The organism is Streptococcus equinus, from assembly GCF_049393735.1.
GTDB lineage: Bacteria > Bacillota > Bacilli > Lactobacillales > Streptococcaceae > Streptococcus > Streptococcus equinus_G.
Window position 1 is genome coordinate 1 of record NZ_CP185946.1, and the last position, 230,686, is coordinate 230,686.

Sequence of the window (230,686 nt, forward strand, 5' to 3'; positions counted from 1 at the left end):
ATGACTGAAAATGAACAAATTTTTTGGAATAGGGTTCTCGAGTTAGCAAAAAGTCAACTAAAACAAGCAACGTATGAATTTTTCGTTTTAGATGCCAGGCTGATTCAAATTGAGCAAAATACAGCAACAATTTACTTGGACCCTATGAAAGAACTATTTTGGGATAAAAATTTGAAACCAATCATTTTAACGGCTGGTTTCGAGGTTTATAACGCTGAAATTGTAGTAAACTATGTTTTCGAAGAAGATTTAGCCAAACAAGCAGTAGCTGAACCAACATCCCAAGTTCTCCAAGCACCACAAAAAAGTAACCTGCCACAGGTTGACTCAGACCTAAATACAAAGTACACTTTTGACAACTTTGTACAAGGTGATGAAAACCGTTGGGCTTTTTCTGCGTCTTACGCCGTTGCGGACGCTCCAGGAACAACTTACAACCCTTTATTTATTTGGGGTGGACCCGGACTTGGAAAAACTCACTTGCTAAACGCCATTGGTAATGCCGTACTTCAAAACAATCCTAAGGCACGTGTGAAGTACATCACTGCAGAAAATTTCATCAATGAATTTGTTATCCATATTCGATTGGATACTATGGAAGAATTAAAAGAAAAATTCCGTAATCTTGATGTCTTGCTGATTGATGATATCCAATCTTTAGCGAAAAAAACACTATCTGGTACGCAAGAAGAATTTTTCAATACCTTCAATGCACTTTACGATAACAATAAGCAAATCGTACTCACTAGTGACCGTACGCCAGATCACTTGGATAACTTGGAGCAACGTTTGGTCACGCGCTTCAAATGGGGATTAACTATCAATATCACACCACCTGATTTTGAAACACGTGTTGCCATTTTGACAAACAAAACACAAGAATATGATTTTGTGTTCCCGCAGGATACTATTGAATATCTTGCAGGACAGTTTGATTCTAACGTGCGTGATCTAGAAGGGGCTTTGAAAGATATTAGTCTTGTTGCAAGTATCAAAAAAGCTAAAACAATCACAGTTGATATTGCTGCAGAAGCCATTCGTGCACGTAAGCAAGATGGTCCAAAAATGACAGTAATCCCAATCGAAGAAATCCAAAGTCAAGTTGGAAAATTCTATGGCGTTACTGTTAAAGAAATTAAAGCAACCAAACGAACACAAGATATCGTTTTGGCGCGACAAGTAGCAATGTACCTCACACGTGAAATGACAGATAACTCACTTCCGAAAATCGGTAAGGAATTTGGTGGACGTGACCACTCAACGGTCCTACACGCTTATAATAAAATCAAAAATATGATAGCTCAAGATAACAACCTACGTATTGAAATCGAAACTATCAAAAACAAGATTAAATAGTGGGTGTGGATAACGTGCCAAAATTTTATAGAGTTATCCACAAGTTGTGAACAACTCTCTTTCGCTGATTTTTCTAGCGTTTTTAGAGTTATCAACAGTTTAAACAGGACCTACTACTACTACTAACTTAATACTTATAAAATAAAGGAGTTATCTCATGATAAAATTCTCAATTAATAAATCATTCTTTCTTCAAGCATTGAATGCAACTAAGAGAGCAATCTCTACGAAGAACGCACTTCCAATTTTATCTACTATCAAAATTGAAGTACAAAACAACAACATTACTTTAACTGGTTCTAATGGACAAATTTCTATTGAAAACACAATTCCAACAACAAATGAAAATGCAGGTCTATTAATTACATCACCAGGTGCAGTACTATTAGAAGCGAACTTCTTTATTAATATTGTTTCAAGTCTTCCAGATGTAACATTAGATTTTGAAGAAATTGAAAGTCACCAAATCGTATTGACAAGTGGTAAATCAGAAATCACACTTAAAGGAAAAGATGTTGACCTTTATCCTCGTCTTCAAGAAATGGCGACTGAAAACCCACTTGTTATTGAAACAAAACTATTAAAATCAATTATCACTGAAACAGCATTTGCAGCTAGTCTTCAAGAAAGTCGTCCAATTTTGACAGGTGTTCACATGGTTCTTAGTGATCACAAAGATTTCAAAGCAGTAGCAACTGACTCACACCGTATGAGCCAACGTAAATTGACTTTGGAAAATACATCAAACGACTTTAATGTTGTTGTTCCAAGTAAATCACTTCGCGAATTTGCGGCTGTATTTACAGATGATATTGAAACTGTCGAAGTCTTCTTCTCAGATAGCCAAATGCTCTTTAGAAGTGACTACATTAGTTTCTACACACGTCTACTAGAAGGAAATTATCCTGACACTGACCGTTTGTTGACAAATTCATTTGAAACTGAAGTCACATTTAATACCAACGCTCTTCGTTCAGCTATGGAACGTGCTCACTTGATTTCAAATGCTACACAAAATGGTACTGTTAAACTTGAAATTACAAATAACAGCGTATCAGCACACGTTAACTCTCCAGAAGTTGGTAAAGTTAACGAAGAACTTGATATCATTGACCAATCAGGTAGCGATTTAACAATCAGCTTTAACCCAACTTATCTGATTGAAGCTCTTAAAGCTTTGAAGAGTGAAACAGTTATTATCCGTTTCATCTCACCAGTACGTCCATTTACTTTGGTACCAGGTGATGATGCTGAAAATCTTATCCAACTTATCACACCAGTTCGTACAAACTAAAAATCTTTAAGGAAACTTTAAGGATGACTTCGTATACTATAATCATCCTAAAACTTTTCTTTTTCATAATCTCCGGCAAGGGTACTGTCTATGCAGTGCTCTTGCTTTTTATGTTATAATATCTTTTGATATGACACTTTATATTATTGCTAATCCTCATTCAGGAAATCGTAGTGCCAAAGATATTATTGCAACATTGAAAAATCACTCAGAACAAGACGTAATTGCTTTTTTTACGCGATATCGAAATGATGAAGAAAATCAAGTTAAACAAGTTTTAAAATCTTTTCAATGCTCCCAAGATAAGTTATTGATTCTTGGTGGTGATGGAACTTTGTCTAAAGTTTTGTATCATTGGCCAGCTGAGATTCCATTTGCTTATTATCCGATTGGTTCGGGAAATGATTTTGCGCGTGCTCTTGATTTAAGAAAAAATCCCATGCAGCTAATTAAATCACTGGAAAAAGCGCCAAAAGAGATCAATGTTTTCACTTATCAGAAAGGTTTAGTGTTAAATAGTTTAGACCTTGGTTTTGCTTCATGGGTGATTAATCACGTTGAACATTCACAGCTTAAAGCGAAACTCAATAAATATCATTTAGGAAATTTAATCTATGTTTTAACGGCAATTCAGTGTTTGATTAAGAAACCAGCATTTGCTTCACTTGTTTTAGAAAATGAAGTGGGAGAGTCTATTGAGTTGAAAGACCTTTTCTTCTTTTCACTAGCAAACAACACTTATTTTGGTGGTGGTGTGATGATTTGGCCAGATGCGACGGCCTACTCGGGAAACTTAGATTGTGTTTATGCTACAGGTGAAACTTTGTGGAAACGAGCCTTGGTGCTGCTTACTTTAGTTTTGAAACAGCACAAGCAACTCAACTATTTCCAGCATCAGACTTACCGAAAAATCACTCTAAAACCAGCTGAGAGCAGCCTAATCGAGATTGATGGAGAAATTGTATCGCTTGATGAAGTGACTTTATCACCTCAGAAACGTTATATTTATTTGTAAAGGAGAAATCATGTACGAAATTGGAAGCCTTGTTGAAATGAAAAAACCTCATGCATGCACTATCAAAGCCACTGGTAAAAAAGCGAATGAGTGGGAAGTTGTTCGTGTTGGTGCTGATATTAAAATTCGCTGCACGAACTGTGACCATATTGTCATGATGAGTCGTCATGATTTTGAACGTAAATTGAAAAAAGTATTGTCATAAGAATATATCAATTTAATTAAGTCTGCGCATATAGCAGGCTTTTTTGTTGGATTTTATGCTATAATAGTTTTGATTGAATAAATTTAACGGAGACTAATAAAATATGGCTTTAACAGCAGGTATCGTTGGTTTACCAAACGTCGGAAAATCAACACTTTTTAATGCGATTACAAAGGCAGGTGCGGAAGCTGCTAACTATCCTTTCGCGACAATTGACCCTAACGTTGGTATGGTAGAAGTTCCAGATGAACGTCTACAAAAATTGACTGAACTTATTACACCTAAAAAAACAGTTCCAACAACATTTGAATTTACTGATATTGCAGGTATCGTAAAAGGTGCATCTCGTGGTGAAGGTCTTGGTAATAAATTCCTTGCTAACATTCGTGAAGTTGATGCGATTGTTCACGTTGTTCGTGCATTTGATGACGAAAACGTTATGCGTGAACAAGGTCGTGAAGATGCCTTTGTTGATCCACTTGCTGATATTGATACAATCAACTTGGAATTGATTCTTGCTGACTTAGAATCAGTTAACAAACGCTATGCGCGTGTTGAAAAAGTGGCACGTACACAAAAAGATAAAGATTCTATTGCAGAATTTAACGTTCTTCAAAAAATCAAACCAGTACTTGAAGATGGTAAATCAGCTCGTACAATTGAATTTACAGAAGATGAACAAAAAATTGTTAAACAATTGTTCCTTTTGACAACAAAACCAGTTCTTTACGTAGCAAACGTTGATGAAGATAAAGTTGCTAATCCAGATGATATCGAATATGTGAAACAAATTCGTGAATTTGCAGCAACTGAAAATGCTGAAGTTGTTGTTATCTCAGCGCGTGCGGAGGAAGAAATTTCAGAACTTGATGATGAAGATAAAGAATTCTTCCTTGAAGATCTTGGATTGAAAGAATCTGGTGTCGATCGTTTGACTCGTGCAGCTTACCACTTGCTTGGTCTTGGAACTTATTTCACTGCAGGTGAAAAAGAAGTTCGTGCATGGACATTTAAACGTGGTATCAAAGCACCTCAAGCAGCTGGTATCATTCACTCTGACTTCGAACGTGGATTCATCCGTGCAATTACAATGTCTTACGATGATTTAATCAAATACGGTTCAGAAAAAGCTGTCAAAGAAGCAGGTCGTCTTCGTGAAGAAGGGAAAGATTATGTGGTTCAAGATGGTGACATCATGGAATTCCGCTTTAACGTCTAAGCTAATTAATAATTGAAAATCAATGAGGTTGGAAAAATTTTTTCCAGCCCTTTTGACATTTGAAAGGAAAAATAATGGTAAAAATGATTGTTGGTCTGGGAAATCCAGGCAGTAAATATCACGAAACACGTCACAATATTGGTTTTATGGCAATTGACCGTCTAGCCAAAGACTTAAATGTGACATTTTCAGAAGATAAAAACTTTAAAGCAGAAGTTGGCTCTGCTTTTATCAACGGCGAAAAAGTTTATCTTGTAAAACCTACCACTTTTATGAATAATTCAGGAATTGCAGTGCACGCTTTGTTGACTTACTATAATATTAATCTTGAAGATTTCTTGGTTATCTATGATGATTTAGATATGGAAGTTGGCCGTATTCGTCTTCGTCAAAAAGGCTCTGCTGGTGGTCATAACGGTATCAAATCAATTATTGCTCATACAGGAACACAAGCATTTGACCGTATTAAAGTTGGTATTGGACGTCCAAAACAAGGACGCTCAGTTGTTGATCACGTTCTTGGAAAATTTGATAAAGATGATTACATAACAGTAACTAATACACTTGAAAAAGTGAATGATGCCGTTCAATTTTATTTACAGGAAGCAGACTTTGTGAAGACAATGCAAAAATTTAATGGGTAAAGTCTTATGAATATCATTGATTTATTTAGCCAGAATAAGCTGATTCAAACATGGCATAGAGGAGTTTCAAATCTTGGAAGACAGCTTATCATGGGGTTGTCAGGGGCCAGCAAGGCTCTTGCCATTGCTTCGGCTTATCAGGCAAATGAAGAAAAAATTGTCGTTTTGACATCAACTCAAAATGAAGTTGAAAAATTAGCTAGTGATTTATCTGGGCTAATCGGTGAGGATAAGGTTTATACATTTTTTGCGGATGACGTTGCAGCAGCAGAATTTATTTTTGCATCTATGGATAAAGCACATTCGCGATTGGAAGCTTTAAATTTTTTACAAGATACTACACAAACAGGAATTTTAATTACGAGCTTGGTAGGGGCACGAGTCTTATTACCAAATCCTAAAACTTATGCTGAGAGTCAGTTGAAATTTGCTGTTGGTGAGGATTACAACCTTGACAAGATTGTAAAGGTTTTGTCAAACGTAGGTTACCAGAAGGTATCCCAAGTTTTAAATCCTGGAGAGTTTAGCAGACGTGGTGATATTGTAGACATTTATGAGGTAACGGCTGACTATCCTTATCGTTTGGAATTCTTTGGCGATGAAGTCGATGGTATTCGTGAGTTCGATGCTGAGACCCAAAAATCACTTAGTAATGTTGATCAAGTTACAATCTATCCAGCAGATGAATTGATTTTGTCTGAAGAAGACTTTATCAGGGCTAGTACGGCTTTTGAAAAGTACTTAGAGACAGCTAAGGATAATCAACATGCTTATCTAAGCGAACTCTATGCTGCAACTCAAGAAAATTATCGTCATCAGGATATAAGACGTTTCTTATCACTCTTTTATGCTAAAGAGTGGACGCTTTTGGATTATATTCCAAAAGGGATACCGGTGTTCTTTGATGATTATCAAAAGATTGTTGATCGCAATGCTAAGTTTGATTTAGAGGTTGCAAACTTGTTGACAGAGGATTTACAACGTGGTAAAGCTGTGTCAAGTTTGGTTTACTTTGCTGATATTTATAAGGATTTGCGTCAGTATCAGCCAGCAACCTTCTTTTCAAATTTCCATAAAGGATTGGGAAATTTAAAATTTGATAGTTTGCACAATTTTACGCAGTATCCTATGCAGGAATTTTTCAATCAATTTCCATTGTTGATTGATGAAATTAATCGCTATCAAAAGTCTAAAGCAACTATTCTAATTCAGTCGGATACACAACATGGCTTAGAGCGTCTACAAGAAAATTTACAAGAGTATGGTTTAGATTTGCCGATGGTTTCTGCAGATGAAGTGCAAGAACATCAGGCTCAGCTAATTACTGGAAACCTTTCAAATGGTTTTTACTTTGCTGATGAAAAAATCGTCTTAATTACAGAGCATGAAATTTATCATAAGAAAGTCAAACGTCGCATTCGTCGTTCAAATATCAGCAATGCTGAACGTCTAAAAGACTATAATGAACTTTCTAAAGGTGATTATGTTGTTCACCATGTTCATGGGATTGGTAAGTTTTTGGGAATTGAGACAATTGAAATTCACGGTGTGCATCGTGACTATCTAACTATCCAATATCAAGGTTCTTCGACAATTTCCTTGCCAGTTGAGCAGATTGAAAGTTTATCAAAATATGTTTCAGCTGACGGTAAAGAGCCTAAAATCAATAAATTAAATGATGGTCGTTTCCAAAAGACTAAACAAAAAGTTTCTAAGCAAGTTGAAGATATTGCTGATGATTTATTGAAATTATACGCCGAACGTAGTCAGATGAAAGGTTTTGCCTTCTCACCAGACGATGATCTTCAACGAGAGTTTGATGATGATTTTGCTTATGTTGAGACAGAAGATCAACTTCGTTCAATCAAAGAAATCAAACACGACATGGAAGAAGCTAAACCTATGGATCGTCTTTTGGTAGGTGATGTTGGTTTTGGTAAAACAGAAGTTGCTATGCGTGCAGCCTTCAAGGCAGTTAATGACCACAAGCAAGTAGCTGTTTTGGTGCCAACTACTGTTCTTGCACAACAGCACTTCACAAATTTCTCAGAGCGTTTTGATAATTATCCTGTAGAGGTGGCTGTTCTTAGCCGTTTTCAAAGTAAAAAAGAACAAAATGAGACTTTAGAGAAATTAAAACAAGGTCAAGTTGATATCATTATTGGTACGCATCGACTCTTGTCTAAAGACGTTGAATTTGCTGATTTGGGCCTGATTATTATTGATGAAGAACAGCGTTTTGGTGTTAAGCACAAGGAAAAATTAAAAGAGCTTAAAACTAAAGTCGACGTGCTAACGTTAACGGCAACACCAATTCCACGAACTTTGCATATGTCCATGCTTGGAATTCGTGATTTGTCAGTTATCGAAACGCCACCGACAAATCGTTATCCTGTTCAAACTTATGTTTTGGAAACTAATCCTGGTTTGATTCGCGAAGCCATTATTCGTGAAATGGACCGTGGTGGTCAAGTTTTCTACGTTTATAATCGAGTTGACACGATTGACCAAAAAGTATCAGAACTGCAAGAGTTGGTTCCTGAAGCAAGCATTGGTTTTGTTCATGGTCAAATGAGTGAGATTCAACTTGAAAACACGTTGATGGATTTTATTGAAGGTGTTTACGATGTTCTTGTTGCGACAACTATCATTGAAACAGGCGTTGATATTTCAAATGTTAATACACTTTTCATTGAAAATGCTGACCATATGGGTTTGTCAACTTTGTATCAACTTCGTGGTCGTGTTGGGCGTTCTAATCGTATTGCTTATGCTTATCTCATGTATCGCCCAGACAAGATTTTGACAGAAGTTTCTGAGAAACGTTTGGATGCTATCAAAGGTTTTACAGAACTTGGATCTGGTTTCAAGATTGCAATGCGAGATCTGTCTATTCGTGGTGCCGGAAACATCCTTGGTGCCTCACAAAGTGGTTTTATCGATTCAGTTGGTTTTGAAATGTATTCCCAACTGCTAGAAGAAGCTATTGCTAAGAAGCAGGGCAAATCTCAAACACGTCGTAAGAGCAATGCTGAGATCAATCTACAAATTGATGCTTATCTTCCAAGTGATTATATTGATGACGAACGTCAAAAAATCGAAATCTACAAACGCATTCGTGAAATTGAAAGTCAAAATGATTATCAAACTTTACAGGATGAATTGATTGACCGTTTTGGAGAGTATCCAGATCAGGTTGCTTACCTTCTTGAGATTGGTCTTGTGAAATCGTATATGGACAATGCCTTTACTGAACTTGTTGAACGTAAAGATAACAATTTGTTGGTACGTTTTGAGAAAGCTTCACTGCAACACTATTTAACACAAGATTATTTTGAGGCTCTTTCTAAAACAAATTTGAAAGCTCGTATTGGAGAAAATCAAGGTAAGATTGAAATTACGTTCAATGTCAGAGGTAAAAAAGATTACGAAATCCTAGAAGAACTTCAAAAATTTGGTAGCATGCTAGCTGAAATCAAAGCCAGAAAAGCCCAAGAAGACTAGCTGTTAAAGAATTTTGATAATGTTTCACGTCGAACATTTTTATACTTACTATAGTAAGGGTAGTATTTTCATTAAGAGAGCACTTGCTCTCTTTTTATTACATTATCTTAACAAACAGATTGAAAGCATCTATTTTCTGAAAAAAAGTGATAAAATAGAAAAGATTGCGAGGTAAAATATATGAGACTAGATAAATATTTAAAAGTATCCCGTATTATTAAACGTCGTCCAGTAGCAAAAGAAGTTGCTGATAAAGGACGTATCAAAGTTAATGGCATCTTAGCCAAATCATCAACAGATTTAAAACTTAACGACGAAGTTGAAATTCGTTTTGGAAATAAATTGCTAACAGTACGTGTTCTAGAAATGAAAGACAGTACCAAAAAAGAAGATGCTACTAAAATGTATGAAATCATTAATGAAACAAGGATAGAAGCGGATGGAGAAGCCTAATATCGTTCAGTTGAACAATCAATACATCAACGATGAGAACACCAAAAAACGTTACCTTGAAGAGGAAAATCGCAAGCGCAATCGTTTTATGGGATGGATTTTGATTGTTGTAATGTTGTTGTTCATTTTACCGACATATAATCTTGTCAAAAGTTATCAAACACTGCAAGAGCGTAAAGATAAAGTTGTATCACTTCAAAAAACTTACAATAACTTAGTTGTTGAGACAGATGCAGAAAAAGTCTTGGCTAATCGCTTAAAAGATGACACATATGTTGAAAAATACGCTCGAGCTAAATACTATTTGTCACGCTCAGGCGAAACAGTTTATCCATTGCCAAATTTATTACCAAAATAATATGGAAAATTTAATCGAAACAATTGAAAAATTTTTAGCCTATTCCGATGAAAAATTAGAAGAATTGGCAAAAGAAAATCAAAAATTACGTGAAGAAAATCATCAAACACCAAAAAAATAATGAAAGGAGGAGCCAATGAAAAAATTATTCGCAGTGATGCTAATACCATTTTTCTTGACTTCTCTTTCTGCTGTTAGTACTGAAAAAAATGTTGATTTAACTAATGTTGAAAAGTATCAATTGGCTGCTGGTATTGCAACAACAGCAGCTTATTATGACTCACTACCGTCAAATCCGATTCTTATACAAGCAACCGATGTTTTTAAAGATAGTAATTTGACAACTGTATCAGGGTCACTTGCTGCTAATCATCATTTAGATGTTATTGATTTATCCGTTAACGATAATTCAGAACCTGTCTTTAAATTATCAAATGGTTCTTATATTGAGGCGAGTCATCAATTGATTTACGATGATGTGGTTCTTAGTCAAGAATCTGACAACGAAAAATATTGGCTAAAAGAGGATTTCAAAGTGTATCAAGCACCGTATGTTGTAGGTACACATGAAGTTCAGACTGATTTAACAGCTTATTCAGCTGTTACAGTTACTCAAAAAGCCACAACTTATCATGGCACTTATTATAAAGTTGACGGTAAAGGTTGGATTAGCGAAGACTATCTATCAACCTCTGATAACCGTATGGAAAAAATTCAGCAAGTTCTTAATCAGAAATATAATAAGGGCAATTATTCCATTTACGTTAAACAATTATCAACGCAAGAAACAGCAGGTATCAATTCTGATACAACCATGTATGCAGCTAGTGTTGCTAAGCTCGCAACACTTTACTACGTTGAAGAAAAAATCCAAGATGGCAGTGTTAAGATGGATGATAAATTAAGATACACTGCTGATGTGAATAATTTTTCTAAAGCCTATAATCCAAGTGGTAGTGGGAAAATTAGCAAGACCGCTGACAATAAAGATTACAGTGTTGAGGACTTGTTAAAAGCTGTCTGCCAGCATTCTGATAATGTTGCAACAAACATCTTAGGTTACTATATTGCTAAACAATATGGTGAACATTTCACTTCAGATATTAGTGCTGTAACAAATACAGCATTTGATATGAAATCGCGTGAAATGTCTTCTAAAACAGCTGCTGATTTAATGGAAGCTATCTATCAGCAAAACGGTGATATCATTTCCTATCTATCGTCAACTGATTTTGATACAGCACGTATCTCCAAAGATATCAATGTTCAAGTTGCTCATAAAATCGGTGATGCTTATGACTACAGACATGATGTTGCGATAGTCTATGCTAACGAACCTTTTATCTTATCAATTTTTACAGATAATGCTTCGTACGACGATATTTCAAATATCGCTAACGACGTTTACAATATTTTAAATTAGTGATGTCTTATGTATGATAAATTAGTAAAAGAAATTCAAAAGAAGGCATATTTTGCCAAACACAAAAAAGTTTTAATAGCTGTCTCAGGTGGAGTAGATTCTATGAATCTGCTACACTTTTTGTATATATACCGAAAAAATTTAGGTATAGAAATTGGGATTGCACACGTCAATCATAAACAGCGTGTTGAATCAGATACAGAAGAAAATTATTTACGAGATTGGGCAAAAGAGCATCGAATTCCAATTTATGTTTCTCATTTTTCAGGAAACTTTTCTGAAAAAACGGCGCGTGATTTCCGGTATCACTTTTTTAAGCAAGTTATGAATGAGCAAAACTACACGGCACTTGTAACAGCTCATCATGCTGATGACCAGGCAGAGACAATCTTTATGAGACTTTTACGTGGTAGTCGCTTGCGTCATTTATCAGGGATTCAGGCAGTCTCCCACTTTGCTAATGGTGAATTAATTCGTCCCTTTTTAGACTATTTCAAAAAAGATTTACCAGATATTTTTCATTTTGAAGATGATTCAAATCAATCCTTGGATTTTTTGAGAAATCGTATTCGAAATCGCTATATTCCAATTTTGGAAGAAGAAAATCCAAAATTTAAGCAGGGACTTCGTCAGCTTGGAGAAGAAAGTGAACAACTTTTTCAGGCGTTTCAAGATTTAACACAAAATATTGATGTAACGAATTGCTCTGAGTTTTTGGCTCAATCTCAAGCTGTTCAGACAATTCTTTTTCAAAATTATCTAGAAAATTACCCTGATTTACAGGTTTCTCGTGGCCAATTTGAAGAGATGCTTCAGCTATTGAGAAATAAATCGAATGCGAAGTATCACATAAAATCAGATTATTGGTTAGTTAAGGATTACGATGCATTTCAGATTAAAAAAATCAGCCCTAAGACCGATAGGGAACTGGATCAAAAGATGATAGACTATAGTAGTATAGTCAATTATGGTCAGTATCGATTTCAATTTGTCAGCAAAGATAAGGAAGGTATTGCCCTTTATAGTCTAAATCCGGTTCTTCTACGGCGAAGACAAGAAGGTGATCGTATTGATTTTGGAAAATTTTCAAAGAAATTGCGGAGGCTGTTTATTGATGAAAAGATTCCAAGTCAAGAACGTACTAATGCCATTATCGGTGAACAAGATGGAAAAATAATTTTTGTCCTGGTTGCTGGTAAAACTTATTTGAGAAAACCCTCTAAACATGATATAATGGAGGGCAAATTGTATATTGAAAAAATTAGAAATAGGTGATGTCATGCTTGAACAAGATATTGAAAAAGTGTTATATTCTGAAGAGGAGATTGTTAGTAAAACCAAAGAATTGGGTGAACAACTCACAAAAGATTATGAAGGTAAAAATCCTCTATTGATTGGTGTTTTAAAAGGTTCTGTTCCCTTTATGGCAGAATTGATTAAACACATTGATACGCACGTTGAAATTGATTTTATGGTCGTTTCTAGCTACCATGGTGGAGTCCAAAGTAGTGGTGAGGTAAAAATCCTTAAAGATGTCAATACGAATATTGAAGGTCGTGATGTCATCTTCATCGAAGATATTATTGATACAGGACGTACTCTTAAATACCTTCGTGACATGTTTAAATATCGTAAAGCTAATTCAGTTAAAATTGCAACTCTTTTTGATAAACCAGAAGGCCGTGTTGTCGATATTGAAGCTGACTATGTCTGCTACGATGTACCAAATGAGTTTATTGTAGGGTTTGGCCTTGACTATGCTGAACGTTACCGTAATTTACCATATGTTGGCGTTTTGAAAGAAGAAATCTATTCAAAATAGTAGAAAGTCGTTAGTTATATGAAAAATAACAAAAATAATGGCTTTGTAAAAAATTCCTTTATCTATATTCTTGTCATTATTGCGGCGATTACCGCATTTCAATATTATTTAAGAGGAACAAGTACACAAAGCCAGCAAATTAATTACTCGACTTTAGTTAAACAAATTAAATCGGGTGATATTAAATCAATTACTTACCAGCCAAGCGGAAGTATCATCGAAGTAAGTGGTAAGTACAAAAAGGCTCAAAAAACAAAATCAAGTGCTTCACTTCCTTTTCTAGAAGGGGACACTTCAACTTCAGTTACTGAATTTACATCAATTATTTTACCAAGTGATTCTTCTATTGATTCGCTTACTAAAGCAGCAGAAAAAGCTGATGTTGATGTAAATATCAAACAAGAGAGCTCAAGCGGTACTTGGTTATCGTTGGCACTTACTTATCTTCCACTTATCTTAGTGATTGTTTTCTTCTTTATGATGATGAATCAAGGAGGAAATGGTGCTCGTGGAGCAATGAGCTTCGGTAAAAACCGAGCTAAATCACAACAAAAAGGTGATGTAAAAGTAAGATTCTCTGATGTTGCAGGTGCTGAAGAAGAAAAACAAGAACTTGTTGAAGTTGTTGATTTCTTGAAAAATCCTAAAAAATACAAAGCACTTGGAGCACGTATCCCGGCAGGTGTCCTTCTTGAAGGCCCTCCAGGAACAGGTAAAACACTTCTTGCAAAAGCCGTCGCCGGTGAAGCAGGCGTTCCATTTTTCTCAATTTCAGGTTCTGATTTTGTTGAGATGTTTGTTGGTGTAGGTGCAAGTCGTGTAAGATCCCTCTTTGAAGATGCTAAGAAGGCTGAACGTGCCATCATTTTCATCGATGAAATTGATGCTGTAGGTCGTCGCCGTGGTGCTGGTATGGGTGGCGGAAACGATGAACGTGAACAAACCCTCAACCAACTTCTTATCGAAATGGATGGTTTTGAAGGAAATGAAAATATCATCGTTATTGCTGCAACTAACCGTAGCGATGTGCTAGACCCTGCTCTTCTTCGTCCAGGACGTTTTGACCGTAAAATTCTTGTCGGTAGCCCAGATGTTAAGGGACGTGAAGCTATCCTTCGAGTGCATGCTAAAAATAAACCATTAGCAGAAGATGTTAACTTGAAAGTTGTCGCACAGCAAACCCCTGGATTTGTTGGTGCAGATCTTGAAAATGTCTTAAATGAAGCTGCTCTTGTTGCAGCTCGCCGCAATAAAACTAAAATTGATGCTTCAGATATTGATGAAGCTGAAGATAGAGTTATTGCTGGTCCATCTAAGAAAGATCGTACTATTTCGCAACGTGAGCGTGAAATGGTCGCATACCATGAAGCTGGACACACTATTGTTGGTTTAGTTCTCTCAAGTGCTCGCGTTGTACATAAAGTTACAATCGTTCCTCGAGGTCGTGCTGGAGGTTACATGATTGCTCTTCCAAAAGAAGATCAAATGCTTCACTCTAAGTCAGATCTTAAAGAACAATTAGCTGGTTTAATGGGTGGTCGAGTCGCTGAAGAAATTATCTTTAATGCACAAACAACAGGTGCATCAAATGACTTTGAACAAGCTACACAATTAGCTCGCGCAATGGTCACTGAGTATGGTATGAGTGAAAAACTTGGCCCAGTTCAATATGAGGGTAGTCATGCTATGATAGCAGGTCAATTATCACCAGAAAAATCATATTCACCTCAAACTGCACAATTGATTGATGATGAAGTCCGTGCACTTCTTAATGAAGCACGCAACAAAGCTGCTGATATCATCAATAATAATCGCGAAACTCATAAACTTATCGCAGAAGCACTTCTTAAATATGAAACTCTTGATGCTGCTCAGATTAAATCAATTTATGAAACAGGTAAAGTACCTGCTGAGTTAGAAGAAGATACTGAAGAAGCACATGCACTTTCATATGATGAGTTGAAAGAAAAGATGGATGATTCAGAAGAATAACTTTTGAACAAGTCTAAGACATCATATAAGCAAGAAAGAAGGCCGATTGGCCTTCTTTTTACTATATATATAATAGAACAAACAGCTGTAAAAGTGACCGAAATTGGGCTGATTACACGGTTTGAAAGGAAGAATAATATAAAATGAAAAACTTTTCAAAAAAGTGTTGACAGTGTAAGTTAAGTTTAGTATACTAATATAGCTGTCGCATGAGACAGCAAGAGTTTCTAAGAGGTTTTGAAAAACTTGAAAAAAGTTCTTGACAAATCCGTTTAGAAATGTTAAACTAATATAGCTGTTGTTTGAGAGAGAACGATGGCAATCAGATTTGAAACTTGTTTGAAAAAACTTTGAAAAAAGTGTTGACAACGAGAATTAAATTTGATAGAATATAGAAGTTGTCTCGAGTGAGACAAAGACCTTTGAAAACTGAACAATACGAACCAAACGTGCGGGTTACGAAAGTAACCTGTCAAAAAACGATAAATCTGTCAGTGACAGAATGAGAACAAGATTAAATGAGAGTTTGATCCTGGCTCAGGACGAACGCTGGCGGCGTGCCTAATACATGCAAGTAGAACGCTGAAGACTTTAGCTTGCTAAAGTTGGAAGAGTTGCGAACGGGTGAGTAACGCGTAGGTAACCTGCCTACTAGCGGGGGATAACTATTGGAAACGATAGCTAATACCGCATAACAGCATTTAACACATGTTAGATGCTTGAAAGGAGCAATTGCTTCACTAGTAGATGGACCTGCGTTGTATTAGCTAGTTGGTGAGGTAACGGCTCACCAAGGCGACGATACATAGCCGACCTGAGAGGGTGATCGGCCACACTGGGACTGAGACACGGCCCAGACTCCTACGGGAGGCAGCAGTAGGGAATCTTCGGCAATGGGGGCAACCCTGACCGAGCAACGCCGCGTGAGTGAAGAAGGTTTTCGGATCGTAAAGCTCTGTTGTAAGAGAAGAACGTGTGTGAGAGTGGAAAGTTCACACAGTGACGGTAACTTACCAGAAAGGGACGGCTAACTACGTGCCAGCAGCCGCGGTAATACGTAGGTCCCGAGCGTTGTCCGGATTTATTGGGCGTAAAGCGAGCGCAGGCGGTTTAATAAGTCTGAAGTTAAAGGCAGTGGCTTAACCATTGTTCGCTTTGGAAACTGTTAGACTTGAGTGCAGAAGGGGAGAGTGGAATTCCATGTGTAGCGGTGAAATGCGTAGATATATGGAGGAACACCGGTGGCGAAAGCGGCTCTCTGGTCTGTAACTGACGCTGAGGCTCGAAAGCGTGGGGAGCAAACAGGATTAGATACCCTGGTAGTCCACGCCGTAAACGATGAGTGCTAGGTGTTAGGCCCTTTCCGGGGCTTAGTGCCGCAGCTAACGCATTAAGCACTCCGCCTGGGGAGTACGACCGCAAGGTTGAAACTCAAAGGAATTGACGGGGGCCCGCACAAGCGGTGGAGCATGTGGTTTAATTCGAAGCAACGCGAAGAACCTTACCAGGTCTTGACATCCCGATGCTATTCCTAGAGATAGGAAGTTTCTTCGGAACATCGGTGACAGGTGGTGCATGGTTGTCGTCAGCTCGTGTCGTGAGATGTTGGGTTAAGTCCCGCAACGAGCGCAACCCCTATTGTTAGTTGCCATCATTAAGTTGGGCACTCTAGCGAGACTGCCGGTAATAAACCGGAGGAAGGTGGGGATGACGTCAAATCATCATGCCCCTTATGACCTGGGCTACACACGTGCTACAATGGTTGGTACAACGAGTCGCGAGTCGGTGACGGCAAGCAAATCTCTTAAAGCCAATCTCAGTTCGGATTGTAGGCTGCAACTCGCCTACATGAAGTCGGAATCGCTAGTAATCGCGGATCAGCACGCCGCGGTGAATACGTTCCCGGGCCTTGTACACACCGCCCGTCACACCACGAGAGTTTGTAACACCCGAAGTCGGTGAGGTAACCTTTTGGAGCCAGCCGCCTAAGGTGGGATAGATGATTGGGGTGAAGTCGTAACAAGGTAGCCGTATCGGAAGGTGCGGCTGGATCACCTCCTTTCTAAGGATAAACGGAAGCACGTTTGGAGTATTGTTTAGTTTTGAGAGGTCTTGTGGGGCCTTAGCTCAGCTGGGAGAGCGCCTGCTTTGCACGCAGGAGGTCAGCGGTTCGATCCCGCTAGGCTCCATTGAATCGAAAGATTCAAAGATTGTCCATTGAAAATTGAATATCTATATCAAATTCCACGATTCAAGAAATTGAATTGTAGATAGTAACAAGAAATAAACCGAAACGCTGTGATTTAATGAGTTTAAGGTCAACAGACCAAAATAAGGTTAAGTTAATAAGGGCGCACGGTGGATGCCTTGGCACTAGAAGCCGATGAAGGACGTGACTAACGACGAAATGCTTTGGGGAGTTGTAAGTAAACATTGATCCAGAGATGTCCGAATGGGGGAACCCGGCATGTAATGCATGTCACTCATTACTGTTAAGGTAATGTAGAGGAAGACGCAGTGAACTGAAACATCTAAGTAGCTGCAGGAAGAGAAAGCAAACGCGATTGCCTTAGTAGCGGCGAGCGAAAAGGTAAGAGGGCAAACCGATGTGTTTACACATCGGGGTTGTAGGACTGCGTTGTGGGACGACAAGATTATAGAAGAATTACCTGGGAAGGTAAGCCAAAGAGAGTAACAGCCTCGTATTCGAAATAGTCTTTAACCCTAGCAGTATCCTGAGTACGGCGAGACACGAGAAATCTCGTCGGAATCTGGGAGGACCATCTCCTAACCCTAAATACTCTCTAGTGACCGATAGTGAACCAGTACCGTGAGGGAAAGGTGAAAAGCACCCCGGGAGGGGAGTGAAATAGAACCTGAAACCGTGTGCCTACAACAAGTTCGAGCCCGTTAATGGGTGAGAGCGTGCCTTTTGTAGAATGAACCGGCGAGTTACGATATGATGCGAGGTTAAGTTGAAGAGACGGAGCCGTAGGGAAACCGAGTCTTAATAGGGCGACTTAGTATCATGTCGTAGACCCGAAACCATGTGACCTACCCATGAGCAGGGTGAAGGTGAGGTAAAACTCACTGGAGGCCCGAACCAGGGCACGTTGAAAAGTGCTTGGATGACTTGTGGGTAGCGGAGAAATTCCAAACGAACTTGGAGATAGCTGGTTCTCTCCGAAATAGCTTTAGGGCTAGCGTCGATGTTAAGTCTCTTGGAGGTAGAGCACTGTTTGATTGAGGGGTCCATCCCGGATTACCAATATCAGATAAACTCCGAATGCCAACGAGATATAATCGGCAGTCAGACTGCGAGTGCTAAGATCCGTAGTCGAAAGGGAAACAGCCCAGACCACCAGCTAAGGTCCCAAAATATATGTTAAGTGGAAAAGGATGTGGGGTTGCACAGACAACTAGGATGTTAGCTTAGAAGCAGCTATTCATTCAAAGAGTGCGTAATAGCTCACTAGTCGAGTGACCCTGCGCCGAAAATGTACCGGGGCTAAAACATATTACCGAAGCTGTGGATACCTTTTAGGTATGGTAGGAGAGCGTTCTATGTGTGATGAAGGTGTACCGTGAGGAGCGCTGGAACGCATAGAAGTGAGAATGCCGGTATGAGTAGCGAAAGACAGGTGAGAATCCTGTCCACCGTATGACTAAGGTTTCCAGGGGAAGGCTCGTCCTCCCTGGGTTAGTCGGGACCTAAGGAGAGACCGAAAGGTGTATCCGATGGACAACAGGTTGATATTCCTGTACTAGAGTATATAGTGATGGAGGGACGCAGTAGGCTAACTAAAGCGTGCGATTGGAAGTGCACGTCTAAGCAGTGAGGTGTGATATGAGTCAAATGCTTATATCTATAACATTGAGCTGTGATGGGGAGCGAAGTTAAGTAGCGAAGTTAGTGATGTCACACTGCCAAGAAAAGCTTCTAGCGTTAATTATACTCTACCCGTACCGCAAACCGACACAGGTAGTCGAGGCGAGTAGCCTCAGGTGAGCGAGAGAACTCTCGTTAAGGAACTCGGCAAAATGGCCCCGTAACTTCGGGAGAAGGGGCGCTGGCTTTAAGTCAGCCGCAGTGAATAGGCCCAAGCAACTGTTTATCAAAAACACAGCTCTCTGCTAAATCGTAAGATGATGTATAGGGGGTGACGCCTGCCCGGTGCTGGAAGGTTAAGAGGAGCGCTTAGCATTAGCGAAGGTGTGAATTGAAGCCCCAGTAAACGGCGGCCGTAACTATAACGGTCCTAAGGTAGCGAAATTCCTTGTCGGGTAAGTTCCGACCCGCACGAAAGGCGTAATGATTTGGGCACTGTCTCAACGAGAGACTCGGTGAAATTTTAGTACCTGTGAAGATGCAGGTTACCCGCGACAGGACGGAAAGACCCCATGGAGCTTTACTGCAGTTTGATATTGAGTATCTGTACCACATGTACAGGATAGGTAGGAGCCTATGAAATCGGGACGCTAGTTTCGGTGGAGGCGTTGTTGGGATACTACCCTTGTGTTATGGCTACTCTAACCCAGATAGGTTATCCCTATCGGAGACAGTGTCTGACGGGCAGTTTGACTGGGGCGGTCGCCTCCTAAAAGGTAACGGAGGCGCCCAAAGGTTCCCTCAGAATGGTTGGAAATCATTCGCAGAGTGTAAAGGTATAAGGGAGCTTGACTGCGAGAGCTACAACTCGAGCAGGGACGAAAGTCGGGCTTAGTGATCCGGTGGTTCCGCATGGAAGGGCCATCGCTCAACGGATAAAAGCTACCCTGGGGATAACAGGCTTATCTCCCCCAAGAGTTCACATCGACGGGGAGGTTTGGCACCTCGATGTCGGCTCGTCGCATCCTGGGGCTGTAGTCGGTCCCAAGGGTTGGGCTGTTCGCCCATTAAAGCGGCACGCGAGCTGGGTTCAGAACGTCGTGAGACAGTTCGGTCCCTATCCGTCGCGGGCGTAGGAAATTTGAGAGGATCTGCTCCTAGTACGAGAGGACCAGAGTGGACTTACCGCTGGTGTACCAGTTGTCTTGCCAAAGGCATCGCTGGGTAGCTATGTAGGGAAGGGATAAACGCTGAAAGCATCTAAGTGTGAAGCCCACCTCAAGATGAGATTTCCCATGATTTTATATCAGTAAGAGCCCTGAGAGATGATCAGGTAGATAGGTTAGAAGTGTAAGTGTGGTGACACATGTAGCGGACTAATACTAATAGCTCGAGGACTTATCCAAAAAAGAAACGAGTCAATATTGACAGCGAGTCGGTTTCTTGTTAGAATATATAGGTATTCAATTTTGATTGGATAATCAATCATAGTTAAGTGACGATAGCCTAGGAGATACACCTGTTCCCATGCCGAACACAGAAGTTAAGCCCTAGCACGCCTGATGTAGTTGGGGGTTGCCCCCTGTTAGATATGGTAGTCGCTTAGCAAAAGGGAGTTTAGCTCAGCTGGGAGAGCATCTGCCTTACAAGCAGAGGGTCAGCGGTTCGATCCCGTTAACTCCCATTTACAATGGTATATAAACCAAAAGGTCCCGTGGTGTAGCGGTTATCACGTCGCCCTGTCACGGCGAAGATCGCGGGTTCGATTCCCGTCGGGACCGTTTGACTCGTTAGCTCAGTTGGTAGAGCATCTGACTTTTAATCAGAGGGTCACTGGTTCGAGCCCAGTACGGGTCATATTAATATGCGGGTTTGGCGGAATTGGCAGACGCACCAGATTTAGGATCTGGCGCTTAACGGCGTGGGGGTTCAAGTCCCTTAACCCGCATTAAATAAGAAGTTGCCGGCTTAGCTCAGTTGGTAGAGCATCTGATTTGTAATCAGAGGGTCGCGTGTTCAAGTCATGTAGCCGGCATATAAGGATACTCTTTATGCGAACGTAGTTCAGTGGTAGAACATCACCTTGCCAAGGTGGGGGTCGCGGGTTCGAACCCCGTCGTTCGCTTGTTAGAGGCCGGGGTGGCGGAACTGGCAGACGCACAGGACTTAAAATCCTGCGAAGGGTAACCTTCGTACCGGTTCGATTCCGGTCCTCGGCAGTATACAATTTAATATTATGATGCACCCTTGGCTCAACTGGATAGAGTACCTGACTACGAATCAGGCGGTTGCAGGTTCGAATCCTGCAGGGTGCATAATTTCGGGAAGTAGCTCAGCTTGGTAGAGCACTTGGTTTGGGACCAAGGGGTCGCAGGTTCGAATCCTGTCTTCCCGATGTGAATTCTTGAAATTCACAAAGACCTTTGAAAACTGAACAATACGAACCAAACGTGCGGGTTACGAAAGTAACCTGTCAAAAAACGATAAATCTGTCAGTGACAGAATGAGAACAAGATTAAATGAGAGTTTGATCCTGGCTCAGGACGAACGCTGGCGGCGTGCCTAATACATGCAAGTAGAACGCTGAAGACTTTAGCTTGCTAAAGTTGGAAGAGTTGCGAACGGGTGAGTAACGCGTAGGTAACCTGCCTACTAGCGGGGGATAACTATTGGAAACGATAGCTAATACCGCATAACAGCATTTAACACATGTTAGATGCTTGAAAGGAGCAATTGCTTCACTAGTAGATGGACCTGCGTTGTATTAGCTAGTTGGTGAGGTAACGGCTCACCAAGGCGACGATACATAGCCGACCTGAGAGGGTGATCGGCCACACTGGGACTGAGACACGGCCCAGACTCCTACGGGAGGCAGCAGTAGGGAATCTTCGGCAATGGGGGCAACCCTGACCGAGCAACGCCGCGTGAGTGAAGAAGGTTTTCGGATCGTAAAGCTCTGTTGTAAGAGAAGAACGTGTGTGAGAGTGGAAAGTTCACACAGTGACGGTAACTTACCAGAAAGGGACGGCTAACTACGTGCCAGCAGCCGCGGTAATACGTAGGTCCCGAGCGTTGTCCGGATTTATTGGGCGTAAAGCGAGCGCAGGCGGTTTAATAAGTCTGAAGTTAAAGGCAGTGGCTTAACCATTGTTCGCTTTGGAAACTGTTAGACTTGAGTGCAGAAGGGGAGAGTGGAATTCCATGTGTAGCGGTGAAATGCGTAGATATATGGAGGAACACCGGTGGCGAAAGCGGCTCTCTGGTCTGTAACTGACGCTGAGGCTCGAAAGCGTGGGGAGCAAACAGGATTAGATACCCTGGTAGTCCACGCCGTAAACGATGAGTGCTAGGTGTTAGGCCCTTTCCGGGGCTTAGTGCCGCAGCTAACGCATTAAGCACTCCGCCTGGGGAGTACGACCGCAAGGTTGAAACTCAAAGGAATTGACGGGGGCCCGCACAAGCGGTGGAGCATGTGGTTTAATTCGAAGCAACGCGAAGAACCTTACCAGGTCTTGACATCCCGATGCTATTCCTAGAGATAGGAAGTTTCTTCGGAACATCGGTGACAGGTGGTGCATGGTTGTCGTCAGCTCGTGTCGTGAGATGTTGGGTTAAGTCCCGCAACGAGCGCAACCCCTATTGTTAGTTGCCATCATTAAGTTGGGCACTCTAGCGAGACTGCCGGTAATAAACCGGAGGAAGGTGGGGATGACGTCAAATCATCATGCCCCTTATGACCTGGGCTACACACGTGCTACAATGGTTGGTACAACGAGTCGCGAGTCGGTGACGGCAAGCAAATCTCTTAAAGCCAATCTCAGTTCGGATTGTAGGCTGCAACTCGCCTACATGAAGTCGGAATCGCTAGTAATCGCGGATCAGCACGCCGCGGTGAATACGTTCCCGGGCCTTGTACACACCGCCCGTCACACCACGAGAGTTTGTAACACCCGAAGTCGGTGAGGTAACCTTTTGGAGCCAGCCGCCTAAGGTGGGATAGATGATTGGGGTGAAGTCGTAACAAGGTAGCCGTATCGGAAGGTGCGGCTGGATCACCTCCTTTCTAAGGATAAACGGAAGCACGTTTGGAGTATTGTTTAGTTTTGAGAGGTCTTGTGGGGCCTTAGCTCAGCTGGGAGAGCGCCTGCTTTGCACGCAGGAGGTCAGCGGTTCGATCCCGCTAGGCTCCATTGAATCGAAAGATTCAAAGATTGTCCATTGAAAATTGAATATCTATATCAAATTCCACGATTCAAGAAATTGAATTGTAGATAGTAACAAGAAATAAACCGAAACGCTGTGATTTAATGAGTTTAAGGTCAACAGACCAAAATAAGGTTAAGTTAATAAGGGCGCACGGTGGATGCCTTGGCACTAGAAGCCGATGAAGGACGTGACTAACGACGAAATGCTTTGGGGAGTTGTAAGTAAACATTGATCCAGAGATGTCCGAATGGGGGAACCCGGCATGTAATGCATGTCACTCATTACTGTTAAGGTAATGTAGAGGAAGACGCAGTGAACTGAAACATCTAAGTAGCTGCAGGAAGAGAAAGCAAACGCGATTGCCTTAGTAGCGGCGAGCGAAAAGGTAAGAGGGCAAACCGATGTGTTTACACATCGGGGTTGTAGGACTGCGTTGTGGGACGACAAGATTATAGAAGAATTACCTGGGAAGGTAAGCCAAAGAGAGTAACAGCCTCGTATTCGAAATAGTCTTTAACCCTAGCAGTATCCTGAGTACGGCGAGACACGAGAAATCTCGTCGGAATCTGGGAGGACCATCTCCTAACCCTAAATACTCTCTAGTGACCGATAGTGAACCAGTACCGTGAGGGAAAGGTGAAAAGCACCCCGGGAGGGGAGTGAAATAGAACCTGAAACCGTGTGCCTACAACAAGTTCGAGCCCGTTAATGGGTGAGAGCGTGCCTTTTGTAGAATGAACCGGCGAGTTACGATATGATGCGAGGTTAAGTTGAAGAGACGGAGCCGTAGGGAAACCGAGTCTTAATAGGGCGACTTAGTATCATGTCGTAGACCCGAAACCATGTGACCTACCCATGAGCAGGGTGAAGGTGAGGTAAAACTCACTGGAGGCCCGAACCAGGGCACGTTGAAAAGTGCTTGGATGACTTGTGGGTAGCGGAGAAATTCCAAACGAACTTGGAGATAGCTGGTTCTCTCCGAAATAGCTTTAGGGCTAGCGTCGATGTTAAGTCTCTTGGAGGTAGAGCACTGTTTGATTGAGGGGTCCATCCCGGATTACCAATATCAGATAAACTCCGAATGCCAACGAGATATAATCGGCAGTCAGACTGCGAGTGCTAAGATCCGTAGTCGAAAGGGAAACAGCCCAGACCACCAGCTAAGGTCCCAAAATATATGTTAAGTGGAAAAGGATGTGGGGTTGCACAGACAACTAGGATGTTAGCTTAGAAGCAGCTATTCATTCAAAGAGTGCGTAATAGCTCACTAGTCGAGTGACCCTGCGCCGAAAATGTACCGGGGCTAAAACATATTACCGAAGCTGTGGATACCTTTTAGGTATGGTAGGAGAGCGTTCTATGTGTGATGAAGGTGTACCGTGAGGAGCGCTGGAACGCATAGAAGTGAGAATGCCGGTATGAGTAGCGAAAGACAGGTGAGAATCCTGTCCACCGTATGACTAAGGTTTCCAGGGGAAGGCTCGTCCTCCCTGGGTTAGTCGGGACCTAAGGAGAGACCGAAAGGTGTATCCGATGGACAACAGGTTGATATTCCTGTACTAGAGTATATAGTGATGGAGGGACGCAGTAGGCTAACTAAAGCGTGCGATTGGAAGTGCACGTCTAAGCAGTGAGGTGTGATATGAGTCAAATGCTTATATCTATAACATTGAGCTGTGATGGGGAGCGAAGTTAAGTAGCGAAGTTAGTGATGTCACACTGCCAAGAAAAGCTTCTAGCGTTAATTATACTCTACCCGTACCGCAAACCGACACAGGTAGTCGAGGCGAGTAGCCTCAGGTGAGCGAGAGAACTCTCGTTAAGGAACTCGGCAAAATGGCCCCGTAACTTCGGGAGAAGGGGCGCTGGCTTTAAGTCAGCCGCAGTGAATAGGCCCAAGCAACTGTTTATCAAAAACACAGCTCTCTGCTAAATCGTAAGATGATGTATAGGGGGTGACGCCTGCCCGGTGCTGGAAGGTTAAGAGGAGCGCTTAGCATTAGCGAAGGTGTGAATTGAAGCCCCAGTAAACGGCGGCCGTAACTATAACGGTCCTAAGGTAGCGAAATTCCTTGTCGGGTAAGTTCCGACCCGCACGAAAGGCGTAATGATTTGGGCACTGTCTCAACGAGAGACTCGGTGAAATTTTAGTACCTGTGAAGATGCAGGTTACCCGCGACAGGACGGAAAGACCCCATGGAGCTTTACTGCAGTTTGATATTGAGTATCTGTACCACATGTACAGGATAGGTAGGAGCCTATGAAATCGGGACGCTAGTTTCGGTGGAGGCGTTGTTGGGATACTACCCTTGTGTTATGGCTACTCTAACCCAGATAGGTTATCCCTATCGGAGACAGTGTCTGACGGGCAGTTTGACTGGGGCGGTCGCCTCCTAAAAGGTAACGGAGGCGCCCAAAGGTTCCCTCAGAATGGTTGGAAATCATTCGCAGAGTGTAAAGGTATAAGGGAGCTTGACTGCGAGAGCTACAACTCGAGCAGGGACGAAAGTCGGGCTTAGTGATCCGGTGGTTCCGCATGGAAGGGCCATCGCTCAACGGATAAAAGCTACCCTGGGGATAACAGGCTTATCTCCCCCAAGAGTTCACATCGACGGGGAGGTTTGGCACCTCGATGTCGGCTCGTCGCATCCTGGGGCTGTAGTCGGTCCCAAGGGTTGGGCTGTTCGCCCATTAAAGCGGCACGCGAGCTGGGTTCAGAACGTCGTGAGACAGTTCGGTCCCTATCCGTCGCGGGCGTAGGAAATTTGAGAGGATCTGCTCCTAGTACGAGAGGACCAGAGTGGACTTACCGCTGGTGTACCAGTTGTCTTGCCAAAGGCATCGCTGGGTAGCTATGTAGGGAAGGGATAAACGCTGAAAGCATCTAAGTGTGAAGCCCACCTCAAGATGAGATTTCCCATGATTTTATATCAGTAAGAGCCCTGAGAGATGATCAGGTAGATAGGTTAGAAGTGTAAGTGTGGTGACACATGTAGCGGACTAATACTAATAGCTCGAGGACTTATCCAAAAAAGAAACGAGTCAATATTGACAGCGAGTCGGTTTCTTGTTAGAATATATAGGTATTCAATTTTGATTGGATAATCAATCATAGTTAAGTGACGATAGCCTAGGAGATACACCTGTTCCCATGCCGAACACAGAAGTTAAGCCCTAGCACGCCTGATGTAGTTGGGGGTTGCCCCCTGTTAGATATGGTAGTCGCTTAGCAAAAGGGAGTTTAGCTCAGCTGGGAGAGCATCTGCCTTACAAGCAGAGGGTCAGCGGTTCGATCCCGTTAACTCCCATTTACAATGGTATATAAACCAAAAGGTCCCGTGGTGTAGCGGTTATCACGTCGCCCTGTCACGGCGAAGATCGCGGGTTCGATTCCCGTCGGGACCGTTTGACTCGTTAGCTCAGTTGGTAGAGCATCTGACTTTTAATCAGAGGGTCACTGGTTCGAGCCCAGTACGGGTCATATTAATATGCGGGTTTGGCGGAATTGGCAGACGCACCAGATTTAGGATCTGGCGCTTAACGGCGTGGGGGTTCAAGTCCCTTAACCCGCATTAAATAAGAAGTTGCCGGCTTAGCTCAGTTGGTAGAGCATCTGATTTGTAATCAGAGGGTCGCGTGTTCAAGTCATGTAGCCGGCATATAAGGATACTCTTTATGCGAACGTAGTTCAGTGGTAGAACATCACCTTGCCAAGGTGGGGGTCGCGGGTTCGAACCCCGTCGTTCGCTTGTTAGAGGCCGGGGTGGCGGAACTGGCAGACGCACAGGACTTAAAATCCTGCGAAGGGTAACCTTCGTACCGGTTCGATTCCGGTCCTCGGCAGTATACAATTTAATATTATGATGCACCCTTGGCTCAACTGGATAGAGTACCTGACTACGAATCAGGCGGTTGCAGGTTCGAATCCTGCAGGGTGCATAATTTCGGGAAGTAGCTCAGCTTGGTAGAGCACTTGGTTTGGGACCAAGGGGTCGCAGGTTCGAATCCTGTCTTCCCGATTGATGGCGGTGTAGCTCAGCTGGCTAGAGCGTCCGGTTCATACCCGGGAGGTCGGGGGTTCGATCCCCTTCGCCGCTATAGATGATATATGGATGACTTTGGACCTTTAGCTCAACTGGTTAGAGCACTCGGCTCATAACCGAGCGGTCGTAGGTTCGAGTCCTACAAGGTCCATATTGATTTGAATTTTTATTTTGGAGGATTACCCAAGTCCGGCTGAAGGGAACGGTCTTGAAAACCGTCAGGCGTGTAAAAGCGTGCGTGGGTTCGAATCCCACATCCTCCTTTATATTGTTAGCGCGGGATGGAGCAGCTCGGTAGCTCGTCGGGCTCATAACCCGAAGGTCGTAGGTTCAAATCCTGCTCCCGCAATAGAAGGCTCGGTAGCTCAGTTGGTAGAGCAATGGATTGAAGCTCCATGTGTCGGCGGTTCGATTCCGTCTCGCGCCATTTAGTTGAATAATATTATGCGGGTGTAGTTTAGTGGTAAAACTACAGCCTTCCAAGCTGTTGTCGCGAGTTCGATTCTCGTCACCCGCTTTTTATTTTTATATTGGTTATTCCAAGTTTCATGGGCGCATAGCTCAGCTGGTTAGAGCGCACGCCTGATAAGCGTGAGGTCGGTGGTTCGAGTCCACTTGTGCCCATACATGGAATGGAGAATTACTCAAGAGGCTGAAGAGGACGGTTTGCTAAATCGTTAGGTCGGGTAACTGGCGCAAGGGTTCGAATCCCTTATTCTCCGTGCTATTTTCAAACGAGTTATCTTTTGATATCTCGTTTATTTTTATATTCTAAGTTAGTTGGTGCGCAATCTTGAAAAAATTAAGAGTCTCACGTTTCGTTTTCTTCGCTGTTGTGATTTTGTTGATTTTGTCATTTTCATTATCGCTACTTTTCAGAAATTTAGGTGTTATTTCGGTGATTTCGTCGCCGATTAGAAGTGTTGTTGCTAGGGTTGATTCTGTTGTTTCTGCTCCATTTAGGTCATTAGGATCTTTAAATGAAGATATTCATGATTTATTTGATACTTATTCTGAAAATAAAAAATTGAAGAAAAAAGTTGCTGAACTTGAGAATCAAAGTGAAGAAATTGCATCATTAAAAACTGAGAATGATCAATTAAATAATGCTATTAATGCTGCTTCCTCAATTACAACTCAGTTTTCTGCAACAGGAAAAGTTATAGTTAGAAGTCCTGTTTCTTGGTATGAGTCTTTGACGGTTAAGATTGGGAAGGATAAAAACGTTGCTAAAAAAATGTTAGCACTCTCTAATGGAGGGCTTATAGGTGTTGTTGATGATGTTGATTCTTCGACATCAAATATCGCACTTTTAGCTAATGGTTCTGATTTTAGTATCCCTGTCAAGATATCTACTGCTTCAGGAGATCTTTATGGAATTTTAGAATCATATGATTCAGAAAAGAAGTGTTTTGTAGTTTCTAACCTTAATTCTTCTGCAGATGTTGTTGAGGGTGATAGTGTTGCGACGAGTGGTCTTGATGGTGATACTGTAGCTAATATTTCAGTTGGTTCAGTTTCTAGCGTCAAGAATAGTTCTGAAAATTTAGAGCGTGTTGTTTATGTTAAACCGACAGCAGATTTCTCTGATATTTCTTATGTAACAGTGGTTGGTGATTAATGTGGCGTTTTTAAAAAACAGATATTTTTTACTTTTTACACTTTTCCTATTGATGTTAGTTGATGGTCAGTTTTCCTATCTAATGAGTTCTGTCTTTACATACCATGTGACGATTAGCAGTCATTTACTTTTACTGGCTATTATATATTTCTACCATAATCAGACTAAGTATTTTACTATATTTAGCTCTTTGGTTCTTGGTGGATTATATGATATTTACTATTTGAATAGAATCGGGATTGTTGTTCTTTTATTGCCGTTTTTAGTAATTTTTACTAATAGTATTACTAAGACTATTTTCTCTAGTAATTTTCAAACATTAACATTCTTTATTATTGTTTTATTTGTGTTTGAAATTGTTGGAGATGTTTGTGCGGTATTACTGGGGATGACAACGTTAACAATAGCTAATTTTATTGCTTATGGTTTTGCGCCAACACTGATTTTCAATATTTTGTTGTATTTGATATTTCAAAAATTGTTTAAAAAAGTATATTTTAATGCTTAGATTACCATAACAAAACATAAATGTAACAATCACGTAATATTACTTGCGTGATTTTTTGGTAAAATAATAATGTCTTATCAAAAAGGAGTAGTTTAATTAATATGAAAAAAAGAATTTTATCAGCTGTTCTTGTCAGTGGTGTAACACTAGGGACAGCAGCCGTAACTGTAAATGCGGATGATTTTGATACACAAATTGCTGCACAGGATGCTGTAATCAGTAACCTGACTTCTGAGCAAGCTGCAGCACAAAGCCAAGTTGATGCAATCCAAACTCAAGTGTCTTCTCTTCAATCACAACAAGCTGAATTGGAAGCACAAAATGCACAACTTGAAGCTGAATCTCAAAAATTGAGCGAAGAAATTCAAGTTCTTTCAAGCAAAATTGTTGCTCGTAACGAAACTTTGAAAAACCAAGCTCGTAATGCTCAAAAGAACGTTTCAGCTACTAGCTACATTAACACAATCTTGAACTCTAAATCAGTTTCTGATGCTATTAACCGTGTTCAAGCTATTCGTGAAGTAGTTGCTGCAAACAAAAAAATGCTTGATGAACAAGAAGCAGATAAAGCTGCTATTGAACAAAAACAAGCAGAAAACCAAGAAGCTATCAACACTGTAGCTGCTAACAAAGCAACTATCGAACAAAACCAAGCTGCTTTGGCAACACAACAAGCTGAATTGGAAGCTGCACAATTGAACCTTTCAGCTCAATTGGCAACTGCTGAAGATGAACGTGCTAACCTTGTAGCTCAAAAAGAAGCTGCTGAACAAGCTGCTGCTGAAGCCGCTGCAGCACAAGCCGCTGCTGAAGCACAAGCTGCTGCCGAAGCACAAGCACAAGCAGAATCTGTAGCACAAGCACAAGCTGCTGTTCAAAACAATACAGCTACAACTGATACAACTACAGATACTTCAGCTCAAGATTCAACAGCTGCACAACCAGCTGCTACAACACCAGCACAACCAGCTGCTGCTACACCAGCACAAAGTACTTCAACAGCTGCACAATCAACAGCAGCTACACCAGCACAAACTACAACAGCTTCAAAACCAGCTGCTACAACAACTGCTACTAAATCTTCATCAGTATCAGCATCAGTTAATACAGCAGGTAACTCTTACCCAGTTGGTCAATGTACTTGGGGTGTTAAATCACTTGCTTCTTGGGTTGGTAACTATTGGGGTAACGCAAACCAATGGATTGCTAGTGCACAAGCTGCAGGTCACTCTGTAGGTACTACACCACAAGCTGGTGCAGTAGCTGTATGGCCATATGATGGTGGTGGATACGGACACGTTGCTTACGTAACATCTGTTCAAAGTTCAACAAATATCCAAGTTATGGAAGCTAACTACGCTGGTAATTCTTCAATCGGTAACTACCGTGGATGGTTTAACCCAACTTCATCAACTTGGGGTGGCGGTACTGTCTACTACATTTACCAATAATAAATCTGTGAGAGGGGTAGCTCCCTCTCTTTTTTATTTCCTTGTATTTAAGCGGATTTAACGCATTTGTCATTGAAAAAAAGCCGAAAAAACGTTAAAATGGTAAAGGATAAAAACTTTGGAGGAAATCATGTCTTATTCTGATTTAAAATTGTTTGCCTTATCGTCAAACAAAGAATTAGCAGAAAAAGTAGCTTCGGCTATGGGAATTCAGCTCGGAAAATCATCTGTACGTCAATTTTCTGATGGTGAAATCCAAGTCAATATTGAAGAATCAATTCGCGGCGACCATGTCTTTATTTTGCAATCAACTAGCTCACCAGTTAACAATAATTTGATGGAAATCTTAATCATGGTTGATGCCCTTAAACGTGCTAGTGCTGAAAAAATTAGCGTTGTTATTCCTTATTACGGTTATGCACGTCAAGACCGTAAAGCTCGTTCACGCGAACCGATTACATCTAAATTAGTAGCAAATATGCTTGAAGTAGCAGGTGTTGACCGTCTTTTGACTGTTGATTTGCACGCTGCTCAAATTCAAGGCTTCTTTGATATTCCAGTTGATCATTTGATGGGTGCACCATTGATCGCTGATTATTTCGATCGTCACGGATTGGTTGGGGACGATGTTGTTGTTGTTAGTCCTGACCACGGTGGTGTGACACGTGCTCGTAAATTGGCACACTTCCTCCAAACACCGATTGCTATCATTGATAAACGTCGTAGTGTTACAAAAATGAATACCAGTGAAGTTATGCACATCATTGGTAATGTTAAAGGTAAAAAATGTATCTTGATTGATGACATGATCGATACTGCAGGTACAATTTGTCACGCAGCTGATGCTCTTGCTGAAGCTGGTGCAACAGAAGTTTACGCTTCATGTACTCACCCAGTTCTTTCAGGTCCAGCTCTTGATAACATTCAAAACTCAGCTATTAAGAAATTGGTAGTTTTGGATACAATTTATCTTCCAGAAGAACGTTTGATTGATAAAATTGAACAAATTTCTATTGCAGAATTAATTGCAGAAGCAATTACTCGCATTCATGAAAAACGTCCATTGTCACCATTGTTTGAAGTGGGAGTTAGCGACCGTTAATAATTAATTTTAGAGTAAGTAAAAAATCGTTGGTTTTTCTACCAGCGATTTTTATTTTGAATTGTACACATGTGGACAACTTTCGGAAATCTTTTCTATCAGGATGCTGTGGATAAATCAAAAAAGTGTAGAATTATTAGAATTATTATGTATAATAGATGTAATTAGATTTTTGAGGTGAAACTATGAGTTTAACAGATCGTTTTAATAAAAATTTAGATAAAATTGAAGTGTCGTTGATTCGTCAATTTGATCAATCAATTTCGGATGTACCAGGGATTATGAAACTGACTCTTGGTGAGCCTGATTTTACAACACCTGATCATGTTAAAGAGGCAGCTAAGGCTGCGATTGATGCCAATCAGTCTCATTATACTGGTATGGCTGGTTTACCTGCTCTGCGTCAAGCTGCAGCTGATTTTGTAAAAACAAAGTATAATTTGTCATACAACCCTGACAATGAAATTTTGGTTACAATTGGAGCTACTGAAGCTCTATCAGCTACATTGACTGCTATTTTAGAACCTGGTGATACAGTTCTTTTGCCAGCGCCAGCTTATCCAGGTTATGAACCGATTGCTAATCTTGTGGGAGCTGAAATTGTTGAAATTGATACAACTGATAATGATTTTGTTTTGACGCCAGAAATGCTTGAAAAAGCAATTTTAGAACAAGGTGATAAGCTAAAAGCGGTTTTGCTAAATTATCCAACGAATCCGACTGGTGTGACTTATTCACGTAAACAAATCAAAGAGTTGGCTGATGTGCTCAAGAAATATGATGTTTTTGTAATTTCTGATGAAGTTTATGCTGAGTTGACTTATAGTAATGAACCTCACGTATCGATTGCTGAGTACCTTCCAGAACAAACTATTTTGATTAATGGTCTGTCTAAATCTCATGCCATGACTGGTTGGCGAATAGGTTTGATTTTTGCGCCTGCTGTCTTCACTGCTCAGTTGATTAAGAGTCACCAATATTTGGTAACGGCTGCAGCGACGATGGCACAATTTGCGGCTATTGAAGCTCTTTCTGTTGGTAAAGATGATGCTCTTCCAATGAAAGCTGAGTATTTGAAACGTCGTGATTATATTATGGATAAAATGTCTGCTCTTGGATTTAAGATTATTAAACCAGATGGAGCTTTCTATATCTTTGCCAAAATTCCTGCTGGTTATGAACAAGATTCATTTAAATTCTGTCAAAGTTTCGCGCGTGAAAAGGCTGTTGCCTTTATCCCAGGTGTAGCCTTTGGTCAGTACGGTGAAGGTTATGTTCGTTTATCTTACGCAGCTAGCATGGAAACAATCACTACAGCGATGGATCGTTTGAAAGAATTTATGGAAGAACATGCAAACTAAAGAAACTTATGGCCTTGTCCTTTATAATCGTAATTATCGCGAGGATGACAAACTAGTTAAGATTTTTACAGAAACAGATGGAAAGCATATGTTTTTTGTGAGACATGCGGGAAAATCTCGTTTTAATTCTGTGATTCAGCCGTTGACCATTGCTAAATTTATCGTGAAGATTAACGACAATGGTTTATCGTTCATCGAGGATTATAAGGAAGTAGCTTCGTTTAAGGAAATCAATGCTGATTTATTTAAGTTGTCATACGCTTCTTATGTAACTTCTTTGGCTGATGCTGCTGTGCCTGATAATGTAGCAGATTCACAGTTGTTTGCTTTTTTGAACAAGACTTTATCTTTGATGGAAGAGGGGCTTGATTATGAAATCTTGACGAATATCTTTGAGATTCAGATTTTGGAGCGCTTCGGTATTAGTTTGAATCTGCATGAATGTGCATTTTGTCATCGTGTAGGACTTCCTTTTGATTTTTCTCATAAGTACACTGGCTTGCTTTGTCCAGAGCATTATCCAAAAGATGAGCATCGAAGTCATGTTGATCCGAATATGCTTTATCTCCTTGATCGTTTTCAAGCTATTCAATTTGATGAGTTAAAAACGATTTCAGTTAAACCTGAAATGAAACGAAAATTGCGTTTGTTTATAGATGATATCTATGACAACTATGTCGGTGTTCGATTGAAGAGTAAAAAGTTCATCGATGATTTAGGTTCTTGGGGAAATATCATGAAATAAAGGTCACTTGATAAACACTTTTTGATGTGTTTGTCAGGTGGCTTTTTTCTGAAAGTTGCTCTGCTATTTTCGAAAAATGAAAAAAATCTCGAATCATGCTATAATAAAGCGATAATGTTTTGTGAGGAAATTCATATGAAAAAAATTGCTATTGATGCTATGGGCGGCGATAATGCTCCTAAAGCTATTGTTGAAGGAGTCAATCGTGCCGTAGCCGAATTCTCAGATATTGAGGTTCAACTTTATGGAGATGAAGCAAAAATTAAAAAATATTTGACAGCGACAGAGCGCGTGTCAATCATTCATACAGATGAAAAAATTAATTCAGACGATGAGCCAGCTAAGGCAATTCGTCGTAAAAAGAAAGCAAGTATGGTGCTTGGTGCCAAAGCTGTTAAAGAAGGTGAAGCAGATGCTGTTATTTCTGCAGGAAATACAGGTGCTCTTCTAGCAGCAGGCTTGTTTGTTGTTGGACGTATTAAAGGGATTGATCGTCCAGGTCTTATGTCTACATTACCAACTTTGGATGGCAAAGGATATGACATGTTAGACCTTGGTGCTAATGCTGAAAATACACCAAAACATTTGCATCAGTATGCTATCTTAGGTTCATTTTATGCTAAGAATGTTCGTGGGATTGATAAACCGCGTGTTGGTTTGCTTAATAACGGGACAGAATCTACTAAAGGTGATCCACTTCACAAGGAAACTTATGCTTTGTTAGCTGAAGATGACACGTTGAATTTTGTTGGAAATGTTGAAGCGCGTGATTTGATGAATGGTGTTGCTGATGTTGTGGTATCAGATGGTTTCACAGGAAATGCTGTTCTTAAAACAATGGAAGGAACTGCCCTCAATATTATGGGAGCTTTGAAATCTTCTATTAAATCAGGTGGACTTAAGGCAAAATTGGGAGCTCTTTTATTGAAAGACAGCTTGTATAGTTTGAAAGATACTATGGATTATTCAAGTGCTGGTGGAGCTGTTCTTTTTGGACTTAAAGCACCTGTTGTGAAATGCCATGGTTCAAGTGATGCGCAAGCAGTTTATTATACGATTAGACAAGCTCGTAAGATGTTGGATACTAATGTTGTAGGTCAATTAGTAGAAGCATTCACACCGAAAGATTAACGAAAAGGGAGGATGAGATGACAAAAGAGGCTATTTTTGAAAGGATTAGTTTCATCATTAAGGAGCAAATGAATAAGCCTGATTTGGAGATTACACAAACAACGAGTCTCCACGATGATTTGGGAGTTGATTCTATTGCTTTGACAGAATTTGTTATCAATCTTGAAGATGAGTTCCATTTGGAAATCCCTGATGAAGATGTTGAAGACATGAAATGTATGGGAGAAATGATGGAATATCTCTATAATAGAGTAAAATAAAGAAAAACGTTCGCAAAAAGCGGACGTTTTTAATTTTATTTTATTAAAAAGTCTGTTAAATGTTGAAATTGGTTTGAGCATGTGATAAAATTTAGTAGAATAAAAGCGAAAGGCGAACAAAAACATGTCACGACAACTAATTTATACGGGAAAAGCTAAAGATATTTACACAACATCAGAAGATGAGAACTTGATTATTTCGGTCTACAAAGACCAAGCTACTATGCTTAATGGTGCTCGAAAAGAGACTATTAAAGGTAAAGGCGTTCTTAATAATCAAATCTCATCTTTAATTTTTACAAAATTGAATGAAGCAGGAGTAGCCACTCACTTTGTTAAACAATTGTCAGAAACCGAACAATTGAACAAAAAAGTTGATATTGTTCCTCTTGAAGTTGTTTTACGTAATGTCACTGCAGGTTCATTCTCAAAACGTTTTGGTGTTGAAGAAGGTATTAAATTAGATACACCGATTGTTGAGTTCTACTACAAAAATGATGAATTGGATGATCCATTCATCAATGATGAACACGTGAAATTCCTTGGAATTGCAAGTGAAGAAGACATTGCTTACATCAAAGCTGAAACACGTCGTATTAACGAACTTTTGAAAGATTGGTTCAAACAAATCGGTCTTACTTTGATTGATTTCAAATTGGAATTTGGTAAAGACAAAGATGGCAAAATTATTCTTGCTGATGAATTTTCACCAGATAACTGCCGCCTTTGGGATGCTGAAGGTCACCACATGGATAAAGACGTTTTCCGTCGTGACTTGGGTAGTTTGACTGATGTTTACGAAGTGGTTCTTGAAAAATTAAAAGGACTTGACTAAGTAATTGCGATTTCTAGAGTGTCAAAAGAATTTCTAAAAAGGGTAAAAAATGAATAAACGAATTTTCGTTGAGAAAAAATCAAATTTCAACATCAAAGCTCAAGCGCTTGTTAAAGAACTTAAACATAATCTTCAGTTAACAAGTTTGACTGATTTACGTATCGTTCAAGTGTATGATGTTTTTGGATTAGCAGACTCACTTTTTGAACGTGCTGAAAAACATATCTTTTCTGAACAAGTTACAGATAATATCTTGGCAGAAGATGAAGTAGTTGCTGAACTTGCTAATTATGCTTTCTTTGCTATTGAGTCACTTCCTGGTCAATTTGACCAACGTGCAGCTTCATCACAAGAAGCATTGCTCCTTCTTGGTAGCAGCAGTGATGTGACAGTTAATACAGCGCAGCTTTATCTTGTGAATAAAGATATTGATACTGCTGAACTTGATGCGGTTAAGAATTATCTTCTTAATCCTGTTGATTCTCGTTTTAAAGATATTACGACAGGTATTGCGCCTCAAGCATTTTCAGAATCAGACAAAACAATTCCAACTCTTGATTTCTTCCAAACTTATACGGCAGCTGAATTTGCTGATTATAAAGCTGAGCAAGGTTTGGCGATGGAAGTTGATGACCTTGTCTTCATCCAAGATTATTTCAAATCAATTGGGCGCGTGCCAACTGAAACTGAATTGAAAGTTTTAGATACTTACTGGTCTGACCACTGTCGTCACACAACGTTTGAAACTGAGCTTAAACATATTGATTTCTCAGCGTCTAAATTCCAAAAACAATTGCAAGCAACTTATGACAAATACATTGCTATGCGTGATGAACTAGGTCGCTCTGAAAAACCACAAACATTGATGGATATGGCGACTATCTTTGGTCGTTATGAACGTGCTAATGGTCGTTTGGATGACATGGAAGTTTCAGATGAAATCAATGCATGTTCTGTTGAAATTGAAGTTGATGTGAATGGTGTCAAAGAACCTTGGCTTTTGATGTTCAAGAATGAAACACACAACCACCCAACAGAAATCGAACCATTCGGTGGTGCGGCAACATGTATCGGTGGTGCAATCCGTGACCCATTGTCAGGACGTTCATATGTTTATCAAGCAATGCGTATCTCAGGTGCTGGAGACATCACAACACCAATCTCAGAAACTCGTCTTGGTAAATTGCCACAACAAGTAATTTCAAAAACAGCAGCTCACGGTTATTCTTCATATGGTAACCAAATCGGTCTTGCAACAACTTACGTTAAAGAATATTTCCACCCAGGGTTTGTCGCTAAACGTATGGAACTAGGTGCCGTTGTCGGTGCAGCTCCTAAAGGTAATGTTGTTCGTGAAAAACCAGAAGCTGGCGATGTTGTCATCCTTCTCGGTGGTAAAACTGGTCGTGATGGTGTCGGCGGTGCAACTGGTTCATCTAAAGTTCAAACGGTAGAATCTGTTGAAACAGCTGGTGCAGAAGTTCAAAAAGGTAACGCCATTGAAGAACGTAAAATCCAACGTCTCTTCCGTAATGGTAATGTGACCCGCCTTATCAAAAAATCAAATGACTTTGGTGCTGGTGGTGTCTGTGTTGCAATCGGTGAATTGGCAGACGGACTTGAAATTGACCTTAACAAAGTACCTTTGAAATACCAAGGTCTTAACGGAACTGAAATTGCTATTTCAGAGTCACAAGAACGTATGGCAGTTGTGGTTCGTCCAAAAGACGTTGATGCTTTCGTAGAGGAATGCCACAAAGAAAATATTGATGCTGTAGTGGTTGCGACAGTTACTGAAAAACCAAACCTTGTCATGACTTGGAATGGTCAAACAATCGTTGATATTGAACGTCGTTTCCTTGATACAAATGGTGTGCGCGTGGTTGTTGATGCAAATGTCGTTGACAGAACAGTTGATATGCCAGAACAACGCACAACATCAGTAGCAACTCTTGAAGCTGATGTTGTAAATGTTCTTTCTGACCTTAACCACGCTAGTCAAAAAGGTTTGCAAACTATCTTTGATAGTTCAGTTGGTCGTTCAACAGTTAACCATCCAATTGGTGGTCGTTACCAAATCACTCCAACAGAAAGTTCTGTTCAAAAACTTCCTGTTCAAAATGGTGTTACAACAACAGCTTCTGTCATGGCACAAGGGTTCAACCCATATATCGCTGAATGGTCACCATATCACGGTGCAGCATACGCTGTGATTGAAGCAACAGCTCGCTTGGTAGCAACTGGTGCTAACTGGTCTAAGGCGCGCTTCTCTTACCAAGAATATTTCCAACGTATGGATAAAAAAGCTGAACGTTTTGGTCAACCAGTTTCAGCCCTTCTTGGTTCAATCGAAGCACAAATCCAACTTGGTTTGCCATCAATCGGTGGTAAAGACTCAATGTCTGGTACGTTTGAAGAATTGACAGTGCCACCAACATTGGTTGCCTTTGGTGTGACAACAGCAGATAGCCGTAATGTTCTTTCACCAGAATTTAAAGCAGCTGGAGAAAATGTTTACTACATTCCAGGACAAGCTATTTCACAAGATATTGATTTTGATTTGATTAAAGCTAATTTCGCTAAATTTGAAGCGATTCAAAAAGCGCATCATATCACATCAGCTTCAGCTGTTAAATATGGTGGTGTGATGGAAAGCCTAGCAATTGCTAGCTTTGGTAATCACATCGGTGCTAAGGTTGAATTGGCAGAGCTTGCTACTAGCTTGACAGCTCAACTCGGTGGCTTCATCTTTACATCTGCTGAAGAAATTGCTGACGCAGTTAAAATCGGTGAAACAACAGCTGACTTTACACTTACTGTCAATGGTGTCAACCTTGCTGGTGAAAAACTTCTTTCAGCCTTTGAAGGAACACTTGAAGAAGTTTACCCAACTGAGTTTGAACAAAGTACTAAACTTGAAGAAGTTCCAGCAGTAGCCTCAGATGCAGTTATCAAAGCAAGTCAAAAAGTTGCTGAACCACTCGTTTATATCCCAGTCTTCCCTGGTACTAACTCAGAGTATGATTCAGCTAAAGCTTTTGAACAAGCTGGTGCAAAAGTTAATTTGGTTCCATTTGTCACACTTAATGAAGCAGCAATTGAAGCATCAGTTGACACAATGGTTGACAACATCAATAAAGCTAACATCATCTTCTTTGCTGGTGGGTTCTCTGCCGCTGATGAACCAGATGGCTCAGCTAAATTCATCGTCAACATCTTGCTCAACCAAAAAGTTCGCGCTGCTATTGATAGCTTTATCGAAAAAGGTGGTCTTATCATCGGTATCTGTAATGGATTCCAAGCCCTTGTTAAATCAGGTCTTCTTCCATACGGTAACTTTGAAGATGCTACTGAAACAAGTCCAACTCTTTTCTACAATGATGCTAACCAACACGTTGCGAAAATGGTTGAAACACGTATTGCTAATACGAACTCACCTTGGCTTGCTGGAGTTGAAGTTGGTGATGTTTATGCTATCCCAGTTTCACACGGTGAAGGTAAATTTGTTGTGACTGATGAAGAGTTCGCTGAACTTCGTGACAACGGACAAATCTTTAGCCAATACGTTGACTTTGATGGTAAACCAAGCATGGATTCTAAATACAATCCAAATGGTTCTGTTAATGCTATCGAAGGTATCACAAGCAAGAACGGACAAATCATCGGTAAGATGGGACACTCAGAACGTTATGAAGATGGTCTTTTCCAAAATATTCCTGGAAATAAAGACCAACACTTGTTCCGTAGCGCTGTTGAGTATTTCACTAAAGCTTAATATCCACGATAAATATATTTTATAGAAATGACAATGACAAGGTACGCGAGTACCTTTTGTCAACTTGTCAAAGGAATTTTTAGGTAATAAAAAAGAATGACATACGAAGTTAAATCTCTTAATGAAGAGTGTGGTGTGTTTGGGATTTGGGGACATCCTCAAGCAGCTCACGTTACTTATTTTGGGCTCCACAGTCTTCAACACCGCGGTCAAGAAGGTGCTGGTATCGTCACAAACGATAACGGCAAACTTCTTCAGCACCGTAATACAGGTCTCCTTTCAGATGTGTTTAAAAATCCTGCTGATTTGGAAAAATTGACAGGGACTGCAGCAATTGGTCACGTTCGTTACGCGACAGCTGGTTCAGCATCAATCAACAATATTCAACCTTTTCTTTACAATTTTACAGATGAACAATTTGGTCTTTGCCACAATGGTAATTTGACAAATGCTGTTTCATTGAAAAAAGAATTGGAAAACGAAGGTGCGATTTTTAACGCATCATCAGATACTGAAATTTTGATGCACTTGATTCGACGTAGCCACAATCCAGAGTTTATCGGCAAAGTCAAAGAAGCTCTTAATACTGTTAAAGGTGGCTTTGCTTATCTCTTGATGACAAAAGATAAATTGATTGCTGCGCTTGATCCAAATGGTTTCCGTCCATTGTCAATCGGTCAAATGGATAACGGTGCTTGGGTTGTTTCAAGTGAAACATGTGCGTTTGAGGTGATCGGTGCGAAATGGGTTCGCGATGTAAAACCAGGTGAACTTGTTATCATTGATGACAATGGTATCCAGTATGATACCTACACAACTGACACTCAGCTTGCTATTTGTTCAATGGAATATATTTATTTCGCTCGTCCTGATAGTGATATTTATGGCGTCAATGTTCATACAGCTCGCAAAAATATGGGTAAACGTTTGGCGCAAGAGTTTCATCATGAAGCTGATATTGTTGTTGGGGTACCAAATTCATCACTGTCAGCAGCCATGGGATTTGCAGAAGAGTCAGGTCTCCCAAATGAAATGGGCTTGGTGAAAAATCAATACACACAACGTACTTTCATTCAACCAACACAAGAATTGCGTGAGCAAGGTGTTCGCATGAAGCTCTCAGCAGTATCTGGTGTTGTTAAAGGTAAGCGTGTTGTCATGGTTGACGATTCTATCGTACGTGGAACAACGTCACGTCGTATCGTTCGTCTGCTTCGTGAAGCTGGCGCGACAGAAGTTCACGTGGCAATCGGTAGTCCAGAATTGAAATACCCATGTTTCTACGGTATTGACATTCAAAATCGTCGTGAGTTGATTTCGGCTAATCATACCAAAGAGGAAGTCTGTGAGATTATCGGAGCTGATAGTTTAACTTACCTATCAATTGATGGTTTGATTGAGTCAATTGGTCTTGATACAGATGCTCCAAACGGTGGTCTTTGTGTGGCTTACTTTGACGGTAAGTATCCAACACCACTTTACGATTACGAAGAAGCATACCTCAAGAGCTTGGAAGAAAAAACAAGTTTCTATATTCACGAAGTTAATGAGAATAAATAGCTTTTGGTTAGAGGAAGGAACAATGTAATGCAAGAATTTGGTTTGTCCATGCTATGGTACTGGTTGGCTTATATTGTAGTGACTTTTATCTTTGGTGTAGGACATACGGTCTTTAATATTGTTGTTCTTAAAATGTCATCGATGGTTGATGGTCCAGGTATGGGAGAAGGTTACGAAGCAACTAAGCCTTGGCATCCACTATATAATATTTTAATTTTCCCTATTGCTGCTTATATGTATTTGTTTACTTTACCAGTAGTTACGCTGTATGAAGTGGTTCTAACATCACTACTCTGGGGAACATTAACTATAATTGTCGATGTTGTTGGGTGGGTAATTATTAAACACCCATGGTCGTTGACTTTTAAGGAGTTTTATATTGATTATCAGCCATGGATTACATTGATTTATCTAGCCATCTATATTAGTCCATTTTTGGCATATTTAGTTATGATGTAGAAATGGTCAACGATACTTTGGAAAAGTCAAATAAACTTATCTGGAAAAATGTTTAAATAGCTCTGCTATTTCCCAAAAGGAGAAAAAATTATGACAAAAAATGCTTATGCTCAATCTGGTGTTGATGTTGAAGCGGGTTATGAAGTTGTTGCACGTATCAAAAAACATGTTGCGCGTACTGAACGTGCGGGTGTTATGGGAGCTCTTGGTGGCTTTGGTGGTATGTTTGATCTTACCAAAACTGGCGTGAAAGAACCTGTTTTGATTTCAGGGACTGACGGTGTGGGAACAAAACTCATGCTTGCCATCAAATACGACAAACACGATACAATCGGTCAAGACTGTGTTGCTATGTGTGTTAATGACATCATTGCAGCTGGTGCTGAACCACTTTATTTCCTAGATTACATTGCGACTGGTAAAAATGAACCTGCCAAACTTGAACAAGTCGTTGCGGGTGTAGCTGAAGGTTGCGTTCAATCTGGCGCAGCTCTTATCGGTGGTGAAACTGCTGAAATGCCTGGTATGTACGGTGAAGATGATTATGATTTGGCTGGTTTTGCAGTAGGTGTTGCTGAAAAATCACAAATCATTGATGGTTCAAAAGTTTCTGATGGTGATGTTCTTCTTGGGCTTGCTTCAAGTGGTATTCACTCAAATGGTTACTCACTTGTTCGTCGTGTTTTTGCTGACTACACAGGGGAAGAAGTTCTTCCAGAACTTGAAGGCAAAAAATTGAAAGAAGTCCTTCTTGAACCAACTCGTATCTACGTTAAAGCAGTGCTTCCACTTATCAAAGAAGAATTGGTTAACGGTATTGCTCACATTACTGGTGGTGGATTCATCGAAAATGTTCCACGTATGTTCGCTGATGATTTGGCTGCTGAAATCGAAGAAGACAAAATCCCTGTTCTTCCAATTTTCAAAGCTCTTGAAAAATATGGCAATATCAAACACGAAGAAATGTTTGAAATCTTCAACATGGGTATTGGTTTGATGATGGCAGTTAGTCCTGATAAAGTTGAGCGCGTGAAAGAATTGCTTGACGAGCCAGTTTACGAACTCGGTCATATCGTCAAAAAAGCTGATGCAAGTGTGGTGATTAAATAATGAAAAAAATCGCAGTATTTGCGAGTGGTAACGGGTCAAATTTTCAAGTCATTGCAGAGCAGTTTCCTGTTGAGTTTGTCTTTTCAGACCACCGAGATGCATACGTCTTAGAACGTGCAGAAAAACTCGGTGTGACAGCTCATGCTTTTGAACTTAAAGAGTTTGATGGTAAAGCAGCTTACGAGGAGGCGATTGTTGCTTTACTTGAAAAATATGACATTGACTTGGTTTGTTTGGCTGGATATATGAAGATTGTCGGTCCGACTTTGCTAGCAGCTTACGAAGGTCGAATCATCAATATACATCCAGCTTACTTGCCTGAATTTCCAGGTGCTCATGGTATTGATGATGCTTGGAAAGCAGGTGTTGACCAATCTGGCGTTACTATTCACTGGGTTGACAATGGCGTTGACACAGGAAAAGTGATTAAACAAGTTCGTGTGCCTCGATTGGCTGACGATACCATCGAAAGCTTTGAAGCTCGCATTCATGAAAATGAGTATAAGCTCTATCCTGAGGTTTTGGAGAGCTTGGGAGTTGAGAAAAAGTAATCTCATAACTTATGCTTTGTGATGACTTTAAATTTAAAAATAGCAGTAACATCTTTTTAAAGGAGAAAAAATGACAAAACGTGCACTAATTAGTGTTTCTGACAAAGCGGGCATTGTTGAATTTGCTCAAGAATTGAAAAAACTTGGTTGGGATATCATCTCAACTGGTGGAACAAAAGTTGCGCTTGATAAAGCAGGTGTTGACACTATTGCGATTGATGATGTGACTGGTTTCCCAGAAATGATGGATGGTCGTGTGAAGACACTTCACCCAAATATCCACGGTGGTCTTTTGGCTCGTCGTGACCTTGACAGCCACCTTCAAGCAGCAAAAGACAATCATATTGAATTGATTGACCTTGTTGTGGTTAACCTTTACCCATTCAAAGAAACAATCTTGAAACCAGATGTGACATATGCTGATGCAGTTGAAAACATTGATATCGGTGGACCTTCAATGCTTCGTTCTGCGGCTAAAAACCACGCTAGCGTTACAGTTGTTGTAGACCCAGCTGATTACGCAGTTGTTTTGGATGAATTGTCAGTTAATGGCGAAACAAGCTTTGAAACTCGTCAACGTTTGGCGGCAAAAGTCTTCCGTCACACAGCAGCATACGATGCTTTGATTGCGGAATACTTCACAAAACAAGTTGGTGAAACAAAACCTGAAAAACTCACAATCACTTACGATTTGAAACAACCAATGCGTTATGGTGAAAACCCACAACAAGATGCTGATTTCTACCAAAAAGCTTTGCCAACTGATTACTCAATCGCTTCTGCTAAACAATTGAACGGTAAAGAATTGTCATTTAACAACATTCGCGATGCAGATGCTGCTATCCGCATTATCCGTGATTTCAAAGACCGTCCAACTGTTGTTGCGCTTAAACACATGAATCCATGTGGTATCGGTCAAGCAGATGACATCGAAACAGCTTGGGATTACGCTTATGAATCAGACCCTGTTTCAATCTTTGGTGGAATCGTTGTGCTTAACCGCGAGGTCGACGCTGCAACAGCTAAGAAAATGCACGCTATTTTCCTTGAAATCATCATTGCACCAAGCTATTCTGATGAAGCTCTTGAAATTTTAACAACTAAGAAGAAAAATATGCGTATTCTTCAATTGCCATTTGATGCTCAAGAAGCTAGTCAAGTTGAAAAAGAATACACTGGTGTTGTCGGTGGTCTTTTGGTTCAAAATCAAGATGTTATCGAAGAAAATCCAGCTGACTGGAAAGTTGTGACAAAACGTCAACCAACTGACCAAGAAAAAGCAGCTCTTGAATTTGCTTGGAAATCAATCAAATATGTTAAATCTAACGGTATCATCGTGACAAATGACCATATGACACTTGGTGTTGGTCCTGGTCAAACAAACCGTGTAGCTTCAGTTCGTATTGCACTTGACCAAGCTAAAGACCGTCTTGACGGTGCTGTTCTTGCTAGTGATGCTTTCTTCCCATTTGCAGATAACGTTGAAGAAATTGCTGCAGCTGGTGTGAAAGCTATCATCCAACCTGGTGGTTCAGTTCGTGACCAAGAATCAATCGACATGGCTGATAAATACGGCATTGCCATGGTATTTACAGGCGTTCGTCACTTCCGTCACTAAGATAAACTAGACTTCCTTTATTAAATATACAACTTGAGTTGACACCTTAGCTTATCAGTTGAGGTGTTTTTTGTTTTAAGGCTTTTGAAAGTTGTTTTTTAGACTTCCTTAAGTAAGGAAATTTATACTGAAGATACTCCTAAAAAAACTTTTTTTCATAATTCTCTCTAGTCCTACTCTGCTTAGATTAGGATTTTTTTGTTTTATAGTAAAAAAATCTAAACTTATCACTGGAATTTTATTTATTTCCGAACAAATGTGTTATAATATATCTATATAATTCGTGAAAATGTTTTGTTTTTGCGGGCTTTGTTGATTGTGGAGCACGAGCTCCTGTGATTGTTTTCTATTGAGGTATTTTTACTTATGAAACTTTTAGTTGTTGGCTCTGGCGGGCGTGAGCACGCTATTGCTAAGAAGTTGTTGGAATCTCCTCAAGTGGATCAGGTTTTTGTAGCACCTGGTAATGATGGGATGGCACTTGATGGACTAGATTTGGTAAATATCGGAATTTCCGAACATTCTAAACTGATTGAATTTGCAAAGGCAAATGATATTGCATGGACATTTATCGGTCCTGATGATGCTTTGGCAGCAGGAATTGTTGATGATTTTAATGCAGCTGGCTTAAAAGCTTTTGGACCAAGTAAGGCTGCAGCAGAGCTTGAATGGTCTAAAGACTTTGCTAAATCAATCATGGCTAAATACCATGTTCCAACAGCGGCTTACAGCACCTTCTCAGATTTTGAACAAGCAAAGAGTTATATTGAAGAACATGGTGCACCGATTGTTGTCAAAGCAGACGGCTTGGCACTTGGTAAAGGTGTGGTTGTTGCTGAAACAGTTGAGCAAGCGGTAGAAGCCGCACATGAAATGTTGCTTGATAATAAATTTGGTGATTCTGGTGCGCGCGTGGTTATCGAAGAATTTCTTGATGGTGAAGAATTCTCATTGTTTGCTTTTGTCAATGGCGATAAATTCTACGTTATGCCAACAGCACAAGACCACAAACGTGCTTTTGATGGTGATAAAGGTCCAAATACTGGTGGTATGGGAGCTTATGCACCAGTACCACATTTGCCACAATCTGTAGTTGATACAGCTGTTGAAACAATCGTTAAGCCAGTCCTTAACGGTATGATTGCTGAAGGTCGTCCATATCTTGGCGTGCTTTACGCTGGTCTTATCTTGACAGCTGATGGACCAAAAGTTATCGAGTTTAATTCACGTTTTGGTGACCCTGAAACGCAAGTTATCTTGCCACGTTTGACATCTGATTTTGCACAAAATATGACTGATATTTTGGATGGAAAAGTTCCAGAAATTACATGGACAGATAAAGGTGTGACTCTTGGTGTAGTGGTTGCTTCAGAAGGTTACCCTGTTGCTTATGAAAAGGGTGTTCGTCTTCCTGCAAAAACTACAGGTGACATTATCACTTACTATGCAGGGGCAAAATTTGCTGAAGATAAATCCCTTCTTTCAAATGGCGGACGTGTGTATATGTTAGTGACGACAGAAGATAATGTAAAATCAGCTCAAGACATTATCTATGCAGAGCTTGCCAAACAAGATACAACAGGTCTTTTCTATCGTAACGATATCGGAAGTAAAGCCCTTGGACGCTAAAACTTGTATTTTAGTCAGCGCTTGTCTCTTGGGTGAGAGATGTAAGTATAATGGCGGTCATAATTACAACCAAGCTCTTGTTGATTATGTTGCTGACAAAGATGTGATAGCTGTTTGTCCAGAGGTCTTAGCTGGGCTTCCTACACCACGAGAACCTGTTGAATTAGTAGATGGGCATGTTCTTGATAAGAGAGGTAATTGCTACGATGATCTTTTTGAAAAAGGGATTGAGCGTTGCGTGGCTGAGATTGCTGGAAAATCTATTGATTTAGCGGTTCTGCAATCACGCAGTCCATCATGTGGTGTTAATCAAATTTATGATGGAAACTTTTCTGGTCAAAAAGTGGCAGGTAATGGACTTTTTACTCAAAAATTAAAGAAACTTGGCTATCGTGTTCTTGATGTTGAAGATATAAAACAATTGGAAGGAAAATAATGAAACCATTAATTTCAGTTATCATGGGTAGCAAATCAGATTGGGCTACCATGAAAAAAACAGCAGAAGTACTTGATGAATTTGGTGTGGCTTATGAAAAGAAAGTTGTTTCAGCTCATCGTACACCAGATTTGATGTTTAAACATGCCGAAGAAGCACGAGGTCGTGGTATCAAGGTGATTATTGCTGGTGCTGGTGGTGCTGCGCATTTGCCTGGTATGGTTGCAGCAAAAACAACACTTCCAGTTATTGGTGTTCCTGTGAAATCACGTGCTCTTAGTGGACTTGATTCTCTTTATTCAATCGTTCAAATGCCTGGTGGTGTACCAGTTGCGACAATGGCGATTGGTGAATCAGGAGCTAAAAATGCGGCTTTGACAGCTCTTCGTATTTTGGCGATTGAAGATGCAGCTTTAGCAGAAAAACTAGAAAACTTTGCTATCGAACAAGGTAAGGTTGCGGAGGCATCAACAGATGAACTCGACTAAAACAATTGGGATTATCGGTGGTGGACAATTAGGTCAAATGATGGCTATCTCGGCTATCTATATGGGACACAAGGTGGTTACCCTTGACCCAACAGCGGATTGCCCAGCATCACGTGTTAGTGATATGATTGTGGCACCGTACGATGATGTTGATGCGATGCGTGAATTGGCAGAGCGTTGCGATGTGCTTACTTATGAGTTTGAAAATGTCGATGCAGATGCCTTGGATGCTGTGGTAAAAGACAATCAATTACCACAAGGAACTGACCTACTTCGCATCTCACAAAACCGTATCTTTGAGAAAAACTTTTTGTCTCAAAAAGCAGGTGTAAAAGTGGCACCTTACAAGGTTGTGACATCAAGCCTTGATCTTGAGAATATTGATTTATCCAAGAATTATGTCTTGAAAACAGCAACTGGTGGCTACGATGGTCACGGGCAAATCGTGATTAAGTCAGCAGACAATTTAGCTGACGCTAACAAATTAGCGAACTCTTGTGAGTGTGTTTTGGAAGAATTTGTGAATTTTGACCTTGAAATTTCAGTGATTGTATCTGGTAATGGCAAGGATATGACTGTTTTCCCAGTGCAAGAAAACATTCATCGTAATAACATTCTATCTAAGACAATTGTGCCGGCTCGCATTTCTGATGAACTTGCTAAAAAAGCACAAGCGATGGCTGTTCAAATTGCTGAAAAACTAGAATTGTCTGGAACACTATGTGTTGAAATGTTTGCGACATCTGATGACATTATTGTTAATGAAATTGCGCCACGTCCCCACAATTCTGGACATTATTCAATCGAGGCTTGTGATTTTTCACAATTTGATACACATATTTTGGGAATCCTCGGTTTGCCTCTTCCTAAGATTCATTTGCACCAACCAGCTGTTATGCTTAATGTTCTTGGTCAACACATGGACAAAGCACAAGCATATGTCAAGGAAAATCCTAGCGCTCACCTCCACCTTTATGGTAAACTAGAGGCAAAACATAACCGCAAAATGGGACATATTACTTTGTTTAGTAATGACCCTGATGCCATTGCGGAAATGGGTGAAGGAATGGATTTCTAGGAAGTTATCTTGCCACATTCCACTGAGTTGGCAAAGAAGATTTTAATTAATTGTGTTAGTTATTTTTTGATATATAACTTAAAAAAGGAAAGGAGCTAGGGTGTTAAATTTATTTGCTTAATGCCCTTAATATCTTAAAAATGATCGATCGTTATTCACGCCCTGAGATGGCGGCAATTTGGAGTGAAGAAAACAAATATAAAGCTTGGCTTGAAGTTGAAATTTTGGCTGACGAGGCTTGGGCTGAATTAGGAGAAATTCCTAAAGAAGATGTGGCTAAAATTCGTGCGAATGCAAGCTTTGATGTTGATCGTATTTTGGAAATTGAACAACAAACACGTCACGACGTTGTTGCATTCACTCGTGCGGTTTCTGAAAGTCTTGGTCAAGAACGTAAATGGGTTCACTATGGTTTGACATCAACTGACGTTGTTGACACAGCTTACGGTTACCTTTACAAACAAGCTAATGAAATCATCCGTAAAGATTTGCATAATTTCCTTGAAATCATTGCTAACAAAGCTAAAGAACATAAATTTACAATCATGATGGGACGTACTCACGGTGTCCACGCTGAACCAACTACATTTGGTTTGAAATTGGCTACTTGGTACAGTGAAATGAAACGTAACATCGAACGTTTTGAACATGCTGCTGCTGGTGTTGAAGCAGGTAAAATCTCAGGTGCTGTTGGTAACTTCGCTAACATTCCACCATTTGTTGAAGCTTATGTTTGTGAAAAACTTGGCATCCGTGCTCAAGAAATCTCAACACAAGTTCTTCCACGTGACCTTCATGCAGAATACTTTGCAGTTCTTGCAAGTATTGCAACATCAATCGAACGTATGGCAACTGAAATCCGTGGTCTTCAAAAATCTGAACAACGTGAAGTAGAAGAATACTTTGCTAAAGGTCAAAAAGGTAGCTCAGCTATGCCGCACAAGCGTAACCCAATCGGTTCAGAAAACATGACAGGTCTTGCACGTGTTATTCGTGGTCACATGATTACAGCTTACGAAAACGTGTCACTATGGCATGAACGTGATATTTCTCACTCATCTGCTGAACGTATCATTTCACCAGATACAACAATCCTTATCGATTACATGCTTAATCGTTTCGGCAACATCGTGAAAAACTTGACTGTTTTCCCAGAAAACATGATTCGCAACATGGGTTCTACATTTGGTCTTATCTTCAGTCAACGTGTAATGCTTAAATTAATCGAAAAAGGTATGACACGTGAACAAGCTTACGACCTTGTTCAACCTAAGACAGCTTATTCTTGGGATAATCAAGTTGACTTCAAACCACTTCTTGAAGCTGACGAAGAAGTCACTTCACGTTTGACACAAGACGAAATCGATGAATTGTTCAATCCATCATATTACACTAAACGTGTTGATGAAATCTTTGAACGTATCGGTTTAGGTGACTAATATAATAGAAAAATGTCTGAGATGTTTGTCTCAGACGTTTTTTTATTAAATGTTTTATTAGAAAATTTGTTATTTTTAATGGAAATATTTTGTTGCATGAAAGCGGTATGTTAAAATATAGGATATACCAACTTTTTTGTAATAGGAGATGGAAGTGAAAAAATTTGGGAACAAAATTCGTATTTTGCGAGAGAAAAAGGGGATTTCACGCGAAGAATTCTGTGGGGACGAAACTGAATTGTCCGTAAGACAATTAGCACGGATTGAACTAAATCAATCGATACCTAACCTAAGTAAAGCGCAATTCATTGCCAACCGTTTAGGCGTAAAACTCGGAACCTTGACAGATGGTGACAGTTTAGAATTACCGAAGCGGTATAAAGAGCTGAAGTATTTGATTCTGCGTACGCCAACGTATAAAGATGAAAAGCGTGTGAATTTAAGAGATTCTTATTTTGATGAGATTTACTCTGACTTTTACGATGACCTTCCTGAGGAGGAGCAATTAATCGTGGAGTGCATGCGCTCAAAAGCAGATGTCTTTTTAACTGATAATAGTAATTTAGCCACAAAGTTGTTAGAAGACTATTTTTATCAAACAAAATCAAAATCGCATTATTCGATTAATGATTTAATCATAATTGATTTGTATATGGTTTGTGCAAATGCTTCGAATTATGAATATTTTATGTTTGATAAAGATGAATTTATTGGTATAGCTAAGAATCTGTTGAAACAAGAAAATCACTTTTCACTAGCAGAAATTTTTGTCTTAAACAATATTTTATTTGGTAGCTTGAGCTTGTTGGTTGATTTAAAAATGTGGGACGAAGTTGAATTGACTTTAGATGTTTTAAAAGGAATTATGGCTAAAATTCAAGATTTTCATAAGAAGCCAGTTTTGAATATGATTGAGTGGAAGTATATTTTGGAACGTTTTGGTCAAATAGAAAAGGCTCAAAAATTATATGAAGAGGCAGTGTTATATGCAAATCTGATAGGTGATGTTTATTTAGCCAATAAAATAACTGAAGAATGGATAAAAGATACGACAGCATGACATTTTTGTCATGTTGTTTTTTCTTAAAACCTTTTACAATAATATTAGAAATTGGGAAAGGAGAGAGAAAGTTAATAATGAAGGTATTTTCAATTCTTTTAACAGGTTGGTGGCTTGGGTAAGACGTTAAAACAATTCACTGATAGTCTTTGTTTTGGTATAATAAAGCTATGAGCAGAATTTTAGACAACGATATTATGGGTGATGAAGAGTTTGTGGAACGTACGCTTCGTCCTCAGTATTTAAAAGAATATATTGGACAGGATAAGGTAAAAAATCAGCTGAAAATTTTTATTGAAGCTGCTAAATTGCGAGATGAGTCATTGGACCATGTGCTATTGTTTGGCCCTCCAGGGTTAGGTAAGACGACAATGGCGTTTGTGATTGCTAATGAATTGGGGGTGAATTTAAAACAAACATCTGGACCAGCTATCGAAAAAGCTGGTGATTTGGTTGCCATTTTGAATGATTTGGAACCAGGAGATGTGTTGTTTATTGATGAAATTCACCGTATGCCAATGGCGGTAGAAGAAGTGCTTTATAGTGCTATGGAAGATTTCTATATTGATATTATGATTGGTAATGGTGAGACTAGTCGTAGTGTCCATTTAGAATTGCCACCTTTTACTTTGATTGGTGCGACAACGCGTGCAGGGATGCTTTCAAATCCATTACGTGCTCGTTTTGGTATCACTGGTCACATGGAATATTATGCTGTTGAAGATTTAACAGAAATTGTAGAACGTACGGCTGATATTTTTGAGATGGAAATTGTCCATGAAGCCGCACAAGAACTAGCGCGACGCAGTCGTGGAACGCCACGTATCGCTAACCGTTTGTTGAAACGTGTGCGTGATTATGCCCAAATCATGGGCGATGGTATCATCACAAAAGACATTACAGATAAAGCGTTGACGATGCTTGATGTTGATCACGAGGGGCTTGATTATATTGACCAAAAAATCTTGCGCACGATGATTGAAGTTTATAACGGTGGACCTGTTGGATTAGGGACTCTTTCTGTTAACATCGCAGAAGAACGTGATACGGTTGAAGATATGTATGAACCCTATTTGATTCAAAAAGGATTTATCATGCGTACCAGAACTGGGCGCGTGGCAACTGCTAAGGCATATGAACATTTAGGATATCCTTATATAGAAAAATAAAAAACATGCTTAAGCTTTATTTAAGCATGTTTTCTTATACTATAAACAATCCTAAAACTTTTCTTTTTCATAATCTCCTGAGAGAGCCCTGCTTAGCAGGGCTCTCTCTTTTGATACTATTGTGCTTAAAAAATTAAAGATGATATAATGAAGAAAAAGATTTATGAGAAAGGATTGTTGAGGATGGATTTGGATAATTTGCGAATGATATCAGTTTGAAGCAAAAAAAGGATTATCTTTCATTGTAACTTCTATTATTATTTGGATGTTAATCACTTTAGTAACTATGCTACAGTTTCCGTTAGCTGTTCAAAATCTTTGGTTTTAGCGATAGTAATGACAGCTTTGGAAATACTATTTGTTATTTTGTTACAAATTGAAATAAAAAAGAATAATTAATTCAGAAAGGCTTTGAAGTTTCAGAGCTTTTTCTTTATAGCAAAATGAAAAGGGCTCCGCTTAGCGGAAGCCCTTTTGGAGATTATGAAAAAGAAAAGTTTTAGGATTGATGATATTGTAATTCAATCGTCTTAATTTTTTCTTAAAGAAGAAATATAAGAGTTAGCTTATTTCACGTGTGATAAGGTACTATTTTTTGTTATAATGGTAGATGAAGTTTTTAACCAAGGTGCTAATAACTCGCAGGAGAAAAAATGAAAAAAGTCTGTTTTGTTTGCTTGGGAAATATTTGTCGAAGTCCGATGGCGGAGTTTGTGATGAAAGATTTGATGAGCGATGACAATCTGCTGGTTGAGAGTCGTGCGACATCTAGTTGGGAACACGGTAATCCCATTCATCATGGAACGCAAAGGATTTTTAAAAAGCATCAGATTACTTATGATTATCACAAGTCATCCCAACAGATTTCATATCAAGACTTTTGTGAATTTGATGTTATTATTGGTATGGATGCAAATAATGTGGCAGATTTAAAACAAATGTCACATGGAAGATTTGATAACAAAATCTTTCTTTTTGTAGATGGTGGTGTGCCAGATCCGTGGTTTACAGGTGACTTTGATACTACTTATGATTTAGTTGAACGTGGTTGTAAACAATGGCTAGCGCGTCTAAGAAATTCTTAAAAGAAGAAGTTGAGTAAAATGAAAAAAATCAAAATAACCAGAGGTCGCATAGAGCTGCTGACGGTTTTAGTTCTTATTGTTTGTGGTTTGTCGGTCTTTACTTTATCGATGAAATCAAAAACGACATTGACATACGATAATGGTAGGATTACCTATACAGGTTACGTAGTTAATCATCGTATGAATGGTCAAGGTAAGTTGACGTATGAGAATGGTGATATCTATGAAGGTAATTTTGTAGAAGGTGTTTTTGAGGGACAAGGCGTCTTTACGTCTCATTCTGGTTGGATTTACAAAGGTGAGTTTAAAAATGGTCAACCAAATGGTGAAGGTGTTTTGACTGCACAGAATGGTAAGGTATATACAGGAACCTTTAAACAGGGGATTTTTCAAAAATGAGAATAAAATGGTTTTCAATGGTTAGGGTGACAGGGCTTTTGTTAGTTCTGTTCTACCATTTCTTTAAAACAGCTTTTCCAGGCGGTTTTATTGGTGTTGATATTTTCTTTACTTTTTCAGGGTATTTGATTACAGCTTTGCTGATTGATGAGTATTCGCGAAGTAAGAAAATTGATCTTTTAGGATTTTATAAGAGACGTTTTTACCGTATTGTTCCACCATTAATTTTAATGATTTTGATTGTCATGCCATTTACTTATTTAGTCCGTAGAGATTACGTGGCAAGTATTGGTAGTCAAGTAGCTGCGGCGATAGGTTTCACGACAAACTTTTATGAAATCATTACAGGTGGTAATTACGAAACACAATTTATCCCTCATCTCTTTGTTCATACGTGGAGTTTGGCAATTGAGATGCATTTCTATCTAATTTGGGGATTTTTAGTTTGGTTACTTGGAAGACGTCAGGATAGTTTGGCAAAATTCCGTAGTTTGATTTTTGTACTTTCTTTAGTATTTTTCACAGGAAGTTTTCTATCCATGTTCGTTCGAGCATTCTTTGTTGATAATGTGTCAACAATTTACTTTTCATCTCTAACCCACAGTTTCCCATTCTTCTTGGGAGCAATGACTGCGACAATGACAGGGATTAAAGAGACGACTATTCGTTTTAAAAAGAATGTTCGATTGTGGTCTACAAAGCGCAGCGTTTTAACCATGCTAGTAAGCGCAGCTCTATTAGTGTTGTTGATGTTCACATTGAAGTTTGATCAACGTATCACCTATTTATTTGGTTTTGTTTTGGCAAGCTTATTTGCTACGGTGATGATTTATGCAGCACGTATTTTGAATGACCAAACACCAAACGTCAAAGAACCTGCAATAATCAATTATCTAGCAGATGTGAGTTATGGTGTTTATTTATTCCATTGGCCGTTTTACATTATCTTTACACAGCTAATGTCAAATGGTTTTGCTGTTTTGTTGACAGTCATTCTTTCTTTGGCATTTTCAACAATGTCTTATTATGTTATCGAACCTTTCCTTGTTGGAAAAACACCAAAATTACTTGGTAAGGATTTAAATATAGCGCCTTATAAGAAATGGATTTTGGGTGGCTCAGCGGTACTGGGTGTGGTTACGCTAGCGACTGTTATGACTGCACCTGCGATGGGGAATTTTGAAACTAGTCTTTTAGTTAGTTCGCTTCAACAATCTCAAGTGAATTTGAATCGTACTCACACGGTAACAGCAGGAGATGCAGGAGCGTTGAGTGATATCACTGTTATTGGTGATTCTGTTGCTCTTCGTTCAAGTGCTGCATTCTCAACCTTGCTTCCAAATGCACAGCTAGATGCGGCGGTTAGTCGAAGTTTTGATAATGCTTTTGAAATTTTCCAAAATGAAATTTCTAGTGGCACTCTTTCTAAAACCACAGTTCTTGCAGTTGGTGTGAACTCACTAGATCATTATCAAGAAGATATTCAACAGTTTATTGATGCTTTGCCTGATGGCTATCGTTTGGTTATTGTAACGCCTTATAATGCTGGTGATGAAGCGAAAGTCAAAGAGGCGCGTGATTATGAATTGAGCCTCACGAAGTCTTATAGTTATATTACGGTTGCTGATTGGTATAAGGCGGCAACTAATCATCCTGAAATTTGGAATGGCACTGATGGCGTTCACTACAGCGATGCCAATACAAAGGGTGCTGATCTTTACGTCAAGACAATTCAACAAGCGATTGATAAATCGGCTAAAAAGCCGGCAAAAGGTGAATCGGATAATTAATAAAAAAGTCAACTTCGGTTGGCTTTTTTATGTTATAAACTATCAATTCATGTAAGGAAATATAACGTCAAAAATATATTAAAAATCCCTTTACATCAGGGGGTTATAGCGTTATAATACATGTGACATAAAACGTGAGAAAAGGGGTAAAAAAGTGGCTGAGTTGTTCTATGATGTTTTGGCAAATGTCTGGATTTCTATTGCGGGTGTTGATTCACGCTGGGGTAAATAATGAACTGTAAAAGCACCGAAAAGGTGCTTTTTTTAATAAATAGCGCAAAACTGTATAAATTTTCTGATAATTATGATACAATTGGTGCAAGACTATCTAAAATGAGGAACTTGCGATGACGTTAATTTACCAATCAACTCGTGACGAAAATAACAAAGTAACTGCTAGCCAAGCTATTTTACAAGGATTGGCAACTGACGGCGGTTTGTTTACCCCTGTGTCAATTCCAAAAGTAGCTTTAGATTTTAATACTTTAAAGGATGCTTCGTACCAAGAAGTGGCAAAATTGGTCTTGTCAGCTTTTTTGGATGATTTTACTGAAGAAGAGTTGGATTATTGCATCAATTCAGCTTACGATGAAAAATTTGATACGCCAGCAATTGCTCCAGTGGTAAAATTGGGCGACCAATATAATCTTGAACTTTTCCATGGTTCTACTATTGCTTTTAAAGATATGGCTTTGTCAATTTTGCCTTATCTTTTGACAACATCAGCTAAGAAGCAAGGTGTTGACAATAAAATTGTAATTTTGACAGCGACATCAGGCGATACCGGTAAAGCTGCCATGGCTGGTTTTGCAGATATTCCAGGAACTGAAATCATTGTCTTTTATCCAAAAGATGGTGTCAGCAAAATTCAAGAACTCCAAATGACAACTCAAACTGGTAATAATACGCATGTTGTCGCAATTACTGGTAATTTCGATGATGCCCAAACGGATGTTAAACGTATGTTTAATGATGTGGCTTTGCGCGAAAAATTACTTGTCCACAAAACACAATTTTCATCAGCTAACTCGATGAACGTCGGACGCTTGGTTCCCCAAGTTGTTTATTACGTTTACGCTTATGCTCAACTTGTCAAAGCTGGTCATATCAAGGTTGGTGACAAAGTTAATATTACAGTTCCAACTGGAAATTTCGGTAACATTTTAGCGGCTTACTATGCTAGTCAAATTGGTGTTCCAGTAGGTAAATTAATCTGTGCATCGAACGAAAATAAAGTGTTGACTGATTTCTTTACAACAGGTACTTACGATAAAAAACGTGAGTTCAAAGTGACAACAAGCCCTTCGATGGATATCTTGGTATCTTCTAACCTAGAGCGCCTGATTTTCCACCTTTTGGGTAATGATGCTGCTAAGACAAAAGAATTAATGGAGAAACTTACTACAGAAGGTGAGTACACCCTTCCGGAAGTTAATCAAGAAATTCTTGAGATGTTTGAAGCAGGATATGCAACAGAAGCTGAAACATCAGCTGAAATCAAACGCGTTTACGATGCTTCTGACTATGTTGAAGACCCTCATACAGCAGTTGCATCAGCTGTTTATCAAAAATATGTTGAACGTACAGGAAATCACACGCCGACGGTTATTGCCTCAACAGCAAGTCCCTATAAATTCCCACGTGTGGCAGTTGAAGCAGTGAGTGGAAAAGCTCCAGCAGACGATTTTGCTGCAGTAAAAGAACTTGAAAAATTATCAGGTGTCGTTATTCCGAAAGCTGTCGATGGACTTGAAACAGCTGAAATTCGACATAAGACAGTTGTTGCGACAAGTGATATGCAAAAAGCTGTCGAAGATTATTTGGGACTTTAAAAAGTAGAAGCTGAGACTGGTTCTCGGCTTTTCTTTTTGTTACGATAGAGATATGAAACAAACAAAGAAAATTATGCGTCTGGCTTTTCCAGCGATGATGGAAAATTTTCTGCAGATGCTCATGGGTGTTGTCGATAATTACCTTGTTGCGCAAGTCGGCTTAATTGCTGTTTCAGGGGTATCTGTGGCCAATAACATTATTACGATTTATCAAGCGATTTTTATTGCTCTTGGTGCAGCGGTGTCTAGTTTGGTGTCTAAAAGTATTGGTGAAAAGAATCCTCAAAAGTCACTGCATTATCAGTCGGAGTCCTTGCTTATTACTTTAGGCTTGAGTGTCCTTCTCGGCTTGATTTCAATAGTATTTGGTAAGTACATTTTAGTTTGGTTGGGGACTGAAGCGGCTGTTACACAAGCGGGAGGTTTGTATCTTGCTATTGTAGGTGGTTTGATTGTTAGTCTGGGACTTATGACAACTCTAAGTGCTTTTTTGCGAGCGCTTGGAAAACCACAGCTTCCTATGTACGTGAGTCTATTGACTAATGTTTTGAATGCAGTTTTGTCGGCTATAGCAGTATTTATTTTCCGTTGGGGAATTGTTGGGGTAGCGTGCTCAACAGTCATTTCTCGCCTTCTTGGTGTTATAATGCTAGCTTGTCAATTGCCGATTAAAAAGATTGTTAAAAACATTAGGTGGACACTTGATCGAGATTTGATTAGTATAGCTTTTCCGGCTGCAGGTGAACGTTTGATGATGCGGGCTGGGGATGTCGTCATTGTAGCTATTATTGTTAAATTTGGTACAGAGGTTGTAGCGGGAAATGCTATCGGTGAAACCTTGACTCAGTTTAACTACATGCCAGGAATGGGTGTAGCCACAGCAACAGTTATTTTGGTTGCTCACAGTCTTGGGCAAAAAAATAAACAAGAAATCCGTCAGTTGGTACGAGCTTCTTATCTTGTGTCAGTTGTGCTTATGCTTGCTGTGGGAGCAGTAGTTTATTTTTCAGGCAACCAGCTAACACATCTCTTTACGACGAATGAAGTTGCTTTAGAAGCGAGTCTTGTAGTTTTGTTTTACTCATTTATTGGCGGACCAGCAACTGCTGGAACTCTTATATTTACAGCGACTTGGCAAGGATTAGGAAATGCAAAGTTACCTTTTTATGCAACAACCGTCGGTATGTGGATGATTCGAATTGTAACAGGATATGTTCTAGGAATTGGTTTGCATTTGGGACTAACGGGAGTTTGGCTTGCTACGGTAGCAGATAATGTTTTTCGTTGGATATTCTTGTACATTCTTTACAGAAAATACATGAAAAAAATCTAAAACTCTACTATTAAATAACGCAAATTATGACCAGATATTTATCTGGTCTTTTTTGTGTAAGAAAACTGAAAACAGTTTCTTCTAAAAAATCGAAAAAAAGGGAGCAAAATCCTTGCAATGCACTGTTAAATCTGATATTATAGACAAGTGCTGTTGATACAGTGACTTTAGCTATGATACAAGAGGTTGCGACACGCTCGGTTGCATTGCCACGCAAAAGGCGTGTTGGTTTTCTTGAGGAGCTAGCCTATTATCTTAAATAGACGAAAAGGAGAAAAAGATGGCAAACAAAAAAATCCGTATCCGTTTGAAAGCATACGAACATCGTACACTTGATACAGCGGCAGAAAAAATTGTTGAAACTGCAACACGTACAGGTGCTTCAGTAGCTGGACCAGTTCCACTTCCAACTGAACGTAGCTTGTACACAATTATTCGTGCGACTCACAAATACAAAGATTCTCGCGAACAATTTGAAATGCGTACTCACAAACGCTTGATCGATATCGTCAACCCAACACAAAAAACTGTTGATGCTTTGATGAAATTGGATCTTCCAAGTGGTGTTAACGTAGAAATCAAACTTTAATAAGGATTTGATTCTTGAGCACAAAAAACGCTCGTTAAAAACTTTTTTGAGCATAAAAAACGCTCATTAAAAACTTTTTAAATAAATAAAGTAAAGGAAATATTTTCTCATGACAAAAGGAATCTTAGGGAAAAAAGTGGGAATGACTCAAATCTTCACTGAATCTGGTGAATTCATCCCTGTTACTGTCATCGAAGCAACTCCAAACGTTGTGCTTCAAGTGAAAACTGTTGAAACAGACGGTTATGAAGCTGTTCAAGTTGGTTTTGACGACAAACGTGAAGTATTGAGCAACAAACCTGCCAAAGGCCATGTAGCGAAAGCTAACACAGCTCCTAAGCGCTTCATTCGTGAATTCAAAAACATTGAAGGCTTAGAAGTTGGTCAAGAAATCACAGTTGATACATTCGAAGCTGGAGATGTTGTTGATGTAACTGGTACATCTAAAGGTAAAGGTTTCCAAGGTGTTATCAAACGCCATGGTCAAGCTCGTGGACCAATGGCTCACGGTTCTCGTTATCACCGTCGTCCAGGTTCTATGGGACCTGTTGCGCCTAACCGTGTTTTCAAAAACAAACACTTGGCAGGACGTATGGGTGGTAACCGCGTGACAATCCAAAACCTTGAAGTTGTCCAAGTTATCCCAGAGAAAAACGTTATCCTTATCAAAGGTAACGTACCAGGTGCTAAGAAATCTCTTATCACTATCAAATCAGCAGTTAAGGCTGCTAAATAATAAGAAAGGAGAAAACAGTTAAAATGGCAAACGTAAAACTATTTGACCAAACTGGTAAAGAAGTTAGCTCAGTTGAATTGAACGACGCTATCTTCGGTATCGAACCAAACGAATCAGTAGTGTTTGATGTTGTTATCAGCCAACGCGCTAGCCTTCGCCAAGGTACTCACGCAGTTAAAAACCGCTCTGCAGTATCTGGTGGTGGTCGTAAACCATGGCGTCAAAAAGGAACTGGACGCGCTCGTCAAGGTTCTATCCGCTCACCACAATGGCGTGGTGGTGGTGTAGTCTTCGGACCAACTCCACGTTCATACGGATACAAACTTCCACAAAAAGTTCGTCGCCTTGCATTGAAATCAGTTTACTCAGCTAAAGTTGCTGAAGAAAAATTTGTAGCTGTAGAAAGCCTTTCATTTGCAGCTCCAAAAACTGCTGAATTCGCAAACGTACTTTCAGCTCTTAACGTTGACTCAAAAGTACTTGTAATCCTTGAAGAAGGTAATGAATTTGCAGCTCTTTCTGCACGTAACCTTCCAAACGTTAAAGTTGCAACTGCAACAACTGCAAGTGTTCTTGATATCGTAAACAGCGACAAACTTCTTGTTACTAAAGAAGCAATCTCTACAATCGAGGAGGTTCTTGCATAATGAATTTGTACGACGTAATCAAAAAACCAGTTATCACTGAAAAATCAATGTACGACCTCGAAGCAGGTAAATATACATTTGAAGTTGACTCTCGTGCGCACAAACTTTTGATCAAACAAGCTGTTGAAGCTGCTTTTGATGGAGTTAAAGTTGCAAACGTGAACACTGTAACTGTTAAACCAAAAGCTAAACGTGTTGGTCGTTACACTGGTTTCACTTCAAAAACTAAAAAAGCTATCATCACTCTTACAGCTGATTCTAAAGCAATCGAGTTGTTTGCAGCTGAAGCTGAATAATCTAAGGAGGAAATAACGTGGGTATTAAAGCTTATAAACCAACGACAAATGGTCGTCGTAATATGACTTCTTTGGATTTTGCTGAAATCACTACAAGCACTCCTGAGAAATCATTGCTTGTTTCACTTAAAAACAAAGCTGGTCGTAACAACAACGGTCGCATCACTGTACGTCACCAAGGTGGCGGACACAAACGTCACTACCGTTTGATTGACTTCAAACGTAACAAAGATGGCGTTGAAGCAGTTGTTAAAACTATCGAGTACGATCCAAACCGTACAGCTAACATCGCTCTTGTACACTACACTGATGGTGTGAAAGCTTACATCCTTGCACCTAAAGGTCTTGAAGTTGGTCAACGTATCGTTTCAGGTCCAGATGCAGATATCAAAGTTGGTAACGCACTTCCACTTGCTAACATCCCTGTTGGTACAGTTATTCACAACATCGAACTTCAACCAGGTAAAGGTGCTGAATTGATCCGTGCCGCTGGTGCATCTGCACAAGTTCTTGGTCAAGAAGGTAAATATGTACTTGTTCGTCTTCAATCAGGCGAAGTTCGTATGATTCTTGGTACTTGCCGTGCTACAATCGGTACTGTAGGTAACGAACAACAAGTTCTTGTTAACCTTGGTAAAGCTGGTCGCAGCCGCTGGATGGGTATCCGTCCTACAGTTCGTGGTTCTGTAATGAACCCTAATGATCACCCACACGGTGGTGGTGAAGGTAAAGCACCAGTTGGACGTAAAGCGCCATCTACTCCTTGGGGTAAACCTGCGCTTGGTCTTAAAACTCGTAACAAAAAAGCTCAATCTGACAAACTTATTATTCGTCGTCGTAACGACAAATAATCAGCTAGTCGCTTAGCTAATTAATCATCCGCCAGCTCGGTAGTGTGCATTTTATGCACACAGGCCGCTGTGGTACTATAATTTAAAGGAGAAAACTACAAAATGGGACGTAGTCTTAAAAAAGGACCTTTCGTCGATGAGCATTTGATGAAAAAAGTTGAAGCTCAAGCAAACGACGAAAAGAAAAAAGTAATTAAAACTTGGTCACGTCGTTCAACGATTTTCCCAAGTTTCATCGGATATACAATCGCAGTTTATGATGGACGTAAACACGTACCAGTTTACATTCAAGAAGACATGGTAGGTCACAAACTTGGTGAATTCGCACCAACTCGTACTTACAAAGGTCACGCTGCTGACGATAAGAAAACACGTTAATAAGAGGAGGACACAATGGCAGAAATTACTTCAGCTAAAGCAATGGCTCGTACAGTCCGTGTTTCACCTCGTAAAACACGTCTTGTACTTGATCTTATCCGTGGTAAGAACGTTGCTGACGCAATCGCAATCTTGAAATTCACTCCAAACAAAGCAGCTCGTGTAGTTGAAAAAGTTCTTAACTCTGCTATCGCTAACGCAGAAAACAACTTTGGTTTGGAAAAAGCTAACTTGGTAGTATCTGAAACTTTCGCAAACGAAGGACCAACTATGAAACGTTTCCGTCCACGTGCTAAAGGTTCAGCTTCACCAATCAACAAACGCACAACTCACGTAACAGTAGTTGTGTCAGAAAAATAAGGAGGTAAAATCGTGGGTCAAAAAGTACATCCAATTGGTATGCGTGTCGGAATCATCCGTGATTGGGATGCGAAATGGTATGCTGAAAAAGAATACGCGGATTACCTTCATGAAGATCTTGCAATCCGCAAATTCATCCAAACAGAATTGGCAGACGCTTCAGTTTCACGTATTGAAATCGAACGTGCTGTAAATAAAGTAATTGTTTCACTTCACACTGCTAAACCAGGTATGGTTATCGGTAAAGGTGGAGCAAACGTAGACGCTCTTCGCGTTAAACTTAACAAATTGACTGGAAAACAAGTTCACATCAACATCGTTGAAATCAAACAACCTGATTTGGACGCTCACCTTGTTGGTGAAAACATCGCACGTCAACTTGAACAACGTGTTGCTTTCCGTCGTGCTCAAAAACAAGCTATCCAACGTACAATGCGTGCAGGTGCTAAAGGTATCAAAACTCAAGTATCTGGTCGTTTGAACGGTGCTGATATCGCTCGTGCTGAAGGTTACTCAGAAGGAACTGTTCCACTTCACACACTTCGTGCAGATATCGACTACGCTTGGGAAGAAGCTGACACTACTTACGGTAAACTAGGTGTTAAAGTTTGGATCTACCGTGGTGAAGTTCTTCCAGCTCGTAAAAACACTAAAGGAGGCAAATAACAAATGTTAGTACCTAAACGTGTTAAACACCGTCGCGAATTCCGTGGAAAAATGCGCGGTGAAGCTAAAGGTGGTAAAGAAGTCGCATTCGGTGAATACGGTCTTCAAGCTACTACTAGCCACTGGATCACAAACCGCCAAATCGAAGCTGCCCGTATCGCTATGACTCGTTACATGAAACGTGGTGGTAAAGTTTGGATTAAAATCTTCCCACACAAATCATACACTGCTAAAGCTATCGGTGTACGTATGGGTTCTGGTAAAGGGGCACCTGAAGGTTGGGTAGCACCAGTTAAACGTGGTAAAGTTATGTTCGAAATTGCTGGTGTACCTGAAGAAGTTGCACGTGAAGCACTTCGTCTTGCTAGCCACAAATTGCCAGTTAAGACTAAATTCGTGAAACGTGAAGCAGAATAAGGAGAAATCATGAAACTTCAAGAAATTAAAGATTTTGTTAAAGAGCTTCGTGGTCTTTCTCAAGAAGAACTTGCTAAGAAAGAAAACGAACTTAAGAAAGAACTTTTCGATCTTCGTTTCCAAGCTGCAGCAGGTCAACTTGATCAAACTGCTCGTTTGAACGAAGTTAAAAAACAAATTGCACGTGTTAAAACAGTGCAATCTGAAAAGAAATAATAGATTGGGAAAGGAGAAATTCTAATAATGGAACGTAATCAACGTAAAACCCTTGTTGGACGCGTAGTATCTGACAAAATGGATAAAACAATCACTGTTGTAGTTGAAACTAAACGTAACCACCCAGTCTATGGTAAACGTATCAACTATTCTAAAAAATACAAAGCACATGATGAAAACAACGTTGCTAAAGAAGGCGATATCGTTCGTATCATGGAAACTCGTCCACTTTCAGCTACAAAACGTTTCCGTCTTGTAGAAGTTGTGGAAAAAGCTGTTATTATCTAATCAAACTAAAAGGAGAAAATTGAAATGATTCAACAAGAAACTCGCTTGAAAGTTGCTGATAATAGCGGTGCTCGTGAAATCTTGACTATCAAAGTTCTTGGTGGTTCAGGACGTAAATTCGCTAACATCGGTGACGTAATCGTTGCTTCTGTAAAACAAGCTACTCCTGGTGGAGCTGTTAAAAAAGGTGATGTCGTAAAAGCTGTTGTTGTTCGTACTAAATCAGGTGCACGCCGTCCAGACGGTTCATACATCAAATTTGACGACAACGCTGCAGTAATCATCCGTGACGATAAAACTCCTCGCGGAACTCGTATCTTCGGCCCTGTTGCACGTGAATTGCGTGAAGGTGGCTTCATGAAGATCGTATCACTTGCACCAGAAGTACTTTAATAAGAACACAAACTAAGTCCCCTGCTTTTTGCAGGGTGCCCATTAGGGCGTAAGAAATAATAGGAGAAAAACCAAATGTTTGTAAAAAAAGGCGATAAAGTTCGCGTTATTGCTGGTAAGGACAAAGGCGTTGAAGCTGTAGTTCTTAAAGCCCTTCCTAAAGTCAACAAAGTTGTCGTTGAAGGTGTTGCTATTGTTAAAAAACATCAAAAACCAAACAACGTAAACCCTCAAGGTGCTATCGTGGAAAAAGAAGCACCAATCCATGTGTCTAACGTTCAAGTTCTTGACAAAAATGGTGTTGCAGGACGTGTTGGTTACAAAGTTGTAGACGGCAAAAAAGTTCGTTACAACAAAAAATCAGGCGAAGTGCTTGATTAATCACGAAGGAAAGGAGAAAGTATAAGTAATGGTAAATCGTTTAAAAGAAAAATACACTAACGAAGTAGTTCCTGCTTTGACTGAAAAATTCAACTACACTTCAGTTATGGCTGTCCCAAAAGTTGAGAAAATCGTTCTTAACATGGGTGTTGGTGATGCTGTAAATAATGCTAAAAACCTTGAAAAAGCTGCTGCTGAATTGGCACTTATCTCAGGTCAAAAACCATTGATTACTAAAGCTAAGAAATCAATCGCTGGCTTCCGTCTTCGTGAAGGTGTAGCGATCGGTGCAAAAGTTACCCTTCGTGGTGAACGTATGTACGAATTCTTAGATAAATTGGTAACTGTTTCACTTCCACGTGTTCGTGACTTCCACGGTGTTCCAACAAAATCATTTGACGGACGTGGTAACTACACACTTGGTGTGAAAGAACAATTGATCTTCCCAGAAATCAACTTTGATGATGTTGATAAAGTACGTGGTCTTGATATCGTTATCGTAACTACTGCTAACACTGACGAAGAAGGTCGTGAATTGCTTAAAGGCCTTGGAATGCCTTTTGCAAAATAATTTAGGAGGTAAATCAATTGGCTAAAAAATCTATGATTGCTAAGAATCATCGCCCTGCGAAATTCTCTACGCAAGCTTACACTCGTTGCGAACGTTGTGGCCGTCCACACTCAGTTTACCGCAAATTCAAACTTTGCCGTGTTTGCTTCCGTGAGTTAGCTTACAAAGGACAAATCCCAGGCGTTACCAAAGCTTCTTGGTAAGTCGATGATATAATATTCCTGACTGAACAAGCCATATAGAAGAATTTTTTCTTCTGTTTGGCAAAGTTCATGATGGGTTCAAGAATCATTCTTGAAAACAAGCCGTAAGGCACATTAACTAGCAAGTGAACTATTCAAACTACTAGTAAGAGGAGAATATATAAATGGTTATGACTGACCCAATTGCAGACTTTTTGACACGCATTCGTAACGCTAACCAAGCAAAACACGAAGTGCTTGAAGTACCTGCATCAAACATTAAAAAAGGTATTGCTGAAATCCTTAAACGCGAAGGTTTCGTGAAAAACGTTGAAGTTATCGAAGATGACAAACAAGGTATCATCCGCGTATTCCTTAAATACGGACAAAACGGTGAACGTGTTATCACTAACTTGAAACGTATCTCTAAACCAGGTCTTCGTGTTTACGCAAAACGTGAAGATGTTCCTAAAGTTCTTAACGGACTTGGAATTGCAATCATTTCTACATCAGAAGGTCTTTTGACTGACAAAGAAGCTCGTCAAAAGAACGTTGGTGGAGAAGTTATTGCTTACATTTGGTAAGAATTTCTTTTCTCCAAGTTTTTGGAGAGAGGCTTACTAACGTTATAATGGACTATTAAGCACCTTGGTGCAGATAGTCGCCCCGTGAAAACTCGTCGCTTTTTGCGGCTTGACAATTTAACAGGAGAAAATAAAACTATGTCACGTATTGGTAATAAAGTTATCAACTTGCCTGCTGGTGTAGAAGTTACTAACAACAACAACGTAGTAACTGTTAAAGGACCTAAAGGCGAACTCACTCGTGAGTTTAACAAAAACATTGAAATCAAAGTTGAAGGAACTGAAGTTTCACTTCACCGTCCAAACGACTCAAAAGAAATGAAAACAATCCACGGTACAGCTCGTGCTAACTTGAACAACATGGTTGTTGGTGTTTCTGAAGGTTTCAAAAAAGAACTTGAAATGCGCGGGGTTGGTTACCGTGCTCAACTTCAAGGTTCAAAACTTGTACTTTCTGTAGGTAAATCTCACCAAGACGAAGTAGAAGCTCCAGAAGGAATTTCATTTGAAGTGCCATCTGCAACTTCAATCGTCGTTAACGGTATCAGCAAAGAAGTTGTTGGTCAAACAGCTGCTTACATCCGTAGCCTTCGTGCTCCAGAACCTTACAAAGGTAAAGGTATCCGTTACGTTGGTGAATACGTACGTCGTAAAGAAGGTAAAACAGGTAAATAATAGCTTATGGGAGATTTTGCGAGAGTTATTCTCGCAGAACTCATATGCTAACATTTATACAACAATGTCGTTTTGACATTAATCAATTAATTAAGAGGTGAAAATTGTGATTTCGAAACCAGATAAAAACAAAATCCGCCAAAAACGCCACCGTCGCGTTCGCGGTAAACTCTCTGGAACTGCTGATCGCCCACGTTTGAACGTTTTCCGTTCTAATACAGGCATCTACGCTCAAGTTATTGATGACGTAGCGGGTGTAACGCTCGCAAGTGCATCAACTCTTGATAAAGAAGTTTCTAAAGGAACTAAAACAGAACAAGCCGTTGTTGTCGGTAAACTTGTTGCTGAACGCGCAGTAGCTAAAGGTATTTCTGAAGTGGTGTTTGACCGCGGTGGATATCTCTATCACGGACGTGTTAAAGCTTTGGCTGACTCAGCTCGTGAAAACGGATTGAAATTCTAATAGGGAGGACACTAAATAATGGCATTTAAAGATAATGCAGTTGAACTTGAAGAACGCGTTGTTGCGATCAACCGTGTTACAAAAGTTGTTAAAGGTGGACGTCGTCTTCGCTTTGCTGCTCTTGTAGTTGTTGGTGACCGTAATGGTCGTGTAGGTTTCGGTACTGGTAAAGCTCAAGAAGTACCAGAAGCTATTCGTAAAGCTGTTGAAGACGCTAAGAAAAACTTGATCGAAGTACCTATGGTTGGTACAACAATTCCTCACGAAGTTCGTTCAGAATTCGGTGGAGCTAAAGTATTGTTGAAACCTGCTGTAGAAGGTGCTGGGGTTGCCGCTGGTGGTGCTGTTCGTGCCGTCATCGAATTGGCTGGTGTTGCAGATGTTACATCTAAATCACTTGGCTCAAACACTCCAATCAACATTGTTCGCGCAACTGTTGAAGGTTTGAAACAACTTAAACGTGCAGAAGAAGTTGCTGCTCTTCGCGGTATTTCAGTTTCTGACTTAGCTTAAGAAAGGGGATAATAATGGCTCAAATTAAAATCACTTTGACTAAGTCTCCAATCGGACGCATTCCTGCACAACGTAAAACAGTTGCTGCTCTTGGACTTGGTAAATTACATAGCTCAGTTGTCAAAGAAGACACTCCAGCTATCCGTGGAATGGTTACTTCAGTTTCACACTTGGTAACTGTTGAAGATGTTAAATAATTAACATTAAATAAATTTTAGGTTTAAGTCGCGGGGGGAGACTCTTGCGACTTAAACTAGATATAGTATAGGCGAGTTTCTATGGGGAGTCCTTTCCCCTCATAGAGGCGCTAGCATTTTACAAATAAGGAGAAATTAATAATGAAACTTCATGAACTTAAACCTGCTGAAGGTTCTCGTAAAGTCCGTAACCGTGTAGGTCGTGGTACTTCATCTGGTAACGGTAAAACTGCTGGACGCGGTCAAAAAGGTCAAAAAGCTCGTAGCGGTGGTAAAGTACGTCTTGGTTTTGAAGGTGGACAAACTCCATTGTTCCGTCGTATGCCAAAACGTGGTTTCTTGAACATCAACGCTAAAGAATATGCTCTTGTAAACCTTGACCAACTTAACGTTTTCGAAGATGGTACAGAAGTAACTCCAGTTGTTCTTAAAGAAGCTGGAATCATCCGTGCTGAAAAATCAGGCGTTAAAGTTCTTGGTAACGGCGAATTGACTAAAAAATTGACTGTTAAAGCAGCTAAATTCTCAAAATCTGCTGAAGCAGCTATCACTGCAAAAGGTGGTTCAATCGAAGTCATCTAATTGAGGAGGACTCGGTATGTTCTTTAAATTACTTAAAGATGCACTAAAGGTAAAAAATGTAAGAAATAAAATTTTCTTTACGCTTTTTATCATCTTTGTTTTCCGAGTTGGTACGCATATTACCGTGCCAGGTATTAATGCCAAAAGTCTTGACCAACTAGGTGAACTTCCCTTTCTTAATATGTTGAACCTTGTTTCTGGTAATGCTATGAGTAACTTCTCTGTATTCTCAATGGGTGTTAGCCCGTACATCACAGCATCTATCATTGTTCAACTGTTACAGATGGATATTTTGCCTAAGTTTGTTGAATGGAGCAAACAAGGTGAGGTTGGTCGTCGTAAGTTAAACCAAGCGACTCGCTATATTTCACTAGTTCTTGCATTTATCCAATCAATTGGGATTACAGCAGGCTTTAATACTTTATCAAGCATTTCACTTGTTTCAACACCAAATGTTAAAACATATATCTTGATTGGGGCTTTGCTCACAACAGGTAGTATGATTGTGACTTGGCTTGGAGAACAAATCACCGATAAAGGTTTCGGAAATGGTGTCTCAATGATTATCTTTGCTGGTATCATTTCATCAATTCCAAATGCGATTTCAACAATCTATGAAGATTTCTTTGTAAATGTTCGTTCAAGTGATTTAGTATCTTCATACATCTTTGTAGCTTTGTTAATCGTTGCTGTATTGGCAATTGTTTTCTTTACAACCTTTGTCCAACAAGCAGAATATAAAATTCCAATCCAATATACAAAACTTGTTCAAGGAGCACCAACAAGTTCTTATCTTCCTTTAAAAATTAATCCGGCTGGCGTCATTCCCGTTATCTTTGCCAGTTCGATTACAACGATTCCAAGTACGATTATTCCGTTGATTTCAAATGGACATGATATTCCTTGGCTTACAACTCTAGAATCATTCTTGAATTACCAAACACCGATCGGAATGGTAATTTATGCAGTACTAATTATTTTATTCTCATTCTTCTATACTTTTGTACAAGTTAATCCTGAAAAAACTGCAGAAAACTTACAAAAGGGTGCGTCATATATTCCTAGTGTTCGACCTGGACGCGAAACAGAAGAATATTTGTCTTCATTATTGAAGAAATTAGCTACTGTAGGATCAATTTTCTTGGCGTTTATTTCATTAACACCAATTATTGCTCAACAAGCAATGAATCTATCTAGTAGTATTGCCCTTGGAGGAACAAGTCTTCTAATCTTGATCTCAACAGGCATTGAAGGAATGAAACAACTTGAAGGTTATCTCTTGAAGAGACAGTATGTTGGTTTCATGAATACAGCAGAATAGAATATAGGTTGACCTAGTCAACCTTTCTATTTTGTTTTTGAATAAGTTTAGCACTTCGGTGTTAAATTTATTTAAAAATAAAATAAGGAGAGTATCATGAATCTTTTAATCATGGGTTTACCAGGTGCTGGTAAAGGAACTCAAGCTGCGAAAATCGTTGAAAAATTTGGCGTAGCTCACATTTCAACTGGAGACATGTTCCGTGCTGCAATGGCAAACAAAACTGAAATGGGTGTTCTTGCTAAATCATTCATCGACAAAGGTGAACTTGTACCAGATGAAGTAACTAACGGTATCGTTAAAGAACGTTTGGCACAAGCTGATATCGCTGAAAAAGGTTTCTTGCTTGATGGATACCCACGTACTATCGAACAAGCACACGCTTTGGACGAAACACTTAAAAACTTGGATCTTAAATTGGACGGTGTTATCAACATCGACGTTAATCCAGAAAGCTTGATTGAACGTCTATCAGGTCGTTTCATCTGCCGTTCTTGTGGAGCAACTTATCACAAAGTATTCAATCCAACAAAAGTTGAAGGAACTTGTGATGCATGTGAAGGACATGACTTCTATCAACGTGAAGATGACAAACCTGAAACTGTTAAACGTCGTCTAGATGTTAATATTGCTCAAGGTGCACCAATCATCGAACACTATCGTAAAGCTGGTATTGTTTTTGATGTTCAAGGTAACCAAGACATTGATGATGTATTTGCTGACATTGCAAAAGCAATCTCATCATTAAAATAATTTAAGAGTTTCTACTTGCACAAGTAGAAGAGTCGTGATATAATAGGCTAGTCTGGCTTATAATTGTTACCTCTGCACTCAGAGGACATCAAATCGAAATTTAGGGGGTACTTTTGCGTGGCAAAAGAAGATGTGATTGAAATTGAAGGTAAAGTTGTTGAGACGATGCCTAACGCTATGTTTACTGTTGAATTAGAAAATGGACACCAAATCTTGGCAACTGTATCAGGAAAAATCCGTAAAAACTACATTCGTATTTTGGTAGGTGACCGTGTTACTGTTGAAATGAGTCCTTACGATTTAACACGTGGACGTATCACATACCGCTTTAAATAATCGAAATAATTGGAGGGATTAAAAAATGAAGGTAAGACCATCAGTCAAACCAATTTGCGAATACTGTAAAGTTATTCGTCGTAACGGTCGTGTTATGGTAATTTGTCCATCAAATCCAAAACACAAACAACGTCAAGGATAATATAGAAAGGAGAAAAAATGGCTCGTATTGCTGGAGTTGATATTCCAAATGAAAAACGTGTAGTAATTTCACTTACTTATGTATATGGTATCGGTCTTGCAACTTCTAAGAAAATCTTAGCAGCTGCTGGTATTTCTGAAGACATCCGTGTTAAAGATTTAACATCAGACCAAGAAGATGCTATCCGTCGTGAAGTTGATGCAATCAAAGTTGAAGGTGACCTTCGTCGTGAAGTGAACATGAACATCAAACGCTTGATGGAAATTGGTTCATACCGTGGTATCCGTCACCGTCGTGGACTTCCTGTCCGTGGTCAAAACACTAAAAATAACGCTCGCACTCGTAAAGGTAAAGCTGTTGCGATTGCAGGTAAGAAAAAATAAAATAGGAGGTAAAAAAATTGGCTAAACCAACACGTAAACGTCGTGTGAAAAAGAACATCGAATCTGGTGTTGCTCATATTCACGCTACATTCAATAACACTATTGTTATGATTACAGATGTGCACGGTAATGCAATTGCTTGGTCATCAGCTGGTGCTCTTGGATTCAAAGGTTCTCGTAAATCTACTCCATTCGCTGCACAAATGGCTGCTGAAGCTGCTGCTAAATCTGCACAAGAACATGGTCTTAAAACTGTTGAAGTTACTGTAAAAGGTCCTGGTTCAGGTCGTGAGTCTGCTATTCGTGCTCTTGCTGCTGCTGGTCTTGAAGTGACTTCAATCCGTGACGTTACTCCTGTGCCACACAATGGTGCTCGTCCTCCAAAACGTCGTCGTGTGTAATCATAATTGTTAATAGTACACAAGATTCGTTTCGAGGGAGTATAATAAATGATTGAGTTTGAAAAACCAATAATAACAAAAATTGATGAAAATAAAGATTACGGCAGATTTGTTATCGAACCACTTGAACGTGGTTATGGTACAACTCTAGGTAATTCTCTTCGTCGTGTACTCTTGTCTTCACTCCCAGGTGCGGCAGTAACATCAATTAAAATTGATGGAGTACTCCACGAATTTGACACTATTCCAGGTGTACGCGAAGATGTTATGCAAATCATCCTTAACATTAAAGGACTTGCAGTAAAATCTTATGTTGACGATGAAAAAATTATCGAACTTGACGTTGAAGGTCCAGCAGAAGTAACTGCAGGAGACATTTTGACAGATAGCGATGTTGAAATTGTCAACCCAGACCACTATCTCTTTACTATTGCTGAAGGACACAGTTTGAAAGCTACAATGACTGTTGCTAAAAAACGTGGTTACGTTCCAGCAGAAGGTAATAAAAAAGAAGATGCTCCAGTGGGAACACTGGCTGTAGATTCAATCTACACACCAGTGAAGAAAGTTAATTATCAAGTTGAACCTGCTCGTGTAGGTAGCAATGACGGCTTTGATAAATTGACAATCGAAATCATGACAAATGGCACAATCATTCCTGAAGATGCTTTAGGTCTATCTGCACGCGTTTTGATCGAACACTTGAATCTATTTACTGACCTTACAGAAGTTGCTAAAAACACTGATGTAATGAAAGAAACTGAAAAAGTTAACGATGAAAAAGTGCTTGACCGTACTATCGAAGAACTTGATTTGTCAGTCCGCTCATATAACTGTCTTAAACGTGCAGGTATTAACACTGTATTTGATTTGACAGAAAAAACTGAGCCCGAAATGATGAAAGTCCGTAACCTTGGTCGTAAGAGCCTTGAAGAAGTCAAAGTTAAACTTGCTGATCTTGGACTCGGACTCAAAAACGATAAATAATATAGGAGGATAAAATGGCTTACCGTAAACTAGGACGCACTAGCTCACAACGTAAAGCAATGCTTCGTGATTTGACAACAGATCTATTGATTAACGAATCTATTGTAACAACTGAAGCTCGTGCTAAAGAAATCCGTAAAACAGTTGAAAAAATGATTACTTTAGGTAAACGTGGTGACCTTCATGCACGTCGTCAAGCTGCTGCTTTCGTACGTAATGAAATTGCATCTGAAAACTTTGATGAAGCTACTGAAAAATACTCTTCACAAACAGCTCTTCAAAAACTTTTCGATGAAATCGCACCTCGCTACGCAGAACGCAACGGTGGATACACTCGTATTCTTAAAACTGAACCTCGCCGTGGTGATGCTGCTCCAATGGCAATCATTGAATTAGTTTAATTTTTATCAATTTTGTTGAGTGTTATGATGATGGAACCTCTGGTTCTTAGTCTAGCTCTGGTCTACCGCTAGGATTTTTTCCTAGCGGGAACACTCATCATATTGGTGATAGATAAGTAACGCTTGTTTACGAAATGTCTCTAGATTAGAAACACTTCGTAAGCAGGCGTTTTTCTATTGCATTTACGGCAAATTTTATCTTTCTCGAGGATTCCCGAGGTTTCTTCTATGCTTAAAACTATGATTTTCCCGGAATTGATTAGTATTTATTTCGGTGGAGAAATCAATGGAGTAGAGCTACATAGTCAAATTCTTTTTATCTTCTTTAAAAAAATTAGCTTTTAACTTTTGATTATTCATCCCAAACATTGAGATATCAGAGATTTGGTTACATATTTCTTTGCAAAATTTAAGTTTATTAGGTCTATATCATCAATTCAAATCTATTTTTAAAACAGCCAAATTGCCTTTTTAATCGCATTTTAGCAGATTCTCAAGAGGAAGGTGCCAAATTATCTTAAGTATACAAATAAGAAGCTCAGAAAGCCCTATTTTGCCCCCTAAGAGCTTCTTAATAGATTATTGCACGGAAGAAGGTAAAAGTTTGCAGAAAGTTTAAAACGGTTATGTACAGAAGCGGCTCTTTTGAGGGAATTAAAGTTGTTTTAATTTAGTAATTTTTACAAAAAACTAAACTAATTGTGTACCTCATCAGGAACTAGTCAGTTTTGAAAATATAAAAATTTTATGCTTTTTAAAAAATTTATAAGGCAATTTTTGCTTTAAAACTATATCTAACGTGCGTAAATATCGCTATTTTACAGTATTTTTAACCTCTTTTACGAAAATGTTACAAAAAGTTGAAAAACTTTTCAAAAAAGTGTTGACAGTGTAAGTTAAGTTTAGTATACTAATATAGCTGTCGCATGAGACAGCAAGAGTTTCTAAGAGGTTTTGAAAAACTTGAAAAAAGTTCTTGACAAATCCGTTTAGAAATGTTAAACTAATATAGCTGTTGTTTGAGAGAGAACGATGGCAATCAGATTTGAAACTTGTTTGAAAAAACTTTGAAAAAAGTGTTGACAACGAGAATTAAATTTGATAGAATATAGAAGTTGTCTCGAGTGAGACAAAGACCTTTGAAAACTGAACAATACGAACCAAACGTGCGGGTTACGAAAGTAACCTGTCAAAAAACGATAAATCTGTCAGTGACAGAATGAGAACAAGATTAAATGAGAGTTTGATCCTGGCTCAGGACGAACGCTGGCGGCGTGCCTAATACATGCAAGTAGAACGCTGAAGACTTTAGCTTGCTAAAGTTGGAAGAGTTGCGAACGGGTGAGTAACGCGTAGGTAACCTGCCTACTAGCGGGGGATAACTATTGGAAACGATAGCTAATACCGCATAACAGCATTTAACACATGTTAGATGCTTGAAAGGAGCAATTGCTTCACTAGTAGATGGACCTGCGTTGTATTAGCTAGTTGGTGAGGTAACGGCTCACCAAGGCGACGATACATAGCCGACCTGAGAGGGTGATCGGCCACACTGGGACTGAGACACGGCCCAGACTCCTACGGGAGGCAGCAGTAGGGAATCTTCGGCAATGGGGGCAACCCTGACCGAGCAACGCCGCGTGAGTGAAGAAGGTTTTCGGATCGTAAAGCTCTGTTGTAAGAGAAGAACGTGTGTGAGAGTGGAAAGTTCACACAGTGACGGTAACTTACCAGAAAGGGACGGCTAACTACGTGCCAGCAGCCGCGGTAATACGTAGGTCCCGAGCGTTGTCCGGATTTATTGGGCGTAAAGCGAGCGCAGGCGGTTTAATAAGTCTGAAGTTAAAGGCAGTGGCTTAACCATTGTTCGCTTTGGAAACTGTTAGACTTGAGTGCAGAAGGGGAGAGTGGAATTCCATGTGTAGCGGTGAAATGCGTAGATATATGGAGGAACACCGGTGGCGAAAGCGGCTCTCTGGTCTGTAACTGACGCTGAGGCTCGAAAGCGTGGGGAGCAAACAGGATTAGATACCCTGGTAGTCCACGCCGTAAACGATGAGTGCTAGGTGTTAGGCCCTTTCCGGGGCTTAGTGCCGCAGCTAACGCATTAAGCACTCCGCCTGGGGAGTACGACCGCAAGGTTGAAACTCAAAGGAATTGACGGGGGCCCGCACAAGCGGTGGAGCATGTGGTTTAATTCGAAGCAACGCGAAGAACCTTACCAGGTCTTGACATCCCGATGCTATTCCTAGAGATAGGAAGTTTCTTCGGAACATCGGTGACAGGTGGTGCATGGTTGTCGTCAGCTCGTGTCGTGAGATGTTGGGTTAAGTCCCGCAACGAGCGCAACCCCTATTGTTAGTTGCCATCATTAAGTTGGGCACTCTAGCGAGACTGCCGGTAATAAACCGGAGGAAGGTGGGGATGACGTCAAATCATCATGCCCCTTATGACCTGGGCTACACACGTGCTACAATGGTTGGTACAACGAGTCGCGAGTCGGTGACGGCAAGCAAATCTCTTAAAGCCAATCTCAGTTCGGATTGTAGGCTGCAACTCGCCTACATGAAGTCGGAATCGCTAGTAATCGCGGATCAGCACGCCGCGGTGAATACGTTCCCGGGCCTTGTACACACCGCCCGTCACACCACGAGAGTTTGTAACACCCGAAGTCGGTGAGGTAACCTTTTGGAGCCAGCCGCCTAAGGTGGGATAGATGATTGGGGTGAAGTCGTAACAAGGTAGCCGTATCGGAAGGTGCGGCTGGATCACCTCCTTTCTAAGGATAAACGGAAGCACGTTTGGAGTATTGTTTAGTTTTGAGAGGTCTTGTGGGGCCTTAGCTCAGCTGGGAGAGCGCCTGCTTTGCACGCAGGAGGTCAGCGGTTCGATCCCGCTAGGCTCCATTGAATCGAAAGATTCAAAGATTGTCCATTGAAAATTGAATATCTATATCAAATTCCACGATTCAAGAAATTGAATTGTAGATAGTAACAAGAAATAAACCGAAACGCTGTGATTTAATGAGTTTAAGGTCAACAGACCAAAATAAGGTTAAGTTAATAAGGGCGCACGGTGGATGCCTTGGCACTAGAAGCCGATGAAGGACGTGACTAACGACGAAATGCTTTGGGGAGTTGTAAGTAAACATTGATCCAGAGATGTCCGAATGGGGGAACCCGGCATGTAATGCATGTCACTCATTACTGTTAAGGTAATGTAGAGGAAGACGCAGTGAACTGAAACATCTAAGTAGCTGCAGGAAGAGAAAGCAAACGCGATTGCCTTAGTAGCGGCGAGCGAAAAGGTAAGAGGGCAAACCGATGTGTTTACACATCGGGGTTGTAGGACTGCGTTGTGGGACGACAAGATTATAGAAGAATTACCTGGGAAGGTAAGCCAAAGAGAGTAACAGCCTCGTATTCGAAATAGTCTTTAACCCTAGCAGTATCCTGAGTACGGCGAGACACGAGAAATCTCGTCGGAATCTGGGAGGACCATCTCCTAACCCTAAATACTCTCTAGTGACCGATAGTGAACCAGTACCGTGAGGGAAAGGTGAAAAGCACCCCGGGAGGGGAGTGAAATAGAACCTGAAACCGTGTGCCTACAACAAGTTCGAGCCCGTTAATGGGTGAGAGCGTGCCTTTTGTAGAATGAACCGGCGAGTTACGATATGATGCGAGGTTAAGTTGAAGAGACGGAGCCGTAGGGAAACCGAGTCTTAATAGGGCGACTTAGTATCATGTCGTAGACCCGAAACCATGTGACCTACCCATGAGCAGGGTGAAGGTGAGGTAAAACTCACTGGAGGCCCGAACCAGGGCACGTTGAAAAGTGCTTGGATGACTTGTGGGTAGCGGAGAAATTCCAAACGAACTTGGAGATAGCTGGTTCTCTCCGAAATAGCTTTAGGGCTAGCGTCGATGTTAAGTCTCTTGGAGGTAGAGCACTGTTTGATTGAGGGGTCCATCCCGGATTACCAATATCAGATAAACTCCGAATGCCAACGAGATATAATCGGCAGTCAGACTGCGAGTGCTAAGATCCGTAGTCGAAAGGGAAACAGCCCAGACCACCAGCTAAGGTCCCAAAATATATGTTAAGTGGAAAAGGATGTGGGGTTGCACAGACAACTAGGATGTTAGCTTAGAAGCAGCTATTCATTCAAAGAGTGCGTAATAGCTCACTAGTCGAGTGACCCTGCGCCGAAAATGTACCGGGGCTAAAACATATTACCGAAGCTGTGGATACCTTTTAGGTATGGTAGGAGAGCGTTCTATGTGTGATGAAGGTGTACCGTGAGGAGCGCTGGAACGCATAGAAGTGAGAATGCCGGTATGAGTAGCGAAAGACAGGTGAGAATCCTGTCCACCGTATGACTAAGGTTTCCAGGGGAAGGCTCGTCCTCCCTGGGTTAGTCGGGACCTAAGGAGAGACCGAAAGGTGTATCCGATGGACAACAGGTTGATATTCCTGTACTAGAGTATATAGTGATGGAGGGACGCAGTAGGCTAACTAAAGCGTGCGATTGGAAGTGCACGTCTAAGCAGTGAGGTGTGATATGAGTCAAATGCTTATATCTATAACATTGAGCTGTGATGGGGAGCGAAGTTAAGTAGCGAAGTTAGTGATGTCACACTGCCAAGAAAAGCTTCTAGCGTTAATTATACTCTACCCGTACCGCAAACCGACACAGGTAGTCGAGGCGAGTAGCCTCAGGTGAGCGAGAGAACTCTCGTTAAGGAACTCGGCAAAATGGCCCCGTAACTTCGGGAGAAGGGGCGCTGGCTTTAAGTCAGCCGCAGTGAATAGGCCCAAGCAACTGTTTATCAAAAACACAGCTCTCTGCTAAATCGTAAGATGATGTATAGGGGGTGACGCCTGCCCGGTGCTGGAAGGTTAAGAGGAGCGCTTAGCATTAGCGAAGGTGTGAATTGAAGCCCCAGTAAACGGCGGCCGTAACTATAACGGTCCTAAGGTAGCGAAATTCCTTGTCGGGTAAGTTCCGACCCGCACGAAAGGCGTAATGATTTGGGCACTGTCTCAACGAGAGACTCGGTGAAATTTTAGTACCTGTGAAGATGCAGGTTACCCGCGACAGGACGGAAAGACCCCATGGAGCTTTACTGCAGTTTGATATTGAGTATCTGTACCACATGTACAGGATAGGTAGGAGCCTATGAAATCGGGACGCTAGTTTCGGTGGAGGCGTTGTTGGGATACTACCCTTGTGTTATGGCTACTCTAACCCAGATAGGTTATCCCTATCGGAGACAGTGTCTGACGGGCAGTTTGACTGGGGCGGTCGCCTCCTAAAAGGTAACGGAGGCGCCCAAAGGTTCCCTCAGAATGGTTGGAAATCATTCGCAGAGTGTAAAGGTATAAGGGAGCTTGACTGCGAGAGCTACAACTCGAGCAGGGACGAAAGTCGGGCTTAGTGATCCGGTGGTTCCGCATGGAAGGGCCATCGCTCAACGGATAAAAGCTACCCTGGGGATAACAGGCTTATCTCCCCCAAGAGTTCACATCGACGGGGAGGTTTGGCACCTCGATGTCGGCTCGTCGCATCCTGGGGCTGTAGTCGGTCCCAAGGGTTGGGCTGTTCGCCCATTAAAGCGGCACGCGAGCTGGGTTCAGAACGTCGTGAGACAGTTCGGTCCCTATCCGTCGCGGGCGTAGGAAATTTGAGAGGATCTGCTCCTAGTACGAGAGGACCAGAGTGGACTTACCGCTGGTGTACCAGTTGTCTTGCCAAAGGCATCGCTGGGTAGCTATGTAGGGAAGGGATAAACGCTGAAAGCATCTAAGTGTGAAGCCCACCTCAAGATGAGATTTCCCATGATTTTATATCAGTAAGAGCCCTGAGAGATGATCAGGTAGATAGGTTAGAAGTGTAAGTGTGGTGACACATGTAGCGGACTAATACTAATAGCTCGAGGACTTATCCAAAAAAGAAACGAGTCAATATTGACAGCGAGTCGGTTTCTTGTTAGAATATATAGGTATTCAATTTTGATTGGATAATCAATCATAGTTAAGTGACGATAGCCTAGGAGATACACCTGTTCCCATGCCGAACACAGAAGTTAAGCCCTAGCACGCCTGATGTAGTTGGGGGTTGCCCCCTGTTAGATATGGTAGTCGCTTAGCAAAAGGGAGTTTAGCTCAGCTGGGAGAGCATCTGCCTTACAAGCAGAGGGTCAGCGGTTCGATCCCGTTAACTCCCATTTATGCGGGTGTAGTTTAGTGGTAAAACTACAGCCTTCCAAGCTGTTGTCGCGAGTTCGATTCTCGTCACCCGCTTTATTAAATTTGGTATCCCAAGTTTTCTTGGGCGCATAGCTCAGCTGGTTAGAGCGCACGCCTGATAAGCGTGAGGTCGGTGGTTCGAGTCCACTTGTGCCCATTATAAATATGGTCCGTTGGTCAAGGGGTTAAGACACCGCCTTTTCACGGCGGTAACACGGGTTCGAATCCCGTACGGACTATTATATTTTTGGAGGATTACCCAAGTCCGGCTGAAGGGAACGGTCTTGAAAACCGTCAGGCGTGTAAAAGCGTGCGTGGGTTCGAATCCCACATCCTCCTTTATATTGTTAGCGCGGGATGGAGCAGCTCGGTAGCTCGTCGGGCTCATAACCCGAAGGTCGTAGGTTCAAATCCTGCTCCCGCAATAGAAGGCTCGGTAGCTCAGTTGGTAGAGCAATGGATTGAAGCTCCATGTGTCGGCGGTTCGATTCCGTCTCGCGCCATTAAATTTAATATTTTGGAAGGGTAGCGAAGTGGCTAAACGCGGCGGACTGTAAATCCGCTCCTTCGGGTTCGGGGGTTCGAATCCCTCCCCTTCCATATTACGGGCATAGTTTAAAGGTAGAACTAAGGTCTCCAAAACCTTCAGTGTGGGTTCAATTCCTACTGCCCGTGTTAAAAATATGGCGAATGTGGTGAAGTGGTTAACACACCAGATTGTGGCTCTGGCACGCGTGGGTTCGATTCCCATCATTCGCCTTTCTATTATTGGGGTATAGCCAAGCGGTAAGGCAAGGGACTTTGACTCCCTCATGCGTTGGTTCGAATCCAGCTACCCCAGTTATTGCCGGCGTGGCGGAATTGGCAGACGCGCTGGACTCAAAATCCAGTGTCCGCGAGGACGTGCCGGTTCGACCCCGGCCGCCGGTATAGTTTCAGTATCATTTTTGATACTGTTTTTTTATTTTTTAATTTTTTTATCAAATTGAGAGGACAAGGATTGTTCTCTTTTTTGTTAGTATCGAAAATATTTGACATATTTCATTATTGTTTAAATCATACAGACGTTAATCTTTTGTTAGGGGGATATTTTCAATAGCTAGAAAGAATTATGTTATGAGGGGCGATTCTATTGAGTTATTTCAAAATTTGTTCATTATTATTTAAGCTGAAGGATTTGCGGAAGATAAGGTAGCAGACTTTATATTTGGTGACCTCCATGTGACATTTAGAAGCACCTACCTAAGAGAGTTTGTACGGCAGTATTCTATACTAAATGCCACGGACGTATTCAGTTGAATATGGGTAATCCAGAAACTCTCTTGCCTTGCTTATTGATAACAAGAAGATTTTTTACTGTGAGCTTTGATATCAGACATTTTACATAAAGGTTGGGCTTATTTACCTGATTTTTTATTTGAGAAAATCTTGAACCAACATCCTATACCGCCGTGAAGACGGAGAATTAGGCCTGATAGAGGCGAAATGAAAGTAAAAAAATCCGCTAATTATAGCGGATTTTAATTTTTTATCAAAAAGGTATTGACAAAAGAGGATAGTAGATGATAAATTAATATAGCTGCAAAAATCTGAGAGCAATACCTTGAAGCTGAGGAAAAAAAGTTTTAAAAAAGGTGTTGACAAAAAGAGATTGCAATGTTAAACTAATATAGCTGTTGTTTGAGAGAGAACGATGGCAATCAGATTTGAAACTTGTTTGAAAAAAACTTTGAAAAAAGTGTTGACAACGAGAATTAAATTTGATAGAATATAGAAGTTGTCTCGAGTGAGACAAAGACCTTTGAAAACTGAACAATACGAACCAAACGTGCGGGTTACGAAAGTAACCTGTCAAAAAACGATAAATCTGTCAGTGACAGAATGAGAACAAGATTAAATGAGAGTTTGATCCTGGCTCAGGACGAACGCTGGCGGCGTGCCTAATACATGCAAGTAGAACGCTGAAGACTTTAGCTTGCTAAAGTTGGAAGAGTTGCGAACGGGTGAGTAACGCGTAGGTAACCTGCCTACTAGCGGGGGATAACTATTGGAAACGATAGCTAATACCGCATAACAGCATTTAACACATGTTAGATGCTTGAAAGGAGCAATTGCTTCACTAGTAGATGGACCTGCGTTGTATTAGCTAGTTGGTGAGGTAACGGCTCACCAAGGCGACGATACATAGCCGACCTGAGAGGGTGATCGGCCACACTGGGACTGAGACACGGCCCAGACTCCTACGGGAGGCAGCAGTAGGGAATCTTCGGCAATGGGGGCAACCCTGACCGAGCAACGCCGCGTGAGTGAAGAAGGTTTTCGGATCGTAAAGCTCTGTTGTAAGAGAAGAACGTGTGTGAGAGTGGAAAGTTCACACAGTGACGGTAACTTACCAGAAAGGGACGGCTAACTACGTGCCAGCAGCCGCGGTAATACGTAGGTCCCGAGCGTTGTCCGGATTTATTGGGCGTAAAGCGAGCGCAGGCGGTTTAATAAGTCTGAAGTTAAAGGCAGTGGCTTAACCATTGTTCGCTTTGGAAACTGTTAGACTTGAGTGCAGAAGGGGAGAGTGGAATTCCATGTGTAGCGGTGAAATGCGTAGATATATGGAGGAACACCGGTGGCGAAAGCGGCTCTCTGGTCTGTAACTGACGCTGAGGCTCGAAAGCGTGGGGAGCAAACAGGATTAGATACCCTGGTAGTCCACGCCGTAAACGATGAGTGCTAGGTGTTAGGCCCTTTCCGGGGCTTAGTGCCGCAGCTAACGCATTAAGCACTCCGCCTGGGGAGTACGACCGCAAGGTTGAAACTCAAAGGAATTGACGGGGGCCCGCACAAGCGGTGGAGCATGTGGTTTAATTCGAAGCAACGCGAAGAACCTTACCAGGTCTTGACATCCCGATGCTATTCCTAGAGATAGGAAGTTTCTTCGGAACATCGGTGACAGGTGGTGCATGGTTGTCGTCAGCTCGTGTCGTGAGATGTTGGGTTAAGTCCCGCAACGAGCGCAACCCCTATTGTTAGTTGCCATCATTAAGTTGGGCACTCTAGCGAGACTGCCGGTAATAAACCGGAGGAAGGTGGGGATGACGTCAAATCATCATGCCCCTTATGACCTGGGCTACACACGTGCTACAATGGTTGGTACAACGAGTCGCGAGTCGGTGACGGCAAGCAAATCTCTTAAAGCCAATCTCAGTTCGGATTGTAGGCTGCAACTCGCCTACATGAAGTCGGAATCGCTAGTAATCGCGGATCAGCACGCCGCGGTGAATACGTTCCCGGGCCTTGTACACACCGCCCGTCACACCACGAGAGTTTGTAACACCCGAAGTCGGTGAGGTAACCTTTTGGAGCCAGCCGCCTAAGGTGGGATAGATGATTGGGGTGAAGTCGTAACAAGGTAGCCGTATCGGAAGGTGCGGCTGGATCACCTCCTTTCTAAGGATAAACGGAAGCACGTTTGGAGTATTGTTTAGTTTTGAGAGGTCTTGTGGGGCCTTAGCTCAGCTGGGAGAGCGCCTGCTTTGCACGCAGGAGGTCAGCGGTTCGATCCCGCTAGGCTCCATTGAATCGAAAGATTCAAAGATTGTCCATTGAAAATTGAATATCTATATCAAATTCCACGATTCAAGAAATTGAATTGTAGATAGTAACAAGAAATAAACCGAAACGCTGTGATTTAATGAGTTTAAGGTCAACAGACCAAAATAAGGTTAAGTTAATAAGGGCGCACGGTGGATGCCTTGGCACTAGAAGCCGATGAAGGACGTGACTAACGACGAAATGCTTTGGGGAGTTGTAAGTAAACATTGATCCAGAGATGTCCGAATGGGGGAACCCGGCATGTAATGCATGTCACTCATTACTGTTAAGGTAATGTAGAGGAAGACGCAGTGAACTGAAACATCTAAGTAGCTGCAGGAAGAGAAAGCAAACGCGATTGCCTTAGTAGCGGCGAGCGAAAAGGTAAGAGGGCAAACCGATGTGTTTACACATCGGGGTTGTAGGACTGCGTTGTGGGACGACAAGATTATAGAAGAATTACCTGGGAAGGTAAGCCAAAGAGAGTAACAGCCTCGTATTCGAAATAGTCTTTAACCCTAGCAGTATCCTGAGTACGGCGAGACACGAGAAATCTCGTCGGAATCTGGGAGGACCATCTCCTAACCCTAAATACTCTCTAGTGACCGATAGTGAACCAGTACCGTGAGGGAAAGGTGAAAAGCACCCCGGGAGGGGAGTGAAATAGAACCTGAAACCGTGTGCCTACAACAAGTTCGAGCCCGTTAATGGGTGAGAGCGTGCCTTTTGTAGAATGAACCGGCGAGTTACGATATGATGCGAGGTTAAGTTGAAGAGACGGAGCCGTAGGGAAACCGAGTCTTAATAGGGCGACTTAGTATCATGTCGTAGACCCGAAACCATGTGACCTACCCATGAGCAGGGTGAAGGTGAGGTAAAACTCACTGGAGGCCCGAACCAGGGCACGTTGAAAAGTGCTTGGATGACTTGTGGGTAGCGGAGAAATTCCAAACGAACTTGGAGATAGCTGGTTCTCTCCGAAATAGCTTTAGGGCTAGCGTCGATGTTAAGTCTCTTGGAGGTAGAGCACTGTTTGATTGAGGGGTCCATCCCGGATTACCAATATCAGATAAACTCCGAATGCCAACGAGATATAATCGGCAGTCAGACTGCGAGTGCTAAGATCCGTAGTCGAAAGGGAAACAGCCCAGACCACCAGCTAAGGTCCCAAAATATATGTTAAGTGGAAAAGGATGTGGGGTTGCACAGACAACTAGGATGTTAGCTTAGAAGCAGCTATTCATTCAAAGAGTGCGTAATAGCTCACTAGTCGAGTGACCCTGCGCCGAAAATGTACCGGGGCTAAAACATATTACCGAAGCTGTGGATACCTTTTAGGTATGGTAGGAGAGCGTTCTATGTGTGATGAAGGTGTACCGTGAGGAGCGCTGGAACGCATAGAAGTGAGAATGCCGGTATGAGTAGCGAAAGACAGGTGAGAATCCTGTCCACCGTATGACTAAGGTTTCCAGGGGAAGGCTCGTCCTCCCTGGGTTAGTCGGGACCTAAGGAGAGACCGAAAGGTGTATCCGATGGACAACAGGTTGATATTCCTGTACTAGAGTATATAGTGATGGAGGGACGCAGTAGGCTAACTAAAGCGTGCGATTGGAAGTGCACGTCTAAGCAGTGAGGTGTGATATGAGTCAAATGCTTATATCTATAACATTGAGCTGTGATGGGGAGCGAAGTTAAGTAGCGAAGTTAGTGATGTCACACTGCCAAGAAAAGCTTCTAGCGTTAATTATACTCTACCCGTACCGCAAACCGACACAGGTAGTCGAGGCGAGTAGCCTCAGGTGAGCGAGAGAACTCTCGTTAAGGAACTCGGCAAAATGGCCCCGTAACTTCGGGAGAAGGGGCGCTGGCTTTAAGTCAGCCGCAGTGAATAGGCCCAAGCAACTGTTTATCAAAAACACAGCTCTCTGCTAAATCGTAAGATGATGTATAGGGGGTGACGCCTGCCCGGTGCTGGAAGGTTAAGAGGAGCGCTTAGCATTAGCGAAGGTGTGAATTGAAGCCCCAGTAAACGGCGGCCGTAACTATAACGGTCCTAAGGTAGCGAAATTCCTTGTCGGGTAAGTTCCGACCCGCACGAAAGGCGTAATGATTTGGGCACTGTCTCAACGAGAGACTCGGTGAAATTTTAGTACCTGTGAAGATGCAGGTTACCCGCGACAGGACGGAAAGACCCCATGGAGCTTTACTGCAGTTTGATATTGAGTATCTGTACCACATGTACAGGATAGGTAGGAGCCTATGAAATCGGGACGCTAGTTTCGGTGGAGGCGTTGTTGGGATACTACCCTTGTGTTATGGCTACTCTAACCCAGATAGGTTATCCCTATCGGAGACAGTGTCTGACGGGCAGTTTGACTGGGGCGGTCGCCTCCTAAAAGGTAACGGAGGCGCCCAAAGGTTCCCTCAGAATGGTTGGAAATCATTCGCAGAGTGTAAAGGTATAAGGGAGCTTGACTGCGAGAGCTACAACTCGAGCAGGGACGAAAGTCGGGCTTAGTGATCCGGTGGTTCCGCATGGAAGGGCCATCGCTCAACGGATAAAAGCTACCCTGGGGATAACAGGCTTATCTCCCCCAAGAGTTCACATCGACGGGGAGGTTTGGCACCTCGATGTCGGCTCGTCGCATCCTGGGGCTGTAGTCGGTCCCAAGGGTTGGGCTGTTCGCCCATTAAAGCGGCACGCGAGCTGGGTTCAGAACGTCGTGAGACAGTTCGGTCCCTATCCGTCGCGGGCGTAGGAAATTTGAGAGGATCTGCTCCTAGTACGAGAGGACCAGAGTGGACTTACCGCTGGTGTACCAGTTGTCTTGCCAAAGGCATCGCTGGGTAGCTATGTAGGGAAGGGATAAACGCTGAAAGCATCTAAGTGTGAAGCCCACCTCAAGATGAGATTTCCCATGATTTTATATCAGTAAGAGCCCTGAGAGATGATCAGGTAGATAGGTTAGAAGTGTAAGTGTGGTGACACATGTAGCGGACTAATACTAATAGCTCGAGGACTTATCCAAAAAAGAAACGAGTCAATATTGACAGCGAGTCGGTTTCTTGTTAGAATATATAGGTATTCAATTTTGATTGGATAATCAATCATAGTTAAGTGACGATAGCCTAGGAGATACACCTGTTCCCATGCCGAACACAGAAGTTAAGCCCTAGCACGCCTGATGTAGTTGGGGGTTGCCCCCTGTTAGATATGGTAGTCGCTTAGCATTTATCCGCCATAGCTCAGTTGGTAGTAGCGCATGACTGTTAATCATGATGTCGTAGGTTCGAGTCCTACTGGCGGAGTCGTAAAGCGGTAGAGAAAGCAGCCTTCGGGTTGCTTTTTTTGTGCTGAAATTTTTTTGAAAATTTAGTAGTTTTTCAGATATAAGGTTTATTATTGTAGGTACTTTTGATAATATTTGTTATAATAGATGTAATATTTTAAAAGGATTATTTAATGGTTATTATTGAAAAGGCTCCAGCTAAGATTAATTTGGGTTTAGATATTATTGGTAAGAGACAGGATGGCTACCATGATTTATCAATGGTTATGGTTAGTGTTGATTTGAATGATTATGTGACTGTTTCTGAAATTTCGGGCTCTGACATTGTTGTGGAATCAAATAATCATAAAATGCCTTTGAATGATAAAAATGATGTCTTCAAAGCTGCTCAGCTTATTAAAGAAAGATATAGTATCAAGTCAGGTGTGAAAATTGAATTAGAGAAGTCTATTCCTATCTGTGCTGGGTTAGGTGGTGGTTCTACTGATGCTGCTGCTACGATTAGGGCTTTAAACCAATTATGGAAACTAAATTTATCCAAGGAAGAAATGATCGAAATTGGTTTTCAAATTGGCAGTGACGTTCCTTACTGTTTAAGTGCAGGTTGTGCTTGTATTTCTGGTAAGGGGGAAATAGTTGAGTGTCTTGATACTTCTTTGTCAGCTTGGGTTGTTCTAGTCAAGCCTGAATTTGGTGTTTCTACTCGTACAGTTTTTCCTGAGATTGATTGTGAGACGATTTCTCGTGTCGATATCGCTGCCCTAAAGGAAGCTGTTTTAGTTAACGATTATGATCAGATTATTTCTCATATGGGGAATTCTCTGGAAGATATTACCATTAAGCGTAAACCTTTTATACAAAAAATAAAAGATCGAATGATAAAATGTGGAGCTGATGTTGCTCTGATGACCGGTAGTGGACCAACGGTATTTGGTTTGTGTCGTTCTGAAAAGAAAGCAGATCGTTTGGTTAACAGTATGCGTGGATTTTGTAAGGAAGTGTATAAGGTTCGTATACTTTGATTGAGGAGAATCATGTGTTTGATTCTTTTTTTTCTTTTTGATATAATTAACTGGTTAATGAATGAGAGGAGTGTTGATAATGCAGCTAGAGAAGCAAATTGATTGTCTAGTGAATGAGATTTTATTAAAAGCCGAAAATCAGCACGAGTTATTATTTGGTGCTTGTCAAAGTGGTGTGAAATTGACTAATACACAGGAGCATATTTTGATGCTTTTATCGCAAGAGAGATTAACAAATTCTGCTTTGGCAAAGCGCTTAAATATCAGTCAGGCAGCTGTTACTAAAGCGATTAAGTGTTTGGTAAAAGAAGGTATGCTTGCGCCTGTAAAAAATCGAGATGATGCTCGTGTGACTTATTTTGAGTTGACTGAGCTTGCTAGACCAGTTGCTGATGAGCATACGCATCACCATGATGTGACATTATCAGTATATAGGAAAATGGTTAATGAATTTTCAGATGAAGAGCAAGCTGTTATTGGAAAATTTTTGGCTGCTTTTTCAGATGAGCTAGAAGGGTGTAAATGAGATATATTACTGTAGAGGATTTATCTTTTCAATATGATAGCGAAACGGTTTTAGATGGGATTAGCTATCATTTGGATAGTGGTGAATTCGTAACGTTAACAGGTGAAAATGGTGCAGCAAAGTCTACTTTAATTAAAGCGACTTTGGGGATTTTAACACCTAAAAGTGGTCAGGTGACTATTTCTAAAACAAATAAAGATGGGAAGAAGTTGCGTATTGCGTACTTGCCACAGCAGATTGCTAGTTTTAATGCTGGTTTTCCTTCAACTGTACATGAATTTGTCCGTTCAGGAAGATATCCAAGAAATGGTTGGTTCCGTCGTTTAACAAAGCATGATGAGGAACATGTTAAGGCTAGCCTTGAGTCTGTGGGAATGTGGGAAAGCCGAAATAAGCGCATTGGAAGCCTGTCTGGTGGGCAAAAGCAACGTATTGTGCTTGCGCGTATCTTTGCTTCTGATCCTGATATTTTTGTTTTGGATGAACCAACAACGGGTATGGATGCTGGAACGACGGAAAAATTTTATGAGTTAATGCATCATAGTGCGCACACACATGGAAAATCTGTTTTGATGATTACGCATGACCCTGATGAGGTTAAGCGTTATGCGGATCGAAATATTCATTTGGTTCGTAGTCAACAGACTCCATGGCATTGTTTTGATGTTCATGCTCTTGCAGCGAAAGGAGCTAAGGATGCTGACTGAAATTTTTTCATATGATTTTATGCAACGTGCAATTATGGCTGTTATTGCCATCAGTGTATTTGCTCCGATTTTAGGAATTTTTCTTATTTTGCGTCATCAGAGTTTGATGAGTGATACACTTAGTCATGTTTCACTAGCTGGTGTCGCTTTGGGGATTTTACTGGGAAAATCTACAACTTGGTCGACGGTTATCGTGGTTACAATTGCTGCAATTGTCTTGGAGTACTTGCAGACGGTTTATAAGCACTACATTGAGATTTCGACTGCTATTCTTATGTCGCTTGGTTTGGCTGTTGCTTTAATTGTGACAAGTAAATCAGAAAATGCTAGTGGTGTGAATCTAGAGCAGTATTTATTTGGTTCGATTGTGACAATTAATATGGGACAGGTTATTGCGCTTTTTGCTATTGCAGTTATTGTCTTGATTTTAACGTTGTTATTTATCAGACCGATGTATGTTTTGACGTTTGATGAAGAAACAGCTTTTGTGGATGGGTTGCCTGTACGTTTGATGTCATTGTTGTTTAATATTGTGACAGGTGTTGCCATTGCATTGACAATTCCTGCAGCTGGAGCTTTGTTAGTGTCAACGATTATGGTTCTGCCAGCAAGTATTGCCATGCGTCTTGGAAAAAACTTTAGATCTGTCATTTTTATTGGTGTTTTAGTTGGTTTCATTGGTATGGTTACGGGAATTATCACGTCCTATTATTGGGAAACACCAGCAAGTGCTACAATTACAGTTATCTTTGTTGGAATCTTCCTTTTGGTTAATCTGTTTAATGTTATTAAACGTCGTAGTAGTTAAAAAAGAGAGCTATTAGCTCTCTTTTTTGTATATAAAAAAACAGATGCTTGAAGCACCTGTTCATTTTTTAATTAGTAAGTCAATACGAAGTATTTTTTCTTACCGCGACGGATAACAGTAAGTTCGTTATCGATTTTATCGTCGTCAGAAAGTGCGTAATCTAGGTCTTGGATACGTTCACCGTTGATGTAAATAGCACCGTTTTGAACGTCTTCACGTGCTTGACGTTTTGATGGTGAGATTTTAGCTGCAACAAGCATTTCAACGATATTGCGGTTGTCATCTTCTTGAACAGCGTAGTTAGGAACGTTGTTTAGACCTTGTTTTAATTCTTTTGCTGAAAGGCTCTTGATGTTTCCAGCGAAAAGTTGTTCAGTGATTTTAAGAGCTTCTTTGTAAGCTTCTTCACCGTGAACAAGTGTAACAACTTCACGAGCCAAGATTTTTTGTGCTAGACGTTCGTGACGAGCAGCGTTAAATTCTTTTTCGATTTCAGCGATTTCGTCAAGTGAAAGGAATGTGAAAATCTTCAAGAAGCGAACAGCATCGTCGTCCATAACGTTGAGCCAGAATTGGTACATTTCGTATGGAGATGTTTTGTCAGCGTCAAGCCATACGGCATTTCCTTCAGATTTACCGAATTTTTTACCTGTAGCGTCAGTGATAAGTGGAACTGTCATAACGTGACCAGTTTTATCAGCTTTACGGCGAAGCAATTCTGTACCTGCAGTCATGTTACCCCATTGGTCAGAACCACCGATTTGCAAAGTAACGTTGTATTTGTCGTTGAGTTCGTAGAAATCGTAACCTTGCATGATTTGGTATGCGAACTCAGTATATGAAATACCTGTTTCAATACGTTTTTTAACTGATTCTTTACTCATCATAGCGTTGACAGTAAAGTATTTACCGACATCACGTAGGAAGTCGATGAAGCTAATGTTTCCAAACCAGTCATAGTTGTTAACCATAACGGCTTTGTTGTCACCATTTTCGAAATCTAGGAAACGTGACAATTGATTTTGGATTTTAACAACCCATCCATCAACAGTTTCTTTTGTTTGAAGGCTGCGTTCAGCGTCTTTGAATGAAGGGTCACCGATAAGTCCTGTAGCTCCTCCAACAAGTGCGTATGGTTTGTGACCTGCGAGTTGAAGACGACGTGATGTTAGGATAGCAACCAAGTGACCAAGGTGAAGGCTATCAGCTGTAGGATCGTAACCAGTATAATAGGATACTTGCCCTTCTGTTAATGCTTTGACAAGGGCTTCTTCATCAGTTGTTTGAAAAACTAAGCCACGTTCTTTGAGTTCTTCGAATATGTTCACGAGCTTTCTCCTTACTTAAAATTTTGAGGCTGGTTGTAATTTTCTAGCTAAGCTAAATCCACCTCAATGATATATTGTAGTTTACAGGCTATTATATCAAAAAGCGGTGCCTCTATGCAAGCTTTATCAAAGTTTGGTATAATAATAATGAGGTATTAGAATGAGTAAGAGAACGAAACATAAGAAAAAAGCAGATTATCAGAAGCTTGGTTTGCTGGATTTCGGTTCAGTTTTTTTGAGGACCGTTAAGCTGTTAACCGACTTCTTTTATATTATTGTTATTTTATTTGGTATGCTGGGAGTAGGTCTTGCTTTTGGGTACCTTGCTAGTCAAATTGATGCGGTTAAGGTTCCTGATAAAGAAAGTCTTGTAAGTCAGGTAACGTCTCTGACGCGCGTGTCGCAGATGTCTTATTCTGATGGTAGTTCGATTGCAGCCATTGATACGGACTTGTTGCGCACGCCTGTTGCTAGTGATGCTATTTCAGAAAACATCAAACACGCGATTGTGGCGACTGAGGATGAAAACTTTGAAGGACATGATGGTGTTGTTCCAAAAGCTGTTTTTCGTGCGACTTTAGGATCAGTCCTTGGTCTTGGTGAAACTAGCGGTGGTTCAACTCTTACCCAACAGCTTATCAAGCAGCAGATTTTAGGTGATGATCCAACGTTTAAACGTAAATCACGCGAAATTATCTATGCTCTTGCTTTGGAACGTTATTTGAGTAAAGATGAGATTTTAACAGATTATCTGAATGTATCGCCTTTTGGTCGAAATAATAAGGGGGAAAATATTGCAGGGATTGAAGAAGCGGCACAAGGAATTTTCGGTGTGTCTGCTAATGACCTGACTATTCCTCAAGCAGCATTTTTAGCGGGATTGCCTCAAAGTCCGATTGTGTATTCTCCTTACACGGCTGCGGGTCAATTAAAAGATGCAGATAACATGTCTTATGGTCTTTCACGTCAGCAGGATGTTCTTTATAACATGTATCGCGCAGGCTATTTGACTAAAGATGAATACAATGAGTACAAGTCTTATGATATTAGCAAAGACTTTATTCAACCTGCATCTGCCTCAACAAGTTATCATGATTTCCTCTATTACTCAGTCTTGGAAGAAGCACAAGATATTATGTATAACTACTTGATTGAGAAAAATGGTGTTTCTGAACAAGAGTTGAAAAATGATGCAACGAAAGAATCTTACCGTAAATTAGCTTCAGACACACTTCAACAAGGTGGTTATACAGTTAAGACGACGATTGATAAAAATGTCTATAATGCTATGCAAAATGCTGCGGCACAATATGGTGGTACTCTTGACCAAGGAAGTGCTCAAACAGTTGATGTCGGAAATGTTTTGATGGACAATTCGACAGGGGCTATTTTAGGATTTATCGGTGGACGAGATTATTCAACAAACCAAAATAATCACGCTTTTGACACCGCGCGTTCACCTGGGTCAAGTATCAAGCCAATCATTGCTTATGGTATTGCTATCGACCAAGGTTTGCTTGGTAGTGCAAGTATGCTTTCTAACTATCCGACAAACTTTTCAAGTGGTCAGCCAATTATGCACGGTAACGATGTCGGAACTGGCATGATTAATCTTCAAGAAGCTCTAAATGTATCATGGAATATTCCGGCTTATTGGACGTATCAAATGTTACTCAACAACAATGTCGATGTTGAATCATACATGAAGAAAATGGGATATAGCATTGATAACTACAATATTGAAAGTTTGCCTTTGGGTGGTGGTATTGAAACAACCGTTCTTCAACAGGTAAATGCTTATCAGATGATTTCAAACGGTGGTGTTTACTTGAAAGGTTATCTTGTAGACAGCATTACAGATAATCAAGGTAATGTTATTTACAAACACAAGGCTAATCCAGTCCGCGTCTTCTCAGAAGCGACAGCAAGCATTTTGAATCAACTTCTTAAAGAGGTTGTGACAGGTGGTGCAACGACTGAGTTCTATAAAGATTTGCAAGCTATTAATGGCTCAGCAGCTCAGGCAGATTGGTCAGGTAAGACTGGTACGACTGATAACTATACCGATGTGTGGTTGATGTTATCAACACCGAAAGTAACACTTGGTGGTTGGGCTGGTAATGATGATAATGCATCGCTTGACTCAATGGCAGGGTATAGATACAATGCGCAGTATATGGCTAATCTAGTTAACTCTATTTATAATGCAAATTCAAATACATTTGGTACAGGTAAGTATAATTTATCTTCAAATGTAATGAAGTCAACAGTTCTTAAGGCAACTGGTTTGCAGCCTGGAACGGTAACGGTTAATGGTCGCTCACTAAACGTTAGTGGTGAAACAACAACAAGTTACTGGGCTAAGACAGGTGCAGGTAATATGACTTATAAATTTGCGATTGGAGGAACAGATAGCGATTATACAAAAGCATGGGATGCTTTGCTTCATAATTCTTCAATTAAAACGAATAACAGTAACTAATAATACTTGCAAAAATTGAAAAAATAAGGTATAATATTAACAACTATTTGTCGTCTGCTTTAGTTGAAATATTGTCCAACTAAGGTTTGCAGCAGTTAAATCACGATTTTATTGGTCAGATTTAGCTGCTCTTTTTGTGCCTTTTTTAGAAAAAAATGAGGTTTGTAACCTATATTTAAAGATTCTAAAAATTCACATTGGCGGCACACTTGGCAGGGTGTTTTAACAGACATCCTAACTATAAGGGTCAAAATGAAAAAGTAATGATTTTTCTCCTCAATCGAAGAGAATTGTGGTTATGATGGAGTTTATAGACCTCTGTATTTTAATGAAGGAGTAAAAAACTTGGCAGGACATGAAGTTCAGTACGGGAAACACCGTACACGTCGTAGCTTTTCAAGAATCAAGGAAGTTCTTGATTTACCTAACTTGATTGAAATTCAAACGGATTCTTTTAAAGACTTCTTGGATAACGGATTAAGAGAAGTTTTTGAAGATGTACTTCCAATTACAAACTTTACGGATACTATGGAGCTTGAATTTGTTGGTTACGAATTGAAAGAGCCTAAGTATACGCTTGAAGAAGCTCGTATCCACGATGCATCTTACTCAGCACCTATTTTTGTAACCTTCCGTTTGATTAATAAAGAAACAGGAGAAATCAAAACTCAAGAAGTTTTCTTCGGTGATTTCCCAATTATGACTGAAATGGGTACATTCATCATCAACGGTGGTGAACGTATTATCGTTTCTCAGTTGGTTCGTTCTCCTGGTGTTTATTTCAACGATAAAGTTGATAAAAACGGTAAAGTTGGTTACGGTTCAACTGTAATCCCTAACCGTGGAGCATGGCTTGAATTAGAAACAGATTCAAAAGACATTGCTTACACACGTATCGACCGTACACGTAAAATTCCATTTACAACACTTGTACGTGCGCTTGGTTTCTCAGGTGATGATGAAATCATGGATATCTTTGGTGACAGCGAACTTGTTCGTAACACAATCGAAAAAGATATTCACAAAAACCCAGCAGACTCACGTACTGATGAAGCTCTTAAAGAAATTTACGAACGCCTTCGTCCAGGTGAACCAAAAACAGCTGATAGCTCACGTAGCTTGCTTGTAGCTCGTTTCTTTGACCCACGTCGTTATGACTTGGCAGCTGTTGGTCGTTACAAAATCAACAAAAAACTTAACATCAAGACTCGTCTTTTGAACCAAACAATCGCTGAAAACTTGGTTGACGCTGAAACTGGTGAAATCCTTGTTGAAGCTGGTACAGTAATGACACGTGACGTGATTGATTCAATCGCTGATCAATTGGATGGTGACCTTAACAAATTTGTTTACACACCAAACGATTACGCTGTTGTCACTGAACCTGTTGTTCTTCAAAAATTCAAAGTTGTTGCACCAAACGATCCAGACCGCGTTGTTACAATCGTTGGTAACGCAAATCCTGATGACAAAGCGCGTGCGCTTACACCAGCTGATATCTTGGCAGAAATGTCTTACTTCCTTAACCTTGCTGAAGGTCTAGGTAAAGTTGATGATATCGACCACCTTGGTAACCGTCGTATTCGTGCCGTAGGTGAATTGCTTGCTAACCAATTCCGTATTGGTCTTGCTCGTATGGAACGTAACGTTCGTGAACGTATGTCAGTTCAAGACAACGAAGTGTTGACACCACAACAAATCATCAACATTCGTCCTGTTACTGCAGCCGTTAAAGAATTCTTCGGTTCATCTCAATTGTCACAGTTCATGGACCAACACAACCCACTTTCTGAGTTGTCTCACAAACGTCGTTTGTCAGCCTTAGGACCTGGTGGTTTGACTCGTGACCGTGCTGGTTATGAAGTTCGTGACGTGCACTACACTCACTATGGTCGTATGTGTCCGATTGAAACTCCTGAAGGACCTAACATCGGTTTGATCAATAACTTGTCAACATACGGACACCTTAACAAATATGGTTTCATCCAAACACCATATCGTAAAGTTGACCGCGCTACAGGTGTGGTTACAAACGAAATCGTTTGGTTGACTGCCGATGAAGAAGATGAATACACAGTAGCACAGGCTAACTCAAAACTTAACGAAGATGGAACATTTGCTGAAGACATCGTTATGGGACGTCACCAAGGTAATAACCAAGAGTTCCCAGCAAGCGTTGTTGACTTCGTAGACGTTTCACCTAAACAAGTAGTTGCCGTTGCGACAGCATGTATTCCTTTCCTTGAAAACGATGACTCTAACCGTGCCCTTATGGGTGCCAACATGCAACGTCAAGCGGTGCCATTGATTGATCCACACGCACCATATGTTGGTACTGGTATGGAATATCAAGCAGCTCATGACTCAGGTGCTGCAGTTATCGCTAAACACGATGGACGCGTTGTCTTCTCTGATGCTGAAAAAGTTGAAGTTCGTCGCGAAGATGGTTCACTTGATGTTTACCACATTACTAAATTCCGTCGTTCTAACTCAGGTACAGCTTATAACCAACACACACTTGTTAAAGTTGGCGATATCGTTGAAAAAGGTGATTTCATCGCTGATGGTCCTTCAATGGAAAAAGGTGAAATGGCCCTTGGTCAAAACCCAATCGTCGCTTACATGACTTGGGATGGTTATAACTATGAAGATGCCATCATCTTGAGTGAACGTCTTGTTAAAGAAGATGTTTATACATCAGTTCACTTGGAAGAATTTGAATCAGAAACACGTGATACTAAATTAGGCCCTGAAGAAATCACTCGCGAAATTCCAAACGTTGGTGAAGAAGCTCTTAAAGACCTTGACGAAATGGGTATCATCCGTATCGGTGCTGAAGTTAAAGAAGGTGACATCCTTGTAGGTAAAGTAACACCTAAAGGTGAAAAAGACCTTTCTGCTGAAGAACGTCTTCTTCACGCAATCTTTGGTGATAAATCACGTGAAGTTCGTGATACATCACTTCGTGTACCACACGGTGGAGATGGTGTCGTTCGTGACGTTAAAATCTTTACACGTGCAAACGGTGATGAATTGCAATCAGGTGTTAACATGCTCGTTCGTGTTTACATTGCACAAAAACGTAAAATCAAAGTCGGAGATAAAATGGCCGGTCGTCACGGTAACAAAGGGGTTGTTTCTCGTGTTGTTCCAGTTGAAGACATGCCTTACCTTCCAGACGGAACTCCAGTCGATATCATGTTGAACCCACTTGGGGTGCCATCTCGTATGAACATCGGACAAGTTATGGAACTTCACCTTGGTATGGCTGCTCGTAACCTTGGTATTCACATTGCAACACCAGTCTTTGACGGGGCAACTTCTGAAGACCTTTGGGATACAGTTAACGAAGCTGGTATGGCTAGCGACGCTAAGACAGTTCTTTACGATGGACGTACTGGTGAACCATTTGATAACCGTGTGTCAGTTGGTGTCATGTACATGATCAAACTTCACCACATGGTTGATGATAAACTTCACGCACGTTCAGTTGGTCCTTACTCACTTGTTACGCAACAACCTCTTGGTGGTAAAGCACAATTTGGTGGACAACGTTTCGGTGAAATGGAAGTTTGGGCTTTGGAAGCTTACGGTGCATCAAATGTTCTTCAAGAAATCTTGACTTACAAATCAGATGATGTCAACGGTCGTCTTAAAGCTTATGAAGCTATCACTAAAGGTAAACCAATTCCAAAACCAGGTGTTCCAGAATCATTCCGAGTTCTTGTAAAAGAATTGCAATCACTTGGTCTTGACATGCGCGTGCTTGATGAAGATGACAACGAAGTAGAACTTCGTGATCTTGATGAAGGTGAAGATGACGACGTTATGCACGTTGATGATCTTGAAAAAGCTCGTCAAAAACAAGAAGCAGAAGAAACTGAAAAAACAGAAGTTTCTGCAGAAGAAAACAAATAATAGGAAAAAACATTCGGACATGAGAGAGGCAAATCTTGCTTCTCTTGGTCAGATTGTTTAATTGAGTCCTATAACGATAAATGATGTCTTACGAATCATGAATTTGTAAGTCATGACAGTTAGAAAGTAGCGCAGCTATTTTCAAAAGTACAATAAAGAAAGGTAATACTAGTGGTTGACGTAAATCGTTTTAAAAGTATGCAAATCACATTAGCCTCACCAAGTAAGGTCCGTTCATGGTCTTATGGTGAAGTTAAAAAACCTGAAACAATCAACTATCGTACGCTCAAACCAGAACGTGAAGGTCTTTTTGATGAAGTTATCTTCGGACCTACAAAAGACTGGGAATGTGCTTGTGGTAAATATAAACGTATTCGTTATAAAGGAATTGTTTGTGACCGCTGTGGTGTTGAAGTAACACGTGCTAAAGTTCGTCGTGAACGTATGGGTCACATCGAATTGAAAGCTCCAGTATCACACATTTGGTACTTCAAAGGAATTCCATCACGCATGGGTCTTACTTTGGACATGAGCCCACGTGCTCTTGAAGAAGTTATTTACTTCGCAGCTTACGTGGTTATCGATCCAAAAGATACTCCGCTTGAACCAAAATCACTTTTGACTGAACGCGAATACCGTGAAAAAATCCAAGAATATGGACAAGGTTCATTCGTTGCTAAAATGGGTGCTGAAGCCATCCAAGATCTTCTTAAACGCGTAGATTTGAAATCAGAAATCGCTGAACTTAAAGAAGAACTTAAAACAGCAACTGGTCAAAAACGTATCAAAGCAGTTCGTCGTTTGGATGTTCTTGATGCCTTCTACAAATCTGGTAACAAACCAGAATGGATGGTACTTAACATCTTGCCAGTTATTCCACCAGATCTTCGTCCAATGGTTCAATTGGATGGTGGACGTTTCGCTGCATCTGACTTGAATGATCTTTACCGTCGTGTTATCAACCGTAACAACCGTTTGGCTCGTTTGCTTGAATTGAATGCCCCTGGTATCATCGTGCAAAATGAAAAACGTATGTTGCAAGAAGCTGTTGATGCGCTTATCGATAACGGTCGTCGTGGTCGTCCAATTACAGGTCCTGGTAGCCGTCCTCTTAAATCTTTGAGCCACATGCTTAAAGGTAAACAAGGTCGTTTCCGTCAAAACTTGCTTGGTAAACGTGTTGACTTCTCTGGACGTTCAGTTATCGCCGTAGGTCCAACACTTAAAATGTATCAATGTGGTGTGCCACGTGAAATGGCTATCGAATTGTTCAAACCATTCGTAATGCGCGAAATCGTTGCACGTGATTACGCTGGTAACGTTAAAGCTGCTAAACGTATGGTTGAACGTGGAGATGAACGTATTTGGGATATTCTTGAAGATGTTATTAAAGAACACCCAGTACTTCTTAACCGCGCACCGACTCTTCACCGTTTGGGTATCCAAGCCTTTGAACCAGTCCTTATCGACGGTAAAGCACTTCGTCTTCACCCACTTGTTTGTGAAGCCTACAATGCCGACTTCGATGGTGACCAAATGGCCATCCACGTACCACTTTCTGAAGAAGCACAAGCAGAAGCACGCCTTCTTATGCTTGCCGCAGAACACATCCTTAACCCTAAAGATGGTAAACCAGTCGTAACTCCATCTCAAGATATGGTTCTTGGTAACTACTACCTAACAATGGAAGAACCAGGTCGTGAAGGTGAAGGAATGGTCTTCAAAGACCGTGATGAAGCAGTTATGGCATACCGTAATGGTTATGTACACTTGCACACACGTGTTGGTATCACAGTTGATAGCATGCCAAACAAACCATGGACTGACGAACAAAAACACAAAATCATGGTTACAACTGTTGGTAAGATCCTCTTCAACGACATCATGCCTGATGATCTACCTTACCTTCAAGAACCAAACAATGCTAACTTGACTGAAAAAACTCCAGATAAATACTTCTTGGCACCTGGTCAAGATATCCACACTGTTATCGACAGCTTGGACATCAATGTTCCATTCAAGAAGAAAAATCTTGGTAACATCATTGCGGAAATCTTTAAACGTTTCCGTACAACAGAAACATCAGCCTTCCTTGACCGCTTGAAAGACCTTGGTTACTACCATTCAACTCTTGCTGGTTTGACAGTGGGTATCGCCGATATCCCAGTTATCGATAACAAACAAGAAATTATCGATGCAGCCCACAGCAAAGTTGAACAAATCAACAAAGCCTTCCGTCGTGGTTTGATGACTGATGATGACCGTTATGTTGCTGTTACAACAACATGGCGTGAAGCTAAAGAAGAACTTGAACAACGTCTGATTGAAACACAAGATCCTAAGAACCCTATCGTTATGATGATGGACTCAGGAGCTCGTGGTAACATCTCTAACTTCTCACAACTTGCCGGTATGCGTGGTTTGATGGCTGCTCCGAACGGACGTATCATGGAATTGCCTATCTTGTCTAACTTCCGTGAAGGTTTGTCTGTCTTGGAAATGTTCTTCTCAACTCACGGTGCTCGTAAAGGTATGACCGATACAGCCCTTAAGACTGCCGATTCTGGTTACCTTACTCGTCGTTTGGTTGACGTTGCCCAAGACGTTATCATTCGTGAAGACGATTGTGGAACTGACCGTGGTCTTGTTATCCGTGCAATCACTGATGGTAAAGAAGTTACAGAAACTCTTGAAGAACGTCTTGTTGGTCGTTATACTAAGAAATCTGTTAAACACCCTGAAACAGGAGAAGTTATCGTTGGTGCTGATGTATTGATTACTGAAGATATGGCAGCTGAAATTGTTAAAGCTGGTGTTGAAGAAGTAACAATCCGTTCAGTATTTACATGTGATACTCGTCATGGTGTCTGCCGTCACTGTTATGGTGTCAACCTTGCTACAGGTGATGCGGTTGAAGTTGGTGAAGCAGTTGGTACAATTGCCGCTCAATCTATCGGTGAACCTGGTACACAGCTTACAATGCGTACCTTCCACACGGGTGGTGTAGCGTCAAATACCGATATCACACAAGGTCTTCCTCGTATCCAAGAAATCTTTGAAGCTCGTAACCCTAAAGGGGAAGCAGTTATCACTGAAGTTAAAGGTACTGTTGTTGACATCGAAGAAGATGCTTCTACACGTACTAAGAAAGTTTACGTTCAAGGTAAGACTGGTATGGGTGAATACGTGGTACCATTTACAGCTCGTATGAAAGTAGCTGTTGGTGATGAAGTTCACCGTGGTGCTCCACTTACTGAAGGTTCTATCCAACCTAAACGTCTCCTTGAAGTTCGTGATACATTATCAGTTGAAACTTACCTTCTTGCCGAAGTACAAAAAGTATACCGTAGCCAAGGGGTAGAAATCGGTGATAAACACGTCGAAGTAATGGTTCGTCAAATGCTTCGTAAAGTACGTATCATGGATCCAGGTGATACAGATCTTCTTCCAGGTACACTTATGGATATTGCAGACTTCACAGATGCTAACAAAGATGTTGTTATCTCTGGTGGTATCCCTGCAACTGCACGTCCAGTACTTATGGGTATTACTAAAGCTTCGCTTGAAACTAACTCATTCTTGTCAGCTGCATCATTCCAAGAAACAACTCGTGTTCTTACAGATGCTGCTATCCGTGGTAAAAAAGATCACCTTCTTGGTCTTAAAGAAAATGTTATCATCGGTAAAATCATTCCAGCTGGTACAGGTATGGCTCGTTACCGTAACCTTGAACCACAAGCTGTTAATGAACTTGAAACAAGTGAAGAAGCAGAAGTTGAAGCAACTGTATCAACAGACGCTGAATAATCTGATTTCACATTTAGAGTTAATAAATGAAAAAGCCTAGGACTTGTCCTGGGCTTTTTTTTGCTGAAAAATGAGATTAAAATAGATAATAATCATTATAAATAAGCATATATATTTTAAATTAGCTTTAATTCTTATATAATAAAGACCATAAGGAAGTGAGAAAAATGTACCAAGTAATCAAAATGTATGGGGACTGGGAACCCTGGTGGTTTTTAGATGATTGGCAGGATGATATCATCGAAGAACAATCTTTTGAATACTTTGAAGAAGCATTGTCGTTCTACTGTCAAGAATGGGAATTGCTTAGAACAAATCTGCCAAGTTGCAAATGTCATGATAATTTTCAAGCCGCTTTTTGGGATAAGGCTGAGAAGCGTTGGTGCGAAAATTGTGGTGATTATCTGCAACAATATCATTCACTTTTAATTCTAAAAGATGGGCAAGAATTAGCTAAAGAGCATTTTGCTTATCACTTTAATATTAGAAATGATGAACCGACACCCAGACCTCAAAAATGCAAATTTAAACCTTAATCATGGAAAATTCCATGATTTTTTTATTTTTTAAAATTTTTTTCGAATATAAAGATAAGGAGGTCAAAATGATTCAGGAAAAAGCAAAGCAGCTCATTAGAGATGCAGTTGAAAAGAATGCTCAGGATATTTATATTATTCCAAAGACAGAAAACTATGAGATTTATCAGCGAATTGGTGAGAAACGCCAGTTTATTCAAGAAGTTGCTACTGAGGAGATGACAAGCTTGATTAGTCACTTTAAATTTGTAGCTGGGATGAATGTTGGTGAAAAGCGTCGTAGTCAGCTTGGTTCTTGTGACTATGCTTTTGCAGATGATGAGGAGATTTCACTGCGCTTGTCTAGTGTTGGTGATTATCGTGGGCGTGAAAGTCTGGTCATTAGGCTCCTTTATTCAGGTCGTCATGATTTGCAGTATTGGTTTGATGGGATGAGAAACATTTTAGAGGCTATTGACAGTAGGGGACTTTACCTTTTTTCCGGGCCGGTAGGGAGTGGGAAAACCACTCTCATGTATCAATTAGTTCGTGAAAAATTTCCTGGAAAACAGGTGATTACGATTGAAGACCCTGTTGAGATAAAACAAGACAATATGTTGCAATTGCAGTTGAATGATGAAATCGGGATGACTTATGATAATCTTATCAAGCTCTCGCTTCGTCATAGACCTGATATTTTGATTATTGGTGAGATTCGTGATAGTGAGACAGCGCGTGCGGTTATTAGAGCTAGTCTGACAGGAGTCCTTGTTTTTTCAACCATTCATGCGAAAAGTATTCCAGGTGTCTATGCTAGGTTGTTAGAATTAGGTGTTAGTAGGCAGGAACTTGAAAATAGCTTGCGCGCTATCGTTTATCAACGATTAATTGGTGGTGGAGGTGTAGTTGATTTTGCCAAAAGAGATTTTGAGCAGTATCCCCCAACAAGGTGGAATGAGCAAATTGATAGCCTTGCTCGAGACGGACATATCAGTTTTGAAGAGGCAAAAATCGAAAAAATTGCCCTTTAAAAAACAACAGAAAGTCATTCAATTATTTAATAATTTGTTTAACAGTGGCTTTACTTTAACTGAGATAGTGTCTTTTTTGAGACGGAGTCAGTTATTGCAGGAATCATATGTGAATAATATGCAGGAGTCCTTGCTGAGTGGCGCAACTTTAGCAGATATGATGGCAGGGTTAGGCTTTTCAGATACGATTGTAACTCAGGTTGCTTTAGCTGATGTTCATGGAAATTGTCAGCAAAGTCTTGTAAAAATTGATCGTTATTTGGCTAGCATGTCTGTTGTGCGAAAGAAGCTGATTGAAGTGGCGACTTACCCTTTGATTTTATTAAGTTTTTTGATTTTGATAATGCTTGGCTTAAAAAATTATTTATTGCCACAACTTGAAAGTCAAAATTTTGCGACTCAGATTATTGCACATTTTCCGATGATTTTCTTGGGGAGTTTTGCGTTTTTTGGGGCTGTAGCAGTATTAGCTTTTTTCTACGCTAGACGTTTATCTCCGATATATCTTTTTAGCCGTATTAGTCGTTTGCCGATATTAGGTCGATTTATTCGCCTCTATCTGACGGCTTATTATGCGCGTGAGTGGGGAAATCTCATTGGGCAAGGAATTGATTTGATGGAAATTGTTCAGCTGATGCAACATCAAAAGTCACGTCTTTTTCAAGAAATAGGTAAGGATATGCAGCAAGCTCTTTTGTCTGGTCAGTCTTTTCATCAAAAAGTTTTAGATTATCCATTCTTTTTGCGGGAGTTAAGTTTAATGATTGAGTATGGAGAAGTAAAATCAAAACTTGGACGTGAGCTTGATATCTATGCTGAGGAAACATGGCAGACTTTCTTCAGCCAATTGACTCAGGCAACACAGCTGATTCAACCGCTAGTTTTTGTCTTTGTTGCTTTAATTATTGTTTTAATCTACGTGGCAATGCTTTTGCCAATGTATCAAAATATGGGAGGAAATTTTTAATGAAAAAACTATGGAAAAAATTACGTAAAAAATCTGTTGAAGCTTTCACACTTGTGGAGATGTTGATTGTCCTGTTAATCATCGGTGTCTTGATGCTTTTATTTGTACCGAATTTGAGTAAGCAAAAAGAGGCGATCCATGAAAAAGGTGATGCTGCTGTTGTGAAAGTTGTCGATAGCCAGAAGGAACTTTACGAACTCAAAACAGGAAAAGAAGCAACTATTAGAGATTTGGTGAAAGAAGGCTATATTTCACAACAACAAGCTCAAACGTACAATGAAAAAGCTAAACCTAAAGAATAAAAAAATCCGAGCCTTCACCCTTTTAGAGAGTCTACTAACTTTGGGAATATCTTGCTTTATCGTTATTATGCTCTCAAACTCTGTGAGTAGTATTTTTCAGACGGTCGAAGAAAAGTTGTTCTTTTTGTCGTTTGAGCATTGCTATCGTGACACTCAAAAACTAGCGAGCCTTAAACAAGAAAATCAAGTCCTGACAATTTCACAAGATGGCATTTCAAATGGTGTAGCTCATATGAATTTGCCAGAGACGGTATCAGTTGTTGAAAATTACAAAATTGTTTTTGATAATGCTGGGGGCAATTCATCTCTTGCAAAAGTAAAATTTCAGACGAAGAATCAGGCTATTGATTATCAATTATATATAGGAAGTGGTAATTATAAAAAGACAGAAACTAAAAGCTTATATACTCCTTGAAAGTTTGGCTGCTTTAGCTCTGTTAGCTACCATTACAATTCTTGTTTTGGGAGAAATGGATAAAAGTCGCCAACAGATGCTAGACAGCTTACATCAGCAAGAGGTTCTCAATGTCGCTACTATGGCTGTTCAGACAGGGCAAGATGACTTGGTGATGAATGGTGTTGAGGTTCATATTACTAGACGAGACGGAGAACTTTATGTCTATGATGGACAAAAAGAGGTGATGCATGTTAAGAAGAACTAGACTAAAGGCTTTTACGTTACTTGAAAGTTTGGTTGCTTTGCTGGTTATTTCAGGGACAGTTCTGGTTTATCAAGGGCTAACGCAGTCAATTTCACAAAATGATTATTACTTGTCCAATAACGAAGAAAATGAGTGGCTTTTATTTTCTCAGCAGCTGCGCTCAGAATTAGAGCGGTGCCACTTAGATTGTGTTTCTGACAATAAACTTTATGTTAGTAAGGATGATAAGAAATTAGCTTATGGGCTATCGAAAGCAGACGATTTTCGTAAAACAAATGCTTCTGGTCAAGGCTACCAACCAATGTTATTTGGTGTCAATTCTTCTAGCATTCGTCAGGATGGTAATAATATTTCGATAAAACTGCGAATGGATAATGGTTTGGAGAGAGAGTTTGTTTACACTTTTGATGCGGCAAGTTAAGGCAGGAATATTGTTGTATGCTATGCTGATGGCAGCTATATTTGCTTTGTTGTTACAGTTTTATTTAGGGCGCGTGGTAGCAAGTGAGCGTCAGCATCAAGCACAATTAAAGTATGCGCAAGCTTATTTGATGGCAGAAATCAGCAGGGATTATGCTAAAGAATCTTCAGGTAAGTGTTATTTTGATAAAGGTGTTGTCAGCTACCAACGTGAAAATGAGGCGCTAGTTGAGACAGTAGTTTTAGAGAGTAAAGAGGAGTTTCATTACATTTTTTCTCTTCCAAAAAAATCTGAACAAAGCATTGAAAAAGAAAGTCACTAGTGCTTTCTTTTCATTTTCAAGGTTTTTTGATATGATAAGTTTCGGAGGGGAAAATGAATTTTGAAAATATCGAAACAGCCTATGGGTTGATTCTTGAAAATATACAATTAATCGAAAATGAGTTGAAAACACACATTTACGATGCACTTATTGAACAAAACTCTTTTTATCTTGGTGCTGAGGGTGCCAGTGAAGCTGTAGCTGCAAATAATGAGAAACTACGCCAACTTAACTTAACGAAGGAAGAATGGCGTCGTGCTTTTCAGTTTATCTTTATTAAAGCTGCGCAAACAGAAGCACTTCAGGCAAATCACCAATTTACACCTGATGCTATTGGCTTCATTTTAATGTTCCTCATTGAGAATTTGACACCTTCTAAGGAACTTGATGTTTTGGAAATCGGTAGCGGAACAGGTAACCTTGCTCAAACGTTATTGAACAATTCATCTAAAGAACTAAACTATCTAGGTATTGAAGTTGATGATTTGTTGATTGACTTGTCAGCAAGTATCGCTGAAGTTATGGATTCTAAAGCTCAATTCGTTCAAGAAGATGCTGTTCGCCCACAGATTCTTAAGGAAAGTGATGTCATCATCAGTGACCTTCCAGTTGGGTTTTATCCAAATGATGAAATTGCAAAACGCTACAAAGTTGCTAGCAGCGAAGGGCACACTTATGCACATCATTTGTTGATGGAACAATCTCTTAAATATCTCAAAAAAGATGGAATTGCTGTCTTTTTAGCACCCGTTAGTCTTTTGACAAGCAAACAAAGTGATTTGTTGAAAGCATGGTTGAAAGATTATGCTGATGTCATCGCTGTGATTACTTTACCAGAATCTATTTTTGGAAATGCAGCTAACGCAAAGTCAATTTTTGTTTTGAAAAAACAGGCTGAACACACTCCAGAAACCTTTGTTTATCCACTTGCTGACTTGCAAAGTCGCGAGGTGTTGACAGATTTTATTGAAAAATTTAAAAAATGGAATGTTGAAAATATGATTTTTTAAATGACTTGTGCTAAAATAGAGATATATTATGAAAGCGCTTTAGAGGTATATTTATGGCGAAAACTATTTCTATTAATGCAGGAAGCTCAAGTCTAAAATGGCAGTTGTACAACATGCCAGAAGAAGAAGTTATTGCAAAAGGGTTGATCGAACGTATCGGTCTTCCTAACAGCGTTTCTACGGTAAAATTTAATGGCCAGAAACAGTCGGAAACGAAGGATATTCCAGATCATACCGCTGCGGTAAAAATTCTTCTAGATGATTTGATTTCTATGGATATTATTGCTAGCTATGATGAGATTACAGGTGTTGGTCACCGCGTGGTGGCTGGGGGTGAATATTTTAAAGAATCAGCTCTAGTAACTGACAAAGTCATCCAACAAGTTGAAGAACTATCAATGCTAGCACCGCTTCATAATCCAGGAGCTGCTCTTGGAATTCAAGCCTTTAAAGAAATTTTACCTGATATTACAAGTGTTGTCGTTTTTGATACTGCTTTTCATATGACAATGCCTGAAGTGGCCTATCGTTATCCAATCGCAAATCGTTATTACACTGATTATAAGATTCGTAAATATGGTGCTCACGGTACAAGTCACCAGTATGTTGCTCAGGAAGCTGCTAAGGTTCTAGGCAAACCTTTGGAAGACTTGAAATTGATTACTTGCCATATCGGTAATGGGGTTTCTATTACAGCGATTAAGGGCGGTAAATCTGTCGATACTTCAATGGGGCTCACACCACTTGGAGGAACAATGATGGGAACACGTTCAGGAAGTATTGACCCAGGTGTCATTACTTATTTGTTGGAATGTGAACCAGCTATAGCAGATCCGAAAAAAATTCGTACAATTTTGAATCGTGATTCAGGTTTACTTGGTATTTCGGAAAAATCAAGTGATATGCGTGATATCTTGGCAGGTAAGGCAGAAGGCGATGAAAAATGCCAACTTGCTTACGATATGTATGTTGATCGCTTGAGAAAATATATTGGACAATACTTTGCCGTTTTAAACGGTGCGGATGCTATTGTCTTTACAGCAGGAATTGGTGAAAATTCAAGTGATGTCCGTAAAGACATCATTTCTGGAATGACTTGGTTTGGTGTTGATGTTGACCCAACTAAGAATGTTTCAGGTGCTTATGGCGTTATTTCAACAGATCAAGCTCGCGTGAAAGCAGTTGTGATTCCAACAGATGAAGAACTTGTCATTGCGCGTGAAGTTGAACGCTTTAAAAATTCTACTAATTAGTTATCAAAATATTATGATAAGACCAGAAAAGCTGACCGTTTGGTCAGCTTTTTTGCTGCTTTTATATAAAAATGTAAAATAAACTTGACACAAAATGTAAAGTTTACTATACTATTTTTGTAAAGTTTGCTTTACAAATAGATGATAGGAGGAAAAAATGGAAACAAAAATTCAAGAACTTCGAAAAGCGAGCAAAGTTAGCCAAGCCGAGTTAGCAGAGGCGCTTGGGGTTACAAGACAAACCATTATTTCCTTAGAAAAAGGACGCTATAATGCTTCTTTGGAATTGGCGCACAAGATTGCCAGATATTTTGGCATGACAATCGAAGAAGTCTTTATCTTTGATGAAGAGTAAAATGTGAGGGTGTTACTGCACATTCTTGCTTGTATCGCTGAGTTTTTAAATTCTTAAAGTTATTTTTTCAAAGATTTTATAGAGGAGAATGTTATGAAAAAATTGGTATCATTTTTTAAATATTTTGGTATGGCAATTGGCTTGATTTTTTTAGAACAGTTGCCGACTGTTTTTCTAGCTAAAAATCAGCCGTTTTGGCAAAGTTTTCTGATTGCCCTTTCTTTGCTGGTGGTTGCGATTTTGACAATTTACGTCGCAAAACGTTTAGGATTTTTCAGCAAAGCTAGTCAGGTGTGGAATGGTGAGGCGTATAGACCGATAATTATGGGATTTTTGATTATGGTTCCTGTAAAAATGCTGGGTGGGATGACCTTGGTTTTAGAACATGGTGCTAACGCAAGCACACTTAACCAATCTGTGCTTGAACAACTTAGCATGCCGCCGATGCTTTTGTTTGCTTTATCAGTTGTTGTAGCACCGATTGTTGAAGAAGTAGTTTTTCGTGGGTTTATTGTAAAACAAGCATTTCATTATTCTTATCTTGGTGTTATTGTTAGTAGTGTTCTTTTTGGAGCTATTCATGCGCCAACAGACCTTGGAAGTTGGATTCTTTATGGAGGCATGGGTTTGGTACTTGCTTTGGTTTACCAAAAAACAAAAAAACTAGAGTACTCGATAGCTGTTCATGCCCTCAACAATTTTCTCGGTGTACTTTCGTTGATTTTGTAATTTATCATAGAAAAAAGGTTGAGATAATTATCTCAACCTTTTTATAATCTTTTACAAAGTTTTCGCTTTGTCGATTGTAGCGTCAATACTTGAAACAACGCTAGCTGTTAAACCAGTTTTTTCGAGATCAAGAAGACCTGCAATAGTTGTTCCACCAGGACTTGAAATTTTATCAATCAAATCATGTGGGCTGTCAGTTCCTTGAAGAAGATTTTCAGCGCTAGCTAGGACAGTCTGAGTTACAATGTCTAGAGATTTTTCTTTTGGAATACCGTATTTGACCCCAGCTTTAGCAAGAGCTTCGATAAATAGATAAATGTATGCTGGGCTTGATCCAGCAAGAGCTGTAAAGGTATCGAAGTCTTTTTCTGGAATATCAAAAGTTGATCCAAAGCTGTCAGTGATTTCTTTAGCGGTAGCTAGGAGTTCTGCAGAGACTTTGTCATTAGCACAAATAGCTGTTGTACTTTTTAGAATTTGGGCGTTGAGGTTTGGCATGATTCGAATCAATGGAAGATTTGGATCTGTCAGTTTACCAAGGCGTTCAAGTGTTACCCCAGCTGCCATTGAAAGAATGGGTTGATGGAAGTGAAGTCCAGCAAGGACTGTTTCAAACATTTGAGGTTTGATACCAAGGACAACCAAATCAGATTGGTCGATGAGTTCTTGGTGTGAAAGAGCTGCTTCAACTTCAAGCTGCTCTGCGATTTCACGTGAGCGAGGAAGTGAAGAACCTGAAATGATGATATCGTGTGATGTTGTGTTAAGTCCGTTGATAATGGCAGTCGCCATTTTTCCGACTCCGATAAATCCAATTTTCATAGTAAGACAAAGGGGAAAGTACAAGGAAAATGCCTAATGGCTTGGCTCCCCTAGCTCCTTTCTAGTATTTTTTGATGAGGTCAACAGTTGAGCGGTCTAGTTTTTTAACAATAGTTTGAATGAAAGCTTGGGCTTGCAAGAAGTCATCCATAGCGTAAAGGCTTTGATGTGAGTGGATGTAGCGAGCGCATACTCCGATAGTTGTTGATGGAATACCACCGTTTTTGAGGTGAGCAGCACCAGCATCTGTACCACCTTTGGCAGCGTAGTATTGGTATTTGATACCAGCTTCTTCGGCAGTTGTAAGCAAGAAATCACGCATATCTTTCAACATAACATGTCCTGGATCGTAGAAACGGAAAAGTGTTCCGTCACCGATTTTGCCTTGGTTGCCATAAATGTCGCCAGCAGGTGAACAGTCAACGGCAAAGAAGAGTTCTGGTTGGAATTTTGTAGCTGAGACATGTGCCCCACGAAGACCAACTTCTTCTTGGACGTTGGCACCAGCGATAAGCGTGTTATCAAGCTTTTGTCCTTTAAGGCTTTCAAGTAATTCTGTCACCATAAGCACACCAAAGCGGTTGTCCCAAGCTTTAGAGATAACATTTTTTTCATTAGCTGTGAGAATTGTTTCTGATTTTGGAACGATGATATCACCTGGCAAAATACCAAAGGCTTCAGCTTCAGCTTTGTCAGTAAATCCTGCATCGAAAATGATGTCATCGATTTTTGGAAGAGAAGCAGAGCCATTTGCCCCACGAAGGAAATGTGGTGGAACTGAACCAGAAACGACTGGAATAGCGCGGTTATCACGTGTGTAAAGAGTGAAACGTTGTGAACTTAAAACAAGTGGGTTCCATCCGCCGATTCCTACAGCACGCATAGTACCGTCAGCTTTGATTTCGCTAACCATGAAACCAACTTCGTCCATGTGCGCTGCGACCATGATACGTGGTGCATTTTCAGCATCAGAGTTTTTGATACCAAAAATACCACCAAGACCATCAGTTTGCACGTCATCAACGAGCGGTGTGATTTTTGAGCGAAGATAGTTGCGCACGCTGTGTTCGTACCCAGCGATGCTATCAAGTTCAGTGATTTCTTTTATTTTTGAAAATAAGTCTGACATATAAAACCTCGATTCTATGGTTTCTATTTTACCACGTTTTCTGACAATTTTTAGAAAAAACATATTAAATGTTTGCACCTTGGTATTATGTGCTGAAATATGCTAAAATAAAGCGTATGAAAAACAAAAAGAGAAGCTTACTGTCACGTTTTGGTTTAGTGGGAGTCAGCAGTGTCATTGTTTTGGGAGCAATCCTAAAAAAACAAAAGGATGAAAAGCGAAAAGAACAGGTTAAAGAGCAGATTCGTGATTATTTTAATCAACTTGGCAAGATTTCTGTGCTTTATTTGAATGATTTTGAATCTGATTCTCAAAAAACGACTGGAGGTCTTGTTTTTGAGGATGGTCGCACGCTTCAATTTGTTTACCAAAATGGTGAGATTAGCTACGAGGAGGAGAAAAAATGATTAGTCCAAAATCCTATGAAGAAATGGCAACCTATTTAGAAAATGACGGCAAGGTAGTTTTCTTTTTTACAGCAAATTGGTGCCCAGACTGCCAGTTTATCTACCCTGTTATGCCTGAAATTGAGGCAGAAAATCCAGAGTTCACATTTGTCCGTGTTGACCGTGATGAATTTATGGAAGTCGCACAACGCTGGAATATTTTTGGAATTCCAAGTTTTGTTGTAACTGAAAACGGGAAAGAAATTGGTCGTTTAGTTAATAAATTGCGCAAAACAAAAGCAGAAATTAACAGCTTTTTAGCTGGATTGAAATAGGAGAGAAAATGATTTTTACGTACAACAAAGAACACGTCGGTGATGTCCTAATGGTGATTGTCAAAGATAGCAAAGGTGCTAAACTTGACTACGAACGCAAAGGTAAAGTATCACGTGTTTTCCTTGAGAAAAATGGTGAAACAGTTGCTTGGAACATTTTTGAAGTGTCAAGTTTGATTGCAATTGATGGCGTTGGTCAAATCACTTTAACTGACGAAGATGTTGCTAAACTTAACGCTGAGTTGACAAAAGAAGGTTTCAGCGAACAATTGGAAAATGACCCTTCACCAAAATTTGTTGTTGGTCAAATCAAAGAAATGGTTGCTCACCCAGATAGTGACCACTTGAACATTTGCCAAGTGCAAATTTCAGATGACAAAACTGTTCAAATCGTTGCTGGTGCGCCAAATGCTGCAGTTGGTTTGAAAACAATCGTGGCACTTCCAGGTGCTATGATGCCAAACGGAAGTCTTATCTTCCCAGGAGCCCTTCGTGGTGAAAAGAGCTTTGGTATGATGTGTTCACCTCGTGAATTGGCACTTCCAAATGCTCCACAAAAACGTGGAATCATCGAACTTGATGACACAGCCGTTGTCGGCGAAGCCTTTAACCCAGAAAAACACTGGAAAGGGTAAGGAAAAGAAAACGAGCTAGAGAACTCTAGTTCGTTTTTTGTTGGAAATTATCAATTATCTTCAAGTTATTTCGAATAATAAGATAGGAGGTAATTGATGTACAATAAAGTAATTATGATTGGGCGCTTGACGGCGCAGCCAGAACTTGTGACGACAGCTAACGATAAAAGTGTTACACGTGTAACACTTGCGGTCAATCGACGTTTTAAATCGCAAAATGGTGAGCGTGAGGCTGATTTTATTTCAGTTGTGGTTTGGGGACGTTTGGCAGAAACACTTGTGTCTTATGCAGGAAAAGGTAGCTTACTTTCTGTTGATGGCGAACTTCGCACACGCAAATACGAAAAAGATGGTCACACGAATTATGTGACAGAAGTGCTTTGTCATTCTTTCCAACTCTTAGAAAGTCGTGCACAACGTGCTATGCGAGAAAATAATGTGGCAAATGATTTGGCAGATTTAGTTCTGGAAGAGGAGGAATTGCCATTTTAGTGTAAGTACAGTCTAAACTTTTTCAAAGTTTCCTTCTTCTCTTGAGTCAATTGATGAAAAAAGATGAAAGATTTGGTGACTATTGTCATTTTTAGCTAGTTTTACAGAAATTATGAGAAAAAAGCTTGGAAAGCCCTTTCAAAAATGCTATACTGGAGAAAATGTGTGGAGAAAGAGCTATGTTTAAAATAATTTTTAGCGATATTGATGGCACTCTCATCAATGACGCCTTGGAAGTAACGCCAAAAACGCGTCAAGCCCTAAGTGATGCTGTCAATTCAGGAGTGCGATTTGTGCCTGTTTCGGCGCGCATGCCTGAAGCAATTAAACCAATTATCAAAGATTTTTTACCCCAGGTTCCGATGATTTCTTATAATGGAGCTTTTATTCAAGATGAAAATGGTCAAGTGATTGATAGCTGCCCTATGAGCCCTCAAGCAGCGCAAGCCATTTGCCAATATTTAGAAAAGGAAGTTCCAGAGGTTGCTTGGAATGTCTATAGTGGTGAAAAATGGTTGTCGCAAAATCGAATGAATAAATGGATTTCTCGTGAGGAAAAAGTCGTTGGCTTGGTTTCCCAGGAGGCTGATTTGGAGGCAATTGGTCATTTGTCTGAAGTTCATAAATTGCTTTTGATGGGTGAGCCAGAGAAAATGGTTGTCTTGGAAGAAAAGTTAAAAGAGCTTTATCCTGGCTTATCGATTGCACGTTCGTTGCCGTATTACATTGAAGTGATGGCAAATGGTATTCAAAAAGGACGAGCAGTTAACCTTTTAGCCGACCATTATGGCGTTGATATGTCCGAAACTTTGGCATTCGGTGATAATTTTAACGACCTAGATATGCTAGAGGCGGCTGGAGAGGCATATGTCATGGCAAATGCTCCGCAGGAAGTTAAGGAGCGTATTGGTCACGTGACTGCAAACCACAACCACGACGGGATTGCCCTTGTTTTGGAGAAATTTAAACTAGCTAGATAAAAGAGTCTTTTTTATAATGATTGCTAAATTCCTACGTTTTGATGTAGGAATTTTTTTGATGACTTTTGCAATTAAAAAAATTGATTTTTGTCATCTTTAGCTTGTGACAAATGTCTGGTGATAGCGCTTTCTTTTTCTGTTAATATTATTTCTGTTGAATGTTGAAGCTACTTCGACAAATTTCAATAGGAGAAAGGACTTATGAAAAAAGAACAAGAAAAGAAATGTGTTAACTGGTTTATGCACAAACGCGGTAAACAATGGATTTATGGCTGTGGTGTTTTAGTTTGTGGTATGGTCTTAGGAACTGTAGCTACACCTGCTTTGGCGGATGAAGCTGTTTCTTCATCAACAGAATTAGTAGCGATTACAAACACAAATTCAGACAACACAAGTACAGAACAAAAAACTGAAGTTGGTCAAGAAGTACAACAACCTGCTAATCAGGTAGAAACTCCTGTTACAGAAAGTCAAACACCAACTGAACAAGGAGTTGTTGAAGAGCAAAATCAAAACGTCACAGAAGAAAATCAAGTAACAGAAAACCAAGATGTTACACAACAAAATCAAGTGACTGAAAATCAAGAATCTACAACTGAAACTTCAGACGATGCTCAAAAAACTGAGACAGCAGATGCTGAAGAAAAAGTTGATGTGACTGATTCACTTAAACAAAAAGCTGACCAACTTAGCGAGAGTGCCGAAAAAACTAAAAAAGCCCTTTCTGCTAATTTGACTAAGAAAAAAGAAAGTAACTATAATACAAATCTTCAAGGCTTGAGCTATGATGCAAATGTTTGGGAAGTTCGTGAAGATGGTTTGTATAGTAATGCTGTTGGAAAAGGTGATAACTTCCTCTTTTCAACATCAACAGGTAAAAATTTTGTCTTCCAAACAGATGTAACATTCTTACAAAATACAGGTGCAGCTTCACTTGTTTTCCGTTCAACTGGTGATGCTCAAAATCTAAAAGGTTATGTTGTAAACCTTGACGGAAATTCACACAAAGCAAGATTATGGCGCTGGGCTGAAGGAAATCTTATCAATGATAAAGAAATCCCAGCAAGCTCTGACAATAAATATTTCTTGAAAGTTGTGGCAGCTGATGGTTGGATTTCATACTACATTAATGGTATTTTAGTCGCAAACTTGAGTGACTACACTATCCAACGTGATGACCTTGGTCAAACAACATACATCAAAGATGGTAATTTCGGTCTTTTGAACTGGAATGGTGAAATGATTTTCCAAAATACTTTTTACCGTGAACTCACTGATCAAGAATTACCACTTCTTAAAGATGTGACAGTTACTTCAAAAAATGGTCCAGTTGAACCTAAGGGACAATTCTTCCCAGAAGGTGCTGTTTATATCCAATACGTATCACATGATGCCTCAACTGTAGACTTAAGTTTTGATACCAATAACCCATCTGCAGTTATTAAAGTGACAGATGCTCAAGGCAATGTCTACTCAGATCCAAGCGATATTCCAGTATCAGTTGGTGCTAACTACCTCACAGTAACAAGTACTTACACAGTAGATGGTTATGAAGTGACATCAACTTATCGTATCAATGTTCACCGCCGTCAATCAGCAGAAGTTTACTATAATGAAAACTTCCGTGACCAATATCACTACTCTGTTAAAGATGGCTGGGCAAATGACCCTAACGGATTGGTTTACTACAATGGTGTTTATCACATGTTCTACCAATTCTACGATGATATTCAATGGGGACCAATGCACTGGGCACATGCAACAAGTACAGATTTGATTCATTGGGAAGATCAACCAATTGCATTCTATCCAGACTATAACGGGGCAATGTTCTCAGGTTGTATCGTAGCTGATAATAACAACACAAGCGGTTTGTTTGACGGTAACAAAGGTGGCTTGGTTGCCTTGATTACAGCTGATGGTGAAGGTCAACGTATCAAAGTTGCATACAGTAAAGATGAAGGTAAAACTTGGCAAAAACTTGATGAAGTTGCGGCTGACTGGACAACTGACCCATTACAAAACCGTGATTTCCGTGACCCTAAAGTCTTTCGTTGGGAAGGTAAATGGTTCATGGTTCTTGCAGGTGGACCACTTCGTATTTACTCATCAGACAATCTCCTAAATTGGTCTGTTGAATCAACATATCCAGATCTTCATACAGAATGTCCAGACCTTTATCCAATCATGGCAGAAGGTAACACAGTGAAATGGGTTCTTTCTCGTGGTGGACGTTACTATAAAGTTGGTGATTTAAAACAAGTTGATGGACACTGGAAATTTGTTGCGGATGCTGATTACCAAGAATCAGATGGTATCATGAACTTTGGTAAAGATTCATATGCTGCAATGACTTACTACGTACAAGATTTTGGTACTAAAGCTAATCCTACACTTCCTCAAATTATTGAGCTTAACTGGATGAATACTTGGGACAACTATTGTAACCTTGTAGCTGAACGTGTTGGTCAAAAATTCAATGGTACATTCAACCTCAACTTGGCACTTGGTCTTGTCAAAGACGGTGATAAATACGTTCTTACTCAAACACCAATTAAAGCGTACGAAAGCTTGCGTGATGTAGACCACAAAGTCGAATACAAAGACGTTGTTGTTGGTAAAGATAATGACCTCTTTAAAGACTTCTCAGGTGATACTTATGAAATTGTAGCTCACTTTAAACCAAGTGATCAAACAACAAAAGTTGGTTTCAACCTTCGAGTAGGTCCAGGAGAAGTAACTAAGGTTTACTACGATTTGCAAACAGGACGAGTTGCTATCGACCGTAGTCAATCAGGAATTATCCTTGATTTGCAAACAGGACGAGTTGCTATCGACCGTAGTCAATCAGGAATTATCCTTACAGAGCTCTTTAGAAATATTGATAGCCAAGCAGTAACACGCAATGCTGATGGAAGTATCGACCTTCACATCTTTGTTGACCGTGCTAGTGTTGAAGTCTTCACAAAAGGTGATACTGTTGCAGGTGCCAACCAAATCTTCACATCACCTCAAAGTCTTGGTCTAGGTGTCTTTGCTGAAGGTTATGAAGCTAAAGCAGATATTGCTCTTTACCCATTGAAGAGCATTTGGAAAGATAAAGTTGAAACTAATGAACCACAAAGTATTGTTCCTGCATCTGCTAAGAATGTCAGAATGAATGTTGGTGACAGCACAGTAGTTAAAGCTTACGTTTCTCCAGCAGTTGCTAGCCAAGATTTGCTTTGGTCAATTCTTAACGATGGCAATGTATCAGCAGAAATTTCTGGTAACCAAGTCTTTGTTAAAGCACTTAAGAAAGGTCAAGTGATTGTTAGAGCACAATCTAAATCTAACCCAGCAGTTTATCAAGATTTCGTTCTTGATATTCTAGAAGATAACTTCAAGACAAATGTTAAAAATGTGAAAGTCTTTGCTGGTGACTGGCATGCTGACGGTGAATCATTGAAAGTTGAAAACCATGGCTCAAACGATATTTACATGGCAGCCGATAAGATGCCATACGAAAACTATCAAATGGATTTGGATATCAAATATGGTCGCGGAATTGTAAATATCTTCTTTGCTTCAGGCAATCCAGATGCTAACAATGCCTACACAATCCAATTCGGTGGAAATAACTCTGTTCGTTTGTTCCGCTTCTACGGTGATACTATTGCAGAATCACCAATGACAGCAGCCATTAACGACAATCAATTCCACCACGTTCGTTTGGTGAAATCAGCAAATGCTATTCAAGTCTTTGTTGATAATCAATTGGCAATGTCTTACACATTTGATCAAGTTGAAGACTTCTTCAATAATCCATATCTTGGTCTAGGTCTTTGGGATGGAGAGCTTGAGGTTCAAAACTTCTTCGTAGTAGATTTGGATGCTAAAGAACCAACACAAAGCGAAGAAAATGGTGGAGTCGTGCCAACAGATCCTCAAACACCGGAAGAAACACCTTCAGAACAAGCAGTTGCAACAACTACATTGGCAGCTAAAGCGCCTGCTAAATCAGTCAAAGTTGCAGATGCTAAAGCTCCAGTTATTCCAAAATCTGCGGTTGTTTCAGAAAGTGTCTTACCACAAACTGGTGAAAAAGATAATCATCTTGCTGGACTTGGTATTGTATCAATCCTAGCGGCTATGGGAGCATTCTTTGGACAATTCTTCAAGAAAAAAGAATCATAATATTTAGGATATCAGGGAAATAAAAGAAAGGAGAACACTTGTTTTCCTTTCTTTTTTGTCATCTTGCTAGGTGTCAATCAAGGTCAAATTGTCTAGACATTTTAAACATGCTATAATACTTGTATATTATCGGTTGAGATTTTTGAGTAAGTAGAGAAGGTAGGGAATGAAAAAAGGAAAACTTATAGCATTATTAGTAAGCGTTTTTATTGCGCTGCTAACGATGCTTGGCATTTATCTTCATTACAAATTGGTTCCTTATAATGAAAATCGTGTCAAAATCGGGGCAACTTATATGACCATGAACAATGATTTCTATAAGGTTCTAAATAATGAAATTGACAAAATTGTAGAGGAAAAAAATGATATTCTCTACACACGAGACCCAGCGCTTGATGTTAATAAACAAACTCAGCAAGTGGAACTGTTTATCAAAAAAAGGGTCAATATTATTATCATCAACCCTGTTGATGCCAATAGTAAAAAGTTGATTAAAGCTTTGAAAAAAGCTAAGGAAACAGGAATTAAGGTTGTGGTTGTGGATAGTCAGCTTTCAGATAATTCTCCAGTTGACACGACGATTGTGTCTGATAACTATCAAGCTGGTGTTTTATGTGCGCAAAACCTTATGCAGACTCAGTCAAGTGCCAAAATTTTACTTTTAGAACACCAAAAAGCGGTGTCTGCGGTAGATCGTATCAATGGTTTTTTGACGACAATCAAGGGACATGATAGCTATCAAGTTGTTGATAGAAAAGATTGTTTGGGTCAGACTGAGGTTGCCATGCCACAAGTTGAGTCAGTTATCAATTCTGGGGTAGATTTTGATACGGTCATGGCGCTTAATGATCAAGTTGCAATCGGGGCACTGGCTGCTATTGAGAATATGAAAGTTACAGCTCCTGTTAAAATTTACGGTGTTGATGGCTCGCCTGACATGAAAAACTTATTAGCAACAACTAGCTCTATTCAAGCTACCGTTGCACAATCACCTTTGACCATTGGTGAGAAGGCTATTCAAGCTGGGTATCGACTTTATCATGATAAAAAAGTAGATAAAGAGATTGTTATTCCAGTTGAATTCATGACGAGTGAAACTGTCTTAAATAGTGATTTAACGGGGTGGCAATAATGAAAATTTTAAAAAATGTTGAAGTTGCCAAACGTGCATTGTTAGTCATTAATTTTATGGCGGTGCTTTTTTACAGTTCTGTTTATCTGTCAGCGACTAAGTACATTATTGAAAATAATTTCAGTCGCTCGTTGCTAGAAAAAATCAATATTATTCCAAGTTCACCTGAGCGAATTTTTTGGCTATCCAATTTATTTTTTATTGGCTTACTTTTGGTGATGTATGTCAGAAATCGTGAATTTGAAAAAGAAACTAAGGTGCGTGACTGGCTGGCAGTTCTTGAAATCATTTTGCTGTTTGCAACTTTTTTTGCTTTGCAATTATCCTATAACGGCTTGATTTTATTGGTTTTCATGGATATTTTCTTTTCATATACAGACTTTTACACGTTTCGTGAAAAGAAAGCTTGGCTGCTTTTTATTGTAGCTAGTTTTGGTTCGCTCTTACTATCAAATTATGATGTGTTATCGCTTTTGGTGAGAACACCAGCTTTGGATGTTTACATTAATTTCTTCCCAGCAAGTACACGTCTTGTGATTTCGTTCATCAAGAATGGGCTGGTGTCACTTAATATGATTGTCTTTATCATTTCGTTGATGACTTATATTATTTATTCAGTGACAGAAAATCATAAGATTGAGGAAGAGTTATTGATGGCTGCGCAAGCCAATACGCGTTTGAAAGAATACGTTGCGGTATCTGAAAAGATTACTGAGGATAGGGAACGTAGACGTATTGCGCGTGAAATTCATGACACGATTGGACATGCTTTGACGGGGATTTCGGCAGGGATTGATGCCGTGACGGTTTTGATTGACCTTGACCCAGAACATGCTAAAAAACAATTAAGCAGTGTTTCAAATGTTGTTCGCGAAGGGATTGTTGATGTTCGACGTTCTCTTAATAAGATGCGACCAGGTGCTCTTGAAAATCGTACGTTGAAAGATGCTCTAGAAAAGATGCTTTCAGAGTACCAAGAGCTGTCACACTTGCAAATTGATTTGAATTATCACTGGGATAATGTGGATTTTGATAAGACTAAGGAAGACGTTATTTTCCGAGTTATTCAGGAATCTGTGACGAATTCTTTGCGACATGGTCGTGCAACCAAGATTAAAATTAGCATGCTCAGTGAGAGTGATTATGTTTTATTGATTAAGGATAATGGAACAGGAAGTGAAAACATCAAGTATGGTTTTGGCTTAACGCAGATGACAGAACGTTTAGCTATTATTGGTGGTCGCGTTGCCTTTTCTGGTAAAGATGGATTTTCTACAACGATTCATATCCCTAAAATACAAGGAGAAGAAGGATGATACGAGTACTTATTGCAGATGATCAGGAGTTGATTCGTGAATCTTTGAAGATTGTTTTGTCAGCTTATCCTGATATTGAAGTTGTTGGTGCTGTGAGTGATGGAACAGAGGTTCTAGAAACTCTGCCAACGAGCAAACCTGATGTTATTTTGATGGATATTCGTATGCCAAAAATGGATGGTGTTTTGTGTACCAAAGCAGTTAAAGAAAACTATCCAAATATCAAGGTTATCATTTTGACGACATTTGATGATGATGATTTTATCTACAGCGCTCTTAAATATGGTGCGACAGGTTACATGTTAAAAGGAACATCAATGGATGATTTGCATGATGCTGTTGTAACCGCCAATGAAGGACGTGCCATGATAAACCCTGATATTGCAACCAAGGTTTTTAAATTATTTTCACAAATGGCTCAATCAAATTTTGCTATCCAAGTTGACGATGACTTGGTTCATGACATTAGTAAAATGGAATGGCGTATCATTCAACAAATCGGTTTTGGTTTGTCAAATAAAGAAATTGCTGCGAAGTTGTATTTGTCAGAAGGAACGGTGCGTAATTATCTTTCTAACATTTTGTCAAAACTCAACTTGAGAGATCGTACGCAGTTAGCGATTTGGGCGGTTCAGACAGGCGTAACGCTCAAATCATTTGAGGATGATGACCATGACTAAACTAACCAAGATAAAACTTTGGATCTCAGCGATTGTTCTTTTAAGTGCTTGTATTGGTGGTTATGTCTATTATCAAATGCAACAAAAGACAATTTTAAAAATTGGTGTCTATGCTGGCAGCAGTTGGGATGTACCAAATGGTAATGATTATAAAGTGATTGATACAGCTATTAAACGCTTTGAAAAACTCCATCCTAGTGTCAAGGTTGTCTACGAAAGTGGGATTTCAAAAGCCGATTATTCAACTTGGTTGACAGATCAGATTGTAGCTGGAAAACAACCTGATGTGTTTATCGTGCCAGAAGATGACTTTAACCTTTTGTCATCAACTGGAGCTCTTTCAAATTTGGACAGTAGTATCAGCACTAGTTTTTACGATTCCATTTTTTATAATTCATCTTATCAAGCAGGAGAGTATAATCATAGCCATTATGCATTACCGTTTGAAAGTAATCCAACCATGATGTGTATTAACATTGATCTTCTTGAAAAAGAAGGCATTAGCATTCCAAAATCAGGTTGGACGGTTGATGATTTTTATAATATTTGTAAACAAGTAACTAAGGATACAGATGGTGACGGGGTCATTGATCAGTATGGTTGCGTTGGCTATACTTGGCAGCAAGCTGTTGCTGCTTATGGCGCAAAACTTTTCAATGAAACAGGTAGCAAAGCGTATTTTGATAGTGAAAAGGTTAAAAAAGCATTGGGCTTAATCACTCAACTAAAAGCTTTAAATGGAAATTATGAAGTGACAATGAAAGACTTTGATGAAGGAAAAGTTGCCTTCATTCCAATGTCATTAGCCATGTATCGAACTTACAAACCTTATCCGTACCACGTTGCCAAGTATTCAACATTTTCATGGTCTTGTGTAACTATGCCAGCCAGCCAAAAAGGTGTTGATGCAACGCAAGTTTCAACATCACTTTATGCAATTTCATCAAAAACAAAACATCGCAATGCAGCTTGGCAATTTTTAAAATTCTTGTGTACAGATGAAAAAGTTCAACAATCTGTCTTTAATTACTCTCAAGGAAGTTCAGTTTTGAAATCTGTTATGCGTAGCCAAGCAACAGAAGATAAATTGAAAGAAGATGGCTTTGGTTCTGAGTCATTAACTGTTTCAACACTAGATTCCATGCTTAGCCAAGGTGTGACTAAACCAACCTTTAAAACTTACAACAGCGTGATGAATCAAGCGGATTACATTATCAATAAATCTCTAGCTAATAACAGTATTGATAGTGATTTGTTTGCTATTCAAAAGGAAATTGAGGATAGTTTAAAATAAAAAAGAAAGTCTGGAATAAATTGTTCCAGGCTTTTTTCATGTTTTCTAAAAATGACATTTGTCATTTTCAATATGGCGATTGTCATTGCCATGATATGACAATCGAGAGTGTGAAAACGCTTAATACATTGATAGAATAATAGACAGATAAGGAGAGATAAAACTATGAAGTATTTACTACTGGTGAGTCATGGTGGTTTTGCAGAAGGTCTCAAAACTTCTTTGGCTATGTTCGCTGAAGATAAGATGGACCAAGTCATTGCAGTTGGTTTGAAAAACGGCAAAACTGTTGATGATTTTGCGCAAGACTTCAGACAAGCCATTTCAGGTTTGACAGCTGAAGATTCAGTTATCGTTCTTGCAGATATTGTTGGTGGTAGCCCACTTACAACAGCTTGCAGTGTTTTGGACGAACTTGGCAAACTTGATGACGCTGTTATCCTAGGTGGTATGAATTTACCAATGGCAATTACCTCAGCAGTTATGAAAGATATGCTTGAGGGTGACGCTTTTGTTCAAGCTGTTTTGCCAGAAGCTCAAGCAGCTCTTCAAGAATTCAAAATTGCTTCAGATGATGAAGAAGACGACATTTAATAATTAAAAAGGAGATTAACAATGACTGTTTCATTTGTACGTATTGACGACCGTATGATCCACGGCCAAACTGTAACACGCTGGGCAAAAGAATATCCATGTGATGGATTGATTGCCGTAAACGATGCCGCTGCAAGCAACAAAGTTTTGACACAAGCTTATAAAGGTGCTTCAGACAAGAAAACTTTTGTTTGGACAGTAGATGCCTTTGGTAAAAAATCACAAAAAGTTTTGGATTCAGATACAAAATATTTTGTTATCACTAAAAACCCAATTGACATGAAAAAACTTTTGGTTGACCAAGGGTTTGTTCCAAGCGATGTTAAAGAAATCATCGTTGGCCCATGTAACGATCGTCCAGGTGCTGTAAAACTTGGTAATAACCAATCGATCACACAAGAAGAAGCTGATGCAATTGAAGCAATCGAAAAAGCAGGTTACAAAGTTAAATTCCAACTTCTACCTGATGTTTCAATCGGTTACTGGTCAGATTTCAAATCTAAATTTGGTTATTAATATTGATAGTTTATCTAGAAGCTAAGGCTTCTGATGACTTAATAAATTTTTTTAATAATATAGGAGAAGAAGTATTATGGCAATTTCTTGGTTCCAAGCAGCCTTATTAGGTTTGTTTGCATGTTTGTCTTCAATGCCTGGTCTTGGTGGTACAACCATTGGTAACTATACTCTTGGTCGTCCATTAGTCGGTGGTCTTGTCTGTGGTCTTATTTTAGGAGATCTTAAAACAGGTATCATTTGTGGTGTGGCAATGCAATTGGTTTACATCGCACTTGTAACTCCTGGTGGTACAGTTTCAGCCGATGTGCGTGCTGTATCTTATATCGGTATTCCTTTGGCAATGGTTGCTATCCATTCACAAGGTTTGTCAGCTGACTCTGCTGATGCAGCTAACTTGGCTAAATCAATGGGTACTCTTGTAGGTACTGTTGGTACAGTTCTTTTCTACGGAACAGCTACAATGAACCTTGTATGGCAACATATTGGTTGGCGCGCTGTTGAAAAAGGAAACTTTAAACAACTTTACAAAGTTGACTGGCTATATCCTTGGGTTTCACACATCGTCTTCTCATTCGTTCCAACTTTGATCATGTGTAAACTTGGTGCAACTGCCGTAACAGCAATGAAAGATGCTCTTCCAATGGATGGTATCCCAATGAAAACCCTCTTCACAGTCGGTGCTTTGCTACCATGTGTCGGAATCGCAATTCTTTTGAAACAAATTGTTGAAAAAGCTATTGACTTTATTCCATTCTTTGTTGGATTTACTTTGGCGGCTTCACTTGGTTTGAACTTGGTTTCATGTGCAGTTATTTCATTGATCTTTGCAGTATTGTTCTACGAACTTGAAATGGCTAAACATGTAAAAGCAACTGCAGCAGCAGATGACTTTGACGATGATGAGGAGGATATCTAAGATGGCTCAAAAAAAATTAACTAAGAAAACTTTAATGAAATCTTTCCATCATTGGTACTATGGTAACTTGACATGTTTCTCACAAGAACACATGCAAACATTTGGTTACCTAACTTCTATGCTACCAATCGTGGAAGAATTATATGATAACAAAGAAGATCAAGCACGTTCAATGCAAACATATACAGCATTCTTCAATACCGAACCTCAACTTGGTGCCCTTATCGTTGGTATCACAGCAGGTCTTGAAGAAGCTCGTGCTAATGGTTCTGAAGAAGTTGACGACGAAACAATCAACGGACTTCGTGCAGGTCTTATGGGACCAGTCGCAGGTATCGGTGACTCTCTTGTCGTTGGTACTTTGATTCCAGTTATCTTAGGTATTGCCCTTGGTCTTTCAACAGGTGGTTCTCCAATCGGTGCAATTTTCTACATCGTTGTATGGAACTTGCTTGCATACCTTGGTATGAAATTCGCATACTTCAAAGGTTATGAACTTGGTGATAAAGCCGTTGAATTCCTAGTTGGTGCTCAAGGTCAAGCTATCCGTAAAGCTGTATCAATCGTTGGTGGTATGGTTGTCGGTGGTGTTGCCGCTACTTGGGTATCAGTTAAAACTTCATTCCAACTTGGTAACCCTAAAAACCCATACTTGGTTCTTCAAGACAAATTAGATGCCGTTTACCCAGGTTTCCTAACAGCATTATTCATCGTATTCTGCTGGTGGTTGATGGCTAAGAAAAACATCTCACCAATCAAAGTTATGCTATTGCTCGTAGTTATCGCCTTTGTCGGTGTACTTGTTGGTTTCTTCAACCCAGGTTTGTCTTACTAATTTACATACTTCTAGAGGAGAAATATCATGACAAAATCAGAACTTATCAGAGGTTATGAAACTGAAATAGCTTATCAAAAACATATGCTTGAAAATTTAGGTCGTTGGTTGACTTTACTTCTAGCAGTAACGAGTTTAGGATTTTTACTCATTTATTTCTTTAACAAACAAATCATTTTGCTAATTCTCGGTTTTGTCGTGATGATCCTTGGAAGTTTGGGCATGTTAATATTTGGCTATGGTATCTACCATGGTAAGAAAAATCTTGCCAAAGTTATTGACGATTTTGAAACAAAACTCCAATCATTTTAAATCAAAATGTGTAAACTCTTTTTAAAAACTATTCTGAAATAACAATACAAAAAATTACAATTACTTACTCAAACATTCAACATAAAAAGGTTCCTAGTACGTAATCTCCTTGCTAGGAATCTTTTTATGTTTTATTTTTCTGAATTTTAAAAATATATTGACAAACACTAAGAGATAAAGGCGAATTTAGAGTAATAAATACAATCGTTTACGAATATAAAAGAGAGGACTGTGCAAAAACACATATTAAAGTATTTGATGTATTGTGAAAGGAAAAGTTGTATGAATAAGAATGAGAAAATAGGGGAACTTTATAAAGAATTACGTTTGGCAAGGGGGCTTAAACTTAAGGATATTGCTACTAAAAAACTTACCGTTTCGCAACTTTCAAAATTTGAACGGGGACAGTCTATGTTGTATGCAGATAGATTTTTATTAGCAATTTCTGGATTAAATATGAATTTCGCTGAATTTGCACACGCTATGGATGACTACCAGCCAAATCGTTTAACTATTTTTGCAGATAAACTTTTTACAATATTTATTTCACAAGATGTAGAAGGCTTTAAAAAGTTTTTAGAAGAAAAAGATGGGGATAGAACAATCTATGATTTTATTGAGAGGATTATCATTAAAAATAATATTAAATCCATAGAAAAAGAATATGAAATTTCCTTTTCAGAAATTGAAAGATTGACACAGTATTTTTATAGTATAGAAAATTGGACTGCATATGAATTGTATGTATTTGGGGCAACAGTTTCACTTTATAGTACTTTGGATTTAGTTTTTTTAGGTAAAGTTTGCTGTGAGAGAAGCAAAAAATTTAGACAGTTGGATAGTTATGTTAAACAGTACAGAAGTACACTGGCTAATCTCATTTCTGTTTTAATTAGTAGGAATGAATTAGTTTATATTAATTTTTTTATTACTGAGCTAGAAAATGATTTACGCTACTCAGATTTATTTGAACATGCAACGTTGAATTTTTTTAAGCTTTATTTAGAGTATCAAGAATCTGCTGTAAAAGATAAAAAAAGGATTATACAACATCTTCAAGCTATACGAACCCTTGGCTGTACAGAATTAGCGGCTTCATTTGAAGAGAATTTTAATCAGTGGATAAAAAAGATTTAGGGTAATTTTTTATTTCAATATTTTAAACCTTTTTGCCTAATAGTATTACATTAATCAATAGGTGTGTGGACATCAATTGTAAAATTAGAAAATGAAGATGGCAGTAATTATCAAATTTGCGAAAATAATAAAATGGACTAATTTTTTGATATATTTGTTTTTACAAGTACTTGTGAAATTAATTTTTAATATGTCTATGTTAAGGGAAAAGATTATGAAGAAATTATTTATTCTAAGTTCATGTTTATTGTATTTGAGTTGTTCAACAGTATGTTTTGCGGACGATGTGATAAGTGAAAGTGATTTGTTTACTCCACAGGAAATTCAACAATGGGAAAATGAGGCACTTGATAAGCTTGAAGAAGCACCGATTGTTTTTGATAAGGAAGAAAATGACCTTGCTAAAGAAAATAGTGCGACTATTTCAGGTATCAATGGTAAGAAGTTAGGAACTTGGTCGTGGAGAGATGGAGTCATTTGTATTACAGATTCTCATGCTAAAAGTCCTTTATTTAACAATGGTCATGCGGGTATTGTGGCTGCAGCACCATACTACGATAGTGTAATTGAAGCAAATCCTTCAGATGGTGTTCAGCCTAAGTATGGAAGCTGGGGTTCTCGCTTTTCGGGAAATACAGTAGTTCAACTAGGTGTGAAGTCAACCACAGTAACACAAGATAGAAAAGCTGCACAGTGGGCAGCTAAGCAAATTGGAAAACCATACAATAAATCATTTACTAATATTAATACTAGAAGTAGCTTTTATTGTTCACAGCTTGTTTGGGCAGCATATAAGGATACCACAGGAGTTGATATCGGAACAGCAGCGTGGGGAACAGCTATTCATCCATTTGAATTAGTAAACAATAAAACACAAGTTATCTATAGAAATAGGACATCATAATGAAAAAGAAATCTTGGCTAATTTTATTAGCGGTGGTTGTTTTGGGATTATCGGGTTGTCAGAGTAAGGCAACGAGTAAGCCAGCAAAAGCATATGATTTGGCAATTTCGCACGGCAATCGGATTACGACATTTAAAACTGATAACAATCAGCTGGAAAAGGTTGAAACACGACAATTATTTGATAAAAATCTTGGCATTTGGCAAGAACGCTTGCAATGTGTTAAAGGCAGGTTATATGGTAGAACCCATGAATCCGCGGATTCATATCAAGTTTATCTATTCGATATAGAACCCAAAACTTTAAAAAGTAAATTGACTAAAGTTGGCGGTAATGACATCTATGGTTCAACTAGTGATGGAGAATATATTTACACAACTGCCGTTTTCTTAGGACATACTGATTTTTATAAATACGATACCAATCTACATCAAGTTGCTAAAAAAACAATTAAAGAAGCGGGTGTAATGAATCTCACCAATGAAATCATTTTTGTTGGCGACACTATTTATGTGCTTGTGGGCTCTGTGGACAATGAGACCGGAACTAGCTCTAATTATCTATGGGTGATGAATAAGCAGCTAGAAATTCAAGATAAAATTGATCTCAACTATACCGAGGGTGGTTATTTTCGAATGGTTGAAGCAGACGGGAAACTTTATATGACAGCTGCTAAAGAGGGGATTCGTGAGGATGGTGAGCCAGATGGCGGGCAACATATTCTTGTATATAATCTTGCAAACGGTGAAATTAGTCGTATTGAAACTGAGTTTGAATACCCAAAATTTATTTATTATGACAAGTCTCGTCATCAATTGCTAGTTCTTCATGACCCGCTCTATGTTGCTGATTACACTTGGACAATCATTGACTTAGAAACCCTTTCTCAGACCCAACTTACTTTCCCAGAAATTGCTTTGGGAATCCAAGAAGTCTTTTTCACGCAGAGAGATTCAGATTACTACTTTTTATTTAATGAACATTTAGTAAAATACTCTGCGGATACACAAGAAAAAACGGTTTATGATTTATCAAAATATGACATTGATAATGCAGATGCTGTTATTTTTAGCAAGTAAAGCGGGAGTATATGCCTTCATTTGGAGATAAAATTTTATTTTTCTGAATTTTAAAAATATATTGACAAATAGATAAAATAGGGGTAAACTGTAAACAATCAAAAACAATTTACGCAATTCAATACCTAGCACTCATTGATTTGTGAATCTTAACAGGAGAAAATAGTATGCTTAAAAATTCGTCTATTCTGACTAAAAAACTGAATCGATACTATTACTTTAGTTTCTTTAGATAGACGTTTGTAGCCAATCATGGATGCAAACGTCACCTGCGTTTGTATCTATGAAGCTAAAGCATTTTGACTGTTTTGAAAAAGCCGATTAGATACTTAGAGATCTAACTGGCTTTCAGGTATTTTTTACTTTTTGTATACGCCAAAAAACCAGTTAGACTTTTGAGTTAGCTGGTTTTTATTGTGGTTGATTTAGGAAAAATTATTAATATCTTGTCTTTTGTTAAGTAAGGCAAGCTGGCAAAAAGTAAAGGTAGGTCATTATGAAAAAATGTTTAGCAGCTTTGATGGCTGTCATGTTAGCCGCGCTCACCTTAGGTGGATGTTCATCATCAAAAAATGCAAATAAAGATGTGGTTCATATTGGGATTCTTCAGTATGTGGAACACCCTTCTCTGAGTGCAGCTCGCAAGGGATTTGTCGCTGAATTGAAAAAAGAAGGTTATGTTGATGGGAAAAACCTTAAATTAGATTATGAAAATGCTCAAGGTGACCAGTCAAATCTTCAAACCATTTCAACAAATTTGTTGTCAAATAATGATTTGATTTTAGGGATTGCGACACCGGCTGCGCAAACATTGTCAAATCTATCAACAGATGTTCCGGTGTTGTTTACAGCAGTAACGGACCCAGTATCAGCAAAATTGGTCAAGACTATGGAAAATCCTGAAGGCATTGCCACAGGAACAAGTGACATGTCTCCAATTTCAAAACAGGTGGAACTACTGCAAAAAGTCATGCCTAACGTGAAAAAAGTCGGCATCATGTACACCACTAATGAGCGTAATTCAGAGGTTCAAGTTGAAGAAGCACAAAAAGAATTTGCTAAAGCTGGAATTGATGTTTTGACAAAAGGAATTTCATCAACAAATGATGTACAGGACACAGCCAAAAGTTTGATGAGCCAAACACAAGTCCTTTTTATTCCAACAGATAACATGATTGTCAGTGCGATTTCGCTAATCACAGAATTATCAAAAGAAATGAAAGTTCCTGTTGTCGGTGGTTCAGCAGATATCGTTGAGCAAGGCGTGCTCTTTACTTACGGTGCTAACTACGAAGCGCTTGGCCGCCAGACGGCAAAATTAGCTGTGCGTATCATCAAGGGTGAAGATGTTAGCAAGGTTTCAGCAGAATACCCTAAAACACTTAATGTTGTTGCAAATGATGACATGGCTAAAACGCTTGGCATTGATTTGACTAGCATTAAGGATGAATCAACAGAAGCCTCTTCTGAAGAGACACAAACAACTACGACAGATAGTCGCAAGACAACAACAGCTACTCCTAAAAAAACTAGTCAGTCTGATAAGAAAACGTCAAATGCTTGGCTTGATATTATCCTAACTGCTATTTCACAAGGACTCTTGTGGGCTATTATGGCGATCGGTGTATTCATTACATTTCGTATTTTGGATATTGCTGACCTTTCAGCAGAAGGTTCATTCCCTCTCGGAGCAGCTTCAACAGCAATCATGATTGTCAATGGTATTAATCCGTTGATTGCGACTATTGGTGGTTTTGTTGCTGGTATGCTTGCAGGTGCGGTAGCTGGGTTCTTGCATACTAAGATGAAAATTCCAGCACTGCTAACAGGGATTATCGTTTTGACAGCTCTTTATTCTGTTAATCTTTTGGTTTTAGGAAGTGCCAATGTGTCACTAGCTGGGCAAACAACTTTGGTTACAGTACTGACATCAGCACTTAGTCTTTCAAAACTTAATGCTGTGATTTTGATTGGTGTGATTTTTGTAGCTTTGGTGATTCTTTTACTTGTTGTGTTGTTGAACACGCAACTTGGGCTCGCTCTTCGTGCGACAGGAGACAATCTTGCTATGGGTGAAGCAAATGGGATTAAAGTTGACCGCATGAAAATCTTTGGTTACATGATTTCAAATGGCTTGATTGCTCTTGCAGGCTCACTTTTAGCACAAAATAATGGCTACGCTGATATGAATATGGGAACAGGAACAATCGTTAACGGCTTGGCATCTATTATCCTTGCGGAAGTTATCGTCAAATACTTGCCGCTTGGTAAACGTCTCTGGTCAATCGTTCTTGGTTCAATTTTGTATCGTTTGGTTCTTGTTATCATCTTAGCCATGAACGTGGATGCTCAAATGCTTAAACTAGCGTCAGCAGTTCTTCTTGCTCTTATTCTCTACGTTCCAGAAATCAGAAATAAACTTCATATTAAACCCTCAAAAACATTGACACCAGGAGGTAACGAATAATGGCACTTTTAAGCTTATCAACTATTCATAAAACATTTGAAAAAGGTACGGTCAACGAAAATCACGTGTTACGTGGTCTTGATTTGGATATTGAACAAGGGGATTTCATCTCTGTCATTGGTGGAAATGGTGCTGGAAAATCAACGCTGATGAATTCTATTGCAGGCGTTGTTGAGATTGATGAAGGAGATATCGTGCTTGATGGTCAGTCAATTCGAAAAGCGTCTGTTGCTGCACGTTCAAAAGATATTAGCCGTGTTTTCCAAGATCCACGCATGGGAACAGCGACGAATCTAACCATTGAAGAAAATATGGCAATTGCCTACCGTCGTGGTAAAAAACGCAGTTTCTTCAAAAAATCAATCACAGAAACAGAACGTCAATTGTTCAAGGAAAAATTAGCCGAGCTTGGTTTAGGTTTGGAAAATCGCATGAAAACAGATGCGGCATTTCTATCAGGTGGTCAACGTCAAGCATTGACTCTTGCTATGGCGACCTTGGTTCGACCAAAAATTCTTCTTCTTGATGAACACACAGCCGCGCTTGACCCAAAAACGAGTGACATGGTTATGCAGCTGACTAAAAAAGTAGTTGAAGAACAAGAACTTACAACCTTGATGATTACTCACAACATGGAACATGCTATTGAGTATGGTAACCGTCTGGTCATGCTTTATCATGGTAAAATCGTTGTTGATGTTCGTGGCGAAGAAAAGAAAAATCTCACCGTTGCTCAACTTATGGACCTCTTCCACAAAAACAGTGGTCAAGTCCTAAATGACGATGCTCTGGTCTTGGGATAAAATAGTAAAAGCTGAGCAAAACTTCCTTTTGACAATGAGGAAATAGGCTCAGCTTATTTTTGATAAATAGTGTTTTTTTCTTGACTATTTCTGACCAAGTGTTAGAATAGTTTTTGTAGATATTAGCACTCTAGTACAAAGAGTGCTAACGATAATAAAAATATTGGAGGCAAAAGCATGTTGAAACCATTAGGTGACCGTGTGGTCTTGAAAGTTGAAGAAGAAAAAGAACAAACAGTTGGTGGTTTTGTCCTTGCTGGCGCAGGCAAAGAAAGAACTCAAACAGCAACTGTTGTAGCTGTTGGTACAGGTGCTCGTACATTGACAGGTGAATTGGTAGCACCAAGTGTTGCAGCTGGCGATAAAGTTATTATCGAAAACGGTGCAGGTGTCGAAGTAAAAGATGGTGAAGACACTGTGACTATCGTTCGTGAAGCTGAAATTTTAGCCGTATTGGCGTAAGATAGATTAATAAAATAGTATATTAATAGAAATCAAACAGAGGAATAGATATGGCAAAAGATATTAAATTTTCATCAGATGCACGCGCAAGCATGATGCGTGGGGTAGATATTTTAGCAGATACAGTTAAAGTAACCTTAGGCCCTAAAGGTCGTAACGTAGTTCTTGAAAAATCATTTGGCTCACCACTTATCACAAATGATGGTGTCACAATCGCCAAAGAAATCGAACTAGAAGACCATTTTGAAAACATGGGAGCAAAACTTGTATCAGAAGTTGCTTCTAAAACAAATGACATTGCTGGTGACGGTACAACAACTGCCACAGTTTTGACACAAGCAATCGTTCGTGAAGGTCTTAAAAATGTTACTGCAGGTGCTAACCCAATCGGCATCCGTCGTGGTATCGAATCAGCTGTTAAAGTTGCTGTTGATGAATTGAAATCAATTGCTCAACCAGTTGCTAACAAAGAAGCTATTGCACAAGTTGCTGCCGTTTCATCACGTTCTGAAAAAGTTGGTGAATACATTTCAGAAGCTATGGAAAAAGTTGGTAACGATGGTGTTATCACAATCGAAGAATCACGTGGTATGGAAACAGAACTTGATGTGGTAGAAGGTATGCAATTTGACCGTGGATACCTTTCACAATACATGGTTACTGACAACGAAAAAATGGTTGCAGACCTTGAAAATCCATACATCTTGATTACAGATAAGAAAATCTCAAACATTCAAGATATCTTGCCACTTCTTGAAGAAGTTCTTAAAACAAGTCGTCCACTTCTTATCATCGCTGATGACGTTGATGGTGAAGCTCTTCCAACACTTGTACTTAACAAAATCCGTGGTACTTTCAACGTTGTAGCTGTTAAAGCTCCTGGATTTGGTGACCGTCGTAAAGCAATGCTTGAAGATATCGCCATTTTGACTGGTGCGACTGTTATTACAGAAGACCTTGGTCTTGATTTGAAAGATGCTAACATGACTGCTCTTGGTCAAGCTGCTAAAGTAACGGTTGATAAAGATAGTACTGTTATTGTTGAAGGTGCTGGTGATGCGACAGCTATCGCTAACCGTGTTAACGTGATTAAATCACAACTTGTTTCAACAACATCAGAATTTGACCGTGAAAAATTGCAAGAACGCTTGGCTAAATTAGCTGGTGGAGTTGCAGTTATCAAAGTTGGTGCAGCTACAGAAACTGCTCTTAAAGAAATGAAATTGCGTATTGAAGATGCTCTTAACGCTACACGTGCAGCCGTTGAAGAAGGTATTGTCGCTGGTGGTGGTACAGCTCTTGTTAACGTTATTTCAAAAGTTGCTGAACTTGAACTTGAAGGTGATGAAGCTACAGGTCGTAACATTGTTCTTCGTGCTCTAGAAGAACCAGTTCGCCAAATTGCTTTCAACGCTGGTTATGAAGGTTCAGTTATCATTGAACGCTTGAAAAATTCAGAAGTTGGTACAGGATTTAACGCTGCTAACGGTGAATGGGTGAACATGGTTGAAGCTGGTATCATCGACCCAGTTAAAGTAACTCGTTCAGCTCTTCAAAATGCTGCTTCAGTAGCAAGCCTTATCCTTACAACAGAAGCTGTTGTTGCTAACCATCCAGAACCTGCTAAAGCACCAGCTGCACCAGGAATGGATCCATCAATGATGGGCGGTTTCTAATCTGAATAACGAATAAATAGAAGAACACCTCATTTGAGGTGCTCTTTTTGTATGTCTGCATATCTTAGTTGAAAATTTGATATAATGAAAAAAGGATTCTTGATAAAGGAGGTGTGCTGTATTGGATGAAAAAGAATTGATGAGCTTAGGTGAATTATACCGCGAATTACGTGTGGCGCGTGGTTTAAAGCTGAAAGATGTTGCGCATGATGGTTTATCAGTGTCACAATTATCAAAATTTGAAAATGGTAAAAGCATGCTGACAGCAGATAAGTTACTAACAGCTATTTCAGGCATCCACATGAGCTTTTCAGAATTTGGTTATGCTCTTAATCATTACCGAGCAAGCTCTTACCACAAAATCGGAAATCAGCTAGCAACTTTGCAAATTGCTGGGGATATTGCTGGTTTGAAAGACATGCTCAAACATTTTGAGGCTAGTGATAACTTTGATGCTTACAATCGCCTGACTCGAATTGATATTGTCAGTGCCATTTATTCTCTTGATTCGAGTTATGAGATTAAAGAAGATGACAAGCATTTTTTGACACATTATCTTTATGGTATTGAGCAGTGGACAGAGTATGAGCTTTATCTTTTTGGAAATACCATGTCAATTTTGTCCAATGATGATTTGATTTTCTTGGGGAAAGCATTTGCTGAGCGTGATGAATTTTACCTTGCGCTTCCTCAGCATAAAAAAGCAGCGCAGCTTACTTTTATCAATATCATTTTGACTTTGATTGAGCGCAAGCAACTTTACTACACAAAGTATTTTTTAAATAAGCTTGAGAGCATGATTAATTATCAAGATATGTTCACCGTGATTTTTTTGACCTTTTTAAAAGATACTTTAGCTTATCTGAAAGGCGAGTCTGATGATGTTATGCCGATGAGAGATTGTATTGAAATGGTTGAAAAGCTTGGAAACTCTACTATGGCAAAGCTTTTAGAAACGCATTTAGAGACTTTTCTTGAATTATACAAAAAAGACTAGGGAATTTCCCTAGTCTTAACTTTAGAGAGAACAAAAATTGGATTAGAAAGGCCAAATTCTAAATGTTAGAAGAATTGTTAAGAGTAAAATTAATTTTTTTACCATATTGCTGACCTCCTTAGCTATTATTTTACCTTAAAAAGGGGGTAAAATAGGAAATTATCATATATGAAAATATAGAATACAAATTTTCATATTTGCGAATTTGGAATAATAGATTTTTTTCATGGTATATTATATCCGTAAGTATTTGAGATACTTACATGGAGTGATACTTTACTTGGTTAGGCAAGCGTTTTTCATATGAAAGGGTCAATTGTTTGGGAGCTTTTGATTTTTGGGAGTCATATGAAAAACAAGTATCATTTCAAAGGGATGGATCTTATCCAGGAGAATTAGCATTTGCTAATAATGGCATCTTGATTGTAGGATTGAGATGTACAAGTCATATCTTTTTTTCTTGATTGAGCGACACCGTCTGTAGTATTAGTAGTATTATACGTTCAATGACAAAATTAGTACATTTCCGAGAGATATGACATGAGATGGGGTTTATCGAGAGTGTTTAAGCTCTTTGATTGTTCACACATTGAAATCATTTTATAAACATTCTCATAGACTTATTTTTAACATCATATTTTCGGTTGGGGGCAGCTGAAAATATGTTGGTGCAGCTTGACTGTATAACTTTCTGAAAAGACTGACAGCTACACTAAAAAACTTAGAAAAAACGAACTCTTTGATTTGGTAGAGCTCGTTTTTTTGTTTTATTTTCTTATATGATAATTTTAGATAATTATAATAATCTGTGCTAAACTAAGTGCGTAAACGACTTTGCGTTTGCGAGTTTATTCTGCTAAAAGTGTCGTAAAAAATCTTTCAAATTTTGTGGGTGATGATTATGATGAAACGAAAAGTTGACGAAGAATTTTTAGACTTATTGACTAAGGTGCAGCAACTCGAATCTGTACAAAAGGATAAGGAATTTTATGACTTAATTTCTCTTGCTGCTGACAAAATACAAAAGAGTGCTAATTCTGATATTGAGATTATGCGATTAGGATCATTTATTAACAAATACTTAGTTTCTAACCCTTCTCAAGAATTAGTTGACCTGCAGTTATTTATGCAAAAAAGAGCCAATCGCTACAAAGGATGGCTCAATGTTACCGGCTGGTTTTCTTAAGAGATTTATGATGGTTTTTCTAACTCTTTTTAAGGAATAAACTGATTAAAGTAAATCCTAAACAAATAGGGTTTACTTTTTTCGAGATTTTATTTTTGCACAAATAATAAAAATAATGTGATAAAGTAAAAATAGTGCACAAGCCCAAAAAACAATGAAATCAATGACTTTAGCCAGTGCTGGAAAATAAGTGTTAATGATAATAAAAATCATGGTTAAAGCAGATAATATCATCGCTCCTAACAACTCTTTTTTGAACATTTTTAAATCTCCTTTGATGTTTTTATGGTATCGTTTTTAGCTGTTTTTAACAAGTAAAATAATCGTAAAAAAGCTGTGTCTGTAGTATACTAAGGTTAGAAAATGTTGATTTAGTTTATATATGCTTACTGTATGAAGGGAGTAGGCTTATGATGTTTTGGTTAGGTGTTGCTGGTGCTGTTTTAGGTGCGATTTATCTTGTTATTGTGGATAACAAAGATGACTTTTGAATGACAAAGGTGGCTTTTTAGTCGCCTTTTTATGTCATAGGTGTGAATTTCTTGTAACAGTAGTTTAAAAAGTTTTTGGTATAATGATAGCTCAAGTTTTGTTAGGATAGGGAGAGAAAAATGATTAAGTTTAAACACAAGAAAATTTGGATTCCTAGTTTGATTGTGGGAATTTTGCTGATTGCTTTTGTGGTTTGGGGAAGTTTTCATTACTCTAAAAAACAAGTGATTAAAGAGTACGTGGCAGCTTATCAAAAATCAGGTGATACTTTTGACAATATCAAAGGTTTTGTGGTTTGGGCAGATAACGATGAAAAAGTTACGACCGACGAGGCTAAGTATGCTACGTTTAACAAACTCTCAAAAGCAGAAGCAAATCAGCTCAGTCAAGATTTGCAAGATGCAGGGGCTTCAGATAATCAATATGTTAAAAAGGTTGGGCAGAAGTTTTTGATTTTTCCAAACTACCGCATCGCTTTGAAACCTTTGAATCTGACGATTAAGACGAACGTCAATAAGGTTGATATTTTGTTGAATAAAAAGAAAGTAGCAGTCAGTGACTCAGAAGATTACAGCGTGACGCTTGAGCGTTTGCCAATTGCAGATTATACAGCAAGCATCTCTGGCAAATACAATGGTAAGCCAGTCGAACTTAGCAAGGCTTATGACGGTGAGAATAATCTTCTTGATTTGTCAGTCAACTTTAAATCTTTTAAGGTGACAAGTAATTTAACTGATGGTGAGCTTTATTTTGATGATACGCGTGTGGGAACTTTGGAAAATGGGGAATATGATGTCAGTGATTATCCTTTGACTGACTCAGCTAAAGCTTATGTCAAGAAAAAATTCTCAGACGGTGATTTGAAATCGCAAAAACAAGCTCTTTCAAGTATTTCTGATGGGGATACTGTTGCTTTGGACGCTGAGGGATTGTTGGACAATGAAACGGCTGGTAAAGTGCTAGTATCAGCTTTTGACCAAATGATTTTGTATTTGAATGCTGGACAAGATTCATCAACAGTAGCGACAGTCTTTGAAGATGGTGCTAGTAATGAATTTTACAAAGGCTTGAAAGAAAGTATCACAGCTAAGATGCAGACTGATAGCCGTAAGGCAACAAGTTTGACCGTCCCTAATATCGTTTTGACAAATCTCACACAGGTTGGTAAAGAATCTTACGTGGCAGGTTTTACAGCGACTTATGATTTCCATTACGATAAATCAACAGATACTGAAAAACAAAGCTCAGGTGATGTTATTCAAACCCTAGAAGGAAAATTGACGCTGAAAAAATCAGGCGCAAGTTACTTGGTAGCAAATTCAGGGCAAAGAAGCATCACAGTAACTGGTGAAGACAATCAAATCAAGGTAGATTCAGTTCTGCCAGAAGCTATGCTTGGAACATGGAAAGTTGATGACAAGAGCGACACATCATTTACCTTTGATGCTGACGGAACAATCACCCAATCAACTAAAAATAATAAAAAACAAACTAAGATTACGGGTGTCGAAGACAAGGGTAATAATATCTATCATTATGTTTACGGAGATGATACTGATACGAGTGCTTTTGTTGTCAGTGGTCTTGGTGGCGTTGGTGTTAAGTATACTTTTGGTATTAAAATCGACGGTGACAAGCTTAGATTGGTTGTTTGGCAGGCTAATAAAGATGATGATTTTGATTATAGCAAGCCAACGCTTGGTAGTACTTTAAGTAAGAAATAAGAAAAGGAAGTAGGGATGTAAAAGTTGATTTATCAACGCATTCGAACTCACTTAACCACTGCGTTTCGCTTATTATAATTGCATAAATAAAAGAGGTTGGTGACTTTAGTCCCAACCTCTTAATGTAATCCTGTTTCAAATGTTTTTGAGACGGCTTCGACACTGATTTTTTCAAGGGTAAATGGATGTGTGAAACTGAGTTTGTGTGCGTGGAGCATAAGACGTTTGGCAGGTATTTTGCTATAAAGTGGGTCTCCGATAATGGCGTGATTGTGTGCTGATAAATGCACGCGGATTTGGTGGGTACGTCCAGTTTTTAAACGGCACTTGACCAGTGTTCCTTTTTTGAAGGTTTTAAGTCGGTCAACAATTGTCAGGGCAGTTTGTCCGTTTCTACGATCGACGACACGTTTTCTGCGGTCGTGACGGTCACGTCCGATTTTATCTTGAAAGACTTGATGTTTTGGCTCGAATTTTCCTTGTGCTAAAGCCCAGTATTCACGAGAAATGTCTTTGTTTTCAAGGAGTCGGTTGAGGATAGGTAGCACAAAAGGGTTCTTAGCGAACATGACAGCTCCGCTAGTTTCCATATCTAAGCGGTGAATGACGTAGCAAGTCTTGCCAACGTAAGCAGAGACATGGTTGAGCAGGGCAATTTCATTTGGTTCATTGCCGTGAGTTTTCATGCCTTCTGGTTTGTTTACGATGATGAGATGTTCATCTTCGTAGAGGCAATCGACAAGCTCAGCCTGCCCAAATGGAATCTCTTTCTGCGGATAATCATCGTCATCAAAGATTAATTGGATGGTGTCACCAGTTTTGACAAGGCTTTGCCAATTAATCATTTCACCATTGATGAGTAGGTGCTTTTTGGTACGTAGAAAATGACGAATTTTTCGCGGAATCAGTAAATGTTCTTCTAGAAGTTCTTTGACTGTGCAGTCAGGGTATGGATTTTTAATCGTAAATGATAAAGTCATGGCTCTATTATAACATGCAAGCAAGCAAAAACGCATCTTGTCAGATGCGCTTATTTTTTATCGTCTTTTTTGTCGTGGAGCCAGTCGTCGTATTTTTCTAGCAAGTTTACCGCCATTTGTACGGCAACTGCCATTGAGTAAGCTTCTGTGCCTTCAGCTTCACTTTCAGAAACTTCGATTTTAGTTTCATCGTAAACAGCTTTTAAACTATCGTGAGACAATGTTTTTTTGAATGCGTCAAATCCTTTAGACATAATAAATCCTTTCTAATACTCTTTTTGAGTATTGTGGACAGATAAGTTGATAGCGTTTTATTATTAATTTTATTTTACCACAAATGACTTGAAAACGTTGTAATCAAGATGTAATCCTTTTACATCTGACGATTTTTGAAAGAACTGTTATAATGTGGTTATGACAAAATTTAAATTGATTAAAGAAAAGGTTCTTTCTTTTTTGAAGACAGCAAAAGAAGAACTGCCTTTCAAAAATCACACCAGCCAAGAAAGTGACAACGATGATTATTTGGCTGATGATTTGACTGATATTGAAGTGGAAATGGAGCAAGAAACTCCGACTTATCAACGAAGCAAAAGCTATCACGAAAAAGCTAAAAAACAACCGGCTTGGCTGCAAAAGATTTCACGCTTTATGCCATCACCTAAAAATCCGATTAGACGTTTTTGGCGTCGCTATCGTATTGGTAAAATTTTGCTTATTCTTGTTGGTATCGTGGTTTTAGCTATCGGCTCGTATTTGTTTGTGGTCGCTAAGTCAACAAATGTTTCTGATTTGCAAGACGCTTTGAAGGCAACAACTGTGATTTATGACAAAGACAATAATCAAGTTGGTTCTCTTTCAGGGCAAAAGGGAACTTACGTTGAACTCGATGCTATCAGTGATAACATGAAAAATGCGGTTATCGCAACTGAAGACCGTTCGTTTTATAAAAATGGTGGGATTAATTACTCACGTTTCTTCTTAGCCTTGTTTACCATGGGTCATTTTGGTGGTGGGTCAACCATCACACAACAATTGGCTAAAAATGCTTATTTGAGCCAAGAACAGACCGTCACACGTAAGGCAAAAGAATTTTTCCTTGCTATCGAGTTGACGAAGAAATACAGCAAAGATGACATTTTGACCATGTATCTAAACAATGCTTATTTTGGAAATTCGGTTTGGGGAATTGAGGATGCTAGTCAGAAATATTTTGGGACAAGCGCAGCTAATTTAACGATTGAACAATCAGCCATCTTAGCTGGTATGCTGAAAGGTCCTGAAATTTATAATCCTTATTATTCTGTGGAAAATGCGACGAACCGCCGTAACACAGTTCTAGGTGTTATGGTTGATGCTGGTAAAATCACACAAACTGAAGCTGACCAGGCTAAGCAAGTGAATATCGCTGATGAATTAAATGATACGTATACTGGAAATTCTGACGATTACCAATATGGTTCATATTTCGATGCGGTTATCCAAGAAGCTCAAGAAAAATATGGTTTATCAGAAAATGATATTGTCAATAACGGTTACAAGATTTACACAGAGCTTGACCAAAATTATCAAGCTAATATGCAGGCTGTTTTTGACGATACCTCATATTTCCCAGTGTCTGACTATGATGGGGAAAGTGCTCAAGGAGCTAGTGTTGCTATGGACCCTGCAACAGGAGCAGTACGTGGTTTGGTTGGGCGAGTAAGTCCAAGCTCATCAACTTTCCGTAGCTTTAACTATGCGACACAGGCTTCGCGCAGCCCAGGTTCAACGATTAAGCCACTTGTTGTGTATTCTCCAGCGGTCGCATCAGGCTACGCTATTACCAAGGAATTACCAAATACTGTTCAAGATTATGATGGCTACAGTCCGACAAACTATGCTGGAATTGAAACGGCTGATCTTCCAATGTATCAAGCTCTTGCTAATTCTTACAACATTCCAGCTGTTTATTTGTTAAATAAAATTGGAGTTAGCAAAGGTATTAGCTACGCTAAGAAATTTGGACTTAATATGAAAAATGTTAAGGAAGAACTGGGAATTGCTCTTGGTGGTGGTGTGACTACTAACCCGCTTGAAATGGCGCAAGCTTATGCAACCTTTGCTAACAATGGTGTTATGCCAAAAGGACATTTGATTTCAAAAATTGAAAATGCTAGTGGTGAGGTTATCGCTGAATTTAAACCATCTACTAAGCGCGTGCTCAGCAAATCTGTTTCAGATAAGATGACAAGCATGATGCTTGGAACTTTCTCAAATGGTTCAGCTGTTAATGCCAATGCTTACGGCTATACAATTGCTGGTAAGACAGGTACTGTTGAGGCAAGTTTTAATGAAGATTTGACAAGTGACCAGTGGGTTATCGGCTACACACCAGATGTTGTTATTGCACAGTGGATTGGTTATGATTCGACAGATGAAAATCACTACTTGAACGATGCAAGTTCTGGTACGGCTTCAACTATCTTCAGTGCTGTTGCGAGCGGTATTTTACCATATACTGCAGGAACAGAATTTACCGTAGAAAATGCTTATAGCCAAAATGGTTATGACCTTGTTTACAGCGCAGATGGTCAAGCAAGTACAAGCCAATCATCAAGCTCTGATGATATTCTTGATAAAGTCCAAGAATCAGCTCAAGATGCTGGTGAAAAAATTGGACAAGCTGTTAAAGATGCTTGGAATAGTTTTTCAAATTGGTTTAACCAACAGGCAAATTAACGGACTTGTCAAAATAAGAAAAACATGATAAAATAAGGTCTCGGAGGAATTATGGCACAGAAAAAAGCAAGTTTAGCTTGTACAGAATGTGGAAGCCGTAACTACTCTATCGGAGTTAGTAGCAACCCCAAACCTGTACGACTAGAAGTTAATAAATATTGTAAACATTGTAAAAAATACACGCTACACAAAGAAACACGATAATTTGTAGCGGTCATTCTCAGCTTTAGAGTAATGAGCGAGATGATAGAATAAGGAGGAGTCGCCTGTGGCATTCATTAAGGGAGTTTTTACGATTTTAAGTGAAACAACATGGCCAAATCGTAAACAACGTTGGAAAGATTATATCTCTGTACTTGAATATACAGCATTCTTTACCATTGTTATTTTCATTTTCGATAAATTGCTCTCACTGGGAGTGATGGATTTATTAAATCGATTTTAAGAGATAAGCTGGGTTTTGCCCAGCTTTTTTGTGTATAGATTTGGCAGTAATTCGTTGACAGCGCTAGCGATTTTTCCTATAATAAAATAAAGAAAAAACACCCAAAGAGCCTCTAAAGGGCTTTTTTATAATGGAGGAAATTATGTTAGATTCTTTTGATAAAGGTTGGTTTGTGCTACAAACTTACTCTGGTTACGAAAACAAAGTTAAAGAAACACTTTTGCAACGTGCACAAACTTACAACATGTTGGATAACATCTTGCGTGTTGAAATCCCAACACAAACTGTTAACGTTGAAAAAAATGGTAAAATCAAAGAAGTTGAAGAAAATCGCTTCCCTGGTTATGTTTTGGTTGAAATGGTTATGACAGACGAAGCTTGGTTCGTTGTTCGTAACACTCCAAACGTTACTGGTTTCGTTGGATCACACGGTAACCGTTCAAAACCAACTCCACTTTTGGAAGAAGAAATTCGTTCAATTCTTATCTCAATGGGTCAAACTGTTGATGTGGTTGACACAAACATCAAACCTGGTGATGTAGTTCAAATCATCGATGGTGCTTTCGTTGGTCAAGAAGGACGTGTTGTTGAAATCGAAAATAATAAAGTTAAATTGATGATTAATATGTTCGGTACTGAAACACAAGCTGAATTGGAACTTTTCCAAATCGCTGAATTGTAATCATTCTTATTAAAAATACCTCTAAGCTCGAGTAGTTTAGAGGTATTTTTTTGTTTTTTTAAATGGTGTCATCTTAAAACGTATTCACCATTAGAGTGTCTTGTCTTTCCCTCATTTATCTGATATATTTAGAATATTACAGAGTTGTTAGAGTATATAGCATACTTTGATTGTCAAAGTATTTCAATTGAAAGAATAGATTAGGGAGATTCTTTGTCGTGGATTTTAAAAAGGAATTTGGTCAAAAGATAAGAGACTTGCGAAAAGAAAAGGGAATGAGTCGACAAAGAGTCTGTGGAATTGAGGATGTATTAACAACAAGGCAGCTTCAGCGAATTGAAAAGGGACAATCTTTGCCTACAATTGCAACAGCTGTTTATATTGCTGATAAATTGGGAGTTTCTTTGGATAGATTAACGAGTAAAGAAAGTTTAGAACTTCCAGATGAGTATATTAATTTGAGATATCAGCTGAGAACGTTATACCATTATGGTAATAAAGAAAGACTTTTACAGCGTGAAAAAATTATCGAAAAAATTTATGACCAGTATTTTGATTATTTACCGGAGGAAGAACAGATAGCACTTCAAGTTGCACAGGCTTCTGTGGATATGATTTGCTCAGGTAATGGTTCATATGACCAAGGATTATTGGATGAGTACTTGGAGCAGACTCGAAAAAAATCTCGTTTGTCTTTTAATGATGTTGAAATCATTCAGTTACGTCTGTTGTCATTGGCTATTCATGATTTTGATAAGGTCGAATTTATTGATTTGCTAAGTAAGGTGATTTTGGCAGTAAGTTATTTTCCGTTGGCAGATTTGGGGAAAATTCAAGATGTCATTATTTCAGCAGCAGGTGTTTTGTGTTGCTACGGCGAGTACGCTTTGCTTCCAGATGTGATTGAAGTTCTGCGTGATATCATGACAAAGCGTAATGACTATAGGGATAATATTTTTATTTATGCTTTTCAATGGAAGATAGCTCTCTTTTTAAAAAACGATACCAAGGAAGCTAAGGAAAAGTATGAGAAATCTATCGTTATGGCAGATTTGTTGTCGGAAGATTTGATTAAGGAAAATATGCAACGAGAATGGCAAAAGGATTTGGAAATTCTAGGGATTGATAAAAATGATGCCCTTTTTTAAAAAAGTGTTGAATGATGCTCGTGAAAAGAGGCTGGACAATGTCTAGCTTCTTATTTTTTATAATTGAATAAACAAGACGCAGTGGTCAACTGTGCGGAGGTGAGATGGCGAAATCGAATTGGTTTGAAATTACCAATTCGATTTTTAGTTTTTAGGGTCAGAAATAAAGTCTCCACTGGAGAGTTTATTTGTCTCGCTCACTTTTTTATATGGACATAAATGTCCTCACGTGAATTTATGAAAGCGTTATATAATGTTGTCAATAAAGAAAGAAAGGATGAAGGATATGTTTACGTTGCTTGACTTTTTAATTTTTTGGAAAGGCTAAGAAGTGAAATTTTTTAGCTTAATTGCCTACTGTTTTTAACCCAAACAGTATTGCAGGATGGATTATGCAGGGAAGTATTTCTAGGAAAAATAGCGGTAATGATAGAAAGTGATATTGAAAAAAGATTTGAAGAAGTTTCTTATTTGACCATAACCAATTCGGCTGAAATAAATAAGTTAGTTTCAGTGTGGATAGATGAAGAACTGTTTAAACTAACAATGATTGAGCAAAATAGCCAAAAGAAAATTTTATTGGGAACTATTGGTCCAAATGCCAAAATTATTGTAAGAGAGCAGGAATAAATAATAAGAGTGTATTTGTGCTGGATGGAGGTGCAAATTTGTGGATAAGTCTAATATTTTAGGGAAAAACGAGGAACTATCTGATAATCAATATTGCTTATATGATACACGGCTGGCAAATAGTTTATTGATTTCAACGCATTTAGTGGGGAGAGTCTATTATGCTAATGAGATTGTTGAAGGTGGTACTTACGAAAAAGGTGCTGTGCTACTAGCAGTTGAGATTTTAGGCTTGACCTATGAATATGTAGCTGATGAATCAGTAAAAATCCTCAAGAAATATTGTGATGATGGGGGTATTGTTGGGTATGATACTCCCATACTTCTTGTGGAAAGGATAAAAAGGTGATATCGACAGTAATTTATGGCGGTCAAGGTAATGTTCAGTTAAAACATTTGCATCAGATGATAAAGACTGAAAAAGGTAAGGAGTTGTTATCACAGCTGAAGAATTGTGATTTTGATTCATACCAACTGTTTCAAGATGTTTTAGATAAAAATTGTGCTTTAGATGGTTTGCATGCAGCAATGCTTACGACTTTTCTTTACAATGCTTGGGCAACACAAGATGACAAGATTGAAAATGGAACACGATTTTCAGCCCATAGTGCAGGAATTTTTAATGTGTTACTGGCTAGTGGAAGTGCTAGTTTTCAAGACATTGTTGCCTTTATTAAAAAAAGAGCGCAGTTAGTGGAGAGTGCCTCACATCAAGAAGAATTATTTCTGGTAATGACAGACAATATGACACTTTTGACTCAAGAGGTTTTGAGTGTACATCCAGATAAATTCCAATTGGCTATTCTTACGGATGATATTTCAGGTGTTCTTGCCATGAAAAATGATGATTCGGCGCTTTTGCAAAATCTTGCACAGCAGGCTAATTGTTCACTGAAAATTAAGCAGTTGGGTGTCAAGGCACCTTATCATACAAGCTTTTTAAATCAAACACAAGAAAAATATGGTGAGTTGGTTCAGGCATTGAACATTGTTCAAAATGAAGCTTACAGCTATCTTTTCCACTGTGATGATTTAACTGATGAGATTATGTATCAATGGAATCATTGCTTTGATTGGAATGGTATTAAAGAAAAAATATTAAATCAGGAAACAAGGATCATTGATCTGTCTCCGAATAAATTTATTTCCAAACAATTGATGAAAATGAAAAAACGAAAGGAAAAAAGATGAAAGTAGCAATTGTTACAGGTGGCACACGAGGAATTGGCGCAGCCATCTCAAGAGAATTGCACAAGGAAGGTTACCAAGTTATTGCGATTTACGCTGGAAATGACGCTTGCGCGATGGCTTTGAAAGAAGAACTACCAGGGCTTGAAGTTCACAAATGTGATGTTTCTGATGCTAAAGCTGTTCAAAAATTGGTCAATACAATTTTTCGGACTTATGGACGCATTGATTGTCTAGTCAATAATGCGGGAATTATCCGTGATGGCTATTTTTTGATGATGTCAGATGAAAAATGGCACGATGTGCTTAACATTAATCTTATGGGCTTGGTTAATATGACTAAGGCAGTTTTACGTATCATGAAAGCAAAGCATATCCAAGGTAAGGTTGTTAATATTTCATCGACAAGTGGTGTGGCTGGTCAAGTCGGTCAGGCTAATTATTCAGCTAGTAAAGGTGCTATTATTGCGGTTACTAAGACTTTGGCTAAAGAATTTGCCAAGGATCGCATTACAGTGAATTGTGTTAGTCCTGGATTCATTGAGACAGATATGACTAGTGAGTTGCGTAATAAAGCAGAAATAGAAGAGCATATTATTCCACTGGGAAGATTTGGAAAAGCCGAGGAAGTGGCTTGGGCAGTGGCATTTTTGGTCAGTGATAAGGCAAACTACATTACAGGAAAAAATTTGGTAATCGATGGAGGAATGATTAATGATTAATTGGAACGAAGAGAAAACGGTGATTGAGACACGTCAAAAGGTAGTTGATCAAATCAAAGATGTTTTGATTGATTCTTTGATGCTAGATCTTGATAAAGACTTGATTACCAATGATCAACCGTTGTTTGGACGTGGCTTGGAGTTAGATTCTATTGATGCATTGGAGTTATCAATTGGGTTATCTACAACATTTGGTGTTGAAATCAATGATGACGACATGGCTGTCTTATCATCTGTTAATAAATTGGCAGATTTTGTGATTGAAAACAGTGAGGATTTAGATGGTGAAGATTAATTGTGATGATATTATCAAGATGTTACCCCACCGATATCCTTTTTTATTAGTTGATAAAGTCTTGAAGTACAAGACGGGAGTCATTGAGTGTCGTAAAAATATCACGATTAATGAGCCATTTTTCCAAGGTCATTTTCCTGGTCGCCCGATTGTTCCAGGGGTTTTGATGATTGAAATGGCTGCACAGTCAGCAGCTTTGCTTTATATTTTAGATTCTCTTGAAGGAAAAGAAGTGACAAGTGCAGACTTGAGCGCTGAAAATGTGGCTGAAAAGGTTGGGTATTTGGCTAGCGTGAAAAATTTTAAATTTAAAAAAATCGCAACACCTGGTGACCAACTGACCATCACGTGTAAGTCGCAATCAAAACTTGGTCAGCTTCTTGAGATTCAGGCAATCATTCGTGATGAGAATAAACAAGAAGTGGCTTCAGGAAGGATGTTAGTATCGGAAAATGGAGATTAGACTAAAAAATATTCGAAAGCGTTATGGCTCTTTTGAAGCTTTAAAAGGCGTTGATCTGGTCTTTGAAGAGGGAAAATTCTATGGGCTATTGGGGCCAAATGGTGCTGGGAAAACAACCTTGTTTAATTTGCTGATAAAAAATTTTAAGCCAAGTTCAGGTGAGATTTCTTGGGAAATTGATGGCAAGTCATTATCTGACAAGGAATTTTATAAGCATATTGGGATTGTTTTTCAGAGCAATCGATTGGATGAGAACTTGACAGTTGAGGAGAATCTGGTTGCGCGTGGTGCTTTGTATGGCTTGTCAAAAGCTAGTGTTCACAAGCGTCTACAAGAATTACAGGCTTATTTGGGTATCAATGATATTCGTAAACAAAGATATGGGAGTTTATCAGGTGGTCAAAAGCGTAAGGTTGATATTGCACGTGCACTTTTGCCAAATCCTTCTTTGTTATTGCTTGATGAGCCTACGACCGGATTAGATCCTCAATCAAGACATGATTTGTGGGAAGCTATCAGTCATTTAAACAAAGAAGCTCACATGACTGTGGTTTTGATTACACATTACCTTGAAGAGATGGCAGCCTGCGATGTGTTAAATGTCTTGATTAGTGGAAAATTATATTATTCAGGTGATATTTCAGGCTTTATCAAGGCACACTCAACGACAAATCTTCAGTTAGTGTTAAAAGATGGTTGTTCGGTAGCTGAACTTTCAATTGCACCTTTTGTGGCAAAGAGTGAAGTTATCTCAGAAAGAGAAATCATTTTTTCAGATGTAACTGTAGATGAGATGATGCGTATCATTTCAGACAATCAAGATAAGTCCGTTATTGAAAGTTTTAATGTGGCTTATTCTAATCTTGAAGCTGCTTATCTGAATTTGTTGAAAGAAAAAGAAGGGAAGACGAATGTTTGAATTAATTTCTAGAAATCGTAAGGTATACACACGCGATCGCATGGCATTTTTTATGTCATTTCTATCGGTGATTATTCTTATTCTAGTTTATCAAGTCTTTTTAGGGCAAATTCAGATTGATGCAATTAAGGCAGCTTTGCACAGCCAAACGGCATCAACACAGACGATTCATATGGTGAATTATTGGTTGATTGCTGGACTTACGACCATTGTTTCCATGACTGGAACGCTTGGAGCGTTTGGAGTGATGGTGGCTGACCGTGAGAAAAAATTAAGTGAGGATTTCAAAGTTAGTCCGACGTCAGCGATGACGATTGAATTATCTTATGCCATTTTTGCAGTGCTTTTTGGCATTATTTTAACCATGTTTTCATGCGTTTTTGCGATTGTTATTTTTAATGGCTTTTCAGCTTTGCTAGATTTTTCAATGGGTGATTATGCGAAAATTTTCGGTGTCATTTGTCTAGCAACGGTGCTATCAGCCAGTCTTATTTTGCCAGTTCTTGCTTTCATTCGTACGAGCTCATCGTTTACAACTCTAAGCACAATTGTTGGTACTTTTATAGGATTTATCTCAGGAGTTTATCTTTCAATTGGTTCAGTTGGAAAAACGTTGCAGCAAGTGATGACTTGGTTTCCTCTCACACAAATCAATGCTTTGCTTAAGCAAGTTTTGATGAAAGAATCACTAGCTAAAGTTTTCGATAAGGCTGACAACTCAGTTGTGACAGATTATAAAGAATCTTACGGAGTCTTATTAAAAGATGCTAGTGGCAATGTATTTTCAAATCATTTCATGTTTACCTATTGTTTAGCTGTCATCGCAGCATTTCTCTTACTTCACTTTGTGGTTAAAAAGGTTAAAAAATGACAGAAGATAATCATTTAGAGATTGTGCAGGCTTGTCCTGCTGATTATCCAGAAATCGTTAGGTTATTTAATAAAAATCATGTTTATCAATTTCCAGATGAGCAACCTTTGACGGTTGAGGATTTTGATTTGACCATGAAAATCAAGGAAGTTAAGCAATTTTTCCTATTGCGCCAAAATGGTAAGTTAATAGGAACATCAGCTTTTTTCAAATTCATCACACATGAGTGCCTAGATTTGGACAGTAGTTTTAGTGGATTTTTGTTAATTGACTCAGAGAGTCGAAGTGGTCAGGCAATCACTTTTTTGTACAAGACGATTTTAGAGCAGATTACACAGCTTGGTTTTTCGAATCTTTTTACCGAAATTAGTAAATACAATAAACCTTCGCTGTCATTATCACGTCTAAATGGATTTCACGAATACAGCCAAACTTATGAGGATATTTTGCACTGTCGCTCATTGCGCAGCAATTTGCCAAAGGTTATCAAAACATTTTGTTTATCTGATTATCATGGCAAATCCTATGATTTATCAACTTTTGAAATTTTAGAAGAAGTTGAGGATGCTAACATTAAGGAGACTTTTCTTAAGACACGCATCTCAGATGAAATCATTTGTTTTAAGGTGCAAGATGAGGCGAGTTTGCCGTATTTCTTAAAAATGGATTTATTTCAGCTAGCCGTTGTAAAAGAAAATGGTCGCTATTATTTACAAGCAGATTTCTTTTCAGAGGATGTTGAAAAGATTCAAGCTAAGGTTGGAAATCATCGCTTTGTTACCTTGACGAAAAACCATCCTCGCTGTGCTTTGCGAGGTTACACGCATCGTCATAAGGTTGGTGCAAATATTATAACTAGACATGGTACGATTTCAGTTCAACTTGAAAATTATATCAGCCAAGGACATGGGAAAAATCATCAACTTCATCGTGTCTTTCAAGGTTATGATTTAAAAATCTCCCCAGAAGGTAGTCTACTTTTTTGCAGAGACGAAAAGGTTATTTTTGAGGACACCTTCATTATTTTTAGTCAACCACTTGAAGCTATTTTTAAAATTAAGGAAAAGGCAAATGGACTTGATATTAGCTGGCGTTATCAAGGCGCACACATTTGTAAAAAAATTAGATTCGATGATAATCGTGTAAGCTGTACTTATACTTGTAACACTAAAGCTCAAGCGATGATGCCAGAAATTGTAAAACAAGGTTTTAAAATTTTTTGCCAAGAACAATTATTAAAAGACGGTGAGTGTTATTTGGCGAATCGTCCCGGATTTTATCCATTAGAGCATGATGATTTTTTGCGACAGAGTTTGTTTAATCGTGATTGCTTTGAATATGTCATTCCAAGTGAGGATTGCCAGATTTTATATCAGCCACTTGGAAAAGCGAGCAATCAAATGCAGTTTCGTCCATTGAGTATCTGTCCATCATCGCAATTGCAGCAGCAAAGCTATTACTTTACGATGACAAGGCGTGATTTTTCAGCTGACAGTACTTGCTTTGACGAAACGATTTACCAAAAGACTGACAAAAACTTATTAAAATACCTTTCACAGTTAGAATTGGAAGACGAGTTCGGTTATGGCACGAAAAGACCACTAGCAGGTCGAAGAAAATACTCTATAAATTCGCTGGTTTTAGCACACAATCAGGTTGTTTTACCTGAGGTGTTTATCCCCAAAAATTCTAAGCAAGCCTCTATTTCATTTGCGTTTAAAATAAAAGGAAATCTCTCGCAGCTGCGTTTTAACGAGCAGATTTTCTATCAAAACAAATCCCACATTTTAGAAAATCAGCAGCAGCTTGTAATTTATGATGAAAAACAGGATCGTTACCTGCAGTTTTCTTGCCCAGCTGGCGTTTTCTATTCTTACAAAGAAAATAACACTTTAAAAATCAGATGTGTCTTTGACACTACAGCCTCTCACGCAATCAATGTGAGATTAACAGAATATAAAAGGAGTTAAAAATGACGAGCATTTATACGACATTGCGCACAGATAAAGCTTATAAAATTTATGACGGATTTCTTTACGAAGTTTCTGGTGAAGAGTGCGAGGAGGCACTTGACTTAGTTCTTCCGAAGAATATTGTTTTTGCAGACACAGAGACATGTGGCTACACTTTCTTGCTAAATGAAGATGGTAGTGTTTATGATGAAGTGACCTTTTACAAATTTGACGATGTTTATTGGCTTGCTAGCCATAAAGATTTACAAGGTTATTTTTCTGATTTGGACTTTGATTTTACAGTGGCAGATATCTCAGATAATTACAAAATGGTTCAAGTTGAAGGGAAAAATTCAGGGGATATTGCTCAGCAATTTTATGAATATGATATTTCAACTTTGAGTTTCCGTGGCATGTCAGAGATGACTTACGAAGATCAAGCTGGTTACTTGGCTCGTTTTGGATTTTCTGGTGAATTTGGTTACCAATTCTTCTTGCCAAGTGCTGTTTTTGAAGCATTTATTGCGGATGTTTTAGCTGGTGTGGAAACTTATGATGATACTTTGGATGAATTTTTACGATTTGAAGTTGGTCAACCAATCACAAGCATTTATGCTACTGAAAATCAGTCACTTTATGAGCTTGGTTATTCATGGAATCTTGATTTTACAAAAGAAGCATTCCGTGGTCGTGAAGCTTTCCTAGAAGGAGCCGAGGCTGCTGAATTGCGCAGTGTAGGGTTTACAAGTTCTGAAAAATTAGCTGAACAAACAGCTGTACTTTTTGATGATCAAGTAGTTGGTCAAGTGAGTTGGTCAGCTGATGATATTAGTGAAAATGGACGCTACTTAGGCTTGATGACAGTAGCTAAAGACTTTGCACATTCTGGTGTTCATTTTGTTACGCAAGACGGGCAAGTCCTTGAAACTCTTTCAAGTCCATATCGCATCCCAGAAAGTTGGAACAAATAATGACAGTATATGTTAGCGGAGTAGGAATTGTTTCTTCACTTGGTAAAAATTATGCTGAACACAAGGCAAATCTTTTTGCTTTGAAAGAAGGAATTTCTAAGAACGAATATCAAAATCACGACTGGACTTTAGAGGCTTACACAGGACGCATCTTTGATGATCCTAAGGTGCCAGAGTGCTATCAAAATGAAACACGCAATTTTAAATTTGCTTTTTCAGCTTTGCAAGAAGCACTTGATTCTTCTGGAATTAACCTGAAAAATTATCACCGAGTTGCCATGTGTTTAGGAACGTCGCTTGGTGGTAAAGTCGCTGGGCAAGAAGCACTTTATCGTTTTCTTGATGGGGACCATGAAGTTGAAGCGGAATTATTGTCTAAGACATCTGTTCACCATATTGCGGATGAATTGATGGCTTATCATGATATTGTTGGTGAAACTTATGTGATTTCAACGGCTTGCTCAGCTAGTAATAATGCGGTGATTTTAGGAACACAGCTTTTGCAAGATGGTGAATGTGACCTTGCTATCTGTGGAGGCTGTGATGAGTTGAGTGATATTTCTTTGGCTGGATTTACCTCACTCGGAGCAATCAGTGCCAATGCTTGTCAACCTTATTCATCAGGAAAAGGAATTAATCTGGGTGAAGGTGCAGGTTTTGTCATCTTAGTTAAAGACAAATCTCTAGCTAAATATGGCAAAATTATCGGCGGTCTAATTACATCAGATGCTTATCACATTACAGCACCAAAACCAACAGGAGAAGGTGCAGCCCACATTGCTCAAACGTTAGTAGCTAAATCTGGAATTGACTACAAAGATGTCGATTATATCAATGGTCATGGAACAGGTACTCAAGCAAATGATAAAATGGAAAAAAATATGTATCATAAATTTTTCCCTGAAACAACACTCGTTAGCAGTACCAAAGGTCAGACAGGACATACGCTTGGTGCTGCAGGAATTATTGAGCTGATTAATTGCTTAGCTGCTATTGAAGAGCAGACGGTACCTGCTACTAAAAATAGTATTGGTCATGATGGCTTTCCAGATAACTTTATTTACAATCAAAAACGTAGCCACGCTATCAAAAATGCCATGAACTTTTCATTTGCCTTTGGTGGCAACAATAGTGGTGTACTTTTGGCTTCGTTAGATTCTGACCTTGATACCTTTGCTGCTAACGATAATGTGCGGTTAACAGTCCTCTCATCCGCAAGCTCTCTTGATAAACAAGCCCAAGATAACAAGCAGTACGAGTTGTGTGATAATGATTTTAATGATTTCAAGGCTTATCGCTTTAAAAAAGCTATGCCACCAAAAACAATCAACCCAGCACAATTTCGTAAGATGGATGATTTTTCAAAAATGGTTGCACTGACAACTGATAAAGCTCTTCAGACTAGTGGAATTAATTTGAAAAAAATGGACACTTCTAAAGTTGGAATTGTCTTTGTAACTCCTTCAGGTCCTGTTGAGGTTGTTGAAGGTATCGAAGAACAGATTACCAAAGACGGTTATGCACATGTGTCAGCATCACGTTTCCCATTTACAGTGATGAATGCTGCTGCAGGTATGCTCTCAATCCTCTTTAAAATAAAAGGACCAGTATCGGTCATTTCAAGTAATAGCGGAGCTATCGATGGGCTTCAATATGCTAAAGAAATGATGCGTAATGACCAACTTGAGCGCGTGATTCTTGTTTCGGCTAACCAGTGGACTGATTTCAGCATGATGTGGTGGCAACAGATGAATTATGATAGCCAAGAGTTTACTTGCGCAGATTATTGTTCTGTTCAGGTTCTTTCTCGTGAAGAATCTCCAGAAGAGGCTAAAATTCTGGCTAGTCGTCAATTGAAATATAGTGGCAAATCATTGGATGATGTGGCAGCTATTTTTGATGCAGCATATCAGAAAATGCTAGATGAATTGTCTCTAACAAGTCGTGATATTCAGGCTTGTATTTGGAATTCACGCAAAAAAATCGATAGCACAGATTATGAATTCTTGATTCAATTGTCACAACGTTACGGCTATCAAAATTTGGCAGAGCAGGCGTTTGCTTTTTCATCAAATGGAGCTGGTGAAGAAATTGATTTTGTTATCAATGAAGAGCTAGCACAAGGAAACTATCTAGTCTTGTCTTACTCAAAATTTGGTGGTATTTCATTTGCCATTATCCAAAAATAGGTGCAGATTATGAGTAAATTTTTATTTGCCCCTTTTATGATGAATCTTGGCGAGAGCCAGCGACTGTCAAAGCTAGCAGAAGCATTGCTTAGAAGTGGACACGATGTTCATATCATTGGTGATAAGTACTATCCATTTATTTTTGATAATGAAGCTTATGTTTGGCATCATTGTCCAATTGATAATAGTATTTACAACAAAGAACGCTATGATTCGTTTTTCTCTTTGTCGACAGATTTTAATTTTTTAAGCGAGAGTGAGATTGAGGCTATTTGCGATTTTGAGAGGGAACTTTTGCGCAAAGAAAAGTTCGATGCTGTGGTTACAGGCTACCGCTTAAGTATCATTACGAGTTGTCGTTTAGAGAAAATACCTTTAATTTGGATTATTTCTGGAGCTACTCATATCAGTGAAATTGTGGAAAATTCAGAAGGACTTTTCTCAAATAACAAATATTTCAAATCAAATCGTTCACAGCTCAACAATCAGCAAATGAAAAAAACAGTTGAGAAAATGATAACATCATATTCTGGCAATGTCAGCACTTGGAATACGTACATCAAGCGAAACGGTGGAGAGCCATTTAAAAATGCTTTAGAACTCTTTAGAGGTGACTTGAATTTAGTCGCTGATTACTCAGACTTCTACACATTTCCGAGCAGCTCTTCTTACAAAACGGTTGGACCTATTTTGATTGATGATGTTGGTTTTTCACAACAGCCCTTAGCATCTGGTTCAAAAATTTTGTTGAGTTTTGGAACCTCCTTCAAAAGAGAATGGGTAGAAGTATTTTTGACTCAACTTCCAAGTCATTATGATTATCTGTTGACGACTTGTGGACAAGAGATTTCCTTGCCTGGTTCTCATGTTCAAACAGTTGACTTTGTTGATTTCGCGGCGCTTTCTAACAGTATTGATTTTGCGATGATTCATGGTGGTCAGGGGACAGTTTATGCGATGGCGGCTCATGGTATTCCGTTTATTGGCATTCCTTTCTTCAATGAGCAATTTTGGAATATCAAAAAATTCAGCCGTAAGCAAGCCGCGGTTTTACTTGAAAAACCTTCTAGTCAAAATATCCCTCAGATTTTAGAACAATTTGTTGCTGATTTGCCTGATTACAAGGCCAATATGTTTGCTTTGGCTAGTCAGATAAAAAAAGAAGCAGATGTTTCTTTAGAAAAAGCGGAGGCTGAAATTGCAGCATTTATCTTACAAAACAAGCGGTAATCTTGTCATTTTATATCAAAATGCTCATCGGGATTTAGACAATCAGCTGACGGGTGCACGATTAGCGCGTTACAAAGCAGCGACTCGAGAAGTGACGCGGGAAAAACTGCTTCAAGGAAGCTATTTTGTCTATCGTGCTTTGAGGAAACTTGGTTTTGCGGACGAGATTTGCAAGCAAGCTTTTTCGGTAGCGAGTACTTATTTGATTTCTTTGCCACAAGGACATATCTCTTATTCAAATTCAGGTAATTACCATGTTTTAACTTATTCTCCAACAGGTTCTTGTGGTGTGGACTTAGAGGAATACCGTGACTGTTCGCAGGCTGTTTATGATAAATTTCTTGGTTCTTGGGATGTTCAGGATAAAAAGTTAGCTTTTTATCAGAAATGGCTAGCAAAGGAAATTGCTTTTAAATGCCCAGCCGCAGATAAAATCACTTACGAGTCTTTTGACAATTATTTGCTTGGCTATTTCTTTGAAGATGAGTCAGAAATTCGCCATTTAAAACTTTAATATAAAAAAACTGAGCCCTATTAGAGCTCAGTTTTTAGTTATTCGGACGTTTACGTCTGTGACGTCGTGTCTCGATTTCTTCTAGGTAACCTGCGGTCATGATGCTGACAGGAAGTGCGATGATAGCAACGCCAAGGATTGACGAAATCATGGTGATTAATTTTCCGATGGCAGAGACGGCGTAAATATCTCCGTAGCCAACGGTTGTCAGAGAAATGGTTGCCCAGTAAAGGGCGTCAAAGAAATTATCAAAAGTCGTTGGCTCAACATTGAAAATGACGAGAGCTGAGATGAAAATATAAATGACAACTAAAGCACCAACGATTAATAAAGACTCTTTTTGCTTTTTAAGAACATGGATGAGCATGTTGATGCTTCTAGAATAACGAAAAATTTTGAATACACGAACCGTACGAATCATACGCACGATTTTGAACAATCGAAAAGTGTTATTCCAAAATAGCAGAGAAGACAAAATAGCAACAAGGTCTGTGATAGCAAGGAAAGTAAAAGGATACTTGATAAACGAAACTTTTCCTTGCTTGAGTTTGAAGTCTGCGGTCATCAAGCGGAGCACATAATCAACAATAAAAATAAGCGTCGTAACATTCTCCAAAATCGCATAAAAAGTTGAATGTGTTTTGATGGTTAAAGGAAGCAAGCTCGTAATAATGACCATGACCATGAAAATATCATAAATTCTTTCAACGGTTGTGACGTTTTTGGTTGGTTCAATGATGTCGTAAATTTTCTTTCTCATATTAGCTCCTTTAGCTTGTTAGAACTATTATAACATAGCAAAAACCATCTAAATCACTTACTTTTTGATATAATAATTTACAAAATTAAAGAACGGAGGAAAGAAATGTCAGTTGGTTTAGTATTAGAAGGTGGCGGCATGCGTGGGCTGTTTACGGCTGGTGTTTTAGACGCTTTTTTAGATGCTGGTATTGAAGTAGATGGCATTGTGTCAGTGTCTGCTGGAGCACTTTTTGGAGTGAATTTCCTGTCAAAACAAAGAGGCCGTGCTCTTCGTTATAATAAAAAATACGCCTCATCTCCTGAGTATATGGGACTTCGTTCTTGGTTAAAAACTGGAAATGTGGTTAATAAAGACTTCACTTATTATAAGGTTCCTATGGAGTTGGACATTTTTGATGAAAAGACTTTTGAAGAATCAGGAGTTCCCTTTTATGCAACAGTGACTAACTTGGCAACTGGGAAACCAGAATACCATAAAGTTGATAATGTCTTTGAACAAATGGAGTTGCTTCGAGCAAGTTCAGCTCTGCCATTAGCTTCAAAAATCGTGGAATGGAATGGCAATAAATATCTTGACGGTGGTTTGTCAGATAGCATCCCAGTTGATTTTGCTAAAAGCCTTGGCTTTGATAAATTGATTGTTGTTTTGACACGTCCGATTGATTACCGTAAAAAGCCAAGCAGCGGTCGTCTTTACAAACTCTTTTACAGAAGATACCCAAAATTTGTCGAAGTGGCTTCAAAACGTTATGAACATTACAATGCAACGGTTGAGCACATTATTGATTTGGAAAAGAAAGGTGAGCTCTTTGCCATTCGTCCAAGCCAAAATCTCGAAATTGGACGACTCGAAACTGACCCAGAAAAATTTGAAGAAATCTATCAAATCGGCTTAGCAGATGCCAAAGACGATATGGCAAAATTGAAGGAATACCTAGCAAAATGATAAAGTCAGATTTGTTTTGGTGTCAAACCAAGCTTATCGGCACATAAAAGGCATGAAATCCCCGTGATTTCGCCTTTTTTCTTTATTCTTTTCGTGGTATAATAGTAACCAATACTAAGAACATGGAGAAAAAACATGGCAACTTATAATCATAAAGAGATTGAGAAAAAATGGCAGGCTTTTTGGGCTGATAACCATACTTTCAAAACAGGGACTGACGCTGATAAACCAAACTTCTATGCGCTAGATATGTTCCCTTATCCATCTGGTGCTGGTCTTCACGTAGGACACCCAGAAGGATATACTGCGACTGATATTCTTAGCCGTTTCAAACGTGCTCAAGGTTACAACGTGCTTCACCCAATGGGTTGGGATGCATTTGGTCTTCCAGCAGAACAATACGCAATGGATACTGGTAATGACCCAGCTGAATTCACAGCTAAAAACATTGCTAACTTCAAACGTCAAATCAACTCACTTGGTTTCTCATATGACTGGGACCGTGAAGTAAACACAACTGACCCTAACTACTACAAATGGACTCAGTGGATTTTCACAAAATTGTATGAAAAAGGTTTGGCATACGAAGCTGAAGTGCCAGTTAACTGGGTTGAAGAATTAGGTACAGCTATCGCCAACGAAGAAGTGCTTCCTGACGGAACTTCAGAACGTGGTGGTTACCCAGTTGTCCGCAAACCAATGCGCCAATGGATGCTTAAAATCACAGCTTACGCAGAACGTTTGCTTAACGACTTGGATGATCTTGATTGGCCAGAATCAATCAAAGACATGCAACGTAACTGGATTGGTAAATCAACTGGTGCTAACGTTACTTTCAAAGTTAAAGACACTGACAAAGATTTTACAGTATTTACAACTCGTCCAGATACACTCTTTGGTGCAACTTACGCTGTTTTGGCTCCAGAACACCCACTTGTTGAAGCTATTACAACACCAGAACAAGCACAAGCTGTTGCAGATTACAAACACCAAGCAAGTCTTAAATCTGACCTAGCTCGTACAGACCTTGCTAAAGAAAAAACTGGTGTTTGGACTGGTAGTTATGCTATTAACCCAGTAAATGGTAAAGAAATGCCAATCTGGATTGCTGACTACGTTCTTGTAAGCTACGGAACTGGTGCTATCATGGCTGTTCCTGCCCACGATACACGTGACTGGGAATTCGCAAAACAATTTAACCTAGAAATCATTCCAGTTCTTGAAGGTGGAAATGTTGAAGATGAAGCTTACACAGAAGATGGACTTCACATCAACTCTGGCTTCCTAGATGGTCTTGATAAAGCGCAAGCTATTGACAAAATGGTTGAATGGCTTGAAGCAGAAGGTGTTGGTAACAAGAAAGTTACTTACCGTCTTCGTGACTGGCTCTTCTCACGTCAACGTTATTGGGGTGAACCAATCCCAATCATCCACTGGGAAGATGGTACAACAACAGCTGTTCCAGAAGATCAACTTCCACTTGTATTGCCAGTAACAAAAGATATCAAACCTTCAGGTACAGGTGAATCACCACTTGCTAACTTGACTGATTGGCTTGAAGTGACTCGTGAAGACGGTGTTAAAGGTCGTCGCGAAACAAATACAATGCCGCAATGGGCTGGTTCAAGCTGGTACTTCCTACGCTACATCGATCCACACAACGATGAAAAATTGGCTGATGAAGATCTTCTTAAAGCTTGGTTGCCAGTTGATATCTACATCGGTGGTGCTGAACACGCTGTACTTCACTTGCTTTACGCTCGTTTCTGGCACAAATTCCTTTATGATTTAGGTGTTGTTCCAACTAAAGAACCATTCCAAAAACTCTTCAACCAAGGTATGATTTTGGGAACAAGCTACCGCGATCACCGTGGTGCCCTTGTTGCAACTGATAAAGTTGAAAAACGTGATGGTTCATTCTTCAATATCGAAACTGGTGAAGAACTTGAACAAGCACCAGCGAAAATGTCTAAATCACTTAAAAACGTTGTTAACCCAGATGATGTGGTTGAACGTTACGGTGCTGATACACTTCGCGTATACGAAATGTTCATGGGACCACTTGATGCTTCAATCGCTTGGTCTGAAGAAGGTCTTGAAGGTTCACGTAAATTCCTCGACCGCGTATACCGCTTGTTGACAACAAAAGAAGTTGTTGCAGAAAACAACGGAAACTTGGATAAAGTTTATAACGAAACTGTTAAAGCTGTCACTGAACAACTTGAAGCAATGAAATTCAACACAGCTATCGCACAATTGATGGTATTTGTTAACGCAGCAAACAAAGAAGACAAACTCTTTGCTGACTATGCTAAAGGTTTTGTACAATTGCTAGCTCCATTTGCACCACACCTTTCTGAAGAATTGTGGCAAGAATTGACACATTCAGGTGAATCAATTTCATACGTTGCATGGCCAACATGGGACGAATCAAAACTCGTTGAAAACGATGTTGAAATTGTTATCCAAATCAAAGGTAAAGTTCGTGCAAAACTTGTTGTACCAAAAGACTCAAGCCGTGAAGAACTTGAAAAACTTGCTCTTGCAAACGAAAAAATTCAAGATGAAATCGCTGGTAAAGACATTATCAAAGTGATTGCGGTACCTAATAAACTTGTCAACATTGTTGTAAAATAAGTTTTTGATGTAAATAAAAATAAATGACGCACAGGTTGAATCCTGTGCGTTTTTGTATTTTTATTAACAGCGCTAATAAAAACTTGCAGACATCTTTAACTTGTGATAAACTTAATGTACGTACATGTTAGAAGGAGAAAAATTATGGCAGCTAAGTACCAGATACTTGCAGATGATCTTTTAGAAAAAATTTTAAACGGGGAATACCCGATTGGAAGTGTGATTCCACCAGAAAGCAAGCTGCAAGAGATTTATCAAGTTAGCCGCCATACTGTGCGACAAGCTCTTAGTTTGTTGATTCAACAAGGATATTTGAAAGCTGAAAAAGGTTCAGGAACCTTTGTTTTGAATTATAAAGATACATCAAAAAATAAGACTCAAGCAACCAAAACAATTGGTGTTATTACGACTTATTTGTCTGATTATATCTTCCCAACAATTATTGAAGGGATTGAAGAAGTGCTTCGTGAGCACGGTTATTCTCTGATGCTTAATGCAACAAATAATGACCCTGCACAAGAAGAGGAGTGCCTTAAAAGTATGATTTCCCAAGGGGTTGACGGCTTTTTGGTTGAACCGACTTCAAGTAACGAATACAATCCTAATATTGCTTATTACTCTCAATTGCGCGAAGATGGCGTGCCGGTTTATTTTTTGAATGCTTGCTATGACATGCTAGATGTGCCTTATGCGAGTCTTGATGATGAACAAGCTGGTTATGAAGCAACCAAATATCTTATCGGTAAAGGTCATACTAAGGTTGGACTTATTGCCAAGATGGATGATATGCAGGGTAAATTGCGTATGAAAGGTTTTATCAAGATGCACGAAGAAGCTGGGTTGCCTTTCCAATCTCGTTATATTGCAACCTTTACGACGAAAAATCAAAAAGAGGCAATTGAGCGATATGTTGAGGATATTTTGGCTTCAACAGATGCTCCAACGGCAATTGTCTGCTACAACGACCAAGTGGCAAGTCAACTCATTCAGGCATTGCGTGAGGTCGGGTTAACTGTGCCTAAAGATATTTCCTTGGTTAGTCACGATAATTCATATTTGGCTCAAGCGCAATTGATTACAAGTGTTAAACATCCTAAAAAGCAGCTTGGTCAAGAGGCTGCGCAACAATTAATCAGTGCTATCGAAAAGAATACTGAGATGACATCGATTCTTTATGCGCCTGAGATGATTGAACGAGATTCTGTAAAAGAAATTTAAAAAAATTTTTTGACGTTAAAAAATGATAGAAAAAGCTTGATGCTGTCCCATTTATGGGACTTTTTTTGTGCCTCATTTTTATTTTTGTCCGAACAAATTTGAATTTATCTGTTTACATGTCCGAACAGAAGTGTTATAATAATCTCGAAAATTGAAAACGGATACAAAAGGAGGGCTATCCATGGTGCATGTTATTGATGACATTAAAAATGGTCACGTATCACTAGGGGTTGAATTTGGCTCAACCCGCATAAAAGCAGTGTTAATTGATAGCAAGCAAAGACCAATTGCTTCTGGAAGTTACAATTGGGAAAATAAACTTGTCGATGGAATTTGGACATATTCATTAGAAGACATATGGACAGGTTTACAGACATCTTACCGTAATTTAAAAGCAGATGTTGCTAAGAAATATCAAGTTCCACTTAAAAAGATCGGACAAATTGGTTTTAGTGCAATGATGCACGGCTACATGGCTTTTGACAAAGAAGGCAACTTGCTCGTTCCATTTCGAACTTGGCGAAATACTATTACAGCTCAAGCCGCTAAGGAATTAAGTGATTTATTTGATTTTAATATTCCAGAACGTTGGAGTATCGCTCATCTCTACCAAGCGATGTTAAACAAAGAAGAACACGTTTCAAATATTGATTATCTGACAACTTTAGCTGGTTACATTCACTGGCAATTGACTGGTGAGAAAGTTCTCGGTGTCGGAGATGCTTCAGGGATGTTTCCGATTGATTCAGAAACAGGTGATTATAACCAAGAATTTTTGAATCTTTTTGCTAAGAAAATTGAAGCTTACGACGTTCCGTGGCAATTAAAAGATTTGTTGCCAAAAGTTTTAACAGCAGGTACGCTTGCTGGTGTTTTGACAGAAGAAGGTGCTAAACTTCTAGATCCAAGTGGTGAATTGGAATCAGGCTCAAAACTTTGTCCACCAGAAGGTGATGCTGGAACTGGTATGGTAGCGACAAATAGTGTGGCTAAACGAACTGGTAACGTCTCAGCAGGAACGTCAATTTTTGCCATGATTGTTCTTGAAAAAGCTTTGAAGAAACTTCATCCAGAAATTGATATTGTCACAACACCGGTTGGAGATTCAGTGGCTATGGTTCACGCTAATAACTGTACTTCTGATATCAATGCTTGGGTGAAAATGTTCCAAGAATTCTCAGGCTTGTGTGGTAAACCAATCAGTACAGCATACATTTACCCACTTCTTTTCAACACAGCCTTATCAGGTGATAAAGATTGTGGTGGTGTTCTAAGTTACGGTTACTATTCAGGCGAAAGCATTACAAATATCAACGAAGGTCGTCCGGTTCTTGTTCGCACGCCAGATAGCAATTTCAACGTTTCAAATTTGATGCGCAGCCACATCCTATCAGCATTCTCAACACTTGCAATTGGGATGGAAATCTTGGTCGATAAAGAAAATATCCAAATTGATAAGATTCTTGGTCATGGCGGTATTTTCAAAACACCTAAAGTTGGTCAAAGTTTGTTAGCAGCTGCGATTAACAGTCCGGTATCTGTAATGGAAACAGCTGGTGAAGGTGGTGCTTGGGGAATTGCTCTCCTTGCAGATTATATGACCCACACTGAACGTTCACTTGCTGATTATCTTGAAGAAGTTGTCTTTGCAGATGCTAATGTAGCAACTATTGAACCAGATGCTGCAGATGTTGAAGGCTTTAAAGCTTTCTTAGAAAAATACAAAAAGGGATTAGCTGTTGAACGAGCAGCAGTTGAAACGATTTAGGAGAAAGACATGTTAGAAGATTTAAAAGAAAAAGTCTATCAAGCTAACTTGGAATTACCAAAACGTCACCTTATCCAATACACATGGGGAAATGTCAGTGAGGTTGATCGTGAGTCAGGGCTCTTTGTCATCAAACCATCAGGTGTTGATTATGACAAGATGACAGCAGATGACATGGTGGTTTGTGATTTTGATGGAAATGTTGTTGAAGGTGACCTTCGACCATCATCAGATATGCCAACCCATGCGGTGCTCTACAAAACTTACCCAGAGATTGGTGGTATCGTTCATACTCACTCACCTTGGGCAGCAAGTTGGGCACAATCAGGTCTTGATGTTCCAGCCATGGGAACAACTCATGCAGACACATTTTACGGTTCAGTTCCTTGTGCACGCTTTTTAACAAAAGAAGAATTGGATGCAGGATATGAACACGAAACAGGTAATGTCATCGTAGAAACATTTACCGAACGTGGCTTGGACACGATGGCTGTTCCTGGAGTGCTTTTGCAAGGGCACGGTCCATTTACGTGGGGAACAGATGCTTATGATGCTGTCATGCATGCAGTGGTCTTGGAAGAAGTTTGTCGCATGAATGCTATCACACGCTTCCTAAACCCATTTGCACCAGAGTTGCCACAATACATCTCTGATAAACACTATAACCGTAAACATGGTAAAAATGCCTATTACGGTCAAGCAAATCGTTAACTTGTGATTAAGAATTAAAGAAAATATAAAGGAGTTTATTATGTTAGAAGCAAAAAAAGAATTTTGGTTTGTCGTTGGTTCACAACATTTGTATGGTGAAGATGCCCTTGAAGAAGTTAAAAAACATGCGCGTGAAATGGTCGCAACTTTGAATGCTAGCGGTAACCTCCCTTACCCACTTGTTTTCCAAGAAGAATTGGCTGTTTCAGCTGACAACATCACAAAATTGATGAAAGAAATTAACTACCGTGATGAAGTTGCTGGTGTTGTGACTTGGATGCACACATTCTCACCTGCTAAAATGTGGATTCGCGGAACAAAATTGCTTCAAAAACCATTGTTGCACTTGGCAACTCAATTTAATGAATCAATCCCTTGGGCAACAATCGACATGGATTTCATGAACTTGAACCAATCAGCTCACGGTGACCGTGAATATGGCTATATCAATGCTCGTCTCCAAAAAAATAATAAAGTTGTTGTTGGTTACTGGAAAAACGAAGATGTTCAAAAACAAATCGGTGACTGGATGGATGTCGCTGTAGCTTACAACTCTGGTTTTGAAATCAAAGTTGCTCGCTTTGGTGATAACATGCGTAACGTTGCTGTTACTGACGGTGATAAAATCGAAGCACAAATTAAATTTGGTTGGACAGTAGACTACTTTGGTATCGGAGATTTGGTTGAAGTGATTAATCAAGTCACTGACGAAGAAGTCGATGCTCTCTTTGCTGAATATAAAGAACTTTATGACTTTGATTATGGTAATTACGATGTTGAAACTTGGGAAAGTCATGTTAAAGAACAAGCACGTTATGAAATTGCCTTGAAACGTTTCTTGGATGCAGGTGGCTATACTGCCTTCTCAGATAACTTTGAAGACCTTCATGGTATGAAACAACTTCCAGGTCTTGCTGTTCAACGTTTGATGGCACAAGGTTATGGATTTGCTGGTGAAGGTGACTGGAAAACAGCTGCGCTTGACCGCTTCATGAAAGTAATGTCTCACAACCAAAGCACTGGATTTATGGAAGATTACACTTATGAACTTGCTGCAGGTAAAGAAGCTGCTCTTGAATCTCACATGCTTGAAGTTGACCCAACTCTTGCTCACAACAAACCAAAAATCAGTGTTAACCCACTTGGTATCGGTGGTAAAGAAGACCCAGCTCGTCTAATCTTTGATGGTAAAGCAGGTTCTGGTGTTGTCGTTTCAATGGCTGACTTCGGTACAAACTTCAAACTTTTGATTAACGAAGTTGAAGCCTTCGAACCAACAGAAGCTGCACCAAATCTTCCAGTAGCACGTGTTCTTTGGGAAGTAAAACCAAACTTCCACGAAGGTGTGAAATCTTGGATTGAAGCTGGTGGCGGTCACCACACAGTTGTTTCACTTAACGCTACATCTGACCAAGTTGTTGCTTGGGCTAAGATGGTCGGCGTTGATTACGTAGTCATTAAATAATAATCCCTAATTAGAAAATACTCCTCACTCCTATTTATTTGTTTGTATCGATGAGAGATTGACTGTGTGCAATCAGTCTTTCTCCCATTATTTTAAAAAATTTTTTAGAAAAGAAAGCGATGGTTATGACAGACTATAATTCAAAAGAATACCTATCAAAAGTTGATGCTTGGTGGCGAGCAGCTAACTACATTTCAGTAGCTCAAATGTATTTGAAAGATAATCCATTGATGCGTCGTGAAGTGACTAAAGAAGATGTTAAAGTTCACCCAATTGGTCACTGGGGAACAATTGCTGGGCAAAACTTTATTTATGCTCACTTGAACCGTGTTATCAATAAATACGACCTTAACATGTTTTACATTGAAGGACCTGGTCATGGTGGACAAGTCATGGTTTCTAACTCATACATTGACGGTTCATACACTGAACGTTATCCACAAATTACACAAGATGAAGCAGGTCTTAAAAAACTTTGTAAAATCTTCTCATTCCCTGGCGGTATTGCTTCACACGCTGCGCCAGAAACACCAGGATCTATCCATGAAGGTGGTGAACTTGGTTATGCTCTTTCACATGCCACAGGTGCTATCCTTGATAATCCTGATGTGATTGCCGCAACTGTTATCGGTGATGGTGAAGCTGAAACTGGTCCGCTTAATGCTGGTTGGTTCTCGAATACATTCATCAACCCAGTTAATGATGGTGCTGTTCTCCCAATTCTTTACCTAAATGGTGGTAAAATTCACAATCCAACAATTCTTGCTCGTAAAACGGACGAAGAATTGACTCACTTGTTTGAAGGGTTTGGTTGGAAACCTTACTTTGTAGAAGGTAAAGACCCTGAAGTTATTCACGGTCAAATGGCAGAAACCCTTGATGCTGTTATCGAAGAAATCAAAGCTATTCAAGTTGAAGCTCGTAAACATCCAGCAGAAGAAGCTACACAACCAGTTTGGCCAGTGCTTATTGTTCGTATTCCAAAAGGTTGGACTGGTCCGAAAGAATGGAATGGTGAACCAATTGAAGGTGGTTTCCGTGCTCACCAAGTTCCAATTCCAGTTGAAGCAGGTCACATGGAATATATTGACCATTTGACAAGTTGGTTGAATTCATATCGCCCAGAAGAACTCTTTAACGAAAAAGGTTACATCAAAGAAGAAATCCGTGCGATTTCACCAAAAGGTGATCGCCGTATGTCAATGAACCCAATCACTAATGCTGGTGTTGTTAAAAAACTTGACCTTGCTGATTGGCGCAAACATGCTATTGATACTACAAAACCTGGTAGTATTATGAAACAAGATATGATTGAGTTTGGTAATTATGTTGCTGATTTGATGCAAGCAAACCCAGATAACTTCCGTATCTTTGGTCCTGATGAAACAAAATCAAACCGTTTGAACAATGTCTTCAAAGTGACAAATCGTCAATGGCTTGGTCGTCGTGATGACTCATATGATGAATGGATTTCACCAGTTGGTCGTGTTATTGATTCACAATTGTCAGAACACCAAGCAGAAGGTTTCTTGGAAGGTTATGTCTTGACTGGACGTCACGGATTCTTTGCATCTTATGAATCATTCCTTCGTGTAGTTGATTCAATGATTACCCAACACTTCAAATGGTTGCGTAAATCAAAAACACACACTGATTGGCGTAAAAACTACCCATCACTTAACTTGATTGCAACATCAACTGTTTTCCAACAAGACCACAATGGTTATACTCACCAAGATCCAGGTCTATTGACTCACTTGGCAGAAAAAACACCAGAATTCATTCGTGAGTATTTGCCAGCTGACTCAAATTCACTCTTTGCAGTGATGGAAAAAGCTCTTGCTGATGAAGATAAAATCAATGTTCTTGTCACATCTAAACACCCACGTCCTCAATTCTATTCTGTTGAAGAAGCAGAAGAATTGGCGCGTGAAGGTTACAAAGTAATCGACTGGGCTTCAAACGACCACGGTCAAGAACCTGATGTTGTCTTTGCAGCAGCTGGTACAGAACCAAACTTGGAAGTTTTAGCTGGTATTTCAATTCTTCACAAAGCTTTCCCAGATATCAAGATTCGCTTTATCAACGTTGTGGATATTCTTAAACTTCGTTCACCAAAAGTTGATCCTCGTGGTCTTTCTGACGAAGAATTTAACAAACTCTTCACAACCGATAAACCAGTTATCTTTGGTTTCCACGGTTATGAAGATATGATTCGTGATTTGTTCTTCAATCGTGCTAACCACAATGTTTACGTTCATGGTTACCGTGAAAATGGTGATATCACAACACCATTTGATATGCGTGTTCTTTCAGAAATGGACCGATTCCACATTGCAAAAGATGCTGCCCAAGCTGTCCTTGGTGACAAAGCGGCTGAATTTGCTAAAGAAATGGATGACAAAGTGGCTTACCACACTGCTTACATCCGTGAAAATGGTGATGATATTCCTGAAGTTCAAAATTGGCAATGGGAAAATATTAATTAATTGTTGCTAACGATTTCATTTTAATATTTAAAAACTAATACTTATAAATCTAACTATTCTAACACGAGAAGGGAGGTCGTCAATCATGTGTGATATGTGTTTGGCGGCCTCTTTTTTTCGGTAGTTGGAAGTTTTGATGCAGGTGAATAGGTTATGAAAGAATTCGATTTAAAAGATGTTACAATTACCTCGCCTTTTTGGCAAGATTATTTGCGTTTAATCAAGGAAAAAACGATTCCTTATCAATTGCAGGTTCTAAAAGATGAGATTGCGGTAGATGTCCAAGCAGAGAGAAAAGATGACAGTCTTCCAGCAGGAAAAAGTCATGCGATTGAGAATTTTAAAATTGCTGCAGGACTTGCGACGGGAGAACATTTTGGGTGGTTTTTCCAAGATAGTGATGTTTACAAATGGATAGAGTCTGTCGGTGTTATTTTGCAAAGCCAACCGGATGCGAAACTTGAAGCAAAAGTTGATGAAGTGATTGCTATTATTGAGCAGGCTCAGGAAGATGATGGTTATCTGGATACTTACTTCCAGTTGAAATTTCCTAAATTAAAATACCGTCAGCTTTATTTTAGTCATGAATTATACTGTGCTGGGCATTTGATTGAAGCGGCGATAGCTTATGATAAGGCGACAGGAAAGGATAAGTTATTGCAGGTTGCTAAACGCTTTGTTAGCAATATCGCTGAGCAATTTGGCTATGGTGATAATCAGATTCAAGGTGCCGATGGACATCAGGAAATTGAATTAGCGCTTGTAAAATTATATGATTATACCAAAGACGACTCTTATTTGCACTTAGCACAATTCTTTATTGATGTCCGTGGAAAAAATCCAGATTTTTATCGTGAAGAAGTAGTTGCAAATCTTGCTGATGGTTTATCAGATGACAATTCATCGATTGATTTGGAGTATTTGCAGGCTTACACGCAGCCAAAACACCAAAAACATGCTGTTGGGCATGCGGTTCGTATGCTTTATATGGCAACAGGTATGGCAAAGATTGTGGCGCGTGATTTTGATGCTGAGCTTTATCAAGCTTGTCTAGATATTTGGGATGATATTGTGCATCGTAAAATGTATGTGACTGGTGGTGTTGGCTCAACGGTTCATGGCGAAGCTTTTGTTGGTTCATATGATTTGCCAAATGATACCATGTATTGTGAAACATGTGCTTCAATTGCTCTGCTTTATTTTGCTTACGAGCTATTTCAAATTTCGCCAAAAGCAGAGTATATCGATGTCATGGAGCGCGTGCTTTATAATGGTATTTTGTCAGGGGCTTCTGCGGATGGAAAACATTTCTTTTATGTTAATCCTTTAGAAGTTGATGTTGATTCTTGTCACCATAATTCTGGTAAAGGTCACGTTAAGACACAACGTCCTGATTGGTTAGGTTGTGCTTGTTGTCCGCCAAATTTTGCTCGCACCGTTGGTTCGATTGGGCGCTATATTTATCTGGAAAGCGGCAATGAACTGTTTGTTAATCTTTACATCGCAAGTCAGTTGAAGGGGAAAGATTTTGTTTTGGAACAAAAAACTGATTTTCCATTTGGAAACAAGGTTGAAATTACTTACTCTGGGGTACAAAAGACTTTGTATTTACAAGAGCCTTATTGGGCAAAAGACCTTGCTGTGACGTGTGAGAATGCTAAAGTTTTACAACGTGAAGGTCGTCGCATAAAAGTTTATCTAGAAGACGGTGCTCATATTGTTTTGCATTTTGGTCAGCCTGTCTTAGCTGTGCATAGTAATCCAGAAGTACGAGCTGATATTGGCAAAGTAGCTATTCAAAAAGGACCATTTATTTATTGTGCACAAGCTGTTGACAATCCAAATTTGAAGTACTATCGCTTAGATTCTAAATTGGTTAATCAAGCTCATGCTGTAAAAGAGACAAAAGATTTTGGAGTATATACTAGCTTGACGCTTCCTTGCCAAAAAGTTGATGCTTGGCAAGAAAAGACACTTTATCAGTTTGATTATGAAGAAACCTCACGTTTATCTGATTTGGTCATGATGCCTTACTACCTTTGGGGTAATCAAGGTGAGACAGATATGCAAGTTTGGTTTCCAGAAGTAAGGAGGAATGTCCAATGACCGCACCATGTTTTGGTTGCGCTGCAAAAGTGACGGTGTCAGACCAAGAAATCGAAGAGTCAATCGAGCAGCAATTGGCATTAGAGTTTAATTTGGTTGATGATACTGAGTGGCAACGTCGCCAGGAAATCTGTCAGACTTGTCCACAACGTGTAGGTCATACCTGTGGAAAATGTGGCTGCTACTATAAATTCAGAACAGCCTTAGCTGTTAAAATATGTCCAGAAGGAAAGTGGTAAGAAAAAAAGACGGCTATTAGCCGTCCTTTTTTGTTTTTATTAGCTATAAAATAGTTTAACTTTAATATCTTGTTTGTAATTACCAAAGTTTTCGCCAAATAGTGTACAACCACCAACATTTTTAGCATCTCCTTTGACTTCGAAACGGAATTTCCAAGTATCAGCAGAAGCATCCAAGTCAGAAATTTTAAGTGTTGATAGGAAGTCGCCATCGATGTTAGTTCCGTGTTCGGTGATACGGATTGTTTTTAGAAGACCGTATTGATTTAGGTGATCAGGATACCATTTTGGGGTGTATTTTCCTCGGATATCTCCGAAGTCACCAGGACTTGTCCATGAGCCTAGTTCTTGGTCGTTTAGTGAAAATGTGATATCAGATGGCCAATTGTTGTTGGTAAATGGAAATTCAGATGCGATTTCAAAAGAAATTTCCATCATCTTCAAGGTATCATCTTTTTTAAGCAAATTCGGTGCTTGATATTCCAAGAAACCTTGAGTGAACCAAACGATTTGAGCTTTCATACGTTCAGGAACCATGAAGTAACGAGGTTCATCCACAGGACCGATAAAGTCATCTTTACTAGCTAAACCACAAGTTGGCTCAACAGAATAGTCTGTGTAGTGACCGACAGGAATAGATGTTTCAATTGTGGAGTAGGCATTGAAGATTTTTTTAGGAAAATTAATTTCGATGCGGTCAATTCCAAGACTAACCACTTTTTGGTGACCAACACGCTCAGTTTTTACAATTTGAGCTTCTTCTAATTTTTTGATGTGCTGTGTGATTATAGCACTACTCAAATGTAATTCATCGGCGATTTCTTTGATGTGCATACGCTTTTTAGAAAGTAGTTGAATGATTTGTAATCGTACCTTGCTTGCGAGTGCTTCGTAAACAGGTAGAGCTTCAGAATTGATTTCAAGTTGCATATAAAGCACCTCCTTTAAATTAATATTAACATATTTATTAATATTTGTAAACGGTAACATTCTGAATTAACTGAAAATAAACTTTATGATTAACTTAATTTTAGAGAAAAAAATAATAAAAATATATCAAAAAACTGGAAAAAATACTTGAAATGTTAACCTAAAGTGCTATAATAAACTTATACGAAACATGAAAGCGCTTTTAATGCAAAAGAGAGAGGTGCAGATGAGATAAGAAAGTTAATAAAAATGTTAATCTTAAAATTAAATGTTTTGTTTATTTCAAAAGGGGACTTTGTATTGAGGTAAACAAAAACGTAAATTAAAAAGGGAATTTGATTGAGGTAAAAAAATGAAAGTTTTTAAAAAGATTGCAATGGTTGCCGCAACAACACTTGCCGCAACACTCTTAGTCGGATGTGGACAAAAAACTAATCCAAAAGAAATTACATTTTGGAACCCGTTGACAGGTGACGACGGTGCCTACATGAACAACATTGTTAAAGAATATAACAAGACTAAACCAGAATATCCAGTAAAAGCAGTGGTAACTTCTGATATGTACACAAAAATCTACACTGCTATGAACTCTAAAAAAGGTATTCCTGATTTGACATTGATTCACGCTGACCGTGTTCCAGCTTTTGCTGATTCTGGCATGTTGAAACCAATGACTGGTATCTTGAAACAACAAAAGAATATTAAATCAGAAAATTACCTTCCACAAGCTTGGAATGCTGGACAATTCGATGGCAAACAATATACAGTTCCACTTGATATCCACGCTAATGCAATGTACTACAACAAAGATCTTCTTAAGAAATATGGTTGTGAAAACTTCCTAGATGATAATGTTGTAACATTTGATGAAATGATGTCACTTGCAGGTAAAATGAAAAAAGGTGACTACGTTTTGAACAACTCATTAATTTCATGGGTTATCTTAGGTGAAATTGCTAACCAAAACGGTACTATTGAAAAAGATGGTAAACCAAACTTGGATACACCTGAAATGCGTAAAACATTTGAATCACTTAAAAACTTGGCTAGTGCAGGTCTAATGACTCCAAATGGTGAAGATGGTTACTTGATGTTCCAATCAGGAAACGTTCTCTTCTCAACTGATGGTACTTGGACTTCAACAGCTCACGATGCTGTTAAAGGTTTGAACTATGGTGTTACAAACGTTTACTCATTCTCTCCTGATAAATTCACTAACCGTGCTTCTTCACACATGTTTGCTTTGTTGAAGAGTTCTGAACGTACAAAAGGTAAAGAAAAAGGTATCGGTAAATTCTTGGAATACGTTCGTAAAAACTCTATCGAATGGGCCAAAGCTGGTCAAATCGTAGCAAGTAAAGATGTTGTTGAAAGTGATGACTTCAAGAATTACAAACAATCATTCTTCACATCATCTCCAGAAGAACTTAACTCACTTCACATTTATGACTACAAATACTACTCATATGTAGATGAAGCAGTTAACACTTACGCAATGGACATTATTTACGGTAAAAAAGATCTTGATAAAGGTCTAAAAGCTATTCAAAAATTTGCTGAAGATAAAATCGCTGAAAACGAAAAAAATCCTCAAGAATAGTTAATTGATTTTAGGTGTTTTATCAAATAAAAAGAAAGGATGAGGTGGCGGGAATACCACCTCATCTTTAGAAGGAGGGAGAAAGTTGAAAACGAAGAAAAAACTGAATTTAAAACCTCTGTTTTTCATTGGGCCACACATGTTGCTATTTTTAACTTTTATTGTTATTCCAACAGTTTACGGTATTTACGTATCATTTACAAAGTGGAACCTAGTCGGTCAGCCTGAATGGGTAGGATTAGATAACTATAAAACTATTTTGTTTAATGCAAAATCAACTTTCCATTTTCAATTCTTTAATGGTATGAAAAATACACTGGTTTATGTGGTGTTAATCGTACCGTTGATGATTATCATTCCGTTGCTCGTTGCAGTAGCGCTAGAACATAAGAAAGTTAAATTCAAAAATCTTTTCCAAGCTATTTTGTATGTGCCAGGATTGATTTCAATCTCAGCCGCAGCTTTGATTTGGTCTTTGCTTTTCCACTCAAAACTAGGTATTGTTAATAACTTGTTTGGTTTGGATATTTCGTGGGGAGCTAAACAACCTTATGCTTGGCTTTTGATTATCTTTGTTTCTCTTTGGGGAGGAATCGGTGGTAACTTGATTATCTACCGTGCAGCGATTGCTGGTGTCTCTCAAGATTTGTATGAATCAGCTGATATTGATGGTGCAACTCCTGTTCAAAAATTCTTCAATATCACACTTCCAGCTATCCGTTTCCCATTGATTTACACATTTGTAATGTCAACAGCTGGAGCGTTCAACGTATTCGCTCAACCATTGATGATGACTAAAGGTGGTCCACAACAAGGAACTCACGTACTAATGATGTACATCAGATCACTTGCATTTGGACAAGGGGAATCTATCGCAGGTATGGCTTCTGCCATGGCGGTTATCCTAGGTGTTGTCATCTTGATTGTCTCTGCCGCACAATACTATGTCATGAATAAGAATGCGGACTGAGGAGGTAAAGATGAAAAAAATAGAAATTTCAAAATGGCTATCATACATCTTCTTAATAGTTTTAAGTATTATTTGGATTGTTCCATTATTGTTTGGTTTTATAACATCATTCCGTTCACAAACAGAAGTTGTGTCTGTCGGATTTAGATTACTACCAGTTAACTGGATTATGGACAACTATGTTGAAATCTTAAATAATACCTCTACAGCACCAATCGTTAGATGGTTGTGGAACTCTTTATTTATCGCTACAAGCCACACAATTTTAGTTGTTATTGTAGTTTCAGTTACAGCATACGGTTATTCACGTTTGAAATTCAAATACCGTGACCAAATTTTCTTTACAGTACTTGGTATTTCAATGTTCCCAGGTGTTGTTAACTTGATTCCATCATACAAAATCATTGAAACTCTTGGTTGGGTAAACTCACCACTTGCAATGATTATCCCAGGTTTGGCTGGTGTTGGTAATATCTTCTTGGCACGACAATTCATGAAAGGTATTCCAGAGTCATTTGACGAATCAGCAAGGGTTGATGGTGCTAGTGAGTTTGTTATTTACTCTCGAATCATTGTGCCGCTTATTAAACCGGTCTTGATTGTATGTGCTTTGTTCTCATTTACAGGTTCTTGGAATGATTTCTTGTGGCCAGTAATTGTTTACAATGATGTTGAAAAAATGCCAATCACAGCAGGTTTGTTACTACTTCAAGATATTTACGGTAACTACCGTTTGATTGGTCAATTGATGGGTTCTGCATTACTTGCAATTATCCCAACAGTTTTGTTGTTCTTGTTTGCACAAAAATACTTTGTACAATCAATGAACTTAAACGCAGGTGTGAAAGGTTAGTATAATTCATGAAACGTAAATCAGAAAAAATTCTACTTATACTTGGATCAATTTGGAATGTTATTACCGCTTTGTTGACGATTTTTGGATATTCTGATTGGTTTCAAAAAGAAGGCATGTCTAGTTTCGAACATCATAAACAAGTTAGCTATGCTTCAGTTAGTTTGTTAGATAGTTTGACAAAATTTATTATGATTTTTGGCTTAGTAATCTTGGCGATGGGGATTATCACATTTCTTGTGACACGATTTATTGAAGATGAGATTCTCAATAAAAAAATCATTGCTTGGATTATCGTATGTATTATTGTTCAATTTGCTTCGTTTGATTTGATTGGAGTATTCTTCTATTTGTCAGCTTTGATTGTTTATGCTGCACGTACAAAGGCATATTACAAAGTTAAAAATGGTGTAGAGCTTTGATGAGAGAGAAGTAAAAGTAGAAGTTTTTCGATTTATGATAGATGAGATTATGTTTTTAAGAAAAAGTTTGGAGACGATAAATATGAATAATATTGAGGATTATCACAATCCAATTGTGCTGGAGCGTGCTGACCCTTGGGTGTATAAACACACTGATGGTTATTATTACTTCACAGGTTCTGTTCCTGGTTATCAAACAATTGAGTTGCGTCGTGCAAAAACCTTAAATGGCTTGGGTGAGTCAGCTGAGGTTAAAACGATTTGGCATGCGCACGAATCTGGACCATTAAGCGAATTGGTCTGGGCGCCAGAAATTCATTACCTAAGAGGTAAATGGTACATTTATTTTGCAGCGAGTGATGATGCAGTTGAGCGTAGTCAATTTCATCATCATCGTATGTTTGTACTCGAAAATGAAAGCGCTAACCCTATGAAGGGCGAGTGGGTGGAAAAAGGACAAGTGAAGACCCAGTACGAAAGCTTTAGTATTGATGCGACAGCTTTTGAATTGGGAGATGACCTGTATTGCATTTGGGCACAACTTGATCCACGCATTCCAGGCAATTCAAACCTTTATATTTCAAAAATGGAAAATCCATGGACACTAACAGGTCCGCAAAAATTATTGACCATTCCTGAGTATGATTGGGAGAAAATAGGATTCTTGGTTAATGAAGGGCCAGCAGTTTTAATCCGAAACGGTAAGGTTTTTGTGACTTATTCAGCTAGCGCAACGGATGAAAATTATGCGATGGGGCTACTTTGGGCAAATATTGATGATGATTTGCTAGATGGTTATTCTTGGCACAAATCAGAAAAACCAGTATTTGTTTCATCTGAACGCCATCACCTTTATGGTCCAGGACATAATTCATTCACACGTAGTGAAGATGATACGAAAGATGTTCTCATTTTCCATGCGCGTCCTGAAAAAAATAAAGCTGGTGATCCGCTTGATAACCCAAACCGACACGCCAATGCTCAAATCTTTTCTTGGGATGATAAAGGATTTCCAGTATTTGGTGAGCCTGGTCAAGTAATGTAATAGTTGATAAAAGACATGGTTTTAGGATATTAAAAAGGGTATTTGGAGGAAAAATCATGCAGACAAATGGAAATGTTCGCCAACGCTTTTCGATTCGCAAAAGTCATCTTGGTGCAAGCAGTGTACTACTGGGAGTGTCCATTGCTTTGTTATCAGGTAGTGTGACTGTCCAAGCAGAAGAAACTAATGCAGTCTCTGAGCCACCGATTTTGCTCAGTCAATCGCAATCATTGCCTGAAGAGAATCAAACAAATCCTACAGAGGTTGATGCTAATTCACAGACTTCTGACAATGAGTTACAAGTATCTACTGACACACAAGTAGCAAATCAAGTGGATACAGAGCTTGAATCACAGTCAGAAACAGAAGTTTTTACAACTCAAGACAAAACAGTTGAGTCAGTCAAAACTCCTTCTGATGTTAACTCTGCTCAAGCAGCAGATACTGATAGCACGACTCTTGAAACAAAGACACTTGTTGCTAACCAATCACCTGCTGTTGATTTGACAGATAGCAAGGTGACTGTCACAGCAACTGCCAAAGATAAAGATTTTAAACGTGTTTCTGTTCACGACCCTTCTATTTTTTACGACGAAAAAACAGGAACTTATTACATCTTTGGTTCTCACTTAGGGCAAGCAAAATCAAAAGATTTACAAAACTGGACACCGCTTTTCAATCATGAGTATGAAAATCCATCAAGTGTTCTTGGTGATTTGAATAAAAATCTTGCTAAGCCGTTTGAATGGGCTGGATATGATGATGCGGATTGTGCTGGCGAACATTATGCAATTTGGGCGCCCGATGTAGTCTGGAATCCAAATTATAAATGGGCTGATGGTTCAACTGGTGCTTACATGTATTATTTCTGTACGTCATCAACTTGGCGACGTTCAGTTATTAGTTACGCTGTTTCAAAAACAGCTGAAGGACCATATGATTACGTTGACAGTTTGATTTATTCTGGTTTTACAAGAGAAGATTCAACAGACGGCAGCACTCGTAATGTTAATTACAAAGGTACTAACATTGATGAATTGATGGCTGCAGGTGTTATTGAACCAGGATTTTCTGAAAACTGGAACCGTGATAATGGGCATACTTACAATAATGACTATGCACCAAATGCTATTGACCCAAATGTCTTTTATGATAAATCTGGCAAGCTTTATATGAGTTACGGTTCCTGGTCAGGTGGGATTTACCTCCTAGAATTGGATAAAACAACTGGTAAAGCTATTTACCCAGGGAAAGATGGCAAGACAGCTGATGGACGTCATATTGATAAATACTTTGGTACTCATCTAATTGGTGGCTATCACCAATCTGGTGAAGCACCTTATATCATATATGATAAGAACACTGACTATTACTACATGTTTATCACTTACGGTGGTCTTGGTCGTGAAGGTGGCTACAACATGCGTTTATTCCGTTCAAAACGTGTGGATGGACTTTATGTTGATGCTAAAGGCAAACATCCAACTTACACAAGTTGGACTGCTAATCCTGTTAATGATGCCTACGGTATCAAGGTTATGGGTAACTATAACTTAGATAGTCTGCAGTCAGCTTACATGTCACCAGGACATAATTCGGCATTCATTGATAAAGATGGTAATTGGTATTTGGTTAACCACACTAGATTTAATCAAGGAACTGAATATCACGAAGTTCGCGTGCACCCAATGCGCATGACTGAAGATAATTGGCCAGTTGCTCTGCCATTTGAATACCGTAAATCAGATTTGACCTTAACAAAAGCAAGTGAGAGTCAATTCGTAGGTGACTATGAATTTGTTAATCATGGTCATGATACTTCAGGTCAGCCGTTAGCAAAATCACGTCTACAATTAAATGCGAATGGTACCGTGACTGGAGCTTTGGCAGGTACTTGGACAAAAACTAAAAAAGGAAATAATTACTACATTACCATCAAGACAAAAAGTGTCACTTACAAAGGTGTCTTTGATGTTCAAAAAGATGAAAGTGCTAGTCATAATCCTTGCCTTGTTTTTGCCCTAGTCGGCAATAATAACGAAGTGATTTGGGGTGTGAAACCTTATAAAGTCACTCAAAAGTCAGCGACAAAAGCGACTCGATCTAATCAAAAAATAGTAGTAGCAAAAGCACAAGCTGACACAACTTTTGGATTTAAACAAATTATTAATCAAACACTTTTATCAAAAACAAATACCTTAGCAGCAACCCCTCATGCTGCACGAGAAATGAGTGTTTCTGATAATGTGACAACTCCTCATGAAAAACAAAATCAAACCAACTCTCCTAAAGTTAAAACAGTTAAGAAAGTCCAAAAGAGTTCAGTAGTGGCAACACCTACTCATAAAATTAGAGAGATGAGAAAAGAAAATTCAGAAAAACCAAGCTTGTTATCAGCAGTTTGTGGCGTTGTAGCAGCTGGTGTTCTAGGAATTTTTTATGAAAAGAAAAGACGATAAAAAGGAATTGAGATGCAAGAGAATCAATTAACCTTTGGTGTTCATGATCCGACGATTATAGAGCATGATGGGCGGTATTTTCTGTATTCGACAGATACTAGACAGCCTGAAACTTCAGGAGTGCCGATACGAATGTCACGAGATTTAGTTGATTGGGCATTCATCGGTCAAGCCCTACCTGGTGTTCCAAAAGAGGCTAAAGAGTGGAGCAACGCTCTTGGCCTTTGGGCACCTGAGATTATTCATTATGGCGATGAATACCGCATGTATTATTCAACATCAACATTTGGTAGTACGAAATCTTATATTGGCTTAGCCACTGCAAAAACACCTATTGGTCCATTTAAAGACCAAGGTTTGGTTGTTAAGACAAGTTCTGAACTTTGTCATCATAATGCTATTGATGCAAATGTTGTGACAGACAAAGGTGACAGTCAGTGGTTGTTGTATGGGTCATTCTTTGGTGGCTTGTATATTTTGCCTTTGGATAAGAAAACAGGTAAGCCTAGTGAATCAGGTTTTGGAAGACGCGTAGCTATGCGTCCGCAAAGTGTTGATACAGCCATTGAAGGTGGTTTTATTTATTACAATCCCGATACGGATTATTACTATCTATTTTGTTCTTATGATTCTTTGAATGATACTTATAATATCCGAGTTGCGCGTTCACGTCACATCGACGGTCCTTATATTGATTGCAAAGGTTATGCGATGGATGATTTTACACATCATCCTGATGAAATTGGGATGAAAGTGCTGGGCAGTTATCAATTTTCTGGTGAAAAAGTGGTACTTGCTCCGGGGCACAATTCGATTTTCAAACGTTCGGATAATCAATTATTCATGGTGCATCATGCCAGACGTAAAGCATTTTCGGATGAATTTTTCCTAAATGTTAGAAAATTAACCTGGCTATCAAATGGTTGGCCAGTGGTGTCGCCTTGTTTGTATGAAGAAGATTGTAAACAGAAAAGTTTGGAACTCGCCGGTGATTGGAAGGTCATCCGTTTTGATAAATACAGTCATTTACAAGAAAGTACTACTGAAACGATTAAAAAGAATGACTATCAAAAAACTGGTGACAATGAGTTCAAGTGGCAAGGAAATCTCGTAAAAACTTGGTTAGAAATGGTTGATGGAAATACTGAACAAGTTCTTTCGGGGATGACAACTGAAGGTTATGGCATTATAGCGAGAAAGATTTAAAGTTTTGGGACCTAGTTTATTAGGTGTCTTAGAAAAGAGAAAATTATGCAGAAAGCTTCTTTACGAGTTGTCAAAGATATGACAATTTCAAAAGTTGATAAAAGACTCTTTGGTTCATTTATTGAACACATGGGAAGAGCTGTTTACGGAGGAATCTATCAACCTGATCACATCTCTAGTGATGAAGATGGCTTCCGTAACGATGTTAAAGAGTTAGTTAAAGAACTTGGTGTGACTTTGGTGCGTTATCCTGGTGGAAATTTCTTATCAGGTTATAACTGGGAAGATGGTGTAGGTCCAAAAGACAAACGTCCTGTTCGAACAGATTTGGCATGGCGTGCGATTGAAACCAACCAAGTCGGTATTCACGAATTTGCAAAATGGGCAAAAGAAGTCGGTGTTGAGGTCAATATGGCAGTCAATATGGGAACTAGAGGCATCGACGAAGCCCGCCATTTAGTTGAATATTGTAACTTTGAAGGTGGAACTTATTGGAGTGACAAACGTATCGAGAACGGTCAAAAAGAACCGTTTGGTTTCAAAACATGGTGCATCGGAAATGAAATGGATGGTCCATGGCAAATTGGTCACAAAACAGCTGAAGAATATGGTCGTGCAGCAGCAGAAACAGCTAAAGCAATGAAATTGGTCGATGATTCTATCGAACTTGTTGCTTGTGGTAGCTCTACCAGCCATATGCCAACTTTTGGTGATTGGGAATTGACCGTTTTAGACCACACTTATGATTACGTTGATTACCTTTCACTTCATCAATATTATGGAAATCCAGCTAACAACCTTGAAGAATATCTTGCATCTTCACTTGATATGGATGACTTTATCAAAGGTGTGGTTGCTATCTGTGATGCTATTAAAGCTAAAAAACACAGCAAGAAACAAATGAACCTCTCGTTTGATGAATGGAATATCTGGTACCACTCAAATGAAAATGATAAGCAAATCAAACCTTGGTTAATTGCGCCACCGCAACTAGAAGATCATTATAATTTTGAAGATGTTTTGGTACTTGGAACACTTTTAATCACATTGTTGAAGCACGCTGATCGTATCAAGATTGCTTGTCTAGCACAACTTGTTAATGTTATTGCTCCAATCTTTACTGAAGAAAATGACAATGAAAGCCCAGCATGGCGTCAAACCATTTTCTATCCATTTATGCAAGCTGCACAACATGGTAAAGGTACTGTTATGACACCGCTGGTTTCATGTGATGGTTACAAGACTGAAAACTATGACAACGTACCATATCTTGAAACAATTTCAGTTTTGAATGAAGATGAAACAGAATTGACAATTTTTGCGGTCAACCGTTCACGTGAAGAAATGGATTTGTCTGTAGATAGTTTAGGGCTTGCTTTTGGTGATGTGCTTGAATTTACTCACATGTCAGGTCACGACATTAAAGCAGTCAACAGCCTAACTTCTGATGACATTAAACCAGTTGCTTCTGATAAATACGCTGTTAACGGTGACCAACTTAAAGTTACTCTTGATGGTTTATCTTGGAATATGATTCGAGTTGCAGTGAAATAAGAAAAGGTAAGGAGAAAAAAGTGAAATTCTTTTTAGACACAGCAGATGTGGCAGCAATCAAAGCTGTAAATGAATTAGGTATTGTGGATGGTGTGACAACAAATCCAACAATCATTTCACGTGAGGGACGTGATTTCGAAACAGTCATCAAAGAAATTTGTCAGATTGTCGATGGCCCTGTTTCGGCAGAAGTCACTGGCACAACAGCCGAAGAAATGATTACCCAAGCGCATGACATTGCGAAATGGGCTGATAACATTGTTGTCAAAATTCCAATGACTATGGAAGGTTTGAAAGCTGTTAATGTCCTTTCTAAAGAACATATTAAAACAAATGTGACGCTGATTTTTACAGTGTCTCAAGGGCTCATGGCAATCAAAGCTGGTGCGACATTTATTAGCCCATTTGTTGGACGTCTTGAAGATATTGGAACAGATGCTTATGAATTGATTTCAGATTTGCGAGACATCATTGATTTTTATGATTTTGATACAGAAATCATCGCAGCAAGCATTCGTAATCGAGCACAAGTTGAAGGTGTAGCAAAATGCGGTGCACACATTGCGACTGTCCCAGCACCATTGTTTGATAAAATGGCACAACACCCCCTAACTGACAATGGTTTGAAACAATTCATGGCAGATTGGAAAGTATTCCAAGGTAAATAAATTTAGCGTGATAAGGAGAAAAAATGAAAATTACCTTAACAAAAGAAAAAGGACCTAAAATTTCAAAATATATTTATGGACATTTTGCTGAACACCTAGGGCGTTGTATTTATGAAGGAATTTACGTCGGTGAAGATTCATCAATCCCAAATGTCAACGGTATGCGTACTGATGTCGTCGAAGCTCTAAAAAATATTAAAATCCCAGTTCTTCGTTGGCCAGGTGGTTGTTTTGCGGATGAATATCACTGGAAAGATGGTATTGGTCCAAAAGAAAACCGTAAAAAAATTGTTAACACTAACTGGGGTGGAGTAACTGAAAATAACCACTTTGGTACACACGAGTATTTTGAATTGCTTCGCCAACTCGGCTGTGAAGCTTATATCAATGGTAACGTTGGTAGTGGTACAGTCCAAGAAATGCAAGAATGGATTGAGTACATGACTATGGACGGAGAATCTCCAATGGCAAACCTTCGTCGTGAAAATGGTCATGATGACCCATGGAAAGTAAAGTTCTTCGGTGTTGGTAACGAAAGTTGGGGCTGTGGTGGTAACATGCGCCCAGATTACTACGCAGATGTTTACCGTCGATACCAAACATTTGTCCGTCAATATGGTAAAGACAAAATCTATAAAATTGCTTGTGGTCCAAATGTTGATGACTATAACTGGATGGACCGTGTCATGTCTATTGCTTCGCCATTTATGGACGGTATTAGCTTGCACCACTATGCACTTACTGGTGCTTGGGAAGACAAAGGACCAGCACTTGGTTTTGAAGAATCACAATGGTGGTCACTTCTTAAAAGTGCTAAGAAAATGGATGAACTCATCACAAAACACAGCACTATCATGGACAAATACGACCCTGAAAAACGTGTTGGTTTGATTGTTGATGAATGGGGTTCATGGCTTGCTGTCGAACCAGGTACAAACCCAGGATTTCTTTACCAACAAAATACAATTCGTGATGCCATGGTTGCTGCTTTGACATTGAACATCTTCCACAAACACGCTGAACGTGTTCATATGGCAAATATTGCGCAAACTGTTAACGTCTTGCAAGCAATGATTTTGACTGAAGGCGATAAAATGGTGAAAACACCAAGTTATCATGTCTTTGATTTGTACAAAGTTCACCAAGATGCTGACGTGGTGGCATCATATGGCGATGAATCTGATACACTTTCTTACACCGTTTCTAAGAAAGATGGCATGATTTCAATTTCACTTTGCAACTATTCATTGACTGATACGCAAACACTTGATGTTGCTGGTGAATTTGGTGATACTATCGCAGAAGCACGTTACATTACAGCTGATAAAATGGATGAACACAATGATTTTGAACATCCAGAAAACATTACTATCAAAGACTTTGATGGTGCAAAATTGGTTGATGGTCAATTATCAATCACAATCCCACCAATGTCTGTAGCAACTATTCGTATTCCAGAATAAGGAGCGATATGGTAGCACGAAAGGAGAGTTATCTAAGTAGCTTTGTCCTTTTAAGAGGTGTTACATGCAGGATTTAACGCAAGGAAAACCGATTAAGGTTATTATTCTATTTACGATTCCATTAATTATAGGGAGCTTTTTTCAACTGGCTTATAACTTTGCTGATGCTATGATTGTTGGTCACACACTAGGTCAAACAGCATTTGCAAGTATTGGAGCGACAGGGAGCTTGACTTTCTTAATTATCGGATTTGCTCAAGGGCTGACAGGTGGTTTTTCCATCATTGTCGCCCAGCGCTTTGGCGCTAGAGATTATGTCGGTCTGAAACGGAGTTATGTTCACGGCTTGTTCTATACGATAGTCGTTAGTTTAATTTTGAGTATCTTTTCATTGCTCTTTTTAAGACAGTTACTGGAATTGATGCAAACGCCAGATAGTCTAATAAAATATTGTGAGCGCTTTCTAATATCTATTTTTGGCGGTGCGGTATTTACAGTACTATTTAACTATCTATCAAATGTATTACGGGCAGTCGGGAATTCAACGACACCTTTGATTGCCTTAGTCTTAGCTTGTCTGATGAATATCGGTCTTGATTTTCTCTATATTTTAGCTTTGCATATGGGAGTTTTTGGTGCAGGGGTTGCAACAGTAGAAGCACAACTTTTTTCAGTAATTTTTTTACTTATTTACATTAAAAGAAAAGTTCCGTACTTCCATCTGAAAAGAAGCGACTACAGATTGAACTCTGCTGATTTGAAACTTCATGCGAGGTTAGGATTTCCGATGGCATTTCAAAATAGTATTATTGCCCTCGGTTCGCTGACACTCCAAATTGTTTTAAATAATTTGGGAACAGTTGCAATTGCTGCTCAAAGCATTACTGCTAAAACCGACCAATTGGCTATGCTTCCAATGATGAATCTCGCACAAGCCATGTCGACTTTTACAGCGCAAAATTACGGGGCCCACAAATTTAAACGCCTAATAGAAGGGCTTCGTCACACGCTGTATATTGTTGTTATTTGGGCAATCGCCTTCGCCCTACTTCTGGTAACATTTGACCGTTTCTTCTCCGGACTTTTTATTAATCATCCTTCTGAAAATGTCTATCATTTAGCAAAAATTGCTTATATGATTAACGGTTTGTGTTACTGGATTTTGGCTATTCTTTTTATCGTACGAGGCTTCATTCAAGGATTAGGACGCAGTTTTGCACCGACACTTGCAGGGGTTATGGAATTAATCATGCGAGTTGTGGTTTCAATTGTAGGACTCGCAACTGTCGGATATACTGGTGTGGTTTGTGCTAATCCAGCAGCATGGTGCGGTAGCGTCATTATCTTGATTCCAGCAGCGCTGATTTACAAAAAACGTTTAATTGGTGTTGTTAGCAAAGAATAAGCACAGTAAAAGCATGGGTGGGCGAGTGTACTTTAGGAGTACCTCAATAAAGATTAAAAAAAGTTAAATAAAAATATCCTTGAAAGGGGTGATGACTAGAAAAGTTTTAGCTTTTTTGATGGGTGTCGACATTATGTTTTTCTTCATTTTTTGATGAGTAAAAATTAGGACTCCTTTTAAGCGCCCATCGTATTAATTTGCCTTATGTTTAGAAATTCTAAAATCATTTTCATATGAATTAATGACAGTTGAAACTCACCTTTAATACTTAAAACACATATACCTATACCTGAAACTTAGAATTTAACAAATCCTTGTCTAACATAATCTCCTTTAGGCAGGAATTATCGGTTGTTATTAATGGTATGAAACGGTAGAGATTCCTAAACATTAATAGAGGAGAGGACTGTAAGGTTCTCTCTTTTTTAGTAAACAAATGTTTTAGTAAAACCTTGGTAAAATAACCAAGTAAACGTTTACAAAGAAATTTATGAAGAGTAAAATAAAGATAAGACCTAAGAAAGAGGATGACAAAATGAAAGTAACACAAGAAATCATTGCAACTATTGATGGTAAAAATGTTGAAAAATATTCTATTATTAATGACAACGATGTTCAAGTTGGATTGCTAACTTTGGGAGCAACTTTCCAAGAATTTTTAGTGCCAGATGGCAAGGGCGGTCATAAAAATATCATTATTGGTTTTGATGATCCTGCTGAGTATGGTCAAAATACATTATGTGCTGGTCAATCAATCGGTCGTGTAGCAGGACGTATTGACCACGGTCAATTTTACCTTGATGGCAAAGCTATGCAAGTCCCTCAAAATGAAAAAGGAAACACTCTTCACGGTGGTCCAAAAGGTTTTCACAAACACATTTGGCAAGCAAGAGTTGAAAATGATATCGACAAAGCTACTGTTGTCATGACTTACAATGCCAAAGAAAGTGTTGATGGTTTCCCTGGCGATATGTTGGTAACAGCACGTTTTACGTTGGATAATGACAATCGTTTTACAATCACTTACACAGGTAAAAATGGTGGTCAAGCGACCCTCTTTAATCCAACAAACCACGTTTACTTTAACCTCGGTGAACGCCAAGATTTGGCACATCATACCTTTACTTTGGCCGCTGACCGTTATTTGGAAACACGTGATGATTTGGTGCCGACAGGAAAATTCATTGAGGTAGATGGCACAGCCTATGATTTTAGAGCTGGTCGAAATCTTGGAGATGCTATTGCTGCGACAGGTGGTTTTGATGATGCCTTTTTGGTTAATCCATCACTTGATAAACCATGCGGTGAATTAAAAGATGAAGACAGCGGTGATTTTATCAATCTTTACTCAGACCGTGATGCTTGGGTAGCTTACAGTATGGTTGGTATTCCAGATGGTATTTATGCGGCGCGTGATAAAGGTCAAATGACAAAAGAATTTGAAGCGGTAGCGCTCGAAGCTCAATTCTTGCCAGATGCGATTAACAACGAAGGCTTTGGTGATATTGTTCTTCAAGCCAATGCCGAAAAGACTTACACCATTGCTTTTGAATATCACAAAGGATAATTATCCGAGCAGAAGGAGTGGAAAAACTGTGGAAAAATTGTATATTTGGGGAGAAAATATCCCAGGCAATTCACAAAAAAGCAAGACCGACGTTTTAGATATCCACAAGGAATACACAGAACAAGATTTGGCTGAAAAATATCCAGGAATTTGGGATAAATCAACCAGTGAATTGGGAGATTTATCTGGTAATGATACGACGGTTTTCCATCATGAAATTGAAAACGGTCCTGCTAAGATGACTTATGAAGATGAACCGTTTTTGATTCCCTACCTTGTCGAAGGTAGTGAACGCTGTGTCATTATTTGTCCTGGGGGAGCTTATCTAATTAAAGGGATGACTGAGGAAAAAGCGACAGCTAAAGCTTTAAATCAAGCTGGCATATCAGCCTTTATCCTTTGGTATCGGACTTATCCTTATTATGCTCCGCTGATGTTCTTAGATTGTCAGCGAGCGATACGTTATGTGCGATATCATGCGAGTGATTATGGTATTGACCCAGAAAAGATTGCCTTGATTGGATTTTCTGCGGGCGGTAACTTGGCTTTCGAAAGTTATTACTGGCTAAGAAATCGCAACCTTATGCCTGAAGATTATTCTTCAGATGAGGTTGATAAGGTCGATGCTACAGTGGCAGGACTTGCAGGTGTCTACCCAGCGATTTCCCTAGTCAATGACAAGATTATTGCCATTTTAGCTGGCAGAGATACTTATGACAACCCAGAAAAACGTGATCAATTTGCAAAAGAATATGACATCTTTAGTCGAGTCCAAAAAGGAGATGCGCCACTATTTTTGTGCGCTGCCATGGATGATGCCATCGTTGATTCGACACATCTTTTGACACTGACAAAAATAGCCAAAGAAAAAGATATTCCTGTTGAGTTGCACCTTTTTCCACAAGGAGGTCACGGTCTTAATGACGAAATCATACTCAAACAGTGGAAAAATCTGTTCATAACTTGGCTAGACCGATTATTTAACTAAAATAGCACCCGACTGGGTGCTTTTTCTTTTTTACAAATCAATCTTACCAAGAAATCCTTGTTGTTTTTAGCAGTATTTTCCAACTATTAAATTTTCAAAAAAATCTAAGCGTTTTGGTTCTTTTAATGCTACTTTTGTGTTAAAATAGTATCCTGTAGTCTGAAAATTTGTCTAATTTTTTTAGACCTATCATTCTATGGGAAACAAGGTGTTGTGGAGGAGCCTTGTTTTTTATAGAGAAAATTATGATTATAAAAAGATAGTTCTCATAGTTACTATCTTAAGAAAAAAGGATTTATTATGAAAAAGTTTAAACTGTTTCTAGCTACTTTGGTAGCGGCTCTTCTCATTTTGGTTGGTGGGAAAGCGATGGCGTATGATATTACTGTTAAAGATGGTGGTGCAGGAACTTATGAAGCTTACCAAATTTTTACAGGTGATTTATCATCAGATGAGACAACCCTTTCAAATATTGAGTGGGGAAATGGTATTACGGATGCTGGTAAAGCAGCACTACAAGAAAAATATGGTGTGACTTCTGCAGCAGAAGTAGCTGAAAAACTCGGTTCTGCTGGTGCGGATGCACAAGCTGCAAAAGACTTTGCCAAGGCAGCAGGTCACTATCTTCAAAATGCGACTGGCTTGACTGGACACGAGGCAGGATATTATCTTGTTCAAAATAAAACAGTCGGCAGCAACGAAGCTTATACTAATTATATTTTAGAAGTATTAAAAAATGTAGAGGTAACACCAAAAACGTCTATTCCAAGTGTCACAAAAAAAGTTAAAGAAACTAACGACACAACTGGTACTGTTAGTGACTGGCAAGATTTTGCGGACTATGACAGATTGGATGATGTTCCTTTCCAGTTGACTGCGACATTGCCAGAAAACTTTGATGATTACGAGACTTATTATTTTAATCTTGTGGACAACTTACCATCTGGACTTACATTTAACAAAGACGCTGAAGTTTTTCTTGTTACTGGTGACACAAAAACTAAAGTAACAAAATTCTTTACCCTTGATAACTTAAACTTCAAAATCGATAATTTAAAATCTCTTGACGGTATCTTAGCTTCATCAAAAATTATTGTCGAATATACCGCTAAACTCAATGATAAAGCTGTTCACGGTTCATCAGGTAACCCAAGTAATGTTGAATTGATTTATTCAAATAACCCAAACAACACAGGAGTTGGAGCAAGCACAGGTAAAACCCCAGAATCTATTGTCAAGGTCTACACTTACGAAGCGGTCTTTGAAGAAATTGACAAAAACAAAGAGACTCTAAAAGGTGCTGAATTCACTCTTTACAAGGTAGTAAAAGAAGGTGACAGCACTAAAAAAGTAGAAGTTAGAAGAAAAACTATTGACGAAAATGAACGTTTTGTGTTTGAAGGGCTTGATGCCGGGGAATATACCCTTGTAGAAACAGTGACACCAGATGGTTACAACACTATTAAACCAATCGATTTCAAAATTGTGACGGATTATAATGAAAATCTAGATCCTACCAAACTTGAGGGTTCAGGCGATGTAAACTTCGAATCAAATCTTCCAGAAGGGTCATTGACTGCTGAAATCATCAGCCGTAAAGGTTCACTCCTTCCTTCAACAGGTGGCGTGGGAACAACTATTCTATACAGTGTTGGAACAATTTTAGTTCTGGTATCCGTTGTATTTTTAGTCACTAAAAAACGTATGGAAGTAAAAGAATAAAAATGACAAGGCACTATTTCAGTGCCTTTTTCTTATGAGATGTCCTATAAATATTGTCATATCAGAAAAACTAGTCATAAGTAGCCTATTTATTTGTCACTGTGACAATATTTAGGTGGCTGTAAACTATTGATATCATAATGAATTATGATAGAATTAAATCATCCTAAACAACATCTTTGTTTAAAACTCCAACGGCACTTGAGGGAGTGCCGTTTTTGTTGAGTTTTTTCAAGAGTTTAGGAATTTATAGAACTTTTTCTCATAATGTTCTAGCATACACTGCAGAGCATATTTCAACTATTCTTTTTTTGGTAAAATAGTTATTAATGGGAGTAAAGTAGGAGAATTTTTCCTAATCATCTTCTTTATTCTTATTTCCTGATCTTTTAAACGCTATGAAAATAGCGTTTTTTTTGTAAATCGTAAATTGGATGAATGCCACTTGTCACTGTGACAATATTTAAAAAGTGTTCAGAGCTATCGATAAAAAGAAGTTGTGATAAAATAAAATCAATCCAAGGTTAAGTCAATATAACTCCTATTGCTAACCATGCTAATTAGACGACACAAGTTATAAATACTAAAGCACCCTATCTTAACCTTGGAGAGAAATTTTTGTATTTTGACGAGTGACAAAATACAAAAACCATCTTTAGTTGGGAATTCAAATTAGTAAAGAAGATGAATGTTTTCTTACAGTTTTCCCAATTTCTTTTCTCACTTCTTGAGCGCTATGAAAATAGCGCTTTTTATTGAGCTTAAGTGGGAAACACCCGGTTATCAAACTAACTTGAAAGAAAAATTATTGAGTGAATTTATGAGAATAAACAAAAAAGCCTTGCAAAGCAAGACTTGTGGGATGTGGGAAAAATCCTCCCTATAGGGCTCGAACCTATGACCCATGGATTAAGAGTCCACTGCTCTACCAACTGAGCTAAGGAAGGATGAGAAGCTGTATTGGCACCGTGATCCACGATTTGTATTGAACCCGCGAATGTAAAAGCAGGTGGGCAACTCGCTTCTCCTTAGTCGCTTCCGCGTGTGACGGCTTGCATACTGGAGAAAGACTACTGTTTCCCGAAATACAAATATTTAGTCGGTCAACACATTGATGTGAATTCGTATGCCACAGCAATTAACCTATGTCATTATGATACCACTTTAAAAAAATATTTCAAGGGGTAAAGCCCAATTTTTAGAAAGCGTTTTTTGAAAAAAATCAGAAAAGGTTGCAAAAAGTTATTTTGATAAATGATCGATTCGGTCTTTATTGGCACCAAGGGCACGTTCGTATTTACCGGTTTGGTTGGCATCAAAATAGTTTTTTCCGACCAGCTTATCTGGGAGATACTGTTGTTTCACCCATTTTTCTGGGTAGCTGTGAGGGTATTTGTAGCCTTGGGCGTTGCCTAATTCTTTGCTGCCGGCGTAGTGTCCGTCACGAAGATGGCGTGGAATAGGAAGGGTTCCATTTTGATGCAAATCAGCGATTGCTTTATCAATAGCTTCGTAGGCTGAATTTGATTTTGGTGAGAGTGCGAGGTCAATCACGACGTTAGCAATCAAGATACGGGCTTCTGGAAAGCCAATTTTTTGAGCAGCCTCAAGGGCAGTGACGGTATGAATCTGCGCATCAGGGTTTGCAAGCCCGATGTCTTCATAAGCAATGACTGTTAGTCTTCTGGCAAGACTTGGCAAATCACCAGCTTCAATCAAGCGTGCCGCGTAGTGTAGGCTGGCATTGACATCAGAACCTCGAATAGATTTTTGAAGAGCTGAAAGCACATCATAATGCCCGTCTCCGTCTTTATCCATGGTAATATAGCTGCGCTGCAAGCTATTTTCAACGGTATCAAGCGTGATGTGGCGAAGCCCATTTTCATCAGCTTTTGTAGACATGACGGCTAAGTCAAGTGAATTAAAGGCAGAACGAAGGTCACCATTGGTTGCTGTCGCGATAAAATCAATGGCATCTGCATCGATGTCGACATCAAAGTCAAATCCACGTTCTTTGTCAGAAAGAGCTGTCTGTAAAGCTGACTTAATGTCGTCAGTTGAGAGTGGCTCAAGTTCAAAAATTTGAACGCGGGAACGAATGGCAGGAGTGACTGAGAAAAATGGATTTTCAGTTGTCGCTCCAATCATGATGATATTGCCGTTTTCAAGCAATGGTAGCAGAAAATCTTGTTTGGTTTTATCGAGACGATGGATTTCATCGAGCAGTAAAACCAGTCCGCCAGAGAATTTTGCTTCTTCGGCGATTTCTTGCAGGCGCTTTTTGCTATCGGTTGTGGCGTTAAAGGTACGAAAGGCGTACTTGGTTGCTCCTGCGATAGCGCTAGCGATTGAGGTCTTCCCGATACCGGGAGGACCGTAGAGAATCATGGACGATAGCATATTGGCTTCGACCATGCGGCGAATGATTTTTCCTTCGCCTACCAGATGCTTTTGCCCAATGACTTGGTCAATATTTTTGGGACGCATCCGTAAAGCGAGATTATTTGGCATTTATGTCCTCCAGATAGTAGCTATAGATGAGATCGTCAAGGTATTTACCGTCTTTGTAGAAATTATTTTTTAGGGTTGCTTCTAGAGTAAATCCTAAATTTTCATAGAATGCACAGACATTTTTATTTGATGAGAGAATATGGATGACGACTTTTTTGTAATTATCGGCTTTAGCCATAGCAAAAAAGACTCGAATAAGGGAATGCCCGACACCTTGACCGCGATTATTTTTATCTACAGCAACAACAAAAGTTACCACATGACGTGCACTAGGAAAAGGGTAATAAGAGTGGTAATCAAGAACACCTAAAATTTTCCCATCTTCTTCAGCGACGAGATAGTGTGATTGATTGTGAAAATCTCGAATAATCTTTTGTCTACTGGCATCGGGTAATTTTGATGGTGTACTGAAATTATTCCAAGTACTATTTTGAAGAGCGACAACTTGGTCGATGTCTTCTAATTTCATTGGTCGTATTTGCATGTCATTTCCCCTTAAGTTATGTTAAAATAATTGTAACACAAAAGAAGATTGGAAGAAATTTTTAATGGCTAAATTTGGCTTTTTATCAGTATTAGAAGAAGAAATGGACAAGCACTTCACGTTTGACTATGCCATTGATTGGAATAAGAAAAATCATGCAGTGGAAGTGACTTTTATTTTGGAAGCGCAGAATCAATCTGCTGTTGAAACAGTGGATGACCAAGGTGAAGTTAGCAGCGAAGATATTGTTTTTGAGGATTACGTGCTATTTTACAACCAAGCAAAATCAAAAGTTGATGAAGATGAGTATTTGGTGACAATTCCTTTTGATGCCAAAAAAGGATTTTCACGCGAATTCTTAGCTTATTTTGCTGAAACATTGAACGATGTGGCAACAAATGGACTTGATGATTTGATGGATTTCTTGGCAGATGAAAATGCTACAGACTTCGCCCTTGAATGGGATGCTGAAAACTTTGAAAAAGGCAAAGCAGATTTGAAAGAAACAGAATTCTTTGCTTATCCTAGATACTAGGAAGTGTAGATTCTAGATTGAATAGAAAGGAAAAAGGGTTTAGGTAATTTCAAACTGAACCCGCCCGAAACACTGTGCCAAAAAGATAAAAGTCTCCTAGACGCAAGCGCCGTCGGTGATTTTCCTATTTTGGCTTTGTGTTTTACGGGCTTGGTATCTTAATTATGAACAAGTGGCAAGAGTTGACTGTTGAGGTCTTGCGTGATGCAGAAGAAGCTGCGTCAAATATTTTAATTGAATTGGGAAGTCAAGGTGTGGCTATCGATGATAGTGCTGATTACCTTGGACACGTCGGAAAATACGGCGAAGTTTTCCCAGAAATCAAACAAGTAGAAACTGTAAAAATCACAGCTTACTACCCAGAAAATATTGATATTGAGGCTGTTGAAAAAGAAGCAGCTAAACGTCTAGCTGAATTGACTGATTTTGGCGTTGACGCTGGTGATGTTCACTACGCAACTCAAGAGTTAGCAGAGCAAGATTGGGCTGAAAATTGGAAAAAATATTATGAACCAACTCGTATCAGCCATGATTTGACAATCGTGCCAAGTTGGACAGATTATGACGCTAGCGAAGGTGAAAAGACTATTCGTCTTGACCCTGGTATGGCATTTGGTACAGGAACTCACCCAACAACAAAAATGAGTCTTTTTGCACTTGAACAAGTGCTTCGTGGTGGTGAAACAGTGATTGACGTTGGTACTGGTTCAGGTGTGCTTTCAATCGCAAGCTCACTTCTTGGTGCAAAAGATATTTATGCTTATGACCTTGATGAAGTAGCCGTGCGCGTGGCACAAGAAAATATTGACTTGAATGCTAACACTGAAAATATTCACGTGGCTACAGGTAATCTTTTGCAAGGTGTGGACATCAAAGCTGATGTTATCGTGGCAAATATTCTTGCTGATATTTTGGTAAATATGACTGAAGATGCTTACCGTCTTGTGAAAGACGAAGGTTACCTTATCATGTCAGGTATCATTTCTGACAAATGGGAAATGGTTCGCAAGTCTGCTGAAGATGCGGGATTCTTCCTTGAAACTCACATGGTTCAAGGCGAATGGAATGCTTGTGTTTTCAAAAAGACAGATGATATTTCAGGTGTAATTGGAGGATAAATGCAACAATATTTTGTAGCAGGACAAGCTCAAAACGTCGTTACAATCACAGATAAAGACACGGTTAAACACATGTTTAATGTTATGCGTCTGACTGAAGATGAGGAAGTTGTCCTTGTTTTTGATGACCACATTAAACGTTTGGCAAAGGTTGTCGATAGTGCTGAGCATCGTTTTGAAATCATTAAAGAACTTGATAGCGATGTTGAAATGCCAGTTGAAGTTACGATTGCTGCGGGATTTCCAAAAGGTGATAAGTTAGAATTTCTTGCACAAAAAGGAACAGAACTTGGTATGGCAAATCTTTGGGCATTTCCAGCTGGTTGGTCTGTTGTCAAATGGGACGGAAAAAAACTAGCCAAAAAAGCAGACAAATTGGCAAAAATTACTCTTGGTGCTGCTGAGCAAAGCAAGCGTAATGTCATTCCAGGTGTGACTCTTTTTGAGAAAAAAGCAGCCTTTCTTGCTGAACTTGACCAGTTTGATAAGATTTTCATTGCTTATGAAGAGTCAGCAAAAGAAGGTGAAACGGCTATTTTAGCGCGTGAGCTTTCCCAAGTCAAAGCAGGTGAGAAAATTCTCTTTATCTTTGGCCCAGAAGGCGGAATTTCACCAGATGAAATTGTGGCATTTGAGGAAAAAGGTGGCTTGAAAATCGGTTTAGGGCCACGTATCATGCGTGCTGAAACGGCACCGCTCTATGCTCTTAGTAGCGTTAGCTATGCTTTAGAATTATTGTAAAAGGAAGTTGGGACGAAAGTCTCAACTTCTTTTTGTAATTTTTTAATTGACAGCGCTTTAAAAAATTTTTATCCTAGAGATAAGAATTTCAAAATAAGGACAAAAAGATGGCAACGATAAAAGACGTAGCAAAACTTGCTGGGGTCTCAACCTCAACAGCATCAAGAGCTTTACATGATAGCGATATGATTAGTGAGGCAACCAAGGAACGTGTGAGAAAAGCAATGGAAGAGTTGGACTACTCACCAAATTATTCTGCTCAAAACTTGGTGAACCGCACAACAAATACAATTGGGATAGTCTTGCCAGTTCGTGAAAGCAAGGACTCTCTTGGCAATAACCCGTTTTTCATGCAGATTATTCAAGGTATTTCTAGCATCTGTAGCGAGAATGGCTACATGGTCAATTTGGCAAGTGGTCGTACAGATGATGAGCTGCGCAAGAATTGTCAGGCATTGATTCGCAGTGGCAACATCAGAAAGTTTATTTTTCTCTATTCACGAAAAAATGATTCTGTTTTTGAGTTTGTCAAAAATCAAAAAAATGTGTCTTGTGTTGTTGTCGGAAGTTCTTATGAGGATAAAATTCCAAAATCAGTTCGATTTGTTGATAATGACAACTACCAAGCAGGAAGAGATGCTGCGGCATTTATGCTAGAAAAGGGCTATGAACATTTGGTCTTTGCCTACACAGATATGAATGAGCTTGTACAGACAGAGCGTTATCAAGGCTACAGTGCTTATATGCAAAGCTGTGACAAAGAAGCACTTTCTTTGCATTTTTCAAGGGTGAATGAGGATGACAATGTTTTGAAATTACAAAGCTTTTTGGCTGAGCATCCGAAAACACAAGGGTTTGTTGCTTGCGATGATATTATGGCGATTCGTTTGCAGCGTCTGTTTAAAAATAGTCAGTCACTCAAGAAATATGGCATCATCAGCTTTAATAATTCCTTGATTACAGCGATTGCAAATCCAGCTTTGACATCGGTTGATATTTTTCCATATCAGTTAGGCGAAAAGGCAGCGCAGCTTTTGTTAGATAAAAAACAAAATGAAAGCCTTCAAAAGGTGATTATTTCGCATAAAATCATTGAGCGAGAATCGACAAATAATAGTTAATACACGAAAGAAGTGGAGGATTTTTTCCATTTGCGAACAGTCCTTTGCTTTTTTATTTTTAAAATTTTTTCGAAAACGCTTTACAAAATAAAAATACGTGCTATAATAAAATCATCAAAGCAACGCAAACGTTTGCGTAAAATTATTTTTGAAATCAGTCGCTTTATGATTGGAATGTTTAAATATCGGGCAAAATTTGCATTTTTTAATAAAGCAATTGGTTTCATAGAGTTTAAGGAGTCGTTTCATGAAGAAGGCATTTAAAAAATTGACCAGCTTCGAATTTTGGCAAAAATTCGGTAAATGCTTGATGGTTGTTATTGCCGTTATGCCGGCAGCCGGTTTGATGGTTAGTATCGGTAACTCCCTACCGCTAATCAATGCAGACTCAGCTATTCTTGCTACAGTTGGTAATGTTATTGCACAAATTGGTTGGGGAATTATCAATAACCTTCACATTCTCTTTGCTCTTGCTATTGGTGGTAGCTGGGCTAAAGAACGTGCAGGTGGTGCGTTTGCCGCTGGTATCGCATTTATCCTCATCAACTTGATTACAGGTCACATTTACGGCATTTCACTAGATATGATTGCTGACGGTAAAAGTGTTGTCCACAACGTTCTTGGCGGTAAAATGCTTGTAGCAGATTACTTTGTTAACGTACTTGGTCAACCAGCACTTAACATGGGTGTCTTTGTTGGTATCATCTCAGGTTTTGTTGGGGCAACAGCTTACAACAAATATTACAACTACCGTAAATTGCCTGATGTTCTTTCATTCTTTAACGGAAAACGTTTCGTACCATTTGTTGTTATCTATCGTTCAGTTCTTGTTGGTTTGTTTATGGCACTTATTTGGCCAATCATCCAATCAGGAATTAACGGATTTGGTATGTGGATTGCATCATCACAAGATTCTGCTCCATTTTTAGCTCCATTCTTGTATGGTACTTTGGAACGTTTGCTTCTTCCATTTGGTCTTCACCACATGATTACTATCCCAATGAACTACACTTCACTTGGTGGTACTTATGAAATTTTGACTGGTGCTCAAAAAGGTACAGAAGTCTTTGGTCAAGACCCTCTTTGGTTAGCTTGGGTAACTGACCTTATCAATCTTAAAGGTTCAAATGCTTCAGCTTATCAAGATCTTTTAACTACAGTAACTCCAGCTCGTTTTAAAGTTGGACAAATGATTGGTGCAACAGGTACTCTTATGGGACTTAGCCTTGCAATGTACCGCAATGTTGACTCTGACAAGAAGAAAAAATACACTGCTATGTTTGTTTCAACAGCAGCAGCTACATTCTTGACAGGTGTTACTGAACCAATCGAATACATGTTTATGTTTGTTGCAATGCCACTTTATGTTGTATATGCAGTTGTACAAGGGGTGACATTTGCTCTTGCTGATTTAGTTAACCTTCGTCTCCATTCATTTGGTAATATCGAACTTTTGACACGTACACCAATGGCGCTTAAAGCAGGTCTTGGTGGAGATTTAATTAACTTTGCTATCTGCTGTATCTTATCAGGTGTTGTGATGTACTTCATCGCAGACTTTATGATTAAAAAATTCAACTTTGCTACTCCAGGTCGTAACGGCAACTATGACGACATGGATGATGACGCTGCTGCATCAACAACTGGTGCGACAGTATCTGCTAATTCTCAAATCGTTCAAATCATTAATCTCCTTGGTGGACGCGATAACATTGAAGATGTTGATGCTTGTATGACACGACTTCGTGTAACAGTCAAAGATGTCGCACGAGTTGGTGATGAAGAAACTTGGAAAAAAGCAGGTGCTATGGGTCTTATCATTAAAGGCTCAGGTGTACAAGCTGTTTATGGACCAAAAGCAGATATTTTGAAATCTGATATTCAAGACCTTCTTGATTCAGGTGCTGACATCCCAACAGTTGATTTGGCAGCAGTTGAAGGAAATGATGTCACTAAAGTTACATATAAAGGTGTGACTGAAGAAGTTCTTTCAGTTGCTGACGGTGACGTAAAAGCAATCACAGAAGTGAAAGATCCTGTCTTCTCAGCTAAAATGATGGGAGATGGATTTGCGGTAGAACCAGAAAACGGAAATATCTACGCTCCAGTTTCTGGTATTGTAACAAGTGTCTTCCCAACAAAACACGCCTTTGGTTTGTTGACAGACAATGGTCTTGAAGTTCTTGTTCACATTGGTCTTGATACTGTTGCTCTTAACGGTGTGCCATTCTCTGTTAAAGTAACAGAAGGTCAACGTGTAGCAGCAGGTGACCTATTGGTGGTAGCTGACTTGGCAGCTATCCAATCAGCAGGACGTGAAACAACAACTATTGTTGCCTTCACAAATACAGCAGAAATCAAAGCAGTCAATTTAACACAAACAGGAAAAGTTTCTGCGAAAACAGCTGTTGCAAAAGTAGAACTTTAAGCTTATATTATTAGTGATATAGAGATTTAGGTTAAAACTAAATAGAAGGGAGTCCGAGGTAGGAATCTCGGACTCTCCTTTGACTTGAGGGGAAAAACATGGCAAAATTTTTAACACTTAATACGCATTCTTGGTTAGAAGCCAATGCGTTGAAAAAATTATTTGATTTGGCAGAAACGATTTATAGTGAAGATTATGACGTCATTTGCCTTCAAGAAATTAATCAAGACATCCGAGGACTAGAAACGAAAGAAGCTGAAGGGTATGAAAAGCTCCCTTGTAGTCCAGCTTTGCACCGTGATAACTATGCTTTGCAACTAGTAAATTACCTTAAGAGTCAAGGTAGACATTATTATTGGTCTTGGGCTTACAATCATATCGGATATGATAAGTACAATGAAGGTGTTGTGATTTTATCGAAAAAACCAATCAAGGTTCAAGATATTTTAGTTTCTGAAGTGGATGATGAACATGATTTTCATACGAGACGTGTCTTGGCAGCTGAGACTGAAGTTGATGGTAAAACAATCACTGTGGTCAGTCTTCACATGTCTTGGTATGGCAAGGGCTTTGAAAGTGAATGGGCAAAACTTGAAAAAGCTCTAAGTGATTATCCAAAACCACTAGTGCTTATGGGTGATTTTAACAATCCTACGGATACTGCTGGTTATGAGATGATTTTAAAGAGTCCGCTTGATTTGCAGGACAGTCACAAAGTAGCAAAAGTCATCCAAGGTGACCACACGATTATTGAAGATATTGATGGTTGGGAAGGCAACAAACAATCCCTTAAAGTAGACCACGTCTTCACAAGCAAAGATATTGACATTCAGTCATCAAAAGTTGTCTTTGATGGCGGTGAATCTCCAATTGTCAGCGACCACTTTGGTTTAGCTGTCGAACTTAACTACTAACTAACCTTACCTCCTAATTATTTGTTTGTTTTTGTAAAAAAATCGCTCCTGATTTCAGGGGCGATTTTGGGTAAATAAAAGTGTTTTTTTTGATACTTACCTTAGGAGGTGCCGTCGGCAGCGACTTCCTACGGAATTCCATGCCTAAGTTTTGAGCCGATAGTCTCAAAACTTCCGGGTGGCTTATTCATTGATGCTTTAGCCACATTCACCACGGCGGTAAGTATCGTTTAATGCTCACTTCGTTCGCATTTAATTTCAAAGTTGAAGAGTGTTAATAACAATTTGAAATTTATTAAGTTAAAAACAGACTAGTTTATTTTCTAAATCGCTCCTGATTTCAGGGGCGATTTTGATTAATTTGCATTACGGTGTGGTATAATGGATCGCAACATTAACACTCAAACAATTATTTACGGAGGACGCCATGAAAAAATTTAGCATTGAGATTGAAGAAGTACTTCAAAAGGTTGTGGAAGTTGAAGCAGCAAATAAAAATGAAGCTTTGAGAATTGTGAGTGAGCGATACAAGAACGAAGAAATCATCTTAGATGAAAATGATTATAAAGGTTACGAACTTCGAGTGATGTCAGAGTAAAAAAGAGCGGACATAAGTCCACTCTTTTTTGAGTTATTCAATTTATTTATTCTACAATTGGGCTTTTGAGGTAAGCGTCAACGAGGCGTTCTGTTGCTTGAACAGAGTCGATGTGTGTGCGTTCATATGAGTGGCTTGATTCGATACCAGCTCCAAATAGGGCATGTTTAACTTCGGCACCAGCACGAAGCGCAGCTGAGGCGTCGCTACCGTAGTAAGGATAAATGTCCAATTTGTATGGGATTTTATTTTCATCTGCCAAGGCTACAAGGTGTTGGCGAAGTTCGAAGTTGTATGGACCTGAACCGTCTTTGACGCAGATTGATACGCTGTATTCATCAGTTTGTTGGTCATCACCCATAGCTCCCATATCAACAGAAAGGTATTCGACAGTTTGAACAGGAATACTTGAGTTAGCACCGTGCCCAAGCTCTTCAAATGCTGAGAAGTAGAAGTGAGTTGTGTATGGCAAAGTGATATTTTGTGCCTTGTATTCTTTGAGCAATTCAATCAAAATAGCAGCAGATACTTTGTCATCTAAGTGACGTGACTTGATGAAACCAGATTCGGTAACAACCACGCGTGGGTCAAATGAGATGAAATCTCCAACTTCGATGCCAAGTGCGCGTGTTTCTTTTTCGTTTGTTACTTTTTCATCAAGACGAACTTCCATGTTAGCTTGGTTGCGTTCAGCAGTTCCAGCATCTTTGTAGACGTGAACAGATGTTTGGTGCATGAGGATAGTACCGCTGATTTTTTTACCATTTTTAGCGACATGAATAGTACAGTTTTCACCTTCAATGGCATTGTAGACAAAGCCACCGATAAGGTCCATCTTAAGACGACCATCTGGTTTAACCGCACGTACCATTGCTCCAAGTGTGTCAAGGTGAGCTGTTACAACACGATGTTTACTGTCATTTTTACCAGGGACAGTGACCATAACGCCACCTTTATTTGTGCGAACAGGCGCATAACCAAAGCTTTCAAGTTCAGCAATCAGATAATTCATAATGTGGCTTGTGTAGCCAGTAGGTGAAGGAATATTTGCAAGTTTTGTAATGTAATCAACTGTTGTTTTCATGGTTTCTCCAATAAAATCTAGTCATTGGTCGGAAGTTTCCGACTCTTTAATGTCATTATAACATTTATTTGCAACTTTGTTTCTGAAAAGGCTTTAAAAATTACTTAGCCTGCTGTGAAAATATGGAAATTATTGACAATAATCTCTGCTAAACGTTCAATATCAGCACTTGTGCCTCGAAGTTCAAAATCACCAAGCATTGGGAAGCCAAAGCGCTTAGCGTACTGTTTAGCTGTCAGGCAATACTGCTCGTTAAAGTTGCGGTTGCCAGAGCCGATGATACCAAAGCAGTGTTTGTAGTTGTCGTGCGCTGCGATAAAATCTCCCAAAGGATTTGTCAAAATCTCAACATCACCTGAGTCAACCCCGTTTCCCCCTTTGAGATAAGTCGGTAAAACTGCGATAAAAGGTGATGTGACTGGAAAGGTCTCGTGCTTGAGTTCTTTGATATTGATAGTTTTGCTTTCAAGTTGGTAATGTTCTTTTAAGTATTCTCCCAAGCGTTTAACAAAACTTTGAGTGTTGCCACTTAGGCTGATATAAGCAATGGTTAATGTATTTTCTGTCATAAAATTCCTCATGATTGTTTTACTTTTAGCCAATTTATCATATTAGAAATGGATAGACAAGCAATTAGATTTAAAAATAGGAGTAGTGCTGTTTTGCGAAAACGCATAAAAGTTTACTCTTTTATTTTAAAAGACTAGACTTATTAAAATAACTGTGATATACTTTTATTAAAGATGTTGGTAGCGCAATCATTTACAGTTACTAAGTCTATTATTTAAAAGGGGAGAATAACCATGGCAAAAGCATTAATTATCTGTGTTGCCGGAATGTCATCATCACTTATGGCACAAAAAACAACAGATTATTTTAAAACACAAGGAAAAGACATTACTGTTGAAGCAATCAGTTCAAACGAAGGGGAACGTGTGATTACTGATGCTACTTATGATTTGTACCTTGTTAGTCCACAAGCTACAATGTATTACAACCAATTTGCGGCAGCGGGTGAAAAATCAGGGCGACCTGTTGTCAAAGTTCCACCACAAGCTTACGTTCCAATCCCAATGGGTGTTGAGAAAATGGCTAATTTGATTTTGGAAAATATTTAATGAGGTGCTGCTAGATATGACTGAAGAAGAATTACAACTTGCTGCCTTTGAAATTATTTTGCACAGCGGCACAGCCCGCACCTCTGTTCACGAAGCTCTGGATGCTATGAAAAATGGAGCATTTCAAGAAGCTGAAGAAAAATTAGCTGCAGCTGATGAGGAACTTTTACAGGCTCATCATGCTCAGACAGATTTGCTACAGAAATATGCAAGTGGTACCGAAATTAAAATTGAAATCATTATGGTGCACGCACAAGATCACTTGATGACAACAATGACACTTAAAGAAGTTGCCATCGAAATGATGCACATGTACAAAAAAATCAACGCTTAAGTAAACACCATCTTTGATGGTGTTTTTTAATGGACTGCATTAAATAACACCTTATCGTTATCTGATAAGGTGTTTTTGTGAAATTAATAAAAGGATTTGTGAGGAAAGCTCTTCTTTGAGGAGTAAGTAGAGCTAGGAATTGTTGAATTCTACTGGGATTAAGGTAGTGAATTAGTCTTCAAATCCGTTATCGATGGATACTTGTTTGAACCATTCACCAGATTTTTTAATAGTTTTGATTTGAGTGTGGATATTATTTGAGATGAAACCGTAGCGGTTACGGTAAGCATTCATCCAAGACCAGCAATCGATTGGTGTCCAAAGGTGATAGCCAAAGCAGTTTGAACCTTCTTGAATACCACGGTGAAGGCAAGCCAAGTGTTCTTTGATGAAGTCGATGCGGTAATCATCTTGGATTTTTCCATTTTCATCCATGAAGCGTTCTTCGCGAGAAACACCCATACCATTTTCTGAGACGAACCAAGGGATATTTTTATAGTTGTCACGAATGTTAATGGCGATGTCGTAAATGGCTTCTGGGTAGATTTCCCAACCTTTGTCGATGTTCATGCGACGACCTGGCATGTTGTATTCGTCATAGTAACGATTTGGCATCCAAGCACCGACAGAATTTGGTGCGATGTCTGGTGCTTTCACACGATTTGGGTGATAGAAGTTAACACCTAAGAAATCAATGGTATTTTCTTTAAAAATTTGAGCATCTTCAGGTTCTGTTTGCCAGATTACGCCATCTTTTTTGAGAACTTCTTCAAGTTCTTCTGGGAAATGCCCATTGATTGCTGGTTCAAGGAACATTTTGTTATTCCAAAGTTCAGCAAAGTGTGCAGCAGCTTGGTCTTCTTTAGAATCAGAAGCAGCATAAGTTGGTGTTAAGTTTAAAACTGTACCAATGCGGCCACCGTCTTTGTCTAAACCAAGTTCTCTGAATTTAGCAATAGCTTTTGCTGAAGCGATGTTTAAGTTGTAGGCAACTTGAACAGCTTTTTTACCATCAACTAATTTTGGATAGTGAAATTGGTAAAGGTATTCGCCGTCGACAACAACCATTGGTTCATTGTGAGTTGTCCAATCTTTGACGCGGTCACCGAAAGCTTTGAAAGCTTGCTCAGCAAAACCAACATAAAGGTCAACCACGTGACGCGATTCCCAACCACCATATTTGTGATAAAGTTCGACAGGTAAATCAAAATGGTGAAGGTTCATAATTGGACGAATGCCATTTTCAATGAAACAGTCGATAACATTATTATAGAAGTCTACTGCATCTTGATTAACTGTATTTTTTTCGAGGTCATCAATCAGGCGTGTCCATTGAATAGAAGTACGAACGCTGTTGAGACCGATTTTCTTCATCAAAGCAATATCTTCTTTGTAACTATTATAGAAGTTTGATGCTGTGTCTGGACCAACTTGGTTATAAAAAGCCTCGGGTTCGATTTCGTACCAGTAGTCAAACATGTTAGCATGTTTTTTATGGAAACGCCCCTCACTTTGAGGACCAGATGTCGCTGCTCCCCACCAGAAGTCTTCTGGAAATGTGTAAGTTACCATAAGATTCTCCTTAAAAATATATATTTTTTTGTTTTTACAAGTACAATTATACACTTTTTAAAGCAAAAGACAATATTTTTATATAAAAAGACTAGACTTTTACAAAAAATAAGTTATAATGATAATGTAAAAACAAACTTAATGGAAAGAGGAGTGTTTATGAACAAGTTTCTAGATGCTATCAGTGACAAACTTTTGCCTTTGGCAAACAAATTGGCTTCCAATCGCTACTTGTCGATTTTACGTGATGCCTTCATGCTTGCCTTCCCGTTGACCATGTTTGGGTCAATTGTTGTCGTTATTTCTAACCTTCCTTTTTTAAACGATGGTACGAAAGCGCTTTTATCAACTCTGTTTGGTAATGCACAAAATGCGACAATGTCGATTATGACCGTCTTTGTAACCTGGGGGATTGGTTACTACCTATCTAAATCATATGATGAAGATGGTATTTTTGGTGGAGCAATTGCATTTGCAAGTTTCCTTCTTTTAACACCGTTTTACACTTTGACAGATAAAGGTCAAGAAGTATCTAACGTTCTTAGCCTAGATCGCTTAGGGGCAAAAGGAATGTTCCTAGGAATGATTGTGTCATTTATTGCGACTGAAATTTACTGTCGTGTCAGCAAAAAAGGTTGGCAAATTAAAATGCCTGACAGTGTGCCACCTGCAGTTGCAAAATCATTTGCTGCTTTGATTCCAGCAGTTTTGACATTATCAATTTTCACAGCGCTTAATGCAATCGTAACAGGTGCTTTCAATACAAACCTTCACGATGTGATTTATAATGTTATCCAAATGCCTTTGGTTGGTCTTGGTAGTAGTATTTGGGCAACACTGATTGCCATCTTCTTTATCCAATTCTTGTGGTTCTTTGGTCTTCACGGACAAATTCTTGTTAACTCTGTTATGGACCCAATTTGGAACACTTTGATGTATGATAACTTGGATGCTTACAAAGCAGGTGAACACATTCCTCACATTATTTCAAAACCATTCATAGAAACATTCACTGTTGGTCTTGGTGGTACAGGGATGACTCTTGTGGTTGTTATCATCATGGCATTTATCATGAAGAAAAAACAATACCGTGACGTTGGTCGTTTGGCACTTGGTGCTGGTATCTTTAACGTTAATGAACCTGTTATCTTTGGTTTGCCAATCGTTTTGAATGCTACAATTCTTATTCCTTGGGTGATTTCACCAATCATCGTTACAGCTCTTAACTACTTCGTAATGGCAATTGGCCTTGTTCCTGCACCAACAGGAGTATCTGTTCCTTGGACTGTGCCAGTCTTCTTTAGTGGTATGATTGCGACAAACTCACTTGCTGGCGGTCTTCTTCAAATTATTGACTGCTTGATTGTCGGATTTATCTGGCTACCATTCTTGCATATGCTGGACAAACAACCTGATTCTGCGCTATAATAAGACTATAAGTTTTAAAAATTAGTCTATACAAGTGGAATAGGAGCGATCTATGTCAAAATATGAAGAGATTGCAGGGATTATTCGAACAAGGATTTCAGACGGAACTTACCCAATTGATTCGATGCTGCCGATTCAATCTGACTTGGCAAAAGAATTTGGGGTAAGTCGAATGACTATCAAAAAAGCTATTGAGATGTTAACCATTGAAGGTTTGGTCCTTTCAAAACAAGGTAATGGAACGAAGGTTTTAAACTCATCGTTTTGGGATAAAGAGGATTCGAGATTTCGATTGAACAACTACAATGGCTTAAGCCATGACATGAAGGATGATTCTCGCAAATTAACGAGCAAAATCATTGAATTTACCGTTGAATTTCCTGATGTGGAGATTGCTGAACGTCTTCAGGTCGAACAATCAGCACCAGTTTACAAAATTATTCGTCTACGTTTGCTAGATGGTAAGCCATATGCTCTGGAGCATACTTATATGGCGTGTGATTTGGTTCCTGGATTGGATGATAGCATTTTGTTGGCATCGGTTTATGATTATCTTTGGAACACTTTGCATCTTAAATTTGCTGGATCTTATCGTCATATCACTGCTGAAAAACCTGATCAATACGATAAAGACCATTTAGCTTGTCGGGATGATGATCCTATTTTGCAAGTGGAGCAAGTTGTTTATTTGGAAAATGGTAGACCAATTGAGTATTCACGCACACGAAATCGTTATGATGTACGCGGATATTCATTGTTGGATGTTAAGAATATTTAGCTGAGAAACCCAAAAGAACTTTGGGTTTCTTCGTGGTAGACAAGCAGATTTGCTTGAAGAAAGGAAATTTTTTATGGCAGAACCATTATTTTTAAAAGCACAAATGCATGATAAAATTTGGGGTGGAACAAAACTTCGTGACGAATTTGGTTACGATATTCCGACTGAAACGACTGGTGAATACTGGGCTATTTCAGCTCACCCAAATGGTGTTTCAATTGTGGATAATGGTACATATAAAGGTGAAGGCTTAGATAAACTTTATCGTGAACACAAAGAACTTTTCGGAAATCCAAAATCAGAAGTCTTTCCATTATTGACAAAAATTCTTGATGCTAACGATTGGCTTAGTGTGCAAGTTCACCCAGACGATGCTTATGCACTTGAACATGAAGGTGAACTCGGTAAGACAGAATGCTGGTATGTTATTGCTGCTGATGAAGATTCAGAAATCATTTATGGTCACAATGCCAAATCAAAAGAAGAACTTGCTGAGATGATTGAAGCAGGCAAATGGGACGATTTGTTGACAAAAGTTCCAGTCAAAGCTGGTGATTTCTTCTACGTCCCAAGTGGAACAATGCATGCTATCGGTAAAGGTATCTTGATTTTGGAAACACAACAATCAAGCGATACAACTTACCGTGTTTACGATTTTGACCGTCGTGATGCGGCTGGCAACCTTCGCGACTTGCACATCAAACAATCAATTGATGTTCTAACAATTGGTGAACCTGCAAACAGCACACCTGTGACTGTAGATGTGGATAACTTGAGTTCAAGCCTTTTGGTGTCAAATGAGTTCTTTGCAGTTTACAAATGGGTTGTGTCTGGTGCAGTCAACTTTACCCAAACAGCACCATATTTGTTGGTAAGTGTTCTTTCAGGTCAAGGTAGCTTGACTGTGGATAACTGTGTTTATAACCTTAAAAAAGGTGACCATTTTATCTTGCCAAACGATGTGAAATCATGGCAATTTGATGGCGATTTAGAAATTATCGCTAGCCATCCAAATGAAAAATAAATGTTCGTAAACATGAGTGAAATAAAAAATCCGAGAATTGCTCTCGGATTTTTTATTTTTCGACTTCAAGGTCGTAAAGGCGTCCAGCTTTTTCGTAGCGCGTGAAGCGGGCTAGTTTATTATGTTCGTCAACGAAGACAACGCGTGGTTTATGAGTTTTAGCTTCGTCTGGTGTGAAGTCAGCGTAAGACATGATGATGACGTGGTCGCCGACGTTGACGAGTTTTGCGGCAGCGCCATTAAGGCAAATTTCTCCCTTGCCTGGTTCACCAGCGATGATGTAAGTTTCAAGGCGACTGCCTGTTTCTACGTCTGCAATTTGAACTTTTTCGTATTCGACCATGCCAGCAGTTTCAAAGAGTTCAGGGTCGACAGTGATGCTTCCAACGTAATCGGCTTCGGCACCTGTGACGACAGCACGGTGGATTTTTGATTTTAGCATTTGAATATGCACGATTTTCTCCTTTACTCGTAAATGTGATTGTCAATCAAGCGTGTTTTACCGATGTAGACGGCGATAGCATTGAGGACAGGTCGGTCAATAGCATCAACTGGCTCTAAGGTCTTCCAGTCCACAAATTCAACGTAGTCGATTTTAGCTAGCGGTTCTTTTTCGATGAAAGTTGTCATAGCTTGTTTGAGTTTACTTGTATCTTTTTCACCACTAGCAACCATTTCTTCAGCTAGTTTCAAACTTTGTGAGAGGACAAGTGCAGCTTTACGTTCCTCAGCAGAGAGGTAAGTGTTACGTGAACTTTTTGCGAGACCATCAGCTTCGCGGACAATCGGACAACCAATGATTTCAAGATTAAAATTCAAATCGTCAACCATGTGTTTGATAACAGCGAGTTGCTGTGCATCTTTTTGTCCGAAGTAAGCTTTATTTGGTTCAACGATGTTGAAGAGTTTTCCAACTACTGTGCAGACACCTCTGAAATGAATAGGGCGAGTTTTTCCGCAAAGTCCTTTGGTCAAGGTTGACATATCGATGAAACTTGAGAAAGTTGGTGAGTACATTTCGCTTGGGTCTGGGTTGAAGATAAGGCTTGCGCCTGCAGCTTCACAGAGCTTAGCGTCTTGTTCTAAATCTCTCGGGTAGCTTTCAAGGTCTTCAGTTGGAGCGAATTGAATTGGATTGACAAAAACGCTGACAACCACATGGTCATTTTCAGAAACGGCTTTGTCAATCAAACTCTTGTGCCCTTCGTGGAGATAGCCCATGGTAGGAACGAGTCCAACGGTTTTGCCAGCTGCTTTCCAAGCTTTGACAGCTTTACGAACGTCTTCAACAGTATGAACGATTTTCATGTGATGTGACCTCTTTCTCATTAATAAAGTTTGTCGATGATACTGTCATCGATGTGATATTCATTTTCACTTGTTGGAAATTTTTGATTGGCAACGTCATCGATATAAGCTTTCACAGCATCGCCAATGAGAGTGCCAAGGTTTGCGTAGCGTTTGACAAATTTTGGTGTAAAGTCAGAGAACAATCCGAGTAAATCTGCGTAGACAAGAACTTGTCCATCAGTTTGATTGCCAGCACCGATACCGATAGTAGGAATGTCGAGTTGTTCGGTGATAAGCTGTGCGAGTTTTGCTGGAATGGCTTCAAGTACCAAAGCAAAGGCACCAGCTTCTTGAACGGCTTTGGCGTCTTCTAGCAGTTGCTTGGCAGCAGCTTCGGTTTTACCTTGAACCTTAAAACCACCAAAGGCATTGATGTGTTGTGGTGTGAGACCGAGATGTGCACAGACAGGGATTCCTGCGTCTACCATGGCTTTAATTTGTGGGCAAACACTCTTTCCACCTTCTAATTTAACAGCTTGGCAGTGAGTTTCTTTCATCAAGCGTCCGGCATTTTCAAGAGCTTTTTCGACAGAAACTTGGTAAGACATGAAAGGCATATCGACGATGACAAGAGCATTTTTAGCCCCACGACAAACGGCTTTGCCGTGATGAATCATATCCTCCATAGTTACAGAAATCGTATCATCGTAGCCTAGCATGACATTTCCAAGAGAATCACCGACAAGGATGCTGTTGACACCGGTGCTGTCGATTAATTTTGCAGTGGAATAATCATAAGCGGTTAACATCGTTAGTTTTTGACCGTCTTTTTTGGCTTTTTGAAAGCTCAAAACGGTATTTTTCATGAGAGTCTCCTTTCTCTGAAAGTCTAAAAACTTTCAGAATAAAACGCATCTGGCTAATATTATACCAAATATTCAGAAAATTTTAAATTTAAAAACAAGGAAAAGTGAGCTCCGCACCTTTCCTCGTCTGAATATGATTTGGTATAGAAATGTTAGGTCTTAGTCAAAAATGCTACAAGATTTTGACGTATTTTTGATACCATTTTGGTCGTTGAGAATAGCATTACCTTGTTCGGTTAGTTGTGTGCCAGCCCAATCTTGAACCATATCGAGGTAAGCAAGGTCGCTGCTATTTCCTTTCCAAGACCAGCCTAGATAGCCGACACCTTTGGCTTGAGAGTAGCTCATGATAGTCTTGTAATCGATAGGACCATTAGTGTGTTTGATACCAAATTCACCGATACAAAGCGGAGCACCAACGGCTAATGATGAGTCAATATTGTTTTGTACAGCACCGTAGGCACCAGCATATTCGTACATGTGAATAGAGAACATGATGTTCTTTTGTGAGTCAGATTGAAGGATGTTTTGACCTGCATCAGCAATAGATTTTGGATATTGTCCCCAGCCAGCACAATCAACCATGATAGTGTTTTTGATGCCAGCGTTACGAAGTTTGGGGATAACTTGTTGATAACCTGCTGCCCAAGTAGAACTATCCCAAGATCCAGCCCATTCGTTAGCGATGTTCAAAATGACATTTGCTTCGTTTCCGATGAGGGCGCTTTTCATTTCAATCCAATAATTTGCCGCATTTTCCAAATCCTGAATGCTATCAGAACCCGTAGCATCGTGTGCTTCAACGATTGCAATCAAGTGGTTGTCTTTACAAAGCTGCAATAATTTTTGAATTTCAGCAAGTGATGTTTTGCTGTATTGTTGCCCGTCGCCCATGACGATACGAATACAGTTAGCTCCAGTTTGTGCGATTGCAGGAATAGCAGTATCTTCTTGCCCTTTATACCAAGCATATGGGTAGTTGATACCACGCATGATAAATGGATTTCCCTTAGCATCGTAAAGGGTTGTGCCGCTAGTGTGGAAACCAGTTGTCGTAGTAGGTGTTGTATCAGTAGTGTTAGTATTTTCACCGTCACTTACTTTTGTGAATTCCCATTTTTGGTTTGTGCCATTGGTGTCTGACCATTGTTGGACGTTAGCGCCAGCATTTGTCGCACCGTAAGCGACATCTAGAACTTTTCCGCTGACTGCTGAGACTAACTTGTAAGAGCCGTCACCGTTATCAATAATTTTCCATTTTTGGCAAGTTCCGTTAGTGTCGTCCCATTGTTGAACGTTTGCACCATCGTAGGTTGCTGCAGAAGCAACATCGAGAACCTTTCCGCTGTTTGCAGATACCAATTTGTAATAGCCGTCTCCTGTATCGACCACTGTCCATTTTTGATTGGTCCCGTTTGTATCATCCCATTGCTGGACATTAGCCCCGGCATTTGTCGCCCCACGAGCAACATCAAGGACTTTTTTGCTATGTTTAGCCGTGATTTTGTAAGTATTTCCTGAAACAATAGCATCAGCTTTTACCTCATGAGCTGACACAGCACCAGTAAGCAAAGCTAGCGCTGTTAATGATCCGATGAGTTTTTTATTCATTAGTTTTCTCCTCTCCCAAATGTTAAAACTAAGTGTTCAATTTAGACATTAATAGTGTTAGTTGAGTAAATCTCCTTTTTGTAATGTGTGCTAGTTATTGTATACAAAAACATCAATAAAGTTTCAGGAAGCGCATCCAAAAAGAGTATAACATATTTGAATTAAAAAGTATATATATTAAGTGCTGCTTTTTATCAATTTTTTAAAAGACCTTTTTATTTGAATTAATAGCCTAAAAATACCTAAAAAATGAACTTTTTAGCTAAGAAAAAATAATTTTTTAAAATTTCAAAAAGTGTGGCTTTAATAGTAGAAAAAGAAAAAATACTAAAAAATATAAAGCATTTTTATTTAAATGTATATACTTTTCTAAAACAAAGTGTTATAATGTAAGCGCAAACAAAAAGAAGCTAAATTTAGGAGGGAAAACCTATGAAAAAAGGTTGGCTTACTGTAGGAGTGACTGCACTTGCAGCCGTAACATTAGTTGGTTGTTCAAATGGGAACGCTAAGGATAGTAAAGTGGAAACAATTACTTTCATTAACCACAAGACTGACTGGGAGACTAATGGTAAATGGGATGAGTATCTTGCTGAATTCAATAAAAAGTATCCTGATATCAAAGTCGAAGTTCAGACAATTACTGATTATGCTGGTCAAATGAAAACACGCATGAACAGTAAAGAATATGGTGATGTTTTGATGATTCCTGGTGACATTAGTCCAAAAGACTACGCTAATTTCTTTGAACCTCTCGGAAAAACACAGGATCTATCTGAAAAATATTTAGGTCTTAACGATCGTTCATATCAAGGAACACAATATGGTATTCCAAGTCAGATGAATGCGACTGGTATGGTTGTTAATAAAAAAGTCTTCAAAGATGCGGGAATTAAAGACTTCCCTAAAACTCCAGAAGATTTTATTGCTGCGTTGAAGAAAATAAAAGAAAAAGATAGTGATGTGACACCTCTTTATACCAACTATGCAGCAGGATGGACATTATCTAACTGGGACTTCACTCGTTCAGGAGTAGCAGGTGATCCAGATTTCACCAATAAAATGACGTTTGATACAGCACCTTTCGAGCAAGGTGACACAATGTACACTGTTTACAATACGCTTTATACAGCGGCTAAAGAAGGTCTGGTTGAGTCTGATCCAACGACTAGTGATTGGGAACAATCAAAAGTTGACTTAGCAAATGGAAAAGTTGGTGTTATGGTACTTGGCAGCTGGGCGGTTCCACAAATTCAAGAAGCAAATGAGGATAACGCTGATAATATTAGCTTTGAAGCTTTCCCTGCTACAGCACCGGATGGTAAACAATACATGCCAATTGGTGGTGACTATAATTATGGTATTAACATTCACAGTAAACACAAAAAAGCAGCTCGTAAATTCATCGATTGGATGGTAAATGATTCTAACTATGCTGTTGATAACGGTGGTATTCCGACAGTAAAAGGTGCGAAATATCCAAAAGCTCTTCAAGATAGCCAAGAAGCAGGTGTGGAAGTCCTTGAAGAAAATCCAGCACCAGAAGGTAAAGAATCTCTCTTTAGCGACATTAATAATGAATCTGAATTAGGTATTGGTACTACAGATGCTGAAAAACAACGTATCATTGATTCTGCTATTGGAAATTCAAAAGAGTCATTTGACGATATCATGAAAGACTTTAACACAAAATGGGCTAACGCCATTAAAGCAGTTTCAGATAACTAGGAGTATTTAATGTAATGAGAAAGTTTGGGAGTCGAAAAGTCGTTCTCCCTTACTTATACTCATTAGTGAATCAGAAAAAGTTAGTTTATTTTTGTTGTGTTGGAGGTTATTATGACAAAAAATAAATTGAGCAAAAAATGGGAAAAACGTCTTCTGGTTTTCTCATTTACCATTATTCCAATCCTTCTCTTACTTGTTTTTTCATATTATCCCTTAGTAAAGATGGTTCAGTATAGTTTGACAGACTGGAACGGATATAGCAAGGACCCAAATTTTGTAGGACTTGAAAATTATAAAACGGTTTTGACAAATCCAAATTATTTTTCAGTTTTTAAAACGAGTTTGTACTATTTCATTGCAACTTTCTTCCAATTAGGTATTGCCTTGTTATTTGCGACGATTTTATCATTCAAAGTAAAATTTGCAAATTTTTGGAAAGGGATTTTGTTCTTCCCATATCTTCTAAATGGTGTTGCGATTGGTTTTATTTTTCTTTATTTCTACAAAGGTGGAGGAACACTTGATACTGTTTTGAAAGCAATTGGTCTTGGAGATCAAATCAAGCTTTGGTTAGGAGATCGTTCGATTAATAATATCTCACTTGCCTTTACCTCAATTTGGCGTTATACAGGATTTAACTTTTTAGTTTTCCTAGGAGCTATTCAATCTATTAATCCAGAAGTTTATGAAGCGGCTGAGATTGATGGTGCTAATCGCTGGAATCAATTTAGATACATTATTCTTCCAAGTATTCGAAACATTGTCTTTCTTAACATTATCTTAGGTGTGAGTGGTTCGCTAAGCGTCTTTGATATTCCATATATCATGACAGGTGGCTCTAATGAAACGTCAACATTTGTGATCCAAACTATTGAGACAGCCTTTAAGTACAATAAAGTTGGTCTTGCATCAGCGATGGCAATTATCCTTTTGTTTATTGTTATTGTAGTTTCATTGATTCAAAAGGTTGTGACTAGTGAAAGGAAGACGTTATGATGAAAACGAAAAAAATAACAGTTGGAAAAGTTCTTCAGTACCTCATTTTATTAATTGGAGCAACCGTTGCGATTTTACCGATTCTGGTTGTTTTTATTGGTTCCTTTAAATCAAATACAGAATTTTTAAGCTCAGGCGTGCTTGATTTACCAAAATCTCTCGATTTTTCAAACTATAAAACAGCTTTTGTAAATGGGCAAATGCTGCTTGGTTTCAAAAATACGTTGTTCATTTTTGTAGTTAGCATGGTTGGAAAGTTAACACTTGCCTCAATGTTTGCCTATGCGGTTAGTCGATTTGATTTTAAATTGAAAAAAACAATTTTAACGCTATTTATGCTAGCAATGCTTATTCCGGGAATTACTAGCCAAGTTGCGACATTCCAAATTATTAATTCACTTGGTTTATTTAACAAGATTTGGTCAGTTATTCTGCTCAATCTAGGAACTGATGTTATTTCTGTCTATGTCTTTTTGCAATATCTTGATGAAATTCCTATTTCGCTAGATGAGTCAGCTTATTTGGATGGCGCTAATCATTTTGGCATTTTCTGGCGTATCATTTTGCCAAATTTGAAAGCTCCAATTGTTACCATGTTAATTATTAGTGGTGTCGGTGTTTACAATGACTTTTACAATCCGTTTCTTTATATGCCTGATCGCAATTTAAAAGTCATTTCAACAGCGCTCTTTGCCTTTAAAGGACCTTACGGAACCAATTGGCCTGTTATTTTGGCAGGAGTTGTCATTGTTATTTTGCCAATTTTAATTGTCTTTTTATCACTTCAAAAGTACATCTACAATGGTGTTGCTGGTTCAGTGAAATAAAATAGTTAGAAAGGAACAGCTATGACAAGAAAATCTTCACACTTAATAGAAGTAGTTAATTTAGTGTATACCGTTGTGAAGGGTTCAGTGCTTTTCTGGCTGGCTTTGTTAAGTCGAGGTCTTGTCTATGGCTGGGTCTTTGCTATCAAAGTTATTTTGCAGTATTTTGCATCTGATAATCCACAGGATATACGATTCAGAGATTTCATAAAGCAAGTAGAAGAAGTAGCTTATGCTAAAGTGATTTCGGCTATGATGACTTTCTTTTTTAGCTTGGGTTTGACTGGTTGGTTGCTTAGTCTGGTCAATATCAGCCAGTTATCATTTGCCATGTTTTATATTGGTGGCCTTGCTTGGTTGGTTTGGTTAGTCATCGTGATTTACTACGTAAAAACACAGTCGTCAAGGAAAGAAAATCAATTTTATCAAAGTCTTCTTGAAATAAAAAAAGATTTTCAAAAGGTTATTTTTATTTTTCTTCTTGCTTTTATCTTTGTGTGGTTAACATTAACCAAAACAATGTTGGGTTGGTTATTGTTTCCAGGAATTTATTTTTATCTTGTTGGACGTATTCAAAAAGTACAATTTAAAGGAGTCAAGTCATGATTCTCATTAATGAAGAAGAACTTTCTTTTCATTTGACCAATGGAAAAGTATCGTATGTGTTTAGAGTAATGGAGAAAACAGGGATTTTAGAGCAATTGTATTGTGGTCCTGCTATTTCTGATTACGAGTCGTTTACCTTTTTGATTGAGCGTGAAATCCGTCCAGGAAATAATCTTTATATGGGTTCAAGCTTAATGTCGCTTGAGCACATTAAGCAAGAATATCCCGTATTTGGAACGACGGATTTTCGGTATCCTGCTTTAGAAATTCAATATCCGACGGGAGATTTGATTTCACATTTTCGCTATGTTGGCTATCGTATTGAAAAAGGAAAAACAGTAACGGGTGCTCTTCCAGGGACTTTTGGAAATAGAGAAGATATTGAAACGTTGATTGTTTGTTTGAAAGATGATTATGCTGATTTAGAACTTGAGTTACATTATGCGATTTATGCGAATTACCCTATTATTACTCGTCAGCAAAAAATCATTAATAAAGACACGCAAACTGTCTCAATTAAACGTTTTGCTAGTCTCAGTTTAGACCTTCCTAATGAGAATTATGACTGGGTTCATTTAGATGGTGCTTGGGCGCGTGAAACGCATGTCTCACGAAGCTCTATTCAAAAAGGTATCCAAAATATATCAAGTACTCGAGGTCATAGTAGTCATGTCCACAATCCGTTTCTTGCTATTTGCTCACCAGAAGCAACCGAAAATAATGGACAAGTTTATGGTTTTAGCTTGATTTATAGCGGAAGCTTTTTAGCCCAAATTGAATCCGATAATTACAATACCTTACGCATACAAATGGGTATTAATCCTTTTCAGTTTGATTGGAAACTGCGACCAGGGCAGCTGTTTGAATCTCCTGAAGCTGTCATGGTTGTCAGCCAATCGGGCTTTAATGGGATGAGTCAAGTTTTTCATGATTTTTATAAAGAGCATTTAATACGAAGTTCATGGAAAAATAAAAAACGACCTATTTTGTTAAATAGTTGGGAGGCGGTGTATTTCGATTTTGATCAAGAAAAGATTTTAAAAGTAGCTGAAGAAGCTAGCAAATTAGGTATGGAACTTTTTGTTCTTGATGATGGCTGGTTTGGCAAGCGAAATAGCGATACAGGTTCACTTGGTAATTGGACAGAAAACAAGGAAAAATTACCAGACGGACTTGATCATTTAGCTAAGGCTATCAAAGAAAAAGGAATGCTATTTGGACTTTGGTTTGAGCCAGAAATGATATCAGATGATACTGATTTGTTTAAAGAGCATCCAGATTGGGTCATCGGCAATCCAGAAAAAAATATTTCGCATGGTCGTAACCAATTTGTCCTTGATTTTGGAAATTCTGAGGTAGTTGAAGAAATTTACAAACAAATGGCACACTTGTTATCAACGGTGCCAATTGATTACATTAAGTTAGACATGAACCGCTATATTTCAGAAAGCTTTTCGAGTCATTTGCCTAGTGAGCAGCAAGGTGAGGTCAATCATCGTTATATTTTAGGTGTCTATAGTTTGTATGAAAAACTAAATCAAGCATTTCCTGATGTTTTGATTGAGTCTTGTGCAGGTGGCGGGGCACGTTTTGATCCTGGAATGCTTTACTACTCACCACAAATCTGGACAAGTGATGATACAGATGCAGTGGAACGTTTGAGTATTCAGTGGGGAACATCGATGGTCTATCCTTTGTCGACCATGAGTGCCCACGTATCAGCAGTTCCTAATCATCAAGTAGCACGTGTGACTTCGCTTGATATGCGAAAAGACGTTGCCATGTTTGGTGTATTTGGCTACGAATTGAACCCTTTGTCTTTGACAGCAGAGGAAAAAGAAACTGTTAAAGCGCAGATTAAAGAATACCATGCCTATCAAGAATTGATTCAAAATGGTATTTTCTATCGCTTAGATTTGACGGATAAAAACCATGTTGGCTGGATGGTTGTGGATAAAGAAAAAAGTGAAGCCTTAGTTGGCTATTATACAATCCTTGCACAACCCAATCCTTTTTATGAACGCTTAAAACTAGTTGGATTAAATCCAGAAAAAACTTATCATCTAACCGGAAATGGTAAAGATGAGATGAGATATGGTCGAGATTTAGAAACCATTGGAATTATTTTAGGGAAAAATTACATTGGTAGAGAAAATGATTATTGGTCACGTGAAATGCCAGGTGACTTTTATGGAGAAATTTATCATTTGCAAGAATTTATCAAATAACATTTGGAACTTCTGGGGTTCTAGTTTACAATATAAATAAGAAAATGTGTAAGCCTATGAACAGAGGAGAAAAAATGGAAAAATATAATCTTATTGCAAATGATGTACGTAAGAAGATTTTAGAAGGTGTTTATCAGCCTAACGAACAATTGCCGTTTGAAAAAGATTTTTGTCAGTTTTACGACGTCAGCAAAATGACTGTTAAAAAAGCCTTGGATATTTTAGTAGCAGAAGGTTTGATTTACAAACGTCGTGGGGCAGGTACGTTTGTTATGGACCTATCAGTTGAAAAAATGGAAAAAATGTTGATGGATATCCAAATGATGGGGACAACAGCTTTTTATCCAGACAAAAAAATCAAAAGTCGTGTGATTGATTTTACGGTTGTTAAAGCGACACCTGAAATTGCAGAAAAATTAAAAATTAAAGAAACAAGCTTCGTTTACAAAATTCATCGTGTGCGTTTAGTCGATGACAAACCAACAGTTATCGAAGAAACATACATGCCGATTGATTTAATTACTGGTTTGAAGATTGAGCATGTGGAAAATTCTATTTATGACTACATTGAAAATGGTCTTGGCTTAAAAATTCAATCTGGTCACCGTACGATTTCTGTACGTCGTGCGACAGATGAAGAAGCAGACTATCTTGCACTTGAAAAAGGTGACCCAGTAGCCATCGCTGTTCAAACAGGCTATTTAACAAATGGCGTAGCCTTTGAATATTCAATCAGTACCCATCGTTACGATGAATTTTCTTTGGAGATTGTTTTGACACATCATTAGTAGTAGATTTCGCTACATAGATTGGAGAAACAAATGAATTTAGTCGTGTTTGATATTGGTGGAACATCTGTAAAATACGGTCGTTATCAAGATGGCAGTATTGAAAAGAAAGGTTCTTTTGCTACCCCAAAAACTTGGGAAGAAATGAAAGAAAATCTACATCAAGTAGTTAAGGATTTATCTGATAAGGATACTAAGGGAGTAGCCATGTCAAGCCCTGGAGCTGTTGACACGAAAGAAGGTGTCATTAAAGGCTTCAGTGCGATTCCATACTTGCATCGTTTCAAGATTATTGATGAGCTTGAAGCTCTATTTAATTTGCCAGTAACGATTGAAAATGATGCTAATTGTGCTGGTCTTGCTGAAACTCAGTTTGGCGTTGGTAAAGGTAGTAAAAATGCTATTTACTTTATCATCGGCTCTGGAATTGGCGGTGCTATTTGTCAAGATGGCAAATTGTACAAGGGCAGTAGCCTTTATGGCGGAGAGTTTGGCTACATGATGATTACAGCTGACAAAACGCTTAGCAACCTTGCAAGTCCAGTTCAGGTAGCGAAGAATTACGCCAAAGAACACGGATTAAGTCAATTCTCAGGAAAAGATTTGTTTGATTTAGCGGATGCTGGAAATGAAGATGCCAAAGCAGCATTGTCTGGAATGTATGATGCTCTAGCTACTGGGATTTTTAACTGTTTAGTCAGTCTAAACCCAGATTTGGTTGGAATTGGCGGCGGTGTTTCAGTGCGTGAGGATTTGGTGCCAGAGATTGATAAACGCATCAAGGCTTTGATTGAAACAACAAATGCGCATGAATTAGACTATCAATTAAAAGTCTGCCAATTTAGAAATGATGCCAATCTATTTGGAGCTGTTTCTAACTTTTTAAACACAAAGTGAGGCAGCCTTATGGAAATTAGAAAAAATGACCGCATTGTCTTTTTTGGTGATAGCATCACTGAATGGGGACGTGATAAAACGGACCCAGCAAGTCTCGGAACTGGCTTTGTGAGCTTAGTAGCAGCTGATTTGTTGGAGCATTACAGAGATTTTCATTTACAATGTTTCAACCGAGGAATCGGTGGCAATAAAGTTCAAGATTTGTTGGACCGTGTTGATACTGACTGCCTTTCTTTGAAGCCAGATGTTGTGATTTTAATGGTTGGGATTAATGATGTTTGGCATTTGGTTGGTAAAGATGGTTTTGCTAGCAGTGGCGAGCAAGAGCGCTTTGAGATGGTTTATCGACAATTGTTGCAAAGCTTGAAGAGTGCCGGAATTGAGCGGATTTTGCTGATGGAACCTTATGTTCTAGATTACCCAGAAGACCGTATGACTTGGCGCAAAGACCTCGATCCAAAGATTCAGATTGTACGCCACTTGGCGCGTGAATTTGGCCTTGAGTTAGTTCCGCTTGATGGCTTGATGAATGAGCAAGCTTTGCTTAATGGCAGACGCAAATTGACAGGCGAAGACGGTGTTCATCCAACCTTGACTGGAGCAACCGTTATCGCTCAAGAAATTTTAAAACGCCTGACTTTTATTTACTGAAAGTAGGTGGATTATGAAAATAGACGATGCTTTAAAAGAGTGGGGAGATTATCAAGGCGCCGAAGCAGAGCCAGCTGACTTTGATGCTTTTTGGGACAAGGCAAAAGCTGAGGTGAATTTAATTGGCTTTGATTATGAGTTAGTTCCCGCTGAATTTGCTTCAACAATTGCAGAATGCTATGATCTTTCTTTTACAGGCGTTCATCATTCAAAAATTTATGCGCAATTGTTATTGCCTAAAAAATCAAATACAAAACATCCAGTGGTTTTTCAATTTCATGGATACCACAGCGATGTTGGCGATTGGTCTGATAAACTATCTTTAGTATCAGAAGGATACGTTGTTGTTGCTTTGTCTATCAGAGGTCAAGGCGGTAAATCAGAAGATCATTTGCTGACGAATGGTGGAACACTGAAAGGTCATCTTATTCGAGGCATTGAAGATGGTCCTGAAAATCTTTTTTATCGAACAGTTTTTCAAGATGTTTATCAGCTGACTAGAATAGTTGCCCAATTGCCTTTTGTTGATGAGGCAAACATGATGTCATACGGCGTTTCACAAGGTGGTGCCCTTGCTTTAGTTTGTGCAAGTTTGTACCCATCGATTAAGCGTGTTTTTGTGCAGTATCCATTTTTGAGTGATTATCGTACTGCCTATAGTCTTGATGTAACGCAGTCAGCATATGAAGAACTAGCATATTACTTCCGTTTTCGTGACCCACTTCATGAAAATGAAACAGCTGTTTTTGCGGCACTTGATTATGTTGATATTCAATTTTTAGTAAAACACATTACAGCAAAAGTAGTTTGGGCAATGGGACTTGAAGATAGAACTTGTCATCCAAAAACACAATTTGCTGTGTATAATCGTATCCAGTCTTCTAAAAAACTTTATTTCTATCCAGAATACGGACACGAATATTTACCAAAATTTACTGATGTAATGCACCAGATTTTGGTTGAAAACTAAAAAGTTGACCTGAACAGTTTTTGGTTCAGGTCTTTTTGGCTAATGCATTGGTATTTTAGTCGTTTTAGTGTTAAAATAGTAACAATATAAATCTGTATGCGAGAGAAAAGAAGAGGTCCTTATGGCAAAAATTGTGAATTTGACGGGTGAAGAGGTCGTTGCCCTAACGGCCCAATATATGAGTGAATCGGACGTAGCGATTGTCCAAAAAGCATTGGATTATGCGACAAAAGCACATATTTCTCAAGTGCGCCAATCAGGTGAGCCGTACATTATTCATCCTATTCAAGTGGCAGGTATTTTGGCAGATTTGCACCTTGATGTGGTGACTGTGGCTTGCGGTTTTTTGCATGACGTTGTTGAAGATACTGACATTACTTTAGACGAGATTGAAGCTGAATTTGGTAAAGATGTCCGCATTATCGTTGATGGTGTGACAAAACTTGGTAAAGTTGAATACAAATCACATGAAGAACAATTAGCTGAAAATCACCGTAAAATGCTTATGGCAATGTCAAAAGACATTCGTGTTATTTTGGTGAAATTGGCTGACCGTCTGCACAATATGCGTACGCTAAAACATTTGCGTAAAGATAAACAAGAGCGTATTTCACGTGAAACGATGGAAATCTATGCCCCTCTTGCACATCGTTTGGGGATTAGTCGTATCAAGTGGGAATTGGAAGACTTGTCATTCCGTTATCTAAATGAAATTGAGTTCTACAAGATTTCTCACATGATGAACGAAAAACGTCGTGAACGCGAAGCTTTGGTTGATGAAATCGTTAAGAAAATCAAAGATTACACGGAAGAACAAGGGCTTTATGGTGATGTTTACGGACGTCCAAAACACCTTTATTCAATTTACCGTAAAATGCGTGACAAGAAAAAACGCTTTGACCAAATCTATGATTTGATTGCTATTCGCTGCATCATGGAAACACCGAGCGACGTTTATGCCATGGTCGGCTACATTCATGAATTGTGGCGTCCAATGCCAGGACGTTTCAAAGATTATATCGCTGCGCCAAAAGCCAATGGATATCAATCTATCCATACAACAGTTTATGGACCAAAAGGTCCGATTGAAATTCAAATTCGTACCAAAGAAATGCACCAAGTTGCTGAATACGGGGTTGCTGCTCACTGGGCATACAAAAAAGGTATCAAAGGCAAGGTTGATGACCAAGAACAAGCTGTAGGTATGAGCTGGATTAAAGAGCTTGTTGAATTGCAAGATGCCTCAAATGGCGATGCTGTTGACTTTGTTGACTCAGTCAAGCAAGATATTTTCTCAGAACGTATTTATGTCTTTACGCCGACAGGTGCTGTGCAAGAATTGCCAAAAGATTCAGGACCAATTGATTTCGCCTATGCCATCCATACTCAAGTCGGTGAAAAAGCGGTTGGTGCCAAAGTCAACGGACGCATGGTTCCACTAACTGCAAAACTAAAAACAGGTGATGTGGTTGAGATTGTAACCAATCCAAATTCATTTGGTCCAAGCCGTGACTGGATTAAGATTGTTAAGACCAACAAAGCTAGAAATCGTATCCGTCAATTTTTGAAAAATCAAGATAAGGAATTGTCTGTTAACAAAGGTCGTGAACTTTTGGTGGATTATTTCCAAGACCAAGGCTATGTTGCCAATAAATATCTTGATAAAAAGCACATCGAAGAGATTCTCACACGCTTCAGTGTTCGTAGTGAAGAGGCTTTATATGCAGCTGTTGGATTTGGTGAAATCAGCGCTGCTTCAGTCTTTAATCGATTGACTGAAAAGGAACGTCGCGAAGAAGAACGTGCAAAAGCCAAAGCAGAAGCTGAAGAGCTTATGAATGGCGGCGAGGTCAAGACTGAAAATAAAGATGTCTTGAAAGTTCGCAGCGAAAACGGCGTGATTATCCAAGGCGCTTCAGGTCTTTTGATGCGTATTGCAAAATGTTGTAACCCAGTTCCAGGTGACCCAATTGAAGGTTACATCACCAAAGGACGTGGCGTGGCTATTCACCGTGCTGACTGTCACAATATCAAGAGTCAAGAAGGTTATGAACAACGTCTAATTGAAGTGGAGTGGGATGACAACACAAGTGCTAATAACGATTATATGGCTGAAATTGATATTTATGGTCTTAACCGTTCAGGACTTCTTAATGATGTTCTCCAAGTCCTTTCAAATGTTACGAAAAATATTTCAACAGTTAATGCTCAACCAAGTAAGGACATGAAATTTGCTAACATTCACGTTAGCTTTGCCATTTCAAACCTAACAGAGTTGACCGCTGTTGTAGATAAAATTAAAATCATCCCAGACGTTTATTCTGTTAAACGTACAAATGGATAAGATAAAATGAGCTGCATTATCAGCTCATTTTTTTGTTTGAAAGAGTATAAGGTCAGTGCTTTTTTTCTTTTCTTGAAAATGTTAAAATGACAATAATGAAAGCGAATTTATTTTCTGAAAGGAATAAGATATGAAAGTTGTTATTCAGCGCGTGAAAGAAGCGCAAGTTACGATTGATGATGAGATTGTTGGAGATATTAATCAGGGATTGCTGTTGCTAGTTGGGGTTGGACCAGATGATGAGCAAGAAGACCTTGATTATGCTGTGCGTAAAATCACAAATATGCGTATTTTCTCAGATGATATGGGCAAGATGAATTTGTCGGTTCAAGACATCGAGGGAAGTATTTTGTCTGTGTCACAATTTACTTTATTTGCCGATACTAAGAAAGGAAATCGTCCAGCCTTTACCGGAGCAGCAAAACCTGACAAAGCTGAGAAATTCTACAATGATTTCAACGATGCCTTGGCTAAATTTGTCCCAGTTGAAACAGGCGTTTTTGGTGCAGATATGCAGGTGAGCTTACTTAATGATGGTCCTGTGACGATTATTTTGGATACTAAATCGCGTTAACATTAGCTAAAAAGGAATGGAGTTTGGACATGTCATTAGAAAGTTTATTTCCAGAAGCGGTCGGAGCTGAAAAGGTAGAACACGCAGATGATTGGGTAGCTGTTGAAGAAAATGGTCAGACATTTTATTTGCCTTTAGCCAGTCTTAGCGAGCGCGAAAAAGCTTTGTTAACCTTAAAAAATGATGGCGTGTTAGATGCTGGCATTACTGATAATCCTTGGTACCGTTATTTAGTTCAAAATGACACAAGAGCATCGCAAGGCTATAAGTGCCTTCAAATCATTTACATTGACCATAAAGAGCCATTACCAGAAGAGTTGTTTGACTTTTTTGAGACACTTTTGCCAAATATGCTTGCGCATGTTGTCATTTCAAAAAATCGAACTTTGCTAATCCTTAATCAAGAAGAAATGCTTGAAGCACAAGATCTTGTTAAAGATGTTCTGCCAACTCTTGAGAGCGATTTTGGTCTTAAGCTGACAGTCTTTTTTGGCAATATTTGGAACAAACTTCAAGTTGATGAATTGCCTCTGTATTATCAAGAAGAAAGACGTTTATTTGCGAATGCAGGGCATTATCTTGGAAATGAACGGACAGTGACTTTCTCAGAGATGTTACTTTTAGCATATGCTCATCAGCTTGATTTGCCAGCAATCAAGCATAAAATATTGCAGGCTATTGATGATAGCAAGGATACTCGTATGATTATCACAACCATGTGGCAAGAGCAGGGCAATTTAGCAAAAACAGCACAAAGTCTTTACATTCACCGCAATTCTTTGCATTATAAGCTTGAGAAATTCCGGTTGGCTTCTGGTTTAAATTTGAAAAATCTAAATGATTTAGCTTTTGTTTACCTTTTGATTATGGAAAATTAACTTTTGTGCACATTGCACAAAAAATCTTGTTTCTTCTGTCTATGGTTTGTAAGCGTTATCTTTGCTATAATGAAGCCATAAATCAAAGGAGTAGAAAAATGGTAGAACTTAATCTAGATCACATTTACAAAAAATATCCAAATGCAAGTCACTATGCTGTCGAAGATTTCAATCTTGACATCAAAGATAAAGAATTCATCGTTTTTGTAGGACCTTCAGGTTGTGGTAAATCAACAACTCTTCGTATGGTTGCTGGTCTTGAAGATATCACAGAAGGTGAACTTAAAATTGACGGCGAAGTCGTCAATGACAAAGCACCAAAAGACCGTGATATCGCCATGGTTTTCCAAAACTATGCCCTTTACCCACACATGACTGTGTATGATAACATGGCATTTGGTTTGAAACTTAGAAAATACAAAAAAGAAGACATTGACAAACGTGTTCGTGAAGCTGCTCAAATCCTTGGTTTGACAGAATTCCTTCAACGTAAACCAGCTGACCTTTCAGGTGGTCAACGTCAACGTGTTGCCATGGGACGTGCTATTGTCCGTGATGCGAAAGTATTCTTGATGGACGAACCTTTGTCAAACTTGGATGCTAAACTTCGTGTATCAATGCGTGCTGAAATTGCTAAAATTCACCGCCGTATCGGTTCAACTACAATCTACGTAACTCACGACCAAACAGAAGCTATGACACTTGCTGACCGTATCGTTATCATGAGTTCTACTAAAAATCCAGACGGTTCAGGAACAATCGGTCGTGTAGAACAAATCGGTACACCACAAGAACTTTATAACCGTCCTGCTAACAAATTCGTTGCTGGATTCATTGGTAGCCCAGCTATGAACTTCTTTGAAGCAACTGTTCAAGGTGATAGCTTGGTTTGCGACAATGGCTTTAAGATTACTTTGCCAGAAGGTCAACGTAAACTTCTTGAACTCAAAGGTTACAAAGGTAAAAAAGTTATCTTCGGTATCCGTCCAGAAGATATCTCAAATAACCCACTTGTTCGTGAAACTTACCCAGGAGCAACTGTAGAAGCAGAAGTGACTGTATCAGAATTGCTCGGTGCAGAAACAATGCTTTATGTTAAATCTGGCGACGTTGAACTTGTATCACGTACAGATGCACGTGACACTTACCAACCAGGTGAAAAAGTTGAATTGACTTTGAATGTTGCTAAAGGTCACTTCTTTGACCCAGAAACAGAAAGAGCTATTCGTTAATCTGATCTCTCAAAAACTTTTCTAGAATACAACCTTACCTCCTAAGTTAGTTTGCCTAGGAGGTTTTTTGTTAAAAAAAGAGCTACTCAAAACAGAGTAGCTTTTCTTTTTTATTAATCTTCGGCAGTCATAATGTCTGTCAATTGACCGAATTTTTCTTTGGCAGCTTCAGAAATTCCTGAATCAGTAACAAGGTGATCGATTTTGCTGACATTGTAGAAGTCATAAAAATCGTATTTATCGAATTTTTCGTGGTCAACAAGTAGGAATTTTTCAAAGGCATTGTCTAGGGCAATACGTTGAATTTCTCCTTCGCTTTCGCTATAAGTAGCGACAGAATCGCCAAAGACACCGTTAGCGCTGACAAAAGCTTTTGAGAACTTAAGTTCTTTTAAGTAAGTTGACGTTAAAGAACCAACAAAAGCACCCGTAATATCGCGATATTCTCCACCAGTTAAGATTAAATCAGTGCTCTTGTTTTGATTTAAAATGGTGAATACTGGCAAGCTGTTTGTTACGACACGGATGTTTTTAGCGACAAGCTCATGTGCAAAATGTTCAAGTGTTGTTCCAGGACCTATGAAAATTGTTTCGCCGTCTTGGATAAGTTGACTTGCAAATTTTGCAATAGCGCTTTTTTCTTCAATTTGTAGTTCTTGTTTTTCGCTGTTTGATTTTTCGTATTTAGGTTTTACTTTTGGTGTATCGATACTTTGGGCGCCACCATGAATACGAATCAACAAACCTTCTTTATCGAGTTCGTCAAGGTCACGACGAACAGTCATATCTGAAACACCTAGTTCTTTAATGATGTCGTTAACGGTAATAACACCTTTTACGTTGATTTTCTCAAGAATCCACTGGAGGCGTTCTTTTTTTAACATACTAAACTCCTTTCTTTTTTATTTCTCCTTGTTATTATCATATCATAATTGAATCTCCAACTCAACAAATAAGAAAAAAAAGAAACAAATTGAAACATCTTTGTAATAAAGGTGAAAGGTACTGAAAATAAAGGATTTTCATGACGTTGTTTTCAATACAATAAACAAAAACCAACAAACATTTTTAAAAAATATTAAACAAATATGTTGACAAATGTTTGTTTTAGAATTATTATATAAACATAAAAAAACGTTTTTAAAAAATTATCTAGATAAAAGAAAAATTTTGAGGTGCTAAAATGACAGTTATTCTTGGTTCAGATGCTGCAGGTGAAACTTTGAAAAATATTATCAAAGATTACTTGCTTGAAAATGATTATGATGTCAAAGACGTCACAGAAGTTAATAAAGATTTTGTTGATAACACGCTTGCTGTTGCGGCTGGTGTCAATGAATCAGAAGAAAATCTAGGTATTATGATTGATGCCTATGGTGCAGGTAGCTTTATGACAGCAACTAAAATCAAAGGTATGATTTGTGCGGAAGTTTCAGATGAACGCTCTGCTTATATGACACGTGCTCACAATAATGCTCGCATGATTACCATGGGTTCTGAAATTGTCGGAGTTACTTTGGCGAAAAATATTGTTAAAGGATTTTTGGAAGGTCACTATGATGGTGGTCGTCACCAAATCCGTGTAGATATGCTAAATAAAATGTGCTAGGAGCGAGGGAGATAAAATGAAAATTGCAATTGGATGTGACCATATCGTAACAACAGAAAAAATGGCAGTGTCAGATTTTTTGAAATCAAAAGGTTACGAAGTAATTGATTGTGGGACTTATGACCACACGCGTACGCATTACCCAATTTTTGGTAAAAAAGTTGGTGAAACGGTAACAAGTGGACAAGCTGATTTGGGTGTTTGTATTTGCGGTACAGGTGTTGGTATTAACAACTCTGTTAACAAAGTTCCTGGCATTCGTTCTGCTTTAGTTCGTGACATGACAACAGCGATTTACGCTAAAGAAGAATTAAATGCTAATGTCATCGGTTTTGGTGGAAAAATCACAGGTGAGTTGCTCATGTGTGACATTGTTGAAGCTTTTATCAAAGCACAGTACAAACCAACAGCAGAAAATAAAGCTTTGATTGAAAAAATTGCACATGTTGAAACAGTTAATAAAGACCAAACATCACCAGATTTCTTTGATGAATTTCTTGAAAAATGGGACCGCGGTGAATATCACGATTAGGAGAAAATCAGATGATTCTAACGGTAACATTGAACCCATCAATCGATATTTCTTATCCGCTTGATGAATTGAAACTAGATACGGTTAACCGTGTTTCAGATGTTAAGAAAACAGCGGGCGGCAAGGGCTTGAATGTCACACGTGTCCTATCTGATATTGGTGATGATGTGACAGCTACTGGTCTTATCGGTGGAAAATTAGGAGATTTTTTGACAGAGCAATTAGATAAAAGTCAAATCAAGCACCGCTTTTTCAAAATTCACGGAGAAACTCGAAACTGTATTGCGATTTTACATGAAGGCTTTCAGACAGAAATTTTGGAAGCAGGTCCGATGATTGACCAAGATGAGGCAGATGGTTTTCTTAATCATTTTCGCTATCTTTGTCCAACCTATGATGTCGTGACGATTTCAGGAAGTTTGCCTGCTGGTCTTTGTTCGACTTATTATCAAAAAATGATTGCACAAGCCAATTCACAAGGTAAAAAAGTCGTATTGGACTGCTCTGGCAAGGCTCTAGAAGCAGTATTAACAGGTGATGACAAACCATTTGTTATCAAGCCAAACACAGAAGAATTATCACAACTTGTCAGAAGAGAAGTGACAGGTGATGTGGCTGACTTAAAAGAAATCTTGCAGGATGATTTATTTGCAGGGATTGAGTGGGTGGTTGTTTCACTAGGCAGTAAAGGAGCTTTTGCCAAACACGGTGATAAATTTTATCGTGTCCATATTCCTAAAATCAAAGTTGTAAATCCTGTTGGGTCAGGCGATTCGACGGTCGCAGGAATTGCATCAGCGATTACTCATAATCTTTCCGATGAAGATTTTCTACGACGTGCCAATACACTCGGCATGCTTAATGCTCAAGAAAAAATGACAGGTCATGTCAACATGACAAATTATGAAAATTTATTTAATCAGATTCAAGTTGAAGAGGTATAAAAATGGTATTAACACAAGAAAAACGTAGACTACTTGAGAAACTTAGCCGTGATGGTGTCATCTCAGCTTTGGCATTTGACCAACGCGGGGCCCTAAAACGCATGATGGCGAAATATCAAACAGAAGAACCAACAGTTGAACAAATCGAACACTTGAAAGCTCTGGTTTCAGAAGAATTGACACCATATGCATCATCTATTCTTCTTGACCCTGAGTATGGTTTGCCAGCAAGTAAAGTTCGTGATGATAATGCAGGGCTCTTGCTTGCTTATGAAAAAACTGGTTATGATGCCACAACGACTAGTCGCTTGCCAGATTGTTTAGTGGAATGGTCTGCAAAACGTCTTAAAGAAGAAGGAGCGGATGCTGTTAAATTCTTGCTTTATTACGACGTTGATGGTGATGAATACGTTAATCTTCAAAAACAAGCTTACATTGAACGTATTGGTGATGAATGTAAAGCTGAAAACATGCCATTCTTCCTTGAAATCTTGACTTATGATGAAACTATTTCTGATAATACAAGCGCAGCATTTGCCAAAGTTAAACCGCATAAAGTTAATGAAGCAATGAAAGTTTTCTCTGATGAACGTTTTGGCATTGATGTGCTTAAGGTTGAAGTTCCTGTCAATATGAAATATGTTGAAGGATTTGCGGATGGTGAAGTGGTTTATACAAGGAAAGAAGCTGCTAAAGCCTTTGAAGACCAAGAGGCTGCAAGCCATTTGCCATATATTTACTTAAGTGCAGGCGTGTCTGCTAAACTTTTCCAAGAAACTTTAGTCTTTGCGGCTGAATCAGGTGCTAAATTCAACGGTGTCCTTTGTGGACGTGCTACTTGGGCTGATTCTGTTCAAGTTTACATCGAAGAAGGTGAGCAAGCTGCGCGTGAATGGTTAAGAACACAAGGACGTAAGAACATCGAAGAACTGAATGCTGTTCTTGCTAAAACAGCCACTTCTTGGACTGAGAAAGTTATCGAACCAGCATTTGCTTAAACTTTAACTCATTAAAACTTCTTTTATATTAATTTGTTTTTTGAAATTGGGAATGTTGGTTGTGAGGGCTAGCATTCCCTTTTTAAGGAGGATTTTATGGTTATAGAATTAAAAAATGATTTTTTAACAGTGCAGTTCAAAGAATTTGGTGGTGCCTTATCTTCAATAAAGGACAAAGATGGTATCGAATATCTGTGGCAAGGAAACCCAGAGTATTGGAGCTCTCAAGCACCAGTTTTATTTCCTATTTGTGGTAGTTTACGTGATGATGAAGCCATTTATCGTCCTTGTACGCACCCACATTTTACAGGAATCATTCCACGTCATGGCTTAGTGCGCAAGAAAAATTTTATGTATGAGCAGATATCTGATAATAGCCTTGCATTTTCTATTCGAGCAACTGATGAGACATTGGTTAATTATCCTTATGATTTTGAATTAAGAATTATTTATACTTTGGTTGATAAGACGATTTCTGTGGCTTATCAAGTGACGAATCATGAAAAAGCTAAGACTATGCCTTATTTTATTGGAGGACATCCTGGTT

203 protein-coding genes, 44 tRNA genes, 12 rRNA genes, 1 other RNA gene and 1 pseudogene (1 of these 261 cut by a window edge) are annotated in these 230,686 nt (G+C 39.1%); 241 read left to right on the top strand and 20 right to left on the bottom strand.

Annotated features, from left to right (window positions below; genetic code table 11):
* The 130 genes and pseudogenes from dnaA to ACNTMY_RS00650 all read left to right on the top strand — a co-directional run bounded on the left by dnaA (position 1) and on the right by ACNTMY_RS00650 (position 90,087).
* Entirely contained in the window at positions 1-1,356 is a 1,356-nt protein-coding gene (gene dnaA, locus ACNTMY_RS00005; RefSeq protein ID WP_423216253.1) for a chromosomal replication initiator protein DnaA, read from the top strand.
* A 157-nt stretch (positions 1,357-1,513) separates the two neighbouring features.
* On the top strand, positions 1,514-2,650 hold the full coding sequence (gene dnaN, locus ACNTMY_RS00010) for a DNA polymerase III subunit beta (protein WP_021143391.1): 1,137 nt from the start codon (positions 1,514-1,516) through the stop codon (positions 2,648-2,650).
* A gap of 130 nt (positions 2,651-2,780) precedes the next feature.
* Entirely contained in the window at positions 2,781-3,665 is an 885-nt protein-coding gene (locus tag ACNTMY_RS00015; RefSeq protein ID WP_423216254.1) for a diacylglycerol/lipid kinase family protein, read from the top strand.
* Between the two features lie 10 nt (positions 3,666-3,675).
* Entirely contained in the window at positions 3,676-3,870 is a 195-nt protein-coding gene (locus ACNTMY_RS00020) for a DUF951 domain-containing protein (protein WP_004233691.1), read from the top strand.
* A 103-nt stretch (positions 3,871-3,973) separates the two neighbouring features.
* On the top strand, positions 3,974-5,089 hold the full coding sequence (gene ychF, locus ACNTMY_RS00025) for a redox-regulated ATPase YchF (RefSeq protein ID WP_126440862.1): 1,116 nt from the start codon (positions 3,974-3,976) through the stop codon (positions 5,087-5,089).
* 74 nt (positions 5,090-5,163) lie between these two features.
* Positions 5,164-5,733: an aminoacyl-tRNA hydrolase gene (gene pth, locus ACNTMY_RS00030; protein WP_423216255.1), complete on the top strand. Its 570-nt coding sequence runs from the start codon at positions 5,164-5,166 to the stop codon at positions 5,731-5,733.
* Positions 5,734-5,739: 6 nt separating this feature from the next.
* Entirely contained in the window at positions 5,740-9,237 is a 3,498-nt protein-coding gene (gene mfd / locus ACNTMY_RS00035) for a transcription-repair coupling factor (RefSeq protein WP_423216256.1), read from the top strand.
* Between the two features lie 180 nt (positions 9,238-9,417).
* Positions 9,418-9,690, top strand: a complete 273-nt coding sequence (locus ACNTMY_RS00040) for an RNA-binding S4 domain-containing protein (protein WP_004233698.1) — start codon at positions 9,418-9,420, stop codon at positions 9,688-9,690.
* Positions 9,677-10,048, top strand: coding sequence for an FtsB family cell division protein (locus tag ACNTMY_RS00045; protein WP_021143399.1), 372 nt, complete (start codon positions 9,677-9,679; stop codon positions 10,046-10,048). Before ACNTMY_RS00040 ends, ACNTMY_RS00045 begins: the two co-directional genes overlap by 14 nt.
* A 1-nt stretch (position 10,049) precedes the next feature.
* Complete coding sequence (locus tag ACNTMY_RS00050; RefSeq protein WP_004233700.1) at positions 10,050-10,169, top strand: SP_0009 family protein; 120 nt, start codon at positions 10,050-10,052, stop codon at positions 10,167-10,169.
* Between the two features lie 15 nt (positions 10,170-10,184).
* Complete coding sequence (locus tag ACNTMY_RS00055) at positions 10,185-11,471, top strand: serine hydrolase (RefSeq protein WP_423216257.1); 1,287 nt, start codon at positions 10,185-10,187, stop codon at positions 11,469-11,471.
* A 9-nt stretch (positions 11,472-11,480) separates the two neighbouring features.
* Positions 11,481-12,746 carry a tRNA lysidine(34) synthetase TilS gene (tilS, locus tag ACNTMY_RS00060; protein WP_423216258.1) on the top strand — a complete coding sequence of 422 codons (1,266 nt, stop codon included), beginning with the start codon at positions 11,481-11,483 and terminating at the stop codon, positions 12,744-12,746.
* 4 nt (positions 12,747-12,750) lie between these two features.
* Entirely contained in the window at positions 12,751-13,293 is a 543-nt protein-coding gene (gene hpt, locus ACNTMY_RS00065) for a hypoxanthine phosphoribosyltransferase (protein WP_423216884.1), read from the top strand.
* Positions 13,294-13,311: 18 nt separating this feature from the next.
* Positions 13,312-15,285 (top strand): ATP-dependent zinc metalloprotease FtsH, encoded by a 1,974-nt coding sequence (gene ftsH / locus ACNTMY_RS00070; RefSeq protein ID WP_423216259.1) that lies wholly within the window; start codon positions 13,312-13,314, stop codon positions 15,283-15,285.
* 514 nt (positions 15,286-15,799) lie between these two features.
* Positions 15,800-17,347: ribosomal RNA gene (locus ACNTMY_RS00075) — 16S ribosomal RNA — on the top strand.
* A 54-nt stretch (positions 17,348-17,401) separates the two neighbouring features.
* Positions 17,402-17,474: transfer RNA gene (locus tag ACNTMY_RS00080), tRNA-Ala, on the top strand.
* A 146-nt stretch (positions 17,475-17,620) separates the two neighbouring features.
* Positions 17,621-20,520 (top strand): 23S ribosomal RNA (locus tag ACNTMY_RS00085).
* Between the two features lie 85 nt (positions 20,521-20,605).
* Positions 20,606-20,721, top strand: a 5S ribosomal RNA gene (gene rrf, locus ACNTMY_RS00090).
* A 4-nt stretch (positions 20,722-20,725) separates the two neighbouring features.
* A tRNA-Val gene (locus ACNTMY_RS00095) sits at positions 20,726-20,798 on the top strand.
* 24 nt (positions 20,799-20,822) lie between these two features.
* Positions 20,823-20,895: transfer RNA gene (locus tag ACNTMY_RS00100), tRNA-Asp, on the top strand.
* A 3-nt stretch (positions 20,896-20,898) separates the two neighbouring features.
* Positions 20,899-20,971 (top strand) — tRNA-Lys (locus ACNTMY_RS00105).
* A gap of 9 nt (positions 20,972-20,980) precedes the next feature.
* A tRNA-Leu gene (locus tag ACNTMY_RS00110) sits at positions 20,981-21,062 on the top strand.
* A gap of 14 nt (positions 21,063-21,076) precedes the next feature.
* A tRNA-Thr gene (locus ACNTMY_RS00115) sits at positions 21,077-21,149 on the top strand.
* A gap of 18 nt (positions 21,150-21,167) precedes the next feature.
* Positions 21,168-21,239 (top strand) — tRNA-Gly (locus ACNTMY_RS00120).
* A gap of 8 nt (positions 21,240-21,247) precedes the next feature.
* Positions 21,248-21,333, top strand: a tRNA-Leu gene (locus ACNTMY_RS00125).
* A gap of 22 nt (positions 21,334-21,355) precedes the next feature.
* A tRNA-Arg gene (locus ACNTMY_RS00130) sits at positions 21,356-21,429 on the top strand.
* 6 nt (positions 21,430-21,435) lie between these two features.
* A tRNA-Pro gene (locus ACNTMY_RS00135) sits at positions 21,436-21,509 on the top strand.
* Positions 21,510-21,629: 120 nt separating this feature from the next.
* Positions 21,630-23,177 (top strand): 16S ribosomal RNA (locus tag ACNTMY_RS00140).
* A gap of 54 nt (positions 23,178-23,231) precedes the next feature.
* Positions 23,232-23,304: transfer RNA gene (locus ACNTMY_RS00145), tRNA-Ala, on the top strand.
* 146 nt (positions 23,305-23,450) lie between these two features.
* Positions 23,451-26,350, top strand: a 23S ribosomal RNA gene (locus ACNTMY_RS00150).
* Positions 26,351-26,435: 85 nt separating this feature from the next.
* A 5S ribosomal RNA gene (gene rrf / locus ACNTMY_RS00155) occupies positions 26,436-26,551 on the top strand.
* The 16S, 23S and 5S rRNA genes sit together here with 28 tRNA genes alongside, the layout of an rRNA operon.
* Before the next feature lie 4 nt (positions 26,552-26,555).
* Positions 26,556-26,628: transfer RNA gene (locus ACNTMY_RS00160), tRNA-Val, on the top strand.
* 24 nt (positions 26,629-26,652) lie between these two features.
* Positions 26,653-26,725: transfer RNA gene (locus ACNTMY_RS00165), tRNA-Asp, on the top strand.
* Between the two features lie 3 nt (positions 26,726-26,728).
* Positions 26,729-26,801: transfer RNA gene (locus ACNTMY_RS00170), tRNA-Lys, on the top strand.
* Positions 26,802-26,810: 9 nt separating this feature from the next.
* Positions 26,811-26,892, top strand: a tRNA-Leu gene (locus tag ACNTMY_RS00175).
* Between the two features lie 14 nt (positions 26,893-26,906).
* A tRNA-Thr gene (locus ACNTMY_RS00180) sits at positions 26,907-26,979 on the top strand.
* An 18-nt stretch (positions 26,980-26,997) separates the two neighbouring features.
* Positions 26,998-27,069: transfer RNA gene (locus ACNTMY_RS00185), tRNA-Gly, on the top strand.
* Between the two features lie 8 nt (positions 27,070-27,077).
* Positions 27,078-27,163: transfer RNA gene (locus ACNTMY_RS00190), tRNA-Leu, on the top strand.
* 22 nt (positions 27,164-27,185) lie between these two features.
* A tRNA-Arg gene (locus ACNTMY_RS00195) sits at positions 27,186-27,259 on the top strand.
* 6 nt (positions 27,260-27,265) lie between these two features.
* A tRNA-Pro gene (locus ACNTMY_RS00200) sits at positions 27,266-27,339 on the top strand.
* A gap of 5 nt (positions 27,340-27,344) precedes the next feature.
* A tRNA-Met gene (locus ACNTMY_RS00205) sits at positions 27,345-27,418 on the top strand.
* Positions 27,419-27,440: 22 nt separating this feature from the next.
* A tRNA-Ile gene (locus ACNTMY_RS00210) sits at positions 27,441-27,514 on the top strand.
* 22 nt (positions 27,515-27,536) lie between these two features.
* Positions 27,537-27,626: transfer RNA gene (locus ACNTMY_RS00215), tRNA-Ser, on the top strand.
* Positions 27,627-27,638: 12 nt separating this feature from the next.
* A tRNA-Met gene (locus ACNTMY_RS00220) sits at positions 27,639-27,712 on the top strand.
* Between the two features lie 5 nt (positions 27,713-27,717).
* Positions 27,718-27,790 (top strand) — tRNA-Phe (locus ACNTMY_RS00225).
* 19 nt (positions 27,791-27,809) lie between these two features.
* Positions 27,810-27,880: transfer RNA gene (locus tag ACNTMY_RS00230), tRNA-Gly, on the top strand.
* Between the two features lie 33 nt (positions 27,881-27,913).
* A tRNA-Ile gene (locus ACNTMY_RS00235) sits at positions 27,914-27,987 on the top strand.
* A gap of 10 nt (positions 27,988-27,997) precedes the next feature.
* A tRNA-Ser gene (locus ACNTMY_RS00240) sits at positions 27,998-28,085 on the top strand.
* A gap of 71 nt (positions 28,086-28,156) precedes the next feature.
* Positions 28,157-28,984, top strand: a complete 828-nt coding sequence (gene mreC / locus ACNTMY_RS00245; protein ID WP_423216260.1) for a rod shape-determining protein MreC — start codon at positions 28,157-28,159, stop codon at positions 28,982-28,984.
* On the top strand, positions 28,977-29,492 hold the full coding sequence (gene mreD / locus ACNTMY_RS00250; RefSeq protein WP_423216261.1) for a rod shape-determining protein MreD: 516 nt from the start codon (positions 28,977-28,979) through the stop codon (positions 29,490-29,492). The genes mreC and mreD overlap by 8 nt, the downstream gene beginning before the upstream one ends.
* Before the next feature lie 101 nt (positions 29,493-29,593).
* Positions 29,594-30,943 carry a PcsB-like coiled-coil domain-containing protein gene (locus ACNTMY_RS00255; protein WP_423216262.1) on the top strand — a complete coding sequence of 450 codons (1,350 nt, stop codon included), beginning with the start codon at positions 29,594-29,596 and terminating at the stop codon, positions 30,941-30,943.
* A 130-nt stretch (positions 30,944-31,073) separates the two neighbouring features.
* On the top strand, positions 31,074-32,045 hold the full coding sequence (locus ACNTMY_RS00260; protein ID WP_423216263.1) for a ribose-phosphate diphosphokinase: 972 nt from the start codon (positions 31,074-31,076) through the stop codon (positions 32,043-32,045).
* Positions 32,046-32,230: 185 nt separating this feature from the next.
* The gene (locus ACNTMY_RS00265; RefSeq protein ID WP_074863881.1) at positions 32,231-33,406 is read left to right on the top strand and encodes a pyridoxal phosphate-dependent aminotransferase; all 1,176 of its coding nucleotides are present in this window, start codon (positions 32,231-32,233) and stop codon (positions 33,404-33,406) included.
* A complete protein-coding gene (gene recO, locus ACNTMY_RS00270) occupies positions 33,396-34,151 on the top strand; it encodes a DNA repair protein RecO (protein ID WP_423216264.1) in 756 nt (251 codons plus the stop codon). The genes ACNTMY_RS00265 and recO overlap by 11 nt, the downstream gene beginning before the upstream one ends.
* A gap of 135 nt (positions 34,152-34,286) precedes the next feature.
* A complete protein-coding gene (plsX, locus tag ACNTMY_RS00275; RefSeq protein ID WP_287970155.1) occupies positions 34,287-35,282 on the top strand; it encodes a phosphate acyltransferase PlsX in 996 nt (331 codons plus the stop codon).
* 17 nt (positions 35,283-35,299) lie between these two features.
* On the top strand, positions 35,300-35,542 hold the full coding sequence (locus ACNTMY_RS00280; protein WP_003067281.1) for an acyl carrier protein: 243 nt from the start codon (positions 35,300-35,302) through the stop codon (positions 35,540-35,542).
* Positions 35,543-35,666: 124 nt separating this feature from the next.
* The gene (purC, locus tag ACNTMY_RS00285) at positions 35,667-36,377 is read left to right on the top strand and encodes a phosphoribosylaminoimidazolesuccinocarboxamide synthase (protein WP_021141386.1); all 711 of its coding nucleotides are present in this window, start codon (positions 35,667-35,669) and stop codon (positions 36,375-36,377) included.
* Positions 36,378-36,426: 49 nt separating this feature from the next.
* Entirely contained in the window at positions 36,427-40,152 is a 3,726-nt protein-coding gene (locus ACNTMY_RS00290) for a phosphoribosylformylglycinamidine synthase (RefSeq protein WP_423216265.1), read from the top strand.
* A 96-nt stretch (positions 40,153-40,248) separates the two neighbouring features.
* A complete protein-coding gene (purF, locus tag ACNTMY_RS00295; RefSeq protein ID WP_021141388.1) occupies positions 40,249-41,712 on the top strand; it encodes an amidophosphoribosyltransferase in 1,464 nt (487 codons plus the stop codon).
* 48 nt (positions 41,713-41,760) lie between these two features.
* Entirely contained in the window at positions 41,761-42,171 is a 411-nt protein-coding gene (locus ACNTMY_RS00300; RefSeq protein WP_423216266.1) for a hypothetical protein, read from the top strand.
* A 90-nt stretch (positions 42,172-42,261) separates the two neighbouring features.
* Positions 42,262-43,281, top strand: a complete 1,020-nt coding sequence (gene purM / locus ACNTMY_RS00305; RefSeq protein ID WP_021141390.1) for a phosphoribosylformylglycinamidine cyclo-ligase — start codon at positions 42,262-42,264, stop codon at positions 43,279-43,281.
* Positions 43,281-43,832 (top strand): phosphoribosylglycinamide formyltransferase, encoded by a 552-nt coding sequence (purN, locus tag ACNTMY_RS00310; protein WP_423216267.1) that lies wholly within the window; start codon positions 43,281-43,283, stop codon positions 43,830-43,832. The genes purM and purN overlap by 1 nt, the downstream gene beginning before the upstream one ends.
* 70 nt (positions 43,833-43,902) lie before the next feature.
* Entirely contained in the window at positions 43,903-45,450 is a 1,548-nt protein-coding gene (purH, locus tag ACNTMY_RS00315) for a bifunctional phosphoribosylaminoimidazolecarboxamide formyltransferase/IMP cyclohydrolase (protein ID WP_423216268.1), read from the top strand.
* Positions 45,451-45,816: 366 nt separating this feature from the next.
* Positions 45,817-47,079, top strand: a complete 1,263-nt coding sequence (purD, locus tag ACNTMY_RS00320) for a phosphoribosylamine--glycine ligase (RefSeq protein WP_423216269.1) — start codon at positions 45,817-45,819, stop codon at positions 47,077-47,079.
* A complete protein-coding gene (locus tag ACNTMY_RS00325; protein ID WP_423216270.1) occupies positions 47,069-47,515 on the top strand; it encodes a DUF523 domain-containing protein in 447 nt (148 codons plus the stop codon). Before purD ends, ACNTMY_RS00325 begins: the two co-directional genes overlap by 11 nt.
* Positions 47,515-48,003 (top strand): 5-(carboxyamino)imidazole ribonucleotide mutase, encoded by a 489-nt coding sequence (gene purE / locus ACNTMY_RS00330; protein ID WP_021141395.1) that lies wholly within the window; start codon positions 47,515-47,517, stop codon positions 48,001-48,003. The genes ACNTMY_RS00325 and purE overlap by 1 nt, the downstream gene beginning before the upstream one ends.
* Positions 47,990-49,081 (top strand): 5-(carboxyamino)imidazole ribonucleotide synthase, encoded by a 1,092-nt coding sequence (purK, locus tag ACNTMY_RS00335; protein ID WP_288274851.1) that lies wholly within the window; start codon positions 47,990-47,992, stop codon positions 49,079-49,081. The genes purE and purK overlap by 14 nt, the downstream gene beginning before the upstream one ends.
* Positions 49,082-49,221: 140 nt before the next feature.
* On the top strand, positions 49,222-50,520 hold the full coding sequence (purB, locus tag ACNTMY_RS00340; protein WP_024344772.1) for an adenylosuccinate lyase: 1,299 nt from the start codon (positions 49,222-49,224) through the stop codon (positions 50,518-50,520).
* A 154-nt stretch (positions 50,521-50,674) separates the two neighbouring features.
* Positions 50,675-51,580 carry a helix-turn-helix domain-containing protein gene (locus tag ACNTMY_RS00345; RefSeq protein ID WP_423216271.1) on the top strand — a complete coding sequence of 302 codons (906 nt, stop codon included), beginning with the start codon at positions 50,675-50,677 and terminating at the stop codon, positions 51,578-51,580.
* Between the two features lie 170 nt (positions 51,581-51,750).
* Positions 51,751-52,749: a Holliday junction branch migration DNA helicase RuvB gene (gene ruvB, locus ACNTMY_RS00350; protein WP_021141399.1), complete on the top strand. Its 999-nt coding sequence runs from the start codon at positions 51,751-51,753 to the stop codon at positions 52,747-52,749.
* Positions 52,750-52,975: 226 nt separating this feature from the next.
* Positions 52,976-53,077: pseudogene (locus tag ACNTMY_RS00355) on the top strand (hypothetical protein); the annotation flags it as partial.
* 325 nt (positions 53,078-53,402) lie between these two features.
* The gene (locus tag ACNTMY_RS00360) at positions 53,403-53,834 is read left to right on the top strand and encodes a low molecular weight protein-tyrosine-phosphatase (protein WP_423216272.1); all 432 of its coding nucleotides are present in this window, start codon (positions 53,403-53,405) and stop codon (positions 53,832-53,834) included.
* 18 nt (positions 53,835-53,852) lie between these two features.
* Positions 53,853-54,233, top strand: coding sequence for a hypothetical protein (locus ACNTMY_RS00365; RefSeq protein ID WP_423216273.1), 381 nt, complete (start codon positions 53,853-53,855; stop codon positions 54,231-54,233).
* The gene (locus tag ACNTMY_RS00370) at positions 54,230-56,023 is read left to right on the top strand and encodes an acyltransferase family protein (protein WP_423216274.1); all 1,794 of its coding nucleotides are present in this window, start codon (positions 54,230-54,232) and stop codon (positions 56,021-56,023) included. The genes ACNTMY_RS00365 and ACNTMY_RS00370 overlap by 4 nt, the downstream gene beginning before the upstream one ends.
* Positions 56,024-56,370: 347 nt before the next feature.
* A complete protein-coding gene (gene thrC / locus ACNTMY_RS00375; protein ID WP_423216275.1) occupies positions 56,371-57,855 on the top strand; it encodes a threonine synthase in 1,485 nt (494 codons plus the stop codon).
* A gap of 52 nt (positions 57,856-57,907) precedes the next feature.
* The gene (locus ACNTMY_RS00380) at positions 57,908-59,188 is read left to right on the top strand and encodes an MATE family efflux transporter (protein WP_423216276.1); all 1,281 of its coding nucleotides are present in this window, start codon (positions 57,908-57,910) and stop codon (positions 59,186-59,188) included.
* Between the two features lie 280 nt (positions 59,189-59,468).
* Entirely contained in the window at positions 59,469-59,777 is a 309-nt protein-coding gene (gene rpsJ, locus ACNTMY_RS00385; RefSeq protein ID WP_003067229.1) for a 30S ribosomal protein S10, read from the top strand.
* Positions 59,778-59,886: 109 nt separating this feature from the next.
* Positions 59,887-60,513, top strand: a complete 627-nt coding sequence (rplC, locus tag ACNTMY_RS00390) for a 50S ribosomal protein L3 (RefSeq protein WP_003067226.1) — start codon at positions 59,887-59,889, stop codon at positions 60,511-60,513.
* A gap of 23 nt (positions 60,514-60,536) precedes the next feature.
* On the top strand, positions 60,537-61,160 hold the full coding sequence (gene rplD, locus ACNTMY_RS00395; protein WP_003067225.1) for a 50S ribosomal protein L4: 624 nt from the start codon (positions 60,537-60,539) through the stop codon (positions 61,158-61,160).
* Positions 61,160-61,456, top strand: a complete 297-nt coding sequence (locus tag ACNTMY_RS00400; RefSeq protein WP_003062842.1) for a 50S ribosomal protein L23 — start codon at positions 61,160-61,162, stop codon at positions 61,454-61,456. The genes rplD and ACNTMY_RS00400 overlap by 1 nt, the downstream gene beginning before the upstream one ends.
* Positions 61,457-61,473: 17 nt before the next feature.
* Positions 61,474-62,307 carry a 50S ribosomal protein L2 gene (rplB, locus tag ACNTMY_RS00405; protein ID WP_021141407.1) on the top strand — a complete coding sequence of 278 codons (834 nt, stop codon included), beginning with the start codon at positions 61,474-61,476 and terminating at the stop codon, positions 62,305-62,307.
* Between the two features lie 102 nt (positions 62,308-62,409).
* Positions 62,410-62,685, top strand: coding sequence for a 30S ribosomal protein S19 (gene rpsS, locus ACNTMY_RS00410; RefSeq protein WP_020916215.1), 276 nt, complete (start codon positions 62,410-62,412; stop codon positions 62,683-62,685).
* 15 nt (positions 62,686-62,700) lie between these two features.
* Positions 62,701-63,045, top strand: a complete 345-nt coding sequence (gene rplV / locus ACNTMY_RS00415; protein ID WP_003062848.1) for a 50S ribosomal protein L22 — start codon at positions 62,701-62,703, stop codon at positions 63,043-63,045.
* Positions 63,046-63,057: 12 nt separating this feature from the next.
* Positions 63,058-63,711, top strand: coding sequence for a 30S ribosomal protein S3 (gene rpsC / locus ACNTMY_RS00420; protein ID WP_021141408.1), 654 nt, complete (start codon positions 63,058-63,060; stop codon positions 63,709-63,711).
* A gap of 3 nt (positions 63,712-63,714) precedes the next feature.
* Positions 63,715-64,128: a 50S ribosomal protein L16 gene (gene rplP / locus ACNTMY_RS00425; RefSeq protein WP_003029477.1), complete on the top strand. Its 414-nt coding sequence runs from the start codon at positions 63,715-63,717 to the stop codon at positions 64,126-64,128.
* A gap of 9 nt (positions 64,129-64,137) precedes the next feature.
* The gene (gene rpmC / locus ACNTMY_RS00430; protein WP_003062854.1) at positions 64,138-64,344 is read left to right on the top strand and encodes a 50S ribosomal protein L29; all 207 of its coding nucleotides are present in this window, start codon (positions 64,138-64,140) and stop codon (positions 64,342-64,344) included.
* Positions 64,345-64,371: 27 nt separating this feature from the next.
* Positions 64,372-64,632, top strand: coding sequence for a 30S ribosomal protein S17 (gene rpsQ / locus ACNTMY_RS00435; RefSeq protein WP_002887061.1), 261 nt, complete (start codon positions 64,372-64,374; stop codon positions 64,630-64,632).
* 24 nt (positions 64,633-64,656) lie between these two features.
* Positions 64,657-65,025: a 50S ribosomal protein L14 gene (rplN, locus tag ACNTMY_RS00440; RefSeq protein ID WP_003062856.1), complete on the top strand. Its 369-nt coding sequence runs from the start codon at positions 64,657-64,659 to the stop codon at positions 65,023-65,025.
* 75 nt (positions 65,026-65,100) lie between these two features.
* Positions 65,101-65,406 carry a 50S ribosomal protein L24 gene (gene rplX, locus ACNTMY_RS00445; protein ID WP_003067218.1) on the top strand — a complete coding sequence of 102 codons (306 nt, stop codon included), beginning with the start codon at positions 65,101-65,103 and terminating at the stop codon, positions 65,404-65,406.
* Positions 65,407-65,434: 28 nt separating this feature from the next.
* Positions 65,435-65,977 (top strand): 50S ribosomal protein L5, encoded by a 543-nt coding sequence (rplE, locus tag ACNTMY_RS00450; protein WP_021141409.1) that lies wholly within the window; start codon positions 65,435-65,437, stop codon positions 65,975-65,977.
* 17 nt (positions 65,978-65,994) lie between these two features.
* A complete protein-coding gene (locus tag ACNTMY_RS00455; protein ID WP_003062863.1) occupies positions 65,995-66,180 on the top strand; it encodes a type Z 30S ribosomal protein S14 in 186 nt (61 codons plus the stop codon).
* 164 nt (positions 66,181-66,344) lie between these two features.
* The gene (gene rpsH, locus ACNTMY_RS00460; protein WP_014293741.1) at positions 66,345-66,743 is read left to right on the top strand and encodes a 30S ribosomal protein S8; all 399 of its coding nucleotides are present in this window, start codon (positions 66,345-66,347) and stop codon (positions 66,741-66,743) included.
* A 138-nt stretch (positions 66,744-66,881) separates the two neighbouring features.
* The gene (gene rplF, locus ACNTMY_RS00465) at positions 66,882-67,418 is read left to right on the top strand and encodes a 50S ribosomal protein L6 (RefSeq protein ID WP_423216277.1); all 537 of its coding nucleotides are present in this window, start codon (positions 66,882-66,884) and stop codon (positions 67,416-67,418) included.
* 106 nt (positions 67,419-67,524) lie between these two features.
* The gene (gene rplR / locus ACNTMY_RS00470; RefSeq protein ID WP_003001342.1) at positions 67,525-67,881 is read left to right on the top strand and encodes a 50S ribosomal protein L18; all 357 of its coding nucleotides are present in this window, start codon (positions 67,525-67,527) and stop codon (positions 67,879-67,881) included.
* Positions 67,882-67,899: 18 nt separating this feature from the next.
* On the top strand, positions 67,900-68,394 hold the full coding sequence (gene rpsE, locus ACNTMY_RS00475; RefSeq protein ID WP_003067208.1) for a 30S ribosomal protein S5: 495 nt from the start codon (positions 67,900-67,902) through the stop codon (positions 68,392-68,394).
* Between the two features lie 14 nt (positions 68,395-68,408).
* Positions 68,409-68,591: a 50S ribosomal protein L30 gene (gene rpmD / locus ACNTMY_RS00480; protein ID WP_006531331.1), complete on the top strand. Its 183-nt coding sequence runs from the start codon at positions 68,409-68,411 to the stop codon at positions 68,589-68,591.
* 141 nt (positions 68,592-68,732) lie between these two features.
* The gene (rplO, locus tag ACNTMY_RS00485; RefSeq protein WP_003067203.1) at positions 68,733-69,173 is read left to right on the top strand and encodes a 50S ribosomal protein L15; all 441 of its coding nucleotides are present in this window, start codon (positions 68,733-68,735) and stop codon (positions 69,171-69,173) included.
* 16 nt (positions 69,174-69,189) lie between these two features.
* Positions 69,190-70,494 (top strand): preprotein translocase subunit SecY, encoded by a 1,305-nt coding sequence (secY, locus tag ACNTMY_RS00490; RefSeq protein WP_003067201.1) that lies wholly within the window; start codon positions 69,190-69,192, stop codon positions 70,492-70,494.
* Between the two features lie 96 nt (positions 70,495-70,590).
* Complete coding sequence (locus ACNTMY_RS00495) at positions 70,591-71,247, top strand: adenylate kinase (RefSeq protein WP_423216278.1); 657 nt, start codon at positions 70,591-70,593, stop codon at positions 71,245-71,247.
* A 117-nt stretch (positions 71,248-71,364) separates the two neighbouring features.
* Positions 71,365-71,583, top strand: a complete 219-nt coding sequence (gene infA, locus ACNTMY_RS00500) for a translation initiation factor IF-1 (RefSeq protein ID WP_001040189.1) — start codon at positions 71,365-71,367, stop codon at positions 71,581-71,583.
* A gap of 25 nt (positions 71,584-71,608) precedes the next feature.
* Positions 71,609-71,725, top strand: coding sequence for a 50S ribosomal protein L36 (gene rpmJ / locus ACNTMY_RS00505; protein WP_002959355.1), 117 nt, complete (start codon positions 71,609-71,611; stop codon positions 71,723-71,725).
* 17 nt (positions 71,726-71,742) lie between these two features.
* A complete protein-coding gene (gene rpsM / locus ACNTMY_RS00510; RefSeq protein WP_006531334.1) occupies positions 71,743-72,108 on the top strand; it encodes a 30S ribosomal protein S13 in 366 nt (121 codons plus the stop codon).
* Between the two features lie 17 nt (positions 72,109-72,125).
* Positions 72,126-72,509: a 30S ribosomal protein S11 gene (gene rpsK / locus ACNTMY_RS00515; protein WP_003062885.1), complete on the top strand. Its 384-nt coding sequence runs from the start codon at positions 72,126-72,128 to the stop codon at positions 72,507-72,509.
* Between the two features lie 48 nt (positions 72,510-72,557).
* Positions 72,558-73,496 (top strand): DNA-directed RNA polymerase subunit alpha, encoded by a 939-nt coding sequence (locus ACNTMY_RS00520; RefSeq protein ID WP_009853219.1) that lies wholly within the window; start codon positions 72,558-72,560, stop codon positions 73,494-73,496.
* A gap of 14 nt (positions 73,497-73,510) precedes the next feature.
* A complete protein-coding gene (gene rplQ / locus ACNTMY_RS00525; RefSeq protein ID WP_003067190.1) occupies positions 73,511-73,897 on the top strand; it encodes a 50S ribosomal protein L17 in 387 nt (128 codons plus the stop codon).
* Positions 73,898-75,128: 1,231 nt separating this feature from the next.
* Positions 75,129-76,676 (top strand): 16S ribosomal RNA (locus ACNTMY_RS00530).
* Between the two features lie 54 nt (positions 76,677-76,730).
* Positions 76,731-76,803 (top strand) — tRNA-Ala (locus tag ACNTMY_RS00535).
* 146 nt (positions 76,804-76,949) lie between these two features.
* Positions 76,950-79,849, top strand: a 23S ribosomal RNA gene (locus ACNTMY_RS00540).
* A gap of 85 nt (positions 79,850-79,934) precedes the next feature.
* Positions 79,935-80,050: ribosomal RNA gene (gene rrf, locus ACNTMY_RS00545) — 5S ribosomal RNA — on the top strand.
* Positions 80,051-80,054: 4 nt separating this feature from the next.
* A tRNA-Val gene (locus tag ACNTMY_RS00550) sits at positions 80,055-80,127 on the top strand.
* Between the two features lie 5 nt (positions 80,128-80,132).
* Positions 80,133-80,203, top strand: a tRNA-Gly gene (locus ACNTMY_RS00555).
* A gap of 29 nt (positions 80,204-80,232) precedes the next feature.
* Positions 80,233-80,306: transfer RNA gene (locus tag ACNTMY_RS00560), tRNA-Ile, on the top strand.
* Positions 80,307-80,316: 10 nt separating this feature from the next.
* Positions 80,317-80,388, top strand: a tRNA-Glu gene (locus ACNTMY_RS00565).
* 10 nt (positions 80,389-80,398) lie between these two features.
* A tRNA-Ser gene (locus ACNTMY_RS00570) sits at positions 80,399-80,488 on the top strand.
* Between the two features lie 12 nt (positions 80,489-80,500).
* Positions 80,501-80,574: transfer RNA gene (locus ACNTMY_RS00575), tRNA-Met, on the top strand.
* A gap of 5 nt (positions 80,575-80,579) precedes the next feature.
* Positions 80,580-80,652, top strand: a tRNA-Phe gene (locus ACNTMY_RS00580).
* A 16-nt stretch (positions 80,653-80,668) separates the two neighbouring features.
* Positions 80,669-80,749: transfer RNA gene (locus tag ACNTMY_RS00585), tRNA-Tyr, on the top strand.
* Between the two features lie 4 nt (positions 80,750-80,753).
* Positions 80,754-80,824, top strand: a tRNA-Trp gene (locus tag ACNTMY_RS00590).
* 11 nt (positions 80,825-80,835) lie between these two features.
* A tRNA-His gene (locus ACNTMY_RS00595) sits at positions 80,836-80,908 on the top strand.
* Positions 80,909-80,918: 10 nt separating this feature from the next.
* Positions 80,919-80,990, top strand: a tRNA-Gln gene (locus ACNTMY_RS00600).
* A gap of 5 nt (positions 80,991-80,995) precedes the next feature.
* Positions 80,996-81,079: transfer RNA gene (locus tag ACNTMY_RS00605), tRNA-Leu, on the top strand.
* Between the two features lie 963 nt (positions 81,080-82,042).
* Positions 82,043-83,590, top strand: a 16S ribosomal RNA gene (locus tag ACNTMY_RS00610).
* 54 nt (positions 83,591-83,644) lie between these two features.
* A tRNA-Ala gene (locus ACNTMY_RS00615) sits at positions 83,645-83,717 on the top strand.
* Between the two features lie 146 nt (positions 83,718-83,863).
* Positions 83,864-86,763: ribosomal RNA gene (locus ACNTMY_RS00620) — 23S ribosomal RNA — on the top strand.
* Between the two features lie 85 nt (positions 86,764-86,848).
* Positions 86,849-86,964 (top strand): 5S ribosomal RNA (rrf, locus tag ACNTMY_RS00625).
* Positions 86,965-86,969: 5 nt separating this feature from the next.
* Positions 86,970-87,043, top strand: a tRNA-Asn gene (locus ACNTMY_RS00630).
* A 154-nt stretch (positions 87,044-87,197) separates the two neighbouring features.
* Positions 87,198-88,046: a 4-(cytidine 5'-diphospho)-2-C-methyl-D-erythritol kinase gene (gene ispE, locus ACNTMY_RS00635; RefSeq protein ID WP_423216279.1), complete on the top strand. Its 849-nt coding sequence runs from the start codon at positions 87,198-87,200 to the stop codon at positions 88,044-88,046.
* A gap of 79 nt (positions 88,047-88,125) precedes the next feature.
* Entirely contained in the window at positions 88,126-88,572 is a 447-nt protein-coding gene (locus tag ACNTMY_RS00640; RefSeq protein WP_423216280.1) for a zinc-dependent MarR family transcriptional regulator, read from the top strand.
* The gene (locus tag ACNTMY_RS00645; protein WP_423216281.1) at positions 88,569-89,279 is read left to right on the top strand and encodes a metal ABC transporter ATP-binding protein; all 711 of its coding nucleotides are present in this window, start codon (positions 88,569-88,571) and stop codon (positions 89,277-89,279) included. The genes ACNTMY_RS00640 and ACNTMY_RS00645 overlap by 4 nt, the downstream gene beginning before the upstream one ends.
* Positions 89,269-90,087, top strand: a complete 819-nt coding sequence (locus ACNTMY_RS00650; RefSeq protein WP_134775780.1) for a metal ABC transporter permease — start codon at positions 89,269-89,271, stop codon at positions 90,085-90,087. The genes ACNTMY_RS00645 and ACNTMY_RS00650 overlap by 11 nt, the downstream gene beginning before the upstream one ends.
* Before the next feature lie 71 nt (positions 90,088-90,158).
* On the opposite strand, the gene tyrS is transcribed toward ACNTMY_RS00650, so the two are convergent.
* Positions 90,159-91,415: a tyrosine--tRNA ligase gene (tyrS, locus tag ACNTMY_RS00655; RefSeq protein ID WP_423216282.1), complete on the bottom strand. Its 1,257-nt coding sequence runs from the start codon at positions 91,413-91,415 to the stop codon at positions 90,159-90,161.
* Between the two features lie 160 nt (positions 91,416-91,575).
* Between tyrS and pbp1b the strand changes: the two genes are divergently transcribed.
* The 15 genes from pbp1b (at position 91,576) to ACNTMY_RS00730 (ending at position 109,189) form a co-directional block, all read left to right on the top strand.
* Positions 91,576-93,897 carry a penicillin-binding protein PBP1B gene (gene pbp1b, locus ACNTMY_RS00660; protein ID WP_423216283.1) on the top strand — a complete coding sequence of 774 codons (2,322 nt, stop codon included), beginning with the start codon at positions 91,576-91,578 and terminating at the stop codon, positions 93,895-93,897.
* Between the two features lie 345 nt (positions 93,898-94,242).
* Positions 94,243-97,815, top strand: a complete 3,573-nt coding sequence (gene rpoB / locus ACNTMY_RS00665; RefSeq protein ID WP_423216284.1) for a DNA-directed RNA polymerase subunit beta — start codon at positions 94,243-94,245, stop codon at positions 97,813-97,815.
* A 171-nt stretch (positions 97,816-97,986) separates the two neighbouring features.
* Positions 97,987-101,622: a DNA-directed RNA polymerase subunit beta' gene (rpoC, locus tag ACNTMY_RS00670; protein WP_423216285.1), complete on the top strand. Its 3,636-nt coding sequence runs from the start codon at positions 97,987-97,989 to the stop codon at positions 101,620-101,622.
* A gap of 167 nt (positions 101,623-101,789) precedes the next feature.
* On the top strand, positions 101,790-102,158 hold the full coding sequence (locus tag ACNTMY_RS00675; protein ID WP_423216286.1) for a DUF1033 family protein: 369 nt from the start codon (positions 101,790-101,792) through the stop codon (positions 102,156-102,158).
* A 68-nt stretch (positions 102,159-102,226) separates the two neighbouring features.
* Positions 102,227-103,168, top strand: a complete 942-nt coding sequence (comGA, locus tag ACNTMY_RS00680; protein WP_423216287.1) for a competence type IV pilus ATPase ComGA — start codon at positions 102,227-102,229, stop codon at positions 103,166-103,168.
* Entirely contained in the window at positions 103,092-104,135 is a 1,044-nt protein-coding gene (comGB, locus tag ACNTMY_RS00685; protein ID WP_423216843.1) for a competence type IV pilus assembly protein ComGB, read from the top strand. The genes comGA and comGB overlap by 77 nt, the downstream gene beginning before the upstream one ends.
* Complete coding sequence (comGC, locus tag ACNTMY_RS00690; RefSeq protein ID WP_423216288.1) at positions 104,135-104,437, top strand: competence type IV pilus major pilin ComGC; 303 nt, start codon at positions 104,135-104,137, stop codon at positions 104,435-104,437. The genes comGB and comGC overlap by 1 nt, the downstream gene beginning before the upstream one ends.
* Positions 104,412-104,852 carry a competence type IV pilus minor pilin ComGD gene (gene comGD / locus ACNTMY_RS00695; RefSeq protein ID WP_423216289.1) on the top strand — a complete coding sequence of 147 codons (441 nt, stop codon included), beginning with the start codon at positions 104,412-104,414 and terminating at the stop codon, positions 104,850-104,852. Before comGC ends, comGD begins: the two co-directional genes overlap by 26 nt.
* Positions 104,806-105,099 carry a competence type IV pilus minor pilin ComGE gene (comGE, locus tag ACNTMY_RS00700; protein WP_423216290.1) on the top strand — a complete coding sequence of 98 codons (294 nt, stop codon included), beginning with the start codon at positions 104,806-104,808 and terminating at the stop codon, positions 105,097-105,099. The genes comGD and comGE overlap by 47 nt, the downstream gene beginning before the upstream one ends.
* On the top strand, positions 105,083-105,520 hold the full coding sequence (gene comGF / locus ACNTMY_RS00705) for a competence type IV pilus minor pilin ComGF (protein ID WP_423216291.1): 438 nt from the start codon (positions 105,083-105,085) through the stop codon (positions 105,518-105,520). Before comGE ends, comGF begins: the two co-directional genes overlap by 17 nt.
* Before the next feature lie 28 nt (positions 105,521-105,548).
* Complete coding sequence (gene comGG, locus ACNTMY_RS00710; protein ID WP_423216292.1) at positions 105,549-105,842, top strand: competence type IV pilus minor pilin ComGG; 294 nt, start codon at positions 105,549-105,551, stop codon at positions 105,840-105,842.
* Positions 105,843-105,895: 53 nt separating this feature from the next.
* Positions 105,896-106,852 carry a class I SAM-dependent methyltransferase gene (locus ACNTMY_RS00715; RefSeq protein ID WP_423216293.1) on the top strand — a complete coding sequence of 319 codons (957 nt, stop codon included), beginning with the start codon at positions 105,896-105,898 and terminating at the stop codon, positions 106,850-106,852.
* Positions 106,853-106,905: 53 nt separating this feature from the next.
* Positions 106,906-108,105, top strand: coding sequence for an acetate kinase (locus ACNTMY_RS00720; RefSeq protein ID WP_423216294.1), 1,200 nt, complete (start codon positions 106,906-106,908; stop codon positions 108,103-108,105).
* A 157-nt stretch (positions 108,106-108,262) separates the two neighbouring features.
* Positions 108,263-108,460, top strand: a complete 198-nt coding sequence (locus tag ACNTMY_RS00725) for a helix-turn-helix transcriptional regulator (protein WP_423216295.1) — start codon at positions 108,263-108,265, stop codon at positions 108,458-108,460.
* Positions 108,461-108,553: 93 nt separating this feature from the next.
* Complete coding sequence (locus ACNTMY_RS00730; protein WP_423216296.1) at positions 108,554-109,189, top strand: lysostaphin resistance A-like protein; 636 nt, start codon at positions 108,554-108,556, stop codon at positions 109,187-109,189.
* Between the two features lie 51 nt (positions 109,190-109,240).
* Here ACNTMY_RS00730 and proC read toward each other — a convergent pair whose 3' ends face one another.
* Together proC and pepA are read right to left on the bottom strand one after the other, a co-directional pair.
* Positions 109,241-110,011 carry a pyrroline-5-carboxylate reductase gene (proC, locus tag ACNTMY_RS00735; protein ID WP_423216297.1) on the bottom strand — a complete coding sequence of 257 codons (771 nt, stop codon included), beginning with the start codon at positions 110,009-110,011 and terminating at the stop codon, positions 109,241-109,243.
* A 61-nt stretch (positions 110,012-110,072) separates the two neighbouring features.
* Positions 110,073-111,140, bottom strand: coding sequence for a glutamyl aminopeptidase (gene pepA, locus ACNTMY_RS00740; RefSeq protein WP_423216298.1), 1,068 nt, complete (start codon positions 111,138-111,140; stop codon positions 110,073-110,075).
* 116 nt (positions 111,141-111,256) lie between these two features.
* On the opposite strand from pepA, the gene ACNTMY_RS00745 reads away from it, so the two are divergent.
* The 24 genes from ACNTMY_RS00745 (at position 111,257) to ACNTMY_RS00860 (ending at position 136,453) form a co-directional block, all read left to right on the top strand.
* A complete protein-coding gene (locus tag ACNTMY_RS00745) occupies positions 111,257-111,547 on the top strand; it encodes a DUF4651 domain-containing protein (RefSeq protein WP_423216299.1) in 291 nt (96 codons plus the stop codon).
* Positions 111,544-111,861, top strand: a complete 318-nt coding sequence (locus ACNTMY_RS00750; RefSeq protein WP_021141448.1) for a thioredoxin family protein — start codon at positions 111,544-111,546, stop codon at positions 111,859-111,861. The genes ACNTMY_RS00745 and ACNTMY_RS00750 overlap by 4 nt, the downstream gene beginning before the upstream one ends.
* An 8-nt stretch (positions 111,862-111,869) precedes the next feature.
* Positions 111,870-112,496: a YtpR family tRNA-binding protein gene (ytpR, locus tag ACNTMY_RS00755; protein WP_003067880.1), complete on the top strand. Its 627-nt coding sequence runs from the start codon at positions 111,870-111,872 to the stop codon at positions 112,494-112,496.
* Positions 112,497-112,592: 96 nt separating this feature from the next.
* Complete coding sequence (locus ACNTMY_RS00760; protein ID WP_107374669.1) at positions 112,593-112,988, top strand: single-stranded DNA-binding protein; 396 nt, start codon at positions 112,593-112,595, stop codon at positions 112,986-112,988.
* A gap of 179 nt (positions 112,989-113,167) precedes the next feature.
* Positions 113,168-113,968, top strand: a complete 801-nt coding sequence (locus ACNTMY_RS00765; protein ID WP_423216300.1) for a Cof-type HAD-IIB family hydrolase — start codon at positions 113,168-113,170, stop codon at positions 113,966-113,968.
* A 201-nt stretch (positions 113,969-114,169) separates the two neighbouring features.
* Positions 114,170-118,144, top strand: a complete 3,975-nt coding sequence (locus tag ACNTMY_RS00770; RefSeq protein WP_423216301.1) for a GH32 C-terminal domain-containing protein — start codon at positions 114,170-114,172, stop codon at positions 118,142-118,144.
* Positions 118,145-118,310: 166 nt separating this feature from the next.
* Positions 118,311-119,276 (top strand): sugar ABC transporter substrate-binding protein, encoded by a 966-nt coding sequence (locus ACNTMY_RS00775; protein WP_423216302.1) that lies wholly within the window; start codon positions 118,311-118,313, stop codon positions 119,274-119,276.
* Positions 119,276-120,592: a sensor histidine kinase gene (locus ACNTMY_RS00780; RefSeq protein WP_423216303.1), complete on the top strand. Its 1,317-nt coding sequence runs from the start codon at positions 119,276-119,278 to the stop codon at positions 120,590-120,592. Before ACNTMY_RS00775 ends, ACNTMY_RS00780 begins: the two co-directional genes overlap by 1 nt.
* Positions 120,589-121,272 carry a response regulator transcription factor gene (locus tag ACNTMY_RS00785; RefSeq protein ID WP_009853257.1) on the top strand — a complete coding sequence of 228 codons (684 nt, stop codon included), beginning with the start codon at positions 120,589-120,591 and terminating at the stop codon, positions 121,270-121,272. The genes ACNTMY_RS00780 and ACNTMY_RS00785 overlap by 4 nt, the downstream gene beginning before the upstream one ends.
* Complete coding sequence (locus tag ACNTMY_RS00790; RefSeq protein ID WP_423216844.1) at positions 121,259-122,566, top strand: ABC transporter substrate-binding protein; 1,308 nt, start codon at positions 121,259-121,261, stop codon at positions 122,564-122,566. The genes ACNTMY_RS00785 and ACNTMY_RS00790 overlap by 14 nt, the downstream gene beginning before the upstream one ends.
* A gap of 165 nt (positions 122,567-122,731) precedes the next feature.
* Positions 122,732-123,160 carry a PTS sugar transporter subunit IIA gene (locus ACNTMY_RS00795; protein ID WP_003067864.1) on the top strand — a complete coding sequence of 143 codons (429 nt, stop codon included), beginning with the start codon at positions 122,732-122,734 and terminating at the stop codon, positions 123,158-123,160.
* 21 nt (positions 123,161-123,181) lie between these two features.
* The gene (locus ACNTMY_RS00800) at positions 123,182-123,676 is read left to right on the top strand and encodes a PTS system mannose/fructose/N-acetylgalactosamine-transporter subunit IIB (RefSeq protein WP_009853259.1); all 495 of its coding nucleotides are present in this window, start codon (positions 123,182-123,184) and stop codon (positions 123,674-123,676) included.
* Between the two features lie 76 nt (positions 123,677-123,752).
* Positions 123,753-124,595: a PTS mannose/fructose/sorbose/N-acetylgalactosamine transporter subunit IIC gene (locus tag ACNTMY_RS00805; protein WP_134775798.1), complete on the top strand. Its 843-nt coding sequence runs from the start codon at positions 123,753-123,755 to the stop codon at positions 124,593-124,595.
* 1 nt (position 124,596) lies between these two features.
* Positions 124,597-125,430, top strand: coding sequence for a PTS system mannose/fructose/sorbose family transporter subunit IID (locus tag ACNTMY_RS00810; RefSeq protein ID WP_423215134.1), 834 nt, complete (start codon positions 124,597-124,599; stop codon positions 125,428-125,430).
* Positions 125,431-125,457: 27 nt separating this feature from the next.
* Positions 125,458-125,742: a hypothetical protein gene (locus tag ACNTMY_RS00815; protein WP_021141460.1), complete on the top strand. Its 285-nt coding sequence runs from the start codon at positions 125,458-125,460 to the stop codon at positions 125,740-125,742.
* A gap of 282 nt (positions 125,743-126,024) precedes the next feature.
* Positions 126,025-126,879: an Rgg/GadR/MutR family transcriptional regulator gene (locus ACNTMY_RS00820; RefSeq protein ID WP_423216304.1), complete on the top strand. Its 855-nt coding sequence runs from the start codon at positions 126,025-126,027 to the stop codon at positions 126,877-126,879.
* 97 nt (positions 126,880-126,976) lie between these two features.
* A complete protein-coding gene (locus ACNTMY_RS00825; protein ID WP_423214270.1) occupies positions 126,977-127,783 on the top strand; it encodes a YiiX/YebB-like N1pC/P60 family cysteine hydrolase in 807 nt (268 codons plus the stop codon).
* Entirely contained in the window at positions 127,783-128,862 is a 1,080-nt protein-coding gene (locus tag ACNTMY_RS00830; RefSeq protein WP_423216305.1) for a hypothetical protein, read from the top strand. The genes ACNTMY_RS00825 and ACNTMY_RS00830 overlap by 1 nt, the downstream gene beginning before the upstream one ends.
* Positions 128,863-129,358: 496 nt before the next feature.
* Positions 129,359-131,329, top strand: coding sequence for an ABC transporter substrate binding protein (locus tag ACNTMY_RS00835; protein WP_423216306.1), 1,971 nt, complete (start codon positions 129,359-129,361; stop codon positions 131,327-131,329).
* Complete coding sequence (locus tag ACNTMY_RS00840) at positions 131,329-132,132, top strand: ABC transporter ATP-binding protein (RefSeq protein WP_024344513.1); 804 nt, start codon at positions 131,329-131,331, stop codon at positions 132,130-132,132. Before ACNTMY_RS00835 ends, ACNTMY_RS00840 begins: the two co-directional genes overlap by 1 nt.
* 177 nt (positions 132,133-132,309) lie before the next feature.
* Complete coding sequence (groES, locus tag ACNTMY_RS00845; RefSeq protein ID WP_021141467.1) at positions 132,310-132,594, top strand: co-chaperone GroES; 285 nt, start codon at positions 132,310-132,312, stop codon at positions 132,592-132,594.
* A 50-nt stretch (positions 132,595-132,644) separates the two neighbouring features.
* Positions 132,645-134,270 (top strand): chaperonin GroEL, encoded by a 1,626-nt coding sequence (gene groL, locus ACNTMY_RS00850; protein ID WP_423216307.1) that lies wholly within the window; start codon positions 132,645-132,647, stop codon positions 134,268-134,270.
* Between the two features lie 139 nt (positions 134,271-134,409).
* Positions 134,410-135,267 carry a helix-turn-helix domain-containing protein gene (locus ACNTMY_RS00855; protein ID WP_423216845.1) on the top strand — a complete coding sequence of 286 codons (858 nt, stop codon included), beginning with the start codon at positions 134,410-134,412 and terminating at the stop codon, positions 135,265-135,267.
* Between the two features lie 901 nt (positions 135,268-136,168).
* Positions 136,169-136,453, top strand: coding sequence for a hypothetical protein (locus ACNTMY_RS00860; protein ID WP_423216308.1), 285 nt, complete (start codon positions 136,169-136,171; stop codon positions 136,451-136,453).
* A 72-nt stretch (positions 136,454-136,525) separates the two neighbouring features.
* On the opposite strand, the gene ACNTMY_RS00865 is transcribed toward ACNTMY_RS00860, so the two are convergent.
* Positions 136,526-136,714 carry a hypothetical protein gene (locus tag ACNTMY_RS00865; protein ID WP_423216309.1) on the bottom strand — a complete coding sequence of 63 codons (189 nt, stop codon included), beginning with the start codon at positions 136,712-136,714 and terminating at the stop codon, positions 136,526-136,528.
* A 350-nt stretch (positions 136,715-137,064) separates the two neighbouring features.
* Between ACNTMY_RS00865 and ACNTMY_RS00870 the strand changes: the two genes are divergently transcribed.
* On the top strand, positions 137,065-138,669 hold the full coding sequence (locus tag ACNTMY_RS00870; protein WP_423216310.1) for a zinc ribbon domain-containing protein: 1,605 nt from the start codon (positions 137,065-137,067) through the stop codon (positions 138,667-138,669).
* A gap of 119 nt (positions 138,670-138,788) precedes the next feature.
* Here the strand turns inward: ACNTMY_RS00870 and ACNTMY_RS00875 are convergent, their stop codons facing one another.
* Both ACNTMY_RS00875 and ACNTMY_RS00880 read right to left on the bottom strand, forming a co-directional pair.
* Complete coding sequence (locus ACNTMY_RS00875) at positions 138,789-139,649, bottom strand: RluA family pseudouridine synthase (protein ID WP_423216311.1); 861 nt, start codon at positions 139,647-139,649, stop codon at positions 138,789-138,791.
* A gap of 50 nt (positions 139,650-139,699) precedes the next feature.
* Complete coding sequence (locus ACNTMY_RS00880; RefSeq protein ID WP_423216312.1) at positions 139,700-139,903, bottom strand: hypothetical protein; 204 nt, start codon at positions 139,901-139,903, stop codon at positions 139,700-139,702.
* Positions 139,904-140,063: 160 nt separating this feature from the next.
* Here ACNTMY_RS00880 and pbp2a point away from each other — a divergent pair, with 160 nt between their 5' ends.
* The 18 genes from pbp2a (at position 140,064) to ACNTMY_RS00970 (ending at position 156,589) form a co-directional block, all read left to right on the top strand.
* Positions 140,064-142,370 (top strand): penicillin-binding protein PBP2A, encoded by a 2,307-nt coding sequence (gene pbp2a, locus ACNTMY_RS00885; protein ID WP_423216313.1) that lies wholly within the window; start codon positions 140,064-140,066, stop codon positions 142,368-142,370.
* Positions 142,371-142,421: 51 nt separating this feature from the next.
* A complete protein-coding gene (gene rpmG / locus ACNTMY_RS00890; RefSeq protein WP_003067827.1) occupies positions 142,422-142,574 on the top strand; it encodes a 50S ribosomal protein L33 in 153 nt (50 codons plus the stop codon).
* A gap of 64 nt (positions 142,575-142,638) precedes the next feature.
* Positions 142,639-142,815, top strand: coding sequence for a preprotein translocase subunit SecE (secE, locus tag ACNTMY_RS00895; protein ID WP_074482712.1), 177 nt, complete (start codon positions 142,639-142,641; stop codon positions 142,813-142,815).
* A 142-nt stretch (positions 142,816-142,957) separates the two neighbouring features.
* Positions 142,958-143,497 (top strand): transcription termination/antitermination protein NusG, encoded by a 540-nt coding sequence (nusG, locus tag ACNTMY_RS00900; RefSeq protein WP_423216314.1) that lies wholly within the window; start codon positions 142,958-142,960, stop codon positions 143,495-143,497.
* A 218-nt stretch (positions 143,498-143,715) separates the two neighbouring features.
* Positions 143,716-144,645: a helix-turn-helix domain-containing protein gene (locus ACNTMY_RS00905; protein WP_423216315.1), complete on the top strand. Its 930-nt coding sequence runs from the start codon at positions 143,716-143,718 to the stop codon at positions 144,643-144,645.
* A gap of 426 nt (positions 144,646-145,071) precedes the next feature.
* Entirely contained in the window at positions 145,072-145,275 is a 204-nt protein-coding gene (locus ACNTMY_RS00910) for a hypothetical protein (RefSeq protein ID WP_423216316.1), read from the top strand.
* A 40-nt stretch (positions 145,276-145,315) separates the two neighbouring features.
* Positions 145,316-145,624 (top strand): cylX protein, encoded by a 309-nt coding sequence (locus ACNTMY_RS00915; protein WP_423216317.1) that lies wholly within the window; start codon positions 145,316-145,318, stop codon positions 145,622-145,624.
* A 56-nt stretch (positions 145,625-145,680) separates the two neighbouring features.
* Positions 145,681-146,466 (top strand): CylD, encoded by a 786-nt coding sequence (locus tag ACNTMY_RS00920; protein WP_423216318.1) that lies wholly within the window; start codon positions 145,681-145,683, stop codon positions 146,464-146,466.
* Positions 146,463-147,185, top strand: coding sequence for a 3-oxoacyl-ACP reductase FabG (fabG, locus tag ACNTMY_RS00925; RefSeq protein ID WP_423216319.1), 723 nt, complete (start codon positions 146,463-146,465; stop codon positions 147,183-147,185). Before ACNTMY_RS00920 ends, fabG begins: the two co-directional genes overlap by 4 nt.
* On the top strand, positions 147,178-147,480 hold the full coding sequence (locus tag ACNTMY_RS00930) for a phosphopantetheine-binding protein (protein ID WP_423216320.1): 303 nt from the start codon (positions 147,178-147,180) through the stop codon (positions 147,478-147,480). The genes fabG and ACNTMY_RS00930 overlap by 8 nt, the downstream gene beginning before the upstream one ends.
* Positions 147,467-147,943 (top strand): 3-hydroxyacyl-ACP dehydratase FabZ, encoded by a 477-nt coding sequence (gene fabZ, locus ACNTMY_RS00935; RefSeq protein WP_423216321.1) that lies wholly within the window; start codon positions 147,467-147,469, stop codon positions 147,941-147,943. The genes ACNTMY_RS00930 and fabZ overlap by 14 nt, the downstream gene beginning before the upstream one ends.
* Positions 147,933-148,862 (top strand): ABC transporter ATP-binding protein, encoded by a 930-nt coding sequence (locus tag ACNTMY_RS00940; protein ID WP_423216322.1) that lies wholly within the window; start codon positions 147,933-147,935, stop codon positions 148,860-148,862. The genes fabZ and ACNTMY_RS00940 overlap by 11 nt, the downstream gene beginning before the upstream one ends.
* Positions 148,855-149,733, top strand: coding sequence for an ABC transporter permease (locus ACNTMY_RS00945; RefSeq protein WP_423216323.1), 879 nt, complete (start codon positions 148,855-148,857; stop codon positions 149,731-149,733). Before ACNTMY_RS00940 ends, ACNTMY_RS00945 begins: the two co-directional genes overlap by 8 nt.
* A complete protein-coding gene (locus ACNTMY_RS00950; protein ID WP_423216324.1) occupies positions 149,730-151,703 on the top strand; it encodes a cylE protein in 1,974 nt (657 codons plus the stop codon). Before ACNTMY_RS00945 ends, ACNTMY_RS00950 begins: the two co-directional genes overlap by 4 nt.
* Positions 151,704-151,705: 2 nt before the next feature.
* Positions 151,706-152,656, top strand: a complete 951-nt coding sequence (locus ACNTMY_RS00955; protein ID WP_423216325.1) for an aminomethyl transferase family protein — start codon at positions 151,706-151,708, stop codon at positions 152,654-152,656.
* Positions 152,656-154,845, top strand: a complete 2,190-nt coding sequence (locus tag ACNTMY_RS00960; RefSeq protein WP_423216326.1) for a beta-ketoacyl synthase N-terminal-like domain-containing protein — start codon at positions 152,656-152,658, stop codon at positions 154,843-154,845. The genes ACNTMY_RS00955 and ACNTMY_RS00960 overlap by 1 nt, the downstream gene beginning before the upstream one ends.
* Before the next feature lie 9 nt (positions 154,846-154,854).
* Positions 154,855-156,075 carry a glycosyltransferase gene (locus ACNTMY_RS00965; protein ID WP_423216327.1) on the top strand — a complete coding sequence of 407 codons (1,221 nt, stop codon included), beginning with the start codon at positions 154,855-154,857 and terminating at the stop codon, positions 156,073-156,075.
* The gene (locus tag ACNTMY_RS00970; protein ID WP_423216328.1) at positions 156,044-156,589 is read left to right on the top strand and encodes a CylK protein; all 546 of its coding nucleotides are present in this window, start codon (positions 156,044-156,046) and stop codon (positions 156,587-156,589) included. The genes ACNTMY_RS00965 and ACNTMY_RS00970 overlap by 32 nt, the downstream gene beginning before the upstream one ends.
* A gap of 34 nt (positions 156,590-156,623) precedes the next feature.
* On the opposite strand, the gene ACNTMY_RS00975 is transcribed toward ACNTMY_RS00970, so the two are convergent.
* Complete coding sequence (locus ACNTMY_RS00975; protein ID WP_423216329.1) at positions 156,624-157,349, bottom strand: ion transporter; 726 nt, start codon at positions 157,347-157,349, stop codon at positions 156,624-156,626.
* Positions 157,350-157,454: 105 nt separating this feature from the next.
* Here ACNTMY_RS00975 and ACNTMY_RS00980 point away from each other — a divergent pair, with 105 nt between their 5' ends.
* The 9 genes from ACNTMY_RS00980 to ACNTMY_RS01020 all read left to right on the top strand — a co-directional run bounded on the left by ACNTMY_RS00980 (position 157,455) and on the right by ACNTMY_RS01020 (position 170,930).
* A complete protein-coding gene (locus ACNTMY_RS00980; protein ID WP_423216330.1) occupies positions 157,455-158,297 on the top strand; it encodes a patatin-like phospholipase family protein in 843 nt (280 codons plus the stop codon).
* 135 nt (positions 158,298-158,432) lie between these two features.
* Positions 158,433-160,934, top strand: a complete 2,502-nt coding sequence (gene leuS, locus ACNTMY_RS00985; protein WP_423216331.1) for a leucine--tRNA ligase — start codon at positions 158,433-158,435, stop codon at positions 160,932-160,934.
* A gap of 144 nt (positions 160,935-161,078) precedes the next feature.
* Complete coding sequence (locus tag ACNTMY_RS00990) at positions 161,079-162,152, top strand: GntR family transcriptional regulator (protein WP_423216332.1); 1,074 nt, start codon at positions 161,079-161,081, stop codon at positions 162,150-162,152.
* Positions 162,153-162,333: 181 nt separating this feature from the next.
* Complete coding sequence (locus ACNTMY_RS00995; protein WP_423216333.1) at positions 162,334-163,920, top strand: xylulokinase; 1,587 nt, start codon at positions 162,334-162,336, stop codon at positions 163,918-163,920.
* 9 nt (positions 163,921-163,929) lie between these two features.
* Positions 163,930-164,631 carry an L-ribulose-5-phosphate 4-epimerase gene (locus tag ACNTMY_RS01000; RefSeq protein ID WP_423216334.1) on the top strand — a complete coding sequence of 234 codons (702 nt, stop codon included), beginning with the start codon at positions 163,930-163,932 and terminating at the stop codon, positions 164,629-164,631.
* Positions 164,632-164,671: 40 nt separating this feature from the next.
* On the top strand, positions 164,672-166,096 hold the full coding sequence (gene araA / locus ACNTMY_RS01005) for an L-arabinose isomerase (protein ID WP_045798294.1): 1,425 nt from the start codon (positions 164,672-164,674) through the stop codon (positions 166,094-166,096).
* Positions 166,097-166,221: 125 nt separating this feature from the next.
* Entirely contained in the window at positions 166,222-168,585 is a 2,364-nt protein-coding gene (locus ACNTMY_RS01010; RefSeq protein WP_423216335.1) for a phosphoketolase family protein, read from the top strand.
* A gap of 153 nt (positions 168,586-168,738) precedes the next feature.
* Complete coding sequence (locus ACNTMY_RS01015; protein ID WP_423216336.1) at positions 168,739-170,691, top strand: glycoside hydrolase family 127 protein; 1,953 nt, start codon at positions 168,739-168,741, stop codon at positions 170,689-170,691.
* A complete protein-coding gene (locus ACNTMY_RS01020; RefSeq protein WP_423216337.1) occupies positions 170,688-170,930 on the top strand; it encodes a DUF6171 family protein in 243 nt (80 codons plus the stop codon). The genes ACNTMY_RS01015 and ACNTMY_RS01020 overlap by 4 nt, the downstream gene beginning before the upstream one ends.
* Positions 170,931-170,969: 39 nt before the next feature.
* Here ACNTMY_RS01020 and ACNTMY_RS01025 read toward each other — a convergent pair whose 3' ends face one another.
* On the bottom strand, positions 170,970-171,860 hold the full coding sequence (locus ACNTMY_RS01025; protein ID WP_423216338.1) for an ArsR/SmtB family transcription factor: 891 nt from the start codon (positions 171,858-171,860) through the stop codon (positions 170,970-170,972).
* A gap of 352 nt (positions 171,861-172,212) precedes the next feature.
* Here ACNTMY_RS01025 and ACNTMY_RS01030 point away from each other — a divergent pair, with 352 nt between their 5' ends.
* The 14 genes from ACNTMY_RS01030 (at position 172,213) to ACNTMY_RS01095 (ending at position 189,782) form a co-directional block, all read left to right on the top strand.
* Positions 172,213-173,460 carry an extracellular solute-binding protein gene (locus tag ACNTMY_RS01030; protein ID WP_423216339.1) on the top strand — a complete coding sequence of 416 codons (1,248 nt, stop codon included), beginning with the start codon at positions 172,213-172,215 and terminating at the stop codon, positions 173,458-173,460.
* A gap of 139 nt (positions 173,461-173,599) precedes the next feature.
* The gene (locus ACNTMY_RS01035) at positions 173,600-174,430 is read left to right on the top strand and encodes a carbohydrate ABC transporter permease (RefSeq protein ID WP_423216846.1); all 831 of its coding nucleotides are present in this window, start codon (positions 173,600-173,602) and stop codon (positions 174,428-174,430) included.
* Between the two features lie 10 nt (positions 174,431-174,440).
* Positions 174,441-175,283, top strand: coding sequence for a carbohydrate ABC transporter permease (locus tag ACNTMY_RS01040; RefSeq protein ID WP_423216340.1), 843 nt, complete (start codon positions 174,441-174,443; stop codon positions 175,281-175,283).
* 8 nt (positions 175,284-175,291) lie between these two features.
* Positions 175,292-175,705 carry a DUF4064 domain-containing protein gene (locus tag ACNTMY_RS01045; RefSeq protein WP_423216341.1) on the top strand — a complete coding sequence of 138 codons (414 nt, stop codon included), beginning with the start codon at positions 175,292-175,294 and terminating at the stop codon, positions 175,703-175,705.
* Positions 175,706-175,787: 82 nt separating this feature from the next.
* A complete protein-coding gene (locus ACNTMY_RS01050; RefSeq protein ID WP_423216342.1) occupies positions 175,788-176,750 on the top strand; it encodes a family 43 glycosylhydrolase in 963 nt (320 codons plus the stop codon).
* Between the two features lie 56 nt (positions 176,751-176,806).
* Positions 176,807-179,209, top strand: a complete 2,403-nt coding sequence (locus ACNTMY_RS01055; RefSeq protein ID WP_423216343.1) for a lipocalin-like domain-containing protein — start codon at positions 176,807-176,809, stop codon at positions 179,207-179,209.
* A gap of 12 nt (positions 179,210-179,221) precedes the next feature.
* Positions 179,222-180,415, top strand: a complete 1,194-nt coding sequence (locus tag ACNTMY_RS01060) for an arabinan endo-1,5-alpha-L-arabinosidase (protein WP_423216344.1) — start codon at positions 179,222-179,224, stop codon at positions 180,413-180,415.
* A gap of 45 nt (positions 180,416-180,460) precedes the next feature.
* Entirely contained in the window at positions 180,461-181,969 is a 1,509-nt protein-coding gene (locus ACNTMY_RS01065) for an alpha-N-arabinofuranosidase (protein ID WP_423216345.1), read from the top strand.
* A 20-nt stretch (positions 181,970-181,989) separates the two neighbouring features.
* On the top strand, positions 181,990-182,637 hold the full coding sequence (gene fsa / locus ACNTMY_RS01070; RefSeq protein ID WP_423216346.1) for a fructose-6-phosphate aldolase: 648 nt from the start codon (positions 181,990-181,992) through the stop codon (positions 182,635-182,637).
* A 23-nt stretch (positions 182,638-182,660) separates the two neighbouring features.
* Positions 182,661-184,100 (top strand): alpha-N-arabinofuranosidase, encoded by a 1,440-nt coding sequence (locus ACNTMY_RS01075; RefSeq protein WP_423216347.1) that lies wholly within the window; start codon positions 182,661-182,663, stop codon positions 184,098-184,100.
* 64 nt (positions 184,101-184,164) lie between these two features.
* Positions 184,165-185,505, top strand: coding sequence for an MATE family efflux transporter (locus ACNTMY_RS01080; protein ID WP_423216348.1), 1,341 nt, complete (start codon positions 184,165-184,167; stop codon positions 185,503-185,505).
* A gap of 535 nt (positions 185,506-186,040) precedes the next feature.
* Positions 186,041-187,072: an aldose epimerase family protein gene (locus ACNTMY_RS01085; RefSeq protein ID WP_423216349.1), complete on the top strand. Its 1,032-nt coding sequence runs from the start codon at positions 186,041-186,043 to the stop codon at positions 187,070-187,072.
* Between the two features lie 28 nt (positions 187,073-187,100).
* Positions 187,101-188,060, top strand: coding sequence for an alpha/beta hydrolase (locus ACNTMY_RS01090; protein WP_423216350.1), 960 nt, complete (start codon positions 187,101-187,103; stop codon positions 188,058-188,060).
* Positions 188,061-188,360: 300 nt separating this feature from the next.
* Complete coding sequence (locus ACNTMY_RS01095; RefSeq protein ID WP_423216351.1) at positions 188,361-189,782, top strand: isopeptide-forming domain-containing fimbrial protein; 1,422 nt, start codon at positions 188,361-188,363, stop codon at positions 189,780-189,782.
* Positions 189,783-190,656: 874 nt separating this feature from the next.
* Here ACNTMY_RS01095 and ACNTMY_RS01100 read toward each other — a convergent pair.
* From ACNTMY_RS01100 to ACNTMY_RS01115, 4 genes are all read right to left on the bottom strand, one after another.
* A tRNA-Lys gene (locus ACNTMY_RS01100) sits at positions 190,657-190,729 on the bottom strand.
* A 1-nt stretch (position 190,730) separates the two neighbouring features.
* Positions 190,731-190,923, bottom strand: a non-coding RNA gene (gene ssrS / locus ACNTMY_RS01105) — 6S RNA.
* Positions 190,924-191,024: 101 nt separating this feature from the next.
* On the bottom strand, positions 191,025-192,293 hold the full coding sequence (locus ACNTMY_RS01110; RefSeq protein ID WP_423216352.1) for a replication-associated recombination protein A: 1,269 nt from the start codon (positions 192,291-192,293) through the stop codon (positions 191,025-191,027).
* Positions 192,283-192,777 (bottom strand): GNAT family N-acetyltransferase, encoded by a 495-nt coding sequence (locus tag ACNTMY_RS01115; RefSeq protein WP_134775841.1) that lies wholly within the window; start codon positions 192,775-192,777, stop codon positions 192,283-192,285. Before ACNTMY_RS01115 ends, ACNTMY_RS01110 begins: the two co-directional genes overlap by 11 nt.
* A 64-nt stretch (positions 192,778-192,841) precedes the next feature.
* Here ACNTMY_RS01115 and ACNTMY_RS01120 point away from each other — a divergent pair, with 64 nt between their 5' ends.
* From ACNTMY_RS01120 to ACNTMY_RS01150, 7 genes are all read left to right on the top strand, one after another.
* Positions 192,842-193,312 (top strand): DUF3013 family protein, encoded by a 471-nt coding sequence (locus tag ACNTMY_RS01120; RefSeq protein WP_423216353.1) that lies wholly within the window; start codon positions 192,842-192,844, stop codon positions 193,310-193,312.
* Between the two features lie 164 nt (positions 193,313-193,476).
* Complete coding sequence (gene prmA / locus ACNTMY_RS01125; RefSeq protein WP_423216354.1) at positions 193,477-194,430, top strand: 50S ribosomal protein L11 methyltransferase; 954 nt, start codon at positions 193,477-193,479, stop codon at positions 194,428-194,430.
* On the top strand, positions 194,431-195,171 hold the full coding sequence (locus ACNTMY_RS01130; RefSeq protein ID WP_423216355.1) for a 16S rRNA (uracil(1498)-N(3))-methyltransferase: 741 nt from the start codon (positions 194,431-194,433) through the stop codon (positions 195,169-195,171). It abuts the gene before it with no gap.
* A gap of 107 nt (positions 195,172-195,278) precedes the next feature.
* Complete coding sequence (locus tag ACNTMY_RS01135) at positions 195,279-196,292, top strand: LacI family DNA-binding transcriptional regulator (protein ID WP_423216356.1); 1,014 nt, start codon at positions 195,279-195,281, stop codon at positions 196,290-196,292.
* Between the two features lie 247 nt (positions 196,293-196,539).
* Positions 196,540-198,720: a PTS transporter subunit IIBC gene (locus ACNTMY_RS01140; RefSeq protein WP_423216357.1), complete on the top strand. Its 2,181-nt coding sequence runs from the start codon at positions 196,540-196,542 to the stop codon at positions 198,718-198,720.
* A gap of 98 nt (positions 198,721-198,818) precedes the next feature.
* Positions 198,819-199,634: an endonuclease/exonuclease/phosphatase family protein gene (locus ACNTMY_RS01145; RefSeq protein WP_423216358.1), complete on the top strand. Its 816-nt coding sequence runs from the start codon at positions 198,819-198,821 to the stop codon at positions 199,632-199,634.
* 427 nt (positions 199,635-200,061) lie between these two features.
* Positions 200,062-200,232, top strand: coding sequence for a DpnD/PcfM family protein (locus ACNTMY_RS01150; RefSeq protein ID WP_423216359.1), 171 nt, complete (start codon positions 200,062-200,064; stop codon positions 200,230-200,232).
* A gap of 46 nt (positions 200,233-200,278) precedes the next feature.
* Here the strand turns inward: ACNTMY_RS01150 and ACNTMY_RS01155 are convergent, their stop codons facing one another.
* Together ACNTMY_RS01155 and nrdI are read right to left on the bottom strand one after the other, a co-directional pair.
* Complete coding sequence (locus ACNTMY_RS01155) at positions 200,279-201,316, bottom strand: M42 family metallopeptidase (RefSeq protein ID WP_423216360.1); 1,038 nt, start codon at positions 201,314-201,316, stop codon at positions 200,279-200,281.
* Positions 201,317-201,420: 104 nt separating this feature from the next.
* A complete protein-coding gene (nrdI, locus tag ACNTMY_RS01160) occupies positions 201,421-201,885 on the bottom strand; it encodes a class Ib ribonucleoside-diphosphate reductase assembly flavoprotein NrdI (protein ID WP_423216361.1) in 465 nt (154 codons plus the stop codon).
* A 234-nt stretch (positions 201,886-202,119) separates the two neighbouring features.
* Between nrdI and ACNTMY_RS01165 the strand changes: the two genes are divergently transcribed.
* Positions 202,120-202,434 carry a PTS cellobiose transporter subunit IIB gene (locus tag ACNTMY_RS01165; protein WP_020916043.1) on the top strand — a complete coding sequence of 105 codons (315 nt, stop codon included), beginning with the start codon at positions 202,120-202,122 and terminating at the stop codon, positions 202,432-202,434.
* A gap of 16 nt (positions 202,435-202,450) precedes the next feature.
* Complete coding sequence (locus ACNTMY_RS01170; RefSeq protein WP_024344555.1) at positions 202,451-202,768, top strand: PTS cellobiose transporter subunit IIA; 318 nt, start codon at positions 202,451-202,453, stop codon at positions 202,766-202,768.
* Positions 202,769-202,939: 171 nt separating this feature from the next.
* On the opposite strand, the gene ACNTMY_RS01175 is transcribed toward ACNTMY_RS01170, so the two are convergent.
* Positions 202,940-204,340, bottom strand: coding sequence for a glycoside hydrolase family 1 protein (locus tag ACNTMY_RS01175; protein ID WP_423216362.1), 1,401 nt, complete (start codon positions 204,338-204,340; stop codon positions 202,940-202,942).
* 159 nt (positions 204,341-204,499) lie between these two features.
* Here ACNTMY_RS01175 and celB point away from each other — a divergent pair, with 159 nt between their 5' ends.
* The 3 genes from celB to manA all read left to right on the top strand — a co-directional run bounded on the left by celB (position 204,500) and on the right by manA (position 207,570).
* Positions 204,500-205,768, top strand: a complete 1,269-nt coding sequence (celB, locus tag ACNTMY_RS01180) for a PTS cellobiose transporter subunit IIC (protein WP_423216363.1) — start codon at positions 204,500-204,502, stop codon at positions 205,766-205,768.
* A 52-nt stretch (positions 205,769-205,820) separates the two neighbouring features.
* Entirely contained in the window at positions 205,821-206,546 is a 726-nt protein-coding gene (locus ACNTMY_RS01185) for a GntR family transcriptional regulator (protein ID WP_021141545.1), read from the top strand.
* A gap of 73 nt (positions 206,547-206,619) precedes the next feature.
* On the top strand, positions 206,620-207,570 hold the full coding sequence (gene manA, locus ACNTMY_RS01190) for a mannose-6-phosphate isomerase, class I (RefSeq protein ID WP_423216364.1): 951 nt from the start codon (positions 206,620-206,622) through the stop codon (positions 207,568-207,570).
* Between the two features lie 52 nt (positions 207,571-207,622).
* On the opposite strand, the gene panD is transcribed toward manA, so the two are convergent.
* From panD to ACNTMY_RS01210, 4 genes are all read right to left on the bottom strand, one after another.
* Positions 207,623-208,012 carry an aspartate 1-decarboxylase gene (gene panD / locus ACNTMY_RS01195; protein ID WP_423216847.1) on the bottom strand — a complete coding sequence of 130 codons (390 nt, stop codon included), beginning with the start codon at positions 208,010-208,012 and terminating at the stop codon, positions 207,623-207,625.
* Positions 208,013-208,035: 23 nt separating this feature from the next.
* Positions 208,036-208,878 (bottom strand): pantoate--beta-alanine ligase, encoded by an 843-nt coding sequence (gene panC, locus ACNTMY_RS01200; protein WP_423216365.1) that lies wholly within the window; start codon positions 208,876-208,878, stop codon positions 208,036-208,038.
* 20 nt (positions 208,879-208,898) lie between these two features.
* Positions 208,899-209,726, bottom strand: coding sequence for a 3-methyl-2-oxobutanoate hydroxymethyltransferase (gene panB / locus ACNTMY_RS01205; RefSeq protein ID WP_021141549.1), 828 nt, complete (start codon positions 209,724-209,726; stop codon positions 208,899-208,901).
* Positions 209,727-209,885: 159 nt separating this feature from the next.
* A complete protein-coding gene (locus ACNTMY_RS01210) occupies positions 209,886-211,337 on the bottom strand; it encodes an RICIN domain-containing protein (protein WP_423216366.1) in 1,452 nt (483 codons plus the stop codon).
* A gap of 432 nt (positions 211,338-211,769) precedes the next feature.
* Between ACNTMY_RS01210 and ACNTMY_RS01215 the strand changes: the two genes are divergently transcribed.
* The 13 genes from ACNTMY_RS01215 to ACNTMY_RS01275 all read left to right on the top strand — a co-directional run bounded on the left by ACNTMY_RS01215 (position 211,770) and on the right by ACNTMY_RS01275 (position 226,056).
* Positions 211,770-213,065, top strand: a complete 1,296-nt coding sequence (locus tag ACNTMY_RS01215; protein ID WP_423216367.1) for an ABC transporter substrate-binding protein — start codon at positions 211,770-211,772, stop codon at positions 213,063-213,065.
* A 111-nt stretch (positions 213,066-213,176) separates the two neighbouring features.
* Complete coding sequence (locus tag ACNTMY_RS01220; RefSeq protein ID WP_045798270.1) at positions 213,177-214,061, top strand: carbohydrate ABC transporter permease; 885 nt, start codon at positions 213,177-213,179, stop codon at positions 214,059-214,061.
* Complete coding sequence (locus ACNTMY_RS01225) at positions 214,061-214,888, top strand: carbohydrate ABC transporter permease (protein ID WP_423216848.1); 828 nt, start codon at positions 214,061-214,063, stop codon at positions 214,886-214,888. Before ACNTMY_RS01220 ends, ACNTMY_RS01225 begins: the two co-directional genes overlap by 1 nt.
* Before the next feature lie 21 nt (positions 214,889-214,909).
* Positions 214,910-215,494 carry a hypothetical protein gene (locus ACNTMY_RS01230; protein ID WP_074629954.1) on the top strand — a complete coding sequence of 195 codons (585 nt, stop codon included), beginning with the start codon at positions 214,910-214,912 and terminating at the stop codon, positions 215,492-215,494.
* Positions 215,491-217,722 (top strand): alpha-galactosidase, encoded by a 2,232-nt coding sequence (locus tag ACNTMY_RS01235; protein ID WP_423216368.1) that lies wholly within the window; start codon positions 215,491-215,493, stop codon positions 217,720-217,722. Before ACNTMY_RS01230 ends, ACNTMY_RS01235 begins: the two co-directional genes overlap by 4 nt.
* A 74-nt stretch (positions 217,723-217,796) precedes the next feature.
* Positions 217,797-218,510, top strand: coding sequence for a GntR family transcriptional regulator (locus ACNTMY_RS01240; RefSeq protein ID WP_024344563.1), 714 nt, complete (start codon positions 217,797-217,799; stop codon positions 218,508-218,510).
* Between the two features lie 33 nt (positions 218,511-218,543).
* On the top strand, positions 218,544-219,407 hold the full coding sequence (locus ACNTMY_RS01245) for an ROK family protein (protein ID WP_423216369.1): 864 nt from the start codon (positions 218,544-218,546) through the stop codon (positions 219,405-219,407).
* A 9-nt stretch (positions 219,408-219,416) separates the two neighbouring features.
* Entirely contained in the window at positions 219,417-220,058 is a 642-nt protein-coding gene (locus ACNTMY_RS01250) for an SGNH/GDSL hydrolase family protein (protein ID WP_423216370.1), read from the top strand.
* 13 nt (positions 220,059-220,071) lie between these two features.
* Entirely contained in the window at positions 220,072-221,028 is a 957-nt protein-coding gene (locus tag ACNTMY_RS01255; protein WP_423216371.1) for an acetylxylan esterase, read from the top strand.
* A 121-nt stretch (positions 221,029-221,149) separates the two neighbouring features.
* Positions 221,150-223,372, top strand: coding sequence for a RelA/SpoT family protein (locus ACNTMY_RS01260; protein ID WP_021141555.1), 2,223 nt, complete (start codon positions 221,150-221,152; stop codon positions 223,370-223,372).
* Between the two features lie 130 nt (positions 223,373-223,502).
* Positions 223,503-223,946 carry a D-aminoacyl-tRNA deacylase gene (gene dtd / locus ACNTMY_RS01265; protein ID WP_423216372.1) on the top strand — a complete coding sequence of 148 codons (444 nt, stop codon included), beginning with the start codon at positions 223,503-223,505 and terminating at the stop codon, positions 223,944-223,946.
* Between the two features lie 29 nt (positions 223,947-223,975).
* Complete coding sequence (locus tag ACNTMY_RS01270; protein WP_423216373.1) at positions 223,976-224,824, top strand: helix-turn-helix domain-containing protein; 849 nt, start codon at positions 223,976-223,978, stop codon at positions 224,822-224,824.
* A 98-nt stretch (positions 224,825-224,922) separates the two neighbouring features.
* A complete protein-coding gene (locus ACNTMY_RS01275) occupies positions 224,923-226,056 on the top strand; it encodes an ABC transporter ATP-binding protein (RefSeq protein ID WP_423216374.1) in 1,134 nt (377 codons plus the stop codon).
* A gap of 113 nt (positions 226,057-226,169) precedes the next feature.
* Here the strand turns inward: ACNTMY_RS01275 and ACNTMY_RS01280 are convergent, their stop codons facing one another.
* Complete coding sequence (locus ACNTMY_RS01280) at positions 226,170-226,940, bottom strand: DeoR/GlpR family DNA-binding transcription regulator (RefSeq protein WP_423216375.1); 771 nt, start codon at positions 226,938-226,940, stop codon at positions 226,170-226,172.
* A 299-nt stretch (positions 226,941-227,239) separates the two neighbouring features.
* Between ACNTMY_RS01280 and lacA the strand changes: the two genes are divergently transcribed.
* The 5 genes from lacA to ACNTMY_RS01305 form a co-directional block, all read left to right on the top strand.
* Positions 227,240-227,665 (top strand): galactose-6-phosphate isomerase subunit LacA, encoded by a 426-nt coding sequence (gene lacA / locus ACNTMY_RS01285; RefSeq protein WP_423216376.1) that lies wholly within the window; start codon positions 227,240-227,242, stop codon positions 227,663-227,665.
* Positions 227,666-227,681: 16 nt separating this feature from the next.
* Positions 227,682-228,197 carry a galactose-6-phosphate isomerase subunit LacB gene (gene lacB / locus ACNTMY_RS01290; RefSeq protein ID WP_423216377.1) on the top strand — a complete coding sequence of 172 codons (516 nt, stop codon included), beginning with the start codon at positions 227,682-227,684 and terminating at the stop codon, positions 228,195-228,197.
* An 11-nt stretch (positions 228,198-228,208) separates the two neighbouring features.
* Positions 228,209-229,141, top strand: a complete 933-nt coding sequence (locus ACNTMY_RS01295) for a tagatose-6-phosphate kinase (RefSeq protein ID WP_423216378.1) — start codon at positions 228,209-228,211, stop codon at positions 229,139-229,141.
* A gap of 2 nt (positions 229,142-229,143) precedes the next feature.
* On the top strand, positions 229,144-230,139 hold the full coding sequence (lacD, locus tag ACNTMY_RS01300; protein WP_423216379.1) for a tagatose-bisphosphate aldolase: 996 nt from the start codon (positions 229,144-229,146) through the stop codon (positions 230,137-230,139).
* Positions 230,140-230,235: 96 nt separating this feature from the next.
* Positions 230,236-230,686, top strand: partial view of an aldose 1-epimerase family protein gene (locus tag ACNTMY_RS01305; RefSeq protein ID WP_423216380.1) — the 5' portion only. 446 nt of this gene lie beyond the right edge of the window; 451 of the gene's 897 nt are visible here — the first part of the coding sequence; the start codon lies at positions 230,236-230,238; its stop codon lies beyond the right edge, outside the window.

Excerpts from the sequence above, each read along its gene's own strand:
- ACNTMY_RS00980 (WP_423216330.1), top strand. The coding sequence starts at position 157,455 with ATGTCAGTTGGTTTAGTATTAGAAGGTGGCGGCATGCGTGGGCTGTTT.
- ACNTMY_RS00300 (WP_423216266.1), top strand. The coding sequence starts at position 41,761 with ATGCTATGGTACTGGTTGGCTTATATTGTAGTGACTTTTATCTTTGGT.
- nusG (WP_423216314.1), top strand. The coding sequence starts at position 142,958 with ATGTTAGATTCTTTTGATAAAGGTTGGTTTGTGCTACAAACTTACTCT.
- lacA (WP_423216376.1), top strand. The coding sequence starts at position 227,240 with ATGACAGTTATTCTTGGTTCAGATGCTGCAGGTGAAACTTTGAAAAAT.
- rpsH (WP_014293741.1), top strand. The coding sequence starts at position 66,345 with ATGGTTATGACTGACCCAATTGCAGACTTTTTGACACGCATTCGTAAC.
- prmA (WP_423216354.1), top strand. The coding sequence starts at position 193,477 with ATGAACAAGTGGCAAGAGTTGACTGTTGAGGTCTTGCGTGATGCAGAA.
- rplD (WP_003067225.1), top strand. The coding sequence starts at position 60,537 with ATGGCAAACGTAAAACTATTTGACCAAACTGGTAAAGAAGTTAGCTCA.
- rplC (WP_003067226.1), top strand. The coding sequence starts at position 59,887 with ATGACAAAAGGAATCTTAGGGAAAAAAGTGGGAATGACTCAAATCTTC.
- ACNTMY_RS00520 (WP_009853219.1), top strand. The coding sequence starts at position 72,558 with ATGATTGAGTTTGAAAAACCAATAATAACAAAAATTGATGAAAATAAA.
- ruvB (WP_021141399.1), top strand. The coding sequence starts at position 51,751 with ATGAGCAGAATTTTAGACAACGATATTATGGGTGATGAAGAGTTTGTG.
- ACNTMY_RS00770 (WP_423216301.1), top strand. The coding sequence starts at position 114,170 with ATGAAAAAAGAACAAGAAAAGAAATGTGTTAACTGGTTTATGCACAAA.
- ACNTMY_RS00860 (WP_423216308.1), top strand. The coding sequence starts at position 136,169 with ATGATGAAACGAAAAGTTGACGAAGAATTTTTAGACTTATTGACTAAG.
- ACNTMY_RS00965 (WP_423216327.1), top strand. The coding sequence starts at position 154,855 with ATGAGTAAATTTTTATTTGCCCCTTTTATGATGAATCTTGGCGAGAGC.
- ACNTMY_RS00730 (WP_423216296.1), top strand. The coding sequence starts at position 108,554 with ATGAAAAAATTGGTATCATTTTTTAAATATTTTGGTATGGCAATTGGC.
- panC (WP_423216365.1), bottom strand. The coding sequence starts at position 208,878 with ATGAAAATCGTTCATACTGTTGAAGACGTTCGTAAAGCTGTCAAAGCT.
- ACNTMY_RS01170 (WP_024344555.1), top strand. The coding sequence starts at position 202,451 with ATGACTGAAGAAGAATTACAACTTGCTGCCTTTGAAATTATTTTGCAC.
- ACNTMY_RS00920 (WP_423216318.1), top strand. The coding sequence starts at position 145,681 with ATGATAAAGACTGAAAAAGGTAAGGAGTTGTTATCACAGCTGAAGAAT.
- purH (WP_423216268.1), top strand. The coding sequence starts at position 43,903 with ATGACAAAACGTGCACTAATTAGTGTTTCTGACAAAGCGGGCATTGTT.
- ACNTMY_RS01215 (WP_423216367.1), top strand. The coding sequence starts at position 211,770 with ATGAAAAAAGGTTGGCTTACTGTAGGAGTGACTGCACTTGCAGCCGTA.
- ACNTMY_RS01145 (WP_423216358.1), top strand. The coding sequence starts at position 198,819 with ATGGCAAAATTTTTAACACTTAATACGCATTCTTGGTTAGAAGCCAAT.
- rpsM (WP_006531334.1), top strand. The coding sequence starts at position 71,743 with ATGGCTCGTATTGCTGGAGTTGATATTCCAAATGAAAAACGTGTAGTA.
- ACNTMY_RS00995 (WP_423216333.1), top strand. The coding sequence starts at position 162,334 with ATGGTGCATGTTATTGATGACATTAAAAATGGTCACGTATCACTAGGG.
- ACNTMY_RS00715 (WP_423216293.1), top strand. The coding sequence starts at position 105,896 with ATGAATTTTGAAAATATCGAAACAGCCTATGGGTTGATTCTTGAAAAT.
- ACNTMY_RS00370 (WP_423216274.1), top strand. The coding sequence starts at position 54,230 with ATGAGAATAAAATGGTTTTCAATGGTTAGGGTGACAGGGCTTTTGTTA.
- ACNTMY_RS00255 (WP_423216262.1), top strand. The coding sequence starts at position 29,594 with ATGAAAAAAAGAATTTTATCAGCTGTTCTTGTCAGTGGTGTAACACTA.
- ACNTMY_RS01245 (WP_423216369.1), top strand. The coding sequence starts at position 218,544 with ATGAATTTAGTCGTGTTTGATATTGGTGGAACATCTGTAAAATACGGT.
- ACNTMY_RS01175 (WP_423216362.1), bottom strand. The coding sequence starts at position 204,340 with ATGGTAACTTACACATTTCCAGAAGACTTCTGGTGGGGAGCAGCGACA.
- ACNTMY_RS00855 (WP_423216845.1), top strand. The coding sequence starts at position 134,410 with ATGAGCTTAGGTGAATTATACCGCGAATTACGTGTGGCGCGTGGTTTA.
- ACNTMY_RS01025 (WP_423216338.1), bottom strand. The coding sequence starts at position 171,860 with ATGCAACTTGAAATCAATTCTGAAGCTCTACCTGTTTACGAAGCACTC.
- rpmG (WP_003067827.1), top strand. The coding sequence starts at position 142,422 with ATGGCACAGAAAAAAGCAAGTTTAGCTTGTACAGAATGTGGAAGCCGT.
- ACNTMY_RS00785 (WP_009853257.1), top strand. The coding sequence starts at position 120,589 with ATGATACGAGTACTTATTGCAGATGATCAGGAGTTGATTCGTGAATCT.
- ACNTMY_RS01260 (WP_021141555.1), top strand. The coding sequence starts at position 221,150 with ATGGCAAAAATTGTGAATTTGACGGGTGAAGAGGTCGTTGCCCTAACG.
- ACNTMY_RS00780 (WP_423216303.1), top strand. The coding sequence starts at position 119,276 with ATGAAAATTTTAAAAAATGTTGAAGTTGCCAAACGTGCATTGTTAGTC.
- purB (WP_024344772.1), top strand. The coding sequence starts at position 49,222 with ATGATCGATCGTTATTCACGCCCTGAGATGGCGGCAATTTGGAGTGAA.
- rplP (WP_003029477.1), top strand. The coding sequence starts at position 63,715 with ATGTTAGTACCTAAACGTGTTAAACACCGTCGCGAATTCCGTGGAAAA.
- pbp2a (WP_423216313.1), top strand. The coding sequence starts at position 140,064 with ATGACAAAATTTAAATTGATTAAAGAAAAGGTTCTTTCTTTTTTGAAG.
- rplN (WP_003062856.1), top strand. The coding sequence starts at position 64,657 with ATGATTCAACAAGAAACTCGCTTGAAAGTTGCTGATAATAGCGGTGCT.
- ispE (WP_423216279.1), top strand. The coding sequence starts at position 87,198 with ATGGTTATTATTGAAAAGGCTCCAGCTAAGATTAATTTGGGTTTAGAT.
- celB (WP_423216363.1), top strand. The coding sequence starts at position 204,500 with ATGAACAAGTTTCTAGATGCTATCAGTGACAAACTTTTGCCTTTGGCA.
- ACNTMY_RS01050 (WP_423216342.1), top strand. The coding sequence starts at position 175,788 with ATGAATAATATTGAGGATTATCACAATCCAATTGTGCTGGAGCGTGCT.
- purE (WP_021141395.1), top strand. The coding sequence starts at position 47,515 with ATGAAACCATTAATTTCAGTTATCATGGGTAGCAAATCAGATTGGGCT.
- ACNTMY_RS00045 (WP_021143399.1), top strand. The coding sequence starts at position 9,677 with ATGGAGAAGCCTAATATCGTTCAGTTGAACAATCAATACATCAACGAT.
- nrdI (WP_423216361.1), bottom strand. The coding sequence starts at position 201,885 with ATGACAGAAAATACATTAACCATTGCTTATATCAGCCTAAGTGGCAAC.
- ACNTMY_RS00280 (WP_003067281.1), top strand. The coding sequence starts at position 35,300 with ATGACAAAAGAGGCTATTTTTGAAAGGATTAGTTTCATCATTAAGGAG.
- purM (WP_021141390.1), top strand. The coding sequence starts at position 42,262 with ATGACAAAAAATGCTTATGCTCAATCTGGTGTTGATGTTGAAGCGGGT.
- ACNTMY_RS00830 (WP_423216305.1), top strand. The coding sequence starts at position 127,783 with ATGAAAAAGAAATCTTGGCTAATTTTATTAGCGGTGGTTGTTTTGGGA.
- ACNTMY_RS01055 (WP_423216343.1), top strand. The coding sequence starts at position 176,807 with ATGCAGACAAATGGAAATGTTCGCCAACGCTTTTCGATTCGCAAAAGT.
- ACNTMY_RS00940 (WP_423216322.1), top strand. The coding sequence starts at position 147,933 with ATGGAGATTAGACTAAAAAATATTCGAAAGCGTTATGGCTCTTTTGAA.
- pepA (WP_423216298.1), bottom strand. The coding sequence starts at position 111,140 with ATGTCAGACTTATTTTCAAAAATAAAAGAAATCACTGAACTTGATAGC.
- comGF (WP_423216291.1), top strand. The coding sequence starts at position 105,083 with ATGTTAAGAAGAACTAGACTAAAGGCTTTTACGTTACTTGAAAGTTTG.
- ACNTMY_RS01120 (WP_423216353.1), top strand. The coding sequence starts at position 192,842 with ATGGCTAAATTTGGCTTTTTATCAGTATTAGAAGAAGAAATGGACAAG.
- ACNTMY_RS01080 (WP_423216348.1), top strand. The coding sequence starts at position 184,165 with ATGCAGGATTTAACGCAAGGAAAACCGATTAAGGTTATTATTCTATTT.
- pbp1b (WP_423216283.1), top strand. The coding sequence starts at position 91,576 with ATGAGTAAGAGAACGAAACATAAGAAAAAAGCAGATTATCAGAAGCTT.
- panD (WP_423216847.1), bottom strand. The coding sequence starts at position 208,012 with ATGCTAAAATCAAAAATCCACCGTGCTGTCGTCACAGGTGCCGAAGCC.
- ACNTMY_RS01110 (WP_423216352.1), bottom strand. The coding sequence starts at position 192,293 with ATGCCAAATAATCTCGCTTTACGGATGCGTCCCAAAAATATTGACCAA.
- thrC (WP_423216275.1), top strand. The coding sequence starts at position 56,371 with ATGACGTTAATTTACCAATCAACTCGTGACGAAAATAACAAAGTAACT.
- purC (WP_021141386.1), top strand. The coding sequence starts at position 35,667 with ATGTCACGACAACTAATTTATACGGGAAAAGCTAAAGATATTTACACA.
- rplV (WP_003062848.1), top strand. The coding sequence starts at position 62,701 with ATGGCAGAAATTACTTCAGCTAAAGCAATGGCTCGTACAGTCCGTGTT.
- ACNTMY_RS00720 (WP_423216294.1), top strand. The coding sequence starts at position 106,906 with ATGGCGAAAACTATTTCTATTAATGCAGGAAGCTCAAGTCTAAAATGG.
- ACNTMY_RS00825 (WP_423214270.1), top strand. The coding sequence starts at position 126,977 with ATGGCAGTAATTATCAAATTTGCGAAAATAATAAAATGGACTAATTTT.
- ACNTMY_RS00840 (WP_024344513.1), top strand. The coding sequence starts at position 131,329 with ATGGCACTTTTAAGCTTATCAACTATTCATAAAACATTTGAAAAAGGT.
- purD (WP_423216269.1), top strand. The coding sequence starts at position 45,817 with ATGAAACTTTTAGTTGTTGGCTCTGGCGGGCGTGAGCACGCTATTGCT.
- comGG (WP_423216292.1), top strand. The coding sequence starts at position 105,549 with ATGGCAGCTATATTTGCTTTGTTGTTACAGTTTTATTTAGGGCGCGTG.
- comGD (WP_423216289.1), top strand. The coding sequence starts at position 104,412 with ATGAAAAAGCTAAACCTAAAGAATAAAAAAATCCGAGCCTTCACCCTT.
- ACNTMY_RS00820 (WP_423216304.1), top strand. The coding sequence starts at position 126,025 with ATGAATAAGAATGAGAAAATAGGGGAACTTTATAAAGAATTACGTTTG.
- purK (WP_288274851.1), top strand. The coding sequence starts at position 47,990 with ATGAACTCGACTAAAACAATTGGGATTATCGGTGGTGGACAATTAGGT.
- ACNTMY_RS01165 (WP_020916043.1), top strand. The coding sequence starts at position 202,120 with ATGGCAAAAGCATTAATTATCTGTGTTGCCGGAATGTCATCATCACTT.
- ACNTMY_RS00945 (WP_423216323.1), top strand. The coding sequence starts at position 148,855 with ATGTTTGAATTAATTTCTAGAAATCGTAAGGTATACACACGCGATCGC.
- ACNTMY_RS01115 (WP_134775841.1), bottom strand. The coding sequence starts at position 192,777 with ATGCAAATACGACCAATGAAATTAGAAGACATCGACCAAGTTGTCGCT.
- ACNTMY_RS00360 (WP_423216272.1), top strand. The coding sequence starts at position 53,403 with ATGAAAAAAGTCTGTTTTGTTTGCTTGGGAAATATTTGTCGAAGTCCG.
- dnaN (WP_021143391.1), top strand. The coding sequence starts at position 1,514 with ATGATAAAATTCTCAATTAATAAATCATTCTTTCTTCAAGCATTGAAT.
- tilS (WP_423216258.1), top strand. The coding sequence starts at position 11,481 with ATGTATGATAAATTAGTAAAAGAAATTCAAAAGAAGGCATATTTTGCC.
- ACNTMY_RS01035 (WP_423216846.1), top strand. The coding sequence starts at position 173,600 with ATGTTGCTATTTTTAACTTTTATTGTTATTCCAACAGTTTACGGTATT.
- ACNTMY_RS01040 (WP_423216340.1), top strand. The coding sequence starts at position 174,441 with ATGAAAAAAATAGAAATTTCAAAATGGCTATCATACATCTTCTTAATA.
- rpsQ (WP_002887061.1), top strand. The coding sequence starts at position 64,372 with ATGGAACGTAATCAACGTAAAACCCTTGTTGGACGCGTAGTATCTGAC.
- dnaA (WP_423216253.1), top strand. The coding sequence starts at position 1 with ATGACTGAAAATGAACAAATTTTTTGGAATAGGGTTCTCGAGTTAGCA.
- araA (WP_045798294.1), top strand. The coding sequence starts at position 164,672 with ATGTTAGAAGCAAAAAAAGAATTTTGGTTTGTCGTTGGTTCACAACAT.
- ACNTMY_RS01135 (WP_423216356.1), top strand. The coding sequence starts at position 195,279 with ATGGCAACGATAAAAGACGTAGCAAAACTTGCTGGGGTCTCAACCTCA.
- proC (WP_423216297.1), bottom strand. The coding sequence starts at position 110,011 with ATGAAAATTGGATTTATCGGAGTCGGAAAAATGGCGACTGCCATTATC.
- panB (WP_021141549.1), bottom strand. The coding sequence starts at position 209,726 with ATGAAAAATACCGTTTTGAGCTTTCAAAAAGCCAAAAAAGACGGTCAA.
- ACNTMY_RS00795 (WP_003067864.1), top strand. The coding sequence starts at position 122,732 with ATGAAGTATTTACTACTGGTGAGTCATGGTGGTTTTGCAGAAGGTCTC.
- ACNTMY_RS01010 (WP_423216335.1), top strand. The coding sequence starts at position 166,222 with ATGACAGACTATAATTCAAAAGAATACCTATCAAAAGTTGATGCTTGG.
- purF (WP_021141388.1), top strand. The coding sequence starts at position 40,249 with ATGACATACGAAGTTAAATCTCTTAATGAAGAGTGTGGTGTGTTTGGG.
- rplE (WP_021141409.1), top strand. The coding sequence starts at position 65,435 with ATGGTAAATCGTTTAAAAGAAAAATACACTAACGAAGTAGTTCCTGCT.
- ACNTMY_RS01095 (WP_423216351.1), top strand. The coding sequence starts at position 188,361 with ATGAAAAAGTTTAAACTGTTTCTAGCTACTTTGGTAGCGGCTCTTCTC.
- ACNTMY_RS00015 (WP_423216254.1), top strand. The coding sequence starts at position 2,781 with ATGACACTTTATATTATTGCTAATCCTCATTCAGGAAATCGTAGTGCC.
- comGA (WP_423216287.1), top strand. The coding sequence starts at position 102,227 with ATGATTCAGGAAAAAGCAAAGCAGCTCATTAGAGATGCAGTTGAAAAG.
- mfd (WP_423216256.1), top strand. The coding sequence starts at position 5,740 with ATGAATATCATTGATTTATTTAGCCAGAATAAGCTGATTCAAACATGG.
- rplF (WP_423216277.1), top strand. The coding sequence starts at position 66,882 with ATGTCACGTATTGGTAATAAAGTTATCAACTTGCCTGCTGGTGTAGAA.
- rpmJ (WP_002959355.1), top strand. The coding sequence starts at position 71,609 with ATGAAGGTAAGACCATCAGTCAAACCAATTTGCGAATACTGTAAAGTT.
- ACNTMY_RS00380 (WP_423216276.1), top strand. The coding sequence starts at position 57,908 with ATGAAACAAACAAAGAAAATTATGCGTCTGGCTTTTCCAGCGATGATG.
- ACNTMY_RS00050 (WP_004233700.1), top strand. The coding sequence starts at position 10,050 with ATGGAAAATTTAATCGAAACAATTGAAAAATTTTTAGCCTATTCCGAT.
- ACNTMY_RS00990 (WP_423216332.1), top strand. The coding sequence starts at position 161,079 with ATGGCAGCTAAGTACCAGATACTTGCAGATGATCTTTTAGAAAAAATT.
- ACNTMY_RS00975 (WP_423216329.1), bottom strand. The coding sequence starts at position 157,349 with ATGAGAAAGAAAATTTACGACATCATTGAACCAACCAAAAACGTCACA.
- ACNTMY_RS00865 (WP_423216309.1), bottom strand. The coding sequence starts at position 136,714 with ATGTTCAAAAAAGAGTTGTTAGGAGCGATGATATTATCTGCTTTAACC.
- fabZ (WP_423216321.1), top strand. The coding sequence starts at position 147,467 with ATGGTGAAGATTAATTGTGATGATATTATCAAGATGTTACCCCACCGA.
- ACNTMY_RS00765 (WP_423216300.1), top strand. The coding sequence starts at position 113,168 with ATGTTTAAAATAATTTTTAGCGATATTGATGGCACTCTCATCAATGAC.
- ACNTMY_RS00870 (WP_423216310.1), top strand. The coding sequence starts at position 137,065 with ATGATTAAGTTTAAACACAAGAAAATTTGGATTCCTAGTTTGATTGTG.
- ACNTMY_RS00365 (WP_423216273.1), top strand. The coding sequence starts at position 53,853 with ATGAAAAAAATCAAAATAACCAGAGGTCGCATAGAGCTGCTGACGGTT.
- ACNTMY_RS00750 (WP_021141448.1), top strand. The coding sequence starts at position 111,544 with ATGATTAGTCCAAAATCCTATGAAGAAATGGCAACCTATTTAGAAAAT.
- ACNTMY_RS01000 (WP_423216334.1), top strand. The coding sequence starts at position 163,930 with ATGTTAGAAGATTTAAAAGAAAAAGTCTATCAAGCTAACTTGGAATTA.
- ACNTMY_RS00950 (WP_423216324.1), top strand. The coding sequence starts at position 149,730 with ATGACAGAAGATAATCATTTAGAGATTGTGCAGGCTTGTCCTGCTGAT.
- ACNTMY_RS00020 (WP_004233691.1), top strand. The coding sequence starts at position 3,676 with ATGTACGAAATTGGAAGCCTTGTTGAAATGAAAAAACCTCATGCATGC.
- rpsS (WP_020916215.1), top strand. The coding sequence starts at position 62,410 with ATGGGACGTAGTCTTAAAAAAGGACCTTTCGTCGATGAGCATTTGATG.
- ACNTMY_RS00725 (WP_423216295.1), top strand. The coding sequence starts at position 108,263 with ATGGAAACAAAAATTCAAGAACTTCGAAAAGCGAGCAAAGTTAGCCAA.
- plsX (WP_287970155.1), top strand. The coding sequence starts at position 34,287 with ATGAAAAAAATTGCTATTGATGCTATGGGCGGCGATAATGCTCCTAAA.
- ACNTMY_RS00815 (WP_021141460.1), top strand. The coding sequence starts at position 125,458 with ATGACAAAATCAGAACTTATCAGAGGTTATGAAACTGAAATAGCTTAT.
- rplQ (WP_003067190.1), top strand. The coding sequence starts at position 73,511 with ATGGCTTACCGTAAACTAGGACGCACTAGCTCACAACGTAAAGCAATG.
- ftsH (WP_423216259.1), top strand. The coding sequence starts at position 13,312 with ATGAAAAATAACAAAAATAATGGCTTTGTAAAAAATTCCTTTATCTAT.
- ACNTMY_RS00805 (WP_134775798.1), top strand. The coding sequence starts at position 123,753 with ATGGCAATTTCTTGGTTCCAAGCAGCCTTATTAGGTTTGTTTGCATGT.
- ACNTMY_RS00880 (WP_423216312.1), bottom strand. The coding sequence starts at position 139,903 with ATGTCTAAAGGATTTGACGCATTCAAAAAAACATTGTCTCACGATAGT.
- ACNTMY_RS01255 (WP_423216371.1), top strand. The coding sequence starts at position 220,072 with ATGAAAATAGACGATGCTTTAAAAGAGTGGGGAGATTATCAAGGCGCC.
- ACNTMY_RS00260 (WP_423216263.1), top strand. The coding sequence starts at position 31,074 with ATGTCTTATTCTGATTTAAAATTGTTTGCCTTATCGTCAAACAAAGAA.
- comGB (WP_423216843.1), top strand. The coding sequence starts at position 103,092 with ATGAGCAAATTGATAGCCTTGCTCGAGACGGACATATCAGTTTTGAAG.
- ACNTMY_RS01075 (WP_423216347.1), top strand. The coding sequence starts at position 182,661 with ATGAAAATTACCTTAACAAAAGAAAAAGGACCTAAAATTTCAAAATAT.
- ytpR (WP_003067880.1), top strand. The coding sequence starts at position 111,870 with ATGATTTTTACGTACAACAAAGAACACGTCGGTGATGTCCTAATGGTG.
- ACNTMY_RS00055 (WP_423216257.1), top strand. The coding sequence starts at position 10,185 with ATGAAAAAATTATTCGCAGTGATGCTAATACCATTTTTCTTGACTTCT.
- ACNTMY_RS01235 (WP_423216368.1), top strand. The coding sequence starts at position 215,491 with ATGATTCTCATTAATGAAGAAGAACTTTCTTTTCATTTGACCAATGGA.
- lacB (WP_423216377.1), top strand. The coding sequence starts at position 227,682 with ATGAAAATTGCAATTGGATGTGACCATATCGTAACAACAGAAAAAATG.
- fabG (WP_423216319.1), top strand. The coding sequence starts at position 146,463 with ATGAAAGTAGCAATTGTTACAGGTGGCACACGAGGAATTGGCGCAGCC.
- ACNTMY_RS01130 (WP_423216355.1), top strand. The coding sequence starts at position 194,431 with ATGCAACAATATTTTGTAGCAGGACAAGCTCAAAACGTCGTTACAATC.
- ACNTMY_RS01220 (WP_045798270.1), top strand. The coding sequence starts at position 213,177 with ATGACAAAAAATAAATTGAGCAAAAAATGGGAAAAACGTCTTCTGGTT.
- rplX (WP_003067218.1), top strand. The coding sequence starts at position 65,101 with ATGTTTGTAAAAAAAGGCGATAAAGTTCGCGTTATTGCTGGTAAGGAC.
- ACNTMY_RS00745 (WP_423216299.1), top strand. The coding sequence starts at position 111,257 with ATGAAAAACAAAAAGAGAAGCTTACTGTCACGTTTTGGTTTAGTGGGA.
- ACNTMY_RS00810 (WP_423215134.1), top strand. The coding sequence starts at position 124,597 with ATGGCTCAAAAAAAATTAACTAAGAAAACTTTAATGAAATCTTTCCAT.
- ACNTMY_RS00640 (WP_423216280.1), top strand. The coding sequence starts at position 88,126 with ATGCAGCTAGAGAAGCAAATTGATTGTCTAGTGAATGAGATTTTATTA.
- ACNTMY_RS01250 (WP_423216370.1), top strand. The coding sequence starts at position 219,417 with ATGGAAATTAGAAAAAATGACCGCATTGTCTTTTTTGGTGATAGCATC.
- ACNTMY_RS01020 (WP_423216337.1), top strand. The coding sequence starts at position 170,688 with ATGACCGCACCATGTTTTGGTTGCGCTGCAAAAGTGACGGTGTCAGAC.
- ACNTMY_RS01280 (WP_423216375.1), bottom strand. The coding sequence starts at position 226,940 with ATGTTAAAAAAAGAACGCCTCCAGTGGATTCTTGAGAAAATCAACGTA.
- ACNTMY_RS00265 (WP_074863881.1), top strand. The coding sequence starts at position 32,231 with ATGAGTTTAACAGATCGTTTTAATAAAAATTTAGATAAAATTGAAGTG.
- ACNTMY_RS01150 (WP_423216359.1), top strand. The coding sequence starts at position 200,062 with ATGAAAAAATTTAGCATTGAGATTGAAGAAGTACTTCAAAAGGTTGTG.
- ACNTMY_RS01065 (WP_423216345.1), top strand. The coding sequence starts at position 180,461 with ATGCAGAAAGCTTCTTTACGAGTTGTCAAAGATATGACAATTTCAAAA.
- pth (WP_423216255.1), top strand. The coding sequence starts at position 5,164 with ATGGTAAAAATGATTGTTGGTCTGGGAAATCCAGGCAGTAAATATCAC.
- rpmD (WP_006531331.1), top strand. The coding sequence starts at position 68,409 with ATGGCTCAAATTAAAATCACTTTGACTAAGTCTCCAATCGGACGCATT.
- ACNTMY_RS00955 (WP_423216325.1), top strand. The coding sequence starts at position 151,706 with ATGACGAGCATTTATACGACATTGCGCACAGATAAAGCTTATAAAATT.
- ACNTMY_RS00675 (WP_423216286.1), top strand. The coding sequence starts at position 101,790 with ATGTACCAAGTAATCAAAATGTATGGGGACTGGGAACCCTGGTGGTTT.
- ACNTMY_RS00790 (WP_423216844.1), top strand. The coding sequence starts at position 121,259 with ATGACCATGACTAAACTAACCAAGATAAAACTTTGGATCTCAGCGATT.
- ACNTMY_RS01295 (WP_423216378.1), top strand. The coding sequence starts at position 228,209 with ATGATTCTAACGGTAACATTGAACCCATCAATCGATATTTCTTATCCG.
- rpsJ (WP_003067229.1), top strand. The coding sequence starts at position 59,469 with ATGGCAAACAAAAAAATCCGTATCCGTTTGAAAGCATACGAACATCGT.
- lacD (WP_423216379.1), top strand. The coding sequence starts at position 229,144 with ATGGTATTAACACAAGAAAAACGTAGACTACTTGAGAAACTTAGCCGT.
- ACNTMY_RS00040 (WP_004233698.1), top strand. The coding sequence starts at position 9,418 with ATGAGACTAGATAAATATTTAAAAGTATCCCGTATTATTAAACGTCGT.
- ACNTMY_RS01060 (WP_423216344.1), top strand. The coding sequence starts at position 179,222 with ATGCAAGAGAATCAATTAACCTTTGGTGTTCATGATCCGACGATTATA.
- ACNTMY_RS01155 (WP_423216360.1), bottom strand. The coding sequence starts at position 201,316 with ATGAAAACAACAGTTGATTACATTACAAAACTTGCAAATATTCCTTCA.
- ACNTMY_RS00760 (WP_107374669.1), top strand. The coding sequence starts at position 112,593 with ATGTACAATAAAGTAATTATGATTGGGCGCTTGACGGCGCAGCCAGAA.
- rpsE (WP_003067208.1), top strand. The coding sequence starts at position 67,900 with ATGGCATTTAAAGATAATGCAGTTGAACTTGAAGAACGCGTTGTTGCG.
- ACNTMY_RS01230 (WP_074629954.1), top strand. The coding sequence starts at position 214,910 with ATGACAAGAAAATCTTCACACTTAATAGAAGTAGTTAATTTAGTGTAT.
- ACNTMY_RS00645 (WP_423216281.1), top strand. The coding sequence starts at position 88,569 with ATGAGATATATTACTGTAGAGGATTTATCTTTTCAATATGATAGCGAA.
- ACNTMY_RS01210 (WP_423216366.1), bottom strand. The coding sequence starts at position 211,337 with ATGAATAAAAAACTCATCGGATCATTAACAGCGCTAGCTTTGCTTACT.
- ACNTMY_RS01185 (WP_021141545.1), top strand. The coding sequence starts at position 205,821 with ATGTCAAAATATGAAGAGATTGCAGGGATTATTCGAACAAGGATTTCA.
- ACNTMY_RS00910 (WP_423216316.1), top strand. The coding sequence starts at position 145,072 with ATGATAGAAAGTGATATTGAAAAAAGATTTGAAGAAGTTTCTTATTTG.
- ACNTMY_RS00650 (WP_134775780.1), top strand. The coding sequence starts at position 89,269 with ATGCTGACTGAAATTTTTTCATATGATTTTATGCAACGTGCAATTATG.
- ACNTMY_RS01030 (WP_423216339.1), top strand. The coding sequence starts at position 172,213 with ATGAAAGTTTTTAAAAAGATTGCAATGGTTGCCGCAACAACACTTGCC.
- ACNTMY_RS00835 (WP_423216306.1), top strand. The coding sequence starts at position 129,359 with ATGAAAAAATGTTTAGCAGCTTTGATGGCTGTCATGTTAGCCGCGCTC.
- groL (WP_423216307.1), top strand. The coding sequence starts at position 132,645 with ATGGCAAAAGATATTAAATTTTCATCAGATGCACGCGCAAGCATGATG.
- manA (WP_423216364.1), top strand. The coding sequence starts at position 206,620 with ATGGCAGAACCATTATTTTTAAAAGCACAAATGCATGATAAAATTTGG.
- purN (WP_423216267.1), top strand. The coding sequence starts at position 43,281 with ATGAAAAAAATCGCAGTATTTGCGAGTGGTAACGGGTCAAATTTTCAA.
- leuS (WP_423216331.1), top strand. The coding sequence starts at position 158,433 with ATGGCAACTTATAATCATAAAGAGATTGAGAAAAAATGGCAGGCTTTT.
- ACNTMY_RS01140 (WP_423216357.1), top strand. The coding sequence starts at position 196,540 with ATGAAGAAGGCATTTAAAAAATTGACCAGCTTCGAATTTTGGCAAAAA.
- rpmC (WP_003062854.1), top strand. The coding sequence starts at position 64,138 with ATGAAACTTCAAGAAATTAAAGATTTTGTTAAAGAGCTTCGTGGTCTT.
- ACNTMY_RS01015 (WP_423216336.1), top strand. The coding sequence starts at position 168,739 with ATGAAAGAATTCGATTTAAAAGATGTTACAATTACCTCGCCTTTTTGG.
- ACNTMY_RS00800 (WP_009853259.1), top strand. The coding sequence starts at position 123,182 with ATGACTGTTTCATTTGTACGTATTGACGACCGTATGATCCACGGCCAA.
- secY (WP_003067201.1), top strand. The coding sequence starts at position 69,190 with ATGTTCTTTAAATTACTTAAAGATGCACTAAAGGTAAAAAATGTAAGA.
- ACNTMY_RS01240 (WP_024344563.1), top strand. The coding sequence starts at position 217,797 with ATGGAAAAATATAATCTTATTGCAAATGATGTACGTAAGAAGATTTTA.
- ACNTMY_RS01275 (WP_423216374.1), top strand. The coding sequence starts at position 224,923 with ATGGTAGAACTTAATCTAGATCACATTTACAAAAAATATCCAAATGCA.
- dtd (WP_423216372.1), top strand. The coding sequence starts at position 223,503 with ATGAAAGTTGTTATTCAGCGCGTGAAAGAAGCGCAAGTTACGATTGAT.
- rplO (WP_003067203.1), top strand. The coding sequence starts at position 68,733 with ATGAAACTTCATGAACTTAAACCTGCTGAAGGTTCTCGTAAAGTCCGT.
- ACNTMY_RS00290 (WP_423216265.1), top strand. The coding sequence starts at position 36,427 with ATGAATAAACGAATTTTCGTTGAGAAAAAATCAAATTTCAACATCAAA.
- groES (WP_021141467.1), top strand. The coding sequence starts at position 132,310 with ATGTTGAAACCATTAGGTGACCGTGTGGTCTTGAAAGTTGAAGAAGAA.
- ACNTMY_RS00960 (WP_423216326.1), top strand. The coding sequence starts at position 152,656 with ATGACAGTATATGTTAGCGGAGTAGGAATTGTTTCTTCACTTGGTAAA.
- recO (WP_423216264.1), top strand. The coding sequence starts at position 33,396 with ATGCAAACTAAAGAAACTTATGGCCTTGTCCTTTATAATCGTAATTAT.
- ychF (WP_126440862.1), top strand. The coding sequence starts at position 3,974 with ATGGCTTTAACAGCAGGTATCGTTGGTTTACCAAACGTCGGAAAATCA.
- ACNTMY_RS01045 (WP_423216341.1), top strand. The coding sequence starts at position 175,292 with ATGAAACGTAAATCAGAAAAAATTCTACTTATACTTGGATCAATTTGG.
- ACNTMY_RS01225 (WP_423216848.1), top strand. The coding sequence starts at position 214,061 with ATGAAAACGAAAAAAATAACAGTTGGAAAAGTTCTTCAGTACCTCATT.
- ACNTMY_RS00930 (WP_423216320.1), top strand. The coding sequence starts at position 147,178 with ATGATTAATTGGAACGAAGAGAAAACGGTGATTGAGACACGTCAAAAG.
- ACNTMY_RS01270 (WP_423216373.1), top strand. The coding sequence starts at position 223,976 with ATGTCATTAGAAAGTTTATTTCCAGAAGCGGTCGGAGCTGAAAAGGTA.
- ACNTMY_RS00400 (WP_003062842.1), top strand. The coding sequence starts at position 61,160 with ATGAATTTGTACGACGTAATCAAAAAACCAGTTATCACTGAAAAATCA.
- comGC (WP_423216288.1), top strand. The coding sequence starts at position 104,135 with ATGAAAAAACTATGGAAAAAATTACGTAAAAAATCTGTTGAAGCTTTC.
- ACNTMY_RS01085 (WP_423216349.1), top strand. The coding sequence starts at position 186,041 with ATGAAAGTAACACAAGAAATCATTGCAACTATTGATGGTAAAAATGTT.
- hpt (WP_423216884.1), top strand. The coding sequence starts at position 12,751 with ATGCTTGAACAAGATATTGAAAAAGTGTTATATTCTGAAGAGGAGATT.
- ACNTMY_RS00495 (WP_423216278.1), top strand. The coding sequence starts at position 70,591 with ATGAATCTTTTAATCATGGGTTTACCAGGTGCTGGTAAAGGAACTCAA.
- ACNTMY_RS00775 (WP_423216302.1), top strand. The coding sequence starts at position 118,311 with ATGAAAAAAGGAAAACTTATAGCATTATTAGTAAGCGTTTTTATTGCG.
- ACNTMY_RS00875 (WP_423216311.1), bottom strand. The coding sequence starts at position 139,649 with ATGACTTTATCATTTACGATTAAAAATCCATACCCTGACTGCACAGTC.